The following is a 230,686-nucleotide window of genomic DNA, read 5'->3' as shown; positions in this document are numbered from 1 at the left end:
CAAGGAATGAGAGGCTCTTGGCCAGCATGTTGCCGGCTTCAAGGTCCGGCACAACCACGACGTTGGCCCTGCCGGCTACCGGCGAGTGGATGCCTTTGATGGCGGCGGCACTCACGCTGATCGCATTGTCGAGCGCCAGCGGGCCGTCGATCAAGGCTCCGGTGATCTGGCCCCGATCCGCCATCTTGCAGAGGGCAGCGGCCTCGATCGTCGAAGGGACCTTGGGATTGACGGTCTCCATGGCACTCAGAATGGCGACGCGGACCTCATCGAATGCCAGGGCATGAGCAAGATCGATAGCGTTCTGTGTGATATCGACCTTCTCCTCAAGTGACGGCGCAATGTTGATCGCCGCATCGGTGATGATCAGCGGCGTGGGGTAGCCCGGAATGTCCATGATAAAGCAGTGGCTGAGGCGCCGCGCGGTGCGGATGCCCGTATCCCGTGCCACCACGGCATGCATCAGTTCGTCGGTATGGAGGCTGCCCTTCATCAGCGCCTCCGCGCGTCCTTCGCGGACCAGGGCAACGGCCCTCTCCGCGGCGTCGTGGCTGTGCGCGGCATCGACCAGGGGCAGCGCCGAGATATCCAGTTTGGCCGCAGCGGCGGCGGCCTCGATCTTGGGCCTCGGACCAACGAGGATGGGCACAATGAGTTTCCTTGCCGCCGCCTCGATCGCGGATTGCAGGGCGACGTCGTCACAGGGATGAACGATGGCGGTTGCTATGGCCGGGTATTTGCCCGCCGCCTGCAGGAGGCCTTCGTATTTTTCGTGCGACCGATCTTTGGATTGAGGAATCATGGCGCGTTCTATGCTTTCCATTGTGTGCGATCACGCAGTCGGTCGATGGCTACCAAGCTCTGCAGAGATGATAGGCGGAACGTGTTGCAGGTTGACAACAAGTTGCCACGGACTGGTTTCCTTGGAATTGACCGGGATCAATGTTTACAGCGTTTCCGGGGGACGAATTTCCTGAGGCGGCGTCGATGGCTAAGCCTAAGTTTCAGCCAATCGGGTCGGCCGCCGCGGCTTGCGGCTTGTCGCCGACCTGCCGGTATCCGGCTGCAGGAGGCGCTTGGCATGGCCGCTATGCAGATCCTCCAGCAGGGCCTGCAGGATCGGCGTTCGGCTGTGGCCTTGCCGGGTGACGCATTCGAACAGGGATTGATAGCTCGTCGTATCGGCCATCAACGCCCGCATTTGGCCCTTGCCGACCCAGCTCGCCGCATAGTGGCTGGGCAGATAGGCGATGAAGCGCCCCGAGAGAACGAGCATGGCCAGCCCTTCCATCGAGAACGAAACGGCTTGGGCCGAGAGGTTGAGGGGACGGCGGTCTTCCAGATAGCCCTTGCCGGCGTAGCTTGCGGCAAGGATGTCGACCTGCTGGATATCTGTCGCCGCCCGCTCGAACAGCGGATGGCCGCGCCCGCAATAAAGCGTCTGCTCCTCAAGGAACAGGGCGTGATAGGCGAGACCGGGCAGCGCATGATGGAAGGCGCCGATCCCGATATCGAGGCGTCCATCGAGGACTTTACGTTCAAGCTCCTGGGGGCTGTCCATGTGGATCGTGATGCGCACATCCTGCGCGCGCCTCGAGAAACGGTCTATCACTTCGGCAATCCGCTGTGCCGGATTGCTGACGATATTGTCGACCAGGCCGATCGCCAGATTGCCGATGAGTTTGCCGCGAAGCGAGCCGACCGAGGAGCGAAACGCCTCCAGATCGGCATTGAGGCGCTGGGCCGCGCGATAGACTTCCTGCCCGCTTTCGGTAAGGGCGAAGCCGACCCGGCCGCGCCGGCACAGGCGCAGGCCGAGGCGCTGCTCCAACTCCGCGATCATGGTGCTGAGGCGCGAGGGACCGACATTGAGAACGGCCTGCGCCGGCATGAATCCACCGCATTCGGCCACGGTGGTAAACGCCCGGATCAGCTTGAGGTCGACATCGCGCAGGGCATCGATCATCCTTACTCCGTAAAATGGAGAAGTAAACTTCTGTTGATTATTGTTTATCAGAAGTGAGGCGGGCTGGGAAGATCGGCGCCAAGATCGATGCGGTCATAGCAGGCGGGAGACATGACATGACGGGCCAGAACATGACGGGCCAGAACAGCAACCCACAACCGGTTGACGCGGTATTGGTGCCGCGATTTGGCGCCATCCCCACCTTCATGCGGCTGCCTCATCTCACCGATCCGGCGTCCGTCGACATCGCGCTGATCGGCGTGCCCTGGGACGGCGGCACCACCAACCGCGCCGGTGCCCGGCATGGTCCGCGCGAAATCCGCAACATGTCGAGCTTCATGCGCAAGGTGCATCATGTCAGCCGGATAGCGCCCTATGAACTCGCCCGTGTCGCCGATCTCGGCGACGCCCCGGTCAATCCGATCGACCTGATGGATGCGCTGAAGCGCATCGAGGGCTTTTATGCCAAGCTGCACGCCGCCGGTGCGATACCGCTGTCAGCCGGTGGCGATCATCTCATTACCTTGCCGATCTTTCGTGGCATCGCTAGGCAGCGGCCCGTCGGCATGATTCACTTCGACGCTCACTCCGATACCAATGACCGCTATTTCGGCGACAATCTCTATACCCATGGCACGCCCTTCCGGCGGGCGGTGGAGGAGGGATTGCTTGACCCCAAGCGCACGGTGCAGATCGGCATCCGCGGCTCCATCTACAGCGCCGATGACATGGCCTTTGCCGAACAGAGCGGCATGCGCGTCATCTATATGGAGGAGTTTGCCAAGATCGGCGTGGATGCGGTGATCAAGGAAGCACGCCGCGTCGCCGGCGATGGCCCCACCTATATCAGCTTTGACGTCGACGGCATCGATCCGGCCTTCACGCCCGGGACTGGAACACCGGAGATCGGCGGCTTCACGACGCTGGAAGCGCAGACCGTGCTGCGTGGCCTGCAGGGCCTCGACCTTGTCGGCGGCGACGTGGTCGAAGTATCGCCGCCCTTCGACCCCAGCGGTAACACCGCCTTGGTTGGTGCTACCCTGATGTTTGAAATCCTCTGCCTGCTGGCCGACTCACTGGCGCGGCGCCGCGGCCGGTGATCTTGCCCGGTGATCTTGCCCAGTGATCTTGGCCAGTGCGCTTAGCCCAGGGCAATTGAACTGAGCTGGAAGGTCGCAAAGGCTGCAGCATAGGCCAGGGCCATCATGTAGGAGAACATGACAAGGGGCCAGAGCCAGCTGTTGCTCTCGCGCTTCACGACCGCAAGCGTCGAGAGGCATTGCGGCGCGAAGACATACCAGGCCAGTAGCGAAAGTGCCGTCGGCAGCGACCATTGTGTTGCGAGCATTGACTGCAGAGCGGTCTCGGCTGTGGCGTCACCGTCGCTGACCGCATAGACCGTTGCCAGGGCGCCGACCGCCACTTCACGCGCGGCAAGGCCCGGGATCAGCGCCACGACAATCTGCCAATTGAAGCCGATCGGTGCGAAGAAGCCGGCAAGGGCATGCCCGATGAGTCCGGCCAGGGAATAGTTGATGGCCGGGTCGCTGGCGCCGAGTGGTGGCTGCGGAAAAGTGCAGGCAAACCACATAAGCATCGACAGGCTGAGGATGATGGTGCCCGCGCGCCGCAGGAAGGCACCGGCCCGCTGCCACAGGCCCAGCAACAGATTGCGCGGGCGTGGCCATTTATAGCTTGGGAGTTCCATCAGGAACGGTTCGGCGACCTGCCGCCAGACGATCCGCTTCATGAACGCAGCAACGAGCAGGGCGGAGATGATGCCGGCAGCATAGAGGCCGAACATGACGAGCCCTTGCAGGCCGATCCCGCCCCACAGACTCCGTTCCGGAATGAAAGCCGAGACCAGAAGCGTGTAGACGGGAATGCGCGCCGAACAGGTCATCAGCGGTGCCACCAGGATCGTGGCCAGGCGATCGCGCCGGTTTTCGATGACCCGCGCCGCCATGACACCGGGTATGGCGCAGGCAAAACTGGAAAGCAGCGGCAGAAATGCGCGACCGTGCAAGCCGGCGCCGCCCATCAGCCGATCCATCAGAAAGGCGGCACGCGCCATGTAGCCGAAATCCTCGAGCAGGATGATGAAGAGAAACAGCACCAGGATCTGCGGCAGGAAGACCAGCACGCTGCCGATTCCGGCGATGATCCCATCCGTGATGAAGCTCTGCAGCATGCCGGCCGGCAGCAACTGACGCGCGGCCGCCGCCAACAAGTCGAAGATCTGGCTGATCCCGTCCATGGCGGGTGCCGCCCAGGCAAAGACGGCCTGGAAAATCAGGAACAGCAGGGCGAGCAGGATAAGAACGCCGAGGACCGGGTGCAGCAGGATATGGTCGATACGTGACGTAAAGCGATGGTCGCCGGCACGGAAGGCGCAGAGCCGCAGGATTCGGTCAGCCTCGCGGTGGGCGGCGCGGAGATCCTGCGCGCTGGGCGCCTGCCAATCAGCTTCGCGCCGTTGCATTCGCGGCAATTCATCGTCGATCGCGCGCAGCAGGGCCTCGGTGCCGCCCTTGCGCACCGCAACGGTCGGGATCACCGGCACGCCCAGTTCGGCAGAGAGGCGCTCGATATCGATCTCACAGCCCTGGCGCCTGGCGATGTCGGCCATGTTGAGTGCCAGGATCATGGGATAGTTGAGCTGCTTGAGTTCCAGGAAGAGGCGCAGGAACAGCCGCAAGTTTGTGGCATCGGCGACGCAGATCAAGGCGTCGGGAGCGGCTTCGCCCCGCCGCTGTCCCAGCATGACGTCGCGGGCCACGGCTTCATCGGGACTGCGGCCGCGCAAGGAATAGGTTCCGGGAAGATCCAGGACCCGAACCAACTTGCCGGCCGGGGTTGTCAGTCGCCCTTCCTTTCGCTCGACGGTGACGCCTGCATAGTTGGCGACCTTCTGCCGGCTTCCCGTCAAGGCGTTGAACAAGGCGGTCTTGCCGCAATTCGGGCAACCGACCAGGGCGATGCCGGTGGCGTTGGCCAAAGCGGACATGCGACTACTCCCTGCCCACGACAAGAACGGCGCCGGCGTCGCGGCGGCGCAGCGCTACCAATGTATCGTCGAGGCGAATGGCGATGGGATCGCGGCCGATGGGGCCGTCGTGCCGCACCTCGATGTGGGCGCCTTCGACGAAGCCCATCTCAAGCAGTCGCCGCTCCAGTTCGGCCCAAGCCAGCGCGGTGCCGGACGGCATGGCCAGGCCGACGATCGATCCGCGCCAGCCGCGATAGCAATCGCTCAAGCGCAGGGCGGCATTTGTCTTGTGGTCCGCAATGATGAGTCCGGAATGCATGGAGGCGCCTCAGATCGCGATGCGATGTATCAAGTGTGGCGGCATCCTGCCGCCAGTAATTCTCATTATCAAGTTTACGAAGGTCGCAGGGTTGGTGATGCGCTCCGGCAGTTGGCGCGCAAATAAAGACGATATTGCAGTCGGTTCTTCCCCAACTTGATCTCATTCAAATGGGCGGGCTCGGGTTCATGCGTCCTTTTGTCGCCAAGACGCGGCTCGTCCGGAAGTTGGGCCGCTTGTCGCGTGCGCCATGTTGTCAACTTGACCGCGCCGCAAGCATTTGCCTGCCGACCTCATCGATGACGGCGCCGCAGGTGCAAACCGCGGATTCCAGCCGGGCCCGACGATCCCGTGTCGCATGTCAGCGTGAATCGGCGGGGCCGATCGGTTGGGACATTTGCGGTGCGTCAGAACGTCATCTGGGAGTTCCGGCGTCTTCTCTGATTCTGCGCAACAGGTCGTGCGATTGCGCCTGCCGCGTCGCCCGAAATAAATTGACCTGGAGTACTGACGTCTATGAGCGTCCTGAAATCGACCGTGGGCTGGGCCGCCGACATATCCGAGCGCAGCAGCGAGGTGCCGGTACCTTCAGTTGCCGGCCAGCATCGGCAGACTCTCCTGGAGCTGATTCTTGCCGCCAAGGCGCGTGTCGGCATCATCGGGCTGGGTTATGTGGGATTGCCGCTGGCCTGCCTGTTTGCCGAAAAGGGGTACCCGGTTCTCGGCATTGATAGTGACGAGGTGAAGGCGCGTGCGCTCAACCGCGGTCGCTCCTATATAGAGCATATTCCGGATGAACGGATTGCAGCCCTCGGCCAACAGCATGATTTCAAGGCCAGCACAGATATGGAAGAGCTGCGTCAGGCCGATGTCATTATCATCTGCGTCCCCACGCCCCTGACCCGGCACCGGGAGCCTGACCTGCAGTTCATCGAGGCGACAGGACGCGCGCTGGCCTCGGTATTACGGCCGGGACAGATCGTCATTCTGGAATCCAGCACCTATCCGGGCACCACGCGGGAAGTGCTGAAACCCCTGCTTGAGGCCAGCGGCTTGCGGTCCGGGCGTGACTTCTTCCTTGCCTATTCGCCTGAGCGGGAGGATCCCGGCAACGCGTCCTTCGGCACGTCGCGCATCCCAAAGATCGTCGGCGGCGACTGTGCGGCAGCGCGCGAGGTGGCGACGGTCCTCTATGATCAGATCGTCGCCGGCGCCGTACCGGTCAGCAGCCCGGAAACGGCTGAATTCGTCAAACTGTCGGAAAACATCTTTCGTGCCGTCAACATCGCCCTGGTCAACGAACTCAAGGTCATCTGCATGGCGATGGGAGTCGATGTCTGGGAGGTCATCGACGCGGCGGCAACGAAGCCCTTCGGGTTCATGCCCTTCTATCCCGGGCCTGGATTGGGCGGTCATTGCATCCCGGTAGACCCGTTCTATCTCACCTGGAAGGCACGGGAGTTCGGCATCAACACCAAATTCATCGAGCTCGCCGGCGAGATCAACGCCGCCATGCCGGAATTCGTCGTTGCGCAACTCGTACGGCAGCTGAGCGAACAACAGGGGCGGGCGTTGCGGGGCGCGCGCATTCTCCTGCTCGGTATCGCCTACAAGAAGAATGTCGATGATCTGCGGGAGAGCCCCGCATTGACGATCTTTGAAATGTTGCTGAAGCAAGGGGCCGAGGTCACATTCCACGATCCGCATATTCCCTTGATCAAGCCGACGCGCGAGCATGCCAGCCTGTCCGGCCTGAAATCGACCGAACTGACGCCGGAAACGATCGCCGCTGCCGACGCGGTGCTGATCGTTACGGATCACAACCAGGTCGACTACGACCTCGTTGGCCGACATGCCCGATTGATCGTGGATACACGCAACGCCATGGGGCGGGCCGGCATTTCGGCGGCGCATGTGGTCAAGGCCTGACTGCCAGCACCCGCCATGAATGACAGGCATGATACGCTGGTGATCGGGAAACCTCATGAGAGCGAGGGCTCCGTGTCGGCCGAGGCTCTATTGGCAGCACTGATGCCGGTTGCGGCCTCTTTGCCATTGGCTCCCCTGCAGCATACCGCCACATTCATTCTGGGCTGCATCCTGCGGCGCCACGCCGACATGTTTGCGCGCTTGCGTGAGTTGGGTAACGCGACATTTCTTATCGACGTAACGAATTCTCCGGTCCTGTTTGTTCTAACCCCGGGCGCCGTCACGCCCAGCATCGAAATCCTGCGGCGCGAAGACAATCCGCCGGCCGCGAGCGCCACCATCAGCGGCCCCCTTCCGGCTCTGCTGCTTCTGCTGCAGGGGAGAGTTGACGGCGACGCCCTGTTCTTCAGCCGGGCCCTGAGCATAAAAGGCGATATGGCAGCGGTCCTGTGCCTCCGCAATGCGCTGGACGGTGCGGAGATCGACTTGATTGATGATGTCGCCGCCCGCTTCGGCCCGGCAGCGGGGCTGGCGAGACGGGCGATCCAGTTTCACGGCCGAATGGGAATGAGAGCGGGGCGCGCCTTGTCGCTGTTGCAGGCCGCGCATGCCACACAGGCTTCAGGCCGGTCGCGAGCCAGCCATGGGTGACACGTCTTCACTGGATCGACCGCTTGAACTGGTCTGCCCAGCCGGCACGCCGGCTGCCCTGCGAGCGGCCGTAGAGGCGGGTGCCGATTCGGTCTATTGCGGATTCAATGACGCCACCAACGCCCGCAACTTTCCGGGCCTCAATTTCAGCGCCAAGGAAATGGCGGCGGCGGTCACCTTCGCTCATGAACGCGGCGTCAAGGTACTGGTGGCGATCAATACCTATCCCCAGGCGGGGAAAATGTCGTTGTGGCGGCAGGCCGTCGATCTCGCTGCCGATCTTCATGTCGATGCCGCAATCATGGCGGATATAGGCCTGTTGGACTACGCCGCAACGCGCCATCCGCGCCTGCGTCGGCATCTATCGGTGCAAGCATCGGCCAGCAACGCGGAATCGATCGGCTTTTTAGTGCGCGAATTCGGCGTGCAGCGCGTTGTCTTGCCGCGCGTGCTCACTATTGCCGAAATTGCCGCCCTCAATGCACAAATTGACGTCGAAACCGAGGTCTTCGTCTTCGGCGGCCTCTGCGTCATGGCCGAAGGCCGCTGCTCCCTGTCATCCTATGTCACCGGCCAATCGCCCAACATGAACGGTGTCTGCTCCCCCGCTTGCGCGGTCAAGTATGAGCAGCGCGGGGAGAACATGGTGTCCCGCCTCGGTGACTTCACCATAGATGTCTTTCAGCCGGGGAAGCTGGCTGGATATCCGACCATCTGCAAAGGTCAGTTCCTCGTGCGTGGCGAGCCGCAATACCTGTTTGAAGAGCCAACCAGCCTGAGCGCGCTCGGCATTCTGCCGCAGCTGCAACGGGCGGGTGTCCGTGCCCTCAAGATTGAAGGCCGGCAGCGGGGCAAAGCCTATATCAGCGATGTGGTGCGTGGATTCCGGGATGCCGTCGACGCTCTGTCGCGAGGCCGGGACATGCCGGCAGACACGTTGCTGCACTTGACCGAAGGCGGCCAGACCACAAGCGGCGCCTATCGGAAAGCATGGCGCTAGGTATGAAAATGACAAGCCCCGACCAAATGCCGGCAATGGAAATGCCAGGGAGCAAGGACCGTCCGCTGTTGACGCTGGGCCCCATCCTCTTCAACTGGGCCGCCGAGCGCTGGCGTGACTTCTACTTCCGGATTGCGGATGAAGCACCGGTCGATGTCGTCTATGTCGGCGAAGTCGTCTGCGCCAAGCGCCAGCCGTTCATCGCCCCGATGCTCCCAGACGTCATTGCCCGCTTGCAGCAAAGCGGCAAGACAGTCGTTCTATCCACGTTGGCGCTCAGCATGACCCGGCGTGAAATCGACCAGATGCGCGAAATTGCGAACAACGGAGAGTTTCTGGTCGAGGCAAATGACATTGCTGCACTGTCATTGCTGGCTGGACGAGATCACATCGTTGGCCCGTCAATCAACTCCTACAACGAAGGCACGATCGCCGTTCTGCAGAAAAAGGGCGCCATCCGGATCGCTTTGCCGGCCGAATTGTCCGGGAATGCTATCCGGCAATTGGCCGCGGCAGGCGTGCCGCTCGAAATTCAGGTCTTTGGGCGAGCGCCACTTGCCATATCGGCGCGCTGCTATCATGCGCGCGCCGAAAACCTGCACAAAGACGGTTGCCGCTTCGTCTGCGAGCGTGACCTGGACGGTTTGGCGGTCGAGACGCTCGATGGCGCGTCGTTTCTCGCCGTGAACGGCCTGCAGACCCTCTCGCATGGCTGTCTGAACCTGGCCTCTCATGTGGCAGACCTGCGCTCTGCGGGTGTCCGGCATTTCCGTCTCTCTCCACATGATGTGGACATGGTTGCCGTTGCCGGGCTGTACCGCGATCTGCTCGACGGTCGAGCGGAACCGCAGCAATTGGCCGATACCCTGCCCAAGATCCCGGATGGCGCTGCTTTTATCGATGGCTTCTATCGTGGCATCAATGGTGCCGCCGTGGCGAGGGCATGAAATGAACTGGCTGTCCGACCCCCGTCCTGGAGCAGATTGTGCGATCATTGCCGAGGTGGCGCAGGCGCATGATGGCAGTCTCGGTACGGCACACGCCTTCATCGACGCTGTTGCCGCGACCGGGGCCACGGCTATCAAATTCCAGACGCACATTGCCAAGGCGGAGAGCACACCGTCAGAGCCATGGCGGCGCAAGTTCAGTTACCAGGATGCGACGCGCTACGCGTATTGGCAGCGCATGGAGTTCACACCGGAGCAATGGTCCGGCCTTAAGGATCACGCCGAGGAGAAGGGTCTCGTCTTCCTCAGCTCGCCATTCTCGCTCGAAGCAGTCGATCTGTTGAAGCGGCTGGATATGAAGGCCTGGAAAATCGCGTCGGGCGAGATCTCCAACATACAGATGCTGGATGCGGTCGCGGCCATGGGGCGTCCGGTGATGATTTCGTCGGGTATGAGTGATCTCTCGGAAATCGACGCAGCTGTCGCGCGCATCACCGGGGCCGGATGTCCCTTGGCCGTGATGCAGTGCAGCTCGACCTATCCATGCCCGCCAGAGAAGATCGGCCTCAACGCAATCGGCCTTTTTCGAGATCGCTATCAGACCGCTGTCGGCTTATCCGACCATTCCGGCACGATCTTTCCGGGGCTGGCCGCGGCGGCTCTTGGAATCGAAGTGCTTGAGTTGCATGTCACCTTGAGCCGCGAAATGTTCGGCCCCGATGTCAGTTCGTCGGTCACGACGACTGAATTGAAAACCCTGGTCGAGGGCATGAATTTCATCCAGCGCATGATGGCGCACCCGGTTGACCGTGGCGTTCTGGCACCGGAACTCGACGCGCTGCGCGCAACTTTCACCAAGAGCATTGTCGCCAGCCGGAACCTGCCGGCGGGAGCGGCACTTTCCCAAGAGATGCTGGCGCTCAAGAAGCCGGGCGGCGGACTTCCGGCGGTCGAGCTGCCGGGATTGATCGGCCGCCGCCTGCGACGCGCCGTGGCGTGTGATCATCAAATTCTGCATGAAGACCTGGAGTAGAGCATGACCCGCAAGGTCTGTGTCGTCATCACGGCACGCCCAAGCTATTCGCGCATCAAGACGGCACTGGCGGCGATCCGGGCCGATCCACGCCTTGAGCTCCAGTTGGTGGTTGCGGCGTCTGCCTTGCTCGATCGCTATGGCGCAGCCGACAAGGTCATCGAGGCGGAAGGCTTCAAGATCGACCGGCGCGTCTACATGATTGTCGAGGGCGAAAACCTCGTCACCTCGGCCAAATCGACGGGTTTCGGTCTGTCGGAATTGGCCACGGTGCTGGACGATCTGAAGCCGGACATGGTTGTCTCCATTGCCGATCGGTTTGAAACGATCGCTACGGCGATCGCCGCCGCCTATCTGCATGTGCCGCTGGTCCACGTCCAGGGCGGTGAAATCACGGGTTCCATCGACGAAAAGGTCCGCCACGCCGTTACGAAGCTTGCCGATATCCATCTTGTGGCGTCGCAGCACGCAGCTGAACGGGTCATACGCATGGGCGAGCGCGCCGAACGCGTTCATGTAACTGGCTGCCCATCCATCGACGTGGCCAAGGCAGCCATCGAAGCGCCGATGGTCGCAGACGACATCTTCGCGACCTATGGCGGTGTCGGGCCGCGCCTGGATCTTGCCAAGGGATATATCGTCGTCATGCAGCATCCGGTGACGCAGGAGCATAAATCGGCGCGTTGGCAGGTTGAGCAGACATTGGCCGCGATCCGCGATATCGCCATGCCGACCTTGTGGCTGTGGCCGAATGTCGATGCCGGATCGGATCTGACGGCGCGCGGATTGCGTGCCGGGCGTGAGCGCGGCGAACTTGACCATATCCACTTCTTCAAGAACCTGCCGCCGGAAGAGTTCCTGCGTGTGCTCAAGGGCAGTGCCTGTATCGTCGGAAATTCCAGTGTCGGCATTCGCGAATGTGCCTATCTCGGCGTCCCGGCGATTAATATCGGCTCACGCCAGACCGGCCGGGATCGTGGCGCCAATGTCATCGACGTTGGCTACGATCGTGATGCCATTCGGGACGCTATCCGCGGCACGTTGGCCCATGGTCATGTCCAATCCGACGCGCTCTATGGCGATGGGCATGCGGGCACGCGCATCGCCGACGTGCTGGCGACGACATCTCTCGAGACCAGCAAGCAGCTGGCCTACTGAGCTGATGAGGGATCGCCGAAAATGATGGATCGTGTCCTCATCATTCCTTCCGAGAACCGGAACCGGGAATTCGACGCGAAGCTCTTGCTCGGCTGTGTTGCGGTCGAAGCCGGCTTCCGGGCCATTGTCGGCAGCCGGCATGACATACACGCATCGATCGCGGACTTCCCGCAAGCGATCTACCTGGCGAAGGATCTGCGCTCGAGCAGCGCGCGCATGAGCCGGATTTTGACACGGCTTGGCCATGAAATCGTCGCCTGGGATGAGGAGGCACTGGTCTACCACACGCCGGCACAATATCTCGCGGCGCGCGTTGACCCGGAGGTAATGCAGGCAACGAGCATGCTCTTTGCCTGGGGCGATGATAACGCAGAGATCTGGCGCAGTGCGCCCAGTTACCACGGTGTCCCCATTCGGGTTGTCGGGAACCCGAGACTGGACCTGCTACGGCCGGAGTTGCGGCAGTTGCATGAGCAGCAGCGCCGTTTGCTGAAGGTCGACTTCGGCGACTACATCCTGATCAACAGCAATTTCGGCACGGTCAATCACATTTTGCCCAACGCCACGGAGACGGTTCTGGAGCGATTCAGCGATGCCGAGGCCGCGCAGCGGCATCTCGATCTGCTGGCCTATCGGCGCGAAATGTTCGGCCACTTTCTTACCGCGGCATCTGCGCTGGCGCGCGCGTTTCCCGCGACATCAGTCGTCGTACGCCCACACCCATCGGAAGACCCGGCGCCCTGGGAGCAGGTGGCGCGCGACCAGCCGAACCTGCATGTGCGGCATGACGGCGGCATCGTGCCATGGCTCCTAGGCGCGCAAGCCGTTATCCACAATGGATGCACGACGGCCATCGAAGCGTCGCTGCTCGGGAAATCGGCGATCGCCTATCAGCCAATTCGCGATTCACGTTTTGACATTCAATTGCCGAACAGCGTCAGCCAAACGACCTTGAATCTGGATGATCTGCTGGGCGCCGTTGCTGCACAATCATCAATGGCGGTCCAGTCGGGCGGCCTGCCGGCTCAACTGAATAGTCATCTTGCCGTGGATGCGTCGTTGTCATGTGATCGTATCGTGGGCGATCTGTTGGCTTTCGCCAACCGGGGACGCCAGCGCTCCCTGGGCCTGAGGCGCCATCTGGGTCGGGTGCAGGCTTTTCTGAGGCAACGGCGCAAGGCGGCATTCCTCACCACAAGCAACCACAAGAACAGTGCCGACTACAATGCGCACCGCTTTCCGCCAATTGACGTCGACAGCGTGAAGCAATCTGTTGCGGCTCTGGAGCAGTGCCTGGGCCGCTTCGGCCGCGTGAATGTGTGCGAGTTGCGGCCAAACGTCTTTGAGTTGCGGGCGGCATGATGGGGAGCATTGCCTCATCCAATGCACCCTTGATCATACCTGTCGAAATTGCCGCGCGCGAACTCGACGCAAAACTCCTGTTGGCCTGTCTTTCCGCAGGACGCGGACACCCAACAATCCTTGGGTGCCGTTTTGATCTGGATCTGCGTGCGGACCAATTGCCCCCAGGTGTCCGGCTCGAGAAGGGCGTGACCGATGCCAGCTACAAGATGTTCCGGAACTTGCGCGACCTCGGTTATGCGCTGGCGGCCTGGGATGAGGAAGCCTTGGTCTATTACAGCGACCACGCCTATGCCGAGACACGGTTTTCACGGCGAAGTGCCGCCCTGGTGCAGCTGATGATGGCTTGGGGTGACGATAACAGCCGTCTGTGGACACAGGCGGCGCAATATCCAGGGACACCGATTGTCGTGACCGGCAATGCGCGTGCCGATCTGTTGCGACCGGCGTTCCGCGATTTGCACAACGAAGAAGCCGCTGCCATACGCGGTGAATATGGCGACTTCATTCTGATCAACAGCAATTTCGGGAGCGTCAATTTCTATCACGCGGCGCGCGAGACAAAGTTCGACCGCTATGTGACCGCACATCGAGCGGATGGGCTGCGCACTCACAGGATAGCGCTGTTCCAGGCCTTCCTGGAGCTTGTTCCGATTGTCGCTCGAGCGTTTCCCGACCGGAAAATCGTGGTGCGGCCGCATCCGGCGGAAGATCATCGACCCTGGTCCGAGATTGCCGCTGCCTGGCCCAATGTAGAGGTTGTCCATAGCGGCTCCGTGCTCCCTTGGCTGACGGCAGCGACGGCCGTCATCCATAACGGTTGCACGACGGCCATTGAAGCCTTTCTCCTCGGGGTGCCGGCCATAGCCTATCGGCCAATCGTATCCGAGGCGCATGACATTCACTTACCCAACGCGGTAAGCCACAATGCGTTTGATACGGATGCCTTGATCAGGTTGCTGGCGGCACGCATTGACCGACGCCTGGATGATGGAGCGATTCTGCAACAGGGAGACGGCATCCTTGCGCGATTCATCGCCGCGAGAGATGGTCCCCTTGCCGCCGAGCGCATCCTTGACGCCGTGCGGCACTTGACGCGGCCCCCGATGTCGGGCTTCCGCTCAAAGGTGCGGCGGCTGCACCGAGCACTGAAGATGCGTTGTCGCCGGCACCGGAAACTAGCCTCAAGTCGTACGCAAAGCGGTGGCGAAGCGGCTGTTTTCCGGCAGCGCAACTTCCCCAGTCTTTCTGCCGCTGATCTGGGCCATCGGGCAGATGACTTGCGTTCAGCCTGGCCCGACCTGCCCGAGGTGGCGATCAGCCAGATATATCCGAACATCTATGAGATCGTGGCATCTGGGGGAGGGGCTCATGGCTAGGCATGGCTTTTCGGTTCTTGCCGTCATACCGGCCAGGGGTGGCAGCAAGGGCATCCCACGGAAGAATCTGTGCAAGGTGGCTGGCCTGTCGCTGGTCGAACATGCAGCGATTATTGCCAAGGGGTTGACATGGATCGATAGCTGCGTGTTGTCGACTGATGACCCGGAAATCGCCGCAGAGGGGCGCCGGTGTGGCCTCGACGTGCCGTTCTTGCGCCCTGCCGAATTGGCCTCGGATAAGGCCACAGGTGTCGCTGCCTGGCAGCATGCGTGGTTGGAGAGTGAGGCCGCCTTCGAGCGACGCTTTGATTGCTCGGTCCTGTTGCAGCCGACCACGCCTCTACGCACCGTCGAAGACGTAACGTCGACTATCGATGCGATGCTTCTGGGTGGCCACCGCGCGGCAACCACGATCAGCCGCGTCCCGGGACATTTTACGCCGGAGAAACTGATGTTGCTGAAGGAAGGGCAGGTATCGTTCCTGCACCCCGACGGCGCACGTCACAGCAACCGGCAGAGCATTCCCGCCTACTATACACGAAACGGGTTGTGCTACGCGGCGATGCGAGAGGCGGTTGTCGATCGCATGGAGATCGTCGAGACGGATTGTGCCGGCGTGATCACGGTTGGGCATGTGGCAAATATCGACGAGCCGATTGACCTTGCCTTTGCCGAATTCCTGGCAATGCGCGGCCGCGCGGAATAGAACTGGCACCAGACGGGCCGACCGGATCCTAGCGCTTGCTTCAGGCCGAAATCGCTGATGGGGCGAGAGCCTCAGTCGTGGGCAGGTGATCGACCGGGATCCCATACCTTTCGGCCAGCATTCTCCGAATGCGCCTGACGACAGCTGCCTGTTCGCGCGTCATTGTCATAGCGGCCATCGGCAGGCCGACCGACCTCTCTCCAAGCGGCTTGATGGCGCCCAACCTATTCAATCTCGCGAAGACGATCGGAATGTTCCGCGGGGGGCGGATGAAGCCCGCATTGGTCAGATAGTTGTAGCAGATGTCGAGCAGCGTGACGGGTCGCCCCGATTCCTGACGCAGCGCCAGCCAATTGCAGAAGCGACGTATGAACGGCCGCAGGAATTTTGCCTTTTTCAAACCGGTCTTGGGCGGCAGTTCGTAAACCGAGAGTGGCTTGGCCATGGCGGCGGCGTCGGCAACCATGGAAACGGTGTCATTTGTCACAATCACCCGATCTGCGCCGGCGATCATCGCCTTGTAGGGATTGGATATGTCTGGCGTCCATCGGAAGAGAAAATGCGGAATTTCACGCCACTTCTGCGCCGCCAACTCCTGAAGCCGGTCTCCGGCAGTGCGCGGTGTCCGCGGACTCGTCGTCAGCAGAAGGCTGCCGCCATGCTCCGCATGGTATTGACTGAGCGAGTCGACAAGATCACCCATAACCGCCCGGTCCAGCCGCAAGCGCGTGTTCTTGCCACCAATCAGTACCGTCGTCCACGGCCGTGGCAATTGTGCGAAAGAGTCCTGCCGCTCGATTGTCGTCTGGCTCAGCTCCGGTTCATCGACGCGGGTGAGCGGCAGGGTGAGAAGCATGGTCCGCGCTGATTTCGCGAGGCCATACTGCAAGGTCGAAATGACCAGGTCGAAATGGCGCAGGCTTGTGCGTGGTCGGCCAAGGCGAATATTGAGTGCGCAGCCACCGGACTGGTGTTTGATCCAGCGCGACGTTGACGCTGAACGTTGACCGATGCCGATGATAACGTCCGGCCAAGGTGCAATGAGTGGCGCGCTGCGATCCAGATCCACTCCAGCCAAGCTGGCGCCACGGCGACGGTAGGGTACTCGGAAGCCGTCGATGTAGTGGAGCTGCTTGATGACAATTCGCCAACCCAAGGCCTGGCCCAGCGCCAGAACCTGAGCGTTGTCGCCGCGTTTGTCACCAAGAAGAAGCCATACAACCGGCTCCGGCACAGGCACCGCGGGACCGCCAATCATAGTCAGGACTCTTCCTTAATACGGCTTGCCAATCATCGATTAAGCCTTTGCAGACTAGTCGATTCAGACCTTTGGAAGACCACGACCATATGTCGCAATGCAGTCAGCTACCCTTGGGTCGGAATGCCGTGACAACTGCCGGGTTGGTCTCCAGGCGCGGTCCGCCGATCAGATCAATGCAGTAGGGTATCGCAGGAAATACCGCCATGAGACACTCTCGAATGGCGCTTGGCTTGCCAGGCAGATTGACGATAAGTGAACTTCCACGAATGCCGGCCGTTTGCCGCGACAGGATGGCCGTGGGAACATGTCGCAGACTGACGGCACGCATCAATTCGCTAAAGCCAGGCATCATTTTATCGCAGGCTGCCGCCGTGGCTTCGGGAGTCACATCACGCGGCGCCGGACCGGTGCCGCCCGTGGTGACGATGAGGCAGCAATTCTCGACGTCGGCCAACTTGCAGAGGGTTTGCTGGATCTGCTCCGAATCGTCGGGAATGATCGTCGATTGGGCTGTCCAGGGGCCGGCGATGATTTCTTCCAGCGTCTTCCGGATGGCGGGCCCGCCGAGATCTTCGTAAATGCCGGCGCTGGCACGGTCCGATACCGTGACGATGCCGATCCTGGCTGGAACGGTAGCTTGGCTCGGAAGGCTCATTGCGCAAACTGACCATTGGCCGTCCGGGTGGCAATCTGATTGGCCAGCCGATTGGCGATACGCTCGGAATCGGCGGCATCGAAGTCCATGTGGAAACGCTTCTTGACGCCAAGATTGCTGAGCACGATGTGGATATCCGCGATGACAGCATGCCGGCAAAGCGTTGCGCGGGTGCAGACAAGGGGGCATCCGTCGATGGCAATGATCGGCCGCTTGGATTGCGCCTGCTTCACCAGGCTCTTTACGTCCCCGCCCAGGCCGGCGATGCACGACATCTCCGCGACGCCGCGCCTGTCCAGTGTCAGGGCGATGTGGTTTGCCATCTGTGCGGCACTCGAACAGCCGGAACAGGAATAGATCAGCGGCAATTGCGGGTCCTGCTTGGTCATATCGGCTCCTTTGCAGTCTTCTGTGGCGGTGTATTGGATCGCTGCATGAATCTGGCGCGGCGGACTTCATGAGCCGCCAGCAGCATCGCCGCGCACCGAAATGGCCCATGCAGGAATTGCCCGTAAGGTAGGGCAAAAAAGAAGGTGCAGACTGCGGCAAGATGAAGCGTCAAGCCGACTGTGAGCCAGATGGTGTCACGCAGGAACAGCAGCAGAAATCCAGTCACTGCAACCAACAGGAGGTTGATGACGAAGCTGCGATCCGCGCGGTTCGAAGCGCCGCGTCGCGCTGAAAATAGAATCATTCCAATGCTGCCGATAACGATGCCGGATCCTCCGGCAGCACCGAGCATGACCGGCATGCTTGCGAGTGCATAGGGCGCTTCGTGGCCTAGAAGATGCTGATAGATAGCCGCCAGGAAACTTGCCGACGCGCAGGCCATGAACCCGAAGAGGATTGCGAAATGAAGGTACTTGCGCAAGCTGGCAGCACCACCGGCATGGTGGGTGCAGCTTTCATTGCCGCGCCCGAACTGGCGCCAGGCAAATGCATCGAGCAATGTATGAAATAGAACGCGATGCCATTCTGGCGGCTCAGTTGTCGCCACTATCCCACGCCAGAATGCCAACAGGCTGGCGCTGACAGCGGCAAGGGCCCAGATAACAGGCACGCCACCGATCAGCGCCATGATCGGCCAGGGAAAGACGGCGTAGAATGATTGCCCGGCTGCAGGGTTGGTATCGGCACTCAGTGCATAGAGGATCAAGGGTAGCGATATGATGGCCGTCCATCGGGTCCAGCGCCAGCCACCTGCATGCCAGGCGCGGTCGGCAACCCAGGCAGGTCGGCTAAACCGCCGATAGCTTAGCTGTCGCAGTGCTGCGAGCGTGTCCGGGATATCGATATGGAAGTGATGCGGCGGCGCGTATTGGCAGGCGGCGCGACAGGCACCGCAATCGTGACAAAGGTTGGCAAGGTAGAAGAGATCGCCTTCCCCAAGCTGATTGTGTTGATGGGCGCGATCGAAGACGGGGCAATAGCCACGGCAATAGCCGCAGGCGTTGCACAGAGCCAACGCGCGCGCCCCTTCGTCGAGCAGGTCCTTATCGCTGCATGGCATGACGTGCAGCCCCCAGGCCGGCAATGCGACCGGTAACGGCGCTGAGGCTCGTCGCCAGGCCCGACAGGTATCGTTTTCGGATGAGGTTTCCAGCCATGATCATCCCCGCGACGAATATCCCTGCGGGTCGGCGGTCGTCTCTTGGGCGGGCATGCTGCCAGATGATTTGCATCGAGGTATCGGCGGCAAGGCCATGAGTGGTAAAGGTGATGCCCGGCCGCAGGGGGATGATTGTGTCCTGGGCGCTATTCACCAACGGCGACGCCCTCACGGCCTCGGGCGGGTCTTCGCAGGAAAGCGGAGTCGCAAGTGGACGAGGCACGAATCGCAGCGTGCGCTGAAATTGCCGGTTGTCATTCTTGCGTATCAGATAGGCAATCTGTCCAGGGCATTCGGTGATTGCGCGTCCCCAGGCGGCAAAGCGATGCTTGCCGGCGGTCACTTCGGTTGGGCATATGACGCGACCCAAGCAGTCGAGAACCGGACTGTCGTCGAAGCCATCAACGCGGGTGACGATGCCGCCGTCAGCTGCCCTCATCCGGCCGTCGACAGCGACAAGATGACAATCCAGCGGGTTTCCGGCCGGGGTGGCGCCAAGCGCCAGGAACCGGCGGAGAATGTCATGCCCATTGTGAGGCCGACCCCTTAGGATGAAGTGTCTGGCAGCTTCACCCCAATCCGCCGCGAGCCAGTCCATGTCGCCTTGATAGCCACCACTGCACAATACCACCGTCCGAGCCAGGAGCCGGCGCTCGCCCAAGCCCTGGCGACAGTGAATTCGGTGCGGGCCCATCGGCGCGCAATGAAGTTCAATCGCCCGTGTTTGGTAGAGGATGTCGACGCCCATTCTGTCGGCGGCATGATAGAGGGCGTTCAGTGCGCGCTTTCCGCCGCCCAAGAAGAAGACCGTTTTGCGTGACCAGGGAATTGCTCCATCCAGGCGCCGTTGCAACCGTACCCCCTGTCGGCTGAACCAGTCCGGAAGTGACAGGGAGCCTGTGGCGACGGCTTCGACCAAGGTATCGTCAAGCCTTTCGCCTGCAGCTGCGCGGATATCCTCGGCCATTTCTCGAGGCGTGTAGGCTTCCTCGCTGAAATTCGAGGGTGCAGTATGGGCCACGCGGCAATTGCGGGCGTGGCGGGTGTCGCCGCCGCGAAATGCGGGCGGGGCCTGTTCGATCAACAGGACGCGGGCCCCATGGCCACGCGCGGTGATGGCCGCGCAGAGACCAGCCAAGCCGCCACCGACCACCACGGTATCATATTCGGCAGGGATGGACTGCAGCCGCAAGCCTGTTTCGTCCCTAGTTGGCGGCCCCATTGGCATAGCCTGATATCGCGGTGGTGGCCAAGGGCGAGTCCGCCGGCACGGCCATGGCGAGTGCGTCCGCCAGTCGGTTGACCAACACCTTCAGCCGATAACTGGAGGCGAGCGATTCAGCCGTGAGCAAGCGGATTCCTTCGCTCAACGAGAGATGCCTTGCGCGCGCCACAGCCAGATTCCTGGCATTGTCGAAACCGGCGGCCGGTATTGCCGCAAATGAGGTTGCCAATGCCTGCAATCTATCTGGCGCGAAGACTGCCCGGGACATGACCATGTCCACCATGTCATGGGCTAGCTGTGCATTCAGGGATGCGCAATTCAGGCATTCCTGCAACAGGCCAATGATGCGCGTTTCCTCGCCCGTGGTGCCGGCCCGCTCATGTGCCAGCAGCGTGACCTCCCGCAGATGCATGGTTGTCTGCCGGCAGAAGTCGACCGCACCGTTCAACAAGGCGGCGTTTTCATTGCTGAGAGACTGCCGAGACATCGACATTGTCCTATGCCCTAGCCGCCGCAGCATCCGCAGCAGGACGAGTGCTCGGCCACGAGCGGCTGCATCTGGTCGAAACGTGGAAACAGAACATTGTTTTCAATGTGGATGTGCTGCATGAGGTCGTCGGTCAGTTTGGCGAGGCCGACATAGAGTGCCTGCCAGGAGCGGCATGCTTCGGCTGGCGGCGTAAAGTTGTGGGTGAGCTGTTCGATCTGCTGCAGATGCTGCCCGTGTGTGTCATGTTCCCGGCGCATCTGTGCCACCGGGTGCATGATGGATGGGTGTCCACCCCGCCGGAACAGTGGGAAAAGAACAGCCTCTTCCTTTGCCATATGGGATTCGAGATCGTTCAGCATATCGGCCAGGATATCGGCAAGGCCCGCGGGTGCGGACGGATGCGTTGCATGCACCGATTCCACTTTGCGCGCCAGCCGGTAGAGTTCAGGCAACTCGCGGCGGTGCGTTTCGTGAAAGCGGGTGACGATATGGTCGATCAAGTCACTGGTGCTTTCCGGAAGCATGTCGTGATCGATACCTTCAAGCGACGCCAAGGCATGCGTGACTTCGCCCAGATCGACCCCGCGTTTGGCGGCGGCATCCGCCAGTGCAACCTCACCACCGCAGCAGAAGTCGAGCTTGTAGTTGCGGAATACGGCCGTCGCCCCCGGCACTGTCGCGGCGATCTCGCCGATCGTTCGATGATCCATGGCGTGATCGGTGGCAGGATTGGTCATTGCTGGCCCTTTCTTGGAAGTCCGCCGTTCTTGGCATATTTAAAGATAGATATTAGATGTAACTTTGACGTGACTCCGGCAGTCTCGCAATCGGATTTTGGAATCAGCGACGAAGCGTCTCACTCACGAGGCGACTATGTCGGGGATGTCACTCTGCCGGCGGATCGAATGGCGGCAGTGGCTGGAGGTGCGTGGAATGCGTTTGGAGAATGCCTTGGCCGATGCGGCAGATTGGGCGGAATTTGGCTTTGCTATGCTGCTTTTCCTGGGGTCGCACGTATTTGCCGCAATGCCTCGCCTTCGCAATGCAGCAATTGAGAAGTTAGGCGCTGTTCCATATCGAACGCTCTACAGCCTGCTGTCCATGGCGCTGCTTGTTTGGCTGATACGTGCCGCCGCGCGCGCTCCCTATATTCCCTTATGGGAAATCGCGGAGTGGCAGTTCCTGGTGCCCCATTTGGCGATGCCGGTCGTCTGCCTGTTGATCGCTTTTGGGGCAGCCGTCCCGAACCCGTTCAGCCTTGGCGGTCGTAAGGCAGGATTCGCCCCCCAAAGTCCGGGTATTGCCGGCTTTTCGCGGCATCCCCTGTTATGGGGATTGGCGATCTGGGCCATGGCGCATCTCTTCCCAAACGGAGACTTGGCCCATGTCATTCTGTTTGGCCTGTTTGCGTCCTATGCGATTGCAGGGACCATCATGTTCGATCGCCGCCGACAGAAAGAAATGGGGCTCGTCGCGTGGCAATTGCGCGCCGCGCATACATCCAATTTCCCAGGGGTGGCTTTTTGCACCGGCCGATGGAGACCGCGATTGAGCGCCCTCAATCCAATCCGCCTCGGCATTGCGGCCCTCTTCTACGTCGCGCTGCTGGCACTTCATCAGCAGGTGATCGGTGTCTCGCCCTGGCCATTCGGTTGATCATAATTGATGAATGTCATTCATCCAGATGATGAAAATCATGTGAAAGCATGATGCATGCCAATTATAGAAATGCCCGCATGTAGGTCTACGTAAAGTTGATCTGCGTCAACTACATCGAGCACCATTCCCTTAGCATCCCGCAGGTTCGATGTGAGTGCCTGTTTGTTGCAAAGGGAATGTCATGCGTGTCTTTGGGATCATTGGAAATTGTCGCGGCAAGAACCTGCTCGTGCCGCAATTGGTCAGCGCCCTGGGTGCCTTGGATATCAGTATCTCGACGTTGAAGCGGGTCAGCGACGACGTCGACCTCGACCGCCCGGGCAAGGAAAGCTATGCGCATCGTCAGGCCGGCGCGCGCGAGGTGATGATCGCCAATTCCTTTCGATGGGCACTCATGACCGAGCGCGCCGAGTTGGCCGAGCCGGAGCTGGACGTGCTGTTGCGACGCCTTGCTCCAGTCGATCTGGTCCTGGTCGAAGGCTTCCATCTGGCCCCGATCCCAAAATGCGAAATCGTCCTTGCCGATCAGGATCGCCGGCCGAGCTATCCCGACGACCCGAGCATCGTGGCGCTTATCTCGGACACCTCCCTGCAATCAACCCTGCCTATCTTTCCCCCTAATGCGATCGGTGAAATAGCGGAATTCATCCTTGCTGCGGCCGGCGTGTTCCCGGCCGACAATCTGGCCAGAACCATGCAGCGTCGCGATTCGACGATATCGGCGAGGACTGTCGATTGGCAGCATTTGGATGCTTAAAGGAGAGCAGCGAGAAGGGCATGGGGGGCAGGCGATGGCCGATCCGACAGCACCGGACAGACCCTGGTACGCGACGTTCGAGACGGGAGATGCCGAACTCGATGCGCAGCACAAGCAACTCCTTGCCGACAGCGGCCAACTGAAAGACCTGGTGCTTTCAGGTGGCAGTTGGGTCGATGTGCGCAATCGTGTCGACGCCTTGATCAAGGATTGTGCCGCCCACTTTCGCAGCGAGGAAGAACTGCTGCAGAAGACGGGCTTTCCGCGATGTGCCGAGCACACGGCACAGCATCGCCGGATAGAGAGCATGCTCGAGGAATTCGCGATCATGGTGGCGCGGGTTACAGGCGAAGATCCGCAACATCGGCAACTGGCCGCATCGTTGGAGATGAAAATCATCGACATCATCGTCAGGCACGACCTGGACTACAAGTCGCACCTCATGAACCTAGCTGGGCTTTAGAGATCGAATCAACGGAGCAACGTCATGGCGCGGATGTTCAACAATCTGAAGATTGGCAAGAGGATTTTGATCGCCCTCTGCGTGCCCGTCATTGGCCTGTTGATCATGTCGCTGGTTGCCGCAGCCGACAAATACCGCCTGTGGTCGGAAATGAATGACCTGCAGGTTCTGGCGGAACTGGCGCCCAAAGTGAGCGGATTGGTTCATCAATTGCAGCGGGAGCGCGGCGCCTCAGCCATCTTCATCGGCAGCAAGGGCAGCCGCTACGGTACGGAATTGAAGGGTCAGTATCAGGAAACCGACACCGAACTGGCCGCTCTGCAATCGGCGCTCTCCGGGATCGATTTTACGCGATACGATCCCTCGATCGGCGCGTTGATTGCCAAGTCGCAGCAGCAGCTTGGCGGTCTTGCCGAAACACGAAATTCCGTCCAGGGCCTTGAGCTCACCTTGCCGCAGATGACCGGATTCTATACGCCCGCGATCCGCCAATTGCTGCCGATCGTCGAACAAATGGCCTCGTTGAGCCGGAATGCGGAGGTAACGCGCAGCATCATCGCCTACGCCAGCTTTCTGCAGGGTAAAGAACGTGTCGGCGTTGAGCGGGCGATGGGTGGCGCCGGCTTTGGCGCGGGAAAATTCGATCCCCCGACATATCGGAACTTCGTCGGTCTGATTGCGGAACAGACAGCCTATTTCGACCGATTCCGGGTACTTGCCTCGGACTCGTTGTTGAAGGATTTCGATGCGCTGTCGGACTCGGCCCCCTTCGCCGAAGTGGCGCATCTGCGCGAGATCGCCCTTTCCAGTCCAGAGACCGGGTCGACCCAGGGGATCGAAGCCGGCGATTGGTTTGCAGCCGTCACGCGCAAGATTGATGCCTATGAAACGGTTGAACAGAAGATCGCAGCTGATCTCAATGGATCGGCTGAATTGCTTGGACGCGGCGCCAGAGATACGTTGCTTGTCTTTCTCGCCGCCTCGGCCTTGCTCTTTGCCCTGACCATCATCCTCGGATTGGTGATCGCCCGCGGGATCACGACCCCGATCTCCGGCATGACTCTCGTCATGACGAAACTCGCGCAAGGCGATAAATCCGTACCCATTGAAGGCTCCGAGCGTGGCGATGAGGTTGGCGACATGGCGAAATCCGTCGCTGTCTTCCGGGAAAGCATGATCCGTGCCGACAATCTGGCGCACGAACAGGAGGCAGCGCAGCGTGAGCGCGACAATCGGCAGGCCAAGGTCAATTCCTATATCGGCCATTTCGAACTGACGATCCGCAGCATTCTGGACGGGCTCTCGCATGCCGAGCACGTCATGGGCGTAACGGCGAGCGGCGTCGACAAGGGCGCCTCTGATACAAAAAATGAGTCCGCATCGGTCGCCACGGCGGCAGAGCAATCGACGACAAATATTCAATCCGTGGCAAGTGCGACCGAGGAATTGGCGGCATCGATTCAGGAGATCAGTCGCCAGGTTTCGCAATCTGCCCATGTCACCCAGCAGGCGGCGGCCATCGCCGACGGTACCGGGCAGAAGGTCAATGCGCTCGTCGCTACGGTCGATAAGATCAGCGACGTCGTGCGATTGATCACCGATATTGCCGAACAGACCAACCTGTTGGCCCTCAATGCCACGATCGAGGCGGCGCGCGCTGGCGAAGCCGGCCGTGGTTTTGCGGTCGTCGCCAACGAGGTGAAATCACTGGCCAACCAGACCGCCAAGGCAACCGAGGAGATAGGACGTCAGATTGGCGAGGTGCAGGCCTCGACCACCGATACCGCTGGGGCAATCGGGCAGATCACCGGTGTCGTCAAGCAGATCAACGAGGTGTCGGCGTCAATCTCCGCCGCGGTCGAACAGCAGGGTGCTGCGACGGCCGAGATTGCGCGTAATGTCGAACAGGCATCGGCCGGCAGCGCCATGGTGACGAGCAGCATTCACCGGGTGCTGGCTTCTGCCGAAAGGTCGGCGGAACTGGCAACGGACATTTCCGTCTCGTCGAATGATCTGTCCCAGCAGACGCAGACTCTCAAACAGAATGTGGCCAGCTTCCTCGACAAGGTGAGGGCGGCCGACGGCGGGTCGTCGGGTGACCTCATCGAATGGAGTGACGACCTCATAATCGGTCAACAGGATATCGATACCGAACACCAGCAGATCATGCTGACGATCAACCAGTTGCATCAGGTAATTGGCTCGGGCGAGTCGAGCAGCAAGATTGATGCGGCTTTTGACCGGATGATGCAATACACGCGGACCCATTTTGCGCATGAAGAGGCGCTGATGGAATCCCGGCGCTATCCGGAGCTCTCCGAACACAAGCGCCATCATGAAGGCTTCGTGAAACGGCTGACCCAGCTTCATGACCAATATGCCGGAGGGCATCGAGAGGCGGGGGTGGATCTGCTCAATCTTCTAAGCAGCTGGTGGATGACTCATATCTCGACGGCGGATACGCGCCTGGCCGAACATCTGCGGCATTAAGCCGGATCGCGGCACACCTATCGCAGGTCATCTTCCAGGCAGAAGGAGCGGATCTGCACGATGTCGTCGATTTGCGCACGGCGGCCGCTGACATGAACGCCCATTGTCTTCAACTGCGCCAGGGATCGCGACAGATTCTCGGCCGACATGCCGAGCCAGCTCGCCAGTGTTCTGCGGTCGACCGGCATCTCGATTTCGGCCATGCCGTTCATCCGGCCGTCCGAGAGTGAAAGCAGATACCCGCCCAGCCTTTGTGTGCCCGAGCGCAGCTTCTGGTCCTTCAATTGGCGTGACAGCAGGCGCCAGTGTCTGGCGAGCATCAAGGCGACGGCCTTGGAAAAATTGACTTCATTTTCGAAGAAGTCGCGGATAAGCGCTGCCGGAATGAAAGCGATGCGCGACGGTGCGATGATACGGGCGGACATCATATAGGGCAGATCCAGCAGGATCGCGGCCGCCGTCACGACATCGCCGGCGCCGAACATCTCAATGATAGCTTCGCGTTCGACCGGTGGGCGCGCGGCATTGGCCGATGGGCCGTCGATTGCCGGGGCTGATCCGACCAAAGCGACGCGGCCGCTCAAAATGACATGCAGGAATTGCGCGGTTTCACCCTGTTCAAACAGAATCGCCTCGGCGGGCTGAGATTGGATGAAGGTCTGCGCCTGCAGTCGTGCCTGCGCCTCATGCGTCAAAGTAGCGAACAGGGGCAGTTTCAGCAGTGCGCCAAGCTGGATTTGGTCCATGAACTCTCGATTCTCTCACCCGATGCGGTCGCTCGAAATTGCAGGAACCCGATGGGGGCGCGCAATCGCTTAGATTCTTCCCAGCAATTATCGGGACAATAATTGACTTTAATCAAGCCATGTTTTGATCACTATCAAAATATTGAAATCGTTTAATAAAAACCGAAATCCGGGCGTCTGAATTTGATTCACATCAAAGGAAAGGTTGCTGGCCGGACCGATGTTAGGCCGTCACTTCAAGGAGCGGTCCATTGGCTAGTTTCGCGACTTCCGATCAGCGGCAGAACGACGGGCTTGTACGGGCGGTCGGCCTCAGCACGTTCAGCTTCACCATCTGCTTTGCAGTCTGGACGATCTTTTCCATCATCGGCGTGCGCATCAAACAGGATCTCGGCCTCAACGATACCGAGTTCGGCTTCCTGGTTGGCCTGCCGATCCTGGTGGGATCCCTGATCCGTCTCGTTCTTGGCATCTGGGCCGAACAATTCGGCGGCCGCCGTGTCCTGCTCTTGGTGATGGTCGCCGGTGCCGTTTCGACCTGGCTGCTTTCCTACGCGACGACCTATCCCGCCTTCCTGCTCGCCGCTCTGGGTGTCGGCATTTCCGGTGGTTCCTTCGCCGTCGGCATTGCCTATGTCGCCGATTTTGCGCCGGCGGCACGCAAGGGCACGGTGCTGGGCATCTTCGGCATGGGGAATGTCGGCGCTGCGGTCACCAAGTTCGTGGCGCCGTTTGTCATGGTCGCCTTTGGTTGGACCATGGTGGCGCAAGTCTGGGCCGTTGGTCTCCTCGTGACGGCCGTTCTCTTCTTTGTCCTCTCCGAGGATGAGCCAAGCCTCAAGGCGCGGCGCGCCAGTGGTGCTCGCGGGCAGAGCTTCACCGAGCAATTGAAGCCGCTCGCATCCCTGCAGGTCTGGCGCTTTTCCCTCTATTACTTCTTTGTCTTCGGCGCCTTCGTCGCTTTGGCGCTTTGGCTGCCGCGCTATTATGTCGGTGTCTACGATCTCGACATCAGGGTCGCCGGCATGCTGGGCGCTGCCTACTCGATCCCCGGCTCGATGTTCCGCGTCGTCGGTGGTGTCCTGTCCGATAAGGTTGGCGCCCGCCGGGTCATGTACTGGACCTTCATTGTCAGCGTGATCTGCACCTTCTTTCTCAGCTATCCGGCAACTGAATATGTCGTGCACGGCATCAAGGGCGATATCCAGTTCAGCTTCGAGATCGGTCTGGTCCCGTTCACCATCCTGACCTTTATCCTCGGCTTCTTCATGTCCTTGGGGAAGGCGGCCGTTTACAAGCATATCCCGGTCTATTTCCCGAACAATGTCGGCTCGGTGGGTGGTGTCGTCGGCATGATCGGTGGACTCGGCGGCTTCGTCCTGCCTTTCGCCTTCGGCTTCATGAACGATGTCACCGGCGTCTGGACCAGCTGCTTCATGCTGCTTTTCCTGCTCGTTACGATCGCCCTGGTGTGGATGCACTTTGCCATCCGCCGCATGGAGCGCCGGCAGATTCCATCCCTGCGTGGTCCGCAATACCTGCCCGAACTCGCAGAGAATATGAAGAAGAACTAACCACCGTCTGAATGGAGTCGTACATGCCTGCCGAAACCGAGAGCAAGCCAGCCCTGGACAGCCGTACCTGGTTGTCGCGCTGGACCCCGGAAGACAATACTTTCTGGGAGCAGGAAGGAAAGAGCCGGGCCTGGACCTCGCTTTGGGTCACGACGGCCAATCTTCTCTTTGCATTCTCGATCTGGTTCCTGGTCAGTGCGCTTGTAGTGCGATTGCCGGGCATCGGCTTCCAATTGACGACCGATCAGCTCTTTTGGCTGACGGCCATGCCGGGTCTGGCCGGCGGTACTTTCCGCCTGATCCACAACCTGCTGACGCCTGTTTATGGCGCGCGGCATGTCGTCACTTTCTCCAGCCTTAGCCTGCTCATTCCGGCGATCGGCTGGGTCGTCGTCGTGCAGGACCCGACCACACCTTATTGGGTCTTGATGGTGCTGGCCTTCCTTGCCGGCCTCGGGGGCGGCAACTTTTCCAGCTTCATGCCGGCCACCAGCCTGTTCTTTCCGAAGCGCCTGCAAGGGACGGCGCTGGCGATCCAGGCCGGTATCGGCAATCTCGGTGTCAGTGTCGTCCAGTTCGTAACGCCCTGGATCATCGGCCTGGCATTCTTCGGCACCATGGCGGGTGCGCCGCAGGTCTTTACCAAGGGCGAGGTAACGAAGGATATCTGGCTGCAGAATGCAGCGCTCATTTACATCCCCTTCATCGTCGTCCTTGCAGTGGTTGCCTGGTTCACGCTGCGCTCGGTGCCGGTTCGCGCCAGCATCAAGGAGCAGTTCGACATCAACAAGAACAAGCATACCTGGTTGATGACGAGCCTCTATCTGATGACCTTCGGTTCCTTCGCCGGTTTCTCAGCCACCTTCCCGCTCCTGATCAAGCAGCTCTATGGTGGGTTCGAAGGTGCGCCGGATCCCCTAACCTATGCCTTCTACGGCCCTCTCGTCGGATCGATCATGCGCGCCGTGGCCGGGCCACTTTCCGATAAATTCGGCGGTGCCCGCGTCACCAGCGTCGCCGCTCTCGGTCTTATCGCCAGCACTATCGGTGTCGCCTTCCATGTGAACCCGGAAAGCATCGCGGAATTCCCCTATTTCGTGGGCTTCATGCTGGCGATCTTCTTCTTTGCCGGTATCGGCAACGCGTCGACCTTCAAGCAGATGCCGATGATCTTCCCGCCGCGCCAGGCTGGCGGAGTCATCGGCTTCACCGGCGCTATCGCTGCCTACGGCCCCTTTGCCGTCAGCATCATGATCGGACAATCGATTGCTTTGACCGGTGGTGTTGCTGCCTTCTTCTGGACAGCTTCCGTCTTCTATCTTGTCAATTTTGCAATCAACTGGTGGTATTACGCGCGGCCCAATGCCGAAGCGAAGTGCTGAGAGTAGTGGAGAAATAGCCATGAGCCATTTTCTAGACAGATTGATGTTCTTCAAGCAGCGGCAGGAAGATTTCTCCAACGGCCATGGCCTGGTGACGACTGAGGACCGGCAATGGGAAGATGCCTATCGGCAGCGCTGGGCGCATGACCGTATCGTGCGTTCGACCCATGGCGTCAACTGCACCGGCTCGTGCAGCTGGAAGGTTTATGTCAAGGGCGGGATCGTTACCTGGGAAACCCAGCAGACCGACTACCCGCGGACCCGGCCGGATCTCCCCAACCACGAACCGCGCGGCTGTTCGCGCGGCGCCAGCTATTCCTGGTATCTCTACAGCGCCAACCGGCTGAAATATCCGATGGTGCGCGGGCGCCTCATTCGCTTGTGGCGGGCAGCCAAGGAGAAGCACAAGGACCCGGTGGCGGCCTGGGCATCGATCGTGAATGACCCCGCGGCCTCGCAATCCTATAAGTCGGGTCGCGGTCGCGGCGGCTTCATCCGGGTGACCTGGGACGAGGCAAACGAGATCATCGCCGCGGCCAATGTCCATACTGCCAAGGTGTGGGGACCGGACCGTATCGTGGGCTTCTCGCCGATCCCTGCCATGTCGATGGTGTCCTATGCCGCCGGCACGCGCTATCTGAGCCTTATCGGCGGCGTGGCGCTGAGCTTCTACGATTGGTATTGCGATCTGCCGCCCTCCAGCCCGCAGACCTGGGGTGAGCAGACCGACGTGCCGGAATCGGCCGATTGGTACAATTCGGGCTTCATCATGCTGTGGGGGTCGAACGTTCCCCAGACGCGTACGCCGGACGCCCACTTCTTCACCGAAGTCCGCTACAAGGGCACCAAGGCGGTGGTGGTCACCCCCGATTTCAGCGAAGCCTCGAAATTCGCCGATTTGTGGCTGCACCCCAAGCAGGGTACCGATGCGGCACTCGCCATGGCCATGGGTCATGTCATTCTCAAGGAATGGCACATGGCCGGCAAAAGCGACTATTTCGCCGACTATTGCCGCAAGTATACCGACATGCCCATGCTGGTGCGCCTGGTGCAGCGCGACGGCCGCCTGGTGCCGGACCGCTTCCTGCGCGCGTCGGACTTCGCCGACAAGCTCGGCGAGGCCAACAATCCGGAATGGAAGACGCTGCTCATTGACGAGACCAGCGGCCGGATCGTGGCGCCCAATGGCTCGATCGGTTTCCGTTGGGGTGACAAGGGCAAATGGAACCTGGAGGAAAAGGACGGCGCCAGCGGTGCCGCCATTCATCCGCGCCTCAGCCTCATCGACCAGCGCGATTCGGTCGAAGCGGTGGCTTTCCCCTATTTCGGCGGTGCCGCGCATGAGCACTTCCAGAACACCGACCATGCCAGCGTGCTGATGCGCCATGTGCCGGTAAAGAAGATCAGGACGGCCGAGGGTGACGTGACCGTCGCCACCGTCTATGACTTGTTCCTCGCCAATTACGGCATCGATCGTGGGCTTGGTGGCGGCAATGTCGCCACCAGTTTCGATGACGATCAGCCCTACAGCCCGGCCTGGCAGGAGCGCATCACCGGTGTGCCGCGCGCCCATGTCATCACGACCGCGCGGGAATTCGCCGAGAATGCCCACAAGACCAAGGGTCGTTCGATGGTGATCCTCGGCGCCGGTGTCAACCACTGGTACCATTGCGACATGATCTATCGCAGCATCATCAATCTGTTGGTGATGTGCGGTTGTGTCGGTCAGCCGGGCGGCGGCTGGTCGCATTATGTAGGGCAGGAGAAGCTGCGCCCGCAGACCGGCTGGACGCCGCTGGCCTTCGCCCTCGATTGGCATCGTCCGCCAAGGCAGATGAACTCGACCTCGTTCTTCTATGCGCATACCGATCAGTGGCGCTATGAGAAGCTGAAGGTCGACGCCATTCTGTCGCCCCTGGTCGATCCGGATCTTGCCAAGAGCACGCTTGCCGGCAGCCTCATCGACTATAACGTCCGTGCCGAGCGCATGGGTTGGTTGCCCTCGGCCCCCCAGCTGATGGCGAATCCGTTGCAGGTGACGCGCGACGCCGCGGCGGCCGGCAAAGAGCCGATCCCCTATGCGGTCGAGCAGTTGAAAGCGGGCAGTCTCGGTCTTGCCTGCACCAATCCGGACGATCCGCGCGCCTTCCCGCGCAACATGTTCGTCTGGCGTTCGAACCTGCTGGGCTCCAGCGGCAAGGGCCATGAATATTTCCTGAAGCATCTGCTCGGCACCGACCACGGCGTGCAGGGCAAGGACCTCGGCGAGATGGGGCTGCAAAAGCCGCAGGAAGTGCCTTGGACCGACAACCCCGCGAAGGGCAAGCTCGATCTCCTGGTGACGCTCGATTTCCGCATGTCGACCACCTGCCTCTATTCGGACATCGTGTTGCCGACGGCTACCTGGTACGAGAAGCACGATCTCAACACGTCGGACATGCATCCCTTCATCCATCCACTGTCGGCTGCGGTCGATCCGGCCTGGCAGTCGCGCAGCGACTGGCAGATCTTCAAGGGGATCGCGAAGAAGTTCTCGGAACTGACCCGCGGCCATCTGGGGGTCGAGCGCGATCTGGTGACAACGCCGATCATGCACGACACGCCGGCGGAACTCGCCCAGCCATTCGCGCCCAAGGATTGGGGCAAGGGCGAATGCGAACCGGTGCCGGGCAAGACCATGCCCGCCATGGCGGTCGTCGAACGCGACTATCCCGCCACCTATCAGAAGTTCACGGCCCTCGGGCCGCTGATGAGCAAGGTCGGGAACGGCGGCAAGGGTATCGCCTGGAATACCGAGCATGAGGTGCAGTTCCTGAAGCAGCTCAACGGTGAAGTGACCGAGGAGGGTGTCGCCAAGGGCCTGCCCCGGATCAACAGCGATATCGATGCGACCGAGGTCATTCTGACCCTGGCGCCGGAGACCAACGGCGAGGTCTCGGTCAAGGCCTGGGATGCCTTGAGCAAGATCACGGGTCTCGATCACACGCATCTCGCTCTGCCTCGGCAGGACGACAAGCTGCGCTTCCGCGACCTGCAGGCGCAGCCACGGAAGATCATCTCGTCACCGACCTGGAGCGGGATCGAATCCGAGCACGTCACCTACAATGCCGGCTACACCAACGTGCATGAACTTATCCCCTGGCGGACCTTGACCGGACGCCAGCAACTCTACCAGGACCATGCCTGGATGCTGGCCTTCGGCGAGGGCTTCTGCCTCTACAAGCCGCCGGTGGACACGCAGACCGTCAATCCGATGTTGAACAAGCGCTCCAACGGCAACAAGGAGATCGCCCTCAACTTCATCACGCCGCACCAGAAATGGGGCATCCACTCGACCTATACCGACAATCTGATCATGCTGACCCTGTCGCGCGGCGGTCCGATCGTCTGGATCAGCGAAGTGGATGCCGCCAAGGTCGGCATCGAAGACAATGATTGGATCGAGGCATTCAACGTGAACGGAGCTCTCGTCGCTCGTGCCGTGGTCAGCCAGCGCGTTCCTGAAGGCATGGTGCTGATGTATCACGCCCAGGAGAAGATCGTGAACGTGCCGGGCAGTGAGATTACCGGTATCCGCGGTGGTATCCACAATTCGGTCACACGTACCTGTCCGAAGCCCACGCACATGATCGGCGGCTATGCCCAGCAGAGCTGGGGCTTCAACTACTACGGTACCATTGGCACCAATCGCGATGAATTTGTCATAGTCCGCAAGATGGACAAGGTCGACTGGCTGGACCAGCCGGCCAAGGCCGCGGAATAGGGAGCAGAACCATGAAAATCCGCGCTCAAATCGCCATGGTGCTGAACCTCGATAAGTGCATCGGGTGCCACACCTGCTCCGTTACCTGCAAGAATGTCTGGACCAGCCGCGAAGGCGTCGAATACGCTTGGTTCAACAATGTCGAAACCAAGCCCGGCATCGGTTACCCGAAGCAGTGGGAAAACCAGGACAAATGGCAGGGTGGCTGGCGCCGCAAGGCCAATGGCAAGATCGAGCCGCGTATCGGCGGCAAGTGGCGTCTGCTCGCCAAGATCTTCGCCAACCCGCATCTGCCGGAAATCGACGACTATTACGAACCTTTCACTTTCGATTACGAACATCTGCAGATGGCGCCGGAAATGCAGGCTGCGCCGGTCGCCCGGCCGCGCTCGTTGATCAGCGGCGAACGGATGGAGAAGATCGAATGGGGCCCGAACTGGGAGGAAATCCTCGGTACGGAATTCCGCAAGCGCAGCCTCGATAAGAACTTCGACAATGTGCAGAAGGAAATCTACGGGCAGTTCGAGAACACGTTCATGTTCTACCTGCCGCGCCTGTGCGAGCATTGCCTCAACCCGGCCTGCGTCGCAGCCTGCCCGTCGGGCTCGATCTACAAGCGCGAGGAGGATGGCATCGTTCTGGTCGACCAGGATAAATGCCGCGGCTGGCGTATGTGCGTTTCGGCCTGCCCCTATAAGAAGATTTATTACAACTGGCAGAGCGGCAAGGCGGAGAAATGCACCTTCTGTTATCCGCGCATCGAAGTGGGCGAACCGACGGTCTGTTCGGAAACCTGCGTCGGTCGCATCCGTTATCTCGGTGTCCTGCTCTATGACGCCGACCGGATCGAAAGTGCCGCGAGCGTGCCGGAAGAAACCGATCTCTATCAGTCGCAGCTCGACATCTTCCTCAACCCGAACGATCCGCTGGTGATCGAACAGGCGCGCAAGGACGGTGTGCCGGAAGCCTGGCTCGAAGCGGCCCGCGTGTCGCCGACCTACAAGATGGCGATCGATTGGAAAATCGCCTTCCCGCTGCACCCGGAATACCGCACCTTGCCGATGGTCTGGTACGTGCCGCCATTGTCACCGATCCAGGGTGCCGCAGAAGCGGGCAAGATCGGCTGGGACGGCGACCTGCCGGACCTTTCCAAGCTGCGCATCCCGATGAAGTACCTCGCCAATCTGCTCACCGCGGGTGACGAGCAGCCGGTCGAGAAGGCGTTGCAGCGGATGATGGCGATGCGCGCCTTCATGCGCGGCCGGCATGTCGATGGTGTCGAGAATCAAGTTCTTCTCGACCGGGTCGGCCTCACCAAGGCGGAAGTGGACGACATGTACCGCTATCTCGCGATTGCCAATTACGAAGATCGCTTCGTCATTCCCAGCACCCACCGGGAATATGCCGAGAACACCTTTGACCTCAAGGGCGGCTGCGGCTTCACCTTCGGCAATGGCTGTTCCGATGGCAGCTCCACCACCAGCCTGTTCGGGCAGAAGCCCAAGGCCAAGACGCCACGGGAGACGGTGTGATGCCGAAGAAACCTATGCTCACCTACAAGGCGATCGGTTGGTTGCTGACCTATCCGCAAGCCGATCTCATTGCGGCACTCCCCGAACTTCAGCAGGTCATCGCCGGCGAAGGCTTGCTGAGCGTGTCGACGGAAAACAATCTGCTGCGGTTCACGGCCGCATTGGGGACCGGCGATCTCATCGATCTCCAGGAGGCCTATGTCGGCCTGTTCGACAAGTCACGCCAGGCGTCTTTGCACCTCTTTGAACATGTCCACGGCGAATCGCGGGACCGCGGCATGGCGATGGTCAATCTGCGTGAGATTTATGCGGCGGCCGGGCTGTTCCAGGACGAGGGCGAACTGCCGGACTACCTGCCCATGTATCTCGAATACCTCTCGATCCTGCCGGACAAGGAGGCCAAGGCCGGCTTGGTTGACGTGGCGCCGATCCTGCAAGGTATCCACCGCCAGCTCGCGCGGCGGGAAAGTGCCTATGCGGCGCCACTCGCGGCCCTGCTCGAACTGGCGGCCGTGAAGCCGCTGGCGGTTGAGGCTGAAGAGACGGAGGCGCGTGACGACACGCCGGAAGCCATCGATCGCGCCTGGGAAGAACAGGCGGTGGCTTTCGGCCCCGAAAACGACCCCACGCGCGGCGACGATTGCGGCCGGGCCAGTGCGATGGTGGCGCGCATGAATGCGCAGAGTGCAACACCCAGCCGGACGGAGGCGCGGCATGACTGAATATCTTTATCATCTTGCCTTCGGCATTTTCCCCTATGTCAGCCTGAGCGTCTTCCTGATCGGCAGCCTGGTGCGCTTCGACCGGGAGCAGTATTCCTGGCGCTCCGGCTCCAGCCAGATGTTGCGCGCCAAGCAGCTGCGCTGGGGTTCGAACCTGTTCCATGTCGGCATTCTGTTGCTGATGGCGGGTCATGTGGTCGGCTTGCTGACACCGCATGAAATCTACACGCTCTTCGTCACGGTTGAGCAGAAGCAGCTGCTGGCGATGGTCGCCGGTGGCATTTTCGGCACCTTCTGCTTTATCGGCCTCACCTTGCTCATCCATCGCCGGCTGACCGATCCGCGTATCCGCGCTACGTCTTCGAAAATGGATATCGCCATCGTGCTGCTGATCTGGGCGCAGTTGGTGCTGGGGTTGATCTCGATCTACTACTCGGCCCAGCATGCCGATGGTGGCGTGATGTTGATCCTCGCCGAATACTGCCAGCGCCTGATCACGTTACGCGGTATCGATGCCGAGGCCATCGCCGGCCTGTCCTGGGTCTATCAGGCCCATCTCATTCTCGGCTTCACGCTCTTCCTGCTGTTCCCCTTCAGTCGCCTGGTTCATATCTGGAGCGCGCCGATCTTCTACGTGTTCCGGCCCTACCAGGTCGTCCGGCGGCGTTCGGCCAAGAAGGTGTCATGATGAGTGCACAGGCAGCAGTCGAGAACGTTGCGGGTCAGGATCTGGTCGCTGTCCGCATCGACGGGGTCGAGATCCCCGAGACCGAGATCGCCCGCGAGATGCAGCATCACCCGGCATCTTCGCTGGCGGAGGCGCGGCATCTGGCGATCCAGGCGCTCATTGTCCGGCATCTGCTGGTCAGCGAAGCCGAACGGCAGGGACTTGGCGCCGATGTCGGCGCGGATGACGATTCGGTGGATGACCCGCGCATTGCGATGCTGATCGAACGCGAGGTGGTCACCCCCGAGCCGGATGAAATCACCTGCCGGCGCTATTTCGACAACAACCGGCAGCAATTCGATCGCCCGGACCGGTACGATGCCAGCCACATCCTGCTGGCGTCACCGCCGGACGACACGGAAGCACGCGATGCCGGCAGGTTGATGGCCCGCGATCTCATCGCCAAGCTTCAATCCGAGCCGCATCTTTTCGCCGAGTTGGCCCTGGCGCATTCCGATTGTCCGTCACGGGATCAGGGCGGGCATCTTGGTCTGGTTTCGCGCGGCGAGACGATCCCGGAATTCGAAACCTATCTCTTCAGCCTCAAGCCGGGGGAACTCTGCCTGGCGCCGATCGAGACAAGGTACGGTGTCCATATCATCAAGCTCGACCGCAAGCTTCCGGGCGAGGCCGCTGAATTCGACGCCTTGCGCGATCAGATCGGCGAATATCTGCGTTTGAGGTCGCGCCATACCGCGCTCCGGCAATATCTTCTGTTGCTGGCCGGGCAGGCGCGGATCGAAGGATTCGACATGGAAGCCGCGCATTCGCCCCTGGTACAGTGACATGGCCTTCGTCAATCTCGAAGCCGAGGTGCCGGCCGTGCGTAAGTTTGCCCTGTTTGAATATGGCTTCCGGCCGTTCTTCCTCCTGGCGGCGTTCTACGCCGCGCTGGCGGTTCCGGTCTGGGTCGGCCTATGGCGGGGCGATATAGGCTGGCAGCCGCCGATGGCCGCCAATCTGTGGCATGGCCATGAGATGATCTTCGGCTTTGCCGTTGCGGCGCTGGCCGGCTTCATGCTGACGGCAGTTCCCAACTGGACGGGTGCTGCAGCGATCCGGGGGCCCAAGTTGATGTTGCTGGTGGGCGTTTGGGCTGCCGGGCGGGTGGCGGCCTATCTTCCCTGGCCCGGCGTCTTCGCCGCCGCCGACCTTTCGTTCCTGCCGTTGCTGGCCCTGATCCTCGGGCCCGGCATCATCATTCGCAACGGGCGGCGCAACGGCATCCTGGTGGTGATCCTGCTGCTGCTGGCTGTCGTCAACAGCGCCGTGCATTTCGATGGCTGGGGCTTCATGTCCCTGTCGGGCAGCTGGGCGCTCCAGGTGGCGGTCGCCATCTTTGCCATGCTCATCGGCATCATCGGCGGCCGTATCGTTCCGGCGTTTACCCAGGGCGGTATGAAGATGGCGGGTTATCCCTTCGTCATCACCGGCAACCGCTCTATCGACATCGCCGCCATTCTTTCATTGCTGCTCAACCTGCTGGCCACCGTTTTCCAGGCGCCGGGCGAGATCGCCGGGGCCGTGGCGCTGGTCGCCGCCGCGTGCAATCTGCTGCGTTTCTGGCGCTGGCAGGGCTGGCGCACATGGCCTGTGCCGCTGGTGTGGATTCTTCACCTGGGTTACGGCTGGCTGGTCGTGGGCCTGCTGCTCAATGGCCTGACAGCCTGGTTCGACCTGCTGCCCATGGCGATGGGCCTGCACGCGTTGACGGCCGGTTCCTTCAGCACGATGATTCTTGCCGTCATGAGCCGCGCAGCTTTGGGCCACACCGGGCGACAGCTGGTCGCCAGTCGCAAGACGACCGGCGCCTATGCGCTGCTCTCTGTCGCCGTCCTGCTGCGGGTCCTGGCGCCCTTGACCGGTGACTTCCAAGCCCCGCTCATAGAAAGTGCGGCCCTGCTCTGGTCGGGCGCCTTCCTGATCTTCGGCGTTCAATACCTGCCGATCCTTCTGCTGCCCCGCCCCGACGGAAGGCCCGGCTGAGTCGTCGCTATTCCTTGACGGCCCCGGTCATCGACGAGACGTAGTGCTCGACGAAGAAGGAGTAGAGGATCACGACCGGCAATGAGCCGATTAGGGCGCCGGCCATCAACGAACCCCATTCATAGACGTCCGATCGCACGAGTTCGGTGAGCACGCCAACCGGTACGGTCTTCATCTCCGACGATTGGATGAAGGTAAGGGCATAGATGAACTCGTTCCAGGATAGCGTAAAGGCAAAGATGCCCGCCGAGATGAGCCCGGGCACCGCCAGCGGCAGGACAATGCGCGTCAGGATCTGCCAGCGCGTGGCCCCGTCGATCAAGGCGCATTCCTCCAGTTCATAGGGGATGGAGCGAAAATAGCCCATCAGCAGCCAGGTGCAGAAGGGAATGAGGAATGTCGGATAAGTGAGGATCAGCGCAAACCGCGTATCATAGAGACCAAGGTTGAAAACCATCACCGCCAGAGGAATGAACAGGATCGAAGGCGGCACCAGATAGGCCATGAAGATGGCAAGACCCACCTGTCGCGCTCCCTGGAAGCGCAGCCGCTCGATGGCATAGGCCGCGAATACCGACGCCACCAGCGAAAGCAGGGTGGCGACCACCGAAACGAGGACCGTGTTCCACAGCCAGCCTGGATAAGAGGTTTCGAACAACAGGTATTTGATGTGGTCCAGCGTTGGCTCGGTTACCCAGAAGGGACTGAAATTCTTGTAGTCGGTCAGTTCCCGGTTCGGCTTCACGGCTGTGATTGCCATCCAGTAGAACGGGAACAGCAGCACAAAAATGAAGACTGCAAGCGGCACATAGACGGTAACGATGCGTCGCGGCAGGCGCGTCAGGTAGTTCATGCCGCCATCATCACCGCTCTTGACGTCGCCCATCTGCGCAAAGGCCTTGCCGCCTGCCATCATTCACCTCCACCTTGCTGCCAGCGCCGGCGTTGCAGGCCGAAATAGCTGAAGAGAATAGCGGCCAGCAGGAAGGGAATCATGGCAACGGCGATGGCGGCGCCCTCACCAAGATTGCCGCCGGAAATACCACGCTGGAAGCTCAAGGTGGCCATCAGATGCGTGGCATTCACCGGACCGCCGCGGGTCAGCACATAGATGAGCTGGAAGTCGGTGAAGGTGAAGAGGACTGAAAACGTCATGACGATGGCGATGATGGGGGTGAGCAGCGGGAAAGTCACATATCGGAAACGCTGCCAGGACCCAGCCCCGTCCAAAGTCGCCGCTTCGTAGAGCGAGGGCGGAATTGTCTGCAGGCCGGCCAGCAGCGTAATGGCAACAAAGGGAATGCCGCGCCATACATTGGCTGCGATGACCGAGGCGCGGGCATTGATGGGGTCGCCCAGGAAGTTGATCGGATGATCCATGATACCGAGCTGCATTAGGACCCAGGAGAGGATCGAGAATTGCGCGTCATAGATCCACCAGAAGGCGATGGCGGATAGTACCGTCGGCACGACCCAGGGCAGCAGCACGATGGCGCGGAAGAAGGCCTTGAACGGCAAATGCTCGTTGAGCAGCAAGGCCAACCACAATCCCAGCGCAAATTTCAGCGCGGACGCCACGCTCGTGTAGAGGACCGTATTGAAAACCGATAGCCAGAAGACACTGTCGTCGAGCAGATATGAATAGTTCTCCAACCCGATGAAAATACCGGGCCGTCCGATCCTTTCGTCGGTGAATCCCAGCCAGATTCCGAGACCCAGCGGATAGGTGAGGAACAGCAGCAGCAGAATTGCGGCCGGCAGCATGAACAGCAGGCCGAGACCCAAGCGGCTCTGCTCCAGACGTGCCAGAAGCGATGCTTCAGTGGTAGCCGACGTAGCCATCAGGCATCCGATTTAAAAAGGGCGGCCGGCGGCTTTTGTGCCGCCGGCCGATTGCGACGTGTCAGACGCGGTAGTAGCGGTTGATGCGTTTTTCGGCCTTCTCAATGGCTTCCTGCGGTGTCGCGGCACCGGTCACGGACTCGGCGAACATGTCGACGAGCACATAGTCAGCCATCACAGCAGCCGAAGCGTAGCCAAGCGGCCCGGCATAGCCGTTCGGCCGCAAGGTGGCCGAGGCCTTGGCATAGGGTGCATTGTTGCGATCGGCAGTCCAGACCGGATTGGACTCATAGGACTTCAAGGTCTGGCAGCAATATCCCGCCGAATTGGTGATCCAGTCGTTCATCTGCGCTTCCTCGAACATGAAGCGCAGATACTCGCGCGCGGCATTGGGGTACTTGGTGTATTTGAAGATGACCGCGCTGGTCACCTGATAGAGTTCGATCGATTTGCCGACGGGACCGATGGGAAGCGGGCAGGTACGGATGTCGGCGGCGAGCTCCGCCTGGGCCGGATCGTTCTTCGGCGTGTAATAGGCCGAGATGCCATTGGCAATGACCGACAATTCGCCGGCGAGGAAGGCGCGGTTGTTATTGACGTCGAGCCAACCTTCGGTCCCGGGAATGAAAGTCTTGTAGAGCTGTTGAGCGTATTCGATTGCCTTCATCGTCTCCGGGCTGTTGATCGTGCAATTGCCGTCCTTGTCGACCATCTGCCCGCCATGGCTCCACAGCAGCCAATGAGCATAGTTGTTGCCGTCGCCGACGCCATGGCCGTGCGTGAAGCCGACCGGATGGCCGCTCTTCTGCATGGCCTTGCAGAGCTCGAGGAAGTCGTCGGTCTTGGTCGGGAATTCCGACCAGCCGGCTGCCTTCACCCAGCTTTCGCGATAGACGATGGCATTGCCGATTGTGGCCAAGGGCAGGCCGATGGCCTCGCTGCCGCGCGTGGCATAGTCCTTGGGGCCGGCATACCAGCCGCCATATTTGTTGCCGAGATAGTCGGCCAGTTCCGAAACGTCGAGGAGCTTGTCCGGGTATTGATGCGGATCATCAAACCAGACCAGCATCAGATCCGGCCCGGAACCGACATTGGCGGCGACCGCCGCTTTGGGTCGAATATCTTCCCAGCTTTCCTTGTCGACACGCACGTCGACGCCGGTTGCTTCGGTAAATTTCTTGGTGTTGGCAAGCCAGGTTTCTTCATCGCCCTTTACGAAAGGCGACCAGCGCAAGAGGCGCAGCGAGGCGCCTTCCTCCGGCTTGTAGCTGAGATCCTGGGCGAAAGCGCGGCGACCACCCAGCAAACTCGGCGCCATGCTGGCTGCGCCAAGCCCGGCGGTTGTTTTCAAGAGGTCGCGTCTGGTAAAGCTCATATTCGTTCCTCCGTCTGGTTTCGTTTCTTCCCACTCTTCGTGAGTGGCTTCCCCCAGTTCGCTTAGAATCGCTGGCCGGTCTGGGCATCGAAAAGATGCGTCAGTCCTGGCAGCGGCTGCAGCCCGATCTTTTCGCCGGGCTTGAACATATGGCGCTCGCGGAATACGGCGACGATCTCCTCGCCCCCGGGCAAGCGGGCATTGATTTGCACTTCCGATCCGGTTGGCTCGACCACAACGACTTCGGCCACCAATCCGCCATCGCCCAGGGTCAGGTGTTCCGGCCGGATGCCAAGCGTTACGTCGCGGCCCTGCAGGGCCGCGGCCTTCTCGTCGAGGTTGAGGCGCAGGCCGCCGGCGCCGATCAATGAGCCGCCCTCGATGCGTCCGGGAATGAAGTTCATCGCCGGCGAACCGATAAAGCCAGCGACAAACTGGTTCTGCGGCCGGTCGTAAAGCTCCAACGGCTGGCCGATCTGCTCGACCTTGCCGTCATGCATGACGACGATCTTGTCCGCCATGGTCATGGCTTCGATCTGGTCGTGTGTTACATAAACCGTGGTGGTCTTCAGGCGCTGGTGCAGTTCCTTCACTTCGGCCCGCATGGCGACGCGCAGCTTGGCATCGAGATTGGAGAGCGGCTCGTCGAACAGGAAGACCTGCGGGTCGCGCACGATGGCGCGGCCCATGGCGACGCGCTGGCGCTGGCCGCCGGAAAGCTGGCGGGGAAATCGGTCGAGATAGGGCGCCAGGCCAAGGATGTTGGCCGCTTGCTCGACCCGGGCGGCGATATCCGCTGAAGGCGCCTTCTTGAGCTTCAACGAGAAGCCCATATTGTCGGCCACGGTCATATGCGGATAGAGGGCGTAGTTCTGGAACACCATCGCGATGTCGCGTTCCTTGGGGGGAACGTCATTCACGACACGCCCGGCGATCGAAATCTCGCCCGAAGTAACACTCTCCAGGCCCGCAATCATGCGCAGCAAGGTGGATTTGCCGCAGCCCGAAGGCCCGACCAGAATGACGAATTCGCCATCCGCGATATCGATCGAAACACCGTGCAGAATCTGCGCAACACCGAAGGCCTTGCGCACGTCGCGAATTACGACAGCCGCCATTAATCCTCCCTATTGCGCTTTTGTCAGATAATAGTATGCAAGCGCTTACATTGAGGCTATCGGCTGCTAACCGTGGTCGCAAGGGAAAAAAGACCCGGGTCCAGAATTTAAACCTGCCGGGAGATTCAGCCCCGCTCAGAGGGCGGTGCCGCGTTCAGATCTCCGTTTGCGCGCTGCACAAGGGGAAGTCCATCGCCGTGTGGGTCTGGCCGAGACAGCACTGGTGCATGGCAAACAAACCGAGCCCTGCAAGCACCGCAATCGAGGCCACATTTGTATCCGCCTTGCCGAACAGGCTCTTGAACCAGCCTTTCTTTTCTCCCGGCTCAGCTTGCTCTGCTGCCGGTATCTCGGGCGCAGCGGCCCCGGCGGGTACCTGGGGGGCGGGTACCTGGGGGGCGGGTACCTGGGGGGCGGGCACTTGGGGGGCGAGGGCCGCGGCAAAGCTGTTGAAGAAATCCCCGGCCAGTTTCTGCGCCGTTGAATCGATGAGGCGGCTGCCCAATTGCGCCAGCTTGCCGCCGATCTGGGCATCGGCCGTGTAATGCAGAATCGTGCTGTCCGGACCCTCTGCCTCCAGCCGAACGAGCGCGCCGCCCTTGGCAAAACCCGCAACACCGCCCGATCCTTCCCCGGCGATGCGATAGCTGTTCGGTGCATCGATGTCGGAGAGGGTCACCTTGCCGCCGAAGGAGGCTTTCACCGGGCCGACCTTCAGCGTGACCTTGGCCGTCATTTCCGTGGGCGAGGTCATCTCGAGGCTTTCGCAGCCCGGGATGCAGGCCTGGAGGATCTTCGGATCGTTGAGGGCGGCCCAAACCTTGTCGCGCGGCGCCGGAATGGTCCGGCTGTCGGTCATCTGCATTTTATCGTTCCTATTGTGCGATCGAACTACGTTCGGCCTTCCGGCGCTGGGAAATCATCTCCGCCAGGATGGACAGGGCGATCTCATCCGCCGTGATGGCACCGATATCGAGGCCGGCCGGCCCTTTCACCCTGGCGATGCGCTCCGCGGCAATGCCCTCCGCAAGCAGGGCCTCCGAGATCGCCGCCAGTTTGCGCCGGCTGCCGACAAAGGCGATATGCTCGGCGCTGCTCATGACCGCCGCCTTCAATGCTGCCTCATCATCGCGGCCCTGGGTCGAAACGACGATGGTGCCCGGCGGCTCATTGCTGGGCGGCTCATTGCTGGGCGGCAGGGCAAAACCTTCGACCCGCCGGTCGCTTTCGGCAAACAGGTGCTGATCCTCAGGCGCGGCGCAGACGGTCAGCTGATAGCCGAAGCGCGGCGCCAGTTCGGCGAGTGCCACGGCGACGGGGCTGGCGCCCATCACGACAAGAACAGGGCGGGGCAGCATCGGTTCGACGAACACATCCATGGTTCCCTGGCTGGGGCAGGCATTGCGGGCGAAGCGGATGCCGTTTCGCTCCTCGCCCGGACGCAAACCCTGTTCGGCGAGCAAGTCCCTGGGCTGGATGGAGACCAGCCGCGGATGGCCGTCCGCCAAGGCTTCCCTGGCTGCCTTCAACACGGCGGCCCGGGCACAGCCGCCGCCGATCCAGCCATCGGAAATGGCGCCATCGGCGCGGATCACGGCCTTGGCCCCGGCCTTTGCCGCCGTGACCGAGACCGTGCGCACGACGGTCGCCAGCACGAAGGCCTCGCCTTTGGCCTTGAGGCTGGCGACCAGATCGATGATTTCGGGATGTGCGGGCATCCTTTCCTCCCTCACAAACGCGCGAGATACGGTTCGAGTGCGGCGAGACTGGCAAGCGTATGCGCCGGCGCAAAAAGATCGATGAAGGGCAGCGCTGCCGTCATGCCACGCGCGGTGGGTTCGTAGCCGTCCCAGCCGATCAGCGGGTTGAGCCAGACGATGCGGCGGCAACGGCGGCGCAATTGCGCCATTTCAGCCCCCAGTATCTCCGGCGGGCTGGTGTCGTAGCCGTCGGAGAAGATCATGACGCAGGTGCGGGAATGGAGCACGCGGGCGGCATGCCAGCGATTGAACGTCGCCAGGCTTTCGCCGACCCGCGTTCCGCCCCCCGCACCTTCGGCCATCAGTCCCAGCCGGTCGAGTGCGCGCGCCGTGTCCTTCTCGCGCAAGGCATCCGACACGTGAATGAGCTTGGTGTGAAAGAGAAACGCTTCCGCCTCGCGGAAATGGTCAAGCACGCCGTGAACGAAGCGCACGAAGACGGCGGTATAGAGACTCATCGAACCTGACGCATCGACCAGCAGGACGAGGCGCAAGGGTTTGTGCAACGGCTTGCGATGAACGAGGCGCAGCGGCGTGCCGCCGGTGCCGAGGCTCGCATGGATGGTCCGCCGCAGATCGAGGCTCCGCCCGCGTTTGGCCGCGCGTTCGCGCCGCGTCAGATGCGTGCGCATGCGCCGTGCCAGGCGCTCGGCGAGCCTGTGCGCCTCGGCAAGGGCATCCGGATCGGCGATCTTGCGGAAATCCGTGCGCGCCAATGTCTCGAATGCACTGGCGCCTTCGCGCTTGCCGGCGGGGGCGGCGTCATTCTCCGCCCCATCCGCGACGCGCTCGACATCGCTGGGCAGGCCGCTGCTGCCGCCGGCAGGGGCTTGTGTGGACAAGCTCTTGAGGGTGCGCTGGTTGGCAAGGGCTGCCTGGGCGCTGACGGCGACGCGCGTTTTGACATTGCGCCCCGCCCAATAGGCGTCGAACAGGGCATCGAAGGCGTCCCAATCCGACCTCCGCCCGCAGAGCAACGCCTTCAAGGCCGGCCTGGCGCGACCCGCGCGGTCGATACCGGAAGCGGCCAGCACCGCCAGCGCATCACTGCTTTCCGCGAGTCCGACTTTGAAGCCATTGTCCCGCAAGGTCCGCATGAAGCCCGCGTGACGCTGCCGGATCGCCGGCCCGATATCAGCCGCGGTCAAGGCCGCCATCTCAGGCCACCTTGCCGATCAGCCGGTCAGTCACCTCGCGCGTGACCCGGGCCCGGTCCTCACGGGTCTTCAGCACGCAACTCAACGTCTCATAGACAGCCAGCCGGTCCGCCTCGACCCGGCTGACGCCAAGCCCGGCCAATGCCGCCGCCCAATCCAGCGTCTCGGCGACACCAGGCACTTTGGTCAGTTCCTGGCGCCGGATTTCCTGCATCAATCGTGCGATCTGCAGGGCGAGATGGGTGTCGATCTGCGGCAGGCGCGCCAGCAGAATGCGGGCCTCACGGTCGATCTCGGGAAAATCGAGCGCATGATAAAGACAGCGTCGGCGCAAGGCATCCGACAGCTCGCGCGTGTCGTTCGACGTCAGCACCACGCGGGGAATCGTGACAGCCTTGATCGTGCCGAGCTCCGGGATCGATACCTGGAAATCCGACAGGACCTCCAGCAGGAAGGCCTCGAATTCCTCATCGGCGCGGTCGATCTCGTCGATGAGCAGGACCGGTGCCGTGGGGCGGCGAATGGCCGCCAACAGCGGCCGTTCCATCAGATAGCTTTCCGAGAAGACATGCGCTTCCGTGGAATGCGCATCCTGGCCTTCGCGTGCCTTGATGGCCAGCAGCTGGCGCTGGTAGTTCCATTCATAGAGGGCGTCGCTGCGGTCGAGACCTTCATAACATTGCAGCCGGATAAGCTCGGCGCCGTGCAAGGTCGCCAATGCCTTGGCGATCTCGGTCTTGCCGACGCCCGCCGGCCCCTCCACCAGCAAAGGCCGCTTCAGCATGTCCATGAGGACGAGTGCGGTCGCCAGCTCGCCATCGGCGATGTAGCCGATGGCGGCGAGGCGATCTGCGATATCCTGCTTCTGGTCCATCGAACCGGATCAGGCGCCGAGTTTCCGGCCCGTCTCCCAGATGCGCCAGGCATCGTGCGGCATCTGGATATGCGTGCTGCCTAAAAACTGGAACGCATCGTTGACGGCGTTGGAGAAGGCCGGGACGCCGCCGACATTGGGGCTTTCGCCGACACCCTTGGCGCCGATCGGATGATGCGGCGACGGGGTGACGGTGAAATCGGTCTCCCATTTCGGCGTCTCGACGGCGGTCGGGATGAAGAAGTCCATGAAGGACGCCCCCACCACATTCCCCATCTCGTCATATTTGATCTCCTGGCCCATGGCGATGGCAAAGGCCTCAGTGAGGCCGCCATGCACCTGGCCCTCGATGATCATCGGGTTGATGCGCGTGCCGCAATCATCGAGCGCGTAGAAGCGCCGGGTCTTGGCGACACCGGTATCGACATCGATATCCATGACGCAGAAATAGGCGCCGAACGGATAGGTCATGTTGGGCGGGTCGTAGTAATTGACCGCTTCCAAGCCCGGTTCCAGCCCCGGCGGCGGTGCGTTATAGGCAGCCCAGGCGATTTCCTTCATGGTTTTCGATCGGCTGGGGTTGCCCTTCACGCGGAAGCCGTCGATATCCCATTCGAGATCGTATTCGGAAACCTCGAGCAGATGCGCCGCGATCATCTGCGCCTTGTTCTTGATCTTGCGCGCGGCCATGGCGATGGCCGCACCGGCAACCGGCGTCGACCGCGACCCATAGGTCCCCAGGCCATAGGGCGCCGTGTCGGTATTCCCTTCTTCGATCATGATGTCGTCGGAGGGGATGCCGAGCTCGGTGGCGATGATCTGCGCCCAGGTCGTCTCATGGCCCTGGCCCTGGCTCTTCGATCCCATGCGGGCAATGATGGAGCCGGTCGGGTGAATGCGGATCTCGGCGGAGTCGAACATGGCGACGCCCAGAATGTCGCAATTCTTGGAGGGACCGGCGCCCACGATCTCGGTGAAGAAGCTGACGCCGATCCCCATGATCTCGCGCGTCTCGCCGCGCTTGAAGGCTTCCTGCTTGGCCTTCTGCTCGGCGCGAAGCGCCTTGTAGCCGATCGCATCCATCGCCTTCTGCATGGCGAGGTGGTAATCGCCGCTGTCATATTCCCAACCCAGGGCCGATTGGTATGGGAATTGTTCGCGCCGCACGAAATTCTTCATCCTGAGATCGGCCGGATCCATGCCGAGCTTCTGCGCCAGGATGTCCATGCCGCGCTCGATGCAATAGGCCGCTTCCGTGACGCGGAACGAGCAGCGATAGGCGACGCCGCCCGGCGCCTTGTTGGTATAGACGCCATCGACGGCGACATGGGCGACGGGGAAGTCGTAGGAGCCGGTGACGATGTTGAAGAAGCCTGCCGGCCATTTCGATGGATCGGCGCAGGCGTCGAAGGCGCCATGATCGGCCAACACGTGAACGCGCAGGCCGGTGACCTTGCCGTCCTTGGTGGCAGCGATTTCGGTCGTCATGTGATAGTCGCGGGCGAAGGAGGTGGTGGAGAGGTTTTCCATCCGGTCCTCGACCCATTTCACCGGCTGGCCGGTGACGATGGAAGCCACGATCGAGCAGATATAGCCGGCATAGGCGCCGACCTTGTTGCCGAAGCCGCCGCCGATATCCGGGGCGATCACATGGATCTTGTGTTCCGGAATCTTCGACAGCAGCGACGCAACCGTGCGGATCACGTGCGGCGCCTGGAAGGTGCCGTAGACGGTCAACTCACCCTTGACCTTGTCGAAGCTTGCCAGGCACTGGCAGGTTTCCAGCGGCGATGGATGCGTGCGGTGATAGGAGATGAGCTCCTTGATCGTCACATCGGCCTTGGAAAAGGCGATGTCGGTCGCTTCCTTGTCGCCGATGGTCCATTCAAAGATATGGTTGTGATGCTTGCGGGCGCCATGGGCGCCGGTCATCTTGCCGTCGAGATCGGGGCGTAGCACCGGGGCGTCCGGTGCCATAGATTGGAACGGATCGACGATGACCGGCAATTCCTCATATTCGACGTCGACGAGCTGGATGGCATCGTCGGTGATATAGCGGTCGGTGGCGATGACGAAGGCGATTTCCTGGTTCTGGAAGCAGACCTTGCCATCGGCCAGCACCGCCTGCACGTCGCCGGCGAGCGTCGGCATCCAATGGAGGCCCAGCGGCTTCAGTTCTTCCGCCGTGATGACGGCGATGACGCCGGGCAGCACCTTGGCGCGGCTGGCATCGATCTTCTTGATTTTTGCATGGGCATATTGCGAGCGCACGAAATCGCCATGCAGCATGTTCGGCAATTTGATGTCGTCGACATAATTGCCCTTGCCTTGCGTAAAGCGGATGTCCTCGACGCGCTTTCTCTTGCAACCGATGCCTTCCAGGCGGGCTTCGCGCTGGGCCGGTGTGGGGGTCATGTCGTTCATTCGGCGGCCTCCTTCTGGGTACGGCCGTTGAGCTTGTCGGCGGCGTACTGGATGGCTTTGACGATGTTCTGATAGCCGGTGCAACGACAGAGGTTGCCGGCGATGCCGAAGCGGATCTCGTCCTCGGTGGGATCGGGATTTTCCGCGAGCAGCACCTTGGCGCGCATCAGCATGCCGGGCGTGCAGAAGCCGCATTGCAGCCCGTGCATCTGCCGGAAACCCTCCTGCAGCGCATGCAGCGTGCCGTCGGCATTGGCAAGCCCTTCGACGGTGTTGATCTGGGCGTCATTGGCCTGGACGGCAAAGACGGTGCAGGACTTCACTGAAAGTCCGTCCATCTCGATCGTGCAGGCGCCGCAATGGCTGGTTTCGCAGCCGATATGGGCGCCGGTGAGGCTCATTTCCTCGCGCAGGAAATGGATGAGCAATGTGCGCGGGTCGACGAAGCGCTGCACTCTCTTGCCATTGACGGTGACGCTGACCGGCACTTGTTCGATGGTTTTCTCTGTCATGATATCAGGCTCCGGTCTTGGCGCGGGCGAAGGCTTTGGCAAGCGCCCGGGCAGTCATCACGCCGGCCATCTCGCGGCGATATTCCGCCGTGCCCCGGCCATCGGTGGCCGGGTCGGCGATCGCCTTGGCCGCTTCGGCCGCCCGTTGGAGGGTTGCGGCGTCGCAGGCGGTGCCGATGATCAGCTTGGCAGCCTCTGCCGCGAACAGCGGCGTGGGTGCCACATTGGTAAGGGCAATCGAGGCGCTAGAGACCTTGCCGCCGCTCACGGTCAGGATCACGGCCGTGGCCGCCGTGGCATAGTCGCCGATCTTCCGCTTGAGCTTTTCATAAGCATAGCCGTGGCCGGCAGGCGGGGCCGGTATCTGGACCGCGACCAGGATCTCGTCCTGCTGCAATGCGGTAAAATACGAGCCCTGATAGAAGTCGCGGGCCGGCACCGACCGCTTGCCGCCGGAACCCTGCAAGACATACTGGGCGCCCAGCGCCTGCATCACGGCCGGCATGTCATTGCCGGGATCGCCATTGGCGACATTGCCGCCCAGCGTCCCCTTGGCGCGGATCTGCGGATCGGCGATCTGCTGCGCCGTCTCGCGGATGATCGGCAACTTCGCCGCCAACAGGTCGGATTTGATGAGCTCCGCCTGGGTGGTGGTGGCGCCGATGACGATGTCGCCGGCCGTCTCGCAGATGCCGCGCAAATCCTTGATGCCGCCGAGATCGATGAGATGCTCTGGGCTGGCCATGCGCAATTTCATCATGGGGATCAGGCTATGACCGCCGGCCAGAGGCCGCGCCTCGTCGCCATGGGTCGACAACACGGTCAGCGCCTCAGCAAGGCTGGCTGGCCGGTGATAGATAAAGGGGCCCGGGATCACGTTTGTTTCCTCCGTGGAACTGGCTGCCGGTTGGGTAGCAACTCTTCTTATTGTTCCAACGATAGAAACGGGGGTGCGACAATCTCAACGCGACGTGCACGGATGGGCCGATCCGTGCACGAATGGCAGTCTGTTTGAACGAATTGCGTCAGATGATCTGACTTAAGCGGCGCTGGCGCGTTCGCCCAGGCGTTGCTTCAACCAGGACCGGCGCGAACGGCTGACCGGTGCCTGGTAGGGGACCTTGGCCACCATCGCCACCATGTCCGAATCAGCGCTCTTCTTGACCGAAGCAATCCGATCGAGATTGACGATATGGCTGCGATGCACCCGGGCGAAGACGGCGGGGTCGAGCTGCGCTTCGACCTCGGAGATCGGCAGCGGGCAGAACCAGTTCGTCTCGCCATCGAAAAGCGAGGTGTAATGCGCCTGTGCCTGGACAGCAACGATGCGGGCGATGTCGAGCTGCAGGCGCCGCCCGTCCTTCTCGACCGGCAGGCTGCGCTGCTGCGGTGCGGCATGGGCGGCACTGACTGCTTCCAGGGGGACCGGCGCCAGGACAGGTGCCGGCTCAGCCGCCGGCGCTTCCGTTCGGGTCGGCACCAAGGTGAGCAGGAACAGGCCGGAGACGACGAAGGCCACGACCGAGACCACGATGGCGAGCAGGCCCGGCGACAAGGCCGGCATGTCGACGGGTGCTATCTCGCTGTGGAGATGCAGGGTGAGGCCCGCCATGGCGGTGTAGTGCATCGCCGAAATGGCCAGCGCCATGATGGCGGCAGAGAGGAGGACCGAGCGCTTGGCGCCCGGACCAAAGCCGAACCACAGCGCCTTGCCCGACGCGCCGACACCGATGACGATCGAGGCGATGACCAGCCAGGGATTGTGACTCATATGCGCGCTGGCATGGAGCGCATACATGCCGAGGTAATGCATGGTGACGATGCCGCCGCCCATGAAGATCGATGCGAGGGCCGCGCGCAATCTGCTGGGCGCACCGGTGCCGACGGCAAAAACGGCAAAGCCCACCACCAGCACGCAGACCAGGAAGGAAAGCAAGGTGGGCAGAACCAGGAAATCGATGGCGACCGGCAGGCGCATCGCCAGCATGCCGACGAAATGCATGGTCCAGATGCCCAGCGCCAGGGTCAGCGCCGAACCGGTGATCAGCGCGCGCTGCGATCCGCCCCGCGCCGGCCCGATCTGCCGCGCCAGATGCAGCCCGACATAGCTGCCCTGGAAGGCCACCAGCAGGGACAATGCGACGAGCCATGGCTCGTGAGCAGGAAGCACCGGTCTTTTTCCTCCGCCTGTGCCGGCCCCCATGCGCGGGGATGTGCCTGAAGCGGCATCTTGATCCGGTCCGAATAAATATGACCTAATAACTCTAGCCCAGCCTCCGGGCGCGAACAATTCCGATGATAACGTGTTATAAGGGCACGGTTTTTGGAGCCCTGGCCAAGGAGAGGCGCCCGTGCCTAAAAAGGAAAATCCGCAAATCCGCATCGGTGTCGGCGGCTGGACCTTCGAACCCTGGCGCGGCACCTTCTATCCCGCGGGGCTTGCCCAGAAGCGCGAGCTGGAACATGCGAGCCGGCAGCTGACCTCGATCGAAATCAACGGCACCTATTACGGTTCGCAAAAGCCGGAGAGCTTCGCCAAATGGCATGACGAGACACCAGACGATTTTGTCTTCGCCCTCAAAGGACCGCGCTTTGCCACCAACCGCCGGGTCCTGGCCGAGGCGGGGTCATCGGTCGAGCGCTTCCTCGGCAGCGGCATCACCGAGCTCAAGGAAAAACTGGGGCCGATCAACTGGCAGTTCATGGCCACCAAGAAATTCGACCCGGCCGATTTTGAAGCCTTCCTCAAGCTGCTGCCAGCGCGCCATGACGGCATCGACCTGCGTCATGCGGTCGAGGTGCGCCATGACAGCTTCAAGGTGCCGGCATTCATCGATCTCGCGCGCAGCTACAATGTCGCGGTGATCACCTCAGCCGATGGCGATTATCCGCAGATCGCCGATCTCACGGCACCTTTCGCCTATCTGCGCATCATGGGCACGACCGAAGGGGAAAACCTCGGCTACGCCAAGAAGGCGCTCGACCTCTGGGCGGCGCGGGCGAAGTCGCTGGCCAAGGGCGAGGTGCCGGACGGCTTGGAGACGGCCAGCAAAAAGCCCGGGCGCAAAGGCCCGGGCGACGTGTTCCTCTATGTCATCAGCGGCCACAAGGTCGCCAACCCAGCCGCCGCCATGGCCCTGATCGAGCGCGTCGGCTGACCAAAGCGGAGCCTGCTTTGTGAGGCGTGTTGCCGGCAGCCGCGGAAACGCGCTGGGCGAGAGCGGCGTTTAAGCTGCCAGATTAAGCGGCAGGTCGATCAAGACCCGGAAGGAATGCGGCGACGCTTCGTAATGCAGCGAGCCGTCATGCGCCTCGACGATAGCCTTGGCGATGGGCATTTCGAGGCCCAGGCCATGGGCACCCCGGCTGAGGCCGATCTCACCCTGCAGGAACGGGTCGAGTGCGGCGCCCTCGCTGCCGGCCCGTGTCTCCATGACCGCATGGTCGCGGTTGCCGATGTCGATGCGCGCGCGGCCGGCGCGGTGGCTGACGGAAATCTCGATCGGCTTGCCGCCCAGCACCTTCTTGCGGCCGTGCAGGATGGTGTTGAGCAATGCCTGGCGCAGCCAGGCTTCGTCCGCCCGGATCATGATGTCCTGCGCGGGCAGGGTGGTGGTGACTTCCTGCCGCTCGCCATCGCGCGGATCATGGTTCATCTGCCGCTTGATGCTGGTGACGCTGTCGGCCACCAGCAGCCGCAGGTCAAACTCGGCCGGCGACAGCGCGAGCTTCCCGGCCGAAATCTTCGACATGTCGATGGTCTGGTTGACCAGGGTCAGCAGATGCTTGCCGGCATGCAGCACTTCGTCGGTCCAGGCGGTGAGTTCCGGGTCGTGGGTCTTGCCAGTGCGGGATTTCATCAGTTCCGAAAAGCCGATGACGGCATTGAGCGGTGTGCGCAGCTCATGCGTGACGACGGCCAGAAACGTGTCTTTGACGCGGCTCGCCTGATCGACCCGAATGCGCGCTTCCCGCTCCCGCTCGCGCGAGGCTTCGACATGCTTGATGTTGCGCAGCAGGAGGAAGATGAGCGCCACGCCGGAGAGGATCGCCACGGCCATCACCCCGGCCGCTTTCAGTTCCGCGGCGATCAGTTCATCCTTCTGCCGGTCCGGGTTGGAATGCAGCATCACATCCTGCACCCAGGACCGGATCGGTGAATCGAGGAGCGCCAGCTTGTTGAGCGCGGCCTTGCGCGTTTCCTCATCCGTGCTCGCCATCGCCTGCTTGATCGGCGAGTCCGCGGCCGTCACCGCATCGAGATCGGCGATCAGCCGGTCATAGCTTTCATCGGCCGCAAGCTCGGTCGGGTCCGTCTCCTGCTTCAGCACGCGGATGCGGTTCTGGAAGACGGAATAGCGGGTGGCGAGGAAGGTCGCCGGCACCGATTGCGTGACGCCGGCATAGCCGTTGAAGGCATGCTTGAACTGCAGATATTCGATTTCGAGCTGCGCTGCGGCCCAGGCGACGTTCTTAAGGCTGCGATGTCCGTCGAGCGCGCTGGCGATGAGGATCTGCACGCTGATCCCGAGCGCCAGCAGGAAACTGCAGACAACGATCAGGACCAGCCAATACCTGCGCGCGGTGCTCATCGACGAGCCGCCATTCCAAAACCCGTTAGGCGGCTCCCCGATGCGAACCATCCCCCATCGTGATAGGACCGCTTATTCCCCTTAACAAAGTATTAACCTTAAATTTGAGTCGCGTCAAAAGATGTGTCTAGTCTTTGAATCGACAGAGGAATTTGCGGATAAAAGGAACGAACCCGAGCCTTCCGCTCGGGTGTTATTGGGACAAATTTCCTTCTGATTTCAGCTCTTTAGAAGCCAAGCTCGCTGAGGGACGGATGGTCGTCCGGGCGCCGGCCGAGCGGCCAGTGATATTTCCGCTCGCTCTCCTTGATCGGCGCATCGTTGATGCTGGCGACGCGCCAACGCATCAGCCCATGCGCGTCGAACTCCCAATTCTCGTTGCCGTATGAACGGAACCATTGGCCGCTATCGTCGTGCCATTCATAGGCAAAGCGCACCGCGATCCTGTTTTCATGGAAGGCCCACAATTCCTTGATCAGGCGATAGTCCAACTCGCGCTGCCATTTGCGCGTCAGGAACGCTTCGATGGCCGGGCGTCCCACAATGAACTCCGCGCGGTTGCGCCAGCGGCTGTCGGGCGTGTAGGCAAGCGCCACGCGCGCCGGATCGCGGCTGTTCCAGCCGTCCTCGGCGAGGCGTGCCTTCTGTGCTGCGGTCTCCGCGGTGAAGGGTGGCAAAGGCGGTCGGTCCATGGTTGCTCTCCTGGCTGAAGCGGGCGGCATGATAGGAGCGATTGCCCGGCTTGGCCACGGCCTTGAGCGCCGCCTTGGGGTTGACCAGCGCGGGGTTGATCGCTGCCGCATTCCCGCGTCAAATGCCGACGCCATTCAGCGAGGCCGATAACAGCAAGATCGATTGAGGGGGGATGCGTGACGACAGACCGGGTGATCAGATTCGCGTTGAACGGACAGCTTCATGAGGGTCTGGCCATTTGGCCGGCGATCCCGGCCGAGGAACTTCTATCGGGCAACCCCGTGCAGCGCGGCATCGAATATTTCAGCGACCCGAAGATCGGCCTCAGCGCCGGTGTCTGGGATTGCACGGCCTTCACCGGCAAGATGGGCCCCTATCCGGTCAATGAATTCATGATCGTGCTGGAAGGCAGCGTCACCATGATCGAAGAGGATGGCGCCGCCACCACGATCTCCGCCGGCGAAAGCTTCGTCATCCCCAAGGGCACTCCCTGCCAATGGCGGCAGGACGGCTATATGAAGAAGTATTACGTCATCTTCGACGACACGTCCGGCGCCGACCCCGCCAAGGCCAGCGCACAACAGATCCTCAAGATCGATCCGTCGCTGCCGCGCGAACCCAGTCCGCCGCCGGTAGCCGATCTCCTCATCGGTCCCAGCCCGCAGCAGAGCGGGCGCAACTGGTTCGAGGATGCGAGCCAGCAATGGACCATGGGTGTGTGGGATTCGACACCCTACCGGCGCAAGGCCATTCCCTTCCCGCGCTACGAGCTGATGCATCTGCTGGAAGGCTCGGTAACACTCGCCGACCCCGACGGCTGGCGCGAAACCTACCGCGCCGGCGACACCTTCTTTGTGCCCATGGGCGCCAATGTCGAATGGCACAGCACCGAATATGTCCGGAAATATTACTGCATCATGATTCCGAAAGGGTGATTGAGAGATGTCGATAGCCCCCTCTCCCTGACCCCAATTCTCCATGGGTGGTGAGGCGGGGAGGGAGAGGTGAATGACAAGCCTTTGCGGAACTCAAGTAAATCAGGTGCAATCATGAAAAAGCTGCACGCGCCGCCCTTTCTGTCTTGGAGACGTCGTGAATTGATCGCTCTCTCAGCAATGGCCGCAATAATCAACACCGTAGGCTTTGCGGCCCATGCAGAAGGCGATCCAGCTAGTCTGTTGACTGAGATGGCGCTTAGCATTGCGCCGGGTGAGTCCTACGGGCTGCTGATTAAATGGTCGGAAAGGCCATCGATAACGGTACATCTGTTAGCAGATACTGATCCTGCGACCGTCGCAAGTATACAGTCCGTCGCGAATGGCATCGCCACAGAGTGCGCATGTGTTTCGTCGGTGAGTGTATTGAGTTCAAATGAGAAGCATCGTGCGCAAAGCGGCGAAATCCTCTTGCTGATAGACAAGAATGGATTTTCTCACTTCATCGAACGAGACAACACCGACCTAGAATGGGCATTCGGTAGCAAGAGTAAGATAGAGTCCGATTACCCTAGGTCTGCGCCGAAAAACGCAATGCGCTTTAAGTCTCTCATTTCGGGGAGGGCACTAAGCGGGGCGGTTGCCGCCGCGTTCTATGACGGAAGAACGAGTAGTCTAACTTCTATAGTCGCGGACGGCATATTCCTTGGTCTCAGCCCGTCGCTTGGTGCGGACGGGCAGAAGCTTAGAAAACTCGTCGAGAAGACGAAAACCGAACAAGGAGTGGTCCATCGACCGACTCAGCTAGGCTACGACTATCTCAGGTATCTATACGACGCAAAGGTTGAGCCCGGAATGACTGCTGATCAAGTGAAAGCAATTCGCTGGTAGCCCGCTGCTCCCACGGGGCCGCATAAAAGAATCGGGGTCACAAAGAATTGCGGAGAGAGAAATCGGCGTGAGCGTGAGAGTCCTTCTTGCCTGGAGAAATGATGATGGTGAGTCTGGGGCGGTATTTCATGAAGGATGTGCCGTTGCAGGTGATCCGGCGGAAATCTGACTCTGACCCCAATTCTCCAGGGGGGAGGATTTGAGCGACGTTGTTATTGCCGCTCGGTTTGAACTCCCTCCCTCCTTGAGGGGGCAATTGTATTCTTGCCTGAACAAGGAATCGGCCCATATGAGCAAGCGTAAGGCTGGCGCTGAAATTGAGATCACTGACGAGATGGTCGAGGCGGGGGTTGCTGAAATTCGTAATCGCCTAACGGCGCGCGTGAGTTTGCACGACGCTAAGATTGCCGCTCATCTTTGTTACCTGGCGATGATTTCAACGCTTTGGCCATCAACAAGGCGCGACCCCTATCCAGCAACTCTCCCTGTAGGGATTGATAACGAGAAAGAACATCCACTAGCTCCGTTAATGGAACCTCTCTTTTGTCGAGAAAGGCATGATAGTTATCTGTCTCGGCTTCTAGATAGATGGTTTCACCATCTTCATGGGTGTACCAAAGCCCGTGGGCGTACGTGTTGCGAATTCTGTTTAGCGCCTTGAACTCTTTGATGATGTTGTCGAAGAATATCGCGCGCTCTCTATTTTGAGGTGCCTTCTCTAGCATCGCTGTCATAATGTCTATTCGTGTGTTTTGATTAATGATGCTGCGGAATATCAGTCGCGCTGAGGAAAAGTCGTCAATGCCGGTAAGATCGGCAAATATCACCACCATCTTTTCTTCTATATGGGGCCAATGAGTTATGATGAGCCCAATGGTCTCTGCAAACTGATCATTGGCTATTCCTGTTCGAAACAAACCGTCTTTCGTTGGACTGATTTTTGGACTGTAACGAACTGGTGGCCTTGTGCGAGGCGTGTTCATGACTGACTCCAAATTTGACGATCAAAAGCGCGATGAAATTCTAAAGAGAATTGAAGGGAATTGGTGAAGAGAATTGGTGGGTGAGAGAATTGGGGTCAGACACCAATTCTGATGCACCGCCCGCATTCGCCTCGAGAAAGACACGATGCAGGTGGATGGTCGGGATGTGCAACTCACGCCGGGCATGGTCACGGCGGTCGGGATCAAGATTGGGACACGGAAACTGATCGAGTTCATCCTCTCACCCTTGATGCGGATGAGTGACTAGGCAGGGAGGGAGAGCAGAATCGCGGTCAGAGCGAGGTTCTTTCTTGCCTAGAGAATTGATGATGGCGAGGCCGGAGCGGCATTCCATGAAGGATGTGCCGCTGCATGCGATCCGGCGGAAAACGGACTCTGCCCCCATTCTCGCGTACCATGCTCGGATCAAGTTCCTATTTTGTTCTTGACAAGTGCATGGGAATTTGGTACTAATCAACTTGCGCGCACATCACCTCGGTACGATCACCCCGTTACCCTCGCTCCCGGCGCTCAGCCGGAATTGCTCGGTTGTTTTCGGCGCAAGCCCGCTCGTGGGCGCAGGCCGACATATCGCTCCCTCATATGGAGCAGGCTGGGTTGGCGGCCTTGAAGTCCAACCTCCCGGACCGGATGGATGAGCGGTCCCCCGCGAGTCCCGGGTCACAGGACGCTCCCCTCGGGCCGCAGATGGATATGTCGGCCCCCGCTGGACCCGATGCGGTGACCGGGTTCCCCTTCGGTGCAGCGAGGCACGCCGCACCCGTCACGGCCGATACGGACGGCCGGCACATCTGCCCGAGCAATTCCTGGTGGGCGTCGGACTTGAACGAAGATAGAGCCTGAAAAGAGCGAACGACCTGGAGAGAGAGCCGGAACTGCAATTACCGGCGCCGCAACATCAGCGCTGAAGCGAGAAGGGCAGGGATCCAGGCCGCAGCCGGCCGGACTCCCTTGAGGGCCCTTTCGCCTTCCCTTGCCTATTCGACTTCCGCGAAGGCCGTTTCCAGGACCTGCATCAGGAAATCGGCATGCGCCGCCGTGAAGACCATGGCGGGGCGCATCTTGATCACATTGTCATGCGGGCCGTCGGTGCCAAGGAGCACGCCGAGCTGCCGGCATTTCTCGACGATGCGGGCGGCATAGGCCGTGGCCGGGACCTTGGTCTTGCGGTCCTCGACCAGTTCGATGCCCAGCATCAGGCCGCGCCCGCGCACGTCGCCGATCCGTTCGTGCTTTTCCATCAGCTTGCTCATGCGCACCCACAGGCTGTTGCCGAGATAGAGCGCATTGGCGCGCAGGCCGTCGCGTTCCAGGATCTCCAGCACCTTGAGGCCGACGGCGCAGGAAACCGGATTGCCGCCGAAGGTGTTGAAGTACTCCATGCCGTTATAGAAGCTCTCGGCGATTTCCTTGGTGGTGACGAGTGCTGCCATCGGATGGCCGTTGCCGATCGGCTTGCCCATGGTGACGATGTCGGGGACGGCACCTTCCGCCTCGAACGCCCACATATGCGATCCCACCCGGCCGAAGCCGATCTGCACCTCATCGGCGATGACGACGGCGCCGGCGGCGCGGGCCGCCGCATAGGCCGCCGGCAGATAGCCCGGCGGCAGCACGATCTGGCCGGCGGAACTGGGCAGGGATTCGGCGATGAACGCGGCCGTCTTGTGCCCCGCTTCGGCAATCTGCGCCACTGCCGCAGTGACCGAAGCGGCATAGCGCTGGCCGATCTCTTCCTTGGGCCAGTCCGCGGGTGCGCGGTAGGCATCCGGCAGCATGGCCTCGCCGGTCGTGGCCGGCCGGCCCTTGCCGCCCTTGCGCTTGTATTTATAGGGGCTGACCTCGATGAGCGAGGTGGCATGGCCATGATAGGCCCAGTCGAGCGCCACCACACCTTGCGCCTGCGTATGGTTGCGCGCCATGCGCAGCGCCAGGTCATTGGCCTCGCTGCCGCTGCACACGAAGGCGGCGACGGTGAGGCTCGGCGGCAATGTCGCCGTCAGCTTCTCGGCATAGGCGATGATGTTGTCATGGAGATAGCGCGTGTTGGTGTTGAGGATCGCCGCCTGGCGCGCCAGCACCGCGACGATTTCCGGGTTGGCGTGACCGAGATGCGCCACATTGTTGTAGCAGTCGAGATAGGCGCGCCCGCGATCGTCGATGAGATGGACCCCCTCGCCGCGCACGATCTTCATCGGCGTCTGGTAGGAGATGGAAAGATTGCGGATGAGCTTTTCCTTCCGCACCTTGAGGAGATCGTCGGAGGAACGCCCCGCATGGGTGAAGGTCTCCGGCGGCACGCCGGCAAAGGCCGCGGCATCGGGGAACAGTTCGGCCCAGACGGCGCGGTAGCCGGGCTCCCCGGCGCCGATGACGTCGGCGGCCTTGGCCGGGCGATAGGCGATGAGCTGCAGATGCACATGCGGCTGCCAGCCGCCATTCTCCTTGTTGCTGCCCATCTGGCCGACGATATCCCCGGCCTTCAGCTCCTCGCCGATCTTGCGCAGCCGCGCGGTGTTGGCGCTCAAATGCCCCCACAGGCTGAAGAAAGTGATCTCCGGCGTTGGCTTGTGTTCCAGCAGGATGGCATGGCCGTAATCGAGCGGCAGGTCCGAGACATAGATGTCGACCACCCGGCCCGGCAGGGGTGTGCGCACATGGGAGCCGGCATCGAGGAAGAGATCGAGCCCGAGATGCAGCGAGCGGCGCTGGCCGGTGACGAGGGTCGAGGCGAAGGCCGCGGCGGTATAGACCGGGCGGTCCTCGCCCCAGGGCCCGATGCCGAGATCGATCCCTTCTTTGCCGGCGATCTCGCGCCACAATTTTTCCGCCTCGTCCGGCTGGCCTGCCGCCGACGCGATGGCGATGCGGTGGTTCTTGTCGCCGAACGGCACCAGGCCCTTGCGCTGCGATGCCGCCGCGCGGTCCAGCACCGGGCTCAAGGAGCGCCGATTGTCCTCGATCCATTTGACGATGGCGCGCGCACCGGCTGCGGCCTCGAAGCCGCAGGCCTGGCGCAGGATGCCCGTGGCGATGATCGGGTCCATCGCCCGCAACCGCTTCAGCAGGTTCCAGGCCGGCGCCTCGCTGATGCTCAGATACTCGTTGTCCTTCACCCGCTCGCGGCGCGAGGCGGACATGGTGACGCTGATGACGAGGCGGAGCGCGATGAGGTCGAACAGCAGGTCGATCTCGTCGCCGAGTAGCGGATTGGCCTGGTGAAAGGCGGCGGCGATGATTCCGGCATCGTCGATGGGTGCCTCGCGGTCCATGATGGCATAGGCCGCGGCGACCGCGAGCTCGTTGATCAGCGGCGAATGGATGGCATCGCCGAAATCGATCAGGCCGGCGATGGTCTCGCCGGTCGGCGCGTCGACCAGGACGTTGTAGTCATTGGCATCGCCATGGATCACCTGCGCGCGGCAGCGCTTGAGGCGCGGCGCCACATGGCTATCGAAGCGGTCGAGGAAATATTCCAGGATGTCGCGCTGCCACGCCTCGTCGATGAAGGCGAGGCGGCTGCGCGAGCGGCCGGCCTGAACCACGTCCCAGTCGAAATCGCGCGTGGCGCCCGGATGGCCGAAGCCCTGCAGCGCCTTGGTGAGGCGCCCCAGCACCTCGCCGAAGCTGGCAAAGAGGGCTGCCGATTTGTTGCCCTTGGCGAATGGCTTGCCCGGCAGCCAGTTGACCACGCGCACGAAATAGGACTTGCCGTCATCGCCCGCGCAGCGGCCGAGGATTTCACCCTGCAGCGTGAGCTTGAGATGCGGCAGCGGCAAGGCCGGATCGATTTCCGCCACATGGCCGAGCAGGGCCGCCTGAAAATCCAGCGCCTGCAGATCCTCCGCGACATTGGCGATCTTCACCACCCAGCTCTGGCCATTGGCTTCGCTCAGGCGAAAATTCTGGTCGCGCTCGCTGTCGAGCGGCGTGAAGGTGCCGTTGATGCCATAGAGGTCATCGATGATGGCTTCCACCTTCTCGGTCGAAAAGGCAGGCGGCAGGGCGGTAAGGACGGACATGTTGGGCTTTCGATCTTAAAGGACTGGCGGTCAATAATATCTGGCATAGAGCGCGCATTGCGCGGCGGGATCAAGGGCCGACACACGCGCCATCTCGGCCGTCTTCAGCGCGTGATAGCCTTGCCGCATGGGCGCCGGCAGCCAGCCCGAAACGACGCTGTCGCGTTCGAGTTCCGCGAGCGCCGCCGGCAGCGATTCCGGCAGGCGCTGCACGCCGAGCTTGGCGAGCTCGGCAGCGGTGAGGTCGGCGGGGTCGCCTTCGACCAAGGGTGGCGCCTTCATCCTGGCGCGCAGGCCCTCGAGCCCGGCGCGGATCAGGGCACCCAGCACGATATAGGGGCTGGCGGTGGCGTCGCTGGCGCGGAATTCGAGATGAACTTGCTTAGCGATGTCATTCCCCGGCGTGTCGTCGACCGGGCAGATGCGCACACCCGCCTCGCGGTTGCGATAGCCGAAGCAGTTGAACCCGGCGCTCCAACGATGCGGTGTCAGGCGCAGATAGGAAATGACGCTGGGGGCGGTAAGGGCACAGAGCGCCGGCATATGTTTCAGCACGCCGGCCACAAAGCTGCCGACCACGGCGCTGATGCCGCCCGGTTGCGTCGGATCATGGGTGACCGGCTGGCCGTCCACGGTCTCCAGGCTGAAATGCACATGCACGCCGCTGCCGACCGATGTGGGGTCGATGATCGGCGCAAAACAGGCCTGCTGCCGGAACTGCCGGGCGATGTCGCGGGTCACTTCGCGCAAGGTGACGGCGCGGTCCGCCGCCTGCAGGCCGCGCGCCGGTTTCATGGTCACCTCGAACTGCTTGGGCCCGTATTCGCGCAGGACCATCTCCGGATAGACGCTGGCCTTCGACAGTGCCGCGATGAGGGTGCCGAGGAAGCCCTGCACGCTGCGGAAATCCTGCAGGGTGAAGGCCGCATCGCCGATCGGATTGTCGCCGAGCAGGAAGAATTCATGCTCGAACGACGCCTTCACCGTCAGGCCGAATTCGTGGGCGAGGTCGGCCAGCGCCTTCTTGGCAAAGCCGCGGCCGCAACCGCCCCAGGGCGAGCCGTCGGTTTCGACGATGTCGCACAGGAAGGCATGGAGGTCCGGCGCCCCGTCGACACCGCTCATGTGAAAGCCGGCGGCTTCCAGGTCCGGCTGCAGGCGCAGATCGCCCAAGGGGCCGAACGGGTTGGCGCCGATGACGCCGAAGGGGGTGAGGGCGATATTGGCCGGCACCCAGCCCACGCCCGCATGCATCCGGTCCATGAGATCCGCCGCCGGAAAAGCGCGGCCACGGCTGATTCCGGTCAGGTCATTGGTGAGGAAGATGGCTAGATCGGCTGGCTGGCTCATCGCGGCGATTCTCGCGCTGGTTCCTGGATGCGGGGCGATAGTAAGGGAAGGCGGCGCAGCAGCAAGGTGGAAATGTTCGGCCTTGCCGCCCCCGAGGTCCCCTTGCTATTGCCGAGGTCCCCTTGCTATTGCTGAGCCGATCATGCCCAAAGATGCATCCCTGCTGGCCCCGGACGAGCCGCCGGCCGTCGAAATCGTGAATGGCGACAGCGACGCGCCGTTCCTGTTCCTGTGCGACCATGCCAGCAACCGGATTCCGCGCTGTCTCGACAATCTCGGCCTCCTGCCGGAGACGCTGGCGACGCATATCGGCTGGGATATAGGTGCTGCGGAATTGGCCCGAACGCTCGCCGCAAGCTTCGCGGCGCCGCTGGTCCTCACCGCCTATTCGCGGCTGGTGATCGATTGCAACCGGCCATTGACCAGCGATGGGTCGATTCCGTCGATGAGTGCCGGGATCGAGATCGCCGGCAACCGCTATATCGCGCCGGAGGCGCGGCGCCAGCGGCAGGAGACTTTCTTCCACCCCTATCACCGCGCTATTACCGACCTTCTCGACCGGCGCCGGGCACGGAACATTCCCACGGCACTTTTCGCCATGCACAGCTTCACGCCGGATTATCCCGGCGAGACGCGGCCCTGGCAGGTCGATTTCGCCTATAACCGCGACCGCCGCCTGGCCGGTCTCCTCATCGATGCCTTCGATGCGCCGGGCGTGCTGGTCGGCGATAATCTTCCCTATGCGGTCGATGACGAGAGCGACTATGCGATGCCGGTCTATGGCGAGCAGCGGGGCCTGCCGCATGTGCTGGTCGAGATCCGCCAGGATATGCTCAGCGACGCCGCCGGAATTGCCCTGTGGGGCGATCGGCTGCGCAATCTATTGACCCGACTCCGCCCGGCGATCCTGCGCCTGGCCCAGAACTAGCCCAGAATTAGAAGGATCATCCATGTCCGACCGTCCCGAAATCCTCGGTCCCGCTTATCGCCAGCGCCCCATCGTGCCGGCGCGGACGGCGCTCATCAGCGTCGACATGCAGAATGCCGACTGCGCGGCCACGAAGCGCCATGCCCGCACGCCGGAAAGCGAGAAGTACCGCTATTTCTATGACCGGCTCGATGACCTGGCCATTCCCAACCAGCAGCGTCTCCATGCGGTGGCACGGAAGCTCGGCATCGAGAACATCTATGTCGTCATCGAGAGCCTGACCGTGGATGGGCGCGATCGCGGCATCGACCACAAGGCGTCCTTCATCAACAACCCGCGCGGCAGCTGGGAAGCCAAGGTGATCGACGAGGTGGCACCGGCCGCCGACGACATCATCGTGCGGAAGACAGCATCGGGACCCTGGGGCACCACCAATCTCGACTACATCCTGCGCAATATGGGCTTCGACTATCTCATCGTGTTCGGAATCCTGAGCGATCAATGCGTCGAGAACACGGTCCGGGGCGGCGGCGATCTGGGCTATATGGTGACCCTGGTGCCCGATGCCTGCGCCACCTATACGCCGGAACGGCAGGCCTTTTCCGAAGCGGCCATCAAGGGCTATTGCCGGCAGCGCTCGACCGACGAGCTACTGAAGGAATTCGCGACGCTCTAACTGCTGCGTGAGCTGCGCAGCAATTCCTTCATCGCCGCGACCCGGCTGCGATGCGCCGGATCACGGCGCATGGCGACCGCCGTCGACAGAACATCGATGACGGTCAAGGCGGCGATGCGTGAGATCGTGGGCGTATAGACGTCGGTATTGTCCAGGGTCTCGATCAGGATGGTGACATCGCAATGCGCCATCAGCGGCGCCGTGTTGCCGATGAGGCCGATCACCTTGGCGCCGTTGCCGCGCGCAATGTCAGCGATCTCGAAAAGCGAGCGGGTGCTGCCGGTATTGGAAATGACCACGGCGACATCCTGTGGGCCCAATAGGCTCGCCACCATGATCTGCTGGTGGGCATCCATCTGCGCACCGCAGGGGACACCGAAGAGGGGGAATTTCTGCGCCGCATCCTGCGCCACGATGCCGGAGGCGCCGAAACCGAAGAACTCGATACGGCTGGCGGCCGCCAAGAGGTCGACCGCATGGGCGAGATGCGTCTTGTCGATGCGGTTGCGGGCCCAGTCGAGACTGGTGATGGTGTAGTCGAAGATCTTGTCGAAGATTTCCTCGGCCCCGTCGCTCTCGAGCAGCACGGAATGCGTGGCAGGCGTCCCCAATGCCAGGGCCTGTGCCAGGCGCAGCTTGAAATCCTGGAAGCCGCCGCAGCCAATGGCGGCGCAAAAGCGGATGACGGTGGGCTGGCTGACATCGGCAAGGAGGGCCGTTTCCGCCACCGTGGCGGTGAGAAACCGGCGCGGATCGGCAAGGATCGCATCGGCCACCTTGCGGTCCGACTTGCGCAGGGCCTCGCGCGTCACGCGGATGATTTCGAGCACATTCTGATGCGGCGCATCTGCCATGGACTATCCCCAGCGATAGACGGTGTTGAGGCTGGCGCGGAAGAGGCGCGGCGCCGTCAGGGTTTCAGCCGCCCGGTCGATCGCCGCCGGATCTTCGGTGTTGAAGGCGAACATGCCGAAATGATGGGCGATGAGGGCCTTGGCGCCGACATCGCGGGCGATGGATATCGCCTCGCCCAGCGCCAGATTGCCCGGCACGCCATTGGCCAGCAATTCGGTCGAGCGGCCATTGACCGGCAGCAGCACGATATCGGGCCTGAGCGCCGCCACTTCCGCGACCATGCCGTCGAAGGGAACCGTGTCGCCGGAATGCCACAGGCGCAAGCCGCCGATCTCGATGACATAGCCAAGGAAGCGGTAATGGCCTGCGCCGTCGCGCTCCAAGGTCTCGTGGGCCGAGCGGGTGGCGGTGACGCGCAAGCCGGGCAGCGGCGCGATCGTTTCGCCGGCATCGATCAGATGCAAGCGGTCGCGCCCGATCGCGGCGCGCTTCAGCGCCTCGTCCAGCGCAGCGACGGGCGCCACCAGCTTGACGTCCGGCCGCGTCGCCAGCAGCGGCTGCAAGGTGGCCGGGTCCATATGGTCGGTATGCTGGTGCGTGCTCAGCACCAGATCGACCTTGCCGAGGCCGTCCGGGGTGACGGGGGCGGCCATCATCCGCTCATGCGGGTAGGTCCGGCCGCGATATTTCTCGGCCAGTGAATCGGAAAGATAGGGATCGATCACCAGCCGGTATCCGCCGGCATCGAGCGCGAAACCGGCCTGGCCCAGCCAATAGAGCGCGGGTGCAATCCCCGCCGGCCGGGCCAGCTGCGCCGCCAGCGTGCCGGCGAAGGAATGGGCGGCGAGTTCAGCCGGCATGGGCTTTTGCCGCGGGCTGCAGGGCCGCCAGCAGATGATCGATGGCGACGGAAGTGGCACGCTCGACGCTTTCATCGGTGAAGCCGCCAATATGGCTGGTGGCGATCACATTCGGGTGCCGCGCAATGGTCAGGTCCCTGGGCGGTTCCTGCTCGAAAACATCGGTTGCGTAACACTCGATCCGGCCGCTCTCGAGACCGGCCAGCAGCGCCGCTTCATCGACCAAAGCGGAGCGGGCCGTGTTGACGATGATGACACCGGGCCGCAAGGCCGCGATGGCGGCCGCATCGAGGATCGGCTTGCCGTCCTTTTGCAGCGGGCAGTGGAAGGAGATGATGTCGGCCTCAGCGAGTGCTGCCGGCAGATCGGCCCAGCGGAACCGGTCGCCGGTGAGGCGCAGATCCGGGCGCAGCGGGTCATAGGCCAGCACCTGGGCGCCAAGCGCGTTCAGCATGCGGGCGACTTCGCCGCCGATGGCGCCGCAGCCGATCACGGCGACCTTGCGCCCGCGCAATTCGCGCCCGAGCCGCCGGGGCCATTCACCCTGCTTGATGCCGGCATCGGCCGCCGGAATGTGGCGCAGCGCGCTGAAGATGAGGGCGACCGCCAATTCGGCAACACCGGCAGCATTGGCCCCGCCAGCCGTCGCCACGGCGATGCCGCGCTGGCGCAGGGCATCGAGGGGCAGATTGTCGATGCCGGTGCCGTTGCGGCTGACGATCTTGAGATCGCGCGCCGCCGCAATCACCTTGGCCGAGACCGGCTCGATCCCGGCCAGCCAGCCGACGCAGCCGGGCAGCAGCGAGATAAGCTCGGCTTCACCGGGCAGCGCGTTGGGGGTCGACGTCACCACCTCGAAGCCGGCCTGGCGCAGGCGGTCGATTTGCGGATGCGGGCCGGAGGTGAGCGAGCGCGGCGTGATGAGGATGCGGGCCTGCATGGTGTCAGCCTTTCGCGGCATCGGCGGCGATGCGCGACAGCGCCTCGAAGCCGGGACCGCTGGTCGGTATGTCGATGTGGAAGACCTCGGCGATGACCTGGGTCCAGCCATGGATGAAATAGGTCCAGCCGTTCTCGATCTGCAGATGACGCGCGGCCGCTTGCGCCCGCGCCTGATCGAGGAAGACGAGATCGCCCCGGTAATTGAGGTCCCAGGCGATGGCGTGGTCGGGGAAGCGCGCGGCGTCTGTGAGCGGCGATCCGGGCGCATCCTTGCCGAGGCCGGTTGCGTTGATGACCAGCGCATGCGGCTTGAGGCCTGCAAGGATCGCGTCATTGCCGGCGGCGTCCGCCACCTGCACGTAGTCGACCGGCAGATCGATGGCAAAGGCTGCGTGGATGCGCTTGATCTCGTCGAGCCGCCCCCGGTCCCGGTCGGCGACGATGATGCGGCTCGGCCGGTTGGCGCCGCGCTTCTTCTGCGCCAGATGCCAGGTATGGGCGATGGTCGAGCCACCGGCGCCGATGGAGAAGAGCTCGGCGCCTGTCCTGGCAAAATGATCGGCGGGCAGGAAATTGTCGATGGTGAGGCCCGACGAGATCGGGTCCTTGGCATGGCAGATCAGCTTTGCACCCCGTTTCGAGATGCAGGAAGTCTCATGCATCAAGCTGGCGTAAGCGTCGGTCTCCTCGAAAAGATCCTTCGCAGCGGCATAGAGGTCGATCTTGTGCGTCGTGACCAGGGCGCCCAGCGAGAGTGGATCCTGTTTGATGAAGGATACCGCCGCGCGGTAGGCGGCCGGATCGGCATGGAGCGGGAAGTCGATCCCCTTGATGACCGCGTCCTTGAGCCTAAGATGCTGCGCCCAGGCCGGAAAGACCGGCATGATCGAGCTTTTCGACGTGCTGACGCCGATGAAATAGAGCGTGGGCCGGGTCGCTGGCTGGTAAGTCATGTGGACATCAGCCCGGCAATCGCTGCGGCCGAGCGGCCGCGATAATCCTGGTTTTCGACCAACTGCCAGCCCTTGGGCCCACCCGCCATCACGCGGTGCCGCATGCCGTTCGACTTTTCGATGATGCCGTAATCCTGGCCCGCATCGGCCGGGTAGGAGAAGACCATGACGAAATCGCTCGCCCCGGTATTGACCGAGCGGTGAATCCAGAAGGGCGGGACGTAACAGATGGTCTGCGCCGTCATCTCGACCACGCGCGTCTCGCCCACCGGCGATTCCATCAGCATGAGGCCACGGCCCGACTGCCCGTAGTAGATCTCCGGCCGGTCGGCGACCGCATGGATATGACCGCGCGTCATGTAGAACTCGTCGCCGATGCGACCCGGTGACATGCGGGTGAGGCCGAAGATGAGATCGCCGCTCCTCGCGGAGGGGCGGAAGTCGGCGACGTCATAGACGATGGCATCGCCGCCGGCCTCGATGGCCGCCGCGAAAGCCGCTTGGTCGGCATAGAGGCCGGCCAGATCCGCGAGGCGCTTCCGGTAGGTCCCGGTGGCCCCGGACATGGTCCCGGCGGCAATGTCCACCTGACAGGCGGTTGGTTCGACTAAAGCCATCTCACCCTCCATTTCGGTAGTAATACTACAGAAATAGCTAAAACCGATCAAGCCGGCTCGCCTTGCTCCTTGCTGCATTGCAGAAAACACGCAGAAAATAGGCGATTGACCCGCCAAATCGTGTAGTTATGCTACTGAAAACAGTTTCGACATCAGGGACGCCCCTTGCCCCAGGATCTCTATCTCGCCATCGATATCGGCACCGGCAGCGCGCGGGCCGCCCTGGTCGACTTTTCCGGCCGCATCCGTGCCATCGCCGCCAGGGAATATGACCAGATCGTCCCGCAATATGGCTGGTCCGAGCAGCGGCCGGTGGATTGGTGGGCGGGCGTCGTCGATTCCGTCCGGCAATTGCTGGCCCGCGACAGCGGCCTTGCCGCGCGCATCACCGCCATCTGCGCCTGCGGGCAGATGCATGGCACGGTTCTCCTCGACAAGAACGGGCGCCTGACGCGCGAGACGGCGCCGCTGTGGAACGACAAGCGCACGGCGGGCCTGGTGAAGGCGTTCGAGGCCGCGCATGGCCCCGCCGACTATCTCCGTCAATCCGCCAATCCGCCGACGCCGGCCTGGCCGGGCTTCAAACTGCAATGGCTGCGCGACGCGGACCCTGCCGCCTATGATGCGGCCGGCGCCGTGGTGATGCCCAAGGACTATGTCAATTTCCGCCTCACCGGCGAGATCGCCATGGACCGGACCGAAGCCGCCTGCAGCTTCCTGATGGACCCGGCGGACGGTACCTGGTCGCAGCATATGTGCGATCTGCTCGGCCTCGACATCGGCAAACTCGTCACGATCCGGAAGCCCACCGACATTCTGGGGTCGGTCAGCCGGCAGGCGGCGGCGGAAACCGGCTTGCCCGCCGGCATTCCCGTGCTGGTCGGCGGCGGCGATTTTCCGGTGGCGCTGCTGGGCTCCGGCGTGTCGCGCGCCGGTCTCTGCTCCGACGTCACCGGCACATCGGCCATCATCACGGTGGTCGCGGAGGCACCGCTGCTCGATCCGGAAATCTCCAACATCGGCACGGTCGAAGGTGGCTGGGGCGGTTTCGTGCTGCTGGAATCAGGCGGTGATTCCATGCGTTGGGCCCGCCGCGCCTTCCATGAGAAGGCGCTTTCCTATGAAGAGATCGTGGCCAAGGCGGCGGTCGCCCCGGCCGGCGCCGAGCGGCTGTTCTTCCTGCCCTACCTCACCGGCGAGCGCTTCGGCGCACATCGCAATTCGCGGGCGCAGTTCTTCGGCATCACGGCCGAGCACGGCCTTGCGCATCTGCACCGGGCGGTGATGGAGGGTGTGGCTTTTGCGGTGACGCGGCAACTGCGCATCATGGAGCAGGCGGCCGGGCGCAGGCTCGAGCGCGTCATCGCCTCGGGCGGCGGGGCCAAGACCCCGCTCTGGCTCAAGATCAAGGCCAGCGCCTACAACATCCCGATCCTGGTGCCGGAAGAGGCCGAGTGCGGCGTCATCGGCTGCGCGGCGATCGCCGCCACCGCGACGGGGCGCTTTGCCAAGGCCGAAGAGGCCGCAGCCGCTTTCGTCCAATATGCCGGCGAAATCCTGCCCGACCCGAAATGGGCCGAGACCTATCAGCGCATGCAGCCGGTCTTCAACCGGCTCTACCAGCATGCGCAGGCGCTTTACGACGATCTCGACGGCTTGAAGGACTAGAGAAGGCGCAACGAGAGCCGGATCCGCCCACCGCCGGATCCGCCCACCGCTGGATCCGCCGGTGACGCCGCCTCCCGGCTCACAAATTTTTTATCGAATTTTTAGGGCCCGCCGCAAAATTCCTCTCGCAATTTTGGCGCGGCGATATCAATTTCCGCCATTGTCAGTATCGGGTCGGTACTGGGGGCCAGCCATCTGGCAGGTTTCTATCCTCGGCGAGGTAACACAGTGCAGCAGGATTCACGGGTCGCGCCGGCAGCAGCCGGGCCGGAGACCCCTGCCGTTTCCGCTACCATCATCCAGTTTCGTGACTATCTCCTCCGGTCCGGGCGCCAGCCCAGGCCGGCACCGATCCAGCCGGTGTCGCTCGCGTGCCGGCATTACATGCTGGGCCGGGAAGATTGGGAACGCGGGCTCCAGGTGCTGGTCAGCAGCTATGCGAGCACGACGCGCTGGACCTACGGGGCCGACGGCTCGCTCCATCTCCATGACGTGCCGACGGGCGAGGTGACCCTCAGCGCCGATGAAGTGAAGCACGCCCTCCAGAACGGCATCACGATCCATGGGCCGGATTTCGAGGCGGATATCGACGCGGCGGCGCTCAGCGCCCTTCTGTCGCCGCGGACCGTCCGCCCGCAGGTTCAGTTCAAGGCGTCGCGGTAGCGCCCCAACAGGGTCGAGAGATCGTGGGCGTGCTGGTCGGCGATCGAGCGCCACAGGCATCGGGCCGCGTCCGGATTCCCATCGTGCCAGGCGCGGCTTAGCACCAGGTAATAGGGCTTGGTCGAGATCGGCGGATCGAGGCGCTTGATCCTGCCCGCGATGTTGTTTTCCTCAAGATAGGTGTCGCCGATCGTGGTGTGCATGGCGACGGCATCGATCCGGCCGCCCAGCAGCTTGTTGAAATTGTTCTGCGTGTCCTTGGCCGGTTCCACCGGCAGGCCCAGCTTCTTCAGATCGTCGACGACCGACCAGCCGAGATTGGCGCCGATCGGCCGGGCGAGCCCGCTGATCGCATGCCCGTCCCAGGCCACGTCACTGTCGCTGCGGACATAGAAAGCGTAGCTGAGGCTGGCAATCTGAAAGTCGGGGTCGGCCACATCGCCCTTCATCGGATAGGCAGCGAGCGCCAGCCGTTCCGGCGTGAAGGACAGCATCGCCACGCCGTCGATGGTATTGTCGCCGATCAGCGCCAGCAAGCGACCGCCGGGATAGCGCGAGAACTGCACGGCGACATGGCAGGCCTTGGCTGCCGTCTCCACCATCTCGATGGCGATGCCGGGCCTTGCCGGAATCTCGCGGCCATTGCCGGTGAGATAGAAGGAGGATTCCTTGTCGGAATAGCCGATGCGGAGGGATGCGGGATCGGCCAGCGCGGCCGTCGCTGTGCAAAGACCCAGGACGACGCCACACAACGCGCGCAGGATCGGTCTTGCCTGCTTCGTGTTCCTGGCCATCCGTTTTCACCTCTGGCGGTTTCCTTGTGCGGTCAGCTTGCCCCACACGGCCCCGCCAAACAAGGTTCAGGCCGCGCCCGCGCCACTCTGTCGCCAAATGGTGGGAAACCAATCTTCGCGCAACCGCTCGCCATTCCGCTGATTGATGCCCGGATAAGGCGGCGAGGTGCGGCCGGGCCGCTCTATGTAAACCGCATCGTCGCCGAGAAAGCGGCAGGAAAAGGCGCGACGCCGGTTGCCGCCGGTATTGCCGTTGGCGCCGTGCACGGTGCGGTAGTTGAAGAGGATGGCATCACCCGGTTCCAGTGCCGGCGCGAGGATGCGGAAGTCGCCGTTTTCGACATCGGGCAGGTCCATGAACTGTTCCTGGTCGGCGTAAAAATCCTCGCCGCCGGCCCAGCGCTTGGGGCGCAGGAGTTTGGGCCACAGATGCGATCCCAGCACCAGGCGCAGCGTGTTGTCGCTGGTGACCGGGTCGAGCGGAAGCCAATAGCTGGCCGTCTGCATGCCATCGACACAGTAATAGGGCATATCCTGGTGCCACGGCGTCTTCTTCGCCGTCCCCGGTTCCTTCACCAGCACATGGTCGTGAAAAATCTGCGACGACCGGCTGCCCATCAGGCGGCCGGCGATCTCGGCAGCCGGCGAGGTCGTGACGAAGGCGGCGAATTCGGGAATGCGCTGCCAGTTGCAATAATCGTCGAAGAAGCGGCCGCCACCTTCGCCGGGCCGGACGTTTTCAGCGCCATAGGGGCCGGGCTCGGCCATGTTGCGGGCGACACCGGCACGCAAGGGTTCGACCCAATCGGCAAAGGCGCCGCGCAGCACGATGGCGCCATCGGCGGCGTAGGTCGCGATATCGGCGGCGGTGATCTGCATGGTCTTCCTCATCCGTCCTGGCTGCCGATCTCTTTGCCAGAGATTGCGCGGTCGCTGAACAAGATATTGCCTTCCGCCACAGTCCCATCAGCCGCCCGCATCGCCCTGTTCCGAAAGCTCATCGCGCCCCCGCTTGCTGGCATGTCTCAGCCTGTATATACAGGTACACTCAAGGCCGGATTGGGGTGGACGCCATGCAGGATCGGATCGAACGCGGATCGGAAGCGCTCAGCTACCGGCAATTGGTGGCCATCGCCCGGCGCGCGGCGGAACTGGCTATCGGGCCGGCGGCCATGGCGCAACTGGCCAATGGCCGGGCCATCGTCGAGCGCATCGTCGCGACCGGCGAGCGGGCCTATGGGATCAGCACCGGCCTCGGCGCCTTGAGCGAAATCGTGCTCAGCGGCGCCCAGCAGACCGAACTGTCGCGCAACACGCTGATGAGCCATGCCTGCGGCATCGGCACGCCGCTGTCCGAGGTGGCGACGCGGGCGATCATGGTGTCGCTGGTCAATGATCTGTGCCACGGCAAGTCCGGCATCAGCCCAGCCGTGGTGGCGCAGCTGGTGGCGCTGCTCAATCACGGCATCACGCCGGTGGTGCCGGGGCAGGGCTCTGTCGGCTACATCACGCACGGTGCCCATATCGGCCTGGCACTCATCGGCATGGGCGACGTGGTCTTCAAGGACAGGCAACTGCCGGCGTCGGACGCCTTGCGCGCCGTCGGCCTTGCGCCGGTCGAACTCGGCGCCAAGGACGGGCTGTGCCTCGTCAACGGGACGCGCTGTCTCACCGGCCTTGCCTGCCTCGCCCTCGCCGAGGCCGAGCAGCTGGCCGATTGGGCCGATATCGTCGGCGCCCTCAGTTTTGAAGGGCTGAAGGGCCAGATCGCCGCCTATGACGAAGCGGTGCTGGCCTTGAAGCCGCATCCGGGGCTGCTTCATGTCGGCCGGCGCCTGCGCGCGCTGCTGGCGGAGAGCGAGATCGTGGCGCAGTCGAAGGGTTTCCGCACCCAGGACGCGCTTTCCATCCGCTCGATTCCGCAGATTCACGGCGCCAGCCGCGACCAGATCGACCATGTGCGCCGGCAAGTCGAGATTGAGCTGGGGTCCGCCACCGACAATCCGCTGGTGATCGGCACGCCGGCCGATTACCGCGTCATCTCCAACGCCCATCCCCATGGGCAGAGCCTGGCAATGGCGATGGATCTGCTGGCAATGGCGGTGGCGGAATTGGGCTCGGTCGCCGAGCGCCGCCTCGACCGGCTGATCAACCCGGCGGTCAGCACTTTGCCGGCCTTCCTGGTGCAGGAGGGCGGCGTCAATTCCGGCATGATGATCGCGCAATATGCCGCGGCTTCGCTTGCCGCCGAGAACAAGCTGCTGGCGCATCCTTACGTAACCGACAATTACATCACCTCCGCCCAGCAGGAGGATCATCTGAGCCTCGGCACGCCGGCGGCGCTGAAATGCCTGCAGGTGATCGCCAATGCGCGCCATATCCTGGCGATCGAATATCTGCTGGCGGCGCAGGCGATGGAATTCTATCCCGGCCTCAAGCGCGGCATCGGCACCGAGGCGGCCTATGCCGCTTTGCGCGCCGAGATCCCGCCTTATGCCAAGGACCGCTTCCTCTCCCCCGACATCGCGCTGGTCGCACGGCGCATGAGCGAGGGCGCCTGGGCCGGTTCCATCGCCGCCGCGCTGCCGGCCGGCCTTTAAAAAATCCGCGCAGGGTTCTTCCGCCGCCCCCGTGCAATCCTGGCATTGCTCGCAGCAGGCGACAGGTAGCCAGAGCGGGGACCCAGCGCGGTCCTCCAGCCATTCTGTCACGCGATCAATGAGTTGCGCCTGGTCCAACCATCGGCCGGTGCAGCCAGATCCCTGACGCCGGAAGATCATGACTATCGCACCAGATTCCCAATCCCACCGCTCCAGTGCCACGACAGGGGGGACCCTACGGTCCGAACCCACGCGCGCCGCACCGCTCGGTCGCGCGCGGCCGGCAGCCGCAAAGCGGCGGCGCGCGCGCTGGCCGTGGTTCGCGGCCTTGCTGGCCGTGGCGATCGCTGCCGCCGGCACGCTGTGGCATCTGACGCAAAGCAAGGCATCGACCGGCAGTCAGTACCTGCTGGCCGATGTCGCGGTGGGCACGGTTGAAGATACCGTCTCTGCCGTGGGCGAAATTCAACCGCGCGACTATGTCGATGTCGGCGCCCAGGTGTCCGGGCAGATCATCGCGCTCAACGTCAAAGTGGGTGACGAGGTCGAGAAGGGGGCATTGCTGGCCGAGCTCGACGCCGCGGTGCTGAGATCCCAGGTTGCCGCCAATCAGGCGCAGCTCCTCAATCTGCAGGCCCAGCTTGAGGAACGGCAGGCGCAGCTGCAGCTGGCCAAGGAACAATATGCGCGCGAATCCGGCCTGATGGCGCAGGATGCCACCAGCCAGGATGCGCTCGACACGGCCGCGGCCAATCTGCGCGCCGCCAAGGCACAGATCGCCGCCATCAAGGCGCAGATGCAGCAGACCCGGTCCGAGCTGGAAGGGGATGAGGCCAATCTCGGCTATACCCGCATCTATGCGCCGATGTCCGGCACCGTCGTGAGCCTCGATGCGCGCCTCGGCCAGACATTGAATGCCAATCAATCGGCGCCGATCCTCATGCGCATTGCCGATCTCGGCACCATGACGGTCGAGGCGCAGGTGTCGGAAGCCGATATCTCGCGCCTTGAACTCGGCATGCAGGCGCGCTTCACGACTCTGGGGCAGGCCGACCGCTATTGGCACGGTGTCCTGCGCCAGATCCTGCCCACGCCGGAGGAAGTGAACGGCGTCATCCTCTATGACGCGCTCTTCGATGTCGCCAATCCCGACCAGCGCCTGATGACGCAGATGAGCGCCCAGGTCACCTTCATGGTCGCCAAGGCGGAAAATGTCGTGACCGTGCCGACCACGGCCTTGCGCCCCACCAGCGACACATCGGCGCCGGCCGGTACCTATCAGGTGCTGCTGGCGCAGGCCGATGGCAGCTACGCGCCGCGCAAGGTGACGATCGGCGTCAAGAACCGCAACCTTGCCGAGGTTGCCGAGGGGTTGCAGCCCGGCGACAAGGTCGTGGTGGGCGAGCGCAGCGAGACAACAGCAGCGCCTGGCGGCAATCGCGGCGGTCTCCGGGGCTTTCCATGAACCTTGCCGTTGCGCGTGAGCCGTCACCCGTCAACCCGGGCGACCGCGCGCCGCTCATCGACCTCAGCGACGTCCGCAAGACATTCGTGACCGGCGGCGGCTATGCGGTCGAGGTGCTGCACGGCGTCTCGCTCAGCATCCACCAGGGTGAATTCGTCGCCATCATGGGCGCGTCCGGCTCCGGCAAATCGACCTTGATGAATATCCTGGGCTGCCTCGATACGCCCAGTGCGGGCTCCTATCGGTTCGGGGGGCGCGACACGGCGGACCTCGGCCGCGACGAACTCGCCGAATTGCGGCGCGACGCTTTCGGCTTCGTGTTCCAGAGCTACAACCTCATCGCCACGGCGACGGCATTGGAAAATGTCGAAATCCCCGGCATCTATGCCGGCATGCGGCCGGGCGAGCGGCATGCGCGCGCGGCCATGCTGCTCGGCGGATTGGGGCTCGAGGAACGCCTCGATCACCGCCCCAGCCAGCTGTCCGGCGGCCAGCAGCAGCGCGTCTCGATCGCGCGCGCCCTCATGAATGGCGGCCGCATCATCCTTGCCGACGAACCGACGGGTGCCCTCGACAGCCGCAGCGGTGCCGATGTGATGGCCCTGCTGCGGCAATTGGCCGATGCCGGCCATACCGTCATCCTGGTGACGCATGATCACAATGTCGCCGCCCATGCCGACCGGCTGATCGAGATCGCCGACGGGCTCATCTCGGCCGATAGCGGTTCGCGCCACCTGAAGGCGCTGCCGCCGGCCGAGGAATTCGCGCTGCCGGATGGCGGGCGCATCGGCTTCATCGGCGATGCCTATGAGGCGGTGAAGATGGCCTTGCGCGCTTTGCGCCGCAATCTCTTCCGCACCATTCTGACCCTGCTCGGCATCGTCATCGGCGTCGGCTCGGTCGTCGCCATGCTGGCGGTGGGCGAGGGGGCGACCAAGGATGTGATGGCGCGCATCAACGCCATGGGCAGCAATCAGCTGGTCATCCGGCCGGGCATGCCGAACCAGCGCGGCCCCTCGGCCGCCGGCATCACGTCGCTGGTGGCGGAGGATGCGGTCGCGATCGAGGGCTTGGGCCATGTCCGCGCCGCGGTGCCTGAGAAAAGCAGCAGCCTGACCCTGCGCTTCGGTAACAGCGATTACATGACGCAGGTGACCGGCACCACCCAAGGCCTGCCGCTCATCCGCGATTGGGCGGTGGCCGAAGGCGCCTTCTTCAGCGATGCCGACAGCAAGGGCCTTGCCGCGGTGGCGGTGCTGGGCCAGACCGTGGTCAAGAACCTGTTCCCGGTCGGCATCGACCCGGTCGGCAAGGTGGTGCTCATCAGCAATGTGCCCTTCGAGGTGATCGGCGTGATGGCGCCAAAGGGCGCGGCCTCGTTCGGCCAGGACATGGACGACAATGTCTTCGTGCCGTTGAGCACCGCGGCCTTGCGGCTTTTCGGGGAGTCGGACCTGCGCTCGATCACCGTTTCGGTCGCTGACGAAAGCCTGATGACGGATGTGCAGCAGAAGATCGCGAACCTGCTCATCGAGCGGCACCGGATCGAGGATTTCCAGATTCGCAACATGGCGGCGATCATCGAGGCCGCCTCGCAGACCGCCGGCACCATGACCATCCTGCTGGGCTCGATCGCGGCCATTTCGCTGGTGGTGGGCGGGATCGGCGTCATGAACATCATGCTGGTCAGCGTCACCGAACGCACGCGCGAGATCGGCATCCGCATGGCGACAGGTGCACGGACCCGCAACATCCTGCAGCAATTCCTGGTCGAAGCCATCATCGTCTCGGCTCTGGGCGGCCTCATCGGGGTGGGGCTCGGCATCGTTTCCGCCCTCGTCATCGGTGCCCTCGGCATGAGCATCCAGTTTTCCATCCCCACCATCCTGCTGGCTTTTACCTGTGCCGCTGCGGTCGGTCTTGTCTTCGGCCTCGCGCCGGCGATCAAGGCGGCGCGCATGAATCCGGTCACGGCGCTGGCCAGCGAATGAGATTTCCCATGCGCGACGCACCGATTCTGTTGTTTCTCCTCGCCTTTCTTTCCGGCTGCGACCTGCTGGCCGAACCGACAAGGCCCGATATCAAGGCACCGGCCGCCTGGGTGGCACCGCTGCCGGCCGCGGCGGAGATCTGGCCGGCCGCCGATTGGTGGCGCGGCTTCGGCAGCAATGAACTCGATGCGCTCATCCTTGCCGCGAAGGACCGCAATCTGGATATCGGCATGGCGGCGGCCCGCGTCGAGCAGGCCGAAGCGCAGATGCGCTCCACCAGCTCGAGCCTGTGGCCGCAGCTCAATCTCGGTTTCGATGCCTCAAGGACCGGCCCGCTCGATGCCGAGGCTGCGGCCAAGGAGAGTTCAGGCAGTTCCGGCGGCAACAGCGGCAGCGGTTCGACCTCGCTCGACCGCAACGCCTTCGGCCTGTCGCTTTCCGCATCCTACGAGGTCGATTTCTGGGGCCGCAACCGTTCCGCCCGCCATGCGGCGCTTGAGGCCTTGCGGGCGGGCGTCTTCGACCAGCAGACGGTGGCACTGACCGCAACCGCCTCGGTTGCCACAACCTATCTGCAGATTCTGTCGCTGCGTGACCGGATCGCCATCGCCGACAACAATCTGGCCAATGCGCGCGATGTCCTCAACGTCGTGGCGGCGAAGGCGAAGCTGGGTGCCGTGTCGCCGGCGGATCTGGCGCAGCAGACCGGCGTGGTGGCCGCACAGGAAGCGGCCCTGGCGCCGCTCGAGCAGCAGGAGCGCGAGAACATCTTTGCCCTTGCCATTCTGCTGGGGCGCAACCCGGAAGATCTCGGCATCAAGGCGCATTCGCTGGATACGCTGGCCGTACCGCCCCTGGCGACGGGACTGCCATCGGAACTGCTGACGCGCCGCCCGGACATTGCCAAGGCGGAAGCCGATCTTGCCGGTGCCGATGCAGATGTGGTGGCGGCGCGGGCGGCGATGCTGCCGACGGTGAACTTGTCGGGCGCGCTCAGTTTGGAGACGGCGGTTCTTTCGACCCTGTTCGGTCCGGCGGGGGCTGCCTACAGCGTCGCCGGCAGCGTCATGCAGACGATTTTCGATGGCGGCAAGCTCGCGGCGGATGCCGATGTCGCAGAGGCACAGCGCAAGGAACTGGTGCTAAGCTATCGCAGCGTCATCATCACGGCCTTCGCGGAGGTTGAGAATGCGCTGGTCGCCATCCGTGCACTCGACCGGCAGTACGCGCTGCAGCAGGTCCAGGTCGAGCAGGCCGACAAGGCATTCCGCATCGTCAGCGCGCGCTACAAGGGCGGCAGTGACGACCTCGTCACCCTGCTCGATGCACAGCGCACCCTGTTCGATGCCCAGGACAGCCTGGGCCAGTTGCGGCTGCAGCAGTTGCAGGCCATCGTGACGCTCTACAAGGCGCTGGGCGGCGGTTGGCAGCAGCCGCGGCCGGCCGCCTGAGTGCCGATCCGGTGACATATATAAGGTGGGTCGGGGGTATAAAGCTTTATTGCGACTAATTCTTATTATCGATAGATTGCGGCGTCATTTCCTCCGGCCGAGGCGCCACCCCCCCCGCAATGATCGATTTCGACGCCCTTTTTCGCAATCATGGCAAGGACTTGCGGCACTTCCTGCGCCGTCGCCTGGCTTGCTCGGATGCGGCGGCCGACCTCGCTCAGGAAGCCTTCCTCCGCATGCTGCGCAGCGCCGACGCGCCGAATGCGCTGGATGCGCGGGCCTATCTCTTCCGGACGGCCGCCAATCTCGCCATCGATTACCAGCGCAACCGCCGACACCATCTGACGGGCGAGGGGGCCGATGCGGCATTGGCCGACCTCGCCGATCCGCAGCCATCGCCTGAAAAGCTCGCCCTCTCGCGTGAGGAATGGCAGGTCCTGCTGCGGGCAATCGCCGATCTTCCGCCCCGCGGGCGGCAGGTGTTCCTGCTCCACAAGGAGGCTGGCCTCAGTCACACGGCTATATCCCAACGCCTTGGAATATCGCGGAATACTGTCGTCGTGCATATGATGCGGGCCTTGGCGCATTGCCGCCGCGCCATCGCCGCCCACCGCGCCCTGGAAGCCGCCGGAAAAGAATCTTCACAGTCGCAGTAATGGTCCCGGGCTCCAGCTTCGTCCTAGCTATGGATGCAAATGAGAATAATTCTCGTTTGTGGGGAATGCCGGTCACGAATGCCGGCCTCAGATGGGGCGATCGATCATGGAACTGGGTTACGGGGCGCCGGGGGCGGCACCGCAAAAGGCGCGCCGGCGGGGCAGCCGCTTCAATCTCAACCTTGCTTTGCTGGTGGGCAGCGCCGTCGCCGGCGTGGGTGCCGCCAAGGCTGAAGAAGCGACGCCCGGCACGCAATGGCAGCGCCGTCTCGCTGAGATTTCGGCCGGCGATCCGTTGCGGATCGATACCTTCATGACCCAGACCGCACAGGCCGACGGCAGCGCCGCCTTCGACATTCCGGCGCAGCCTCTGGCCACGGCGCTGGCGGCCTTTTCGGACGCGACCGGCATTGCCGTGATCGCCGATGCCAATCTCATCGCCAATCTCAAATCGGCGCCGCTCAAGGGCAGCTTGGCGCCGGATCAAGCGCTCATCACGCTGCTCGGCGGCACCGGGCTCAGCTATCGGCAGACGGCCGACAATGCCGTGACGCTGGAACGAGCGGCGGCGGATTCGACCGGCGGCGATCTCGCGCCGCTGACGGTCGAGGACCAGGCCGAGGCGGCACCGCCCTTGAGCGAGGGCTACCAGCCACTGCGCGTCGGCTCGAACAAATACACGCAGCCATTGGTCGACACGCCGCAGACCATCGTCGTGGTGCCGCAGAAGGTCCTGAAGGATCGCGGGCAAAGCTCGTTGCGCGATGCCATCAAGAACGTGCCCGGCGTCACCGTGGCGTCGGGCGAAGGCGGCACGCGCGGCAACACCTTCCGTATCCGCGGTTTTGAAAGCAACCGCAGCGACAATTCGGTCGACGGCCTGCGTGACAATTCCAGCAGCTCGTTCCGCGACGTCTACAATATCGAGCAGATCGAGGTGACCAAGGGTCCGTCCTCGGCAACGGCAGGGCGCGGCTCGGTCAGCGGCGGCATCAACATGGTCACCAAGACGCCGGGGCTGGAGAACTTCTATGGCGGTTCCGCGCAGGTCGGCACCGACGACACGCGCCGTGTCACGGTCGACGTCAACCAGGTGGCGCCGGAGGAATATGCCGAGGGCGTCGCCATGCGCGTCAACGGCGTCTGGCATCACAACGAGGTGGCCGAACGCGACGTCACTGAAAGCAATCGCTGGGGTATCGCACCCTCGATCGCCGCGGGCCTCGGCACGCCGCTGGAACTCACCCTCTCCTACGAGCATTTCGAATCGAGCAGCATTCCCGATTACGGCCTGCCGACCAAGGCCAGCAACAATATCGATGACGATATCGACCGCAGCAACTTCTATCACATCGCCGATGTGGCGACCGAAGACAGCAATTTCGACATCATCACCGGGCGCGTGAAATGGGAGGCGGATGACTGGCTGACCTTCAACAATATCCTGCGCGTGCAGTGGGACGATTTCTACGGCATCGCCGGACATGTGCGCACCGACGTGGCCGGTGCCGCGTTCCCGCTGGTCAACGTCAACCACAACAAGCGCACCTACGATAATTTCACCGTCAACAACCAGGCAACGGCGACGGCGGAGTTCAACACCACCGAGCATATCGAGCACGATCTGGTGGTGGGCATCGATTACAGCCTGGAACAGCGCACGACCCACACCTTCACCGGCGTGGCGTCCGCCAACACCGACGCCTTCGATCCGGACCCGGATCGCGATCTGGTCGGCGACTATTCGCCGGCAAGCACCATCGACTATGACAGCAGCACCGTCGCTTTCTATGCCTTCGAGAACATGGATATCGCCAAGACCGTCGAGGTGAGCGGCGGTGTCCGGTATGAACTGTTCGACGCCTTCCAGAAGACGCATACGGTCTCCAGCGGCGCCACGACCCGCTTCGAGAGCAGCGATAATATGCTGAGCTGGAAGGTCGGTATCAATTATAAGCCGGTCGAATATGGCAGCATCTACGCGGCCTATGGCACGGCCTTCAGTCCGCTCGCGGCCGATGTGTCGGTCGGATCGGACGGCAGCGGCGCCGATCCGGAAGAATCGGTCTCCTACGAGATCGGCACCAAATGGAATCTGTTCGATGAGAAGCTGATGCTGAGTGCGGCGCTCTTCCGCACGGATCGCGACGGCGTGCGGCAGAATCTGGGGACCGCGGCGGATCCCGATTACGTGCTCCTTGGCAAGCAGCGGGTCGAAGGCTTCGAGGTCGGGCTTGCCGGCAACATCACCGATGAGTGGGCAGTGTTCGCAGGCTATACCTACATGCAGGACAAGATCCTCGAGCCCGGCCCCAGCGCATCGACCGACGGCGCCACTTTCCGCAACGTGCCCAGGCATTCGATGTCGTTCTGGACGACCTATGCCTTGCCTTGGGATGTCGATGTCGGTGCCGGCGTCACCTATATGAGTTCACGCCGCTACCGCTTCGGCGCCCAATCGGAAAGCAGGATCGACGATTACGTCCTGGTCGATGCGATGGCGACCTATCACCTCACCGACAACATCGACATCCAGCTCAACGTCAACAACATCTTCAACGAGTTCTACATCGAGCAGGTCGGCAACGGGTTCCAGACGCCGGGACCGGGCCGCACCGCACTATTGACCACCAGCTTCCAGTTCTAGCGACGCGGAGCTTCAGAAGGAGCGACGCCCCGGCCGCTGCAGCGGCCGGGGCAAAGCCATTTAAGGATTGCCCAGATGTTACTGCAGATACCGGAAGTCTTGAGTGCCGATGCCGTCGCCTATTTCCGCAAACGGCTGGAGAGCGCCGATTGGGTGGATGGCCGCGTCACTGCCGGCTATGAATCCGCCAAGGTGAAACGGAACACTCAATTGCCGGAGGAGAGCGAGGTTGCCCTTGAACTGGGCGACCTCATCCTGACGGCTTTGGAGGGCAACAAGCTCTTCATCTCCGCTGCCTTGCCTTCGCGAGTCTTCCCGCCGCTTTTCAACCGCTATGGCCCGGGCAACGGTTTTGGCGCTCATGTCGACAACGCCATCCGCCAGGGTCTCGACGCGGAGACGCGCATCCGCACCGATCTTTCCTGCACCTTGTTCCTGAGCGGACCGGAAGAATATGACGGCGGCGAACTTGCCATCGACGACACCTATGGCACGCATCACGTCAAACTCGCCGCCGGCGACATGGTGCTCTATCCCTCGACCAGCCTCCACGCGGTGACACCGGTGACGCGCGGCCAGCGCATCGCCTCCTTCTTCTGGCTGCAAAGCATGATCCGCGACGACGGTCAGCGCACGCTCCTCTTCGATCTCGACCGCGCGATTCAGGGCTTGAGCGCCGATCTTCCGGATCATGCCTCGGTCGTGCCGCTGACCGGCATCTATCACAATCTCATCCGCCGCTGGGCGGATCTCTAGGAAAGGGCCCGCCGTCATGAAACGCATGACCTTCCGCCAGCTGTTGCAGGAAATCCATCTTTGGCTGGGCTTGATTCTGTTCCTGCCGCTCATCCTCCTCGGCCTCACGGGTTCGGTGCTGGTCTATCACGACGATTTCCCCGCCTGGTTCGGCAGCGAGGGTCCGCGCTATGACCTCGCGGCCGGCGCGCCGGCGCCGATCGCCGCCATGATCGCCGCGGCGAGCGGTGCCGTCGGCACGGATGCGAAGCCTGCCGCGGTATCGTTGCCAGCGGCCCCGGGTGAGCCGGCGACAATCCGCTTTGCCCGCGCCAATCCGGGCGGCCAAGGTCAGGGTCAGGGTCAGGGACAGGGACAGGGACAGGGACAGGGACAGGGACAGGGACAGGGACAGATTCAGGGACCGGCCGCCATGATGGGTGGCGCCCAGGTCAAGATCGATCCCGTGTCGCTGGCCGTGCTCGATGTGCAGAAGGGGCCGAGGCCCGGGGGTGCGGGTGGAGTCATCGGCATCATGCATCAGCTTCACGGGTCGCTGATGATCCCGGGCATCGGGCGCGACATTGTCGGCTGGCTGGGAGTGGTGATGCTGTTCCTGGGGGTGAGCGGGCTTATCGTCTGGTGGCCGCGGCCCGGCCAGTGGCGCCAGCAGCTCACCATCAAACGCGGCGCCACCACGCAGCGCTTCAACCGCGATCTCCACAACACATTCGGCTTCTGGGGGCTTTCGGTCTTTGTCATCGTCAGCTTCACCGGGCTCTACATCGTCTATCCGCAGCCGATCAATGCCGTGGTGGGACTGGTGGCGCCGGTCCGGGACCTGCGCCCCAATGCGGTCAGCGTGATGCCGCAGCAAGGTATCGCGCCGATCGACGTCACCGCCGCCATTGCCTTGGCGCAGTCCGCGGTGGCGCCGGATCTCGCCTTGCAGGGTGTCTTCCTGCCGCAACGTCCGGACCAGCCCTATCGCCTCAGCTACGCCCGGGCCGATCAGGAATCGGCGCTCTTCAACACCGCCGTTTTCGTCGACCCCTGGGCCGCGCGCGTGATCGAAATGCGCGATCCCAGGTCGCTCTCGGCCGGCGACACCTTCGCCTTCTATCAGCGGCCGCTGCATTACGGTTTCGGCTGGGGACCGGTCTGGCAGTTTCTGGTCTTCCTCTCCGGCCTGCTGCCGCTGCTCTTTTCGGTCACCGGCCTCACGATGTGGTGGCTCAAGCGCCGCCGCCGTCGGCAAGCGGCGCTGGCCCGGCAAATGGCAGGGCAGGTCCTCTAAATGCTATTGCAATTCATTCGCATTCCTATCATAAAACGCGACAGGGGCCTGCGACGGATATCGTGCGCGCCAGCTAACGGATTGAGATGAGGCCATAAAATGCGCCGCCAGAGAGAAGAGACAATGGCTGGAGGAAAGCGCAGCCTGCTGTGCTTCGTTCTCCTGTTCGGGATCTCCGCCACGGCCGCTATGCCGCTTCCGGCCCTGGCGCAGGAGGTGACATCGCCGGTTCCGTCGACGACCGAGCCTGCACCGGCGGCGACGGCGGAAGCGGTCGCGCCCGACATCGCGCTGGGCCCTGACGGATTGCCCCTGCCGGCGGATGCACCGGCGATCCTGCCGCATGATCTCTCTCCTTGGGGCATGTTCCAGCAGGCCGATTGGGTGGTGAAGTCGGTGATGATCGGCCTCGCTTTGGCCTCGGTGATTACCTGGACCGTGTGGCTGGTCACCAGCCTTGAGATGATGAGCGCCCGGCGCCAGGCGCGGCTGACGCGCCAGACCCTCGCGGCATCGCCGGCCTTGGGCGATGCCGTGAGTCACGCGCCGGCGAAGGATGGCCCGGTGCGCGACCTCATCACGGCAGCGGCGCATGAAGTCGATCTCTCCAGCGGCCTGCCCGCCGAGGGCATCAAGGAACGCGTTGCCTCGCGCCTGGAGCGTATCGAGGCGGCGGCGGCCCGTCATGCCACGCGCGGCACCGGGATTCTCGCCACCATCGGCTCGACGGCACCCTTCGTCGGGCTCTTCGGGACCGTGTGGGGCATCATGAACGCCTTCATCGGCATCTCGAAGGCGCAGACCACCAACCTTGCCGTCGTGGCACCGGGCATTGCCGAGGCCTTGCTGGCGACCGCCATCGGCCTGGTCGCCGCCATTCCCGCCGTGGTGATCTACAACAGATTTGCGCGCTCCATTTCGGGCTATCGGGCCTTGCTTGCCGATATCTCGGCCGAGCTGCTGCGCCTCGTCAGCCGCGACCTCGACCGTCGTCCGCTGGCCCAGGCCGGCCACTATCGCGACGCGGCCGAATAGGGCGGGAGCGGACGATGGCCGTCAAGCTCAACCATGGCGATGAGGAACTTGCCGAGAATCACGACATCAACGTGACACCGTTCATCGACGTGATCCTGGTCCTGCTCATCATCTTCATGGTGGCAGCGCCTTTGTCGACGGTCGATGTCCAGGTCGATTTGCCGGCGGCATCCGCCACACCGGCACCGCGCCCCGACAAGCCGCTCTTCCTGACCATCGACCAGCAATTGGGGCTGAGCCTCGGTAACGATAAGGTTCCGCGTGAAACATTTGCACCGGCACTCGAGGCACTGACCAAGGGTGACAAGGAGACGCGCATTTTCCTGCGCGCCGACGAGGAAGTGGCCTATGGCGAAATCATGACCGTCATGAACATGTTGCGTGACGCGGGCTATCTGAAGATCGCGCTGGTCGGTCTCGAACAGAGCCCATAGCCGTCATGCAGGCGATTTTTCAAACCTCGTTCGATCGTCCGGGACAGGGCAACGGCCGGTGGGCAATGGCCGGCATGCTGATGATCGGCCTCCATGTCGGCGGCGGTGCGGCAGGGTATTTCTATTGGGACAGAGCGCCCGCGGAACTGATCCTGCCGCCGGCAACGGTGATCGCTTTCGAATTGGCCCCGGCGCCGGTTGCACCACCGCCACCGCAGAACATGCCCCAACCGGCGCCCGAGCCCGAGCCGCAGGTCGAACTGCCGCCTTTGGCAGAACTGGCGGATATCCCGCCAGCGCCGCCTGAGGTCAACGTGGCGGTTGCCGTTCCGGAAAAGCCAAAGCCGGCCAAGAAAAAGAAGAAGAAAAAGGACGCGGAAAAGAAGAAGCCGAAGCCGGTCGAGGCGCCGGTCTTCAAGACCGCCACCGAGGCGCCGTCAACCGCCAAGGCCGAGTCACCGCCCCAGCCGGTCGTTGCGGTGGCCCCTGTTGCCGCCGGCCCCGCGCCGGACGAAGTGGCGCGGATCAGCAACGCCACCAATCAGTGGGAACTTGCTTTCCGCAAGCATATCGAAAAATACCGGCGCTACCCGAAGGTGGCGAAGCGCAAGCACCAGGAAGGCACGCCGGTCGTCAATTTCGTTTTCGACCGCACCGGCAATGTGATCGAGGCGCGCATCACGCGCAGCTCCGGTTTTGCAGCACTGGATGAGGAGGCGATCGCCACCTTCCAGCGCGCGTCGCCCTTGCCACCCTTGCCGCCGGAGGTGGCGGGCGAGCGGCTGCAGCGCAGCATCGCCATCAATTTCAATCTCAAATAGCCGGCAGTGGAATATCGCGGTAGCGCGCCTGGTCCGGCGGGCCGGGCGCGATGCGGGGCGTGCTGCCCGGCGCATTGCGCCAGATCGTGGAAAAGATGGTGAAGCCGATCGGATCGGTAGGCGAGGTGCCGTCGCGACAGATCGGCCGGGCGGCGAGGGCGGCAGCTCCGTCGTTGCGGGCGAGTGCTGCTTCCATGGCCGCCAGCCGATCAGCCGAGGAGCGGGAGGCAAGTTCCGGCGCGCGCTTGGGGTGATTGGTGTGGCAATACCAATCGGCGCCACTGGAGATGCGGCGCAGACCGACGGCGTCGCATTCGACGCCCCGCCAGCCTTCCGGTCCGGCGATCAGATAGTGCAGTCCCGAAGCATGCTCGGCCCTTTGCAGGAAGGCCTCGCCGGCTGTCAGGTGCGGCTGGTCGAGGAAGCCGCGGATCGCCATCAGACATGGCAGGCCGCCGGCCGAGGGCGGCAATTGCAGCAGCGTGTTGCAGCAGATCGAGATGCCGTGCGAGTTGATACCCGTCATGCCGATGGTGCCGGCCAGAGTCGCAACAATGGCGCTGCCGCCATCATCAAGACCATAACGCAGCACCACCTGCAGCCCGTCCATCCAGCCGGAGATGTCGAGATTCTGCCCCGACCAGACGGCCCCCAACGCGTCGCGATAGGCAAAGCTGGTGCAGGCTTCGGCCTTCTTCTCGGCGAAGAACCACCATTGCTCGTCGGTGAGGTTTAAGACGAGCACGTCCTGAAAAGACTGCCCGGCACCCTCGGCAATGCCTTCGATCTCGATCCACAGATGCGGGGTCCATTTGCGCGCTGCTTCCTGGAAATGCGTGCCGCCCAGCAGCCTCGCAATGATTTCGGCATAAGGCAGTCCCGTCTGCTTCTCCGAGGCGAGACGCCAACCGTCGATATGCCGTGCGATCAGGGTCCGTGCGGCCTCGCCATGCGCGCGGCCACGCGACCGCGCATCGCCCTGAAGATCGATGATCGGGCAGTCGTCCTTCATCGCGGGCGCATCTGCAGCTTACGGGCGCGGCGCTGCATCTCGGCGGTCAAGGCGAGGATGGCGGCCGAAATGAAGATCAGCACCACGGCGGCGGCGGCGATGGCCGGGCTGATCGATTCACGGACACCGCTGAAGATCTGCCGTGGCAAGGTGCGTTGCTCGGCCGTGGTGAGGAAGCTCGCAATCACCACTTCGTCGAAGGAAATAAGAAAGGCGATGAGGGCGCCGGTGCAGATGCCGGGAGCCACCAGCGGCACGAGGATGCGGCGGAAGGCGAGGAGGGGGCTGGCTCCCAAGGAGGCCCCGGCGCGCATCAGGCTGCGATCGAAGCTCTTGAGGTTCGCCATCACCGTGGTGACCACGACAGGTGCGGCAAGCCCAGCATGGGCGAGGACAAGGGCGAAGCGCGAGCCGACCAGCCCCAAGGTCGCATAGAAGCTGAAACAAGCCACACCCATGATGATGATGGGCAGGATCAGCGGCACAGAAATCAACGCCAGGATGATGCGCTGGCCCGGAAAGCGCCCCCAGGTGAGGCCGATTGCCGCCAGCGTGCCGAGGACCGTGGCGATGACCGTCGCGGCAAAACCGACGATCAGCGAATTGAGGAAAGCGCCGGTCCAGCGCGGATCGGTGAAGACGACTTCGTACCAGCGCCAGGACCAGCCCGGCACCGGCAGGGTCAGCATCGTGCCGCTGGTAAGAGAGATCGGCACCATGATGGCGATGGGCGCCAGGATGAAGAGCAGCACCAAGGCGGTGTGAACGCCGGCAAGCTGGGCGCGGAAGCGTGGCCAGAAATGCATCAGCCGCCCCGTTTGCTGAGCTTCTGGAAGGCTGCCCAGCCCAGCATGGCGACCAGCAGCACCAGCAGCAATTGCAGCGCGAGAGCGGCGGCGAGGCCCCAGTTCAGGGTCTTGTTTGTATAGAGCGCCACATAGGAACTCAGCATCTGGTCCTGCGGTCCGCCGATCAGCGCCGGGGTGATGTAGTAACCCAAGGCGAAAACGAAGACGATGCCGGCGCCGGTAACGATGCCCGGTGCGATCAGCGGCAATTGCACGCGCCAATAGGCCTGCCACCAATTGGCGCCGAGCGAGGTCGCGGCGCGCACCAATTCCTTGGGCAGCTTCACCACCACGGCGAGGATCGACAGGATCATCAACGGCAGGAGCACCTGCACCATGGCGATATAGAGACTGCCGCGCGTGTAGACGAGATGCAGCGGGGCGTCGATCAGCTGCAGGAACTGGAGGGTCGAATTCACCGGCCCCTCGCCCTGCAGGATGATGATCCAGGAAACGGTCCGCACCAGCAGCGAGGTCCATAGCGGGAAAAGGACCAGCGCCAGCAGGATGCCGGCATAAGGCGGGCGGGCGCTCGCCAGCACATGCGCCACCGGCAAGGCGAGCAGGGCGCAGATCAAGGTCACATTGATGCTGATGACGATGGTGCGCCAGATCGCCGCCAGGAAAATGGCGCGGTCCGGCGTCACCAGGACGATGTCGCCTTGCATGTCGCGCTCGAGATCGAGCGATTGCAGCAGGTAGAAATCGGTGAAGCTCGACCGGCCTGCCTTGAACAGTCGCCAGAGTTCCGGCTTGGCAAGGCCCGGCAGCTTTTCCAGCAGAAGGGTCTTGGCATTTTCCGGCGTGACCGCGGTGACGGCGAGGCCGCTTTTCAGGATGAGGTTGCGGCTGCCCGTCAGCTGCTGGTTGAGGCTCTGCGCCAACTGGCCGAGCGTTTCCGAGGCGACCGCAGCGCGGATGTCCTCGGCGAAAGCGGCGAAGGCTGCCTCATCCGGCACGCCGTCGGCCGGCCGCCAATCGACGAGACTGGCCGCCGTCCGCGGCAGATTCTCGGCGATGGTCGAGTTGTCGATGGCGCGCGAGAGGAAATGCCCGACGGGCACGATCACCGTGACGATGATGAAGAAGAGGAGCGGCAGCACCAGCAGGAGTAGCCGCGCATTGGCGCTGAAGAAGAGGCGAGAAAGAGCCGGGCGCCAGAATCCTGGCGCCCGGGGCAGTTCTGTCAGGGATTGGTTGACGTTCAACGTTTACTGCGCGAGCCAGGCCTGGAAGCGCTGTTCCAGCGCCTCTTTGTTCTCGGCCCAGAACTCCGTGTCATAGACCGCGCCGTGGGCAAGATTCTTCTCCGACGTCGGTAGCCGGTCGAGCTGTTCCGGTGTCAGATATTCAGACACCTTCTTATGGCCGACGCCATAGGCATAGAGCTTGGGGAAGCCGGCCTGGTTTTCCGGCTTGGCGAAGAAGTCGAGGAACTTCTCGGCTTCGGCCTGGTGCGGGGCGCCCTTGACCACCGCCCACATGTCGGTGCCGTAGAAGAAGCCGGCATCCCAGGCAATAACATAGTTGGACTTGTTCTTCTCGTTCTCCGAGGTGACGCGGGCATTGTAGAGATCCGTCATCACCACTTCGCCGGCCGAGAGATTCTGCATGGCCTTCGTGGAGCTGGTCCACCAGACGACATGCGGCTTGATCTTGTCGAGCATGGCGAAGGCCCGGTCGACGCCGTCCGGCTTGCGCAACTCGGTATAGACATCGGCCGGCGCCACGCCCGCCGCCATCATGGCGTTTTCCAGCGTGTATTGCGCCTGGCCCAAAAGGCCGCGCTTGCCCGGGAATTTCTCGACATCCCAGAACTCGGCCCAGCTATGCGGCCCGTCCTTGATCTTGTTGCCGTCATAGACCATGACGGTCGCCCAGGTGTCAGAGGCGATGCCGCAGGGATGGATGGTGCCCGGCAGGTAATCGTCCTTCTGCGCATAGATCGCGTCCGGCAGTTTGGCGAACAGGCCCTCGGCGCAGCCGATCTCCAGCCCCGGCGCCTCGGTGCTGACCAGGTCGTAGACGATGGAATTGCTTTCGATCTGGGCACGGAGCTTGGCGAGCTCCCCTTCCCATTCATCGAGCACCACCTTGATGCCGCTTTCCTTGGTGAAAGGCTGGAACACGCCCTGGTCATAGGATTCGTTCCACGATCCGCCCCAGCCCACCGCGGTGAAACTGTCTTCGGCGACGGCACTGTGCATCGTGCCGGCCACGCCCGCGGCCATGGTGAGAGCCGCCCAAATTACTTTCGACGTCATGCCTCAAGCCTCCTCTGTTGCCTGTTTGGTATTTTGCTTATTGATTTGATCAAATGTTATGGCGATGATCTGCCCGCTGTCAATGCCTCGGGGAGAAGATTGTTGGAAGCTCGACACTTTACAGGCAGAGCGGCGCCAATTAACGTGCAAAAAGTTTGATCAAATAGGTGACTCATGCAAGCCAAGCCCATCGGCGCCAATCTGGAACTCGATGCCGCCATCGCCGATTCCCGCCAGCGGTTCATCGCGGCCAATCCCGCCAGTTCCGCCCGGCACGAAGGGGCGAAGAAGGCGCTGCCCGGCGGCAATACGCGTGCCGTCCTCTATTACGAACCGTTCCCGCTGACGCTGACCGGCGGCGAGGGCAATCGCCTCATGGATCTCGATGGCCACACCTATGTCGATTTCGTTAGCGAATACACGGCCGGCCTCTACGGCCATCGCAACGAGCTCATCGCCGCCGCGATCCGCAAGGTGGCGGATAGCGGCTGGGTGCTGGGCGGCCCCAACCCCTTTGAAGCGCGGCTCGGCGAGGCCATCGTCGCGCGCTTTCCGGCGATCGAGCGTGTCCGCTTCTGCAATTCCGGGACCGAAGCCAATTTGATGGCGCTGTCGACGGCGCGCGCCGTCACCGGACGGCCCAAGATCCTCGCCTTCGACGGCGGCTATCATGGCGGCATCCTGACCTTTGCCCATGGCGGCTCGCCCTTGAACGCGCCCTATCCCTTCCTCTTCAGCCAGTACAACGACATCGCCGGCACGCGCGATCTCATTCGCCAGCATGCCAAGGATCTGGCCGCCGTGATCCTGGAACCGATGATGGGCGGCGGCGGCTGCATCGAAGCCAAGCCCGATTTCCTCACCATGCTGCGGGCCGAGACGGCGCAGGCCGGTATTCTCCTCATCCTCGACGAGGTGATGACCTCGCGCCTCTCCTATCACGCCTATCATGGCAAGGTCGGGCTGAAGCCGGACATGGTTACCTTGGGTAAATATATCGGCGGCGGCTGCAGCTTCGGCGCCTTCGGCGGCCGGGCCGATATCCTTGACCGTTTCGATCCGGCCTCGCCCAACGCCTTCGGCCATGGCGGCACCTTCAACAACAATATCTTCAGCATGGCAGCGGGTTTCACCGGCTTTACCCAGGTCTTGACCGAATCGGCCCTGCAGCAGATGAACGGCCTGGGCGACGATTTGCGGACCAGGATGAACGAGCAGTTGAAGCAGCATCGCGTGGCGGGAACCGTGACCGGAATCGGCTCGCTGATGAATCTGCATTTCGTGGCGGGCGAGATCGCCTCCCCGCACGATGTGGAGGCCGCCGACCCGCGTTTCCTGCATCTGTGGCAGATGGAAATGCTGCTGCGTGGCCAATATGTGACGCCGCGCGGTATGATCGCGCTGTCTCTGCCCTTCACCCGCGCCGACATCGAGTCTTTCACAGGTATCTTTGATGACTTCCTCACCGACTACCGCTCGATTCTGCCGGTGCGACAGTAACGGCGCCTGATCATGGCCCGCGCGGCAAAGCCGGCGTTGAAGTCCAAGGTGGGGCCCAAGGGATTGGGCAAGACGGCGCGCGCCGAGGTGCCGCATGGCTCGACGCATGAGGATATCTATGCGCGCCTCAAGCACGCCATCATGTCGGCGCACTATGTCCCCGGCGAACGGCTGGTGGTCTCGAAACTGGAAAAGGTCTTCGGTACCAGCGCCATGCCGATTCGCGAGGCGTTACGGCGCCTGGTGACCGAGCAGGCTCTGCAGAACAATCCCAATCGCGGGGTCGAAGTGCCGCAGATGACGCCCGGTCGCCTGATGGAGCTGCGCCGCGTGCGCTGCGAGATCGAGGGCAAGGCCGCCGAATGGGCGGCGCTCACTATTAGCAAGGCGGAATTGAAGCGTCTCGAGGAGGTTCAGGCGGTCATGAACCGGGCTGCGGCATCGGGTGCCGCCGAAGGCTATCTCGACCTAAACCTCGATTTCCACTTCACCATCTACAAGGCCGCGCGCTCGCCGCTGCTGTTGCCGATCATCGAAAGTCTGTGGATGCAAGTCGGCCCTTGCCTCAATACGATGCGCGGCGAGGCGACGCTCGGACTCGGCATGGATCACCATGAGGCAATGATCGCCGCCCTGCGCAAGGGCGACGGAAGTGCCGCGCGCGAGGCGCTGCAGGAAGACATTTCGGAAGCCGCGGACATCATCCTGCGGCTGCTGCCACAGTAAGAAGAACCAGAAAGGATCAGGGGAACATGGCCAATCCGGAGAAACCCAAGCAAAGCAAAGGCCGCAAGGTCATCATCACCTGCGCCGTCACCGGCTCGGTGCACACGCCGACCATGACGCCCTATCTGCCGATCACCCCGGACGAAATCGCCAAGGAATCGATCGCGGCCGCCGAGGCCGGCGCCTCCGTCATCCATCTCCATGCGCGCGACCCCAAGGACGGGCGGCCGACGCCCAATCCGGACGTCTTCATGCAGTTCTTGCCGCGCATAAAGCAATCCTGTGACGCGGTCATCAACATCACCACCGGCGGTTCGCTCGGCATGTCGATGGATGACCGGCTGGCGGCACCCTTGCGCGCCAAGCCCGAGCTTTGCTCGCTCAACATGGGGTCGATGAATTTCGGCATCTTCCATGCCGGCGACAAGATCACCGACTGGAAATATGATTGGGAGCAGCCCTACGTCGAAAAGACCCGCGATAACGTTGTCAGCAACACCTTTGCCCAGATCGAACGGGTCATCCGTGATCTCGGACAGGGCTGCGGCACGCGCTTCGAGTGCGAATGCTACGACATCGGCCATCTCTACACCCTGGCGCATTTCCTCGACCGCAAGCTCCTCGAACCGCCGCTCTTCGTGCAGACGATCTTCGGCGTCCTCGGCGGCATCGGCCCGCATCCGGAAGACCTGGCGCATATGCGCCGCACGGCCGACCGGCTCTTCGGCACGGATTATCAATGGTCGATCCTTGCCGCCGGCCGCCATCAGATGGGCCTTGCCACCATGGGCGCCACGATGGGTGCCAATGTGCGCGTGGGGCTCGAGGACAGCATCTATCTGGGCCCGGGCCAGCTTGCCAAAAGCAATGCCGAGCAGGTGACCAAGATCCGGGCGATCCTCGAGAACCTGTCGCTGGAAATCGCCACGCCGGCCGAGGCGCGGGCCATGCTGAAGCTCAAGGGCGGCGACCAGGTCGCATTCTAGGACCAATTGCGGCCCAATAGGCGGAACAGGCATCAGGCGTGAAATTGCGTCACGCCTGATGTCGAAATTCAGGCGATTGCCGCCGGGTCCGTCGCTTTGCTACCTTCCCGGCGGATTTGATCAACCGCGCCGGTTACCATGCCCCCGATCCGCGTCAAAATGCCGGAGATGGCCCTCACTGCCGAATTGGTGGCGCGGTGCGAGAGATGCGTGCCCGACCCCGGGCCTAGAGCGGACTTCACCTATTACTCCGAAGCCGAGTTCACTGAGATGGCGCGGACCATGGTGGATGAACGCGAGGGCAACGCGTTCTGGATCTTCGCCTATGGTTCGCTCATCTGGAACCCGGGTTTCAATGCGGCCGAACATCGCCGCGGGACGGCGCATGGCTGGCACCGCCGCTTCTCGATGAAGATGGAGCGCTGGCGCGGCACACCGGAAGAGCCCGGGCTGATGCTGGCGCTCGAGCGCGGCGGGTCCTGCGACGGCATTCTCTTTCGCCTGCCGGAGGAGGCCAAGGTCGCCGAGCTCGCGCGCGTGCTGCAGCGCGAGACGGACGGGCCGGCGGATCATGTCTATCTGCGCTGGCTCAATGTCCGCGCCGGCGGCAAGGTCGTCCCGGCGCTCACCTTCTGGGCGCATCCCAAGGGCTTTCATCTGCCCGAACCGCCCTCGCCGGAACTGACCGCCCGGATGCTGGCCCGCGCCTGCGGCCATATCGGCTCCGGTGCCGCCTATCTCTACAACACGGTGGTCAAGCTCGCCGAACACGGCATCTATGACAAGAATCTGTGGCGGCTGCAGGAATTGGTGGCGCGGGAGATCGAGCGCGCGTGCTAGAGCGAGACTGAAATCGGCCGACCCTCCTCCCGACCCCCCCCCTGAAGGTGGGAGGAGATGAGAGGGAGCTCGCTTCAAACCCCTCCCACCTTCAGGGGGGAGGTCGGGAAGGGGGGCGCCAAGTGACGGCTCTACATTGTCTCCCCTCGCCACTTTCGCTAAGACTCATGCCGCACCAGCCGGAGCCGCCGCATGACTGCCCCCAACCCGCAGCCCTTTCCCTTCGTTGCCGTCAGCGGCGCGCCATATGAGCGTGGGGTGCAGTATGGCCGTGCCGTGCCGGAGCGCGTGAAGCGCAGCATTGGGCTTTACGGCGGCACGCTCGACGAACTGGGTTTCACGGCGCCGGAAAAGGCGCGCCTCATCGGTCAGTTCGCCAAGGAAATTGAGACGTTCGGCGCGCATTACCTTGAAGAGATGCGCGGCATCGCCGATGGCGCGGATGTCAGCCTCGACGATATCGTGCTCATCAATGCGCGGACCGAGATCGTGGCACAGGCGCGGCGCGAGAAGAACCGGCCGGAGGCCGAGGACGATGCGGTGGATGGCTGCACCGGCGCCGTCATCCTGCCCGAACGCAGCAGCAATGGCCGCCTGATCCATGGCCAGAACTGGGACTGGCGCGCCGAATGCGCCGACACCGCGATCGTGCTGCGCGTCACGCGTGACGATGGACCGGATTTCATGACGTTTGTGGAAGCGGGCGGCCTGGCGCGCTGCGGCATGAACGCAGCCGGCATCGCCATCACCGCGAACTACCTGGAATCGGAGCGCGACTACCGGCAGTCCGGCATTCCCTTGGTGCTCATCCGCCGCAAGGTGCTGGAACAGCGTCACTTCGCCATGGCGGTCCGCGCCGTGGCGGCAACGCCGAAGGCCTGCTCCAACAACATGATGCTGAGCACGGCGGAAGGCTTTGCCATCGATTTTGAATGCGCACCGGACGAAGTCTTCCCGATCTATCCGCAGGATGGCCTCATCGTGCATGCCAATCATTGGGTGAACCCGGTGGCACTGGCCAAGCTCAAGGATGTGGGGCTTCTCGGCGACAGCTTCTATCGCGACTGGCGCGTGCAGAAACTTCTGGGTTCCGGCAGGATTTCGCCGGACGACCTCAAGGCCGCCTTCTTCGACGATTTTGCGGCACCCTTCGCCGTCTGCCGGCCGGTGCTGCCCAATTCCGCCGGCGATCTCTCGGCGACGGTCGCCATGATCATCATGGACCCCGCGGCCGGCACGATGGATGTGGCACCGCTGCCGGCGCATTGCCGCGACTTCACGCGCTACAGCCTCAAAGATGCGCCCGTTACGTTGGCGCGAGCGGCGGAATAGGGCCATGGGAAAATCAGCACCCACAGGACCGCGCCTGCGTGTCGTCATCGAGCCTGATGTCGCCATCGGGCCCGGCAAGGCCGACCTCCTCGAAGCGATCCGCGATACCGGGTCGATTTCCGCTGCCGGCCGCAAGCTCGGCATGAGCTATCGCCGCGCCTGGCTCCTGGTCGACGAGCTTAACCAGCATCTCGGCGCCCCCGTGGTCGAAGCGCAGACCGGCGGCGCCAAGGGCGGGGGCGCGGCCCTGACACCCACCGGCGAAGAAGTGCTGAGCCGCTATCGCAATATGGAATCCGCCTGCCGCCTGGCGATTGCCGCCGACGTCACGGCCCTGCGCGCGCTCATTCGACGCAACCAGCGGCAAAAGTAATCCTAAGCATAGGCCGGAATACTCTTTATGGTCGTCTGGGTTCCTAGGCAAGATCGTCATCCTAGGCCTAAATCCGATCCGTATCCGCTGCCCACCGAACTGACGCCAAGCCCAAATCCAGCTGATTTCAATCAGGATTTCGGCATCGTTCGATGTCATTATTCCAATAGGCGATCAGCAACTGGAAGGGGTGGACACGATGCCCTCCTGGACGACGCGCGCGCTCAATGTCCGGCAGGTCGGCGATGGACCGAAGGCGGTGGTTCTGGCGCATGGCTTCGGCGCCAATCAAGGTGTTTGGTTTCCCTATCTTGAGCCGCTGTCGCGTGGCTACCGTGTGATTACATATGACCTGCCCTGTGCCGCGACGGCTGACCGCGAATTCTTCGACATGACGCGCCATCGGAAGATTGACGGCTATATCGACGACCTGATGGCCATTCTGGACGATCTGGAAATAGCCAACTGCGCATTTGTCGGTCATTCGGTGAGCGGCATGGTGGGGCTGCTTGCCAGTCTGCGCCGGCGCGATCGCTTCTCCAAGATCGTGGCGATCGGTGCGTCGGCTTGCTACCTCAACCGCGACGCCTATCAAGGGGGCTTCAGCCAGGAGGATCTCAAACAGGTCTTTCTGGCCATCGGTTCAAACTATCGCAACTGGGCGCAGGCATATGCGCCCTATGTCGTTGATCGGCCGATGCACGATTCTGCGACGACTCGATTCCTGGACGGTCTGCTGGCGATGCGCGGCGACGTCGCGCTGGCAACCGCACAAATGATCCTGCTCGCCGACTATCGCGCATTGATGAACCAGGTCGAAACCCCCTCGGCAATCCTGCAAACGCGATCCGATCCGGCGGTGCCGATGGCTGCCGCAACGTTTCTGCACGATCATATCAGGGGCAGCACGCTGGAGATGATCGATGCCAGCGGGCATATGCCGCACATGACCTCGGTCGACCTCGTCTTGCCGGCATTGCAGCGTCACCTCGACCTGGATTCATCCGGCGGCATGCCGGCCGCGACCGTTGGATAAGCGGGCGCGATCCCCGATGTCTCCCACCAGCGGGTCCGCTCTCAATGGACAGCAGGAGGCAGGACCGGCCGTGCTCGATCTGCTGATCCTTCTGTCCACCATGGCCCTCGGTCAGCTGTCGTTCAGTGTCGATATCCATCCGGACGGACTGCCCGGCATGTGGCTACCGGCGGGATTCCTGGTCGGCGTGATGTCGCGTTGGGGAATAAGGCCGGCTCTCTCCGGGTATTTCGGGCTCGTCATCGCCTCTCTCATGGCTATCTCCGATTGGTACCTGTCGCTGTCCTTCGCGTTCGGCAGCCTGCTGGCCCTCGTCGCGACCTGCCTGATCATCCGGCAATTCGGTCATGGCCTGCAGGGCATCAATTGGCACAGCGGAATCGTGCTGCTGGGCGCCAGCGGCGCAGGTGCCGCCGTCCAGGCTTCGGTACCCCTGGCGATCACCTGGCTGTCCGGTCGGCTTGTGCCGGGAGAGGCATGGGCCACGGTCAATCTTCTTTTCGCCAGCCATTTCTTTGGCGTTGTTGCGTTCGCGCCCGTCATGCTGACGGCAAATCGCCGGCATCTCATTGCAGTGGCAGCGCATCCCCTGCAGGTCATTCTCTGGCTTTGCGGCCTCTCGGCCTACGCCCTTGCCCTGTTCCAGCAAAGTGACCCCGACAGCGCCCATCTATTGATTTCGGCACAGTTGGTCCTTGCCGGGTGGCCCGCCTTGACCATGGGCCGGTTTGGCGCAGCCAGCGCCATCTGCATCGTTTCCACGCTCTCGCTCGCCGCGGCAGCACATGGCTTCGGCCCCTTCGTCGAAAATGTCGGCACGCTTGACGCGCCGGACGACACGCTGGTCTTCATCGGCTGCGTCATTTCCATCGGCTGGCTGATCTGCGGCATAGCCGAGCGGCAGCAACGCACCAATCGTGACATGCTGATGCGCGAAGACGCGCTCACACAGATTGCCGAAGCCGTCTTGGTGAGCGATCCGCGCGGCAAAATCGTCTATGGCAATGCCGGATTCGAACGGATCACCGGCTATGCCCTGTCGGAGGTCATCGACCGCACCTGCTCGTTTCTGAAGGGTGTCGGCTCTGATCCGGCAGTAATCGATGAGATCAGGTTCTCTCTGCGCAATGCCAAGCCATTTGTGGGCGAGATACTGAACTACCGCAAGGACGGCAAGCCGTTCTGGAACGAACTGAGCATAACGCTGGCGTTCGATGAGGCCGGCCATGTGAAGCGCTTTGTGGGGGTTCTGCGCGATATTTCGGCGCGGGTGGCGACGGCAAGGGAATTAGCCGATGCCCTGACGGCAGCCAGGCAAGCGCTCGAACAAAGCCGCCATGCCGAGGCCCGCTACGCATCCATTCTGGATTCCGCCATGGTGGGGATCATTTCGATCGACCGCGCCGGGCGCATCGTAACCTACAACCGCGAGGCCGAGGTCATCTTCGGCTACAGCCCGGTGGAGATGATTGGCCAGTCGCTCGACCGTCTGCTGCCGCCATCCTTTGCGCGCCAGCATCATGCATATGTCGATCGTTTTGCGACGGGTAGTTCGCGGCAGCAACGCATGTCGGATTGGCGCTCGGTCAAGGCCTTGCGCAAGGATGGCAGCGAATTTCAGATGATGGCCGTGCTGTCGAAGGTGGAGATCGCCGGGCAGCTCATCATGACGGCCATTTTTCGCGACATGACCGAAATCGTCGACAGGGAGCGTGACCTTCAGCGTCTTGCCGCCGAAAATGCCATGGAGGCGGAGAAGGCAAAGGCAGCTGATGTCGCCAAGAGTCATTTCCTGGCCAATATGAGTCACGAACTGCGGACGCCACTCAACGCCATCATCGGCTTTTCCGAACTTATGGCCCGCGAACAGCTTGGCCCGATCGAAAATGACGCCTATGTCGAGTTTGCCAAGGATATTCACAACAGCGGCCAGATACTTCTGCGCGTCATCAATGAGGTGCTGGAATTCACGCGCATCGAGGCCAACAAATACGATATGCGCATCCGCGAGGTTGACCCGGTGGATGCGATCCGCAAGGCGCTGGCCGACATGCAGGGAAAACTGGCGTCAGGGCAGCTTTCGCTCAAGCTGTCGATCGACAATCCTGTCTGCAGGGTTCTTGTGGATGAAGGGGCCCTTCGCCAGATCCTCGACCACATTCTGGCCAACGCGATCAAGTTCACCGGCAAAGGCGGTCAAATCTCCTTGTCCGTCGAGGCACACAATGCCATTGGCATGGTCGCAATCGTTGTGCGTGATACGGGGCGTGGCATTCCGGCGGATCGCCTCGATACGATCGGGCAGCCGTTTGAACAGGTGGCCAGCGCCTATTCCAGGGATGTCGGCGGCACAGGTCTCGGCCTCGCGATTTGCATATCCTTGGCCAGGACCATGAGCGGTGATATCCGCATCGACAGCGAATTCGGCAAGGGAACGGCGGTGCATCTGACCCTTCCAGATGCTGCCGCCAGCAGGCCCGGGCGGCCAGCGCTGCCGAAATCCGTGGCCAAATCAGGAAACTGACTGGCGCTTATGGGGTGCTCAGGGCTTCGGGCCCATGCTAAATTTCCAGCCATGATTGACCGACCTTTGATTCATCCCCTGGCAGAGACGGCGCTCGATTCCGTGCGCTGGGCGGCTGCCTTGCGTCCGGCCGGCGGGCTCGTGTTTTTCGACAGTGCGCTCGGCCATGAAACGCTGGGCCGATACTCTTTCGTCATGGCCGATCCGTTCCACCGCCTAGTCGCCGATGGCGCCCGCGTGACCCTGGATGGTACCGCCGTGACCGGCGATCCCTTCGCAGCCCTTGCCGATCTCATGGCGCGCTACCCGATCGAGGCCGTGCCGGAATTGCCGCCTTTCCAAGGTGGTGTCGCCGGCTCCTTCGGTTATGGCCTGCGTCATCATCTTGAGCGCGTGCCGGCGCATCGCCGCGACGATCAGGACATGCCCGATCTGCTGCTGGGCGCCTATGACCTCGTCGTCGCCATCGACCATCGGACGGGCCAAGGTTGGCTGATATCGAGCGGCTATCCCGAAACGGGGGCGGCTCGCCTTGAACGGGCAAAGCGGCGCATCAAATGGGCGCTGGAACGCTTCGCGCGGGCGCGTTCGGCGCCATCGGGTTCCGCCCCATTGGGATCCACTTGGGCCATCGCCGCGCGGCCGGAACTCAGCGGTGCCGATTACAAAGCCATGGTCCGCCGCACGATCGACTATATTGAGGCTGGCGACATCTATCAGGCCAGCATCACCCAGCGCTTCCGCGCGCGCCTGCATGCCGGCATCGACCGCCTTGACCTCTACCAGGCGCTGCGGCGGCGGAATCCCGCCACTTTCGCGGCCTTTGTCGAGTTCGGCGACATCGCCATTCTTTCTTCCTCGCCGGAGCGCTTCCTGTCCCTGCGCGAGGGCCATGTCGAGACACGGCCGATCAAGGGCACGCGCCCGCGGGGCAGGAATGCCGCCGAGGACGCTGCCCTTGCCGCCGAATTGCTGGCCTCCGAAAAGGACCGCGCGGAAAACCTGATGATCGTCGATCTGCTGCGCAACGATATCAGCCGGGTCTGCCGCATGGGCTCGGTCAAGGTGCCGGTTCTGTGGGGGCTCGAATCCTATGCGACCGTGCATCACCTCGTTTCCGTGGTGACGGGCGAGATGTTGCCGCAGAAGAACGCGGTCGATCTGCTACGTGCGACATTCCCCGGCGGTTCCGTGACCGGTGCGCCGAAAATCCGCGCCATGGAAATCATCGCCGAGCTGGAACCCACTGCGCGTGGCCCCTATTGCGGCGCCATCGGCTATCTCGGCTTCGACGGCTGCCTCGATTCCAACATCGTCATCCGGACCTATTGCGTGAAGGGCGACGATCTTTCCTTCCAGGTCGGCGGCGGCATCGTCGCCGACAGCGATCCCGCCCTGGAACTTGAGGAAAGCTTCACGAAAGCCAAGGCGCTCATTGAGACATTGGCTTCCGGGGGCGCCGCGCCGAATGAATTGGGAGGATCGGCTGCATGATCTGGATTAACGGCGCCCTGCTGCCGGCCGACAAGGCGCGGATCGATCCGCGCGATCGCGGCTTCACCCTGGGCGACGGGTTGTTCGAGACCCTGGCTGCCCTGGATGGGCAACCGCTGGACCTTGCCGCCCATCTCGAGCGTATGGCGCGGGCGTCGACCGTGCTCGATCTGCCGCTGCCGGTCGAAGCGACCGAGGTGGCGACGGCGATCGCCCAAGTGCTTGAGGCGAATGGCTTTTCAAAAGGGCGCGCCAGCTTGCGCCTGACCCTGTCGCGCGGTGTTGGCTCCCGCGGCCTGCTGCTGCCGCTCGATCCAAAGCCGGTGCTGGTGATCACGGCCGGTGCGTTTCCCCAGATCCCCCCGCATCTCGATGCCGCGACGGTGCCGATCCGGCGCAATGAGGGCTCGCCTTTGAGTCGGATCAAGTCACTGAATTATCTGGATAATGTCCTCGCCCAGCAACAGGCTCAGGGAGCCGGTGCACAGGAAGCCCTGATGCTCAACAACCAGGGACGCATCGCGGGTTTCGCGCGCGGCAATCTCTTCGCCCTCATCGGTGAAACCTGGGTGACGCCGCCGCTGGCCGACGGCGTCCTGGATGGTATTACCCGGGCGAAAATCCTGAAAAAAGCCGGAAAAGCCGGCTTCAAGGTCTCCGAAAACAGCCTGGACCGGGCCGATATCGAGCTTTTCCGGGGCCTCTTTATCAGCAACTCGCTGCTCGGCTGCGTTCCCATGGCCCGCCTGGATGGCCGCGAGATGCGGCTCGATCCCCTTCTTATCGACCAGATCAGCGGATTGTTGATCGATTGAACTTTGAAGAACCCTCTGTCTGATCGATCCCGTCGATTAGTAAAATCGCTATAACCCGGTTGAACCAGCCGCCCGCTTCCTTCATATTTTGCACATGAGAATGATTTGCAATTAGGAGGAAGTCATGCTGCGAGATCTGATGAAGACGGGTTCCTTTGCCGTGCTCCATTTCAGCATCGGCTTCGGCGTCGCCTATCTCATTTCCGGCTCGCTGCCCATCGCCTTGGGCGTGGCACTGGTCGAGCCGGCCGTGAATACGGTCGCGTTCTTTTTCCATGAGCGCGCCTGGAAGAGGGCGGAACGGGCGACCGGCCGCACAAGTGAGACGCCGCGGGTCGAGGATCACCATTCCTTTCGCAATCTCCGCACGCTGGCGCTCGCCGGCTGAGTTCGACTAGCATGCCGCCCTTGTCTTCCGAGGGGCGGCATCGATGACGGATGTGATTGCAGCGTTGCGCACGGCACTGGGTGCCGGCGCGGTGCTGACGGATAGTGGGATCGGGCCGCGCCATCGTTCCGACATGAGCATGACGGGCCGCGACCTGCCGTTGGCCGTGCTGCGCCCGCGCAACACGGCCGAGGTCGCCGCGGCCCTCAGGATCTGCAACGAATTCGCACAAAGCGTGGTACCGCAAGGCGGGCTAACGGGCCTTGCCGGCGGTGCCAACGCCAAGCCCCATGAAATCGCCCTGTCGCTCGATCTTCTCAGCGGCATTGAGGAACTGGACCGGGAGGCAGCGACCCTGACGGTGCTGGCCGGCACCCCGCTGGAGCGCGCGCAGAACGCGGCGGCGGAAGCCGGTTTTCTGCTGCCGCTCGATCTGGGAAGCCGTGGCAGCGCGCAGGTGGGCGGCAATCTTTCCACCAATGCCGGGGGCAACCGGGTCATCCGCTATGGCATGGCGCGGGCGCAAGTGCTGGGCCTGGAAGCCGTATTGGCCGACGGCACGATCCTCTCCAACCTCAACAAAATGCTGAAGAACAATGCCGGCTTCGATCTGAAGCAGCTCTTCATCGGCAGCGAGGGCACGCTCGGCATCATCACGCGCGTCGTATTCCGTTTGCGGCCCGCCCCGCGCTCCACCAACACGGCCTTCTGCGCCCTCGGTGGTTTCGATGCCGTTCTACGGCTGCTGCGCCGTGCCGAGACCGATCTCGGTGGTCCATCCGCTTTTGAAGTCATGTGGCCGGACTTCTATCGCTTCGTCAGCGGCCACAAGATGACGAATGCGCAGCCGCTCTCGGCTGACCATCCCTTCTATGTGCTGATCGAACATCAGGGTTCCGATGCCCAGAGCGATCCGGTCCGCTTCCAAGCCTTCCTGGAAGCGGCACTCGAGGGCGGGGCGCTCAGCGATGCCGTGATCGCGCAGAATGAAAAGGAAGCGCAGAGCTTCTGGCGCGTGCGCGAAGGCTATGCGCTGGATACCCTGCCCGACATCGTCAATTTCGATGTAAGCCTTGCCGTGGGGCGCATCGGCGCCTTCGCCGAAGATTGCCGCAGCCGCCTCGCGGCGCGCTGGCCCGATGGAAAATTCTTCTTCTATGGCCATATCGGCGACAGCAATCTCCATATCACCACCAGCGTCGCCTATGCTGCAGGCGAAGGCATGCATGACGTCGACAAGATCGTCTATGGCTGCGTGCGCGACTTCCACGGCTCGGTTTCGGCCGAGCACGGCATCGGCACCTTGAAGCGGGACTATCTCAGCTATTCGCGGACCCCGGAGGAAATCGCCGTCATGCGGCGGCTGAAGACGGCACTGGACCCCAAGGGGATCCTTAATCCGGGCAAGGTTATTTGAGAAATTGACGCTTATCCGCGAGGGATGTCGGCATCCTCAATTCCGCCAATGGCCACGCTGAATTTCGGCAGCAGCCGGCCCTGGTAGCCGGTGGGCTCGGCGCCGATGCGGGTGGCGCCCATGGTGGCGTAGAAGGCGGCGGCCTGCGGGTCGGAATCGATGAGGAGTTCGCGCACACCGAGACGGCGCGCGAGGTCGAGGGCCTTTTCGTAGAGCGCGCGGCCGATGCCTTTGCGCAGATGCGCGGGGTCCACGAAGAGGAGGGTGAGGTCAGCGGTTGCCGCGTCCAGTGGGTCCACTTCGACGACACCGCAGGGTTTGTCATCGCCCTCGACGGCGACCCAGACGCGCCCGCTGCCGACAGCCGCGACATTGACGCGGATCTGGTCGCGCACGCTCGCCATGAAAGCCGCGTCATAGCCCCAATGCGCTTTCGAGCAGAAGCAGAGCGCGTCAAGCACATCGCATTCGACAAGCCGAGCGGGGCGGAGGGTGAAGGCGGGGTTCATGCTGTTTGGGAGAGGAGGCTCAAATCATCTCCAGCGGCACCGCTTTCTTTGGAGGCGGGAAAGCGGCGTCGATATCAGTGAGGTCCTGGAGTGTCAGGACAATGTCGCCGGCGGCGGCATTTTCCTTGAGGCGGGCGATGTTGCTGCTCTTCGGCACGGCGAAGCTCAAGGGATTTCGCGTCACCCAGGCCAGCATGATCTGGGCCACGGTGGCACCGTGGCGCTTGGCGACGGGTTCGAGTTTCTGAAAGGCAGTGACGTCGCCTTGAGCCAGCGGGCAATAGGCCATCAGGGCGATGCGGTGTTGTGCCAGCAAGGGCCCAAGGTCATGTTCCGGGCCGCGCACACCCACATTGTAGAGAATCTGGTTGGTGATCGTCGCGTCGGCGCCGGGCAGCGCCAGCCACTCCTTCATGTCGCCGGTGTCGAGATTGCTCACCCCGAAGCTGCGGATCTTGCCCTGGGTCTGCAGCTGGCGGAGCGCGTTCAGCGTGTCGGCCAGCGGATAGCTGCCCCGCCAGTGCAGCAGGTAAAGGTCCATATGGTCGGTGCCGAGCCGCTTCAGGCTTTGTTCGCAGGCCTTGATCGTGCCGGCAAAGCTCGCATTGCTGGGCAGGACCTTGCTGACCAGATAGACCTCCTGCCGGCGGCCCTTGATGGCCTCGCCGACGACAGTTTCAGCACCGCCATTGCCGTACATCTCGGCCGTGTCGATGAGGGTGAGGCCGAGATCGATGCCGGCGCGGAGTGCCGCGATTTCCGCCTGCCGCTCCGCCGGCCGTTCGCCCATGCGCCAGGTGCCCTGGCCGATGACTGGAATTTCTCTACCGTCTTTAAGGACTATCCGCCGCATGGTCCGTTTCCCCGTAACTCTCGTATGCTCCAGGCGATTTCACCGGTTGCCCTGAAAAAGGCAGTGAAAATCCCCTTCACTCTAGCGCGGCCGATCCCACGCCGCTATCATTGCGGCATGGCAAACATCATCCTCGTCTTTCTCGTCATCTTCATGGTCCTTACCCTCGTTACGCTGCTGGTCGGCGTCTTTTCGATGGGCAAGGGCGGCGACTTCAACAAGCAGAACAGCAACAAGCTGATGCGCTTCCGTGTCCTGTTCCAGGCCGGGGCGGTCGTCTGTTTCGTGCTCTATCTGCTGGTCCGCTGAGGCGGCATGGTTCAGCTTACGCGCATCTATACCAAGGGGGGCGACAAGGGCTCGACGTCGCTGGGCTCGGGCAAGCGCGTGAAGAAGCATGACCTTCGCGTCACGGCCTATGGCACGGTCGACGAGGCCAATGCCGCGATCGGTGTCGCACGTCTCCACTGCCGAGACGCGGGTGGGGGCGACATCGACGCCATGCTAAACCGCATCCAGAACGACCTTTTCGACCTCGGGGCCGATCTCTGCCAGCCGGAAGACCCGAAAGACTATCCGCCGCTGCGCGTGGTTGAGGCGCAGGTGGAACGACTGGAACATGAAATCGACCGGCTGAATGCAGAACTGGAACCGCTCAAGAGCTTCGTCTTGTCGGGCGGCACGCCGGCCGCGGCCTATCTGCACCTGGCCCGCACCATCACCCGCCGCGCCGAGCGCGACATCACCGCGCTGATGGACCATGAGGCCGTCAACCCGGCGGGCCTGCGCTACATCAATCGGCTCTCGGACCTGCTCTTCGTCATGGCGCGCTATGTCAATGACAAGGGCCGCGCCGACGTGCTGTGGGTGCCGGGGAAGAATAGATAGGCCGTTTGAGGGGCGGGCGTGACTCGAGCCGTGCCCAAAATCTCCGCATGGATTGCCCAATGAAGCTGCACCGCAACGCTTCAAGATGCCTCATGCCACGGTTAATGCAGCTCATCTATGTGTCCCGGAAGTTATTGATTTTGCGCGATTAAGCGCAAGTCTGCCGTTTCCGGGCGAGTTCCCTGGCTACGTTGACACAAAGATGCCATGCCCCTATTTTGCGCATGCGAAATTTCTGCCTCATGGCCGCTCCACGCGGCGTTTGAGGGCAGGGGGTGTCGCGCCGGGCGCGGGTCTCGATTGTAGAGCCGTCGCGCCGCGGGCATCGACCGTTACAACCACAGTCTAACCACTGTCTCATCCGGGTCCTTGAAGATGAAAGTCCTCGTCGCTGTTAAGCGGGTGATCGACGCCAACGTGAAGGTCCGCGTCAAAGCGGACGGCACGGGTGTCGAAACCCAGAACGTCAAGATGTCCATGAATCCCTTCTGCGAAATCGCGACCGAGGAGGCCGTGCGCCTCAAGGAAGCCGGCAAGGCGACGGAAATCGTTGCTGTCTCGCTCGGCAACGCGCAATGCGCCGAAACCATCCGTACGGCGCTGGCCATGGGTGCCGATCGCGGCGTGCATGTGCAAACCGATGTCGAATTGCAGCCGCTGGCCGTGGCGAAGCTCCTCAAGGCCGTGGTCGAGAAGGAACAGCCGGGTCTCGTGATCCTCGGCAAGCAGGCGATCGACGACGATGCCAACCAGACCGGCCAGATGCTCTCGGCGCTGCTGGGCTGGCCGCAGGCAACCTTTGCTTCCAAGCTGGTCTTGAACGACAACAGCACCGCCACCGTGACGCGCGAAGTCGATGGCGGCCTCGAGACCGTCGAAGTCAAGACGCCCTTCGTCATGACCACCGATCTGCGCCTCAACGAACCGCGCTATGCATCGCTCCCCAACATCATGAAGGCGAAGAAGAAGCCCATTGATGTGCTGACCCCGGAGCAGCTCGGCGTCGACCCGGCCCCGCGCCTGAAGACCCTCAAAGTCACCGAGCCGCCGAAGCGTTCGGCCGGCATCAAGGTGCAGTCGGTCGCCGAACTGGTCGACAAGCTGAAGAACGAAGCGAAAGTCATCTGAGGATCAATCCATGAGCATTCTCGTCCTTGCCGAGCATGACAACGCGTCGCTGAAATCGGCGACCTTGCATGCCGTTACCGCTGCCCAGAAGATCGGCGGCGACATTCACATCCTGGTGGCCGGCGCCGGTGCGCAGGGTGCCGCAGACGCCGCCGCCAAAGTGGCCGGCGTTTCCAAGGTGCTGCTGGCCGACGACGCCATCTATGGCCATGCTTTGGCCGAAAACGTTGCCAAGCTGATCGTGGCCCTGGCGCCTGCCTACGGCCACATCCTCTCGGCCGCGACCGTCAACGGCAAGAACATCCTGCCGCGCGCCGCGGCCCTTCTCGACGTGCAGCAGATCTCGGAAATCTCGGCCGTCGACAGCCCGGATACCTTCACGCGCCCGACCTATGCCGGCAACGCGCTGACGACGGTGCAGTCCTCGGACAAGATCAAGGTCATCACGGTCCGTGCCACGGCGTTCGACGCCGCCGCTGAAACCGGCGGTTCGGCCGCGGTGGAGAAGGTCGCCTCCAGCGGCGATGCGGGCTTGTCCAAATTCCTCGGCCAGGAAGTGCAGAAGACGGAACGCCCCGAGCTCACCTCGGCGCGCATCGTCGTCTCGGGTGGCCGCGGCATGCAGTCGGGCGACAATTTCAAGATGCTCGAGGAAGTGGCCGACAAGCTGGGTGCCGCCGTCGGCGCCAGCCGCGCTGCTGTCGATGCGGGTTTCGTCCCCAACGATTACCAGGTCGGTCAGACCGGCAAGATCGTGGCGCCGGACCTCTATGTCGCCGTCGGCATTTCGGGTGCCATCCAGCATCTCGCCGGCATGAAGGACAGCAAAGTCATCGTCGCCATCAACAAGGACGAAGATGCGCCGATCTTCCAGGTCGCCGATTACGGCCTGGTCGCCGATCTGTTCCAGGCGGTGCCGGAACTGGCGAAAGAGCTCGGCAAGTAAGCCTTTGAACTGAAAACCGGATAAGCGGCCCGCTGATAAAACAGCGGGCCGCATCTTTCCGGGACAACGAAACGAAGAGGTCTCAACGTGACGATCGAAACAGTCGGCATCATCGGTGCAGGGCAAATGGGCAACGGCATCGCCCATGTCAGTTCGCTGGCCAAGCTCGACGTCATCCTGGTCGACAACAACCCGGCGCAGCTCACCAAGGCGCTGGAAACGATCCGCGCCAACATGAACCGCCAGGTCAAGCGCGGTCTCATCACCCAAGCCGACGAAGACGCGGCGATCGCGCGCATCAAGACGTCGAACAGCCTGCCGGACCTCAACCCGGCCGACATCGTCATCGAAGCCGCGACCGAAAAGGAAGAGGTCAAGAAGGAGATCATGCGCGCCGTGTGTCCGCATTTGAAGGCGCACACGCTGGTGGCTTCCAACACCTCCTCAATCTCGATCACGCGCCTGGCCGCTGCGACCGACCGGCCGCAGAAGTTCATCGGCATGCATTTCATGAACCCGGTGCCGCTGATGAAGCTGGTCGAGCTCATCCGGGGCCTCGCTACCGATGACGACACCTTTACCCAGGTGCGCGACCTCGCTGAAAAGCTCGGCAAGACGACGGCGACCTCGGAAGATTTCCCGGCCTTCATCGTCAACCGCATCCTGCTGCCGATGATCAACGAGGCCGTCTATACGCTTTATGAAGGTGTCGGCAATGTCGACGCCATCGACACGGCGATGCGCCTTGGCGCCAACCATCCGATGGGCCCGCTGGAACTCGCCGATTTCATCGGCCTCGACGTGTGCCTCGCTGTCATGCAGGTGCTCTATGAAGGCCTCGCCGACAGCAAGTACCGCCCCTGCCCGCTGCTGGTGAAATATGTCGAAGCCGGTTGGTACGGCAAGAAGGCCGGCCGAGGCTTCTACGATTACAGCGGCGAAACGCCGGTCCCGACGCGCTGAGCGCTTCGAGCGGACCGAGCTGAAAAAGAAGGCGCCCGATGCGGGCGCCTTTTTCTATGCCTCACCCCGCCGGCTTGGCGTCGAGGTATTTCTTGAGTTCGGCCTTCACCTTGTCCGAGGCCCAATCGGTGGCGCCGACATAGACCGAGACGACATTGCCGTCGCGATCGAGCAGATAGGTGGTGGGAAGCGCGCTGCCTTTGAGTTCCTGGAAGAGGTCGCTGGTGCGGTCGGTGTAGAGCTTCAGATTCTTGACGCCGGTCCGGCGGAAGAAGGGGGCGGCCTTTTTCACCCCATCGCGATCGAGGCTGATGGCCACGACCTTGAGCCCGGCGTCCGCGAGATCGCCCTGGAGGGTGTCGAGGGTCGGCATTTCGGCGACACAGGGGCCGCACCAGCTGGCCCAGAAATTGAGCACCACCACCTGGCCTTTGAACTGGGCCAGGGTCATTTTGGCGCCCAGGGCGTCCTGGAAATCCTCATTGGGCGTTGGCAGGGGCGGATTGAACGGGCTAAAGTCGCCCAGTTTCGGGGATGTGCCGTCGGCCAGGGCCGGTGAAAGTTGTGCCGCCCAGAGCGATAGTGCCAACAGGGAGCCCAAAAAGGCGGTCTTTTTCAATATCATGAGTGCCAAGAACCAATCTTCAGTCGCGCCGGATTCCGCCAACAGCATGTGGGGCGGCAGGTTTGCCGCCGGCCCGGCAGCGATCATGCAGCAGATTAATGCCTCCATCGGCGTCGACAAGCGCCTTTATGCCGAGGACATCCAGGGCTCGCTGGCGCATGCCGCCATGCTGGTGAAGCAGGGTATCATCACCGAGACCGACGGCGCCGCCATCGCCAAGGGCCTTCATCAGGTGAAGGCCGAGATCGAGGCCGGCAATTTCGAGTTCAAGACGGCGCTGGAGGACATTCACATGAATGTCGAGCAGCGCCTCAAGGAACTGATCGGCGAACCCGCCGGGCGGCTCCACACCGCGCGCTCGCGCAATGACCAGGTGGCGACCGATTTCAAGCTGTGGGTGCGGCGCGCCTGCGACGAGGTGACGCTGGAGACGCGCGCCCTTGTGGCGGCCCTCATCGACCGCGCCGAGGCGGAAGCGGCCACGGTGATGCCGGGTTATACGCATCTGCAACCGGCGCAGCCGGTGACCTTCGGCCATCATCTCCTCGCCTATGTCGAGATGCTGGGGCGCGATCTCGGCCGCCTGAGCGATGCACGCCGGCGCCTCAATGAGAGCCCGCTCGGCGCCGCGGCCCTTGCCGGCACCACCTTTCCGATCGACCGGCAGATGACGGCCAAGGCCCTCGGCTTCGACCGGCCGGCCGCCAATTCGCTGGACGCGGTCTCGGACCGCGATTTCGCGCTGGAATATCTGTCGGCACTCTCGATCCTCTCGGTGCATCTCTCGCGTCTCGCGGAAGAGATCGTGATCTGGATGAGCGAGGGCTTCCGTTTCATCTCCCTTTCAGACGCCTTCACCACCGGCTCCTCGATCATGCCGCAGAAGAAGAATCCGGATGCGGCGGAACTGGTGCGCGCCAAGGCCGGTGAAGTCATCGGCATGATGGTGCAGTTGCTCATCATCCTCAAAGGCCTGCCGCTCACTTATGGCAAGGACATGCAGGACGACAAGGCGCCGACCTTTGCCGCCACGGATACGGTGCTGCTGTCGCTGGCGGCGATGACCGGCATGGTGCGGGATCTCACACCCAACCGCGCGCGCATGCGCGAGGCGTGCGAACGCGGCTTCCTGACCGCCACGGATCTGGCCGATTGGCTGGTGAAGGAACTGGGCCTGCCGTTCCGCGATGCGCATCACGTCACCGGCACGCTGGTGAAGCGCGCGGAAGGCCAGGGCAAGGGATTGAGCGATCTCAGCCTTGCCGAGATGCAGGAGGTCGAGCCGCGCATCACCGATTCCGTCTATCCGGTGCTGAAGGTCGAAAATTCGGCGGCCGGCCGCAGATCCGAGGGTGGTACCGCCCCGGACAATGTGCGTGCCGCTGCCAAAGCCGCCAGGGAGCGTTTGCTATGAAGATGTCGAAACTGTCCGTGCTGACATTGGCCGCCGCGCTGGCGCTGCTTGCCGGCGTGAGTGCTTGCGGCCGCAACGGCGTGCCGGAACTGCCCAAGGAAGTCCATAAGGACCAGTATCCGACGCAATATCCGCAGACGCCCAAGCCGCAGACCGGCATCTTCAGCGGGTGAATTCCGGATACCATCCAGCGTCATCCCCGGGCGAAGACCCGGGGATCCACTGGTGCAGTTTGGAGAGTGGATGCCCGGATCCCCGCCGACGCATGTCGGCATACGCCGACAGGGCCCGGGCATGACGTTGTTAAGATGATGGAAAGATCATGAGCCATTTTCACTATCAGAACGGCGAGTTCTACGCCGAAGGTGTGCCGCTGAGCCGTATCGCGGCCGAGGTGGGGACGCCTTTCTATTGCTATTCGACGGCCAAGCTCACCGATAATTTTCGCAATTTCGATGCGGCGCTGGGCGGGCTCAACGCCAAGCTCTATTACTCGCTCAAGGCCAATTCCAACCAGGCGGTGATCAAGACCCTGGCCTCGCTCGGCGCCGGCGCCGACGTCGTTTCCGTGGGCGAGATGTACCGGGCGATCAAGGCCGGGATCAAAGCCGGCGATATTGTCTTTGCCGGCGTCGGCAAGACGCGCGCCGAGATGGCCGAGGCGTTGAAAGTCGGCATCTATCAGTTCAACGTGGAATCGCCAGGCGAACTTCGCGCCCTCAACGAGGTGGCGCTGAGCCTTGGCACGCGCGCGCCGGTCGCCTTGCGCATCAATCCGGATGTCGACGCGAAGACGCATGCCAAGATCGCCACGGGCAAGGCGGAAAACAAGTTCGGCATCGATATCGACCATGCGCCGGCGATCTATGCCGAGGCGGCCGCGCTGCCCGGTATCGAGGTCAAGGGGCTTGCCTGCCATATCGGCTCGCAGCTCATCGACATAGCACCCTTCAAGCACGCCTTTCAGAAGATGGCGGATCTGGTGAAGGCGTTGCGTCTCAAAGGGCACGCGGTCGAACGGGTTGATCTGGGCGGCGGTGTCGGCATCACCTATCGCGACGAGCAGACCATCGGTTTCTCCGACTATACGAATGCGGTGGCGGAGAATTTCGGCAATCTCGGCCTCAAACTGGAGGCCGAGCCCGGCCGCGCCATCGTCGGCAATGCCGGCATTCTGGTCGCGCGCGTCATCAATGTGAAGGAAGGGGTGAGCCGCAGCTTCGTCATCGTCGATGCGGCCATGAACGATCTCATCCGCCCGACTCTCTATGACGCCTATCACCAGATCCAGCCGGTGCGGCAGCCGGCCGACGACGCCCCGGTGGCGCGGGTCGACGTGGTGGGGCCGATCTGCGAGACGGGCGACCAGTTCGCCGAGCAGCGGCCGCTGCCGCCGCTGCAGCCCGACGATCTCGTCGTCTTCCGCGAGGCCGGGGCTTACGGCGCTGTCATGTCGTCGACCTACAACACCCGCCCTCTGGTGCCGGAGGTGCTGGTGAAAGGCGATAAGTTTGAAGTGGTTAGGCCGCGTCAAACTTATGACGCAATCATCGGTCAAGACAGAATTCCGAGCTGGCTGTAGACTGTCAGCCCACCCCCAGGAGGATTGACGGCGGAGGATTGATGGCGTCAGGCCCGGTTCTCAGGAGTGACAAGACCCCGCCGGCGCCCGCCGCATCGGCGACCGGCCTGCCATTCCGTGTCCGGGTGATGGCCCTGGCCTCATGGGTCGTGCTGCTCATCGAACAGATTTGGGCTGCACTGACGCCGCCGCTGGTGGTCTGCGCCGTGGCACTCGCCATTGCCTGGGCCGGCCTGCCGCGCCTCATTGGCGTCTGGGCCCATGTCGCACTGCTGATCCTTGCCGCCGCTGCCCTGGTCTATGCCATTTGGCGCGGCGCCCGCGGCTTCCGCCTGCCGGCTTGGCGCGAGGCGCTGCGCCGCCTGGAACGCGACAGCGGCCTGGCGCACCGGCCGCTCACCCATATCGACGACGCGCAGGTCAGCAACCTGATCGATCCGGCTGCGACCAGCCTGTGGCAGCGTCACCGGGCGCGGTTGATGGCCTCGATCGGGCAGCTCGACCTCCGCTTCCCCGACAGCGGCCTCACCGCGCGCGATCCTTATGCCCTGCGCCAGCTTGCCCTGCTGCTGGCGGTGACGGCCTTCTTCAGCGCCAACGAGGCGTGGATGCGGCGCCTCGACCAGGCCCTGGTGCCGAATTTCGCCGGCATCGAAGACAGCGACCAGATCACGGTCGAGGCCTGGATCACGCCGCCCGACTATACCGGCTTGCCGCCGATCAGCCTCAGCCTCGCGGAAGCGGGGGACGGGTCCGTCTTGAAAGTACCGATGGGCTCGCGCCTGCTGATGCAGGCGCAAGGCTTGCCGACCAGCGGCATGGGCGGACCGGCCAGCCTTGTCGCCAATGACGAGAAACTGCCTTTTGAAGCGCTCGACGCCAGCACGCAGCGTGCCGAGGTGACCCTGACCAAGGGCAACGCCATCGGTGTCCGGTCGGGCCTCTCCACCATCATCGAATGGCCGGTCGAGATGGTGCCGGACATGGCGCCCAGCGCCCAGTTCGGGGGCAATCCGGGTGTCACCGATCGCGGTGTCCTGCGCTTGGGCTACAGCGCCAGCGACGATTACGGTGTTAATGACCTGCGCCTGGTGATGAGCCGCGGCACGGAAGATTTCGAGTTCAAACTGCCGCTCGCCCAGGCCGGCATCGGCGAAGATGGGCAGCATACGGCCCAGGGCGGCAGCTTCCAGGACTTCACCGCGCATCGCTGGGCCGGCCTCGATGTCGAGCTGCGCCTGGTGGCCCGCGACGCCATGGGCCAGATCGGCGCCTCGGCACCCCTGGCACTGACCCTGCCGGAGCGGAAGTTCTATCATCCGGTGGCGCGCGCCATCATCGAATTACGCAAGCGCGTCGCCAGCGATTGGGAGTTTCATACCTCGGTCGCGCGCGAATTGATGGTGCTGAAGGCCCAGCCGGAAACCTATGAGGACCGCATCGTCGCCTTCATGGGCATGGATTTCGCCGCCCGGCGCCTGATGGCCGCCGAATTCGCCCCCTCGGACCTGCCGCCGATCCTGCAGCTGATGTGGGATACCGCGGTCGATCTCGAAGACGGCGGTACATCGCTGGCCTTGAGCGAATTCCGCCGTCTGCAGCAGGAGTTGCAGGCGGCACTCGATCGCGGCGCTTCGGATGAGGAGATCGAGCGTCTGATGAACCAGCTGCAGGAAGCGATGAACCGCTACATGCAGGATCTGCAGCAGCAATTGCAGCGGGCGCTGGAAAGCGGACAGCCCTTGCGCCAGCTCTCGCCCAACGGGCTGAAACTGTCGCAGAAGGATCTCAACCAGATGCTCAACGACGCGCGCAACATGGCGCGCTCGGGCGCGAAGGATTCCGCCAAGCAGATGCTCGAGCAGTTGCAGAAGATGATGGAGAACCTGCAGGCGGGCGTCCCCTCGACCATGAGTGCAGAAGGCCGCGCACAGCAGGAATTGAGCAGCGAGCTGGCCCGCCTGATGCAGCGCCAGCAGAAGCTGCTGGAGGAGAGCTACAATGCCCAGCGCGGCCAGCAACCGGGCGAACAAGGCATGGGCGAAGGCGAAATGGGCCAGGGGCAGGAAGGCCAGGGACAGCAGCCGGGCGAAGGACTGCCGGGCGATGGCGGCAACGGCCAGGCGGCCGGTTCCGGCGCCATGGGGCAGGAGCAGCTTCGGCGCGACCTCGGCAATCTGATGCAGCGCTTCGGCAATCTGCTGGGCGATCTGCCGCAGGGCCTTGGCGAGGCCGAGCAATATATGCGCGGCGCCGTCGACAAGCTCAACAATCAGGATTTCGGCAACGCCGCCGAGGATCAGAACAACGCGCTCAATCAGCTGCAGCAGGGCATGCAGGCGGCGCAGGAGATGATGCAGCGCCAGGCCGGCCAGATGCCCGGCCGCGGCGCGCGCTCGAAAATGGACCCGCTGGGTAGGCCGGCCAATGATGACGGACCGGGCGGCAATGCCATCGACAGTTCCAAAATCGATCTGGGCGAAGGCAAGGACCCGCAGCAAAAAGCGCGCGATATCTTCGAAGAGCTCCGCAAACGCCGCAACGACCCCAGCCGCCCCAAGCAGGAGCGCGACTATCTCGACCGGCTGCTGAAGCAGTTCTAGCTGGCGACAGCTCACTTACATTGTGATCGTCAAATGTTGTGGCCGCACCTGGCCTGCGTGAGGTGAGGAGCGTCCTTGCCATCAATTCGACGAGAAAATCCGCCTGCCCCTGATCGGGCGGCTGGTCCGCTATGGCGGGTTGCTGACGTTGATACCTGCCTGAAGCGGCAGCGCGATCAGTTGACGGGGCGCAGGCCGGACAGGGCGGCGTCGACCGCGTTGCAGATCTGCTGCAGGCTGAAGGGCTTGGTGATGATGTCGGCAACCGGGCTCTGCTGGCCGCGGGCACCATCGGCGCGTTCGCGGGCTTCGGCAAAGCCGGTCATCATCAGGACGGTCATGCGCGGGTTGATGCGCGCGGCGGTTTCGGCGAGAGCGAGGCCGTCGAGGCCCGGCATGACGATATCTGTCAGCATCAAATCGTAGGTTTGCGCCTTCAGGGCTTTGACAGCCGCATCGCCGTCACCGACGGCGGTGACTTCGTGGCCGCGATGGGTGAGCGCTCGGGTAACGAAGGCGCGGACGGATTCGTCGTCTTCAGCCAACAGGATTGCGGACACAGTGTTTTCAGCCCTTCTGGTTCTCATGGAAACAGCGCGCGCAGTCATGACCGACATCTAATCTCACCAATTCTCTTCTGCCGTTGCCGCCCGCCGAAGGCCGGGAGGAGATCGGAACTTGCCGCGGCACACCAGCGCCGCCGCGCCACAACGATCTTTTCCACCTTCGGTTCCCTGGATCACCTGCGTCGACGCCTGGGCGTCGAACCGATGGTCCGGGGTATTACGCAACGACTTCGAGGTGAGCGTAGGCCAAAACCGTTAATTTTTGGTGAGACTGCTCACCTAGCGAGGCCTATTTGCGACTCTGAAAATGGCGGATTTATGGCATTTTTTCAGCGGGATACCGGAATTTCGGCATGTCGCGAAAGTGTGATGCGACAAAATAGTGAGCCGCCCCGTCAGGGCGAGGAGGCGTAAATCTATTCGACTCGGAATTCGATTCGCAGCGTCTTGGTGCCTTTGGGGAGCGTGTCCATGAAGGTGCGGAAGGTGATCGTTTCGCCCGGTTCGATCGTCTCCTGTTCGAGACTGAACACATGGGCGGGCTCCAGGCGCTTGCGGTCCGCATCCAGGGCGATGACGGCGAGATCCGGCAGGGCGACCGGGAATTCCGACTTGTTGAAAACGTCGGCCTGGACCGAATAGACCGATTTGCCGTCCTCGTTGCGGCGATTGAAGACGAGATTGGCCGTCTCAAGGTCTTCGGCCGGGCTGCTCGTGGAAATGCCCATCAGGCTGTAGACCATGTCGAGCGCCGGGACAGCGCGCGAAATCTCGGCCCGGAAGAGGAAGGCCGCCGCCAAGCCCAACACCATGCCGGCAATGAGCAGGTAGGACGGGCGGACCGTGAAGCGGCGCTTGGGCATCATCGGGCGCAGCTTGGGCGGCACGGTGATGGGCCCCGTCGGGCGCTGCGGCGAGCGTGGCCGCGGCGGTGCCGCCGGAATGTCGATTGTGGGCTCGGCCGGCGGGGCAGCGGGTTCCGGCGCTGCTTCCGGGGCCGGTTCCTGGGCTGGTACTTCGTCAGCCGCCGCCGCTAGGTCGGCCGGCGTCCCATCCGGGTTTTCCAGCTTGGGCGGTAATTGCTTCCATTTATGGGCGCATTTGGCGCAACGGACATTGCGTCCGGAATCGCCGAGCAAGGCGGCATCCAACGAGAACCGGGTGGCACAGGCTGGGCAGGAAACAATCACTGATTCGTCCGCTCGATCGACATCCCCCGACGTTTATAGGTCGCGGGCGGGCAGGGGACAAGCCCGAGGGGTGATCGGGGGGCGGGAATGATCCCGGCAAGAGACTGAAAAATCATCTTTCTTCCGCCGAGTCGCCCTCTGGCATCAGCTTTACGAAGGCAAAGCCGCTATGCCATGTTAACTTTCGGTCTTGCGCTGCGACCGCTTCTATAGACTGGCGGGGCGCTGGTCAGCTGGGATGTGAGCACGTGGTTTTATTCGATCAGGTCTCGGTGCAATACGGCGCCGGACCGCAGATTCTCAAGGATATCAGCTTCACCCTGGCGCCGGGCTCGTTCCATTTTCTGGTCGGGCGCTCGGGGGCCGGCAAATCCTCATTGCTGAAGCTGATGTATCTTGGCCTGCGGCCGACCTCGGGCCTGGTCAATCTGTTCGGGCGCGATGTGGCGACCCTGCAGCCCGTCGATTTCCCCTCGATTCGGCGTCGGGTCGGTGTCGTGTTCCAGGACTTCCGGCTGATCGAGCATCTGTCGGCGCTCGACAATGTGGCGCTGCCCCTGCGCGTTGCCGGTGTGCGCGAAGCCGACATCCGCCGTCATTGCAGCGAATTGCTGAGCTGGGTGGGATTGGCCGATCAATTGAACGCCCTGCCGGCCACCCTCTCGGGCGGCCAGCAGCAGCGCGTCGCCATCGCCCGGGCCGTCATCGCCCGGCCCAACCTGCTGTTGGCCGACGAGCCCACCGGCAATGTCGACGACGTCATCGGCCTGCGCCTCATGTATCTCTTCGAGGAGCTCAACAAGCTCGGCACCACGGTCGTCGTGGCCACGCATAATGACGCCCTGGTCAGCCGCTTCACGCACCGGCAATTGCGCCTCGAGCAAGGCAGCGTGCGGGTGTTCGATCCTGCCGCCATGGCGCAGGGCGCTTTCGGCCACAATGCCGCAAGCCAGGGGAACGCGTGATGCTGGGCTTGCGCACCGATCTGCCGCTCGACCGCGACGCGGCCGCCAAATTCCTGCCCTGGATCCTGGGTTTCATGGTCTATCTCGCGGCCCTTGCCGTCGGCAGCGCCATGGTGGTCGACCGGCTGTCGGCGCATTGGGAGAGTGGGCTGACCGGCAATCTCACCGTCGAGGTGCCGTTCACCGACGATGTCAGCGTCACCGAACGCTCCGAAGTGCTGGACAAGGTGATCGATCTCCTCAGCGCCACGCCGGGTGTTGCCGGGACGACGCTGCTCGACGACCGCGAAATCGCGCGCCTGCTGGAGCCCTGGCTGGGGCCGGAGGCAAGCGAGCTCGACATTCCGCTCCCCGCCATGATTGCGGTTACCCTGCGCGACGATGCAGCACTCGACCAGACGCAGTTGCAGCGGGATTTGTCGGCCATCCAGCCGGGCGCCCGGGTCGACACCCATGCCGATTGGATTGCCGATGCACTGGCCTTCCTGCGCGGCCTCAAACTGCTGGCGCTGTTGCTCACGGGCCTGGTGCTGGCGGCGACCGCGCTCACCATCATTTTCGTGACCCGGACCGGGCTTTCGATCCATCGCAGCGTGATCGAGATCGTCCATCTCATCGGCGCGCCCGACGCCTATATCGCCCAGCAATTCCAGGCGCAGTCGCTGCGCCAGGGCCTTCTCGGCGGTGCCATCGGCACGCTGCTGGCGGCGGGAACGCTGCTCGGCGCCGACCATCTGCTGCAGGTCGCCGGCCCCATTGCAGGAAATGCTGAAACGGCCGCCGATCTCGCCCTCGATCTTCGCCTCCTGCCTTGGCAATGGGGCGTCCTCGGGCTGCTCCCCGTTGCTACCGCCCTCATCGCCATGGTGACCGCCCGCTGGACCGTTCTGCGGTCGCTGGCGCGGTTCATTTGAACCTGCTAGATAGGTCGCGCCATGGGGGTCAACCGCATCAATTTCCGCGATCCGCACGCACAGCGCGAAGGGCTGGGCCGCAAGCTCGTCCACCTGCTGCTGCTGGCTGCGTTTCTGTGGCTGATCGGCTTCTTAGGGTTTGTCGGCTTCATCCCGCGCGCGGTGAAGGATGGCGAGGCCAGGACCGATGCCATCGTCGTCCTCACCGGCGGCGGTGACCGGCTGGCCGAAGGCTTCCGCCTGCTCGATGCCGGCCTTTCCCCCCGCATGCTGATCACCGGCGTGGCGCAGGGCGTCACCCTGCAACAGGTGGTTGATGGCATGACCAGCGACAAGAGCGTGGTGCCATCGCCGGCCAACCTCGCCTGCTGCGTCACCCTGGACTACGAGGCCGGGAATACCGTCGGCAACGCCGTCGAGACGGCGGCCTGGGTGCGTGACAACAAGGTCACCTCGGTCCGGCTGGTGACCGCCAATTACCACATGAAGCGCAGCCAGCTCGAATTCCACCGGGCCTTGCCGGGCATCACCATCATCCCGCATCCGGTCTTCCCCAAGGAAGTTCAGGACAGCTGGTGGTTCGTCAGCCCGCGCATCCTGATGTTGCTGGGCAGCGAGTATCACAAGTTCATCGGCGCCTGGGGCCGCGCCCTGCTGCAGGACGGCATGCTGTGGCTCGACGGCATGCATCAGCAGCCGGATTGGTGGCCGGATTGGCATCTGCCCGCTTGGGATTGGCCCGACATCGATTTGCCCGAGCTCAAATGGCCGGATTGGCTGCCCCGGCCCTGGTCCAGCGCGCCATGACCGCCCTCCGCGCCATCGTCTTCAACATTCTCTATCTGCTGTGGACGGCGGCGATGCACATCATCTGCCTGCCGCTGCTGCTGGCGCCGTCGCGCGCCATCCATGCCGCCGCGAAGTTCTGGATCGGCGGCGCGCTGTGGCTCTTGAAGGTCTGCGTGGGCCTCGATGCGCGCGAGATCGGCCGCGAGAACCTGCCGCATGAACCGGTCCTCTTTGCCGTGAAGCATCAATCGGCCTGGGAGACCTTGTTTCTTTCCTGGCGGCTCAACCATCCGGCCTTCGTGCTGAAGAAGGAGCTGCTGCTCATCCCGGTCTTCGGTTGGTTCCTGGCGCGGACCGGCATGATCGCCATCGACCGCAGCGGCAAGGCCAGCGCCCTCAAGAAGATGGTGGCCGACGCCAAGGCGATCTTCGCCGAAGGCCGCCCGGTCGTGATCTTCCCTGAAGGTACCCGCGTGACACCGGGCCACAGCAAACCCTACCAGCCCGGCATCGCCGCTCTCTATGCACAGCTCGGCGTGCCGGTGGTGCCCGTGGCGCTCAATTCCGGCCTCTTCTGGGGCAGGAAAGCGGTGCTCAAGAAGCCCGGCACCATCACCATCAAATATCTCCCCCCCATCGCCCCCGGCCTCGACCGCAAGGCCTTCATGCGTGAGTTGGAAAGCCGCATTGAGAGCGCATCAAATCGGTTGGCGGCAGGCGAGTAGAGGATTGCGTCGCATTGCCGCGCAGTACTTCGCCTCGCGTCGCGCTGCCGCTAGCAGCGAAGAGAGATTGGCATCGCCCGGCGTGCGACGGAGTGCCTGCTCCAAAAAGGGGACGGCCTCGGTAAATCGTTGCTTGGCATAGAGCATGCGGCCTGGGCCCGCATAGCCGACCGCCTTATCCGGCGACAGGTCTCGCAGCTTGGCGTATGCCGCGAGCGCTGCGTCGACTTCGCCCCAGTTCTCCAGGAATTGCGCCAGTTCACCGAGAGCCGCATCATTTTTCGGAGCTGCTTTCACGACGGCGGCCAGCGCATCTCGTTGCGTCTTCACACGATCAAAGAGCGCGTCATGGTCGCAGGCGGTACCGGTCAAAGCGCCGTCGCTATCGATCGAACCACAAAAGATAAACGAATCACCGGCTGTGATGACGGGATTGCTGTCGCAACTCCCACCTGAATCGGGAACTTGATTCGGATATCCGCCTACCCCCACATAGATGATGTCGGAAGCATCGCGTGTCGCGTTTTTCCATATCTTGCCGAATTGGACACGAATGGCAGCGTCGAAGCTACAGTACTGGACAAGACTATCTGCCATGCCTTCGCAGCGGGGATCTGCATCTTCGCCCGTGCAGTCGAGTGTCATCAATTGTCGACACTGTTTCCCGCGCTCACTGGGCGCGACGCGCGAAAGGACAGTTATCTCGGCAATGAGGTCATTGTACTTTAGTGCCGCGCGCGCACGGTCGGCGGCAGGTATCTCAGGTGTGGACTGTGCCGATGGCCCAATTGTACATGCGTGCGCTCCGTGTGCGGTCAGCAAGGGGACTGCGACCACTAACGAAAGCGCAAGGCCAATCACGCCTCTGTCCATCAGGAAGGTGTTGCGCGACCGGCAGAGAACCGATTTGTACCACTGCATAGTACTTATTATCTCGTCTACAACCTTAGAGAGTGTATCGGATGGCTTGATGATCCGCAAGACGCTGGCGGAGATAGGTCTATTCGCTGGCCCGCATCACCAGCCGTGACCAGGTCACGCCGGCACCTTGCTGCTGCCCGGACCTGTTTTCCAGGCGCACGACTTCCTGAAGGCCGTATTCGGCGGCGAGGCGCGATGTTTCTTCCGCCGAGACGTCGAACATGCGCCGTCCGGGCGGAACGGGACCGTGGCGGAGCGAGAAGGCCAGGGCACCGCCCGGCGCCACCAATCCCGCCACATGCGGCATGGCGATCCGGCGTTCCTCGGCATCGAGATGCATCCAGACGGCGGTCAGCATGACGATGGCAAAGCGCTGCTTGCGCGCAAGGACGCGTTCGAGATGCGGCAGGGAATCGTCCAGCCAGGTTATACGAGGGTCGGGGTGCAGGCGCTGGCCATGGGCACGCATTTCAGCAGTCGGCTCGACGGCCAGAACCTCGTGGCCCCGTGCTGCGAACCCAGCGGCGTCGCGACCTGTGCCGGCGCCGATGTCGAGCACCGAACCCGTTTCCGGCAGGTGTGCCAGGATCGGCCCATGGGTCCCTTCGAAACCATAGCTTTCATAGCGGACAGCAAGCTCGTCCGCTTCAGCGGCATAACCCGCAGTGCCGGGAATGGCCGGCATTGTCAGCGCTGGTCCAGCTTGAACTCGATGCGGCGGTTCTTGGTGTAGGCTTCGTCACTGTCGGCCGCATCGAGCGGGCGGAATTCGGCATAGCCGGCGATGACCATGCGGTCGGCGGGGAGGCCGCGGCTGATGAGATATTTGGCGACGGCGCCGGCGCGGGCGGTGGAGAGTTCCCAGTTCGAGGGGAATTGTGCCGTGGCGATCGGGCGGCGGTCGGTATGGCCGTCGATGCGCAGGACCCAGTCGAGATCCTTGGGGATATCCATCGAAAGGAGGATCAGCGTGGTGGCAAGGTCGTCGAGCTGCGACTTGCCAGCATCGCCCAGCACGGCCGAGCCGCTGTCGAACAGGACTTCGGACTGGAAGACGAAGCGGTCGCCGACGATACGGATATCCTGCCGGTCGCCCAGTACTTCCCGGAGGCGCCCGAAGAATTCGGAGCGATAGCGCGCCAGCTCCTCGACCTTCGACGCGAGGGCCGCATTGAGGCGGTTGCCGAGGTCGACGATCTGGACTTCCTGGTCCTTGGCTTTCTTTTCCGAGGCGTCGAGGGCCTGGGTGATGCGCGACAACTCCTCGCGCAGCGCCAGCATCTGCTTGTTGAGAAGCTCGACCTGGAATTTCGCCTCGTCGGTGATCTTCTGCTTCTCGGCGTCGGAGCCGAGGATTTTCTGCTGCATCTCGTCCTTGAGGCTTTCAAGGGCCGCGATGTCGGAGAGGAGGGCGGTGATGCGTTCCCGGTCGGCATCGATGGTCTGGTAGGCCTCGGTGAGCTTCTTGGCCTGGTCGGCGTTGAGGGTCGCCTGGCGATTGGCGGCGTCACGCTCGCCGATCACGACATTGAGCTGGTTCTTCAATTCGTCGCGCTCGGCGGTGGAACTCGCCAGTTCGCCGGACATCTGCGAGAGCTGGTTCTTGAGGTCCTCGGCCGTCTTCTTCTCCATCGCCAGCATGTTGGCGATCTCGGATATCTGCGCGTTGAGCTTGGCCAGGGCATCGTCGCGGCCCGACAAAGCGAGGCTGAGGAACATCTGCGCCACGACGAAGACCATCAGCACGAAGACGATGACCATGAGCAGCGTCGACAGCACGTCGACATAGCCCGGCCAGGCCTCCATCGGTCGCTGGCGGCGGCGTCCGGCGGCGGCCATGTCTTAGCGCTCGCTGCTGGCGGCGGCGGCGATGGTGCGGGCCAGCAGCTTGATCTCGGCGCGGATATCCTGGACCGATTGATTGCGCCCTTGCGCCAGCTCGTCGGCAAGGCGTGTCAGATGGGCGTCGAGGTTGCGGAGGTGGTTGCGGCTGTTGGCATCGATGCCGAAGCCGCCGGAAGCGGCGAGCTCGGCCAGGCGCGCCGTCACCTGCTGCTGGTTGCGGAGCTGATCGTTGAGCTGGGCCAGCTGGTCCGAGAGCTGCTTGAAACCCTGGGCCGCCCCGCCGCGGCCTTCCTCGCCGCGCTGCAGGACGCGCTGCAATTCGTTGATGCTCTCGGCATTCTGCTCAAGCAGGGCCTGGATATAGGCCGGGATCGGCTGGTCGCCGGCATCGGCAAAGGCGCCGCTACCGCCCGAGGTGAGGCGCGTCTGGCCGGACAGCCAGTCCTCAAGCTCGTTGAAGAAACGGTTCTGCGCCTGGCTCGCCTGCAATTCCAGGAAGCCGATGATGAGCGAACCGGCAAGGCCGAAGAGCGAGGAGGAGAAGGCGATACCCATGCCGCCCAGGGGCTTGGCGAGGCTCTGCTTCAGCGTGTCGAACATCACCGCCGGGTCCTGGCCGCCGGCAACCTGCAGATTGACGATGGCATCGGAGACGCCCTTTACGGTGCCGAGCAGGCCCCAGAAGGTGCCGAGCAATCCTAAGAAGATCAGCAGGCTGGTGACGTAGCGGCTGATCTCGCGGCTGTCATCGAGGCGCGCCTGGATGCCGTCGAGCAGGGAGCGGAGCGAACTGGCGTTGAGGTTGAGGCGCCCGGTCTTGTCCTTCAGCATCGCCGCCATGGGGGCGAGCAGGCGCGGCTGCGCGTAGCTCTGGGCGAAGCCGCCGGTACGGTAATCCTCGATCCAGGCGATGTCGCTGTAGAGGCGCACCACCTGCCAGATGGTGAAGAGGATGCCGAGCAGCAGGACGATCAGGATGCCGGTATTGAGCGCCGGATTATGGGAATAGGCGACCGAGATCGGCTCCCACAGGATGACGGTAACGGCAATCGCCGCGAGGAGGCCGATCAGCATCCACAGCAATTGCCAGATTGGACGGCTCATCTAGGCATCCTTCCTGGTGGAACAAGCACGGTGAAGCCGGTGCTTAGGGGCCTCGCGGCCCCCACGCCACCTCAACCGGCGGCAGGTACGATGTCGACGCGGTCGGCCGGGTTGCCTTCGGATTTGGTGCCGAGCGCACGCACATCGATGCGGTTCGAGCGCACGCCCTTGCCGATCAGGTACTTGCGCACTTCGAGGCCGCGGGCCAGCGCCTTGCGGCGGGCCTGGCTCTCGGCATCCGGCGTGCCGCTGCTATAGGCCAGGACCTGCACCTTGATGTTCTGGTCGCCGATCATCTTCTCGGCCAGGGCATCGAGGTCAGCGGTTGCGCCCTGGGGCAGATCATCGCTGCCCGGTTCAAAGACGATGCGCGTGCCGCCGGCCGGCAGGACGGCGCTGCCGCTGGTATCGGGCGCGGTCTCGGCCGGCGCCTCGGCGCTGGCGACCTGTTCGGCCGGCTGTTCAGCGGCGGGCGCCTCGGCGGCCGGAGTTTCGGTTGTCGCAGCCGGTGTCTCGCTGCCGGCTGGCGCAGCGGCGGGAGCTGCCGCGGTCGCGGCGGCTGGCGCGCTTGCGGCCGGTGAGGGCACGCTGGCCGGAACCGCTTCGGGCTCGGCGGGCGGGGTCGGTGCCGGAACGGGTTCGGCGGCCGCGACCGGGGTTTCGGCGGGTGCCGGGGTCGCCGGGGCGGCCGGCGCCGATTCCAAGACCGCTTCGGCGGCGGCGACCTGGGCGGCGGCAGCTTCCTCGGTCGCGGTCGGCGTCGAGGCCGGCATTTCGGCCGGAACAGCGGCGGCTTTCTTCTTCTTGCGCTTCTTCTTGGTCGGCGTCACGTCAGCGCTCTGCTGGGCGCCCGGAGCATTGAGATAGCTTTGCGGATATCCGTTCGAGGTCGGCGTGCTGGCCGGTAGGCCGGCGCGGTTGGCGGCAAAGCCCGGGGCGAAGGCCGGATTGGCGTAAGGCGCCACGAAGGGGGCCACTGTCGGCGCCGGGGCATAGCCATAGACCGGTTGGCCGTAAACGGCTGCCGGTGACCCGTAAGCGGGGGGTGCGTATGCGGGCTGGCTGTAAGGGGTAAAAACGGATTTGGGCGCTGCGCTCAGGCGGGCATTCGGGGCGTAGCCATAGGGCTGGAAACCGCTTGGAACACCGGGTGCCGCCGGTGCGGCATAGGGGGTCAGGGCCCCATAATTGACGCTGACCGGGGCGCTGCTCGCCTGCGGGAAATAGTAGGCCTGCTGCGCCTGGGCCGCTGGGGCCAGATAGAGGCAGCCGGCGGCGGCCATGCCGGCCAGAAGGAGCCGTTGGATACCCGAGGGAACGATGTTGCCGCGGGTCGACGCGTTTGCCTGCTTGCTCATTTCCGCCTTGCTCATTTCCGCCTGCCACTCTCAAGAAAGGGGTGCAATTTGGCCAGGACTATAGCCGATCCGATTTTGTCCCTACAACCGGCACTTTGCCGTGTGGGGCTAAGTATTTAGCGGATAAATGGACCGCCACCGCGCAAGGTGGCCGAGTCGGCCGGCAACCAATGCGATGCGACTCAGTGGCCGATCAGGTTCTGGATCGGGGCGTGGAGGGTGTTGTTGGTGGCCAGGATCTCGCCCGTCGCCAGCACCACCGGCTTGCCCTTGAAGTCGCTGACATAGCCGCCGGCTTCCTTCACCAGCAGCAATCCGGCCGCGATATCCCAGGGCGAGAGGAATTCCTCCCAGAAGCCCTCATAGCGGCCGCAGGCGACATAAGCGAGGTCGAGGGCGGCGGCGCCGAAGCGGCGGATGCCGGCGGTCTCGCGCATGGCCTTGTCCATCTGCTTCTGGAAGCGCTCGATATGACCGTGGCCGCGGAAAGGGATACCGGTCGCCAGCAGGCTCTCATTGAGGTTCTTGCGGCCCGACACCCGAATGCGGCGATCGTTGAGGAACGCGCCGGCGCCCTTTTCGGCGTAAAAGAGTTCGTCCTTGATGGGGTCGAAGACGACGCCTGCGGTGATCTCGCCCTTCACTTCGAGCGCGATCGAGATGCAGAAATGCGGGATGCCGTGGAGAAAGTTCGTGGTGCCGTCGAGTGGGTCGACGATCCAGCGCGAGTCCGTATCCGACCCGGCCTCTTCGCCGCTTTCTTCCATCAGGAAGCCGAAATTCGGCCGGCCCTTCTTCAGCTCTTCCTTGATCAGCTTTTCCGCCTTGTGATCGGCCGTGCTGACGAAATCCGCCGGGCCCTTCTGCGATACCTGCAGTTGCTCGACCTCGCCGAAATCGCGGCGCAAGGACCTTGCGGCCTTGTCGGCCGCCTTGCACATCACATTGATCAGGGCAGAACGCATCGCCATTTGGGCATCAATCCTTCGCGCGTTCCATGTATTCGGAATCCGCGGTGCGGACGACGATCTTGGTGCCGGAGCCGACATGCGGCGGGACCATGACGCGGACGCCGTTTTCAAGCACGGCCGGCTTGTAGGACGAGGAGGCCGTCTGGCCCTTCACCACGGCATCGGCCTCAACGATGAGGCAGACGACGGTTTCGGGGAGTGTCACCGAAATGGGCGAGCCTTCATAGCTTTCGACGGTCACCACCATGCCTTCGGTGAGATAGACCGCCGGCTCGCCGATCATGTCGGCATTGAGCGTCAGCTGCTCGAAGGTGTTGCTGTCCATGAAGGTGTAGTCTTCGCCGGCGGAGAAGAGGAACTGGTATTCGTGCTCGTCGAGGCGGACGCGCTCGACGATGTCGGCCGAGCGGAAGCGCTCGTTGAGCTTGGTGCCGTCGCGGATATCCTTCAGTTCGACCTGCAGGAACGCGCCGCCCTTGCCCGGCTTCACATGCTGCGTCTTGACCGCGCGCCAGAGGCGACCCTGGTGTTCGATGATGTTGCCCGGGCGAATGGCATTGCCGTTGATCTTCATGGCGTCAACCTGATCAATCTCTAAAGGTGTTGGCTGGAAAAGCGCGCGGTTTCTAGCAGGTGGGTGCCGGATAGTAAACCGCAGCGGCATCCGCAGGCGGGTGTCGGCAGCTATTGAGAGCATAATGTGGTGACTCTGTCCCTATTGAGCGCGGCCCGATTCGCACGGGCCAATCGGGAGCCCGCACAAATCCGCTCGAGACTGCCGCTAGTAGGCCGGGTGCTCACTCAATAGCTATATCTAGCTGGAAAAGAACAAATTTCCCGCAATCGTTCTCTTTTCGATCTAAAACCTTTACAAGCGGAACAAAGCCTGTACATTAGCCCTCATTCGGCGCCGAATTGTCACTGCTCCGGTGCTGTGATCTAAGGTGGGAGAGACGCTTATGTCGCAGAACGTCGTTAAGATTACGGACAGGGACACCAAGGACAACATGGATAAGAACAAGGCATTGGACGCGGCGCTGTCGCAGATCGAACGGGCCTTCGGCAAAGGTTCGATCATGCGGCTCGGCAGCAGCGAACAAGCGGTGGAAACCGAAGTCGTTTCAACAGGTTCGCTCGGCCTCGACATCGCGCTTGGCATCGGCGGCCTGCCGCGCGGGCGCATCGTCGAAATCTATGGGCCGGAAAGCTCGGGCAAGACCACGCTGGCCCTCCAGGTCTGCGCCGAGGCGCAGAAGGCCGGCGGGACCTGCGCCTATATCGACGCGGAACATGCGCTCGACCCCTCTTATGCGACCAAGCTCGGCGTCAATGTCGGCGATCTGCTGATCTCGCAGCCGGATGCTGGTGAACAGGCGCTCGAAATCGCCGACACGCTGGTCCGCTCCGGCGCCATCGACATTCTGGTGGTTGATTCGGTGGCAGCCCTGGTGCCGCGGGCCGAACTCGAAGGCGAAATGGGCGACAGCCATGTCGGCCTCCATGCCCGCCTGATGAGCCAGGCCCTGCGCAAGCTCACCGGTTCGATCAGCCGCTCGAAGACCATGGTCATCTTCATCAACCAGATCCGCATGAAGATCGGCGTCATGTTCGGTAATCCGGAAACGACGACCGGCGGCAATGCGTTGAAATTCTACGCCTCGGTCCGCCTCGATATCCGCCGCATCGGCGCCATCAAGGACAAGGAAACCGTGGTCGGCAACCAGACCAAGGTAAAGGTGGTCAAGAACAAGCTGGCCCCACCCTTCCGCGTCGTCGAATTCGACATCATGTATGGCGAAGGCATCTCCAAAATGGGCGAACTCATCGATCTCGGCGTCGCTGCCGGGGTGGTCGAGAAGTCCGGCGCCTGGTTCTCCTATGGCGGCCAGCGCATCGGCCAGGGACGCGAGAATGCCAAGACATTCCTCCGCGACAATGCCGCCATGGCCAAGGAAATCGAACAAAAGATCCGCGCCAATGCGGGCTTGGTTGCCGGCGCCATGATGGATGCCGGCGGCGACAAGGCTGCCGAGGACGAATAACGCTATCGCAGCCTGATCGCATCACGGCCGCCACCTTCTCTCTCCGGCAGGCGCGCCGGTCCCGGGTTCTACCCTGGGCCGGTGCGCTTCGTCGTTTGAGGGCTAGCGCGGGTAGAGATGCATGCCCGCCAACGGCATGATAATTTGCCCTTCATGCCAGATACCAAGCGCTCCCCGACATCCGCTCGCGCCAATATTCCCGCCGTGCTTCTCGCCGGCGGCAGGGCCTCGCGCATGGGCGGTGGGGACAAGTGCCTGCGGCTGCTGGCGGGGCGCCCCCTATTGGCCCATATCATCGAGCATCTGCGCCCGCAGGTGCAGGAGATGGTCCTCAACGCCAATGGCGATCCCGGCCGATTCGGCAAATTCGGCCTCCCCGTCGTTGTGGACGATATCCCCGGACAGCCGGGGCCGCTTGCCGGCATTCTCGCCGGGCTTGACTGGGCGGCGACCCACCGCCCAGGCACAGAATTCGTCCTCAGCGTATCGACCGATTGCCCGTTCCTGCCACCGGATCTGGTCGCACGCCTCGCCACCGCGCTCAGGGACGGTGCCGAAATCGCGATTGCGGCCAGCAACGGCCGGCAGCATCCGGTGATCGGCCTGTGGCGGGTGACCTTGCGCAAGGATCTGCGCCGCGCCATCGCCCTTGAGGGTCTGCGCCGGGTCGAGGCCTTCTGTGATCGCCATCGCAATGCTGTTGCAAACTTTCCCGGCGCCGTGAACCTGCCGGGCGGTGTCGTCGACCCATTTTTCAACGCCAATACGCCCGAAGATCTCGCCTTGGCCGAAAGCCTCATCAAGGCGCCGGTCCGCGGGTGATCCCAGACTTTCATATCCAGCCAGGAAATCCGCCGTGATCCGCTCCGTTCGCAAGCTTCCGTCCCGTCGACTTATCCTTGCCCTCTCCGGCGCCTGCATGGCCTGCATGCCCGCGCTTCCGGCGAGTGCGACCGATCTTGCCGCGGTTGAAAAGAAGGCCGTCTGCGGCGACCGGCCGACCTGCGAGATTGTGGCGGTGACCGAGGCCGGCAAGGGCGCCAAGGGCGAAAGGCTGCGCATTGCCGATCTGGTCCTCGGGCTCGCGGACCTTCCGAACTATTTCCCGGAGGAAGGTTGCCGCTCGACCGATGCGGCGTTGGAGAGCATGGACAAGGTCGATGGCGGCCGCGAGATCTGGCTGCTGGCCGACGGTGCTGCGCCGGTCAAATTGCTGCCGCTCTGCAACGACGGCTACGGCTCGGCGATGATGGGCTATGACGAGATCACGGTGGGTGACAACAGCCTCACCCACACACAATCCGGCGGATCTGCCTGGCGCTGGGATGTGTCAAAGACCTTCCAACTGTCGCCCTTGGCGCTGATCGCCGAAAGCGATTGTTCCTACAACAACATGGCGCCCAACACGGCGGAACTGACCTATATCGATCGTCGGACCCTGGAGGTTCGCGCCTATGCACCGGCCCCACGCGCCGATTGGACCGATGCCGAAATCGGCTGCCCGACCGTAACGCCGGATTATAGAAAACCGCTTGAACCGCAGCCGGCGCCGGACGTGGTCGCTGCCTATGCCGTGCCCGTTCCCTTCGATGTCGACCCGTCACCCTTGCCGGATGGCACCACGCTCGGCAGCTGCGGGCTCGCGCTCACCACCGACGGCGGCAGGGGCTTCGTCATTTTCGGCAAGCCGGCCGAGGGTGCCGAGGCGGCGGAGATGCGCGTCATCGCTGAGACATCGAAATCGCTCATCATCCAGCTCCGCGATCCGCTCGCGGCGGATGCCATCAAGGCAGCGGCCGGCGCTTCCTGGATCAAACAGCCGCATGTCGAAATCTGGACGGCGGCCGAAGGCGAACCCCTGGAGGGTGATGCGGCGCAAGGACCGGAACGTAAATACTTCCAGATCGGCATCGGCCTCGACGGCACAGTCAATGTCGGCGCAGGGAAGCCTTCGGCGCTGCCGAAGGTCGCAACTTGGCCGGGCAGGGACGAAAAGGGGCGCGACGTCACTGTTCTGCGCATCACCTGGGCAGAAGAATCGGCGATGCTCTACGGCCTCGGCATCGTCTATTCCCAGGCCAAGGACGGCAAGCAGCTCCGGCTGGTCGCCAATGCGCCGATCAAGAAGAACAAGCCGCTGTTCCTGCCCAGCCTCTGGCACAACAGCCAGGACGAATCCGGGGCCCCGGGCGGCGCCTGCGAATTTTCCGGCGATACGCATCAGCTTGATCTATGACGCCCGATTGACGTCGGCGGATGCACTCATGTTAACTGGCTGCCGTCACCATCGTGGGAAGCAGCATGGGCGCTCAGGGTCAAATTCAGCAGCGTTCACGCGCGAGTGGCGTTCCAATCGGCCCGCGCACGATCCTCGTCATACTCATCATCACGCTTGCGGCCGGTTCCAGCATCTGGCTGCTACGTGAGGCCGCATTGGTGCCCGCGTCGATCCCGCAGGAGGAGATCGATGCGGCGGCCCGGAACGTCACTGACTTCATTCAGCCGGGCATCAATGCGGCAATCGATCTGGGACGCCTCGTCGAGAAGGCCAAGGCCGCCGGCAGCGATCGCGAGATCATCCGCGGCCTCGCCGTTCCCACAATGCAGATGAGCGCCGAGAATCTTGGCGTTTCGGTTGTGTTCGAGCCAGATGGTTTTGACGGCAAGGACGCGGAATACGCCGGTATGGGAGCGGAGAATGACGAACATGGCCGCTTCGTCCCCTATTACTACGTTGTTGGCAATGGTGAGGTGCAGACCGACCATTTGACCATGACAATCGAAGCTGGGATCGAGGCCTGGTATCTGGTTCCGCTGCGCAGCAAGAAGCCGCGCTTGCTGCAGCCATATATCTATCCCTTAAACGGAAAGGACACATTGCTGTCGACGATCAGCGTTCCCTTGATCGCCGATGGCAAGGCCTTTGGCGTCGCGACGCTGGATGTCATGCTGGGAAAGTTGCAGTCAAACCTTCAGGCGTTGAAACCCGACAGCAGGGGAATTGTAGCGCTCCTCAGCGATGCCGGCACCTGGATCGCGCATCCAGACCCATCGCATCTCGGCAAGGAGATCGTCGAAACGGGCGTGGCGACTTCCGACGCCTTTGACGATCGCGAAGCCGGCATTGCCTATTCCGAGTACGTCAACGGCCATCCAAGAGTGTCGCTGACACATGTCGTCGAGGGAACGGGTGAGCGCTATGTGATGGTCCCGGTGACCTTCGCTGGCGTGGAAGAAGGTTGGACTTTGGTCGTCCGTCTGCCGCCGGCCGGCATGACGCGGGAAATGAAGGACGCGTTGATGGTGTCGCTGGGCATCGGGTTCGTGGCGGCGCTCTGCCTTGCGCTCCTCATGGTGACATATCGCAGCCGTCCTGCGGCAACGCGTCTGGGTACGCCCTCGGTGGCGTTGTCGGCAACCGCCCGCCGTAAGCAACCCACGATAGAGCGCCGCTGACGCCCTTGCTAAACCCGGGCATTCGATAAAAATTGACCCTGGCCGCCGCGCCAATTCGTCATATTAACGTTCATTTAAGCATCTCGTCCCATCGTAGGCACTGACTTTGTCTGGGGAGAGATCATGTCGGCTGCTACGAATACAAAATCAGGACGAATGGGCCTCCGCGCGCGCGTGATGCTTTCGGGCATTGCCGTGTTGCTGGTCGGTATCATCGGTGCCGGCGGTGTTGCCGGATGGATGGCCTATGACCAGGCCAAAAGCGACGCTTCGGCCAATCTGAAGGCCATCGCGACGGGTACAGGTCGCCAGGTAACGGGCTTTATCCAATCGGCCGTAGACGTCGCTGAAACAGTCGGCCGCACGATCGAAGGCGCCAAGGTCGGCAAGTTGCCGCGCACCTACATCAAGGATCTCGCCGTCGCGATCATCGCCGCACATCCTGAATTCGTCGGCACGACGGTAGCGTTCGAACCCAATGGTTATGACGATGATGCGCCCTTTGCCGGAAAAGCCCCGCAAACGGACGCGACGGGTGCCTTTGTGCCCTATTTCGTCAAATCCGATACCGGAGCACCGCCGGAGCAGGACGAAACGGGCCGGTTCGTTCCCTACTATTACAACAACGCCGAGAAGGGTGTTGCGATCGTCCCCCTCGTCATGACGCTCGAGGCCGGCATTCAGGGTTGGTATCTCGATCCTCTGCAAGCCGGTCATACGATGCTGACGGCGCCTTACATCTATCCCGTCGACGGCGTTGACGTCCTCATGTCCACGGTGAGCGTACCGCTGATGGAAGGTGGCAAGGGCTTCGGCATCGCCACCATCGATTTGCCGCTCACCAAGGTGGCCGAAACGCTGAACGGCATCAAGCCGATGGGTGATGGTCAGGTTATGTTGCTCAGCCACGACGGCGTCTGGGCGGCCAACTCGGATGCCAAGCGCATCGGCCAGCCGATCGGCAAGGAGAAGGACGCCGATTTCGCCGCCGAAGCCGATTTGAAGCCGATGTACGACTCCTTCCTTGCCAGCAAATCGGCCGAGCCGGTGATGCAGATGGATGCCAGTGGGCAGCATTTCGTCGTCTTCGCGCCGATCAGCTTCCGCGGCCCGGCCGAGGTCTGGACCTTGGTCGTTCAGGTGCCGGTGGCGACCGTGTTGAAGGAGGCTAATGAACTCATCTACACGATCCTCGGCATCGTCATCGCGGCCTTGATCCTCGGTGCCATCATGTTTGCCTGGGTCGGCAGCCGCATCGCCAAGCCGATCGTGGCCTTGGCGCATGTCACCAGCGACGTGGCGCATGGCAATTTCACTGTCGAAGTGAAGGGTGCCGAGCGCGGTGATGAAATCGGCGAGCTGGCGCGATCGGTCGAAGTGCTGAAGCAGGGCCAGCAGGACAAGCTGCGCCTGGAAGAAGAACAGAAGCTGGCGACCGAGCGCGCCGAGGTGGAGAAGCGGGCCGCCATGAAGGCACTGGCTGACGGCTTCGAACGTTCGGTGAAGGGTGTCGTCGATAGCGTCACGGCCTCCGCGCAGCAGTTGCAGACCCATGCGCAATCCATGTCGCAGGTGGCCGAAGGTGCCACGCAGCGCATCGGCGAAGCGTCTGGTGCCACCGACAATGCCTCCGGCAGCGTCGATGCCGTGGCGGCGGCGGCCGAGCAACTCTCGGCCTCGATCAGCGAGATCAGCCGCCAGGTCGCCAGTTCCTCCGACGTTGCGCGCGCGGCAGTGGGCGAGATCGGCAAGGCCAATGAGACGATGAAGAACCTCGTCGTCGTCTCCGAGCGGATCGGCGAGGTGGTGAAGCTCATCACCGCGATCGCCGAGCAGACCAACCTGTTGGCGCTCAACGCCACCATCGAAGCGGCCCGCGCCGGTGAAGCCGGCAAGGGCTTTGCCGTCGTCGCCAATGAGGTAAAGGCGCTGGCCAGCCAGACGACCAAGGCCACCGAAGGCATTTCCGTCGAAATCCAGGCAATCCAGGGATCGACCGACAATGTCGCCAAGGCGATGCAGGCAGTGACCAGCACGATTGAACGAATCGATGAGATTTCAAGTTCGATCGCGGCGGCGGTCGAAGAACAATCGGCGGCAACGCGCGAGATTTCGACCAATGCACAGCAGGCCTCCGGCGGCACCCAATCGGTGCGGCAGAACATCGACGGTGTCGAAACCGCCGTACGTTCCGCCCGCGATACCGCTGCCGGCGTCCTCAATGCCGCCGAAATGATGGCGGAACAGGCCAAGTCGCTCAACCGCGAGGTCGAGAGCTTCATCGCCGAAGTGCGCGCCAGCTAAAAATCCACTCGACCGGACGACCTCACCTATCCTAGCCTCCTGCACAAATGTGAAAGTGCAGGAGGCGGGGATGGGCGCGGAAAAGATTGCCGTAATCGGCAACGGCATCATCGGGCATGGCGTGGCACAGGTATTTGCCGCGGCCGGACATCCGGTGACGATGATCGGCCGCAATGAGGCGAGCCTTGCGGCGGCATTGGCCAAGATACGCGCAAGCCTTGCCGAATTCGTCGAGCAGGACCTGCTGAGCAGCACCGAGGCGGCTGGCGCCGTTGCCCGCATTCAACCTTCAATCGAGCTTTCCACCGCGCGCGATGCCGATCTGGTCATCGAGGCGGTGACTGAAGATCTGCCGTTGAAGCTCAAAATTTTCGGCGAACTCGACAAGCTCTGCCGGCCGGATGCGATCCTTGCCTCGTCGAGTGGGCAGCCCGCCAGTGCTCTCCTTGCCAATGTCCAGCACCGTGGCCGTGTCATTGCCACCCATTTCTGGTACCCGCCGCAGCTCATCCCCCTGGTCGAGATCTGCGGTGGGCCGCATTGCACGCCGGATGTGCTGGCGCGGACCGTGGCCCTCATCCGCGGCACCGGCAAGGAGCCGGTGGTGATCGAGAAGGAGGTGAAGGGGTTCATCGGCAATCGCCTGCAATTTGCGCTGCTGCGCGAGGCCTGGGCGCTCTGGGCCGACGGCATTGCTTCGGCGGAGGCCATAGATGCGGTGGTGAAGGCATCCTTCGGGCGACGCATCGGCATCACGGGTCCCATTGAATCCGCCGATATCGGCGGGCTTGCCACCATGGTGAGCTTTGGCAACTCGCTCATTCCCGATCTTTCGACGGCAGCGCAGGCGCCGGAGAAAGTGGCGACCCAACTGACCAAGGATGGCATGCCGGGGATCTATGATTGGTCCAAGCGCGATGTCGGCGAATTGCGCGCCAGGCGGATGACCGAACTATTCCGCTGGCTGAAGGCCGATCGTGCGGCCCGGGTGAAATCATGAGTGCTGCGATGAAGACCGATCCTTATTGGTGGGAAGCAGCGCCCAGGCCGGAGATCGCGGCGCCGGACCTCCCTGCCAAGGTAGACGTCGCCATTGTTGGCTCCGGCTATACCGGTCTTATCGCCGCGCTGAAGCTGGTTGAAGCCGGCCGTTCGGTCGCCGTCTTCGACAGCGGCGCCATTGGTTCCGGCGCCTCCAGCCGCAATTCGGGGTTTGTGGGCCGCACGCTGAAATACTCCTTTGGCGATCTGGTGAAGGCCAAGGGGCTCTCCCATGCGATCGCCACCTATCAGGAAATGCAGCAGGCCTTCCAGGCGGTTGCCGACACGGTTGCCGAATATGCGATCGACTGCGCCTTCCGAATCCATGGCCGGTTGGTGCTCGCTGAAACGTCGCAGCAATATGAAGATCTGCAGCGCGAGTACGAATTGCGGCATCAGCATCTGGGCTCGCCCTTCGAGACGCTGGACAAAGCCGCGCTGCCGCGCGAGATCGGCAGCCCGCGTTATCTGGGTGGCGTCGTGCTGCCGGATCTCGCCTCGATCCATCCCGGCCTCTATCACCAGGGTCTCGTGAAAGCGGCGACGGCACGGGGTGTGGCTCTGCACCCCTTCACGCGGGTGGCCAACATCTCACGCGAGAGCGGCGGCTTCCGAGTGCTTACCGAGCGCGGGCCCTTGCAGGCCGGTCATGTGATTCTTGCCACCAATGGCTATACCGACGGCCTGCTGCCTTGGCTGCAGCGGCGGCTTATTCCCTTCGATGCCTGGCAGATGGCGACGGAAGCCCTGCCGGCCGGCCTCATTGATCAGCTGCTGCCAAACGACCGCACCTATATCGACAGTTATATGAACATCGATGCGATCCGACGCTCACCCGACGGCAGTCGCATTCTCTATTGCGGCAAGACAGGGGAGCGCAGCGATCAGGTGACCATGGGGCGGCGCCTCATCGGTGAATTGCGAGCGGTCTTTCCCGACCTCCAGGATATCGGGGTGTCGCATAGCTGGACCGGGCGTTGTGCGGCGACCTTTGACCTGTTGCCCCATCTGGGCACGCATGAAGGCGTTCACTATGCGGTCGGTTATTGCTTTGCCGGTCTTCCCATGGGCTCACATTTCGGCCGCCTGCTGGCGCAGCGCATCCTGCAGCCGGGCTCAGTCAAATCGGTCTTTGCCGACCAGCCGTTCAAGACCGTGCCGCTCTATCAGGGCAATAACTGGTTCGTGCCCTGGATGATGCGCTATTACGACTTTAAGGAAGGCAAACGGCACGCGGCGTGACAATCAAGCGATGATTCCGCTGCTGCCCGGCCGGGTGGTCGGATCGCGCAGCCATTCGGTGCGTTGACGCAGATGCCGGCTGAGCTCGTGCGGATCGCGCAGGGTTTCGATCTCGCCATAGGCGATGACGTCGCCGATCGAAACCCGGAACGCGCTGCCGATTTTGTTGGCAACTTCGTGCAGCAGCAGGGCGAGCCGCGCCGTCATGCTGATATGGCTGGCGATCTGGAACAGGCGACTGTTCTGGCCGTGGAAGAACATCGGCACCACATCGGCCCGGGCGGCGTGAATGAGGCGCGCCGTGAAGGGTTTCCAATCGAGATCGATCGCCTGGCGGGCAAAGGGTGTGGGCGTGGTCGCGACGCCACCCGCCGGGAAGACGATCAGGCAGCCGCCGGCCGCCAGGTGCTGGCGCGCGATGGCACGGGTCTTCAGCGTCGTCGCCTGCGCTTCCGGGCCGGGGTCGAAATCGATCGGCAGAATGTAGCGCTGGATGGCGGCATCGGGCGGATAGAGCCGTGCATTGGTCAGTACTTTGAAATCATCGCGCACCCGGTTGGCGAGATGGCCGATGAGCAAGCCGTCCACCAAGCCGAAGGGATGATTGGCAACGATGACCAGAGCACCTGTGGTCGGAAGTGCCGCGAGCTTCGCCGCGTCGTAATCGAGTTGCAACTGCAGAAGGCGCATGGCGGCTTCCCAGAAGTCCGTCGAGTTGCTCATTTCCGCCTGATAAAGGTCGTAGAGGCGCTTCAGGCGCAGCTGACCGCTCAGGATTTCGACGGCCCGGATCGATAGGCGCGCGAGGCGCGTGTCGTAGGCGCTGGCATAGGTGAGAGACAGGCTGTTCATGCCGCTCTCCCTAGACGGACAAGGTTGCCGCGCCATCGCAATCAGATGAATTTGCCATGACAGCATTCTGGCGACGCGCGCGGCTAGGATCCTAACTATTTGCAATCGTGCAAGAATTCATGAGCATCGTCGCTTGCCTTGCGTTCTGCGGCCTGTTCGCTATTGATGATTGAAACAGCCAAGAAACCTTTTGGGGCGGAAACGAGACGATGGGTGAGGCGACGCGCAAGCAGCCCGACTCGGCACTTAATGCAGAACCGGGACCGGAATTCGGCCCGTGGCTGGCGCAGGCATCGGTGTTGATCGTTGACGACGAGCCCGGCATGAGGAATTTCCTGGTGCGCACTTTGGGGCCGCGCTGCAAGTACATCGAGGAAGCGGCGGACACGGAAGAAGCCAGCAGCAAACTGGATGCCCGGCATTTCGACGTCGTTATCCTCGACAACATCATGCCGGGCAAGAATGGCGTCGACTGGCTGGCGGAGCAGCGTGCCATAGGTTTCTTCGCCAATGCCATCCTAATGACGGCCTATGCCGACCTCGATACTGCCATCCAGGCCTTGCGTGCGGGCGCTGTCGATTTCGTGCTGAAGCCATTCCGTTCCAACCAGATCCTCAATGCCGTTTCGCGCTGCCTGGATCGCAGCCGCCTGCAGCGCGAAAATTATGTCCTGCGCTACGAATTGGGCGCCACGTCGGACCACGTCCTGCTACGCGACAAGCTTATTGGCCATTCGTCTGCGATCGGTCGCGTCCGTGAGAAGATCGCCCGCGTAGCTCCGCTGCCCACTACTGTCCTTCTCACGGGACAATCGGGAACAGGCAAGGAAGTAGCGGCGCGCTCGCTGCATGCGCTGTCCGACCGGGCAGAGAAGCCCTTCGTGCCGATCAATTGCGCAGCCATTCCGCCCGACATGATCGAGAGCGAATTGTTCGGCCATCTCAAGGGAGCCTTTACCGGCGCCAGCGCGGCCCGGGAAGGGCTCTTTCTGCATGCCCAGGGCGGAACCCTCTTCATGGACGAGATCGGCGAGCTGCCGCTCAACCTGCAAAGTAAGCTGTTGCGGGTTATTGAAGACCGCCGCGTTCGCCCGCTGGGATCGGAACGGGAATTGCCGGTCGATCTTCGCCTCATCTTTGCCACCAATATCGATCTGGAGGCTGAGGTGGGGAGAGGCCGTTTCCGCGCCGATCTCTATTATCGCCTCAACGTCATGCAGATCCATCTGCCGCCGCTCAAGGAGCGCGGCGAGGATGTTCAGGAATTGGCGACCTTGTTCATGGCGAAGCTGTCGCAGCAACTCGGCATGCCGCCAGTCCCGATTGATGCCTCGGCCCGCGCCGCTTTCGCACGCTACGATTGGCCGGGCAATGTGCGTGAGCTGCGCAATCTCATTGAGCGCTCACTGATCCTCGGTGAAATTCCGGATGAATTCCGCGCTCACCGTGCCGATCCGGTGCCGGCGGCAGAGAGCCTGCAGGAGATCGAGCGCCGCCATATCATGGGGGTGCTTCAGGAAGTCGGCGGCAATCGCAATGAGGCAGCTCGGCGCCTCGGTGTCTCGCGCAAGACCATCGACCGCAAATGCGCGATGTGGAATGTCTGAAGGCGTTGCCAGAACGGTTCCCGGCCGTCGGGTTCGTTCGGTCCGCTACCGAATCCTTGCCATCGCCCTGCTGCCAACGCTGGTCATTCTGCCCTTGCTGCTTGGCATCACCATGGTGCGCTGGAACGCGAAATTTGATGCGCTGCTGATCTCCAAGGTCAACGGCGATCTTACCATCGCGCATCAATATCTTGCGCGTATCCTGGAGAATACCGGTGAACAGGTCCGGGCCCTCGGCAATTCGGCGCATTTCCGCGACGTGGCCCATGACGGCGATGCGGCATTGCCGGCCTTTCTCGAGCAAAGCCGTCGCGATCTGCGCCTGGATTTCCTGCTCCTCATTGATCGCCACGGCCAGGTCGCTGCAGCGGCGGCACCGGACCTGCCGACCGGTGTCCGGACGGATTGGCCGGTCATAGAAAAGGCACGTGGCGGCGCCGCGGCGACGACAATCGACATTTTCGACCAGGCTGAATTGGCGGCCCTCTCGCCCGATCTGGCCCGGCGGGCGCAGATTGAATTGGTGCCGACGGCCAATGCGGTGCCGACCGACCGTGCCACTGAGACGCAGGGCATGGTCGTACATGCCGCCAGTCCCGTGGCGATCGACGGCCAACCCGGCGCGGCATTGGTGGGTGGCATCCTTCTCAACCAGAATCTCGTTTTCATCGACACAATCAACGATCTCGTCTACCGCCAGGCGAGCCTGCCCGAAGGCAGCCAGGGGACGGCGACCTTGTTCCTCGACGATGTGCGCATCAGCACCAATGTAAGGCTGTTCGAGGGTCGTCGCGCGCTCGGCACACGTGTCTCGCGGGTGGTGCGCGAAGCGGTGCTGGGGGAGGGGCGGACATGGCTCGACAGTGCCTTCGTCGTCAACGACTGGTACATTTCGGCCTATGAGCCGATTGTCGACAGCTTCGGCAGACGTGTCGGCATGCTTTACGTGGGTTTCCTCGAGACGCCGTTCACACGGGCCAAATACGTCACTCTGGCCACGATCATCGCGGCCTTCCTGGTGGTGACGACGTTGACCGTGCCGATCTTCCTGCGCTGGGCGCGCGGCATCTTCAAGCCGCTGGAGCGGATGACGGATACGATCGGCAAGGTCGAGGGCGGCAATCTTGGCGCCCGCACCGGTATCAGCCAGGTCAAGGACGAGATTGGCCGCGTGGCCGTCCATCTCGACGATCTGCTCGACCAATTGCAGGCGCGCGATCGGGAACTGCGCGATTGGAATGAGGAGCTCAATCGCCGCGTCGACGAGCGGACTCGGGAACTGCAACTTGCCAACCGACAGCTGGAAGCGACCACCAAGCAGCTCATCATGTCGGAGAAGCTGGCGGCAATCGGCGAGATCACGGCGGGCGTTGCCCACGAGATCAACAACCCGATCGCCGTGATGCAGGGCAATCTCGAAGTGGCGCGCAATCTCATCGGGCCACCGGCGGAAGTGGCCAAGACCGAGTTCCGCTTGCTCGACGAGCAGATCCACCGTATCAGCCAGATCGTCACCAAGCTGCTGCAATTTGCCAAGCCCGAGGAATATGCCGGCTATGTCGAACGGCATCTGCCGTCGGAAGTCATCTCGGATTGCCTGCCCTTGGTACAGCACCTTCTTAACAAGGCGGCGATCAAGGTGGTACGGGAGCACCGGACGGAGCGAAAGGTGCTGATGAACCGCACCGAGTTGCAGCAGGTGCTGGTCAATCTGATCGTCAATGCGATCCACGCCATGCCGGAAGGCGGCACGCTCAGTTTACGCGATTTCGACGATGACCGCGATGGGCAGAAAGGCTTGACGATCGAGGTGCGCGACACCGGTACCGGCATGGCGCCGGATACCGTCGCCAAAGTGTTCGATCCCTTCTTCACCACCAAGCGCCAAGGCGGGACCGGCCTCGGCCTTTCCATCAGCCAGACGCTGGTGACCCGCCAAGGTGGCAAGATCAGCGTCGATTCGACTCTGGGCCGAGGGACCGTCTTCACCATCTGGCTGCCGGAAGCAGCCTAAGGCATCGTTCGGGACAATCTGTCTAAGCGGGTCGGACAGATTGTCCATTTGATCCGCCTATCACGTCATAAGTGATTGAAATCACGTGGCCAGAGTGAGTGGCACGTGGCTTGCGGTTGGTCCCCCAAAACAACAAGGGGGAGAACGCGCCGGATCGGTCGATCGCGGCAGCAGCAGCACATCAATAACAACAACAGAGCCGGCCAGGACACCTGCCGGTATGGGAGAGACAGCATGTCTACAGCAAGCGAGACCTTTGCTGGCGGCTTCGGGGGAGCAGGGCTTCTCGACCGCGAGCGCATCATTGCCAAGCCAGGGTTCAATCGGTGGCTGGTGCCGCCCGCGGCGCTGGCCATTCACCTCTGTATCGGCATGGCCTATGGCTTCAGCGTTTTCTGGCTGCCGCTATCACGCGCCATCGGCGTGACTCAGCCGGTGGCCTGCGCGGATCTCACCTTGATGTCGGCGCTTTTCACCACGACCTGCGATTGGCGGGTGGCTGACCTGGGATGGATGTACACGCTCTTCTTCGTTCTGCTGGGCTCTTCGGCCGCCATCTGGGGCGGCTGGCTGGAACGGGTCGGGCCACGCAAGGCGGGTCTGGTTTCCGCATTGTGCTGGTGCGGCGGCATTACGATCGCGGCTGTGGGCGTTATCTCGCACCAACTCTGGCTGATGTGGATCGGTGCCGGCGTCATCGGTGGCATCGGATTGGGTATCGGCTATATCTCGCCGGTGTCGACCCTCATCAAATGGTTCCCGGATCGTCGCGGCATGGCGACAGGCATGGCGATCATGGGCTTCGGCGGCGGTGCAATGATCGGTGCACCTATGGCCGACAAATTGATGGCGCATTTCAAGACGGCGGAATCGGTCGGCGTCTGGCAGACCTTTCTGGTCATGGCGGCGGTCTATATCGTCTTCATGCTGGGCGGTGCCTTCGGCTACCGCATACCGCCCGCCGGTTGGCGTCCGGAGGGTTGGGTCCCGCCGGTCACCAAGAAAACGATGATCACCCCGCACCACGTGCATCTCAAGCACGCACATAAGACCAAGCAGTTCTGGCTGATCTGGGCGGTTCTGTGCCTCAATGTCTCGGCCGGAATCGGCGTCATCGGCATGGCTTCGCCGATGCTGCAGGAGATTTTCGGCGGACGCCTTCTCGGCATGCCGGAACTCACCTTCACGCAACTGGATGATGGGCAGAAGACCGCCATCGCGGCGATCGCCGCCGGCTTTGCCGGATTGCTGTCGCTGTTCAATATTGGCGGGCGTTTCTTCTGGGCATCACTCTCGGACCGCATCGGCCGCAAGAACACCTACTTTACCTTTTTCGTCCTCGGCATCGCCCTTTATGCGCTGGCGCCCACGGCGGCACATATGGGCAGTCAGGTTCTGTTCGTTGCCATCTTCTGCATCATCCTCTCGATGTATGGCGGCGGCTTTGCCACGATTCCAGCCTATCTTGCGGACATCTTCGGCACGCAATTCGTCGGCGCGATTCACGGTCGCCTGCTGACGGCGTGGGCCACGGCAGGCATTATCGGTCCCGTCGTCGTGAACTATATCCGCGAATTCCAGATCAGTGCCGGTGTGCCGCGCGAACAGGTCTATGACTTCACCATGTATATCCTGGTTGGCATGCTGGTCCTCGGCCTCATCGCCAATGCCTTCGTCAAACCGCTGCCGGAGAAATGGTTCATGTCGGAAGCGGAAGTGGCGGCCTTGCAGGCCAAAAATGCGGCGCAGCAGGCGGTCGCTGCCGGCTCCTTCGGGATCGGCAAGGGCGGTCTCGACGGCAAGGCGATGCTGGCTTGGGCGGCCGTCGGCATCCCGATCCTGTGGGGCGTATGGGTGACCTTGCAGAAGACGGCGGCGCTGTTCAACTGATCCCCTCTGAAGGCCGTTCTTGTTGCCGTCAGGCGGTAAGGGCGGCCTTCAATTTTTCAAAGGGCGTCAGCGCACCGCGTACTTCGATCGCCAGTGCAGCTATGCGATGGGCAAATCTGGCGGCGGTCACTGGTTCCTGCCTCCAGAGACGCGCCGCGAGGTAGGCCCCGTTAAAAGCGTCGCCAGCGCCCGATGTATCAACTGCCTGGGCTTCCGCGACGGCTGCGACCACCTCGAAATTGCCGTTGGCATAGACGATTGCCGGCATTGGGCCGTTCTTGACGACGCATTCCCCTACGCCAAGATCGGCCAGGCGCCGGGCTGTCGCTTGCGGATCGGCATCGCCGAACAATTGCCGCTCATCGTCGAAGGTCGGCAGAACGATATCGGCGATCCCGGCCGCCGCTTTCATCGCCTCTTTCGCTTCATCGGCGGATGGCCACAGCCGCGGGCGGTAATTGGGGTCGAAGGCGACAAGGCTTCCGGCCAGGCGCGCCTTGGTCAGTGCGGTCATCAAGGCGTTCCGCGCCGGCTTCGGCAGGATGGCCAGGGAAATGCCCGAGAAGTAGATGAGGTCGCGACCCGCGAGGCTCTGCGCCAAAGCCGCGCTGTCATCGGCAAGCTGCCGCGCTACGGAGTCGCTGCGCCAATAGGTGAAGCTGCGCTCGGCGCCTTTCAGCGTGATGGCGTATAGGCCCGGCCTGCCGCCGGCGACGTGTGGGCTTGCTGCGATGCCGACCCCGTGCGCCCTGAAAAATGCCAACTGTTGGCGCGAAAATTCGTCATCGCCGAAAGCGGAGACATAGTCCAGCGTATCGGCGTCGCTGAGCAGGCCGCGCATGGTCCACAGCGTGTTGAAACTGTCGCCGGCAAAGCCCATGCGCCAGCCGCCTTGCCCGTCCGGAGCGAATTCGACCATACATTCGCCGATTGCGGCTACGCTTGGCATGACGTCCTCTCAGACTGTTCGATCAAGTGCGTGAGGGCTGCGGGAAAGCCTTAGCACGGTGCCCAAATGCCGTCCCGTCAGCCCTAGATATAGGCATATTTATCTATAAAGCGGTATTACGCAACCCAATTATGCCGTTATTTGCATAAATGATGAATTACGAACGCAGCCGGAACCTATGGGGACCATCGCCCCTTAGAACCCTAGTGGATGGGAATCTGCGTTAATACAAGCACTTGATGGTATAGTCTTAAGAGATTAGTGTCGTTCTTGGCTTGTGCCGGTTTGTACCATTCCGAGTCGCATTCGAGTCGCGCCCGAGTCGCTCTTTGATGTAGCTTGCATTTTTGCCCGTGCGGGCCAGGGTTTCGAGAATGAATCAGGATCGCGTCGAGTCGCTTGCCCAATTCCACCCCTTCACCCGCCTCAACAAGCTGCTGGAAGGCATCCAGCCGGGTGGTGGCAATACGCCTTTGCTGTTATCGCTGGGCGAACCCCAGTTCCAGCCGCCGGCCTTCGCTCTGGAGGCGATCGCCAACGCAAAAGAGCTGTGGAGCAAATACCCACCGACGTTGGGCACGATGGAATTCCGCACCGCGGCCAAGGCCTGGCTGATGCGCCGCTATGGGGTCGAGAGCGCCTTCATCGATGCCGACCGCATGATCGCGCCGGTTTCCGGCACGCGCGAGGCTCTCTTCCATATTGCCTTGTCGGCCGTCGCCCTGGGCGCGCCGAAGGGCAAAGGGAAGGTCCTGATGGCCAATCCCTTCTATCACACTTATGCGGGTGCCGCCGTGGTGGCCGGTGGTGAGCCGGCTTTTCTGCCGGCTGGCCCCGAAACCGCCTTCCTGCCCGATCCGGATGCCGTGCCGCCCGCGCTGCTGCGAGAGGCCGCCATGGTCTATCTCTGCTCGCCCGCCAACCCGCAAGGGTCGGTCGCCTCGGCCGATTTCTGGCAGCGTTGGCTGGCGCTCGCCCGGCAGCATGACTTCCTCATCGCGGCCGACGAATGCTATGCCGAAATCTACACCGACCTGCCGCCGCCCGGTGCCATCGCCGCCGCGCAGGCGAGCGGGTCTAGTGACAATCTGCTGGTCTTCCATTCACTCTCCAAGCGCTCGAGTGCGCCGGGCATGCGCTCCGGTTTCGTTGCGGGCGATGCAAGATATATTTCGAGGCAAGCGCAACTGATCAACTATGGCGGTGTTGCGGTGCCGCTGCCGGTGCTGGCGGCCTCGACCCTGTTGTGGTCCGACGAAGCCCATGTGGAGGAAAATCGCGCCCGCTATCAGGCGAGTTTCGATCTGGCGCAACGAGCTCTCGGCCCGATCTTCGGCAATGTGAAGCCGGGTGGCGGGTTCTTCCTGTGGCTCGATGTCGGCGACGGCGAGCAGGCGGCAGTCGAATTGTGGCGCCAGGCGGCGATCAAGGTGCTGCCGGGTGGTTACATGGCCCGCGTCGATGCCGACGGCCGCAATCCGGGGGCGCCCTATATCCGCGTGGCGCTGGTCTATGAGCCAACGCAACTCGCGGGCGCTCTCGAGCGGATGGCGGCGGTGCTGGGTTCAGTGATGGATAGTGGCGACAGAATGCGCATTTCAGGCAGGGGACGGTAAGTATGGCGAGCAACGCGGGCGGGACGCGCGGTGGCAGCATGGCTATGTCTTCCAGCTTCGGCTTTGGTGGGCCCGGCGGAATCTCCAATTTCATTCAACGTCGCCTGCTGGAAGGCCTCGGCATCGTGCTGGTGCTGGCGGGCCTTGCCTATCTGCTGGCGCTCCTGACCGCCAATGGCTCCGACCCCAGCCTGAACCGCGCCGCCGACCAGGCGGTCGCCAATGTCATGGGCGCTCCGGGCGCCATCTTCGCGGATTTCCTTCTGCAGGGCCTGGGGCTTGCTGCCCTCGTGCCGCCGGCGGCGCTCCTTGCCTGGGGTGTCGCCCTGCTGCGCGATCATTTCATCGGCCGGATGTGGTTGAAGCTGCTGCTGCTTCCGCTCACCAGCGTGCTGCTTGCCGCTGCCTTTGCGGCACTGCCGGGCACTGGCGAATGGCCCTGGTTGACCGGGCTCGGCGGGCTCGCCGGTCACATGATCCTGGTCGGATCCGACGGCTCAGGCGGCCTTGCCGGCCTTGTCGGGCAACTCGCCGGCGGCAGTGATGCTGCCTTGCTCAGTCGCCTACTGGCGATGGGATTCCTCGCTCTCGGTCTGGTGGCACTCTATTTCAGCCTTGGTATCGGCCTTGGCGGCTATGTTCGCTTCGGACGTGGTGTCGCGCGGATGGGGCGTAACATGGGCGAGGTGATCGATCGCGGCCGTTCCGGCATTGGCACCGGTGGCTTCAAGCTGCGCTTGCCGCGCTTTGGACGCCGCGACGATGACGAGGATCCGCGCGAGCATGCGCGCCGCGAACCGCGCTTTGGTGGAGATGCGTCGGAGCGTCCCCGCGTCGCCATCGAGATTCCTAGCCGAGCCGCCGAGAGCGAAGATCGCGGCCGGGGCGAGCGCGCGGAGCGGCTAGTGGTGGCGCCGACCGCCAAGACCAAGGAAAAGGCCAAGCCCGCGAAATCGAAGGATTCGCGCCAGGCAAAGCTGGTGCTGGAAGAAAGCGAATTCGAACTGCCGCCGATCGACATCCTCTCGCGACCGACCGCCAATCTCGCGGTCCAGCGCATCAATGAGGAGAGCCTGGAGAAGAATGCGCGCCTGCTTGAGACGGTGCTCGACGATTTCGGCGTCAAGGGTGAGATCGTCAAGGTGCGTCCCGGCCCGGTGGTAACACTCTATGAACTCGAACCTGCCCCCGGCACCAAGACCAGCCGCGTGGTGAGCCTCGCTGACGATGTCGCCCGGTCGATGAGTGCCGTCTCGGTCCGCATCGCCGTGGTGCCCGGCCGCAGCGTCATCGGCATCGAACTGCCGAATCGCGAGCGCGAGGTGGTGGCCTTCCGCGAACTCATTGAGGACGAAAGCTACCAGGGCTCGCAGAGCCGGCTGGCGCTGGTACTTGGCAAGGATATCGGCGGTGCGCCGATCGTGGTCGACCTGGCACGCATGCCGCATCTGCTGATCGCCGGCACGACTGGTTCGGGCAAATCGGTCGCGATCAACACGATGATCCTGTCGCTGCTCTATCGACTGACGCCGGAGCAGTGCAAATTCATCATGATCGACCCGAAGATGCTGGAGCTTTCCGTCTATGACGGCATTCCGCACCTTCTGTCGCCGGTCGTCACGGAACCCAAGAAGGCAATCGTCGCCCTGAAATGGGTCGTGCGCGAAATGGAAAACCGCTACCGCGCGATGTCGCGACTGGGTGTTCGCAATATCGACGGTTTCAACCAGCGCCTGGAACAGGCGCGGGCCGCCGGTGAAACGCTGACGCGGAGGGTGCAGACCGGCTTCGATCCGGAAAGCGGCCAGCCGATCTATGAGGAAGAGCCGTTCGACCTTACCGCCTTGCCTTTCATCGTCGTCGTGGTCGACGAGATGGCCGACCTCATGCTGGTTGCGGGCAAGGAGATCGAGGCTGCGATCCAGCGCTTGGCGCAGATGGCGCGCGCCGCCGGCATCCATATCATCATGGCAACGCAGCGCCCGTCGGTCGACGTCATTACCGGGACGATCAAGGCGAACTTCCCGACGCGCATCAGCTTCCACGTCACCACCAAGATCGACAGCCGAACAATTCTTGGTGAGATGGGGGCCGAACAGCTGTTGGGACAGGGCGACATGCTCTATATGGCCAATGGTGGTCGCATCACCCGCGTTCACGGGCCGTTCGTCTCGGATCGCGAGGTGGAATCGATCGTGCGCTTCCTGAAGGAACAGGGTGAGCCGGCCTATGTCGAGGAAGTAACCCAGGAAGATGAAGAGCTTGGCGGCATTGACGGGCTTGATGGTGAACCGGGTGGCGGTTCGGGCGACGAACTTTACGACCGTGCAGTCGCCATCGTCACGCGTGAGAAAAAGGCGTCGGTCAGCTTTGTCCAGCGCCATCTCCAGATCGGCTATAACAGGGCAGCCCGGATCGTCGAACGGATGGAAAAGGAAGGCGTCGTCAGCACCGCAAACCATGTCGGCAAGCGCGAAGTACTCGCGCGCGGCATGGATGATTAGATCGCCGGGCCGGCCGCCCAGAATTGAACGAGAGGTTTCCGCATCGTGACTGATTTCAGAGTTTCCCGCCGCGATCTGCTCGGCATGGCCGGTAGCTTTGCCGTGCTGGCCGCTTCCGGCGGCCTGGCGCGGCCCGCTTTGGCGCGCGCGGTGCCGGCCAATCTGACGCCGCAGGACGAGGCGGATCTGAAGCGCATTCAGGACTACCTCAACGGCATCACGACGATGCGCGCCAAGTTCCAGCAATATTCCGAGAGAGGCGGCATCGCCTTCGGCAATATTTACCTGAAACGGCCAGGGTTCATCCGCATTGAATATGAGCCGCCGTCACCGATGCTGATCGTCTCCGACAGCGTTTCCTTGCACTATTACGACCCCGAGCTCGACCAGATCAACCGCGTCCCGGTCTCATCCTCGCCGCTCTGGTTCCTGCTGCGCGACGATGTCGAGCTTGGCGGCGACGTGACGGTAACGGCTTTCAAGCGGTCGCCGGCCGCGTTTGAGCTGACCATCCGTCAGACTGACGATGCCGAAGAGGGCAAGGTCGTCCTTGAGCTCGGCGACCGGCCGCTCGAATTGCGGCAATGGACTGTGATCGACCAGAAGAACGAACAGGTCCGCGTCGGCCTGTTCGAAGCGCAATTCGGCATGGATCTGGACCAGCAGCTGTTTCGCGTGCCGAAGAAGAAATGATCAGTCAGCTGCGCTTGTAGTCGCAGAAGGCCATCAGCATGTTGACTGTCTTGCCGTCGCTGGAAAGCGGCATGACGACGGACCCGACCTCGCATAGCCGTGGATTGGGTGAGGCCCAGGGTTCCTGATCGTAGACCACCATGGCTTGCTGTGCCGCAATCGAATATGTCTCCAGACCGAATTGCGGCGTGACCGCAAAGACATGCTCGCTGACGCTCTTGCCGGTCGGGTCGTAACCGCGGGCCTCCACTTCATCCGTGCCGACCAAGCGATAGGTCAGGCGCAGCGGATTGTGTTCGACATCGATCAAGATGACGCCGGGCAGCAGGTCGCGGATCTCGCTGGGATCGATATCGGCCCGCGAGGGCATGGCACGACCGGCGCGCTTGCTGTCCCAATACTCGTAGGCTCGCCGAATGCGAACCGTACAGATCTTCAGGAAATCCGTCCCGATGATCCGCTGATAATTGCTCCCTTGCGCCAAGGTATCCTCGACTCTGAGTTGGCTGCATATTCCAGACCGCCAAGCTAAGCCATCGTCAGGAATGAGTCGACGCAACAAACTGGTGGCTTAAGGCCTTGATCTCTTCCCACTTCTTCTCCTGGACCATTTTCCTGGGTGCCGGCATCGAGGAGCCGACGGCGGCAACATGGGCCAGAGCCAGGTAATCCTTTGCATTATCTGGCGAAACACCGCCGGTGGGGCAGAAATGATTGTCTGGGAAGACATCGCCCCACGCTTTGAGCGTCGCGGGCCCGCCAAGCGTCGAGGCGGGGAAGAACTTGAAGGCATCGAGTCCGAGCGCCCTGCCGCGCATCACCTCGCCGGGCGTTGCCGCGCCGGGGAGATAGGGGAGGCCCAGATCAAGAGCCAGTTTGACGATCTCCTCCGAAAAGCCCGGGCTCACCGCGAAATCGGCCCCGGCCGCATGGGCGCGTTTGAGATCGTCGCTGGAAAGGACGGTGCCGACGCCAACCGACAGCCCTTCGACCGCACCACGCAGCTGCTTGATGGCCTCCAATCCGGCTGCCGTGCGCAGCGTGATCTCCATGCTGGAAAGGCCGCCTGCGCGCAAGGCCCGGGCAAGTGGCAGCGCGTCTTCCAGATTGTCGATGACGATGACGGGAATGGCGCGAGCCTGGCGGATGATCTTGGCGATGGGTGTCATTGGTCACCTTGGTTGAGAGTTGCAGCGGCGCCGAGCAGTGCCAGCGTATTGTCGAGAATGACGAAGATCGGCATGTTGGCAAGCAGGGAGGAGAGACGGCCCTTGTTGGCGAAGCGCTCCTCGAAGCGACTGTCCAGCAGGATGGGCAACAGGCGCGGGACGATTCCGCCGCCGATATAGACGCCGCCCGTCGAACCGAGGATGAGTGCGAGGTCGCCGGCTGCCGAACCCAAGATGGCGCAGAATCGCCGCAGAGCATCGCGTGCAATACGTTCGCCATGCTCGAGGCCGCGGGCGGTGATCTCCGCCGGGCTCGGCCGCTCGGCCGGTTTGCCCGCCTGCACAGTCAGGAACTCGTAGATATTGACGAGACCCTCACCGGACAGCAACCTTTCGCAGGAGACGCGGCCGAAGCGCGCCTGCAGATAGCGCAGCAGGTCGATCTCCAATTCGTCCTGCGGGGCAAAGCCCACATGCCCGCCTTCGCCGGCCAGGGCCACCCAGCCGCCATGCCGATCGCTGACGAGGCCGGAGACGCCGAAGCCGGTGCCCGGGCCGAGGACGGCGCGTGCGCCCCCTTCGTCCACTGTGCCGCGCCGGACATTGTGCAGCCCTTCGGGCTTCACATGCGGAACGCCCAGGGCCAGGGCCTCGAAATCATTGATGGTCTCAAGTCTCCGCCAGCCGAAAAGCTGCGCTGTTTCATAGCGGGAGAAGCGCCAGGTGGAGTTCGTGAATTCGATATAGTCCTCGCGCGCCGGGCAGGCGACCGCGAAGCAGGCCTCGGTCGGCTTGGCGCCAGCCCAGTCGAGATAGGTGGTGATGGCCGTGGCGATGTCGGGATAGTCCCGTGCAGAGAGCGTCTTCATGCGCTCAACGCCGGCTACACCCCGCTGGCGCAGCGCAAAGCGCGCATTGGTCCCGCCGATATCGGCGACGAGGGCGAGGTCCGGAGACGTCATACGATGCCTTCCCAGCCGAAACTGGCGGCTCCGCGCTCGGCACCGCCGACCTGGGCCCGGAAGCCGGCGAAAAGCTCGCGCCCACATCCGGCTTCGTGTCCGCTAATGTCCGGCAGATCGCATGAGCGCGTTGCCAAATCCGGCACCTTCAGCGTCAACTCGCTGGTTTCCGTGTCGAGGCGGATAATGTCGCCGTCGCGAATGCGCGCGATCGGCCCATCAGCCACAGCCTCAGGGCTCAAATGAATGGCGGCCGGCACCTTGCCGGAGGCACCCGACATGCGGCCGTCGGTGACGAGCGCCACCTTATAGCCGAGATCGAGCAGCACACCCAAGGCGGGGGTCAGTTGATGCAGCTCCGGCATGCCATTGGCGCGCGGCCCCTGGCCTTTGACCACCACCACCACGTCGCGATGCAGCTTGCCTTCCTTGAAGGCCTTTTGCACGTCATGTTGGCTGTTGAAGACCATGGCGGGCGCCTCGATCACACGGTGCGCCGGCTTCACCGCAGATACTTTGATGATGGATTGGCCGAGATTGCCGGCCAATACACGGATGCCGCCTTCGGGCGCAAAAGGATCGCTCGCCGGGCGCAGCACTTCCCGATCAAGCGATTGCGCGGGTGCATCGCGCCAGCGCAGCTGATCGCCCTCTAGATAGGGCTCCTGTGCGTAGGCGTCGAGGCCGTCGCCAACCAGCGTCTTCACGTCGCGATGCAGCAGACCTGCATTCAGCAATTCGCGCACCAGAAAGCCGAAGCCGCCCGCCGCCTGGAAATGGTTCACATCCGCCTGGCCGTTGGGATAGATACGGCACAGCAGCGGTGTCACACCGGAGATGTCGGCAAAATCCTGCCACTCGATCTTGATGCCGGCGGCAGCGGCCACGGCGATCAGATGTATGGTGTGATTGGTCGACCCGCCGGTCGCCAGCAGGCCGACAATCGCATTGACCAACGCCTTTTCGTCGACGATCTCGCCGATGGGGCGATAGTCGTTGCCAAGCGCAGTGGCGCCGGCGACGCGCTTGGCGGCAGCCGCTGTGAGGGCGGCGCGCAAGGGTGTCCCTGGATTGACGAAGGCCGCGCCCGGCATATGCAGGCCCATCACTTCCATCAGCATCTGGTTGCTGTTGGCGGTACCGTAGAAGGTGCAGGTGCCGGCGGCGTGATAGGAGGCGGCCTCCGCCTCCAGCAATTCCTTGCGCCCGACTTTTCCTTCCGCATAGAGCTGGCGGATGCGCGACTTCTCGGCATTGGGCAGGCCTGACGGCATGGGGCCGGCCGGCACGAAGACGGTCGGCAGATGGCCGAAGCTCAGCGCGCCAATGAGGAGACCCGGTACGATCTTGTCGCAGACGCCCAGCATCAGAGCGCCGTCGAACATGTCGTGAGAGAGCGACACGGCGGTTGCCATGGCGATGACGTCGCGGCTGAACAGCGACAGTTCCATGCCGGTCTGACCTTGGGTAACGCCATCGCACATGGCCGGGACGCCGCCCGCGAACTGCACTGTCGCATGGCCGCTGACGGCAGCCTTGATCAGTTCCGGATAGTCCTTGAGAGGCTGATGGGCCGACAGCATGTCGTTATAGGCCGAAACGATACCGAGATTGGGCAGCGTGGTACCGGCCAGCGCCGCCTTTTCCTCATTGCCACAGGCGGCAAAACCATGGGCGAGGTTCCCGCAGGAGAGATGGCCGCGTTTAACACCCTTCGATTTCGCTTGCGCGATGCGGGCGAGATATTTGGCCCGGCTGGTTTCGCTGCGGGTGCGGATGCGCGCTGTGACGGCTTCGATGGTGGGATGCATGTCCGGCCTCATGGGCAAAGGAAAATGTCGATCGGGGTCCGCTTCTGCCGCAACAGGGCCGCGATCGGGTAGGTATCTGCATTGATATTGTCGATCGCCCGCTGCAGCACAATCCGTTTTTCGGCACCCGTCACCGCCAGCAGCACATGGCTGCAATCGATGAGGGCACTCAAGGTCAGGCCGATGCGCGGATGCCCTTTGGCGGGTCCGGCCAAGACCATGACGGCGTCCTTGGTTTCAGGATCCAATGCGGGCGCGGTCTCAGGCCGACCGGGAAAGAGCGAGGCGAAATGCCCGTCTTCGCCCATGCCCAGAAAGACGCTGGAGAAAGGGCGGGGCAGGGTAGCCAGAACACGCGTCACCTCACCGGCCGCCTCAGCCGGCGCTGCCACCGGCCGATAGAGGCCGACGAGCGATGCCGTCTTGGCCCGCCCCTGCAGCAAGTGGCGTTGGATCAGCCCTTCATTGCTGTCGGGATGGTCGGCCGGCACCCAGCGTTCGTCGCAAGGGATCACGGTGACCTTGTCCCAGGGGAATGTCGACGCCGCCAGCCGCTCGAAGACGGCGATTGGCGTCGTCCCGCCGGGAACGACAAGGCACGCTTGGCCGGTCGCGGCAATGGCGGCGCCGAGATCGGCCAGGATGCCCGCTGCCACCGCGTCGGCCAAGGCGGCGCGGTCGTTGAACTCGGTCGACCGCAGGGACACTAAATATCGTCCTCGTGCCAGGTGCGGCCGTCACGCTCGATGAGCGAGATCGCCGCCGTGGGTCCCCAGGAGCCGGCCGCATAGGGCTTTGCCGCGAGCGCCGTATCAGCCCAGCCTTGCAGGATGCCGTCGGTCCACCGCCAAGCGGCCTCCAATTCATCAAGGCGCATGAAGAGGGCCGGGCGGCCCCGGATGACATCGAGCAGCAGGCGCTCATAGGCATCCGGTGAGCGGCCGCCGAAAGTCTCCGCGAAAGAAAGGTCGAGGGCTGTCTGGTGCAGCTTCAACTCGCCTGGCCCCCGACCCTTATTGAGCATGACGAGGCGGATGCCTTCATCGGGCTGCAGGCGCATCACCAGCTTGTTGGGATGGATCGTGCCAGCGGAAGCGGGGTAGGGCGAGTGCGGCGGCGTCTTGAACTGGACGACGATTTCCGAGGAGCGCGCCGGCAGGCGCTTGCCGGTGCGCACGTAAAAGGGCACGCCGGCCCAACGCCAATTGTCGATGCCGATCTTGATGGCGACGAAGGTCTCGGTGTTGCTGACCGGATCGGCATCGGTTTCCTCGAGATAGCCGGGTACCGCCTTGCCGTCGATATTGCCAGCGCGATACTGCCCGCGCACGGTCGCCTGGGCCACGTCGGCGGCATGGATCGGCTGCAGGGCGCGCAGGACCTTCAGCTTCTCGTCGCGGATCATGTCGGCGTCAAGGGTACTGGGCGGTTCCATCGCGGTGAGGCAGACCAGCTGCAGCAGATGGTTCTGGATCATGTCGCGGAGTGCGCCGGATTCGTTGTAGTACTTCCAGCGGCCACCGACGCCGACCGTCTCGGCCACAGAGATCTGTACATGGTCGATATGGGTGCGGTTCCACAGCGGCTCGAACAGCGCATTGGCGAAGCGCAGCACCATCAGATTCTGCACCGTCTCCTTGCCGAGATAGTGATCGATCCGGTAGGTCTGCGGCTCGGCGAAGGCCTTCGCGACGGCGGCATTGATTTCGTGGGCCGAGGCCAGATCGTGGCCCAGCGGCTTTTCCAGCACCAGGCGGGATTCCTGGGTCACCAAGTTGAGCGCCTTCAAATTAGCGGCGATGGGACCAAAGATGTCGGGCGCTGTTGCGAGGTAGAAGGCGCGGATGACCTCCTCGCGACCCTTCAGCAGTTGCGCGAGGCTGTCATAGCTCTTGGCGTCCGTGGCATCGAGGCCGAGATAAGTGAGGCGCTGGGCGAAGCGCGCCCAGGAGATTTCGTCGAACTGGATGTCGCTGCCATTGGTCGAATAAGTCTGGCAGTCGTCATGCATCATCTGGATAAAGGCGTCATTGGCCATGGCGCCACGGGAAACGGCGATGATGCGGCCGTCATCGGGCAAGCGCCGCTCACGGTCGAGATGGTAGAGGGCGGGGATTAGTTTGCGACGGGCAAGATCGCCACGGCCGCCGAAAACGATCATGTCGAATGGCTGAGAAATCAGGGTGTTACGCTGCATCTGGAGTCCCTATTGGGGGCGGGTCGACGAAAATGATTGCGCTGGCATCGGGCCTAGTTTGCCCCGACACGTCGCCCTGTGCCAGCCTTCATCGAAGGCAACGGTCTGATTTGTCGGGGTTTCTCGCCACGAATTAATTCAGCGGAGCGGGATTCGGCCGGATTAATTCAGGCGGACCTCAGTTTGCGGATCAAACAGGCTGCTGCGGCTGAGGTCGATGGCGAAGCGCATCGTGCCGCCGGCGCCGGCAACATCCTGCGGCCGGATCCGCGCCACCGTCGTGGCGCCACCCATGCTGAAATAAGCCAGCGTGTCGGCGCCGGTCGGTTCGACCAGGTCGATCTCAGCCTCCACCTCGGCCAGTTGGGCCACTGGTTCGACGGTGCCGGCGATGGAAATGGCTTCAGGGCGAACGCCGAGCACGATGTCCCGCCCGAGCCAGCCGCCGAGTTGCGGCGCCGGATCGGCAAGCGGGAGGAAACGCGGGCCCTGCGCGCCATGGGCCGTTACCAAGGCTGAAATGCCGAGCTTGCCTTCCTGCTGCGCGATCTGCCCGCGCAGAAAATTCATGGCCGGGGCACCAATGAAGCCCGCCACATACATGTTGGCCGGCCGGTCATAGATTTCGGCAGGCGTTGCCAATTGCTGCACCAATCCATCCTTCATGATGGCGATTCGGCTGGCCAGCGTCATCGCCTCAATCTGGTCATGGGTCACATAGACGATGGTGGTGCCGAGGCGCTGATGCAGCTTCTTGATCTCAGTGCGCATCTCGACGCGCAACTTTGCATCGAGATTCGACAGCGGCTCGTCGAACAGGAACACCTTCGGTTCGCGCACGAGAGCGCGGCCGATGGCGACACGCTGGCGCTGGCCGCCCGATAGCTCGGCCGGCTTCCGGGCGAGGAGATGCTCGATCTGCAGGAGCTTGGCCACTTTAGCGACGGCCGCTTCGCGTACCGAACGCTCGACCTTTCGCATCTCCAGGCCGAATTCCATGTTCTTGGCGACGCTCATGTTCGGATAGAGCGCATATGATTGGAACACCATGGCGATGTCGCGGTCTTTAGGATGCACGTCATTGATGACGCGGTCGCCGACGCGGACCTCGCCGGAACTGACGTCAGTCAACCCGGCAATGATGTTGAGCAGAGTCGACTTGCCGCAACCCGATGGGCCCAGCAACACCAGGAATTCACCGTCGGCCAGTTCAATATCAATTCCTTTCAGGATATCGACCGGCCCGTAATTCTTTCTGACGTTGCGAATGCTGAGCTGTGCCATGGCCGTCTTCCCTGTCGATTGTCGGACTCAATGCCCTTTGGGACTGAATTGTCGGTTCGGTTGCCGCGATCCGACAATGTTTGTGACTTCGTGTCAAACGCTGCATTTCGGAGAAACAACTTTCGGATAGATCGGTTGATCGTTCACTGCAAGCCCGCAATTAAATCAAAGAATGGAGTTATTCGCATGACCAACTTCTCCGCAGTTCGCGGCAATTTCCAGGATACAGCCGCGCAAGCCGCCCAGAGCGCGGGCGACGTCGTTCGCGACAAGGCTACGCAGGCAGGCGACGTATTGAAACAGGGTGCCGATCGGGTTGAGGCCGAAGCCGATGCCGCTATGAAGAAGGTACGCGAGCGCGTATCGGCGAGCCCGATGACGGCCCTTGCTGCGACCCTCGCCATTGGTGCGATTGCCGGATATCTGGTCGGGCGCCGCTGACCCGGTGATTGCACGCCACGGCGGGAACCGAGGCTGCCGCAGCGCGCTCGCAAATATCTCCGAGGGATGCGAACTGATGGGAACTCGATTCTGCCTCGACTGTTTATTTCTCATATCGCAACGGAAAAGAGGAGCGACAACATGAATCAAGATCAGATCGCCGGTAACTGGAAGCAGCTCAAAGGCAAGATGAAGGAACAGTGGGGCAAGCTCACTGACGACGATATCACCAAACTCGAAGGGCACCATGACCAGCTTGTGGGCAAGATCCAGGAACGCTACGGCGTCGCGCGCGAGGAGGCCCAGAAGCAGATCGACACCTTCCGCACCGCCAACAAGGATCTTTGGCCGAACTGACCGGCCCGGGTTATTCGTCCCCGAGTTATTCGTCCCCGGGCTATTCGTCCAGGGTCATCAAGCAAGACGGCCCGCGCTCCTCTGGCGCGGGCCGTTTTGTTTTTTGGGCAAAGTCCGTTCGGGGGCACGTTGACCCGAACAAGAGGGGGAAAGATAGCGTTCACCGCGCAGGAGACAGCGAGGATACACTTGTCAGAAAATCACGCACGATCGGCATGCGGCACCGCTCGATGAAACAGACCGCATACTCATCAACCGTACGATTGCTGTCCATCAGTGGCAGGAAGCAGAGCCGCGAGTCGTGGCCGATCTCGCGATCTGCGATGATCCCAATGCCGAGGCCCGCCGCAACGACTTCGCAGACCGCTTCTCGCGAAGAAACCTCAATCATGCTCCCTGGCGTCACATGATGATCGGCCAGAGTTGACTCGAAAGTTTCACGGGTGACGGACCCTTTTTCGCGGAGGACGATTGTGCGGCCGGCGAGTTCCCCGGTGGATATCTCGTTCCGCGCGCTCCATTCGTGGTCGGCTGGGACGAATATTCCGATCCGCATCGACAATATCGGCCGGACATGCAATTGCGGATCAGGCGGTCGTCGCGCCGTGATGCCGACGTCAGCGCGATGGTTCACCAATTGCTCGATCACATGACCCGAATTGCCGATCGACAACGTGAAAGTCAGGTCCGGTCGACTGGATTTCAGACTGGCGAGAATCTGAACGGAATGGAATGCTGCGTCGGCGGCTACGCGAAGATGGCCGCCTCCTTGGCGGCGACTGCGCAGGATGGCGCGTGCCTCCGCCTCAGCCGCGAACAGGCGCTTGGTCACATCGAACAGCACATGGCCATCGGGCGTCAGGTTGACACCGAGCGGCTTGCGCTCGAACAGGCTCAATCCGGAGCCTGCCTCCAACTGCCGAACCTGGGCGGAGAGCGATGACTGGCTGACCGCCATCTCGCGCGCCGCCCGCGAGAACCCGCCCGCCAGCGCGACGAAGTGGAAAGCCCGAAGCTGAATCATCGACATGTTTCAGGTTCCTCATTTCCAGGCTCCGGTCATGCCGGGTTCCGGCCGGCTCCCGGGCGGAGCCTGCTCTTCGCGCCATGACCGAAATCCGGCCCGAAATGTAGTTGCTCTGTGTCTCCGTTCGGTTGCGGCAGCGTGACGATTCCAAGCGTGCTCACCCGCCGGCGGCAGAGGCTAGGTAGCGGCTATCGCTGCCTGCGATACCGGGCATCGCAAGTTTCAATGGCCAACGTCACGCAGGCGTCGATGACCTGTCATCGTCGCTTCCTAAGGTCCGGCTTGTCCGCATCGCGGGTCGAAGCGTTCGCTCGCCGGCGGTCGAGTTTCAGGCAAGAGAGGAAGCCATGGTACAGAAGGCAATCTTTATCGGGATCGACGGGGTGCAATTGGAGCAGCTGATGCTCCTGGGCCTGCAGGGCGAAGGGGAGGAAATCCTTGGCCTTGATATCGTGGAAGGATATGCGGGCGGCGTCCAGGGAACGGCGTCGGAGCAGAGCACCTCGAGCGGTCCCGGCTGGTCGACCCTGCTGTCCGGCGTGTGGGACGATCAGCACGGCGTTTCGAGCAACAACAATCAGCCGATCGCCAGCGACGTGACCAGCATTTTTGAATACATCAACAATGCGTCCCCCAATGCCACGATGGCCTCGATTGTCCATTGGTCGCCGATCAACACGGGCCATTTCGCCCGGGAAATGGGCCTGCTGGACGATCCCGCAATCGTCGACTATGTGTCGAGCGGCCTTTCGGACGCGGCCGTCACCGCCGCCGCCGTGAACCTCATCAACACCGCGGCGCCGGACTTCACCTTCATCCAGCTCGACGACGTGGACGGCGCCGGCCATTCCGCCGGCTTCGGCGAGGCCTACGACAATGCGCTGAGCACCGCTTCCAATCAGGTGGGCGAGATCCTGGCCGCCGTCGCCGCGCGCGAGGCGGCGTATCCGGGCGAGGACTGGCTGGTGATCGTGTCGACCGATCACGGCCGCGACCCGGCAACCGGCAGCTCGCATGGCGGGCAGACCAATTCGGAGCGCCGCATCTTCATCGCCTCGAACGAGGAACTGGCGTCATTCTCGGACGCCGTCCCGCAAACCTCTATCGTCGCGACGATCCTTGATCATCTCGACATCCCGTTCACGGTGTCGCCGGATGGGCTGGCGAGCGGCTCGCTCCTGGAAGGCGCCGCCGATCCGGTTCCCCCAGCACTCGAAGCGATTCTGTCGCCGGTCGACGACGCCGCGGGCGTTGCTATCGGCTCCAACCTGTCGCTGCGGTTCAGCGAGGATATCCAGAAGGGTGCCGGTAACATCGTCGTCAGACTGGTGTCGGACGACAGCGTGGTGACCACGGTCGACGTGACCTCGGCCCATGTCACCATTTCCGGCGATGTCGTGACCATCGACCTGCCGGAAGACCTCGCATCGGAGACGAACTACTATGTCGTGATCGAGCCGGGCGCCTTCACCGACGGCGTCAATGCCTTTGCCGGCATTTCGGACAAGACGACTTGGAACTTCACCACCGATGCTGACTCCACGGCGCCGGAAATTGTCGCCCTGCAGCCGGCCGATGGCAGCGTCGATGTGACGCCCGACAGCAATCTGGTGATCGAGTTCAGCGAGACGGTGCTGGCTGGCACCGGCAACATCCTCATCAAGCGGGTTGACGATGGCAGCATTGCCGAAACCATCGATGTGACGTCGAACCAGGTCACCATCGACGGCAAAATCGTGACCATCGATCCGGCAGCCGATCTGGAGCCGGGGGTCGAGTACTATGTTGCGATCGAGCCCGGCGCCTTGCGCGATACAGCGCAGCGGGCCACGCTCTTCTCCGAGGATTTCGATGGCCTCACCCTGCAGCCCTTTGTCGGCGAGAGCGGTGGCGACGGCACCGACTTCACCCCGACCCCTCCGCAGGGCTGGACCCACGAGAACACGACGCCCGCCGGCGGCCCCGTGGAGTATTACGGCTGGACCTTCTTCGACAAAGATGCCTGGATCGCCTCGGCCGGCAATCAGGGCCGGGCGAACTTCACCAACGCCAGCGGTACGGTGATGGTGGCCGATCCCGACGAATATGACGATGGTGCGACCAATATCGATCCCAACTTGTTCAACGCCCATATGAAGACGCCGGCGATCGATCTGACCGGCATCGTAGCCGGCACGGCTACCGTCAACTTCGACTCCAGCTGGCGACGCGAGGATAACCAGAAGGCGGTCTTGACCGTATCCTTCGACGGCGGCGCGCCGATCGAACTGCTGCGCTGGACTTCGGATCCCTCCGATCCGGATTTCAAGGCCGACACGACCAACGAGAACCTCACCATCGCCCTCAACAACCCCGAGGGAGCCACCAGCGCGGTGATCAGCTTCGGCGTGATCGACGGTGGTAACGATTGGTGGTGGGCCATCGACAATATTGCCGTCCAGGGGACGAGCAACAACGGCGCGGGCACCGGCAATCCCTTTGCTGGGATCGACGACTCGACGGCCTGGAACTTCACGGTCGAGGACAACGGGACGGGCGACCTGGTTCTCGTCGGCACGCCGGAGGATGACGTGCTGGAAGGTGCCGCCGGCAACGACCTGATCCAGGGCCTGGGCGCCAACGATATCCTCAATGGCGGCGAGGGAGCTGACGTCATCGAAGGTGGCGACGGTGACGACATTCTCGACGGCGGCGAAGATAACGATACGTTGAAGGGTGATGTCGGCGACGACGTGCTGACGGGCGATGCCGGAATCGACGGCCTTTCCGGCGGCGAGGGCGACGACGTTCTCGACGGTGGCAACGGGGCGGACACCCTGGATGGCGGGGTCGGCGCGGACGAGCTTGCTGGCGGCGAGGGTCGCGACCTGTTCCTCTATCACCAGGGCGGCTTCGGTGCGGACACGATCACCGACTTCCAGGCCGGCGATACGATCAGCTTCGATCGGTCGCTGTTCGGTGATGCCGACGACGTGCTGAGCCATGCAGAGCAGGTCGGTGCCGACGTCGTCATCACTCTGGACGGAGCGAACAGCATCACCCTGGTCGGCGTAAACCTGGACGATGTCGGCGAGGAGTCTTTCGCCTTCGTCGGCGAGGCGCCCGACCAGCATCTGGTCGGCGGGTCGGGGGCGGATACGCTCACCGGCGGCGCCGGCGACGACCTGCTGGAAGGCGGACACGGCAACGATGTTCTGACCGGCAAGGCGGGGAACGATATGCTCGACGGCGGTTACGGCAATGACAGCCTTGCCGGCGGCTCGGGTGACGACAATGTCAAAGGCGGGTACGGCGACGACACGCTCGATGGCGGCAGCGGCGACGATGATCTCGATGGTGGCTATGGCAATGACAGCCTGGTCGCTGGTGCTGGCGACGACACGCTCATCGGCGGCTATGGCAACGATGCCCTGGCCGGAGATGAGGGCGACGATGCGCTCAATGGCGGCTACGGGAGCGACGTGCTGACTGGTGGCCACGGCAGCGACCAACTGACTGGTGGTCGCGGCATCGATACCTTCGTGTTCGCCGCCGGCTTCGGCAAGGACACGATCAGCGACTTCGGCGATTACGGCGCCGATGTGATCGCGTTCGCCGACGGGCTGTTCGGCGGTTTCGCCGACGTGATGGCTCACGCTGCTCAGGTCGGTGACGATGTCTCCATCACCCTCGATGGCGACAACTCGCTCACCCTGATAGGCACCAAGCTGGCGGCCTTGCACCAGGACAATTTCAGCTTCGTCTGATTGGGTCTGGTCCCGCCAGAGAGGGATGGTCGAAGAGACGGGGGCGCCCGAAAGGGCGCTCCCGTTTCGCCAAGGAGCAGCAGGCCGCCGTTAAGGACTGGCTTTACTGGCGTTTATTGCCGGTTTGTTCTGATCGCGAGCGAGCCCAGCAGGCTGCTGAAATGGCTATATTTTGCGGTGGGAATGGTGGGTGCGACAGGGATTGAACCTGTGACCCCTACCGTGTGAAGGTAGTGCTCTCCCGCTGAGCTACGCACCCGCCTGGACTGGATGCGGCCGGTCGAGAGCAGGCCGCTGGCGTCTGGGCGGGTTGTTTAGCCTCCGCCTCTTCCCGTGTCAAATTAATCCGGGTTAATCCGGGCGCCCGGTCAAGCTGCCGTGATCGGGTTTCCGGAGGCCTTGACAGATTGCTGCCAGCAACCGAGTTGATGATGGCTCCCAGATCCGATCCCTGAGGTGATTCAATGCGTTACTTTGCCAAGCCGCTTTTTGCCGGTCTCGCGGTCCTGGGCCTTGCTGCCATCGGTGTTGGCCTGGGCCAGGGGGCCGCGGCTTCAAGGCCCGTAACGCTGACCTATGCCGGCTATATGGCGGGTCTGCCGGTCTTTTCGCTGAGCACCACGGTCAACCTGCCCGCGGGGACCGTGCCGGGCAATGGCGGCTACACCATCACGGCTGACGGGCAGACCGCCGGCAATTTCCGCATGCTCTATCCCTATGCTGCCAGCATCAACGCCTCGGGAGCGCTGAAGAACCAGGCGGCGGCCCCCACGCAGTTCCGTTCGGTCTCGCAGATCATGGGCAAGCAGGAAGCGGTGACGCTGACCTATGGTGCCGGCGGCAAGGTTGGCATCAACGCCCAGCCGCTGACGCGCCAGGCGCAGGAAGCGGCGGCCCAGGGCTTTGCCAATGGCACGATGGATCCGGCCAGCGCCGTGGTGGCCCTAGTCGCGAAATTCGCCAAGACCCATCAATGCCAGGGTACCTACAAGCTGTTCGACGGCGTGCGGCGCTACGACCTCAAGCTCGCGCAAGGTGGTTTCGTCGATCTCAACCCGATGCAGCAATCCTATTACGACGGTTCGGCCACCGAATGCAGCGCCGAACCGCAATTGCTGCAGGGTTTTTCCAGCGTGGCGGCGCAATCGCAATTCTATCCGCAATCGGCGCGACTGTGGCTGGCCCCGGCCGTCGCTGGCCTACCGGCCATTCCCGTGCGCATCGAAGCACAGAATGCGCTGGGACAGATGGTGCTGGATTTGGTCGACGTTCAGTTCTGATCGAGCACATCCAGCAGGGCAGGGAGATCGGCAAAGCGGGCGATCTCGTGAAAATCGCCCTGCGAGGCCCGATCGGCCGGCCGGCCATAGCCTGAAGGAATGATGACCGCGGGCACACCGCCCGCCTTGGCGGTGGCAAGGTCGGTATGGCTGTCGCCGATCATCACCGATATTTCGGCAGCACGTGCCGCATCGCCACCGGCCTTGGCGATGGCTGCCAGCAGCGGTTCCCTGGCGGGCTTGCGTTCCTTCATGGAATCGCCGCCGATCACCGCCTGAAACAAAGGCGACAAGCCGAAATGGTCGAGCACCAGCATGGTCGCTGCCGAAGGCTTGTTGGTGCAGAGCGCCAGATGCCGGCCGTCGCGGCGGAAGGTCTCCAGAATCTCGCGTACTTTGGGGTAAAGGGCTGTGCGGTTGGTCGAGGCCGCCTCGTAATGCAGTTTGAAGCGCGGCATCAGTTCGGCCGCCTCAATTGCCACCCCGGATGCCTTCAGGGCACGTGCCAGCAGCACCGGGGCGCCGTCGCCGATCATGGTTTTGACGTCCGCCAGCGGCAAAGGCGCCTTGCCCAACTCTCCCAGCAGCACATTGACCGCGTCGGCGATATCCGGGGCCGAGTCGATCAGCGTCCCATCCAGGTCGAACACCAGAAATTGCCGCCACGCCATAATTCCGCCCTTTTCGCCAGTATTTTGGGCCGCTCGTCAGTTTGAAGACGGGGGATTGGATTGCGGGCGGTGGATATGGCATTTTCCCCCGCATCGCAAGTGGGGGTCGGTGCCGGTGGCACCGGTAGTTCTTAGGATCGACACGCAAAAATGTCCGCAAGCTCGCAACAGACCGCCGCCATCATCCTTGCCGCCGGCAAGGGAACGCGCATGAAATCGGCTCTGCCCAAGGTGATGCATCGCATTGCCGGCTGCACCATGGTCGGGCACGTGCTCGCCAATCTGGCACCACTCCGTAGCGGACCCAATGTGGTGGTCGTGGCGCCGGGCATGGACCAGGTAGCGGCCGAAGTTTCGCCGACGCCCACGGCCATCCAGCACGATCAGCTCGGTACCGGTCATGCCGTCGGCTGTGCGCGGGAAGCGCTGGCTGGGTTTATTGGCACGGTCCTTGTGCTTTATGGCGACAGCCCGTTCATCTCGACTGCCACGTTGCAAGCGCTGGTGACGCGCCGCGCCGGCGCTGACAATCCGGCCGTGGTCGTTCTCGGCATGCGGCCGGCCGATCCGGCGAAGTATGGCCGTCTTATCCTCGACAAATCCGGCGGACTCGACCGCATCGTCGAATGGAAGGAGGCGAGCGAGGCCGAGCGTGCGGTCACCTTGTGCAATTCCGGTGTCATGGCGATTGACGGCAAGGTGCTGTGGTCGCTGATCGAGCGCATCGACAACAAGAATGCCAAGGGCGAATATTACCTCACCGACATCGTCGAATTGGCGCGCGGTGACGGCCGCGCCTGTGCTGTCGTCGAGGCGCCGGAAGCAGAATTGATGGGGGTGAACAGCCGCGCCGAACTGGCCGTGGCCGAAGCTCTTTTCCAGGACCTGCGCCGCGCCCAGGCGATGGAGGAGGGTGCCACCCTCACAGATCCCAAGACCGTCTTCTTCGCCGCCGATACCAAACTCGGCCGCGATGTCGTGATCGGTCCCAATGTCGTCTTCGGTCCCGGTGTCGAGATTGCCGATGACGTGGAGATCCGCGCTTTCTGCCATATCGAAGGCGCGAAAGTCGCCGGCGGCGCCATCATCGGTCCTTTTGCGCGGCTGCGTCCGGGCGCCGAGATTGGCGCCGATGCCCATGTCGGCAATTTCGTTGAAGTGAAGAACTCAGTCCTCGGCCAAGGTGCCAAGGCCAATCATCTGAGCTATCTGGGTGATGCCGATATCGGCGCCAGATCCAATATCGGCGCCGGCACCATCACCTGTAATTACGACGGCTATCTGAAGGCCCGCACCGTCATCGGCGACGGCGCATTCATCGGCTCGAATTCGGCCCTGGTGGCGCCGGTCAAGGTGGGCGAGGGAGCGATTGTCGGCGCCGGTAGCGTGATTACACGCGATGTCGAGGCAGATGCCATCGCCGTCTCGCGGGCCGAACAGGTATCACGCACCGGTCGCGCCCGCGACTTTCGCGCCCAGCGCCAGAAAATGAAACAGGAAAAGGCCGGCCGCAAGTAAGGCGGCATCGGCAAAGCTAACGGGAGTTCAAGATCCATGTGCGGTATCGTCGGTATCATCGGCAAGGCCGAAGTAGCATCCTTGCTGTTCGACGGGCTGAAGCGTCTCGAATACCGCGGCTATGATTCCGCCGGCATCGCGACCCTGGTCGATGGCCGCATCGAACGCCGCCGTGCCGAAGGGAAACTCGGCAATCTCGGTGCGGTGCTGGAGAAGCAGCCGTTGACCGGCACCATCGGCATCGGCCACACGCGCTGGGCGACCCATGGGCGTCCCTCGGAAAAGAACGCGCATCCGCATGCGACCGACAAGGTCGCCATCGTCCATAACGGCATCATCGAGAATTTCCAGGAACTCCGGGACGAGTTGATCCAACTCGGCAAGAAGTTCAGCACCGATACCGATACCGAAGTGGTGGCGCATCTTCTTACGCACTATCTCAAGCATGGCCACAGCCCGGAACAGGCGATGGAGCGGGCCATGGGCCGCCTGCATGGCGCCTTCTCGCTCGCCATCCTTTTTGCCGACCGACCCGACATCATCGTCGGCGCACGCCGCGGTTCGCCGCTGGCCGTGGGCTATGGCGATGGTGAGATGTTCTTAGGGTCGGATGCGATGGCGCTGGCGCCCTTCACCAACCGCATCTGCTATCTTGAGGAAGATGATTGGGCAGTCCTCTCGATGGATGGCGCGGTCATCTATAATGACGGTCGCCGGGTCAATCGCGAAGTGACCCAGACGGCGCTTTCGGGTGCCCTCATCGGCAAGGGCAACTACCGCCATTTCATGATGAAGGAAATTGCCGAGCAGCCGACGGTGATCGGCGACACACTGCAGGCCTTCATGAATCCGCTGGAACGGCGCATCCAGCTGCCGAATCTGCCGATTGATCTTGCTAAGATCAGCCGCCTTACCATCGTTGCCTGCGGCACGGCGCATCTTGCCGGTTTTGTTGCCAAATACTGGCTGGAAAGTGTCGCCCGCCTGCCGGTCGATCTCGATGTTGCTTCCGAGTTCCGCTACCGCCAGGCGCCGATGGATCCGAACGGGGCGATGCTGGTCATTTCACAATCCGGCGAAACGGCGGATACGCTGGCGGCCCTGCGCTACGCGAAGTCGCTCGGCCAGAAGGTTATTGCGGTCCTGAACGTGCCGGAAAGCACGATGGGTCGCGAAAGCGATCTTGTTTTGCATACGTTGGCCGGGCCCGAAATTGGCGTTGCCTCGACCAAGGCTTTCTCGACCCAGTTGGTCGTGCTGGCGTGCTTTGCGCTCGCGACGGCACGGGCGCGTGGCGCCATTGATGCGGCCCGCGAGGCGGAATTGTCGGCGGCCCTTACCGAGGTGCCGGCGCGCGTTGCCGAGATATTGAATCACGATGCGCATCTCAAGGAGATCGCTTTGAAGGTGGCTGAAGCGCGCGACGTTCTCTTCCTCGGTCGCGGCACGTCCTATCCTATCGCCCTCGAAGGCGCGCTGAAGCTCAAGGAAATTTCCTACATCCATGCAGAAGGCTATGCCGCCGGCGAGATGAAGCATGGTCCCATCGCGCTCATTGACGAAAATGTGCCGGTGATCGTGGTGGCGCCGACCGATGAGCTTTTCGACAAGACGTTCTCGAACCTACAGGAAGTCATGGCGCGCGGTGGTCGTGTCGTTTTCCTTTCCGATGCGGAAGGCGTGCGCAAGCTCGGCGGTCAAGCGATGGCGGTGGTCGAATTGCCCAAGGTCGATCCCTTCGTTTCGCCGATCCTCTATACCATTCCGGTGCAATTGCTGGCCTACCACGCGGCCATTGCTAAGGGCACGGATGTCGATCAGCCGCGCAATCTGGCCAAGAGCGTCACGGTCGAATAGCCGGCGGCTTGACCGGACTAGCCTGAACGCGCAGCATGCTGTCGGGTTTGGGTCGTCCTGGGGACATTCATCGGCATGGATAAAAAGGCGCAACTGCACACTTGGTATTTCGTCGTCGCCATCCTCGGCGTCTTCGCCCTGCAGTATTTTCTGGCACAATATCTTGCCGTAGAGATCCTCCCATACAGCGAGTTCCAGAAGATTCTGCACGAGGGCAAGGTGGCCGAGGTGACGGTCACTGAAAATTACATTCACGGAACGCTGCGCCCGGATGCTACTGGCAAGGTCCAGCCTTTCGTGACGACCCGCGTCGATCCGGAAATCGCGGCGGAGCTTGCGGCCCAGGGCGTCAAGGTGACTGGCGCCAGCGAGGATTCCTTCCTCAGGACGATCATCTCCTGGGTGGCGCCGGCGCTCATCTTCTTCGGCATCTGGGCCCTGGTATTCCGCAAATTCGCTGACAAGGCCGGGTTTGGCGGCGGCTTCATGACGATCGGCAAGAGCCGCGCCAAGGTCTTCGTCGAAACCGACACCAAGGTGACTTTTGCCGATGTGGCAGGTGTCGATGAGGCGAAGGCCGAGTTGGAGGAGATCGTTAACTTCCTCAAGAATCCCGACAAATATGGCCGCCTGGGCGGCCGGATGCCAAAGGGGATTCTCCTCGTCGGACCGCCCGGCACCGGCAAGACATTGTTGGCCCGCGCCGTTGCCGGCGAGGCCGGCGTGCCCTTCTTCTCGATCAGCGGTTCCGAATTCGTCGAGATGTTCGTCGGCGTGGGTGCTGCGCGGGTGCGGGATCTGTTCGAGCAGGCGCGCGCCAATGCTCCGGCCATCATCTTCATCGACGAGCTTGATGCCCTGGGCCGCGCACGCGGCGCATTTCCCTTCGGCGGTGGGCATGACGAGAAGGAACAGACGCTTAACCAGCTTCTAGCCGAACTCGACGGCTTCGATCCCAGCCAAGGCTTAGTGTTGCTGGGTGCCACCAATCGGCCGGAAATCCTCGATCCGGCCCTTTTGCGCGCAGGCCGGTTCGACCGGCAGGTGCTGGTCGACCGGCCGGACCGGGTCGGGCGCGTGCAGATCCTCAATGTGCATCTGAAGAAAGCCAAGCTCGACCCAAGCGTCTCAGCCGACGAGATCGCGGGGCTCAGCACCGGCTTCACCGGTGCGGATCTCGCGAACCTGGTCAACGAAGCAACGTTGCTCGCGACGCGGCGCGGCGGCGACAGCGTGACCATGGCGGATTTTACGGCGGCGATCGAGCGCATCATCGCGGGGTTGGAAAAGCGTAACCGCCTGCTCAACCCGCAGGAACGCAAGATCGTCGCGCATCATGAGGTCGGCCACGCCTTGCTCGCTTTGTCCCTGCCCGGCAATGAGGTCGTGCACAAGGTATCTATCATCCCGCGCGGTATCGGCTCGCTCGGTTACACGATCCAGCGGCCGACCGAAGATCGCTACCTGATGACGCGGGAGGAACTGGAAAATCGCATGGCTGTTCTGCTGGGCGGGCGGGCGGCGGAAAAGCTTGTCTTTGGTGTGTTGTCGACGGGTGCGGCGGATGATCTGGTAAAGGCCACGGATATCGCCCGCAGCATGGTCATGCGCTTCGGCATGCATGAAGCGATCGGCCAGGTAGCGCTCGACGAGGCACCGCAGACTTATCTGGGCCAGGGGCAGACCCCCTTTGGGTCGCCGCGGCAGTTCAGCGAGGAAACCGCGCGTGAAATCGACGTTGCAGTCCGCGGCATCGTCGACACCGCCTATCGTCGCGCCCAGCAAATTCTGGAAGCCAAGCGCCCTCTGTTGGAGCGTGTCTCACAAATGTTGCTGGAAAAGGAGACGCTCGGTGGCGAGGAACTGCGACGTCTGGTCGATGCGGCTTGAGTTTGGCGTCTAGCGGGTATTGTCCGAGAGGACCCGCTCCGGCGGGAAGATCATGATCACGCGCGTTCCGGCGCCGGGGGCGCTGGTAATCTCCAGCCGGCCATTGTGCATGTCCATCAAGCGGCGGCTGATGGCAAGGCCGAGGCCGATGCCGCCATAGCGACGCGACAGGCTCGATTCCCCTTGCGCAAAGGGCTTCCCCAGTCTCGGCAGCAGCTTGGCGTCGATGCCCTTGCCTGTGTCCGACACCGCAATCAGCAGGCCTGCATCGGGATCGTTGGTCGCGGTGATGGTGACCCGGCCATGGCGCGGCGTGAATTTCAAGGCGTTGGAGAGCAGATTACCGAGGATCTGCTTGAAAGCTCGTTCTTCGCCGAGCAGGGCCGGCAGCTTGCCGGTCTCGTCGACGGCCAGAGCGATGCCGTCGCGCTGGGCTTGCGCCGTGAAATGCCGGCTGCATTCGGCGATTGCCGCGCGGATGTCGAAGGGGAATTCCTGCAGATAGCGCTCGCCGCTTTCGATGCGCGACATTTCCAGAAGGTCGCTGATGATCTCCAGCAGGTGGCGCCCGCTGCTGCGGATCGCGTCGATGCTCTCGGCATAGACTGCCGGAACGGGACCGAGCAGCTGCTGTGCCAGAACATCGGCGAAGCCGATGACGGCATTGAGCGGTGTGCGCAGCTCATGGCTCATATTGGCAAGGAACTCGGTCTTGGCCCGGTCGGCCATCTCAGCGCGGATGCGGGATTGATTGAGTGCCTGCTCACGCGCCTTGACGTCGGTAATATCGAGGATGATGCCTTCGAGGCGCACCAGCTTGGCGTCGCTATCCAGCATGGCTTCGCCCTGCTGCCGTACCACTTTGATGGTGCCATTGGGCAGGACGATGCGGTGTTCGATCTGGAACGGCGCCGGTTTCTCGATCGTGTGCTCCATATCCTTGATAACGCGCTGCCGATCATCCGGATGAACACAGGCCAGCATGCGGTCGACGGTAAAGGCGCCGCTGCCGGGTTCCAGGCCGAAAATCCGGTAGACTTCGTCCGAGCAGCTGACGTCGCCCGTCGCCATCACCCGGGACCAGTTGCCGACATGGGCGATGCGCTGGGCATTGGCGAGGCTGTGATGGGCGCGGCGCAAATCCGCCTCGGCGTTCTTGCGCTGGCTGATATCCTGAATGACACCGAAAGCACCGACGACGCGGCCTCTTTCGTCCTTGAGCTGTTCGGCCAGGGAACGCAGCCAGATTTCGCTGCCGTCCGGCCGGCGCAGGCGATAGTCGAGATCGTAGCTTGAGCGCCGCCCCTCACGCAGCTCGGTGATCGCGCGCATCAGGCGCAATCGGTCGTCGGGATGCGGAAAGTGATGCTCGAAGGTGCCGTCGAGCATGGCGGCCTCCGCCGTCTCGCTATCGATGCCGGTGATGCTGGCCGCTTCCTTCGACCAGATGGCGCTTTTGATGCCGAGGCCCTCGGCCTTGGCATCCTTCAGCCACGACCAATAGCCAAGGCGCGCCAGATGGTGGGCCGCCTCCAACTGGTGCTCCTTGTCGCGAAGGGCCAGCTCGCCGCGCCTGATATCGGTAATGTCGTGAATAAGGCCGGTGGCATGGAGCGCCAATCCGGCGCCATCGCGTTCGCGCAGGGCGACTGAGCGCAATACGCGCTCGCCGAGCTCGGGATGAAGATAGGCATATTCAATGGTGTAGTTGTCCGAAAGCCCGGCCCGGAATCGCAGCAAGGCCTCGAGGACGCGGGCGCGGTCGGCAGCATGGACATAGTTGGTGCAGAAATCTTCGACCGACATGGCGCGCATCGTCGCTTCGCTGATGCCGGAGACGGTCTGGGCCTCGGCCGAATAGTGAAAGCGATCGCGCGGCACCGCGGCCAGATTGCGGCTGAAGCCGGCCTCGTCCCAGAACCAATAGCCGATGCCGGCCAATCTGTGGGCAGCGGTGAGGATGATCTGTACCTGCTGCACCGCCAGCGCGGCGCGGCGCACCTCGGTCATGTCCTGAACGATACCGGTCAGTTCGACGATGTCGCCGGCGCCGTTGCGCAGTTTTTCGGAGAGCACGCGGATGTGCCGATAGTCGCCGTTGCCACGACGTATGCGGTAATCCTGGCTCAGCTGGTCATCGTCTGACAGCAGGAATGTGCGATAGCTGGCCATCACGATGTCCCGGTCATCCGGATGGATGAGCGCCGCATAGGTCCTATCGTCGCCTTGATTGAGCGTCTCGATGGGAACGTCGAAGATGTCGGCCGCCTCGGCGGCGTAATGATATTGGCCGGCACGGTCGTTGGCGATGCGCGGACCGATTTCCGCGTCGGGCAGCCAGTTCCAATGCGCCAGGCGCGCGATCCGGTGGGCACGGTGCAAGGCCAGCGCCGATCGTTCCGAATGCGCCTCGGAACGGCGCAGATCCGTGATGTCGATCCCGGCAGCGACGATCGCCTGCAACCTGCCGCTGGCATCGCGTATGTCCGAGCAGGTCCAGCGCAGCAGACGTTTTTCACCGGATCTGGTCAGCCAGTGGTTCTCGTTGACGCGGGGAAATGGCGTGGGACTGCTGGCGTCGACGGCGTCGGCAACGGCGCGTCGCTCTTCCAGCGGCACGAGTTTGCGCCACAGGGCTGGTTCGGCCAGTTCCTGCATCGAATAGCCGGAAAGTTCGGCGCAAGCCCTGTTGTAGCGCAACATGCGACCGCGATTGTCGGTCACCACCAGCAGCGCCTGGGCGCGGTCGATGACGGCGTCGGCCAGCACTGGATGCGTGACCCGGTTCGGCACCGACCCCGTCGCCCGTCCAGTCAAGATGGCAGCAATGGCACCGGCTCCCGCAACCGCGCCGACCGCGAGGCCGGCAGGAAGAGAAAGGGCGCCGCTGGCGCCAAGCCAGGCAATGCTGGCGATGGCGCTGGTGGAAAGGAGCGCGAGGCTGGTGGAAACGGCACGGCGCGCTGGTGGCGCCACGGCAAAGGCCGGCTCCGTCAAATCGTCTTCCGTGGCAAGGCCGCGCCCCCTCGCATCAAAACCCATTCTGGACCCAAGCGCGGGCCGGCAGCCCCCGGCCCGCGCCCCCGATCAAGCCCGTGATCTCCACGGGCCAGCAAACCCGTTACGAATCATTACCTAATCACTAACATGAAAAGTACCATCTTAACTTTCTGTTAACCAAGACAAACCTGCAGCAGGCGCACACTATTTAAGAAGAAATTGTTGATTCAGTGGATATGACGGCGCTGTCATTGACAGCTTTGACACAAGACCCATGCTTCACCGGCAGGCGGTTGGCCCGTCAGTTTTCCAGAAATATTATTGATTACAGCTTGTTAGGTCTATTAAACGCTCAGACAGGGGCTAACGCCGTTGAGCGGCAAATGGGCATCATTGCCGGGCGCGAGCCGGATGGATGACGACGCGAGATAGGGTGCCTGGTCCGCTCCGAAGGCGACGAACTGGATGGCGCCGTTGGGCCGGACGAACATGACGAAGCAATTGGCGGCGCCATCCCGATAGTTCGGATAGGCGTAGCAGACCTCGCCCTGATCGACCCACCATTTGCCGGGATAGGTACAGCCCTTCTCAAAATAGGCCGTGCGCCCATCAGCCAGGTGATATTCGATCCAATCCTCGCCGTCGAAATAGCGGCCGTAGATTGTAAGTTCGCTGAGCTTCTTCTTGATTTCGGCGGGATCCGTCACTGCCACCGCATCGGGTGCCAAATCACCTGGAACCTCCGGCGCTGGCTCCGCCAGATCGCCTGGCGTGTCGGCGAAGGCCGGGACCAGCGGCAAGGCGAGACCGCCCAGGCCCATCTGAGCCAGCACGGCCAAATGCAGAACTTTCCTTGCCAAGGGTGCGAGGCGGATCGTCACGTCGTTTCTCCAGTAGGCCCAGTCTATATGTGAACTGGAATTGCGGCCCGATTTTGGCACAGAGTCGGCCCGAATTGATATCGCGCCGCATACTATACGTTGACATGGCCATTACTCCGAATTATATCCGAAAATATCCTCTGTAGAGCGGAAGGCAGGCCGTGCTGGACGAAATCGACCGCAATATCGTCGCCATGATGCAATTGGACGCCACTCTCGCTTATGCCGATTTGGGTGAGCGCGTCGGCTTGTCCGCTTCGACCATCAACGATCGGCTGAAGCGACTGCGGGCAAAGGGCGTCATTCGCCGGGTCAGCGCCGAAATCGACCCCCATGCCCTGGGTCTCGACCTGATGGTGTTTGTGTTGGTGGAATTGAGCGGCCGGGCGGAAGAACAGGCCTTCGTCGCCGCGATGCGCGCGGCTCCTGCCGTGCTGGAATGCCATCACATTGCCGGCGAATTCTCCTATCTGCTCAAGGTTCGCGTCGCCTCGACGGCAGCCTATGAGGAATTCCTCGACATGCATCTCAAATCGCTGGCCGGCATCCGCCGGACACAGAGCCTCATTACCCTGTCGAGCGCCAAGGACAGCCGTGTCCTCCCGAGTGCTGCTCCGGTGGAGGCGGGCTGACATCATGGAAATGCTCTCCTGGCATATCCCGCTGATCGTGAAGGGCATCATCATCGGCTTTGCCGTGGCGGCGCCGGTCGGTCCGATCGGCATGTTGTGCATTCGCCTGACCCTCGAAAAAGGCCGTGCGGCGGGCTTTTGTGGCGGGTTGGGGGCGGCGGTCGCGGACACGATCTTCGCTGCCGTCGGCGCCTTCGCCCTCATTGGCGCCTTCGGCCTGACCTCCGGTGCCGGTTCCATTGAGGCGTATCGGAACTGGCTCGAACTCGGCGGCGGTCTGTTCCTGGTGGCGTTCGGCGTGCATCTCGGGCTGAAGCGCCCGGTCATTGCCGGCAGCGATGAAGAGGTGCCGCAGACCCTGCTGGCCGATTTCCTGCGCACCTTGGTGCTGACGCTTGCCAATCCATCGACCATCCTCTCCTTCATCGGTATCTTTGCCGGTGCTTCCGTCCTGTCGCGGCTCAACCTGACCGACACGCCGGAACTGATCCTGGGCGTGTTCCTGGGCTCGGCCGGCTGGTGGCTGACCCTTTCCATCGTGGTCGGCTTCATCCGGCATATGATCTCGGAAGCCGTCTTCGTCTGGCTCAACCGGATTGCCGGCGGCCTGCTGGTGGCCTTCGGTTTTGTCACCCTCATTCACCTGACCGTCGGCTATTTTTCGGGCGGTCAATGAGGCTGCCGGACCCTCTTCCGGGGTGGTTGCCCCGGCTGGGGGCGGATGCTAGTTTCCGCCCCGATTTCGCCCGTTTTCCGCACAGATTGGACTGATCCCACGCCATGTCATTGGACAGCAAGACCGTCGCCCATATCGCCACCTTGGCCCGTATCCGTGTGCCCGAGGCTGATCTGCCCGGCCTCGCCAGCGAGCTTTCCGGCATCATGACCTGGATCGAGCAATTGAACGAAGTGGACACCAAGGGCGTCGAGCCGATGTCGGGCGTGCTGGCGCGCGACCTGCCGCGCCGCGCCGACGTGGTCAATGACGGTGGTGATCCGAACAAGGTCCTGGCCAATGCGCCTGAGCCGGCCCATGGCTTCTTCACCGTCCCCAAAGTGGTCGAGTGAGGAGCGAAGCCATGACTGATTTGACGCACCTCACCATTGCCGACGCGCTCGACGGCCTCGCCGCCAAGAAGTTCTCGGCCCGCGAGCTCACGGACGCGCATCTCAAAAAGATGGCGGCTTTGAAGAAGCTCAACGCCTACATCACAGAGACGCCGGAAAAGGCCCTCGCCCAGGCCGACGCTTCGGACAAGCGCCGCGCATCGGGTGGCAAGGTCGGCAGCCTCGACGGCATCCCGCTCGGCATCAAGGATCTCTTCTGTACCGAAGGCGTGCAGACGACGGCGGGGTCGCACATCCTCGAAGGCTTCAAGCCGACCTATGAATCGACGGTGACGAAGAACCTGTTCGATGCCGGCGCCGTCATGATGGGCAAGCTCAACCTCGACGAATTCGCGATGGGCTCCAGCAACAAGACGTCCTATTACGGCAACGTCATCAATCCGTGGAAGCGCCAGAGTGACAACACCGACCTCGTCCCCGGCGGTTCATCGGGTGGCTCCTCGGCTGCTGTTGCTGCGCGTATCGCCATGGCGGCGACGGGCACCGATACGGGCGGCTCGATCCGCCAGCCGGCGGCGTTGACCGGTACTGTCGGCATCAAGCCGACCTATGGCCGCTGCTCCCGCTGGGGAATCGTCGCCTTCGCGTCATCATTAGATCAGGCTGGCCCCATCGCGCGTTCGGTCGAAGACTGCGCCATCATGCTGGGCGCCATGGCCGGACATGACCCCAAGGATTCAACCTCGGTCGAAATGCCGGTGCCGGACTTCCGCAAGGGCCTCACCGGCAACATCAAGGGCCTGCGCGTCGGCATCCCCAAGGAATACCGTGTCGACGGCATGTCGCAGGAGATCAGCGATCTCTGGGCCAAGGGTGCCGCATGGCTGAAGGAACAGGGTGCCGAGATCAAGGAGATCTCGCTGCCGCATACCAAATACGCGCTGCCGACCTATTACATCATCGCGCCGGCGGAAGCCTCGTCGAACCTGGCCCGCTATGACGGCGTGCGCTTCGGCCTGCGCGTGCCGGGTAACAGTCTCGATGAGATGTACGAACTGACCCGCGCCGCCGGTTTCGGCAAGGAAGTGAAGCGCCGCATCCTTATCGGCACTTATGTGCTTTCGGCCGGCTATTACGACGCCTATTACCTGCAGGCACAGAAGATCCGCGCGCTCATTCTCAAGGACTTCACTGACGCCTTCAAGGATGTCGATGTGATCCTCACCCCTTCGACGCCGTCGGCCGCCTTCGGCTTCAACGAGAACGAAGGCGACCCGGTGCAGATGTATCTGCAGGACGTCTTCACAGTGACCGTGAACCTTGCGGGCCTCCCCGGCATTTCCGTGCCCGCGGGCCTTGATGCCAACGGCCTGCCGCTGGGTCTGCAGATGATCGGGCGCGCGTTCGACGAAGAAACGCTGCTGCGTTCCGCGCAGGTCCTGGAGCGCGCCGCCAATTTCACCGCTCTGCCGGCGGGAGTGTAAGAAAATGACAGATGAAACGAATTTGATCGAAGGCCGTACCGGCAAGTGGGAAGTGATCCTGGGGCTCGAGGTTCATGCCCAGGTGATCTCGCATTCGAAACTCTTCTCGGGTGCTGCAACCAATTTCGGTGCCGAGCCCAACACCCAGGTGAGCCTGGTTGATGCTGGCTTCCCGGGAATGCTTCCCGTCATCAACGAAGTCTGCATCGAGCAGGCGGTGAAGACGGGCCTTGGCCTCAACGCACAGATCAATCTGAAATCGGTCTTTGACCGGAAGAACTATTTCTACGCCGATCTGCCGAACGGCTATCAGATCAGCCAGTTCACCCAGCCCATCGTCGGCAAGGGCACGATCGTGCTCGATCTCGCTGAAGGCGTGCATCGTGAAGTCGGCATCACGCGCCTGCATCTCGAACAGGATGCAGGCAAGAGCCTCCATGATCAGCACCCCTCGAAGACCTATGTCGATCTCAACCGTGCCGGCGTGGCACTGATGGAGATCGTCTCGGAGCCCGACATGCGTTCGTCGGAAGAGGCGGCTGCTTATTTGAAGAAGCTGCGCTCGATCCTGCGGTACCTCGGCACCTGTGACGGCAATATGGACGAAGGCTCCATGCGCTGCGACGTCAACGTCTCGGTCAGGAAGCCCGGCGATCCCTTGGGCACCCGCTGCGAGATCAAGAATGTGAACTCGATCCGCTACGTCGCCCAGGCCATTGAATATGAAGCGCGCCGCCAGATCGAGGTGATCGAGGAGGGCGGCACTATCCGCCAGGAAACGCGCCTGTGGGATCCCGGCAAGGGCATCACGCGCTCGATGCGCTCGAAAGAGCACGCGCATGACTACCGCTATTTCCCGGATCCAGATCTGCTGCCGCTCAACCTCGATCCGAAATGGGTCGAAGGGCTGAAGGCGGGCCTGCCGGAACTGCCCGACGCCAAGCGCAGGCGCTTCACCGAAAAGCTCGGCCTCTCCGACTACGATGCCGGCGTGCTGGTGGCGGAAAAGGAATCGGCAGATTTCTATGAAGCGGCCGCCAAGGGGCGCGATGCCAAGCTCGTCGCCAACTGGCTGACCTCGGAACTCTTCGGCAAGCTCAATGCCGCCGGCAAGTCGATCACCGAAAGCCCGGTTTCCGCCGAAAGCCTCGGCGAGCTGGTTGGCCTTATCTCCGACAACACCATCTCCGGCCGCATCGCCAAGGATGTCTTTACCGAGATGTTCGAAACGGGCAAGCCGGCTGGCCAGATCGTCGAGGAAAAAGGCCTCAAGCAGGTGCTCGATACCGGCGCCATCGATGCCGAGATCGACAAGATTATGGCGGCCAATGCCGACAAGGTAGCGGAATACCGGGGTGGCAAGGACAAGCTTTTCGGGTTTTTTGTCGGTCAGGTCATGCGCGCCATGGGCGGCAAGGCCAATCCGGCGATGCTTAATGATCGGCTGAAGGCAAAACTTGCTGGCTAGGACCGGGCAATTGTTGCCTACTTCTAGGTAAATCCTGCCCATTTCTGGGTCAAACCCGTTGTGCGATACTTTCACGCGAAACTGCGCGTGACACGGGTAACGGCTGATGGGCGTGGCTGGCGGTATCTTCAACATTATCCAGCGTGGGCAATTCAGCGCTGCTGCCACGGCCAACCTGCATGCCCAATCGAAAACCCAGTCGGACAAAGGCGCCGCCGCCAATGTCCGGGCGGACAAAGGCCAGGCAAAATCTGGCAGCGATCCGGCTACCTGGACACTGAAGCGGAACGAGAGCGCCGTTGCCGGCTTTTGGCGCCTGGCGCCGGATGCGGCGGCCAAGAGCGCGCCGTCGGTCGACATCGTCAAGCGCCTTGAAAAGATGGCCGACAGCGACAATAGCGACATTGCTGCCGAAAAAATGCGCCAGGCAAAGGCAAAGCTGGATGGCCTGCGCCGTCAGCTGCAGATGTTGGCGGCGACAGGTGATACGCGGCAATTGCGCCGCATCGCTGCCGAAGCAGCGAGCCTCGCACGCGAAATCGGCGCTGCGGCGCGCAGCTTGGCGCAGGGCATCGCTGCGGGAAATGTCTCCGGCGATACCGCGAACGCGCAGGCGACCGCGACTGCCGCCAATGCCGCCGCACAATCGGCCGGCAGTAGCGCGCCACCGGCCGGTGGCGAAGCGATTCCAGGCGGCGCATCCACGACTGCCGAGGAGGCTGCGCGAGGGGCGGGGCTGGAGCAATCCTACAAAGCCCTCCACGAGCTCAACAGCGATGCCCGCAATGCCGTCGTTCAGGCCAAGGGCATCATCGCTCTTGCGGCTCAGATTGCACGGTCACGGCGGCGCGGCAGCGACGATGAGGAAGACCGCTATTTCCGTCGCTTGCAGGAAGAGGCTGACGGCGCCCTGGCCGAGATCGATGCGGGACAGCGCGAGGCTTTGGGCGCATTGTTGATGCCCGAAGATGGCGCTGCCTCTGCCGGCGATGTCTTGTCCAGTACATCGTTGGAGATCACGGTCGAAACTGTGGTCATCGCCGAAACCCGGGTCGAAGTTTACGCCTGACGCGCCGGTTGGCGCACCCGGCACCGGTGGACGCGTGCCATTTCCTCTTCGCCCGGATTTGAAGCAAATTGCGGCTATTGGCGCATTTGCACTTTCTTCACCATGCTGGCCTAATCTTGCCCCATGGCAGATTGGCAAAATCCCTGGCAAGCAATCCGGAGCGCGTTCTTCGAGCCGGTGCGCTATTTCACCGACCCGACCGAGCGTGTCTATCTGCTCTATCTCGCGAGCGGGCTGATTTGCGCCATCGCCGTTTTCATGATCGCGCGACGGCGCGATCCGGCAAATACGCCCCGCAGCTTCCTCGCTTATCTCTTCCCGCGCCGCATCTATCTGCACCCCTCCGCCCGGGCCGATTACTGGTTCTTTCTAATCGACCGCGTGCTGTCTTTTCTCGTCCTGCCCTTTTTTGTCATTCTGATTCCGGCAGTCGCCCGTCCCGCCTACAGCCTGTTGGTCATTCTCTTTGGCACTCCGACTGGGCCGCTTCTGGCCCCTGGTCTCGGCACCAACCTGCTCATCACCCTGGTCGCCGCCCTGGCGGTCGATCTGGCACTTTGGTGGATCCACTATCTGCATCACCGCATTCCGGTGCTGTGGGAATTTCACAAGGTTCATCATTCGGCCGAGGTGATGACGCCGATAACGGCCTATCGGATGCACCCGGTCGAGGTCATCCTGAACCTCAATCTGACCGCCCTGGTCAGCGGTCTCGTGTTTGCCGCCTTCCAATACCTCACGGCCAATTCGGGCATGGTCTATTCGGTCATCGGCGTTGATGTGGTGACCCTGCTGTTCCTGCTGTTCGGCTTCAATCTACGCCATTCGCATGTGCCAATGGCCTATCCACGCAGCATCAGCTATTTCCTTGTCAGCCCCTGGATGCATCAGGTGCATCACAGCTGTGAAAAGCGCCATATCGACAAGAATATGGGTTTCATATTTTCGATCTGGGACTGGATGTTCGGCACATTATATATCCCCGCCCGGGGCGAGACTTTTGTCATCGGCCTTGATTCCGGGGAGGCGCCGAAGTTTCATTCCGTCGCTGCCATGTATCTGCGCCCCTTTCGCAATGTGCTGGCGCGTCTTGGCCGCGAAGAGAAAGCGACGTCGTCCAAATCATCATGAAACTCGGTATCTGGTCCAAATCCCTCCTTCTTTGCGGTGTGCTGCTGGCCGGTTTTGCCAAAGCCGATCCCCTGCCTGAAGTTGATCTTGAGCGGCTGACCAGCCCTGAGGTGCGCAGCCTGCTCGGCCAGGGCTGGACAACCATCATCATTCCGACCGGCGGCACCGAGCAAAACGGCCCGCAATTGGTGCTCGGCAAGCACAGTATCATCGTCCAATACACAGCGCGCGAGATCGCACGCCGGTTGGGGAACACTTTGGTAGCGCCCGTCATGGCCTATGTGCCCGAAGGCAATATCGATCCGCCTGAGGGGCATATGCGTTCACCCGGCACGATCAGCCTGCCGGAACCTGTTTTTGCCCAGGTCCTCGATGCATCGGCACGAAGCTTCATTGCGACCGGCTTTAAGACAGTGCTCTTCATCGGCGATTCCGGCGGCAATCAATCGGCGCAGGAAGCCGTCGCCGAAGAACTAGACGCGGCCTTCGCGCAGCAAGGCATCCATGTCTTTACGGTCGGCGACTATTACGGCGCCAATGGCCAGGCGGCATGGCTGGAGGCCGATGGCGAGAGCGGAGCCGATATCGGAACCCATGCCGGCATTCGGGAGACGTCGGAATTGCTGGCGATCGATCCCACGGCCGTGCGTACGGAGATGCTGGCACCGGGCACGGATTGGTCGGGGCAAGGGGCCAGCGGTCGCCCGGATCATGCCAGCGCGGCGCGGGGCCAAAAGCTGCTTGAGCTCAAGATTTCAGCCGCCTTGCGCCAGATCCATCGGCTGACGGGGGTGCCGGAATAGGCCCTGCGACCATCGTAAGGTTGTGTTAACTAATTTCTGGCGTAGAATAGCGAAGTCACGGGAATCCTTGGCAATCCTAGCCGGGGAAGGGGATGCAACATGCCGCGTCGATCGCTGCCGAATTATCTGGCCCTTACCGCATGGCTGGGCCTGGGGATGCTGGCCGGATGTGGCGGCCGCATGGCCAATCCGACCCCGGAGGTCTCGATCTATGACCGCTACATGACCTGCGAGCAGATTCGCCAGGAAGTCGCGCGCAATTACGAGGCGCAGCATGAACTGGCACGAGAGCAGGCCTGGGCGGAAGAGAAGAATGACATGATCATGGGGCTGTCGCTGGCCTTTCCGCCAGGCTGGTTCGCCGTCGACCAGACGGTCGAAGGCGACTATCCCGAAGCGCCGCAGGAAATAGAGACATTGGCGCTGGGTGCCCGGGACCGCCACATTATCGGTCTTGCCAAGGAAGACGCGTGCTGGCCCGATCCGAAAGTCTGGAGCCCGGCATCATGAGCAAGAAACTGCAAACTATCGTTGCCGCCATGACGGTGTCGCTGGCCTTCCTCAGCGCCTGCGGCGGCGAAGTCCCGAAACTGGTCCAGGTCGTCCGCCCGACAGACAGCGACATGAGTTGCATGGACCTGTTGCGCGAGACCGGCGAGAACGATCTGGAGATCGCGCGGCTTGTCGACCGCGACGATCAGGTTCATCGCCGTAATATTCACTATACCGTTGTCGATGGTGTCATGTTCCCGCCGGCCATGCTGACGCTCGATTTCAGGGATCAGCCGGCCAAGGAAATGAACGTGCTGCGCGCCCGCAATCAGCGACTGATCAAGCTGGCCGACATGAAGGGCTGCTAAGACAGCAGGAATTGCCGCAGTTTTCCGACAATCTGGTCGGGGATCTCCTCAGGGATGAAATGCCCCGAGGGCACCCGCTCGGTTGTCACTTTCCTGGCCCAGCGCTGCCATTGCTTCTGCGGGTCGCGCTGTTCATCGACGAATGTCCCTGAATAGAAGGCGAGAGTCGGGCATTCGATCATGCGGCCTTGTTTGAGGTCAGCATGATCGTGGGTGTCGTCGATCGTGGCGCCGGCGCGATAATCGGCGCAGGTCGCCGCAATCACCTCAGGCCGGCGGAAGCAGCGCTTGTATTCCGCCATGATCTCGTCCGGAAAGGCCGCCATGTCGCCGGCCCAATGCCGGATGATCCATTCAAGCCAGTAATCCGGATCGGCGCCAATCAGGCGTTCCGGCAGGCCGTTGGGTTGCGCCAGAAAGCCCCAGTGAAAGGCGCCGAGGGCGAATTTCTTGTCAGCCTGTTCCCAATAGGTGCCGGTCGGTACGATATCGAGCGGCACCAGGCGGTGGACGCGGTCCGGATAATCGAGGGCCAGGCGGTAGGCGACCCGGGCGCCCCGGTCATGGCCGACGACCGAGAATTTTTCGTAACCCAGCATCTTCATGATCTCGACCACTTCGGCCGCCATCTGACGCTTGGAGTAGTTGCTGGAATCCGGCAACGGGGCGGGTGCCGCACTGTCCCCATAGCCCTTGAGGTCAAGGCAGACGACCGCCATGGAACGGGCAAGAAGCGGGGCCAGATGCCGCCAGATGACATGGGTCTGCGGATAGCCGTGCAGCAGGACGACGGGGCTGCCTTCGCCCCCCTTGATGACCTTGAAACTAAGGTCATTGAGCTGAACCTGCCAGCGGCTGAAGCCGTCGAACATGCCGTCACTCCCCACTTTTCCGTGCCCGAAATCGACCGCAAGCGGGCTTTTTCGGCCTACTTTCATCTGCCGCAGAACGGATTAGACTGTGCGCCGCGATTCCCGGTCAACCCCTCCCAGGACGCCAGTCTCAGATTGATTTTCCCTGGGAATATCAAGGTCTTCCATTCCAATCATGACGATGCTCCTTGCTGCCCCCGGCACTGAACCAAGTTCGCTCCGCCAACGCCTGCGCGCGCACTACCGGGCGGATGAAACCGGCATTGTGGAAATGCTGCTGGGCCAGGCAGATTTGCCGGCCGAAATCCAGGACCGGATTGCCGCTCGCGCCCGCAAGCTGGTCGAGGAAGTGCGCCGCAACCGGGTGGGCCAGGGCGGGATCGACGCTTTCATGCATGCCTACGAGCTTTCCTCCCGAGAGGGCGTCGTCCTGATGTGCCTGGCCGAGGCCCTGTTGCGTATTCCGGACAATGAAACGGCCAACCAGCTCATCCGCGACAAGCTGAAGGACGCCGATTTCGCGGCGCATCTGGGTGAATCGGATTCGATGTTCGTCAACGCCTCGACCTGGGCGTTGATGCTGACCGGTCGAATCATGCAGCTTGACCAGTCGAGCAGCGATCTCCGCGGTGTCCTCAAGCGGCTGGTGGCGCGGAGCGGCGAGCCGGTTATCCGCCAGGCGGTTACCCAGGCGATGAAGATCCTTGGCAAGCAGTTCGTGATGGGACGCAATATCGAGGAGGCCGTCGACCGCGCGGAATCTGCCGAGAAGCGCGGTTATCGCTATTCCTACGACATGCTGGGCGAGGCCGCCCGTACCATGAAGGATGCCGAGCGCTACTTTGCATCATACGTCAACGCCATCGCCACGATCGGCAAGGCGTCGAAGGGCAAGGGCGTCATTGCCGGCCCCGGCATCTCCATCAAACTCTCGGCGCTGCATCCCCGCTATGAGTTCGCCCAAAGCGACCGGGTGATGAAGGAACTGGTGCCGCAGGTGGTGGCCCTTGCCCAGGCGGCGAAGAAGGCCGGCATCGGCTGCACCATCGATGCAGAGGAAGCCGACCGGCTGGATCTCTCGCTCGACATCATCGAAGCGGTGGCCGGCGACGCATCGCTCAGAGATTGGGATGGACTGGGGCTCGCCATCCAGGCCTACCAGAAGCGCTGCCTGCCGCTCATCGACTGGCTGGCCGATTGTGCCCGGCGCAACCGGCGGCGGTTGATGGTGCGACTGGTCAAGGGCGCCTATTGGGACAGCGAGGTGAAATGGAGCCAGGAGCGGGGTCTGCCCGACTACCCAGTCTTCACGCGCAAGGTTTCGACCGACGTATCCTATCTCGCCTGCGCGCGGCGCCTGCTCTCTGACGGTCAGGCCTTCTATCCGATGTTTGCGACACACAATGCGCACACGCTGGCGGCCGTGATCGAAATGGCCGGCGGCGAGGCGGCGGCGCGCGAGAAGCTGGAATTCCAGCGCCTCCACGGCATGGGCGAGCCGCTTTACGATCAGGTGACGCCGGCCGATACGATGGGCATTCCCTGCCGCGTCTATGCACCGGTCGGCAGCCACGAGGATCTGCTGGCCTATCTCGTCCGCCGCTTGCTGGAGAACGGTGCCAACACCTCCTTCGTCAATCGTATCGTCGACGAGAAGGCGCCCTTGGACGCCATCGTTGCCGACCCGATCGCCCAGGTGCGCAAGCTGAAATCGAAGCCGCATCCCGGCATTCCGCAGCCACGCAACCTGTTCGGTGCCGAGCGCCAGAATTCGGCCGGCATTGATCTCACCGATCCGGACGTCATGCAGGCGCTGGCGGCTGAGGTCACGCGTGCCGCGGCCGGCCCGGCGACATCGGGTCCGATCATCGGCGGCGTCGAGAAGACGGGCAAGGCCGAGGATGTGCGCAACCCGGCCGATACGAGCCAGGTCGTCGGCCGTGTCGTCCAGGCGACGCAGGCGGAAGTCGACGATGCCATCTCCCGCGCCAATCGCGCCTTTGCCGATTGGGCGGCGACACCGGCGGCCATCCGCGCCGCCTGCCTCGACAAGGCGGCCGATCTCATGGAAGCGCGGCGCGGCGAATTGCTGGCGCTGTGCATCCGCGAGGCAGGCAAGACCATCGGCGACGCCATTGCCGAACTGCGCGAAGCTGTGGATTTCTGCCGCTATTACGCCGCCCGGGCGCGAGCCGATTTCGCGGCACCCCTGCCGCTCCCGGGGCCCACCGGCGAGCGCAACCAACTCCTGATGCAAGGGCGTGGTGTCTTCGTCTGTATCTCGCCCTGGAATTTCCCGCTCGCCATCTTCATGGGTCAGGTGAGTGCTGCTCTTGTCGCTGGCAACTGCGTCATCGCCAAGCCGGCGGAGCAGACACCGCTCGTCGCTGCCCTGGCAGTGAAATTGCTGCACCAGGCCGGTGTGCCGGGCGACGTGCTGCATCTCCTGCTCGGTGACGGCCCCAATGTCGGGGCACCGTTGACGCGCGATCCGCGCATCGCGGGGGTCGCCTTCACCGGGTCCACGGAAACGGCGCGTCTCATCAATCGCACGCTTGCTGCCAAAGACGGTCCCATCGTGCCGCTCATCGCCGAAACCGGCGGGCAGAACGCGATGATCGTCGATTCATCGGCCCTGCCCGAGCAGGTCGTGCGCGACGTGCTCATCTCCTCGTTCCAGAGCGCCGGCCAGCGCTGCTCGGCCTTGCGTGTGCTCTTTGTGCAGCAGGATATAGGCACGAAGCTCGAGGAAATGCTGTCGGGCGCCATGGCGGAACTCCGCGTCGGCGATCCGTCCTTGCTGCAGAACGATATCGGTCCGGTGATCGATGCCGAGGCAAAGTCGGTCCTCGATGCGCATGCCGCGCGTATGGACCGGGAAGGTAAGCTGATTTATCGCACCAAGCTCAATGGCGAAGCCGGCAAGGGGCATTTCTTCGCGCCCGTCGCCTATCGCATCGATGGCCTCAACCGCCTGCAGCGCGAAGTGTTCGGCCCGGTCCTGCACGTGATCCATTACGCGGCGGACAAGCTCGACGACGTGCTGGCCTCTATCAACGCCACAGGCTATGGCCTCACCCTTGGCATCCACAGCCGCATCGATGGCAAGGTGAAGTACATCGCCGAGCGCCTGCGTGTGGGCAATACCTATGTGAACCGCAACATGATCGGTGCGGTCGTCGGCGTGCAACCCTTCGGCGGCGAAGGCCTCTCCGGCACCGGGCCGAAGGCCGGCGGCCCGCACTATCTGCATCGCTTTGCGACGGAACGGACGCTCACCATCGACACGACGGCGGCGGGCGGCAATGCCAGCCTGCTGAGTTTGGAAGAAGAAGGGTGATCGGCTGGATAGAGTGGATTGCCGGGTCGAGCCCCGCAATGACGAGAAAATAAGACGTCATGCCCGGGCTTGACCCGGGCATCCACTGTTGGCGACCTAGAACACGACCTGCGTCGCGGCGGCCAGTTCATCCATCGGGATGTGGCAGGCGATGCGGTGGCCGCTGGCGGCGACCTGCTCGGGCGGCGGGGTCTCATCGCAGATGCTGCCGACTTTTCGCGGGCAGCGTGTGGCAAAAGGACAGCCCTTCGGGCGGTTCTGCGGGCTGGGGATATTGCCTTCCAGAATGATGCGGCGCTGCTTGACGTCCGGATCGGCGATCGGCACCGCCGACATCAGCGCTTCGGTATAGGGGTGATAAGGGGGCGCGAAGACATCGGCCACCGAGCCGAACTCCATCACCTTGCCGAGATACATCACGGCCACATGGTCGGCGAGATAGCGCACGACGGACAGGTCGTGGCTGATGAAAAGCAAGGTCGAGCCGCGCTTCTTCTGGATGTCGACCAGCAGGTTGATGATCGCGGCCTGCACTGAGACGTCGAGGGCGGAAACGGGTTCGTCGGCGAGGATCAATTCCGGCTCGCCGGCGAGCGCCCGGGCGATGGCGACACGCTGCTTCTGCCCGCCCGACAACTGGCGTGATTTCCTGTTGGCGAATTCCAGCGGCAGGTTGACCGTGTTCAGGAGATCGTTGACCTGGGCGCGTGCCGCCTTGCCGCTGATCCGCTTCAGCTTCGAGATCGCCCTCTCCATCACATAGCCGATCGTGTGGCTGGGATTGAGCGTGCTTTCCGGATTCTGGAACACCATCTGGATCGAACGCTTGGTATCACCGTCGCGGTTCTCGATGGCCGTGTCGCCGATATCCTTGCCGGCCAGCAGGACCTTGCCGCCGGTCGCGAGTTCAATCCCGGTCAGAACCTTGGCAAGGGTCGACTTGCCGCAGCCGGATTCACCGACGATGGCCAGGGTTTCGGCGCGCTCGGCATGCAAGTCGATATCGTCGACGGCGTGCACGTCATAGCCGGTGGCGCCGAACATGCCGATGGCCTGGTGATAGGTCTTTTTGAGCCCATCGAGAGTCAATACGGCATCTGCCCGGGCCGACGATGCCGCCGGCGGCAGGTTCGCCGCGCCGAGTCGTTCATGTTTGGGCAGCTCGGCCACGCGCACACATTTGACGCGGTGATGGCCGCTGTCGCCGTAAATGACGGTCGGGATGGCGCTCGCCGTGCAGCGTTCGGTGACGGCATCCGGGCAGCGCGGCGCGAAGATACAGCCCTTGGGCCGATTGAGAATCGGCGGCACTTGGCCGGGAATGGCGGAAAGCGGCCGGCTGCGCTTGTCGGCGTTGAGTGTCGGAATGCAGTTGAGAAGACCGCGGGTATAGGGATGGCGCGGGTCGCGGAACACCTCGCCGATCGGGCCTTCCTCGACCAGTTCACCAGCATACATGACGCCGATACGGTCGCAGATGCGCACCACGGTACCGAGATTGTGGCTGATGAAGACGATGGCGCTGTTATGCTTGCGCCGCAGCTGCGCCACCAGGTCGAGCACGGCGGCTTCGACCGTGACGTCGAGGCCGGTGGTCGGCTCGTCCATCACGAGGAGCGAAGGTTCCGACATCAGTGCCATGGCAATGACCACGCGCTGCTGCTGCCCGCCGGAAAGCTGGTGCGGGTAGCGCGTCATGATGTGCTCGGGGTCGGGTAGATTGACCTCCTTGAGCATCTGGATGGCGCGCTTGCGGGCCTCTTCCTCGTTGACGTTGGTATGAATGAGCGGCACTTCCATCAGCTGCTTGCCGACCGGAATGACCGGGTTGAGGCTGCTCATCGGGTCCTGATAGACCATCGCCATGCGACCGCCGCGGATGTCGCGCAGCTCCGCCTCTGACATCTTGGTCATGTCGCGGCCTTCGAACATGATTTCGCCGCCGGTGACGCGACCGGCGCCACCCAGATATTTCATGATGGCGAAGGCGACCGTCGACTTGCCGCAGCCGGATTCGCCGACCAGCCCCAGAGCCTCGCCTTCATAGAGAGTCAGGCTGATATTGGGCACGACCTTCAGTTCGCCGGCACGGACGAAATAGGAGATCGAGACGTTACGCAGTTCCAGGATCGGCTTCCGGGCCTCACCGGCTTGCGGGCGGTCCAATGTGGCGGCGGTGGCGCTGCTCATCTGGCGATCCCTTATCTGTTAATCGCGGATGCTGATCTCGCGCATGCCATCGGCCAGCAGGCTGAAGCCGACCACCAGCGAGGTGATGGCAGCCGCCGGAAAGAGCGACATATGCGGGTAGACCGACATCATGGCGTAGGTGTCCTTGACCATGCCGCCCCAATCGGGATCGGGCGGCGGCAAGCCAAGCCCTAAGAAACCAAGCACGCCGATGGCGATGGTCGTGTAGCCCATGCGCAGGCACGCATCGACGATGAGCGGGCCCCGCGCGTTGGGCAGGATTTCCACCAGCATGATGTAGAAGGCTGATTCACCGCGCATCTTGGCGGCGGCCACATATTCGCGCTCACGCAGTTCCAGGGTCATGCCGCGCACGATGCGGGTGATCTGCGGCGAGGAGATGAAGATGACCGCGATGATGATGTTGAGTGCCGAGGGGCCCAGCTTCATGATGACGATGATATAGAGCACGATCGCCGGGAAGGAGAGAACCACGTCGGAGACGCGATTGACCAGCTGGTCGACCCAGCCGCGATAGTAACCCGCCATCAGCCCCAGCATGCAGCCCACCATATAGGCGCACAGCACGGCGACCGGCGCCACCTGCAGCACGGTGCGCGATCCCCAGATGATGCGTGAGACGATATCGCGGCCCTGATTGTCGGTGCCCAGCCAATTGACCATGCTGGGGGTGGGATCGATCAGCGCATCCATGTTGCTGGTATTCGGGTCGAAGGGCGAGAGCAGCGGCGCGAAAATCGCGACGATGACCCAGAACAGCACCAGGAAGGCGCCGATCATCCCGACCGGCGATTCTTTCAGCAGCCGGATCCGGTTCCAGGTTAGGGCGAGAACGCCATCATTTGCCATCGTTGCCCTGCCTTAGCTGAAGCGGATGCGCGGGTTGAGCATCATGTAGCCGAGATCGCCGGCAATCTGGGTCGAAACCGAGATGAGCACGGCGAAGAGGGCGCCGGCTTCGACTACGGCGACATCCTGTGCCAGCGCAGCCTCGAGCAGCATGCGGCCGAAACCGGGATAGGCGAAGACCGCCTCGACCACCACCACGCCGGTGACGAGGTAGTTGATCTGCAGCAAAATGACGGTGAAGGGCGCGATCATGGCATTGCGCAAGGCATGCTTCATAATGACGGCGCGGAAACTCAATCCCTTCAGGATGGCGGTGCGGATATAGGGCCTGGTCATCACCTCGACCATCGAGGCGCGAACCATGCGCACGACATAGCCAAGATCGTAGAGCACCATCACCGCGACGGGCAGCACCAGCTGCTGCCAGATCGACCAGCCGGTGCCGGAATCGAGCGGCGAGGTGCCGGGCAGCCAACCCAGCCAGATGACAAAGATGCTGGCGAGAAAGACACCGGAGGCGAATTCGGGCACCGAGGTTGTGACGATGCTGCCGACCGAGATACTTCGGTCGAGAACCGAACCTTCGCGCATGCCGGCGCTGATACCTAAGATGATCGACAGCGGCACGATGATGGCAAAGGCAATGCCCGCCAGTAGCAAGGTGTTGCCGAGGCGGTCCCAGATGATGGCATTGACCTCGGTCTTGTAGAGTGTGGAATAGCCGAGATCGCCGGTGAGGGTGTTGCCGAGCCATTCGCCGTAACGCACGACGACCGGGCGGTTAAGGCCCATCTGTTCGGTCAGGATATCGACTTGGTTTTGCGTTGCAAACGGCCCCAGGACCTTCCTGGCGACCTGCCCGGGCGTGAATTCGAACGCCGCGAAAACCAGCGCCGAAACCACAAGCATCGTGAAGGCAAGCAAAGCTATTCGCTTGGACAGAAATGCCAGCATTGTCCCCTCAGCCATCCCCGAGCCCTGTTCCGGTCATTGCCGGACCCCGATTCATGCCGGGTGTAAGTGGCTCAATTAGCTAACTAAAGCACAAAAGCGCGCCCTTGCCAGCCATCAATATCGAATAGCAGCATAACTCATGCGCGAATAGGGAATGCCTGGAAAACGGCCGAATTTTTCAATTTGCGCCAATGTGGCGTTCGTAAAGGTACTGCGCCACTGCCAAATCCTCATGCCCGCCGCCGCCGGATTTGAACCAGGTGATTTCCAGATTGTCCTGACGGCCCGGTCGCTCGCCGCGATTGAGTTGGAACATGTCGATGAGATCACCTTCCTGGGCGAGGCCGGCCGCGAGCGGTGTGCAGACATCGCCGGCGACGCCCACCGTCGTCAGCCTGGCGTCGACATAATGGCGAGGTGCCCGGCGGAAGGCGGCATCGTCCGCCTCCCGCATCTCCGGAAGATAGCCGCCGACGAGATCGAGATGGCAGCCCGGCTTCAGCCAACCGCCCTCGACGATCGGCATGGTAGCCCGTGTCGCCGTTGAGACGATGTCGGCAGCGGCTACGGCTGCGGCAAGATCGGTCGCGATCTCGACCGGCAGGCCGCGCGCGCGGAGTGGTGCCGGGTCGAGCGTTTCCGGGCGCCGGTTCCACCACAGGACCCGGCTGATCGGTCGAACGGCGCAATGAGCCGCGATAAGGTGCGGCGCCAGCGCGCCACCGCCGCAGACCAACAGCACGGCGGCATCTCGGCGGCTCAGCAGATCCGAGGCCATGGCCGAATTGGCCGCCGTCTTCACCAGGGTGAGCGCGGCGCCGTCCAGCGTGGCGATGGCGCCGCCGTTGCGGCCTTCGAACAGCGCATAGAGCCCCTGGACGGCCGGCAGGTCGCGGCGTGGATTTTCCGGAAACACGCTCACCAGCTTGATGCCGAAATAGCGATCGAAACTCCAGGCCGGCAGCAGCAGCCAATCATTCTGTCCCTGGGTCTTCGCCGGCTGACTCAGCAACATGCGATCGATGATGTCGACGCCTTGCCGGTTCATGGTTTTCAGGGCGTTGACCAAGCCCGGATAGTCGGCGAGGCCGTGAATGCGGTTAGCATCAAGATGCAACATGAAGGTTCCTAGAGGCTGAGAGCGAGGCGCCGGCCTTCGAAGATGGCGGCCGCGGCCTGGCGCGGTGCCAGGCAGTCGCCAATCGCATGGTGCGCGACGCCCTTGGCCTGCAAATCCTCCAGCAGCCCGGTGTCGGCCGTGTTGGTCGTCGCCAGGACCAATGAGTCGAAGGGCAACTTCTCTTCATCGTCCGTCGACAGGTCGCGGATGGTGGCGGCGTGTCCATGCCACTCGAGAATGACGGAATCGGTCATGAAGGTGACGCCCAGTTTCTTGAGGCGTGCACGCATCGGAAAATCGGCGGCGGTCCGCGCCAGGTCACGGCCGACATAGGCGTCGGCCGTGAGAAGGGTAACGGCATGTTCCTTCTCGGCGAGGTGCCATGCCGTACCGGGGCCGCGCCAGTTGCCGGCATCGTCCAGCAACAGGACGCGTTTGCCCAGGCGCGCCTCGCGCCGCATGACATCTTCGACCGACCAGACATTGGCACCATCGATGCCGGGCAGGCGGTCGCGCTCTGGAATTCCCCTTTGCCAGCCACTCATGCTGGGCTGTGATCCGGTGGCGAGCACGATTTCATCGGCCTCGATCAAGGCGATATCTGATCGGTCGAGATAGGTGTTGAGGCGAACTTCGACCTGCAGCTTCGTCAACTGCCCTTCATACCAGTTGATGAGATCAGTGATCTGCGCGCGCCGCGGCTGCAGGCCGGCAAGGCGGAACTGGCCGCCGAGCTGCCCGGTGGCTTCCGCCAGAATGACGCGGTGGCCGCGTTCGGCCGCAACGCGCGCTGCTTCCATTCCGGCCGGACCGCCGCCGATCACCAGCACCACCTTCCGTTTTTCCGCCGGGGTAAAGGTGTCGCCACCCCATGCGAATTCGCGCCCCGCCGAAGGATTGATGAGGCAGGAGATCCAGTAATCGCGCGAGCGGCGCCCCCAGCACATCTGGTTGCAGGAAATGCAACCGCGCACATCTTCCGGCCGCCCGGCCTTGGCCTTGTTGGCAAGATGCGGATCGGCAATCTGGCCGCGCACGATGCTGACGGTGTCGGCCTGGCCGGAGGCTATGACATAATCGGCATTTTCCGGCGTGCGGATATGGCTTTCCGCCTGCACGCGCACGGTCTTGAGGGCCGCCTTCATCGCCTCGGCGAAGGGTACCCCCATCTTGTCCTCATAGACGAAGGGCGGGATGATCTTGGTGAAGTCGAAATAGCTGCCCGTTCCCAGCGTGATGTAGTCATAGAAGCTGCGCGCTTCGTGCCATTGCGCGATTTCGATCTGTTGCTCGATGGTGAGGGCTGCCGGACTGCCCGGGTCGAGGCTGATCGCCATGCCGACGATGAAATCCTCGCCCACGCGGCGGCGCATGGCAGAGAGCAGGTCGCCGGAGAATTTCATCCGCTTCTCGAACGTGCCGCCGAAGGCATCGTCGCGGCGATTGGCGAGCGGCGACCAGAATTGCTCCAGGATGGCATTATAGGCCGCCATCAGTTCGACCCCGTCATAACCGGAGGCCTTGGCGCGAACGGCGGCGGCGGCGAAGGCTTCGATCGTTGTTTCGATGTCGCGGATCGTCATGCGATGGCTGCCATCGGTATCGTGCATCGACGGCGCACCCGACGGCGAATGGCTGGCTTCGAAGGAATTGTCCCAATCGCCATGGGCGCCGACATGATACATCTGCTGGATCATGACAGTGCCATGCTCATGGCAGGCATCGGTGATCCTGCGAAAATGCGGGATCACCCCATCATCGCCCCAGCGGAAATTGCCGCGCGTCAAGACTGCCTGCGCGTTCACCGGCACGGGTTCCACCACGATCATGGCGGCACCGCCGCGCGCACGTTCGCGGTAGTAGCCGAGATGCCGGTCGCCCGGCCAACCATCCTCGCTCATATTGGCGGTGTGGGCGCCAAAGACGATGCGGTTCTTAAGCGTCTTGTGACGCAGGGTCAGAGGCTGGAAAAGATGCGGGAAGGCTGGCGACATGGGCTTGGCTCATCACTGGGGCATCGATCGCCAGAGTGGTTGGCCGAGATGCGCGGTGTCAAGCGCGCAAGCGGAATGGTTTAATCAGCTGCCTTCATGCCGAGCAGCCATTGGATGCCGGCCAGATGCTGCTGGTCATGACTGCACAGGAAGTGGATGAGGCCACGCACCGTGACCGGGCCGTAGCCTTCGAAGGTGCCGCGCCGCTTCAGCCTGTCGCCATCAATACGATCAAGGAGCTGCATGGTTTTCTCGCGGGCCGTTTCGAAGGCGTCGAGTGCGCTGGCGATTTCAGTCCGGTCATATTGCCGGCTTTCCACCAGCGCATAGCCGTCGATGGATTCGAGCAGCGGATCGTCTTCGGTCAGCAGGCGCTGGAAGCGCTGGGTATAGCCATCGGCCTCGATGTCGCGCATGTGGCAGATCTGCTGGCGGATGGTGAGCATCTCGCTGGGGATTCCGTCCCACGAGGCCGGCCGCCAGTCGAGCACGTCCGCAGGGATTCCCGACAGCAGGTCGCGCAACGCCGAAGGGAAGCTGCGCAGGGAGTTAAGGTCGTGCGGCAAAAGATCCATGGGCTGCTACGTGATAAAGGGCGATTGCGCCGGCATCTCGCCGCCGGCTTCCTTGACCGCCTTGGCATAGGCGCGCGGATTCTTGTAGGGCCCCGTCTTGACCATGTCCTTGATCGTGGCCGGGCGCACTTCGGCGGTGCGCGGCATCACCTTGAGATACCCGCCTTCGCGTCCAATGAGCAGGATGGGCTGCTTGTTGCGGGTGGCGACGCGGCGATGGTTGGCGGAGTGCCGCTTCATCGCATCGCGCTCTTCCTCGTCGCGGGCAAAGACATATTCATAGGCTGCGATGAATTCGCGCACGAAGTCGCGCTCCACCACCTGCATGTTGGAAATCAGCCAGCAGCGGTCGGCGAAGATCCAATAGGTACCGAGTCCGAGCAGTTCACCCTGCCGATTGAAATAGGGATAGAAAGGAAAGGCGCGGCAGGCGAGGGTGCGGTTGTCGCGCTCGCAGAAGCGGGCGCCCTTGCATTCGACGGCGACGCAATCCTTGTGCAGCTCGTTGACGATCTTGCGGGCCGTCGCGTCCTGCGGCTTGTAGCGGTGCCACAGGTCGCTGCGGCTCTTCAGCAGCTCGAATTCGGGCCTGTCGACGACCGGAATGGCATGGCTCGTGTCGCAGCAGACGGGCTGGCCATTGTTCAACGGCGCGCAGAACCGGCCGCAATCGAAGCGGGATACATTGGCCTGAAAGCGATCATAGACCGCCTTGAAATCCGCCGGTCGCATGTCCTGGGTCATACCGTCCTTGCCTTGAGCCTTGCGTGTGAGGGCGAGTCGATCACCGACCGCCGCTTGATTTATGCTTTGCCGCCGACTCGAAATCCAGTTAAGAATGAGCCAGTTAGCAAGGTTTTGGCGGCAGCCCTGGGACTGCCCGCGAGCGAGGGAAACGTACCCATCATGACGCGTTTCTGGGTGATCGGCGGTAATTATGCCGACACGAATTTCGACCGCATCCAAGGCGGCGGCAAGGAAGAGCGGATCGGCCCTTTTTCCACCTATGAGGCGGCCAAGGCCGCCTGGCAGAAACGGGCCTGGGAAACGGTTGACCAGGCCAATGCCCGGTACCGGATCGAGGAAGAGGGCGGCGAGATCTGCTTCTGGGTCGTCGGTGGCCCCTATTGCGATACCACTTTCTCTGAACCCGCCCCTGGCGGTGGCGAGCAATGGTTCGGCCCCTTCGAGAGTTACGACGAGGCAAAAACCGCTTGGTCGCGCCATGCCTGGTCGACGGTGGATGACGCCATGTGCCGCTACCGCATTGAAAAGCTCCACAAAGGCGAACATCCGAAATCCGGCCATCCAAAAGCGGCCAAAGCTCACCGATAGATCATGGCAAACCCCGGCGATCTTTGGGTCGAGGCGATCGGCATCGTCGCTGCCTGCCTCACCACGTTGAGCTTCCTGCCCCAGGCCCTGCGCATCTGGCGCAATGGTTCGGCACGCGACGTCTCGCTCACCATGTATCTGATGATGTTCGCCGGCCAGGTGATGTGGCTGACCTATGGCGCCGTGATCGGCTCCGCTTCGCTGATCTTCTCCAATGTCAGCGCGCTGATGCTGGTGGGATCGGTGCTGCTGCTGAAATTGCGCGACGGCGCCGCCAGCGTCAAATAGGCGGCTCGCGCCGCCAGGGTCAAGCAGGCGCCAGCGCTGCCAGGCGCTGCACCACGGCCGGTTTCGGCTGGCCGATCTCGCCGCTGAAATAACCCAGCACGGTCAGGTCAAATTCTTCCGCAAAAGCCAGTAATTCGCCCGGCGCCAGTAGGAAGGCCGGGTTGCTCGGCCTGCCAAACCGCTCATTGCCGATGGCGAAGGTTTCATAGATCAACAAACCGCCCGGCAGCAGCGATTGCACGAGTTGCGGCAGCAGCGGGCGATGCAGATAATTGGTGACGACGATCCCCGCGAACAGCCGCCCGGCAATCGGCCAAGGCGTCCCGTCCTCGAGGTCGGCTTCGAGAATCTCCGCAGTGGGGTGGCCAGCGTGCAGCGCCGCCGTGTCGCGGTCGACCGCCAGCACCGGATGCCCCGCCCGAAGCAGGAGGTTGGTATGCCGTCCGCTGCCGGCCGCCAGATCGAGGGCGGGTCCACCGGGGCTGATCCGCGGCGCCCATTGCAGAACCCAGGGCGACGGTGGGGATATTGACGGGGAAGGGCTCAAATCACACACTTTTGTCAAAGAGGGGGCGTCCAATGGGCGCCGGTGCTGGCATTTTGGCATTCGGCCCCTATATTCTTAACCTCTATTGGCGATCCTGTAAGGGTCGTGATTGGCGCACCGGTTGCATGGTGGATGAAACAGCCGTGGCGCACAGAAGGCAAACTGGCATGATCGTTTTTCAACTCAATTGTGGTAGCGGCCACAATTTCGATACCTGGTTCAAGGACGGCGCCACGGCCGACCGGCAGCTTGCCCGCGGCCTGGTAGAATGCCCCGATTGCGGTGACCGCAAGGTGACCAAGGCCCTGATGGCGCCCCGGATCGGGAGCAAGGGCGAAAAGAGCCCGGCGCAGAACATGGCGGTGCTCGCCAAGACCATGCGCGACCAATTGGTTGAAGTCCGCCGTCAGGTGGAAGCCAATTGCGATTATGTCGGCGACAAATTCGCCGAAGAGGCGCGCAAGATCCATTACGGCGAGTCAGATGCCCGTGGCATTTTCGGCGAAGCGAGCGACGAGCAGCATCGCGAATTGTCGGAAGAGGGTATCGAGGTGGCGCGCATCCCCTGGCTGCCCAGGGACGACGCCTGAAGGGTCAGCTGATCCAGTCGACGATATGGTCTTCCGGCTCGCCGGCCTTGGTTTCCGAAATCGCTTTTTTCCGGACTGATATTCCCGCCTGATGCACCGTGCGCGGATCGCCTGAGATCAGCGGATGCCACCAGGGCAGATCCTGCCCGCGATGTACCAGCTTATAGGCGCAGGTTTCCGGCAGCCAATCGATGCGGCCGATATTGCGTGGCGATAGCTGCACGCAATCGGGCACGATGCTCTTGCGATTCTTGTAGTCCTTGCACTGGCAGCTTCTGAGGTCGAGCTGCTTGCAGGCGATATTGGTGAAAAGAACCTGGTTGGTGTCGGCATCCCGCAGCTTGGTGAGGCAGCATTTGCCGCAGCCGTCGCACAGGCTCTCCCATTCCGACGACGTCATCTTGGAGAAAGGCGTCGTCTTCCAGAAAGGCTGCTTGTCCGCAGCCCTGCTCACGAAGCCTTGTTTCCGCGGATGAAAGCCCCGATCGCCGGGCTGATCCGCTCGCGCCAGGAGCGGCCGCTGAAAAGACCGTAATGGCCGACCTTGTCCTCGGTGACCTGCAGGCGCAACTTGTCGGGAATGCGGGCGCAAAGTTCCTGCGCGGCGTGGCATTGGCCGGTACCGGTGATGTCGTCGCGCCCGCCTTCGACCGTCATCAGGCCGACATTGCGGATGGCGGTCGGGTCGACCAGATGACCACGATGCTTCAGCGTCCCCTTCATCAGGGCATGTTCCTGGAACACGATGCTGACGGTATCGAGGTAGAATTGCGCGTCGAGATCCATGACGGCGAGATATTCCTCATAGAAGCGCCGATGCGCTCGGGCGAACTGGTCATCGCCCTTGGCATGGGCCCAGAGGAAATCGATATGCGCCTTCAAATGGCGGTCGGGATTGAGCGACATGAAGCCGCTCAATTGCAGCAGGCCGGGATAGACGCGGCGCCCGTTGCCGGGATGGATCGGCGGCACATTGTGAACCGCCGCTGCCTCAAAGGCCGAGATCGGATGCGACTGCGCAAGGCGCGTCACTTCGGTGGTGCCGACCCTGGTATCGACCGGGCCGCCCATGATGATGAGGTTGCGCGGCGTCAGCGGATCCTTGGCCTCCGCCATCAGCGATGTGGCGACGATGGCGGCGGGTGCAGGCTGGCAGATCGCCAGCATGCTGACACCCGGGCCGATATGCCGAATGCAGCGATGCAGCACGTCGACATAGTCGGCGAAACCGAAGCGACCGTCGCTCAAGGGAACTTCGCGCGCATCCTGCCAGTCGGTCACATAGACGTCGTGACTGATGAGCAGGCTCTCGATCGTGTCGCGCACGAGCGTTGCGAAATGGCCCGACAAGGGAGCCACCAGCAGAATCTTCGGGTCCTTGCGCGGCTTCTCAAGGAGTCGTTCGAACTGGATCAGGCGGCAGAACGGCTCGCCATGGATCAGCTTCTCGCGGACGGGCACCGTCTCGCCATCAATGGTAACGCTGGCGATGCCGAATTCCGGACGACCGTGCCGCCGCGCCGCACGCCCCATGATCTCGAAAGCGGCCGCGCCGGCACGGTGCAGCGTGGTCTCCGAGAGCGGATTATGTGGATGCGCCAGCAAATTGCGCCAAGTGTCGGCGGCAATGCGGAACGGAGTCAGCGCGAGGTACTGAGCCTCGATGGCATGATAAAGCATATTAATTCTTTACGCTGCGGTGCGACATAAGGCAACCCTAACCCCGAACCGTGAGTTAACTGTTAAGAAGTACACCCGCTTCCACCGGCCATGTTAACCATAATGGCGTCTCAGCGGTGAAAGTTTCTGCCTTGGCGGTCGATTTCCGGTTCTGCAGCGAGATGGAGATAGGCGCCGCCCCGTCTCGCCATTCCGCCAGCAACAGGCTGCGGTCGCCGAGATAGGAACCGGCCAGCGCCCGCGCCTTTATGACATTGTCGGTGCCGGCCGGCGCCGTCTGGGTCGCGTCGATCTTCTCCGGGCGCACGGCCAGGATCGCAGCCTGTCCCGGCGCCGCGCCATTCGTCGCGGGCACCCGGACATGCTGCCCCGGTGCGATTTCGATGGCGGCGACGCCATTGGCGATGCTCGCGATGCGGCCCTCGAGGAAGTTCATATTGCCGATGAAACCGGCGACCTCGCGGCAATTGGGCCGTTCATAGAGCGCCGCGGCCGTGTCGATCTGCAGCACCTTGCCGCGCGCCATGACGGCGATGCGGTCGGACAATGACAGAGCTTCCTCCTGGTCATGCGTCACGAAAATAAAAGTGATACCGAGCGATTTCTGCAATTGCCGCAACTCGATCTGCATCTCCTCGCGCAATTTCTTGTCGAGGGCACCCAGCGGCTCGTCGAGCAGCAGCACCTTGGGCTCGCAGACGATGGCACGGGCGAGGGCCACGCGCTGGCGCTGGCCGCCGGAGATCTGGTTCGTGCGGCGATTGCCGAGGCCGCCGAGACGCACCATTTCCAGCGCCTGCGCCACCTTCTTGGCAATACTGACCTTGTCGAAGCCCCGATTGACGAGGCCGTAGGCGATGTTCTCGGCGATATCGAGATGCGGGAAGATGGCGTAGCTCTGGAACACCATATTGGTCGGACGCTGGTTGGGCGGCCGGACGCCCATGGGTTCGCCGTCGATCAGAATCTCGCCTTCGGTCTGGCGCTCGAAGCCGCCGATCATGCGCAGCAAGGTCGTCTTCCCGCAGCCCGATGGGCCGAGCAGCGAAAAAAACTCGCCCGGTGCGATGTCGAAGGTGGCCGCATCGACGGCGGCGAAATTGCCGAACCGCTTGCTGACAGATCGCAGCGAGATCATGGGTTGGGTCATGCGAACATATCCAAAATCGACCTCAGATAACGGATGAATCGCTGCCGGAAACGCCGCGGCGGCGCAGCCATTCGGCAAACACCACAAGCACGATCGAAACCATCAGGATGAGTGAGCCCAGCGCCAGCACGTCGGGAATCTTGGATGGAAAGCGCAGGCTGCTGAAGATGAAAATGGGCAAGGTCGCGTCGGAGCCGGCGAGGAAGAAGGCCAGCAGGTATTCGTCAAACGACGTGATGAAACAGAGCAGCAGGCTGGAAACGATACCCGGCATCACCAGCGGCAAGGTGACGCGCCGAAAGCTGCGCCAGGCCGAGTCGCCGAGATCGCGTGACGCTTCCTCCAGGCTGCGGTCGAAACCTTCCATGCGCGCCATCAGCACCAGCATCGCCAGCGGCACAGTGATGAGGACATGCGAGGCGCCGACCGTCCACAGCGAGAGGTCCACATCGAGCCCGCGGCGCAGGATTACCAATGTCGAAACGCCGATCACCATATAGGGAATGACCAGCGGCAGCATGATGAGGGCATAGATCGAGCGCCGGAACGGGATGCGGTAGCGCGTCATGGCGCGCGCGGCGAGGAGGCCGAGGAAGGTGCTGAGGGCTGCGACGCCCACACCCACTTTGACGCTGGACCAGAGCGCTGCCTGCAGCGCCGAATTGGCCATCAAATTCTCGTACCATTTCAGGGTGAAGCCCTTGAGAGGCAGGGTCACATAGATGTTGTCGTTGAATGAGAAGAGGGGCAGCAGCAGCACCGGCACATAGAGGAAGGCCAGGTAAAGGATCGCGAACAGCGACAGCAGGTTGAGATGCTTGCGGAGCGTTTCCATGGCCTATAGGTCCGCCGCCTTGAGGCGCTTGCGCCCGATCACGCCCAGGAAAGCGCAGACGGCCAGGGTAATCGCCAGCATCATGATGCAGGAAAGGGCGGCACCCAACGGCGCGTTGTTAGCCTTGCCGAACTGGGTCACGATCGAATTGCCGATCATGATGCCGGACGTGCCGCCGACCAGGGTCGGTGTGATGTAATCGCCGACCGTCGGGATGAAGACCAGCAAGGTCGCGGATATGGTGCCGGGCAGCGACAGCGGAAAAGTGATGCGCCAGAAGCGCTTCCACTTGGAATCGCCCAGATCCGTCGCGGCCTCCAGATAGGAGCGGTCGATTTTTTCAAGGCTCACATAGATCGGCAGCACGGCATAGGCCGCCCAGGCATGAGCCAGGGTGATGGTGACTGCGGTGGGATTGTAGAGCAGGAATTCCAGGGGCTTGTCGATGACGCCCACGAATTTCAGCCCGGAGTTGATGACCCCGTTGAAGCCCAGGATGACCTTCCAGGCAAAAATGCGCAGCAGATAGCTGGTCCAGAAGGGAACGGTCAGCAGGATGATCCAGATGAGTTTCGATTTCTCGACGCGGAAGGCCATGAAATAGGCCATCGGATAGGCCAGCACCACCACGGCGATCGTCGCGGTGAAGGACATCCATAACGATTTGACGATAAGGATTCGATAAAGCGCGCCCTCCGGTGTGAAGAGGACGCGGTAATTGTCGAGATTCCACTCCGCATTGATATCGAAGCCGGTCTGCGACCAGAAGCTGACGATGACGATGCCGGCCAACGGCACCACCATCATGCCGATGACGATGAGCAGCGTCGGCAGGATCAACCACAAACCGTCCAGCCATTCCGGCCGGATCGACTTATGTTCCGATGTAAGTGACGTGGTTTGCGCGGTCATGATTTCAAGCCGGTAAGGCGAGCGGAGCGGCAGGCCTTGCCGATCCGCTCGCCTCGACGCTATCGAAGCATCAGGCGCCGGCCTTCACTTCTTCAAAGACCTTCTGGACTCTTTCAACTTCCATCGTCGGCTGCTGGAAGATGCCCTTGGCGAAGAACTCGGAGGGGTCCTTCGGCAGGCCACGCTCGGCCAGGATCTTGTCATCGACCAGGTCGAAGGTCTTGGCGTTGGAATGGCCGTAACCTTGCACTTCGATCAGCCATTTGCCGGCCTCCGGCGCGGTCATGGCGTCGATCAGGTCATAGGCCTTGTCGACATGCGGCGCGTCCTTGGTCAGCACCAGGCCGCAGCAATAGCTCATGATGCCTTCCTTCGGGTTGGCGAACTTGATGTTGACGCCCTGGCCGGACAGCGTGACGACCGAGCTGTTCCAGCCCGTCGAGGCCACGAGTTCGCCGGAGGCAAGGGCCTGTTCGACCGCCGAGTTGCTGTCCCAGTAGAAGCGCACCATCGGCTTCTGTTTGACCAGCAATTCCTTGGCCTTGGCCAGCTCATCGTCGGTCAGGTTGAAGGGGTCCTTGGCCCCCACCACGATTCCGGCAATGGCAACGGCTTCGGTGGCGTCGGCCGACATCGAGAGCTGGCCCGCATACCGTTCGTCCCACAGCATTGTCCAGGATTCTTCCTTCACATCGAAGAGATCGGGACGATAGAGGATCGAGGTGTTGCCCCAATCGACGGGGATGAAGAACTGCTCGCCCTTGTCACCTTGCGCATAGGGCAGCTTGGTGAGACCGGGGAACAGGTTGGCGAAATTGCTGAGACGGCTGGTGTCGATCGGCTGCAGCACATCGGCATCGCGCCAGCGCTTCAGGTCGAGGTTGCAGGGATGCACCACATCTACCTTGAAGCCGCTCCTGACTTTGGTCAGCGCTTCCTCGACATCGCCGAAAACCGGGCCTTCCGGCTCGGCATTGTGCTTGGCCGTGTAGCCGGGGTGGAAACCGGGATCGTTATAGCCTTCCCAGGTAAAGTAGATGGCTTCGCCATCCGCGGCCTTGGCGCGGCCAATCGGCAGCATGGTCATGGTGAGGCCGGCGGCCGTCAGCATCTGCAAGATATCACGCCGCGACATGCGACCGGATTTCATCGCACTCAGAAATTCGTTGGCTTCCATCATGTAACTCCCTCCTGTCCCGATTCGTTATTGTTCCGCACTGGTCTATCGCCAGCGTCTTATTATTCCTGTGTACAGCTAATCTTGCCACCGCCTCGGCTGCCCCGCAACTATGCATCTGAATTTCGTCTCGAATGGCGATAAACTTGCCCATAGGCAGGATGTTGGGGATCAAATCTGGTTGAGAGGTGCGGCAATAAACTTTCCGCATGGTCAGGCTTCCCCTAAATTCCCTTAAGAGAGGCGTCGATCGATCTGGCGGTGATATGCATCACTTGGAGCTTCCATTACCGGCCGCCATATAGCCGCAGTCATACGCTGGTAGAAATGAGGCACCGCCCATGAAGACGCATTCGAACGCAAGGCAAGCTCTGGGGCTGGCACTGGCCGGGTTCGTGCTGTTCGGCACCGCCAATGCGTATGCCGAGGACAATTCGGTCGCCATTGTCGAAGATACCAGCGGCGCCATTGCCGGCATTGAACCGCTCGATTTGCTCCGTGCCGGTCGCGAAATCGAGTTGGCGGCGGATGCCGGGCTGATCCTCTCCTATCTCAATTCATGCCAGCGCGAGAATATCCGCGGCGGCAAGATCACCATCGGCCATGGCCAGTCGGAGGTCAAAGGCGGCAACGTCACGCGCAAGCGCGTGCCATGCGACCCGGCGGCGCTGGACCTGACGCCGGAACAGGCCAATCAAAGTGCCACCCTCGTGTTCAGAAAACCTCCTCTGGAGGAGGGTGCCAAATTCCTCATGGACTCGCGCCAACCGCTGGTCATCGCCCCGCATCTCAAGACGGTGAAGCTGGAAGATTTGCGCCATCCGGGCAAGGTATCGTCCATCACGGTTGTGAACGGCGTTGCCGACCTCACAGCTGAGTCCGGCCTGCTGGACCAGGGCGGCCTCTATCAACTGAGCGGCGGCGGCAAGTCGGTCGTCTTCCTCGTCGGCAAGGAAGCGACGGATGCGCCGCTCCCGATCCTGCAGCGTGCAATCCGCCTCTAGCCGTTAGTGGCAGGCACGTCCATCGGGAGCCTTGCCCGCGGCAAGCCCCTCAAGGATCGGGCAATCCGGCCGCTCGTCGCCATGGCAGTTGTGCGCCAGATGCTTCAGGGCCGCCGCCATCTCCTGCATTTCCGCGATCTTCGCTTCAAGTGTCGCGACATGGGTGAGGGCCAGTTTCTTCACCTGGGCGCTGGAGCGTTGCCGGTTGCGCCACAACGCCAGCAATTCGCGGATCGTCTCCAGCGGAAAGCCCAACGAGCGGGCGCGGTGGATGAAGCGCAGGTTGTGCACGTCTTGGGTGGCATAGAGCCGGTAATTGCCGTTGCTGCGCTCAGCGCGCGGCAGCAGGCCGATGCTCTCATAATGCCGGATCATCTTGGCCGAGACGCCGCTCGCTTTCGCGGCGGCCCCGATGCTGAGCGTTTCACTCATGACGGTCTCCAGCGATTGAGGGTAAGGGCATTGGTGATGACGGCGACGGAGGACAGGGCCATGGCCCCGCCGGCGATGATCGGGCTGAGATAGCCGAAAGCAGCCAAGGGGATGCCCAACAGGTTGAAGACGAAGGCCCAGGCCAGGTTTTCCTTGATCTTGCGGGTGGTAGCGCGCGCCAGGCCGATGGCCTGCGGCACCAGCGCCGGATCGCCCCGCATCAGGGCAATGCCGGCCGTCTCGATCGCGACATCCGTCCCCGTTGCCATGGCAAGACCCAGATCGGCCGCGGCCAGGGCCGGCGCATCATTCACCCCGTCGCCCACCATGGCGACCTTGGCGCCCTCCGCCTGCAGCGCGTCGACGATGTGGGTCTTGTCATCCGGCAGCAATTCGGCACGGACATCGTCAAGTCCCAGTTCGGCGGCGATCCGGGCAGCGGCACCCTTGTTGTCGCCGGTCAGCATCAGCGATTTGACGCCCAGGGCATGCAAGGCGGCGATAGCCGGTGCAGCACTTGGCTTCAATTGATCGGCAAAGGCAAAGAGGGCGATCAATTGCGGCTGCGGTGCCGTCTCCGCGAGATAGGAGACGCTGGCGCCATCGGCCGCAAAATTCGCCGCGGCATCGTAGAGCGACCTCACATCGACGCCGTTCTCCTGCAGCATCTTCGCCGTGCCGAGGATGTATTGGCGCTGGTCGATGCGGGCGGTGACGCCGCGGCCGGCCACCACACGCGCCTCCTCGGCCAGCGGCAACGCCAATCCTTCCGCGGCACGGCGCAAGGCATCGGCGAGGGCATGGGTGCTGCCGGTCTGAAGTGCGGTTGCAAGGATCAAAGCTTGCCGATCGTCACCGCCGGTCGTCTTGATGCCCTGCAGGCGCGGCTTCCCTTCCGTCAGCGTGCCTGTCTTGTCAAAAGCGACCACGGTGATGTCGCCGGCGGTTTCCAGGGCGGCGGCGTCACGGATCAGGATGCCGCGTTTGGCGCCGGCGCCGACACCCACCATGATGGCGGCGGGGGTGGCGAGCCCCAAGGCGCAGGGGCAGGCGATCACCAGCACGGCAACCGCGTTGATGAGCGCCGTTTCGATGCCGGCGCCGGCCAGCAGCCAGCCGCCCAATGTGATGGCGGCGATCACAAGCACGACGGGCACGAAGATGGCCGACACCTGGTCGGCAAGGCGCTGGATCGGGGCCTTGGCGCCTTGCGCCGCCGTCACCATGCGGATGATGCGGGCAAGCGTCGTCTCGGCGCCTACCGCGGCGACTTCCACCTCGAGTGCGCCCATGCCGTTGACCGACCCACCGATAACCCGGTCGCCCTTGCCCACGACGCGCGGCCGGCTTTCGCCGGTGATGAGGGATTCGTCGATCTCGCTATCGCCAACGAGCACCTTGCCGTCGGCCGGCACGCGTTCACCGGCGCGAATGAGGGCGATATCGCCGCTCATCAGTTGCTGCAGCGGAATTTCACTCTCGATCCCGTCGCGGCGCACCCGGGCCTGGGCCGGCCATAGCGCATTGAGGGCGCTGAGGGCCGAAAGCGTGCGCTTCTTGGCACGCTTCTCCAGCCATTTGCCCAGGCGCACCAGCACGATGATGACCGCGGCGGATTCGAAATAGAGATGATGCGGATTGTCGATCATGAACAGGCTGAGGCCGAAAGCGGCGCTGGTCCCGATCGCCACCAGCAGATCCATATTGCCGCTGAAGCCGCGCAGCGCCCGCCAGGCACCGAGATAGAAGGGAAGGCCCAAGCCGACCTGTACGGGCGTTGCGAGAGCCAGCTGGATCCAGGGGTTGATCATCCACATGCCGCCCACGGTCAGTTCCAGCACCATGGGCACCAGCAGGGGCAAGGTGAGTGCTGCGCCAAGCAGCAGGAACCACACCTCGTTATCGACTTTCTCCGTCGCGGCGTCGGCTCGCACGCCATAGCCGGCCTTTTCGACCGCCGATTGGATGGCGGCGCGGGTGACGGCGCTGCTGCCGGTCACGACGGCTTCTTCACTGGCCAGATTGACTGCGGCGCTGTCGACGCCCGGCAGCCGGCGCAGCACCTTTTCAATGCGCGTGGCGCAGGCGGCACAGGTCATGCCGCTGATTCCCAATCGATATTCCGTGGCGCTGGCAGACATTTTCCACTCCTGAACTTCATGGCGCCAACATCATATGGTCCTTCCAATCATGGGAAGGTCAAGGCTAAACAGGATGTGACGGGCGGGCGGCCCTTTGCTAGGGTGCCGCCGGCACAATCGAAGGCGCTTAAGTCATGGCAATACAGAGAAAATCCGGCCCCAGCGCCGTTGCCGGGAAACTCCGCCGGCGCATCGCCGCGCGGTCGGCGAAGGTCGGCATCATCGGCCTGGGCTATGTCGGCCTGCCGCTGGCCTGCCTGTTCGCCGAAAAGGGCTTCGCCGTCACCGGTTTCGATGTCGATGCCGATAAGACCGACAAGCTCAATGCCGGCCGCTCCTATATCCGCCACATCCCGGGCAAGCGCATCGCGCCGCTGGTGAAGGCCGGGTCCCTCAAGGCCAGCGCCGATTTCCGCGGCCTCAAGGCGATGGATTGCATCATCATCTGCGTGCCGACTCCGCTGTCCAAGCAGCGCGAACCGGATCTCTCCTTCGTCGCCGATACCGCGGCCGAAATCGGCCGGCATCTGAAGGCGGGCCAACTGGTCGTGCTGGAATCTAGCACCTATCCCGGCACCACGGATGAGGTGGTGCGGCCGGCCTTGGAGACGACGAAGCTCAAGAGCGGGCGCGACTTCTTCCTCGCCTATTCGCCGGAACGCGAGGATCCCGGCAACGAGACCTATGGCACGGCGGCCATCCCGAAGGTGGTCGGGGGTGACGGCGCGGCGGCTCTTGAACTGGCCCTGGCACTTTATGGCGCCGTGGTGGTGAAAACGGTTCCCGCTTCCAGCCCGGCGACGGCGGAAGCGGTGAAACTCACCGAAAACATCTTCCGCTCCGTCAACATTGCGCTCGTCAACGAACTCAAGGTCATCTTCGATGCCATGGGCATCGACGTCTGGGAAGTGATCGACGCCGCCAAGACCAAGCCCTTCGGCTTCATGCCCTTCTATCCCGGGCCGGGTCTCGGCGGGCATTGTATCCCCATCGACCCCTTTTATCTCACCTGGAAGGCGCGGGAATTCGGCATCACCACGCGCTTCATCGAATTGGCGGGTGAAATCAATACCTTGATGCCGCGCTATGTGGTCGACCGGCTGGTGGCGGCCTTGAGCGCGCGCGCCGGAAAGGCCATCAAAGGCGCCCGCATCCTCGTCATCGGCTTGGCATACAAGAAGAATGTCGACGACATGCGCGAAAGTCCGGCCCTCACCCTCATCGAGATGCTGGAAGCGCAGGGCGCCAAGGTCGACTATCACGACCCGATCATCACCGTGATCAAGCCGTCGCGCGAACATCCGCATCTGGCCGGCCGGCGCTCCAAGGCGCTGACCGACGCAACGCTTAAACAGTCGGACGCGGTGCTGATCGTGACCGATCATGACGCCGTGGATTTCAAGCGTATCGGCAAGCTGGCCAAGCTGGTCGTCGACACCCGCAACACCATGGCGCGCGCCGGCTGGCGCGGCCGCAATATCGTCAAGGCCTGATCTCCCATGACCATCCTTGTAACCGGTGTAGCCGGTTTTATCGGTTACCATGTCGCCGAAGCCCTGCTGACACGGGGCGAGCGCGTGCTGGGGCTCGACAATATGAACCCCTATTACGACACCAGGCTGAAGCAGGCCCGCCTGCATCGGCTGGAGCGGCACCCGCATTTTTCCTATGTCTTTGCCGATATAGGCCGTGCCCCGGCACTCAATGCCGCCATCCATAAGCACAGCGACACGATCACCGGCATCATCCATCTGGCGGCGCAGGCCGGCGTGCGGCATTCGATCGACCATCCGGCCGACTATGTCGGCCCCAATCTATCCGGCCATCTCAACATCCTGGAATTGGGGCGGCACCTGCCGCAGCTCCAGCATCTGGTCTATGCGAGCTCCAGTTCCGTTTATGGAAATACCGACCGGGTGCCCTTTGCCATCGACGATCCCGTCGACCGACCGGCCTCGCTCTATGCCGCCACCAAGCGCGCCGACGAGCTGATGAGCATCGCTTATGCCCAGCTCTATCGCCTGCCGCTCACCGGCTTGCGCTTTTTCACCGTGATCGGGCCGTGGGGCCGGCCGGACATGGCCTATTACCGCTTCACCCAGGCCATCCTCGCCGGCGAGAAGATCGAGGTTTTCGGCGATGGCAGTGTCGAGCGCGACTTCACCTATATCGACGACATCGTCGCCGGCATCCTTTCCGCGCTCGGTCGCCCGCCATCGAAGACCGAGGCAATGCCGCACAGGCTCTACAATCTCGGCAGCGACCGGCCCGTCAGCCTCAATCATCTCATTGACCTGATCGAACAGGCCTGCGGCCGCAAGGCCACGCGCAATGTTCACGCCCCTGCCGCCGGTGACGTCAAGGCCACCTGGGCCGATCTCACTTTGAGCCGCGCCGATCTTGGCTATGAGCCGAGCACGTCGCTGTCCGACGCGATCGAGAAATTTGTCGCCTGGTATCGGGAATACGCGAAGATCTAAGCCGATATCTTGGGCAAGGGCAGGCTGACGACCCAGCAATAGCCATCGGGGTCCAGGATATAGGCTTCGCGCATGCCGTGCGGCTTGTCGGCGGGTTCGGCGAGGACGACATAATCCTGCGCTTTGGCCCGGCCCACGGCGGCGTCGGGGTCGAGGTGATAGAGGCGAAGTTCCGCCCCGGCACCGCGCGGCTGGTCGGCCGGAATGAGGCCCAGCAAGGGATTGCTGTGATAGGTGCCGTCGGCATGCAGCATCCATTCGGCCAGCACCTGGCCATTTACGCAGTGTCGCAGGACGGCAAAGTCCTTATCCGCCGTGGCGATTTCCGCCAGCAGGATGTTGCGGGAAAAGGCCACCGTGCGGGCCACGTCGCGGACCAGCAGATTGATGCCGAAGCCTTTGAGAGAACGGCCATAATCCTCGCCGCTGGGGAAATCGCGTTCGCTGCCGCTCATGATGCAATGGCCCGTCCTGGTTGCGTCTTGATGCCATTCAGCCATTCCCGGCGGCAGCGGGCAAGCCGGACCTTGTCGCGGTACAATCGCCGGCCGTTTGGGTGCTAGACTGCGCCCCATGCCGATTCGTCTTTTGCCAGCCAATCTCGTCAACCAGATCGCCGCCGGCGAGGTCATCGAACGACCTGCCTCGGTGGTGAAGGAATTGGTGGAGAACGCCGTCGATGCAGGGGCCAGCCGCGTCGCCGTTGAACTGCGCGAGGGCGGCAAAAGCTTCATCAGCGTCACCGACGACGGCCATGGCATGGACCGTGCGGGGCTGGAACTGGCCATCGAGCGCCATGCGACCTCCAAGCTGCCGGATAACGATCTGGTCCATATCGGCTTCTTCGGTTTCCGCGGTGAGGCGCTGCCGTCGATTGGTGCGGTCGGGCGCCTTGCCATTGCCAGCCGCGCGCGCGGTGCCGACCAGGCCTGGGCAATTCGGGTTGAGGGCGGCGACAAGCAGGGGCCAGAACCGACCGCCCTGAGTGCCGGTACCCGCGTCGAATTGCGCGACCTCTTTTATGCTGTTCCGGCGCGCCTCAAATTCCTGAAGACCGCGCGGTCCGAGCAGAATGCGGTGGTCGAAATCCTCGAACGCATTGCCATGGCACATCCCGAAATCGCCTTCAGCCTGACCGACGATGGCCGCAATGTCCTGCGCCTCGATGCGGCGCAGGCGGAGTTGATGGACGCGCCGGATGCCGCGCGGTTGAAGCGCCTCGGCGATGTCATGGGGCGCGATTTTGCCGACAATGCCGTGGCGCTGTCGGTTGAACGTGAAGGCATTCATCTGACCGGCTTCACCGGCCTGCCGACGCTCAACCGGGCCACCGCCTCGTCGCAATATCTTTTCGTCAACGGCCGGCCCGTGCGCGATCGGCTGCTGCAGGGCGCTATCCGGGGCGCGTATCAGGATTTCCTGGCGCGTGACCGGCATCCGCTGGTGGCCCTGTTCCTTGACTGCCCGCCGGAACTGGTCGATGTGAACGTGCATCCGGCCAAGGCCGAAGTGCGCTTTCAAGACCCGGCGCTGGTGCGCGGGCTCATCGTCGGTGCCATCCGTCGAGCGCTGGATGCCGCGGGCCACCGGGCCTCGACCACGGTAGCCGGCGCTGCACTGGCGTCATTCGGGGCGATGCCGGGTGTGGCGACCGCCATGCCCAATGCCTATCAGGCGATGCACAATAATGAGTCGGGCCGCTTCAATGCCGGCGTCGTGCAGCAGGCGATGGCGGCCTTTGCCCCCCTGTCTCCCATTGGCTCACTGTCACCGGAGATGGCACGGCCGAGCGGCATGGCGCCGGCACCGCAGCAGGACAATGCGCGCGAGGATTATCCGCTGGGTGTGGCCCGCGCGCAGATCTTCGGCACCTATATTGTGGCGCAGACCAAGGACGGCATGGTCATCGTCGACCAGCACGCCGCCCATGAACGGCTGGTGCTGGAGCGTATGAAAGTCGCCCTGGCCGGTAGCGGTGTGAAACGCCAGGCTCTGCTGATCCCGGAGATCGTGGAGCTGCCGGTAAGACTGGTCGGCGCCCTGCTTGCGCGCGGTAGCGAACTCGAAGAACTGGGGCTTGCCATCGAAGCCTTCGGTCATGATGCGGTCGCTGTCCGCGAGGTGCCCGCCATGCTGGGGCAAAGCGACGTCAAGGGCCTGGTGCGTGACCTGGCGGAAGAAATCGCGGAGCTGGGTGCTGCCTTCAGCCTCAAGGAAAAGCTCGAGGATATCTGCGGCACCATGGCCTGCCACGGCTCGGTTCGCGCCGGTCGTCAGTTGCTGCCAGCGGAAATGGATGCGCTGTTGCGGCAGATGGAGGCGACGCCCCATTCGGGCCAATGCAATCACGGCCGCCCCACCTATGTCGAGCTGAAGCTCTCCGATATCGAGCGCCTGTTCGGCCGCCGATGAACGGGGAATCCGGCCGACCCAAGCTGCCCGCGACGATCTGGATGCTGGGCCTCACCAGCCTGCTGATGGACGGCTCCAGCGAGATCGTGCATGCGGTTCTACCCTTGCTGCTGGTGAACGGTCTGGGCAGCAGCATTTTCCTGGTCGGCATTATTGATGGCCTTGCGGAAGCGACGGCCTCGGTCACCAAGATCTTCTCCGGGGCGCTCAGCGATCATTGGCAGAGCCGCAAATGGATCGCGGCCTTCGGCTATGGCTTGAGTGCCTGCTCGAAGGCGCTCTTTCCCATTGCCGCCACACCCTTGGCGGTCTTTTTCGGCCGCTTTGCCGACCGCTTGGGAAAAGGTATTCGCGGGGCGCCGCGCGATGCGCTGGTGGCCGATTGGGTGGCGCCCGAACATCGTGGCTATGCCTATGGCGTGCGCCAGGCGATGGACAATGCCGGCGCCGTCATCGGCCCGCTGCTCGCCATCCTCTTGCTGCAGCTTTATGCCGGCGATGTGACGCCGGTGCTGTGGTGGGCCGTTGTTCCGGCCATCCTCTCCGTTTCAGTGATGATGGTGGGCGTCCGGGAACCGGCGCCATCCGGACCGCGCATGCCGCGACCGTTTCCATTGCATGTCAGCGAATTGCGCCAACTCGGCCGGCCCTTCTGGCTGGCGATGGGTTTCCTCTTCGTGCTGCTGTTGCCGCGCTTTTCCGAGGCGTTCCAGATTCTGCGCGCGCAGGATGTCGGGGTCAGTCCCGCCTGGGCGCCGATGGCACTCGTGGTGATGAACCTTGTTTCTGTTCCGCTGACGCCGCTGGCGGGCATTTGGTCGGACCGGGTGGGACGCGACCGGGTCATTGCCGTGGGATTCCTGCTGCTGATCCTGTCGCATGCCGCGATGGCGCTGGCGCAAGGGCCGTTGCTGGTCTGGATCGGCGCCGGTCTCTGGGGTGTGCATCTTGCCTGCACGCAAGGGATCTTTTCGGCCTTGGTGTCGGATCACGCCCCGGCGCATCTGCGTGGGACCGCTTTCGGCGTGTTCAACCTGGCTGCCGGCATCGCCATCTTCGTCGGCTCGGCCGCGATGGGCCTTGCCTGGGATCAGTTGGGCGCGGGCACGGCTTTCGCCCTGGCTGCCGGCGTCAATGTCGCCGGCCTCATCCTGTTCTTGTTGCCGCGAAGACCTCAGTCGGCGTGACGCAGAAACAGGATGCGCGCCTTGCCGTAGCGGCGCTCGTCGATCAGCTGGAAGCCGGCCGGCAGGGTGAAGGCGTCGCGGTCGCCCATTTCCGCGACGATGAGCGCATTGCCGGCGATCCAGCCGCGTTCTTTCAGCGCCGTCAGTGCCGGCACAATCAGATCCTGGGCGTAGGGCGGGTCGAGGAAAACCAGATCGGCCGGAGTGAAGCGCTTGTACCGGTGCGCTTCCGGCGGATTGAGCGCGTCGCCCAGCACGATGGTCGTGCGTTCGGTTTCATGGCAGGCGGCGACATTGCGCTTGATGCAATCCGCTGCGGCGCGGTCCTTCTCGAAGGCGATGAGTGAGGTGGCGCCGCGCGAGAGTGCTTCCAATCCCAGCGCCCCGGACCCGGCGAAGACATCCAGCACCTTCGCCTCGGACACCGCATCATGGCTGTGGACGAGGATGTTGAAGATCGCCTGGCGGGCGCGGTCGGAGGTGGGACGGACGTCTTTTCCTTCCGGCACCGCCAGCCTGGTGCCGCGATGACTACCGGAATCGACGCGCATTGCCAGACCCCGGCCGGCCCGAGCCGGATTTGCCACCACCCGGTTTCCCGCGTGGTCGATCGCCCTTTACGCCATCGTCGCGCCGTTTGTCCCCATGCGGTTTGCTCCCATGCGGTTTGCTGGCGTGCGGTTTGCCCCGCTGCGGTTTGCCGCCCCAGGACTTGTCACCGCTCGGTTTGTCGTCGCGGGGCCGATCGCTGCGCGGTTTGCCGCCGGATTTCCATTCCTGGGGCGGGCGCTCCTCGCGTTTCGTGAAATCGTCACCCTCGGCCCGCGCATGGATCGGCTTGCGGCGGGTGCCGGGTTGCGGCTTTTCCGGCTTGTTCTTGGCCCAGCCGGGTTTCAGTCCGGTCTTGGGCGCCCGATTGGGGGCCTCGTCGCGCTGGGGCCGATCGCGGCGGTCGGGTCGATCGCTGCGAACCGCCTGCTCGTTCCGGGCGCCGCGATCATTGCGGCGCGGTCGTTCGGTGATTTCCGGACGCTCATCGCGCTGCGCTCGCTCGGCGCGACGCGGCTTCTCATCCGACCGGGGACGATCGTTCCACTGCGGCTTCCCCACGCGCTCGGGGCGTACTGGGCGCTCATTGCGCTCCTCGCGCGTCGCCCTGACGGGACGTTCGCCGCGCTCTTGCCGTTCCGGCTTCTGAGTCCAGCCCGGCTTGTCGCCGCGGGCCAGCCTCGCATTGCGCCCGGGGCGTTGATTGCGTGCGGGCGCACCTTCGTCTTGCGTTCTGACCCGTTCGGGCCGGGCTGACCGTTCCGGCCGCTCGCCACGCGCAACTGCATGTTTCTCGCGCGTGCGCTTGTCGGGGCCGCGGTCGAAGGCCGGGCGCGCGGTATAGGTTTCTTCGGCCTCGGCTTTTTCCGGCGGGCGCCAATCATTGCCGAAGCGCAATTGCGTCTGCAATTGCTTGCCTTTGACCTCCTGCACCTGACCCGGTTCCATATCGCCCAGCTGGAAGGGGCCATAGCCGACGCGGATCAGGCGGCTCACCGGCCAGCCGAAATGCTGGCAGATGCGGCGGATTTCGCGGTTCTTGCCCTCGGTCAGCGCCATGGTCAGCCAGGCATTGGCACCCTGCTGGCGCTCGAAGGCGGCGATGATCGGGCCGTAGCGCACACCTTCGATCTCGATCCCGTCCTTGAGGCCGTCGAGCAGCTTGGGGTCGAAACGGCCATTGACGCGGACGCGGTAGCGGCGGATCCAGGCGGTCGAGGGCAGTTCGAGCTTGCGCGCCAACTCACCGTCATTGGTGAGGAGCAGCAGGCCTTCCGAATTGAGATCGAGCCGGCCGATCGAGATCACGCGCGGCATATCGGCCGGCAGATTCTCGAATACGGTGGCACGGCCTTCGGGGTCGTAGGCCGTCGTCATCAGACCCTTGGGCTTGTAATAGAGCCAGACGCGCGTCAGCTGCTTTTCCGGCAGCGGCTTGCCGTCAACGAGGACGATGTCCTTTGTGCCGACATTCATCGCGGCGCTGGTGAGGATCTTGCCGTTGATGCTGACCCGCCCATTGGCGATCCAGACTTCGGCATCACGGCGCGAGCAGAGCCCGGCCCGCGCCATCACCTTGGCGATGCGTTCGCCGGGCTGTTCTTTCTTGGGTCGCCTGTCCAGCTGGCTCATGCTGCTTTGGCCGCGTCGACGAAGGCGGAGAGGATCTTGCCGTCACCGCTGGTAACGTTGAGCTCAGGATGCCACTGCACGCCCAGGCAGAATTTATAGCGCGGGTCCTCGATCCCCTCGATGACGCCGTCCGGGGCCACCGCGTTGACGACGACGCCGGCACCGACCGACTTGACCGCCTGATGATGCGCGCTGTTCACCGGCAGCTCCGCGCCGCCGACGATGCGCTGCAGCAGCGAGCCTTGCGTCAGCTTCACCTTGTGTCCGGGTTCCGTGCGCGGGTTGGGCTGCTCATGGAGGAGAGAATCCGACACCTCGTCCTCGATATGCTGAATGAGGGTCCCGCCGAGAATGACGTTGATGAGCTGCTCGCCGCCGCAGATCCCCAGCACCGGCTTGTTGCGCTTCAGCATCGCCTTGACGATGCCGAGCTCGAAGAAGGTGCGGCCTTCCTTGGTGCGGACGGTGGCGTGCTTGGTATTCTCGCCGAACAGGACCGGGTCGACGTCGAAGCCGCCGCCGGTCACGACGAGGCCGGAGATGGTGTCGGCATATGCATCGATCATGTCGGCTTCGTGCGGCAGGCAGAAGGGCAGGCCGCCGGCGGCCGAAACGGCCTGGGTATACGTGGCGCGCAGGGAATAGTGCGGCGCCTTCGCCAGGCCGCGCGGGGCATCGACATCCAAGGTGAGGCCGATGAGGGGTGTGGTCATGATTGGCTCCAGATTATGGCTGCGGCGCCTCTCGGCGCGGCGGATCGGGGCAAGCTATTTCACATTGCCACCGGTGAAACAAGGGTAACCCTGGCATGGCGCCCCCGCTTGACCGGCAGGGGGCGTGCGGGGAACATAGGGAAATGAGCGAATTGCACCCCCATCCCCCTGTCAACTTCATGGATCTCGCCTTCCGCCAGGCGGAGGCCGCCTTTGAGCGGAACGAAGTGCCGATCGGCGCCGTCCTGGTCGATCCGGCGACCGGCGAGGTGCTGGCGGCCGATCACAACCGGGTCGAGGAACTCCACGACCCGACGGCGCACGCTGAAATACTGGTGATCCGGGCCGTCGCCACCAGCCGGCAGGAAAAGCGCCTGCCTTTCGCCGATCTCTATGTGACCCTGGAACCCTGCCCGATGTGCGCCACGGCGATCTCCTTTGCCCGGCTGCGGCGGGTGATCTACGGGGCACCCGATCCCAAGGGCGGTGGGGTCGAAAGCGGGCCGAAGCTCTATGCGCTCCCCACCTGCCACCACCGTCCCCAGGTCATCGGCGGCAGCGGCGAGGAACGCAGCGCGGAATTGCTGCGACGATTTTTCAAGGCGCGGCGCTAGATCGGCAGCGAATCCTTGATCCGGTAATAAAGGATCGACGGCGCCAGGAACCATGGATTGCCCTCATAGAGAGGCCGGGTCTGGAAGGGGACGTTATCGAGCGGGCTCTTGCCCTCGGCCTTGCCCAGCACCTGCTGGCCGATCCGCATGCCGAAATAGGTGGCGAGCGACACGCCGGAGCCGCAATAGCCCATGGCGTACCAGAGGCCATCCTGCTTGCCGATATGCGGCAGCGTGTCGAAGGTATAGGCGACATAGCCCATCCAGCTATGCGTGACCTTGGTCGACTTCACTTCCGGGAAGACCAGCGACATCCAGTCATGGAGGCGCGGGGCGCTGACCCGGGGGTCGTTCTCCTTATAGGCGACGCGGCCGCCGAACAGGATGCGCTTCTTGTCCGGCGACAGGCGGTAATAGAAGACCAGCTTGCGGGTGTCGGAAATCATGCGGTTGGTCGGCAACAGGCGGCTGGTGAGTTCCAGCGGCAGTTCCTCGGTTGCGATGATATAGCTGCCGATCGGGATGACGCGGCGGCGATGCCAGGGGGTGAGGGGGCCGGTATAGCCGTTGGTGGCGACGATCACGTCGCGCGCGGCGACCTTGCCCAGCGGTGTCGAGACGCTGAAGCCAGCCCCGTCCTTTTCGACCGCCCGCACCGGGCAATAGGCGACGACCTGGACGCCGGCAGCCTCGGCAAGGCGCAGCAGTTCGAGGTGATACTTGCCCGGATGGAGTGCTGCATGCTTCGTGTGGACGGCACCGCCATGGTAGAAGGGGCTGTCGATCTCCTTGGCCTGCTCGGCCTTCGGTACCATGAAATAGGGGCTGGAGAGGTCCTTGGGCTGGGCGGCGAGGCTCTTGGCCAGCGCGTCATATTGTTTCGGATTGTGTGCGGCGTGGAAACGCCCACTCACCTCCCAATCGCAGGCCAGGTTCTCGGACCCAACCAGATGGCCGATATATTCCAGCGCATCGAGGCCTTCGCGACGGATGCCGCGGGCGATCTCCTCGTTGAGGCGGCCGGAAAGCTCGCCGACGGTCGGCTTTATGCTGGTCGAAACCTGGCCGCCATTGCGGCTGGAACAGCCGAAACCGGCCGCTTCCGCATCCAGAACCAGGGTGGAGCGGCCGCCCTTGGCCGTTTCGCGGGCCGCCATCAGGCCGGTATAGCCGGACCCGATGACCAGCACGTCGACCTTGGCCGGCAGGCTGCTCACGCGCCGGTCCGGGCGCGGCGCGTCCTCCCACCAGAAGGACTCGTTCTTGTATCCGGCGGCGAAAATGGATTCGGCCATGTCGATGCAGCTCCCCCAAGCCATGAAATCTTGCGCCAAATTGATAGACCGGATCATCGGGCGTTGCCATAGCGCGGAATTTGTCTAGCCCAGCGGAATCTGCAATGGTGACGTGAAGGAATGGCAAGTGCATGGCTGACAGAAAATCCGATCGGCGCCCCAGACGCCTTGCGATCCAGGATCTCGACCAGATCGCTCTTGATTATCTTGCGCGCTTTGCCACGAGCCGGAAGCGCGTCGAGGAGATGCTGACGCGGCGCATCCGCAAATCGACGCATTTTCATGGCGATGACCCGGCGCCGCTGCTGGCGGCGATTCCGGCCGTGATTGCCAAGCTGGAACGGAACCGCTTTCTGGATGACGAGACCTTTGCTGGCATGAAGGCGGCGAGCCTGACCCGCCGCGGCACCTCGCAGCGGCAGATTGGCGCCAAGCTGGCGCAACTGGGTATTGCCGCCGAGGATCGCGGCAAGGCGATGGCGGGTCTCGCCGAGGAATTCGGCAATGCCGAGGAAGCGGCCGCGATTGCCTATGCCAAACGTCGGCGCCTTGGGCCCTACCGGGCCCGTCATATCGCCGGAGAGCAGCGTCTGGAACAGGCCAAGCGCGATCTTGCCGCCATGGCGCGGGCCGGTTTCGGTTTCGATCTCGCCAGGCGCGTGCTCGGTGCCGCGGCCGATATCGACATCGAGGACGACGCGGGGTAAGACCGCAGAGCCATATATTTGGGGGACGAGGGACATGAAGATCACCACCATCCGCGCCTACCGGGTCGAGCTGCCGCTGCATGAAGGCACCTATAAATGGTCTGGAGGCAATTCCGTAACGGTGTTCGATTCAACCGTGATCGCCGTGGATACCGATCAAGGCATCACCGGCTACGGCGAAGTCTGCCCGCTGGGGCCCGCTTATCTGCCGGCCTATGCCGAGGGCGTACGGACGGGCCTCAAGGAGATCGGCCCCAAGCTTATCGGCCTCGATCCGCGTGACCTTGGTGTCCTCAACCGGCGCATGGACCAGGCTCTGCGCGGTCATCCCTACGTGAAATCGGGCATCGACGTCGCCTGCTGGGACATTCTCGGCAAGGCGGCGGGCCTTCCGGTGGTCGCCTTGCTGGGTGGCGCTTTCGGTCCGGATTTCCTGCTCTATCGCGCCATCAGCCAGGAATCGCCCGCAGCGATGGCCGAGCGCGTGGGGCAGTACCGCGCCGAGGGATATACCAAGTTCCAGCTGAAGGTCGGCGGCGATCCAGACACCGATATCGAGCGCATCGAAGCCTGCGCCGCCGAGTTGGAGCCGGGCGACGTGCTCATTGCCGATGCCAATACCGGCTGGCTCATGCACGAGGCGGCGCGCGTCGTCGATGCGGTGCGCGATATCGACGTCTACATCGAGCAGCCCTGCATGTCCTATGAGGAATGCCTCTCCATCCGCCGCCGCACCGCACGGCCCTTCGTGCTGGACGAGGTGATCGATTCCTTGAGCGCCGTACTTAAAGGCCATGCCGATCTCGCCATGGACGTGATCAACCTCAAGATCAGCAAGGTGGGGGGGCTTACCAAGGCCAAGCAGATCCGCGACCTTTGCGTGGCGTTGGGTATCGCGATGACGATCGAGGATACCTGGGGCGGCGACATCGCCACGGCGGCGATCGCGCATCTGGCGCATTCGACGCCGTCGGAGCTGTTGTTCTCCGCGACCGATTTCAATTCTTACGTCACACGCTCGATCGCGGAAGGTGGCCCGCGGCGCGAGAAGGGGCGCATGGCGGCAAGTGCCGCACCAGGTCTCGGCGTCGTTCCGCGTGCTGAAATTCTGGGCGATGCAAAGGTCCACATCAAAGGGTAAGCGATCATGCCATTGAGGGCTTGCGGTCGCCTGTCGCTGATGTAAGGTCGCCAACGCGGGAATAGCCCCGCGCATTTGGATTTGAGGAGTATTGTCCTCAATATGCGTCCCTTCTGGTCCGTGCGGAAAGCACTGCTGATCGCTCTGCCATTGCTGGTCGGGTTGTCTGCCATTGCGATCATGGTTGGCGGCATCGCGGTGGCACAGCGCGGGACCGATGCCGCGGCGCGCGTTCTCATGCAAAGCGCCAATGCCCATATCACTTCACGAACCACCGGCTTCCTTGCCGAGGCCGAGCGTGCGGCCGACCTCACATCGCGGATGATCGGCGACGGCACGCTCGCCTCGCAGGATCAGCCGACCTTGATGCGCTACATGTGGCAACAATTGATGGCGCGACCGACCCTGTCAGGAATGTATGTGGGTTACGAGGATGGCAGCTTCAACTATGTGATGCGCATCGGCACGGTTGCCGGCGATCAGTTCATGTTCAAGTCGATTGACGTGCAGCGCCGTACACGCGATGTGACCGTGACGTGGCGCGACGCCTATTATGAAGATCTCATCCCGGAAGCGGGCATGGTCGATGGCTTCGACCCAAGGTTGCGCCCCTGGTACACCGCGGCGACGCGCGGGCTCAATGGCGGCTGGACCGAACCCTATATCTTCTGGACGACCAAGCGCCCGGGTATCAGCGTTGCGCGCAATGCGACCTGTCCGGGTGGTGTCGCCTGCGTCGTCGGCGTCGACATCACCCTGGCGGATCTGTCGCAATTCTTCGGCAAACTGGAAAGCGAGATCGGCGGCCGTGCCTTCCTGCTCACCGATGGTGGCCGGGTCATTGCCGCATCGGAAATGACGGGCGGCGAGGTGGGGCGCAATCTGATGCGCAACCGCGCCCATGCCTTGCCGGAGATCGCCGATATCGGCGCCTCACTGCTGCAGGCCGTCTGGCGCGCCGCCATGTCGCCCGCCGGCACCTACCCGATCGGCTTTCGCGCACTCGAATTTGACAAGAAAGCCTATCTCGCCGAACTGGCGCAGATTGATTTCCATGGCCTGTCCTGGTTGGTCGGTGTTGCCGTGCCGCGCGCCGGCCCGCTTGCCTGGTTCGCAGCCGTCACGGATTCCGTGGTCTGGGTCGTTCTGGGCATTGCGCTGGTGACGGTATTGTCCGCCATGGCGCTGTCGCAGCCGATCGTGGCTGGCCTCAAGCGACTGGAACGGAACGCATTGCGGGTGCGCGGCGGGGACTTCCAGAATCTGGCGGTACCGGTCGGCGGCTTCAAGGAAATCCGCCAGACCGAGGAGGCGCTGCTCGACATGGCGCATAACCTGCAATCCCAGATGCAGGCGACGCAATTGGCGCTGGACGAGGCGATCCGCGCCGGGCAGACCAAATCGGAATTCCTCGCCCATATGAGCCACGAATTGCGGACGCCGCTTAACGGGATCATCGGTTTTTCGGAACTGCTGGAGATGAATGCCGCCGGCAAGCTCAACGAGCGGGAGCGCAGCTATGTGGCCGACATCATCGGCCTGGGGCGTCATCTGCAACACCTCATCGAGCAGGTGCTGGAGTTTGCGCGGCTCGAAGGCGAGGGGCTGGGGCCGGTGTCGGAGCCCCTGCGCCTTGCCGAGGTCGCCGACAGCATCGGTCGCCTGCTGGCCCGTCAATGCGCCGACAAGCAGATCGCGTGGGTGAGCAGCATTCCTGCCGATCTCGAATTGCGCATCGACGAAACGCCGCTGCGCCAGATCCTGACCAATCTGCTGACCAACGCGGTGAAGTACACCAGGCCGCAAGGCCGAATTTCCCTCGAGGCCGGCAGGCGCGAGGATGGCGCTACGTTCATCACCATCAAGGACACCGGCATCGGCATGAACGCCGAGGATCTGCGCAATGCCTTCGTGCCGTTCTCCCGCTCGCTGCGCAATCCCTATGTGGCTGCCAACAGTGGTGTCGGCCTTGGTTTGCCGATCACCAAGATGCTGTGCGACCGCCTGCATATCGCCATCACACTCGATAGCAAGCCCGATATAGGCACGACCGTTCGCATCATGATTCCGCCGGCGGTCATCGCGGCAACGGCTGTGCATATGTCGGTCGAGACGCAGGTCGTTATTCCGGAAGCGGCGAGCGCCGAGGCGTAACGTCGCAGGCGGCGATCGCCGCGCAACAAACCTACATTGCCTAAGAAGTGTCGGCGGCCGCGGAAATTTAAGAGCGCGTTAACCGGCGCCTGCGCAGCATAAAAGTCAAATTATATACACCTTAAGCCGCTCGCAGACGTCTAGGGCCTGCGCATGGTGAGAGGAACTGCGATCTCATGTCACCTCGCCCGGCATTGGGGGATTCGCCGAATGAGTTCGTCCATCGTCATGGCGGGGGCTACCGAGTGGCCTGCATAACGACGGGACAGGCATCAGTCCCAAGGTAAGCCTGTAGAGGATCAGTTGAATGAAACTCTCCCTGCGCTCAATGATCATGCTGGCGATCGGCGTTCCGATTGCGATCTCCATCGTGGCGGTGGCGGTCGTGGCATTTCCATTGTGGCAGGACTACCGGCACGCCAACGCGCTGATCCAGGTCGATGGTCGCCTCGGCACGGCCATTGCCGCCTTGGCGCGCGAGCGCGGCATCACGGCGGCCATCCTGTCGAATGTGGCGCATGGGAAGACAACCGATGCGGGGGAAATAGCCGGCCTGCGGGAGGAGATCGACCCGACCCTCGAAGAAGCGCTCGATGTGCTGCATCGCGACACGGCCGCGATCGGCTTGCAGGTGCGATTGAGCAAGGCGCAGTCGGCCTATGATAAAGTTGGGAAATTGCGCCGCCAGGTAGATGACCTCCTGTCCCGGACCGGCCAGGCATCCGCGCCCACCTTGTCCGTCGATGCCTGGATGGCGGCGATGACCGAACTGATCGAAGCGTGGCAGAATGTCCGACTCGCCCTGATGCGCAATGCCAGTTCAAGCGACACGACCTTCCAGGACCTGCAGATGCTCAGCTATTTCGCCTGGAGCGCTGCCGAGCATGCCGGTCGCGAGCGCGCCATGATCGGCATGCTGATCGCCTCTGGTGCCGCGATCGATGCCGCGACCAATGAGCGGCTGCAGTTCAACCGCGGCGAGACGCAGTTCGCCTGGCAGATGGCTTCTGTCCTCGCCGATGCGGTCGCCTTCGATGCCGGCCTGCCGGAGGCGGCGCGGGCCGCCAGCAACAGCTATTTCATTCAGTTCGAAGAGTTGCGGAATGCCGTGATCGAGGCCGGCCGCTTTGGAAGGCCATATCCGGTCGATCCCGCGGCCTGGTTTGCAGCGGCGACCCAGAGCATCGAAGGCTTCCGTTCCATGGAGGTTCGAGCCGGTCTGGCAACGGCGCGCCTGCGCGACGAGGCATTCTGGCAGACCTTGAACACCATCATCCTCGTGTCTCTTCTTTGTGTTGCCATCATGCTGTCGGCGGCAGGCGCAATCTATCTGGTGAAGCGCCGAATTTTCGATCCCGTCCGGTTGATGACGCACGCAACGCGGCGCTTTGCGCGTGGCGACTATACGGCCTCCATGCCGATGGCAATCGGCCATAACGAAATAGAAGACATGACGGCGGCGGTGGGCGAAATGCGCGACAACGCCATCGCCCGCGCCCGGCTCGAGGCAGAGCTTCGATCCGCCAAGGAACGGGCCGAAGCGGCGAACCGGGCGAAGTCGCAGTTCCTGGCCAATATCGGCCACGAGCTGAGAACGCCGCTCAATGCCGTCATCGGCTTCAGCGAACTTATCCTGCGTGAAGCAGTACCGCCGGTCGATGGCGGCAAGCACCGGGAGTATGCCCGCGATATCAACGAAAGCGGTCATCACCTTCTGGAGATCATCAACGATATTCTGGACATGTCGCGCATCGACATCGGTGCGATGGACCTGGAGCGGCGTGACGCGGATCTTGCCGAATTGGTCGTGCATTGCGCCCGCTGCTATGCCGACAAGGCAAGGCAGAAGCAGTTGCGTCTGGCTTTGGAGATCGATCCACTGCCGGTTCTCCAGCTGGACCAGAACCGGATCGTCCAGATGGTCAAGAACCTGCTATCCAACGCGATAAAATTCACGCCGGCGGGTGGCAATATAACCCTGCGCTGCGGTGTCGAAAAAGGCTCCACCTATATAGAGGTCATAGACACGGGCATCGGCATGGCCGACCGGGACGTCGTGAAGGCGCTGGAAGCCTTCAGCCAGCTTGATGCCGGGCTGGAGCGACGGCATGAGGGTACGGGGCTCGGCCTGCCGATTGCCCGCGCCATTGCCGAACTGCATGGCGGAAGCCTTCGGGTGCGTAGCGAGCCCGGGCAGGGAACCATGGTCAGGATCGCTCTGCCAATCGGCAGCGGCGCTCAGTCAATGCCCCTGGGACGCAGAAATTGCTGCGCGCTCACCTGATGCATGGGTGACGGAAGAAGGCTGCGCTATCGCGACGCCTGCGGCGGCCGCGTCCTCTGTGGACGCTTGACGAGGAGCGTTGTAAACATGCCGACCGCTTGAACGTAGAGGAGACGCAGCATGGAGCGCTTCACCGGCGGTTGCCTGTGTGGCAATGTCCGCATCGTGGCGTCGGGGCAGCCCTACCGGGTCGGCCTTTGTCATTGCCTTGACTGCCGCAAGCATCACGGAGCCCTATTCCATGCCTCCGCGATTTTCCCCCAGGAAGCAGTGACGATCGAGGGCGAGACACGAGATTATGCCGGCAGGCATTTCTGCCCCCGCTGCGGCTCGCCCGTTTTCTCATGCAGCGCAGACGAAATCGAAGTGAACTTGGGGTCCCTGGATGCCCCGGACCAATTGAAGCCGACCTATGAACTCTGGACCATCCGCCGCGAGTCCTGGCTGCCACCGTTTCCGGTCGCGAGACGGTACGACCGCGATCGAGAGTCCACGAGCCGCCGCGAAGGGTAGGCTGCGAACAACGAATCGCTGGCATTGATCCGAATTAGGTCATAGTTCCTGGAAATATCCGCCTTTACTGTACCGTCTGGACGGTATAGTTTGCCGCGCTGCAAAAGGAACAAATGTAGGGCGGGCGCTTCCGGTCGGGCCATGAGCACACGTGAACAGATCATCGACGCGGCGCTGAGCGTCGTGCGCACCCAGGGCGTGTCGGCGCTGACCCTGGATGAAGCCGCGCGGGTGGCCGGCATCAGCAAGGGCGGCGTGCTCTATCATTTCAAAAGCAAGGAAGCGCTGATCCAGGGCATGGTCGCCCGCCTCAGCAGCCAATGCGAAAATCTGCAGCAGGCGCATTACGACCAGCTCCCCCCAGGACCAAATCGTTGGGCGCGGGCCCTGGTCGCCACGTCGTTCGATCCGGCGGCCCCGACGATGGACCCGGCCGGCTGCGCGCTGCTCGCTGCGATCGCCACCAATCCGAGCCTGCTGGAGCCGCTGGAAGGCACGATAGACACGGCCTTTCGCCGCCTGACCGAAGATTCGCGGGATCCCAGCATGGCGCTGCTGGTGGCGCTCGCCATGGACGGCCTGTGGCTGCACCGGCTGGTGGGATCGCCGGTCATGGACGAGACGCGCCGCCTTGCCATCCGCGAGAAGGCATTGGAACTGCTCGGTGAAACGACATCGGCGGAAACGCCGGCAAAGATTCCCCAATCCGCCAGATGACAAGAAGCCGACAAGAAACCGCGACAAGACGAAAAGAAGCCAGGAGACTGATATGACCGCCCCGTCCCGGACCAAGATGATTTTGCGCAGCATCTTCAGCTGGAAGATGCTGTTCATGCTGATCGGCAGCGCGATCGTGTTCGGCGGCGTGTTCTTCAAGATCTTCTCCGGATTCGCCGCGATGCAGGCCGCGATGGCAAACATGCCGGTGCCGGTCGTCAACGTGACGGCCCAACCGGCCATGACACAGGATTGGGGTGTCGAGGTTTCGGCCATCGGCGTGCTTGAAGCGCGCCGCGGTGTCGACGTCACGTCCTCGGTCGCGGGCCAAGTGCAGCAGATCAAGTTCGAATCCGGCGAGCGTGTTTCGCAGGGCCAGGTGCTGGTGCAGCTCGATGCCGATGTCGAGCGCGCCAATCTCTCCAGCGCCCAGGCGTCGCTGCGACTGGCTAAAGCCAACCTCGCGCGCGGTGAATCGTTGCGCACAAGCGACAACATCTCGAAGGCGACGCTGGAACAACGCCAGTCGGAATATGAAGTGGCCGCCGCGGAAGTGGCGGCACTCGCCGCCCAGATCGACAAGAAGGTGATCGGCGCACCCTTCGACGGCGTGCTCGGCATCCGCAAGATCAATGTCGGCCAGTATCTCGATGCCGGCAATCCGATCGTCAATATCCAGGATCTTAGCAAGATGCTGGTCAATTTCAGCGTCTCGCAGAAGGAATTGTCGGACCTCAAGGTCGGGCAGGCGATCCGCATGTCGACCGACGCCTACCCGGTGCGCACCTTCGACGGGACGATTTCGGCCATCGAACCGCTCATCAATGACGAGACCGGCATGGTCGAGGTACAGGGCACGTTCGACAATCCGGACGGCTTGTTGCGTCCCGGCATGTTCGCCAAGCTCGCCATCCTGCTGCCGGTTCGCATGCAGGTGGTGGTCGTGCCGCAGACGGCCATCAGCTACAGCCTCTACGGCGACTTCGTCTATATCGCCAAGGAAGGCAAGGCGGAAACCGGTGAGGCCATCACCACTGTCGATCGTCGCATCGTGAAATCGGGCGAACGCCGCAACGGCCTGGTCATCGTTGAAGAAGGGCTGAAAGCCGACGAGATGGTCGTGACCTCCGGCCAGTTGAAACTCGATTCCGGTACCCGGGTCGCGATCGTCAAGGACGATACGCTGGCGCTGCCGGACCAAGTGCCGGTGGAGTGAGACAGAGCCCATGTTCGATATCTTCATCAAACGGCCCGTCCTCGCGACGGTCATCAGTCTCCTCATCCTGCTTCTCGGCCTGCAGTCGATCTTTTCACTGCAGATCCGGCAGTATCCGGAACTGTTCAACACGACCATCACCGTCACGACGACCTTCCCGGGGGCCGATGCCGATCTGATGCAGGGCTTCATCACCGACCCGATCCAGAAGGCGGTGGCGACGGCGGACGGCATCGACTACCTCACCTCGCGCTCCTATGCGGGGACCAGCGTCGTCACCGTGAAAGTGCGCCTCAACGACGATCCCGACGCTGCGATGACCGCGGTGACGGCCAAAGTCAATCAAACGCGCTCCTTCCTGCCGCGCGGCATCAACGATCCGGTCATCGTCAAATCGACCGGCGACCAGTTCGCCTCGATGTATCTGGCTTTCTCCAGCGATACGATGAGCCCGGGCCAGATCACCGATTATGTCAGCCGCGTGATCCAGCCGAAGCTGTCGACCGTGCGCGGCGTGGCCGATCCGGAACTGTTCGGCGGCCAGAAATTCGCGATGCGCATCTGGCTGGACCCCGTCCGCATGGCACAGCACAGCATTTCGGCCGGCGAAGTGCAGGCCTCGATCGAGGCCAACAATTATCTCGCCGCCGCCGGCAGCGCCAAAGGCTATTTTGACGTCGTCGGCACCACGGCGCGCACCGATTTGCGGAGCGAGCAGGAATTCCGCGACATGGTGATCCTCAACCGCGGTGCCCAGCTGGTCCGCCTCAGTGATATTGCCAATGTCGAACTTGGCCCGGAAAGCTCGGATTCCTCCGTCTATGTGAATGGCGACAAGGCCGTGTTCATCGGCATCAAGACGGCGCCGGATGCCAATCCGCTGACGGTCATCGACGATGTTCGCGCTCTCATCCCCTCGCTCGAGGCCAATCTGCCGGCCGGCATGAAGATGCAGATCGCCTATGACGCCACGATCTTCATCCGCGCCTCGATCGAGGAAGTGATGAAGACGATCGGCGAAGCGGCCCTCATCGTCATGGTCGTCATCTTCCTTTTCATGGGGTCGATGCGCTCGGTGCTGATCCCGCTGGTGACGATGCCCTTGTCCCTGATCGGCGTGTGCCTCTTCTTGCTGATCCTCGGCTTTTCGATCAATCTGCTGACCTTGCTGGCCATGGTGCTCGCCATCGGCCTGGTGGTCGACGACGCCATCGTCGTCGTGGAAAACGTGCACCGGCATATCGAAGAGGGTTTGTCGCCTTTCCAGGCGGCCCTGGTGGGTACGCGCGAAATCTCCGGCCCGGTCATTTCGATGACCATCACGCTGGCGGCGGTCTATGCACCGATCGCCTTCATGACCGGTTTGACCGGCGCGCTGTTCAAGGAATTCGCTCTCACCCTGGCCGGCGCCGTGATCGTCTCCGGCATCATCGCGCTCACCTTGTCGCCGATGATGTGCTCGAAGCTCCTGAAGCATGACCCGGACAAGCGCGGTCTTGCGCATCGCATCGACGTGACCTTCGATGCTATCCGCAATTTCTACCTTCGCCTGCTCGGGGCCTCGCTGCGCGACCGGGCGGCGACGATCGTCTTTGCCATCATTGTCAGCGGCGCCTTGTTCATGCTGTTCCAGGTGATCCAGCGGGAACTTGCCCCGACAGAAGATCAGGGTGCGGGCTTCATGGCCTATGCGGGCCCGACCGACGCCAATCTCGACTACATGGACCGCTATGGCGATGCCATGAAGAAGAGCGTCCAGCAGATTCCCGAAATCGACGGCTTCTTCACCATCAACGGTACAGACGGCACCAATCAGGGATTCGGCGTTGCCGTGCTGAAGACCTGGACGGAGCGGACACGCGGCCAAGCCGCCGTGCTGCAGGATCTGACCGGCCTGCTCGGCGCCATTTCGGGCATCAATGCGGCGGTCTTTCCGGTCCCCTCGCTGCCGGGCGCCGACGGTGTGCCGATCCAGTTTGTGATCAACACCACCGCCGACTACCGCACGCTCAACGACGTCGTGCAGCGCTTCATGGATAAACTGAAGCAGAGCGGCATGATGGTGTTCTATTCGGACACCGATCTCAAATTCGAGAAGCCGCAGACGATCGTCGAGATCGACCGCGACAAGGCGGCTGCCTACGGTGTCACGATGGCAGGGATCGCGCAGACACTGGCGACGATGACCGGCGGCAATTACGTCAACCAGATGAACCTCTACAACAAGAGCTATCAGGTCATCCCACAGGTGGCCCGTGTCGACCGCCTCGACCCGGCCAAGCTCGGTGATTTCTATCTGCAGACGGCCAGCCGCAAGACCATTCCGCTGGGCAGTCTCGTGACCCTGCGGCAGGAAGTGCAGCCGATCGCCCTCAACCAGTTCAACCAGCAGAATGCCGTGACGATCCAGGCCGTCATGATGGCAACACTCGGCGACGCGCTGGCCAAGATGGATGAGATCGCCAAGGAGGTTCTGCCCGCCGGTTTCACCGTCGATTATGCCGGCCAGTCGCGTCAGTACATCCAGGAGGGTTCAGCCTTCTATGTGACGCTGGCCTTCGCCATCGCCATCATCTATCTGGTGCTGGCGGCGCAGTTCGAAAGCCTGCGCGACCCGCTGGTCATCATGATCAGCGTGCCGCTCTCGGTTTGCGGCGCACTCATCCCGCTGGCCTTGGGCTTCTCGACCATGAACATCTACAGCCAGGTCGGCCTCGTGACCCTGGTGGGTCTCATCACCAAGCACGGCATCCTCATCTGCGAAGTGGCGAAGGAGCAGCAGGAGAAGTTCGGCAAGAGCAAGCTGGACGCGGTCGAGATCGCGGCCGGCCTCCGGCTGCGGCCCGTGCTGATGACGACGGCCGCGATGGTTGCCGGCCTCATCCCGCTCATGTTCGCGAGTGGGGCCGGTGCGGCCAGCCGTCAGTCCATCGCCATCGTGATCATTGCCGGCATGAGCGTCGGCACCCTGTTCACCTTGTTCGTCCTGCCGGTCTTCTACACCTTCCTCGCCTCGAACCACGCCAAGGCGAAGCCGGGTGAGATCACGGAAGCACAACCTTCCCACGATGGTCCGGTTTATCCGGCGACCATCGAAGGCTGAGGGCGGCAATTTAACGGTCAAGCGGCCAGGGCAGGCCTTGCCCTGGCCGTTTTTTGTTCTATATCCTGACGATCCGATTGCGGCTCACCGACAGGCTGATCCTTGCGCAAGCTGTTCGTAACATTGCTGACGTTCTCGCTGCTGGGCGGCTTGTTCCTGACCGGCGCCCTGCCCATGGTATCGTCCACGGCATCGGCCATGGCTGCGACGGGGATGGATCACGCGATGACCATGAGCCAGCCAGCCGATTGCGACCATCACGCGCCGAAGCAGAAGAGCGATCATAGCGGCTCGCTGTGCTGCACCGCGGGGCACTGCCCCTTGCTGGGCCAGTTCATGCCGCCGGCCACTGACGGCGATGCAGTCCTTCTTCTTCGAACAACGCCGCGACCGGTCGCCTTCATCCGCGAGTTCGGCATCGCTGCAAGCCCTGGCCTGCGACCACCCAGGCTAACCATCTGACGCGACCTCAACAGCGCGCCGGCATTTGACGGGCCGGTGCGTTACCGCAGTCTCGCTTTTGGGAATGTTCCATGTATCAGACACTTTCGCGCCGCGGCTTCATGGCCGGCGGCACCGCTCTTGCAACTCTGGCCGCCCTGCCGCGCATCGCGATCGCATCGGCGCCAGCCAAACTCGCCATCACCCGCCGCTCGCTTGAGGTCAATGGCAAGGCCGCTTCGGTCTTCGGCATCCAGCAAGCCGATGGCACGCATGGCCTGACACTCGATCCTGGCCAGCGCTTCCTGGTCGAACTCACCAACAAGGCCGGCGAGGATGCTGTCATCCACTGGCATGGCATGACGCCGCCTTATCTGCAGGACGGTGTGGCCGATAAGGAACGGCCGCTGCTGGCGGTCGACGCGACGGCAGCCTACGATTTCGCCCCGCGCCCCGGCACCCATTGGATGCATTCGCATCACGGCCTGCAAGAACAAAGGTTGATGGCGGCTCCTCTCATCGTGCACAGCGCCGATGACCGAAAGGCGGATGTGCAAGAGGTGGTCGTTCTCCTGCACGATTTCACTTTCCGTGACCCGGCCGAGATTCTGGCCGGGCTTGGGGCGCCCGGCGGCATGTCCCATGCCGGCCACGACATGAGCGGCCACGACATGAGCGGCATGGATATGTCTGGTATGGATATGGGCGGCATGGATATGGGCGGCATGGATATGGGCGGGGGCAAGGCCATGGCCATGGACCTCAACGATGTCGATTACGACGCCTATCTCGCCAACGACAGGACGCTTGCCGACCCGCTCGTGGTGCGTACCGAGCGGATGGGTCGCGTGCGTCTGCGCCTCATCAACGGGGCCACGTCGACCGCCTTCCATATCGATCTCGGCAGCCTCACCGGCAGCGTCGTCGCGGTCGACGGCAATCCGATCCAGCCAGTCGGCGGCCGGCGCTTCCCCATGACGATGGGGCAACGGCTCGACATCCTGGTGGAACTGCCCAAGGAAGGTGGCGCCTTTCCGATCCTTGCGGAGCGCGAAGGCGGGGTTGAGCGGACTGGCATCATCCTGGCAACGCCGGACGCGCCCGTGGCCAGGATCGCGGCGCAGGGCGATAAGGCCGCCGGCCCGGTCACAGTGGATTTCGAACGCCAGCTGTCT

At 62.8% G+C, this 230,686-nt stretch carries 201 protein-coding genes, 1 tRNA gene and 1 pseudogene (2 of these 203 only partly in view); 115 read left to right on the top strand and 88 right to left on the bottom strand.

The features are described 5' to 3' along the window. Together ACE3OA_RS15445 and ACE3OA_RS15440 are read right to left on the bottom strand one after the other, a co-directional pair. Positions 1–805, bottom strand: a pseudogene (locus ACE3OA_RS15445) (phosphate acetyltransferase); its annotated part reaches 155 nt to the left of the window's first position; the annotation flags it as partial. Between the two features lie 192 nt (positions 806–997). Continuing rightward, complete coding sequence (locus ACE3OA_RS15440; protein WP_374312261.1) at positions 998–1,966, bottom strand: LysR family transcriptional regulator; 969 nt, start codon at positions 1,964–1,966, stop codon at positions 998–1,000. Positions 1,967–2,082: 116 nt separating this feature from the next. Between ACE3OA_RS15440 and speB the strand changes: the two genes are divergently transcribed. After that, a complete protein-coding gene (speB, locus tag ACE3OA_RS15435) occupies positions 2,083–3,066 on the top strand; it encodes an agmatinase (protein WP_374312259.1) in 984 nt (327 codons plus the stop codon). A gap of 41 nt (positions 3,067–3,107) precedes the next feature. Here speB and ACE3OA_RS15430 read toward each other — a convergent pair whose 3' ends face one another. Together ACE3OA_RS15430 and ACE3OA_RS15425 are read right to left on the bottom strand one after the other, a co-directional pair. Then, positions 3,108–4,973, bottom strand: coding sequence for a ferrous iron transporter B (locus ACE3OA_RS15430; protein WP_374312257.1), 1,866 nt, complete (start codon positions 4,971–4,973; stop codon positions 3,108–3,110). 4 nt (positions 4,974–4,977) lie between these two features. Next, the gene (locus tag ACE3OA_RS15425; protein ID WP_374312255.1) at positions 4,978–5,274 is read right to left on the bottom strand and encodes a ferrous iron transport protein A; all 297 of its coding nucleotides are present in this window, start codon (positions 5,272–5,274) and stop codon (positions 4,978–4,980) included. Positions 5,275–5,790: 516 nt separating this feature from the next. On the opposite strand from ACE3OA_RS15425, the gene ACE3OA_RS15420 reads away from it, so the two are divergent. The 9 genes from ACE3OA_RS15420 (at position 5,791) to ACE3OA_RS15380 (ending at position 15,439) form a co-directional block, all read left to right on the top strand. Beyond that, a complete protein-coding gene (locus ACE3OA_RS15420; RefSeq protein ID WP_374312253.1) occupies positions 5,791–7,203 on the top strand; it encodes a nucleotide sugar dehydrogenase in 1,413 nt (470 codons plus the stop codon). A 72-nt stretch (positions 7,204–7,275) separates the two neighbouring features. Continuing rightward, positions 7,276–7,854: an SCP2 domain-containing protein gene (locus ACE3OA_RS15415; RefSeq protein WP_374312251.1), complete on the top strand. Its 579-nt coding sequence runs from the start codon at positions 7,276–7,278 to the stop codon at positions 7,852–7,854. Continuing rightward, the gene (locus ACE3OA_RS15410; RefSeq protein WP_374312249.1) at positions 7,847–8,854 is read left to right on the top strand and encodes a peptidase U32 family protein; all 1,008 of its coding nucleotides are present in this window, start codon (positions 7,847–7,849) and stop codon (positions 8,852–8,854) included. The genes ACE3OA_RS15415 and ACE3OA_RS15410 overlap by 8 nt, the downstream gene beginning before the upstream one ends. Continuing rightward, on the top strand, positions 8,845–9,801 hold the full coding sequence (locus tag ACE3OA_RS15405; RefSeq protein WP_374312247.1) for a U32 family peptidase: 957 nt from the start codon (positions 8,845–8,847) through the stop codon (positions 9,799–9,801). Before ACE3OA_RS15410 ends, ACE3OA_RS15405 begins: the two co-directional genes overlap by 10 nt. Position 9,802: 1 nt before the next feature. Next, on the top strand, positions 9,803–10,834 hold the full coding sequence (locus ACE3OA_RS15400; RefSeq protein WP_374312245.1) for an N-acetylneuraminate synthase family protein: 1,032 nt from the start codon (positions 9,803–9,805) through the stop codon (positions 10,832–10,834). A 3-nt stretch (positions 10,835–10,837) separates the two neighbouring features. Further along, the gene (gene neuC, locus ACE3OA_RS15395; protein ID WP_374312243.1) at positions 10,838–11,992 is read left to right on the top strand and encodes a UDP-N-acetylglucosamine 2-epimerase; all 1,155 of its coding nucleotides are present in this window, start codon (positions 10,838–10,840) and stop codon (positions 11,990–11,992) included. 21 nt (positions 11,993–12,013) lie between these two features. After that, positions 12,014–13,354 carry a surface carbohydrate biosynthesis protein gene (locus tag ACE3OA_RS15390; protein WP_374312241.1) on the top strand — a complete coding sequence of 447 codons (1,341 nt, stop codon included), beginning with the start codon at positions 12,014–12,016 and terminating at the stop codon, positions 13,352–13,354. Beyond that, positions 13,351–14,733: a surface carbohydrate biosynthesis protein gene (locus ACE3OA_RS15385; RefSeq protein ID WP_374312239.1), complete on the top strand. Its 1,383-nt coding sequence runs from the start codon at positions 13,351–13,353 to the stop codon at positions 14,731–14,733. The genes ACE3OA_RS15390 and ACE3OA_RS15385 overlap by 4 nt, the downstream gene beginning before the upstream one ends. After that, positions 14,726–15,439, top strand: coding sequence for a cytidylyltransferase domain-containing protein (locus tag ACE3OA_RS15380; protein ID WP_374312237.1), 714 nt, complete (start codon positions 14,726–14,728; stop codon positions 15,437–15,439). The genes ACE3OA_RS15385 and ACE3OA_RS15380 overlap by 8 nt, the downstream gene beginning before the upstream one ends. Before the next feature lie 40 nt (positions 15,440–15,479). Here the strand turns inward: ACE3OA_RS15380 and ACE3OA_RS15375 are convergent, their stop codons facing one another. The 7 genes from ACE3OA_RS15375 to ytfE form a co-directional block, all read right to left on the bottom strand. Next, entirely contained in the window at positions 15,480–16,697 is a 1,218-nt protein-coding gene (locus tag ACE3OA_RS15375) for a mitochondrial fission ELM1 family protein (protein WP_374312235.1), read from the bottom strand. 103 nt (positions 16,698–16,800) lie between these two features. After that, positions 16,801–17,355: a molybdopterin adenylyltransferase gene (gene mog, locus ACE3OA_RS15370; protein WP_374312233.1), complete on the bottom strand. Its 555-nt coding sequence runs from the start codon at positions 17,353–17,355 to the stop codon at positions 16,801–16,803. After that, entirely contained in the window at positions 17,352–17,744 is a 393-nt protein-coding gene (locus ACE3OA_RS15365) for a putative zinc-binding protein (RefSeq protein WP_374312231.1), read from the bottom strand. Before ACE3OA_RS15365 ends, mog begins: the two co-directional genes overlap by 4 nt. Then, complete coding sequence (gene tcuB / locus ACE3OA_RS15360; RefSeq protein WP_374312229.1) at positions 17,741–18,865, bottom strand: tricarballylate utilization 4Fe-4S protein TcuB; 1,125 nt, start codon at positions 18,863–18,865, stop codon at positions 17,741–17,743. Before tcuB ends, ACE3OA_RS15365 begins: the two co-directional genes overlap by 4 nt. Continuing rightward, the gene (locus ACE3OA_RS15355; protein WP_374312227.1) at positions 18,849–20,156 is read right to left on the bottom strand and encodes an FAD-dependent oxidoreductase; all 1,308 of its coding nucleotides are present in this window, start codon (positions 20,154–20,156) and stop codon (positions 18,849–18,851) included. Before ACE3OA_RS15355 ends, tcuB begins: the two co-directional genes overlap by 17 nt. A gap of 13 nt (positions 20,157–20,169) precedes the next feature. Further along, complete coding sequence (locus tag ACE3OA_RS15350; RefSeq protein WP_374312225.1) at positions 20,170–20,676, bottom strand: hypothetical protein; 507 nt, start codon at positions 20,674–20,676, stop codon at positions 20,170–20,172. 17 nt (positions 20,677–20,693) lie between these two features. Then, positions 20,694–21,416 (bottom strand): iron-sulfur cluster repair protein YtfE, encoded by a 723-nt coding sequence (gene ytfE, locus ACE3OA_RS15345; RefSeq protein ID WP_374312223.1) that lies wholly within the window; start codon positions 21,414–21,416, stop codon positions 20,694–20,696. Positions 21,417–21,612: 196 nt separating this feature from the next. Here ytfE and ACE3OA_RS15340 point away from each other — a divergent pair, with 196 nt between their 5' ends. The 4 genes from ACE3OA_RS15340 (at position 21,613) to ACE3OA_RS15325 (ending at position 26,048) form a co-directional block, all read left to right on the top strand. Further along, positions 21,613–22,335, top strand: coding sequence for an NnrU family protein (locus ACE3OA_RS15340; protein WP_374312221.1), 723 nt, complete (start codon positions 21,613–21,615; stop codon positions 22,333–22,335). Positions 22,336–22,519: 184 nt separating this feature from the next. Then, positions 22,520–23,095, top strand: coding sequence for a molybdopterin-guanine dinucleotide biosynthesis protein B (gene mobB / locus ACE3OA_RS15335; protein WP_374312219.1), 576 nt, complete (start codon positions 22,520–22,522; stop codon positions 23,093–23,095). Between the two features lie 34 nt (positions 23,096–23,129). After that, complete coding sequence (locus tag ACE3OA_RS15330; protein ID WP_374312218.1) at positions 23,130–23,558, top strand: bacteriohemerythrin; 429 nt, start codon at positions 23,130–23,132, stop codon at positions 23,556–23,558. Positions 23,559–23,582: 24 nt separating this feature from the next. Continuing rightward, the gene (locus tag ACE3OA_RS15325) at positions 23,583–26,048 is read left to right on the top strand and encodes a bacteriohemerythrin (protein ID WP_374312215.1); all 2,466 of its coding nucleotides are present in this window, start codon (positions 23,583–23,585) and stop codon (positions 26,046–26,048) included. Between the two features lie 17 nt (positions 26,049–26,065). Here ACE3OA_RS15325 and ACE3OA_RS15320 read toward each other — a convergent pair whose 3' ends face one another. After that, on the bottom strand, positions 26,066–26,794 hold the full coding sequence (locus tag ACE3OA_RS15320) for a helix-turn-helix domain-containing protein (protein ID WP_374312213.1): 729 nt from the start codon (positions 26,792–26,794) through the stop codon (positions 26,066–26,068). 251 nt (positions 26,795–27,045) lie between these two features. On the opposite strand from ACE3OA_RS15320, the gene ACE3OA_RS15315 reads away from it, so the two are divergent. From ACE3OA_RS15315 to ACE3OA_RS15280, 8 genes are read left to right on the top strand one after another with little or no spacing between them, the layout of a single operon-like run. Then, a complete protein-coding gene (locus ACE3OA_RS15315; RefSeq protein WP_374312210.1) occupies positions 27,046–28,368 on the top strand; it encodes a nitrate/nitrite transporter in 1,323 nt (440 codons plus the stop codon). Positions 28,369–28,391: 23 nt separating this feature from the next. Further along, positions 28,392–29,750: an MFS transporter gene (locus tag ACE3OA_RS15310; RefSeq protein WP_374312208.1), complete on the top strand. Its 1,359-nt coding sequence runs from the start codon at positions 28,392–28,394 to the stop codon at positions 29,748–29,750. A gap of 19 nt (positions 29,751–29,769) precedes the next feature. Then, positions 29,770–33,513 (top strand): nitrate reductase subunit alpha, encoded by a 3,744-nt coding sequence (locus ACE3OA_RS15305; protein WP_374312206.1) that lies wholly within the window; start codon positions 29,770–29,772, stop codon positions 33,511–33,513. 11 nt (positions 33,514–33,524) lie between these two features. Next, a complete protein-coding gene (narH, locus tag ACE3OA_RS15300; RefSeq protein WP_374312204.1) occupies positions 33,525–35,045 on the top strand; it encodes a nitrate reductase subunit beta in 1,521 nt (506 codons plus the stop codon). Next, positions 35,045–35,767 (top strand): nitrate reductase molybdenum cofactor assembly chaperone, encoded by a 723-nt coding sequence (narJ, locus tag ACE3OA_RS15295; protein WP_374312202.1) that lies wholly within the window; start codon positions 35,045–35,047, stop codon positions 35,765–35,767. Before narH ends, narJ begins: the two co-directional genes overlap by 1 nt. Next, on the top strand, positions 35,760–36,455 hold the full coding sequence (narI, locus tag ACE3OA_RS15290) for a respiratory nitrate reductase subunit gamma (protein WP_374312200.1): 696 nt from the start codon (positions 35,760–35,762) through the stop codon (positions 36,453–36,455). The genes narJ and narI overlap by 8 nt, the downstream gene beginning before the upstream one ends. Further along, positions 36,452–37,279, top strand: coding sequence for a peptidylprolyl isomerase (locus ACE3OA_RS15285; RefSeq protein WP_374312198.1), 828 nt, complete (start codon positions 36,452–36,454; stop codon positions 37,277–37,279). The genes narI and ACE3OA_RS15285 overlap by 4 nt, the downstream gene beginning before the upstream one ends. Position 37,280: 1 nt before the next feature. After that, complete coding sequence (locus ACE3OA_RS15280; RefSeq protein ID WP_374312196.1) at positions 37,281–38,480, top strand: NnrS family protein; 1,200 nt, start codon at positions 37,281–37,283, stop codon at positions 38,478–38,480. A 7-nt stretch (positions 38,481–38,487) separates the two neighbouring features. Here the strand turns inward: ACE3OA_RS15280 and ACE3OA_RS15275 are convergent, their stop codons facing one another. The 12 genes from ACE3OA_RS15275 to ACE3OA_RS15220 form a co-directional block, all read right to left on the bottom strand. Next, positions 38,488–39,396, bottom strand: a complete 909-nt coding sequence (locus ACE3OA_RS15275; RefSeq protein ID WP_374312194.1) for a carbohydrate ABC transporter permease — start codon at positions 39,394–39,396, stop codon at positions 38,488–38,490. Then, positions 39,393–40,322: a carbohydrate ABC transporter permease gene (locus ACE3OA_RS15270; protein ID WP_374312192.1), complete on the bottom strand. Its 930-nt coding sequence runs from the start codon at positions 40,320–40,322 to the stop codon at positions 39,393–39,395. The genes ACE3OA_RS15275 and ACE3OA_RS15270 overlap by 4 nt, the downstream gene beginning before the upstream one ends. Before the next feature lie 61 nt (positions 40,323–40,383). Continuing rightward, positions 40,384–41,697 (bottom strand): ABC transporter substrate-binding protein, encoded by a 1,314-nt coding sequence (locus ACE3OA_RS15265; RefSeq protein WP_374312190.1) that lies wholly within the window; start codon positions 41,695–41,697, stop codon positions 40,384–40,386. A 62-nt stretch (positions 41,698–41,759) separates the two neighbouring features. Next, positions 41,760–42,815, bottom strand: a complete 1,056-nt coding sequence (locus tag ACE3OA_RS15260; RefSeq protein WP_374312188.1) for an ABC transporter ATP-binding protein — start codon at positions 42,813–42,815, stop codon at positions 41,760–41,762. 154 nt (positions 42,816–42,969) lie between these two features. Then, positions 42,970–43,680 carry a carbon monoxide dehydrogenase subunit G gene (locus ACE3OA_RS15255; RefSeq protein WP_374312186.1) on the bottom strand — a complete coding sequence of 237 codons (711 nt, stop codon included), beginning with the start codon at positions 43,678–43,680 and terminating at the stop codon, positions 42,970–42,972. 10 nt (positions 43,681–43,690) lie between these two features. Next, positions 43,691–44,533, bottom strand: coding sequence for an XdhC family protein (locus ACE3OA_RS15250; protein WP_374312184.1), 843 nt, complete (start codon positions 44,531–44,533; stop codon positions 43,691–43,693). An 11-nt stretch (positions 44,534–44,544) separates the two neighbouring features. Next, complete coding sequence (locus ACE3OA_RS15245; RefSeq protein WP_374312182.1) at positions 44,545–45,732, bottom strand: VWA domain-containing protein; 1,188 nt, start codon at positions 45,730–45,732, stop codon at positions 44,545–44,547. A gap of 1 nt (position 45,733) precedes the next feature. Further along, positions 45,734–46,606: an AAA family ATPase gene (locus tag ACE3OA_RS15240; protein WP_374312180.1), complete on the bottom strand. Its 873-nt coding sequence runs from the start codon at positions 46,604–46,606 to the stop codon at positions 45,734–45,736. Between the two features lie 9 nt (positions 46,607–46,615). Then, positions 46,616–49,030 (bottom strand): aerobic carbon-monoxide dehydrogenase large subunit, encoded by a 2,415-nt coding sequence (locus ACE3OA_RS15235; RefSeq protein ID WP_374312178.1) that lies wholly within the window; start codon positions 49,028–49,030, stop codon positions 46,616–46,618. Then, positions 49,027–49,542, bottom strand: a complete 516-nt coding sequence (locus tag ACE3OA_RS15230) for a (2Fe-2S)-binding protein (protein WP_374312176.1) — start codon at positions 49,540–49,542, stop codon at positions 49,027–49,029. The genes ACE3OA_RS15235 and ACE3OA_RS15230 overlap by 4 nt, the downstream gene beginning before the upstream one ends. 4 nt (positions 49,543–49,546) lie before the next feature. Further along, entirely contained in the window at positions 49,547–50,419 is an 873-nt protein-coding gene (locus ACE3OA_RS15225) for a xanthine dehydrogenase family protein subunit M (RefSeq protein WP_374312174.1), read from the bottom strand. Between the two features lie 162 nt (positions 50,420–50,581). Continuing rightward, the gene (locus ACE3OA_RS15220) at positions 50,582–51,712 is read right to left on the bottom strand and encodes an MHYT domain-containing protein (protein ID WP_374312172.1); all 1,131 of its coding nucleotides are present in this window, start codon (positions 51,710–51,712) and stop codon (positions 50,582–50,584) included. 181 nt (positions 51,713–51,893) lie between these two features. Between ACE3OA_RS15220 and ACE3OA_RS15215 the strand changes: the two genes are divergently transcribed. Then, positions 51,894–52,700: a DUF72 domain-containing protein gene (locus tag ACE3OA_RS15215; RefSeq protein ID WP_374312170.1), complete on the top strand. Its 807-nt coding sequence runs from the start codon at positions 51,894–51,896 to the stop codon at positions 52,698–52,700. Between the two features lie 69 nt (positions 52,701–52,769). Here ACE3OA_RS15215 and ACE3OA_RS15210 read toward each other — a convergent pair whose 3' ends face one another. After that, complete coding sequence (locus tag ACE3OA_RS15210; RefSeq protein WP_374312168.1) at positions 52,770–54,134, bottom strand: sensor histidine kinase; 1,365 nt, start codon at positions 54,132–54,134, stop codon at positions 52,770–52,772. A 227-nt stretch (positions 54,135–54,361) separates the two neighbouring features. Beyond that, complete coding sequence (locus ACE3OA_RS15205; protein WP_374312166.1) at positions 54,362–54,826, bottom strand: DUF1348 family protein; 465 nt, start codon at positions 54,824–54,826, stop codon at positions 54,362–54,364. Positions 54,827–55,003: 177 nt separating this feature from the next. Here ACE3OA_RS15205 and ACE3OA_RS15200 point away from each other — a divergent pair, with 177 nt between their 5' ends. Then, positions 55,004–55,762 (top strand): cupin domain-containing protein, encoded by a 759-nt coding sequence (locus tag ACE3OA_RS15200; RefSeq protein WP_374312164.1) that lies wholly within the window; start codon positions 55,004–55,006, stop codon positions 55,760–55,762. Positions 55,763–55,831: 69 nt separating this feature from the next. Beyond that, entirely contained in the window at positions 55,832–56,653 is an 822-nt protein-coding gene (locus tag ACE3OA_RS15195) for a hypothetical protein (protein WP_374312163.1), read from the top strand. 398 nt (positions 56,654–57,051) lie between these two features. On the opposite strand, the gene ACE3OA_RS15190 is transcribed toward ACE3OA_RS15195, so the two are convergent. The 3 genes from ACE3OA_RS15190 to ACE3OA_RS15180 all read right to left on the bottom strand — a co-directional run bounded on the left by ACE3OA_RS15190 (position 57,052) and on the right by ACE3OA_RS15180 (position 63,029). After that, positions 57,052–57,636, bottom strand: coding sequence for a hypothetical protein (locus ACE3OA_RS15190; protein ID WP_374312161.1), 585 nt, complete (start codon positions 57,634–57,636; stop codon positions 57,052–57,054). Positions 57,637–58,634: 998 nt separating this feature from the next. Beyond that, positions 58,635–61,679, bottom strand: a complete 3,045-nt coding sequence (locus ACE3OA_RS15185; protein ID WP_374312159.1) for an aminotransferase class III-fold pyridoxal phosphate-dependent enzyme — start codon at positions 61,677–61,679, stop codon at positions 58,635–58,637. A 30-nt stretch (positions 61,680–61,709) separates the two neighbouring features. Beyond that, positions 61,710–63,029, bottom strand: a complete 1,320-nt coding sequence (locus tag ACE3OA_RS15180) for a glutamine synthetase family protein (protein WP_374312157.1) — start codon at positions 63,027–63,029, stop codon at positions 61,710–61,712. Between the two features lie 142 nt (positions 63,030–63,171). Between ACE3OA_RS15180 and ACE3OA_RS15175 the strand changes: the two genes are divergently transcribed. Together ACE3OA_RS15175 and ACE3OA_RS15170 are read left to right on the top strand one after the other, a co-directional pair. Beyond that, complete coding sequence (locus tag ACE3OA_RS15175; protein WP_374312155.1) at positions 63,172–63,957, top strand: N-formylglutamate amidohydrolase; 786 nt, start codon at positions 63,172–63,174, stop codon at positions 63,955–63,957. A 22-nt stretch (positions 63,958–63,979) separates the two neighbouring features. Continuing rightward, the gene (locus tag ACE3OA_RS15170; RefSeq protein ID WP_374312153.1) at positions 63,980–64,633 is read left to right on the top strand and encodes a cysteine hydrolase family protein; all 654 of its coding nucleotides are present in this window, start codon (positions 63,980–63,982) and stop codon (positions 64,631–64,633) included. Here ACE3OA_RS15170 and ACE3OA_RS15165 read toward each other — a convergent pair. The 5 genes from ACE3OA_RS15165 to ACE3OA_RS15145 are packed head-to-tail and all read right to left on the bottom strand — an operon-like array spanning position 64,630 to position 68,860. Then, on the bottom strand, positions 64,630–65,487 hold the full coding sequence (locus ACE3OA_RS15165) for an SIS domain-containing protein (RefSeq protein ID WP_374312151.1): 858 nt from the start codon (positions 65,485–65,487) through the stop codon (positions 64,630–64,632). The genes ACE3OA_RS15170 and ACE3OA_RS15165 overlap by 4 nt on opposite strands. A gap of 3 nt (positions 65,488–65,490) precedes the next feature. Continuing rightward, complete coding sequence (locus tag ACE3OA_RS15160; protein WP_374312149.1) at positions 65,491–66,348, bottom strand: MBL fold metallo-hydrolase; 858 nt, start codon at positions 66,346–66,348, stop codon at positions 65,491–65,493. Then, on the bottom strand, positions 66,338–67,288 hold the full coding sequence (locus ACE3OA_RS15155; protein WP_374312147.1) for an NAD(P)-dependent oxidoreductase: 951 nt from the start codon (positions 67,286–67,288) through the stop codon (positions 66,338–66,340). The genes ACE3OA_RS15160 and ACE3OA_RS15155 overlap by 11 nt, the downstream gene beginning before the upstream one ends. A 4-nt stretch (positions 67,289–67,292) precedes the next feature. Then, on the bottom strand, positions 67,293–68,243 hold the full coding sequence (locus tag ACE3OA_RS15150; protein ID WP_374312145.1) for a hypothetical protein: 951 nt from the start codon (positions 68,241–68,243) through the stop codon (positions 67,293–67,295). Continuing rightward, entirely contained in the window at positions 68,240–68,860 is a 621-nt protein-coding gene (locus ACE3OA_RS15145) for a glucose-6-phosphate isomerase (RefSeq protein WP_374312143.1), read from the bottom strand. Before ACE3OA_RS15145 ends, ACE3OA_RS15150 begins: the two co-directional genes overlap by 4 nt. 165 nt (positions 68,861–69,025) lie before the next feature. Here ACE3OA_RS15145 and ACE3OA_RS15140 point away from each other — a divergent pair, with 165 nt between their 5' ends. Together ACE3OA_RS15140 and ACE3OA_RS15135 are read left to right on the top strand one after the other, a co-directional pair. After that, complete coding sequence (locus ACE3OA_RS15140; RefSeq protein WP_374312141.1) at positions 69,026–70,528, top strand: FGGY-family carbohydrate kinase; 1,503 nt, start codon at positions 69,026–69,028, stop codon at positions 70,526–70,528. Positions 70,529–70,756: 228 nt separating this feature from the next. After that, the gene (locus ACE3OA_RS15135) at positions 70,757–71,191 is read left to right on the top strand and encodes a hypothetical protein (protein WP_374312139.1); all 435 of its coding nucleotides are present in this window, start codon (positions 70,757–70,759) and stop codon (positions 71,189–71,191) included. Here the strand turns inward: ACE3OA_RS15135 and ACE3OA_RS15130 are convergent. Both ACE3OA_RS15130 and ACE3OA_RS15125 read right to left on the bottom strand, forming a co-directional pair. Then, a complete protein-coding gene (locus ACE3OA_RS15130; RefSeq protein ID WP_374312137.1) occupies positions 71,170–71,985 on the bottom strand; it encodes a substrate-binding periplasmic protein in 816 nt (271 codons plus the stop codon). The two genes, ACE3OA_RS15135 and ACE3OA_RS15130, sit on opposite strands and share 22 nt — an antisense overlap. 66 nt (positions 71,986–72,051) lie before the next feature. Beyond that, positions 72,052–72,864 carry a phytanoyl-CoA dioxygenase family protein gene (locus ACE3OA_RS15125; RefSeq protein WP_374312135.1) on the bottom strand — a complete coding sequence of 271 codons (813 nt, stop codon included), beginning with the start codon at positions 72,862–72,864 and terminating at the stop codon, positions 72,052–72,054. A 194-nt stretch (positions 72,865–73,058) separates the two neighbouring features. On the opposite strand from ACE3OA_RS15125, the gene hutH reads away from it, so the two are divergent. The 11 genes from hutH to ACE3OA_RS15070 all read left to right on the top strand — a co-directional run bounded on the left by hutH (position 73,059) and on the right by ACE3OA_RS15070 (position 87,117). Next, on the top strand, positions 73,059–74,585 hold the full coding sequence (gene hutH, locus ACE3OA_RS15120; protein WP_374312133.1) for a histidine ammonia-lyase: 1,527 nt from the start codon (positions 73,059–73,061) through the stop codon (positions 74,583–74,585). Between the two features lie 178 nt (positions 74,586–74,763). After that, complete coding sequence (locus tag ACE3OA_RS15115; RefSeq protein ID WP_374312131.1) at positions 74,764–76,050, top strand: efflux RND transporter periplasmic adaptor subunit; 1,287 nt, start codon at positions 74,764–74,766, stop codon at positions 76,048–76,050. Beyond that, positions 76,047–78,041: a MacB family efflux pump subunit gene (locus ACE3OA_RS15110; RefSeq protein ID WP_374312129.1), complete on the top strand. Its 1,995-nt coding sequence runs from the start codon at positions 76,047–76,049 to the stop codon at positions 78,039–78,041. The genes ACE3OA_RS15115 and ACE3OA_RS15110 overlap by 4 nt, the downstream gene beginning before the upstream one ends. Before the next feature lie 8 nt (positions 78,042–78,049). Next, positions 78,050–79,492 carry an efflux transporter outer membrane subunit gene (locus ACE3OA_RS15105; RefSeq protein WP_374312127.1) on the top strand — a complete coding sequence of 481 codons (1,443 nt, stop codon included), beginning with the start codon at positions 78,050–78,052 and terminating at the stop codon, positions 79,490–79,492. A gap of 119 nt (positions 79,493–79,611) precedes the next feature. Beyond that, a complete protein-coding gene (locus ACE3OA_RS15100; protein WP_374312125.1) occupies positions 79,612–80,148 on the top strand; it encodes an RNA polymerase sigma factor in 537 nt (178 codons plus the stop codon). Positions 80,149–80,239: 91 nt separating this feature from the next. Next, positions 80,240–82,795 (top strand): TonB-dependent siderophore receptor, encoded by a 2,556-nt coding sequence (locus ACE3OA_RS15095; protein ID WP_374312123.1) that lies wholly within the window; start codon positions 80,240–80,242, stop codon positions 82,793–82,795. Between the two features lie 75 nt (positions 82,796–82,870). Continuing rightward, positions 82,871–83,551, top strand: a complete 681-nt coding sequence (locus ACE3OA_RS15090) for a Fe2+-dependent dioxygenase (protein ID WP_374312121.1) — start codon at positions 82,871–82,873, stop codon at positions 83,549–83,551. A gap of 16 nt (positions 83,552–83,567) precedes the next feature. After that, positions 83,568–84,827: a PepSY-associated TM helix domain-containing protein gene (locus ACE3OA_RS15085; protein ID WP_374312119.1), complete on the top strand. Its 1,260-nt coding sequence runs from the start codon at positions 83,568–83,570 to the stop codon at positions 84,825–84,827. Positions 84,828–84,950: 123 nt separating this feature from the next. Then, a complete protein-coding gene (gene exbB, locus ACE3OA_RS15080; RefSeq protein WP_374312117.1) occupies positions 84,951–85,862 on the top strand; it encodes a tonB-system energizer ExbB in 912 nt (303 codons plus the stop codon). A 14-nt stretch (positions 85,863–85,876) separates the two neighbouring features. Further along, positions 85,877–86,296 (top strand): TonB system transport protein ExbD, encoded by a 420-nt coding sequence (exbD, locus tag ACE3OA_RS15075; RefSeq protein WP_374312115.1) that lies wholly within the window; start codon positions 85,877–85,879, stop codon positions 86,294–86,296. Between the two features lie 5 nt (positions 86,297–86,301). Then, the gene (locus ACE3OA_RS15070) at positions 86,302–87,117 is read left to right on the top strand and encodes an energy transducer TonB (RefSeq protein ID WP_374312113.1); all 816 of its coding nucleotides are present in this window, start codon (positions 86,302–86,304) and stop codon (positions 87,115–87,117) included. Here ACE3OA_RS15070 and ACE3OA_RS15065 read toward each other — a convergent pair. From ACE3OA_RS15065 to ACE3OA_RS15050, 4 genes are read right to left on the bottom strand one after another with little or no spacing between them, the layout of a single operon-like run. Beyond that, a complete protein-coding gene (locus ACE3OA_RS15065) occupies positions 87,110–88,129 on the bottom strand; it encodes a C45 family autoproteolytic acyltransferase/hydolase (protein WP_374312111.1) in 1,020 nt (339 codons plus the stop codon). The two genes, ACE3OA_RS15070 and ACE3OA_RS15065, sit on opposite strands and share 8 nt — an antisense overlap. Further along, positions 88,126–88,935 (bottom strand): ABC transporter permease, encoded by an 810-nt coding sequence (locus ACE3OA_RS15060; RefSeq protein WP_374312109.1) that lies wholly within the window; start codon positions 88,933–88,935, stop codon positions 88,126–88,128. The genes ACE3OA_RS15065 and ACE3OA_RS15060 overlap by 4 nt, the downstream gene beginning before the upstream one ends. Continuing rightward, a complete protein-coding gene (locus tag ACE3OA_RS15055) occupies positions 88,935–90,185 on the bottom strand; it encodes an ABC transporter permease (protein WP_374312107.1) in 1,251 nt (416 codons plus the stop codon). The genes ACE3OA_RS15060 and ACE3OA_RS15055 overlap by 1 nt, the downstream gene beginning before the upstream one ends. Positions 90,186–90,188: 3 nt before the next feature. Beyond that, a complete protein-coding gene (locus ACE3OA_RS15050; protein ID WP_374312105.1) occupies positions 90,189–91,241 on the bottom strand; it encodes an ABC transporter substrate-binding protein in 1,053 nt (350 codons plus the stop codon). 174 nt (positions 91,242–91,415) lie between these two features. On the opposite strand from ACE3OA_RS15050, the gene ACE3OA_RS15045 reads away from it, so the two are divergent. The 12 genes from ACE3OA_RS15045 (at position 91,416) to ACE3OA_RS14990 (ending at position 104,672) form a co-directional block, all read left to right on the top strand. Further along, a complete protein-coding gene (locus ACE3OA_RS15045; protein WP_374312103.1) occupies positions 91,416–92,741 on the top strand; it encodes an aspartate aminotransferase family protein in 1,326 nt (441 codons plus the stop codon). A 12-nt stretch (positions 92,742–92,753) separates the two neighbouring features. Continuing rightward, positions 92,754–93,467: a GntR family transcriptional regulator gene (locus ACE3OA_RS15040; protein ID WP_374312101.1), complete on the top strand. Its 714-nt coding sequence runs from the start codon at positions 92,754–92,756 to the stop codon at positions 93,465–93,467. Positions 93,468–93,493: 26 nt separating this feature from the next. Beyond that, on the top strand, positions 93,494–94,453 hold the full coding sequence (locus ACE3OA_RS15035; RefSeq protein WP_374312099.1) for a 3-keto-5-aminohexanoate cleavage protein: 960 nt from the start codon (positions 93,494–93,496) through the stop codon (positions 94,451–94,453). Positions 94,454–94,612: 159 nt separating this feature from the next. Next, positions 94,613–95,293, top strand: coding sequence for a gamma-glutamylcyclotransferase (locus ACE3OA_RS15030; protein ID WP_374312097.1), 681 nt, complete (start codon positions 94,613–94,615; stop codon positions 95,291–95,293). 192 nt (positions 95,294–95,485) lie between these two features. After that, positions 95,486–96,625 (top strand): C45 family autoproteolytic acyltransferase/hydolase, encoded by a 1,140-nt coding sequence (locus tag ACE3OA_RS15025; RefSeq protein WP_374312095.1) that lies wholly within the window; start codon positions 95,486–95,488, stop codon positions 96,623–96,625. A gap of 4 nt (positions 96,626–96,629) precedes the next feature. After that, the gene (locus tag ACE3OA_RS15020; RefSeq protein WP_374312093.1) at positions 96,630–96,998 is read left to right on the top strand and encodes a winged helix-turn-helix domain-containing protein; all 369 of its coding nucleotides are present in this window, start codon (positions 96,630–96,632) and stop codon (positions 96,996–96,998) included. A 199-nt stretch (positions 96,999–97,197) separates the two neighbouring features. Beyond that, a complete protein-coding gene (locus tag ACE3OA_RS15015) occupies positions 97,198–98,034 on the top strand; it encodes an alpha/beta fold hydrolase (protein ID WP_374312091.1) in 837 nt (278 codons plus the stop codon). A 16-nt stretch (positions 98,035–98,050) separates the two neighbouring features. Next, on the top strand, positions 98,051–100,558 hold the full coding sequence (locus ACE3OA_RS15010; RefSeq protein WP_374312089.1) for a PAS domain S-box protein: 2,508 nt from the start codon (positions 98,051–98,053) through the stop codon (positions 100,556–100,558). Between the two features lie 66 nt (positions 100,559–100,624). Next, positions 100,625–102,052: an aminodeoxychorismate synthase component I gene (pabB, locus tag ACE3OA_RS15005; protein ID WP_374312087.1), complete on the top strand. Its 1,428-nt coding sequence runs from the start codon at positions 100,625–100,627 to the stop codon at positions 102,050–102,052. Further along, positions 102,049–102,867: an aminotransferase class IV gene (locus tag ACE3OA_RS15000; protein ID WP_374312085.1), complete on the top strand. Its 819-nt coding sequence runs from the start codon at positions 102,049–102,051 to the stop codon at positions 102,865–102,867. Before pabB ends, ACE3OA_RS15000 begins: the two co-directional genes overlap by 4 nt. Positions 102,868–102,991: 124 nt before the next feature. After that, on the top strand, positions 102,992–103,255 hold the full coding sequence (locus ACE3OA_RS14995) for a DUF2061 domain-containing protein (RefSeq protein ID WP_374312083.1): 264 nt from the start codon (positions 102,992–102,994) through the stop codon (positions 103,253–103,255). 43 nt (positions 103,256–103,298) lie between these two features. Next, entirely contained in the window at positions 103,299–104,672 is a 1,374-nt protein-coding gene (locus ACE3OA_RS14990) for an FAD-binding oxidoreductase (RefSeq protein WP_374312081.1), read from the top strand. An 11-nt stretch (positions 104,673–104,683) separates the two neighbouring features. Here the strand turns inward: ACE3OA_RS14990 and ACE3OA_RS14985 are convergent, their stop codons facing one another. Together ACE3OA_RS14985 and ACE3OA_RS14980 are read right to left on the bottom strand one after the other, a co-directional pair. After that, on the bottom strand, positions 104,684–105,133 hold the full coding sequence (locus ACE3OA_RS14985) for a GNAT family N-acetyltransferase (protein ID WP_374312079.1): 450 nt from the start codon (positions 105,131–105,133) through the stop codon (positions 104,684–104,686). A gap of 67 nt (positions 105,134–105,200) precedes the next feature. Continuing rightward, complete coding sequence (locus ACE3OA_RS14980; protein WP_374312077.1) at positions 105,201–106,034, bottom strand: aldo/keto reductase; 834 nt, start codon at positions 106,032–106,034, stop codon at positions 105,201–105,203. 117 nt (positions 106,035–106,151) lie between these two features. Here ACE3OA_RS14980 and ACE3OA_RS14975 point away from each other — a divergent pair, with 117 nt between their 5' ends. The 5 genes from ACE3OA_RS14975 to ACE3OA_RS14955 all read left to right on the top strand — a co-directional run bounded on the left by ACE3OA_RS14975 (position 106,152) and on the right by ACE3OA_RS14955 (position 109,959). Beyond that, positions 106,152–106,343, top strand: coding sequence for a twin transmembrane helix small protein (locus tag ACE3OA_RS14975; protein WP_374312075.1), 192 nt, complete (start codon positions 106,152–106,154; stop codon positions 106,341–106,343). Positions 106,344–106,349: 6 nt separating this feature from the next. Further along, on the top strand, positions 106,350–106,922 hold the full coding sequence (locus ACE3OA_RS14970) for a cob(I)yrinic acid a,c-diamide adenosyltransferase (RefSeq protein WP_374312073.1): 573 nt from the start codon (positions 106,350–106,352) through the stop codon (positions 106,920–106,922). 375 nt (positions 106,923–107,297) lie between these two features. Beyond that, on the top strand, positions 107,298–108,050 hold the full coding sequence (locus tag ACE3OA_RS14965) for an electron transfer flavoprotein subunit beta/FixA family protein (protein ID WP_374312071.1): 753 nt from the start codon (positions 107,298–107,300) through the stop codon (positions 108,048–108,050). 10 nt (positions 108,051–108,060) lie between these two features. Next, entirely contained in the window at positions 108,061–108,996 is a 936-nt protein-coding gene (locus ACE3OA_RS14960) for an FAD-binding protein (protein ID WP_374312069.1), read from the top strand. An 87-nt stretch (positions 108,997–109,083) separates the two neighbouring features. Further along, complete coding sequence (locus tag ACE3OA_RS14955; protein ID WP_374312068.1) at positions 109,084–109,959, top strand: 3-hydroxybutyryl-CoA dehydrogenase; 876 nt, start codon at positions 109,084–109,086, stop codon at positions 109,957–109,959. Between the two features lie 61 nt (positions 109,960–110,020). Here the strand turns inward: ACE3OA_RS14955 and ACE3OA_RS14950 are convergent, their stop codons facing one another. Continuing rightward, positions 110,021–110,584 carry a TlpA family protein disulfide reductase gene (locus ACE3OA_RS14950; protein WP_374312317.1) on the bottom strand — a complete coding sequence of 188 codons (564 nt, stop codon included), beginning with the start codon at positions 110,582–110,584 and terminating at the stop codon, positions 110,021–110,023. Here ACE3OA_RS14950 and argH point away from each other — a divergent pair. From argH to ACE3OA_RS14930, 4 genes are all read left to right on the top strand, one after another. Continuing rightward, positions 110,583–111,998 (top strand): argininosuccinate lyase, encoded by a 1,416-nt coding sequence (gene argH / locus ACE3OA_RS14945; RefSeq protein WP_374312066.1) that lies wholly within the window; start codon positions 110,583–110,585, stop codon positions 111,996–111,998. The genes ACE3OA_RS14950 and argH overlap by 2 nt on opposite strands. Then, positions 111,995–112,171 carry a hypothetical protein gene (locus ACE3OA_RS14940; RefSeq protein ID WP_374312064.1) on the top strand — a complete coding sequence of 59 codons (177 nt, stop codon included), beginning with the start codon at positions 111,995–111,997 and terminating at the stop codon, positions 112,169–112,171. The genes argH and ACE3OA_RS14940 overlap by 4 nt, the downstream gene beginning before the upstream one ends. A gap of 149 nt (positions 112,172–112,320) precedes the next feature. After that, on the top strand, positions 112,321–113,580 hold the full coding sequence (gene lysA / locus ACE3OA_RS14935; RefSeq protein WP_374312062.1) for a diaminopimelate decarboxylase: 1,260 nt from the start codon (positions 112,321–112,323) through the stop codon (positions 113,578–113,580). A gap of 41 nt (positions 113,581–113,621) precedes the next feature. Further along, complete coding sequence (locus tag ACE3OA_RS14930; protein ID WP_374312060.1) at positions 113,622–116,183, top strand: TIGR02302 family protein; 2,562 nt, start codon at positions 113,622–113,624, stop codon at positions 116,181–116,183. 176 nt (positions 116,184–116,359) lie between these two features. Here ACE3OA_RS14930 and ACE3OA_RS14925 read toward each other — a convergent pair whose 3' ends face one another. Further along, the gene (locus ACE3OA_RS14925) at positions 116,360–116,728 is read right to left on the bottom strand and encodes a response regulator (RefSeq protein ID WP_374312058.1); all 369 of its coding nucleotides are present in this window, start codon (positions 116,726–116,728) and stop codon (positions 116,360–116,362) included. Positions 116,729–117,165: 437 nt separating this feature from the next. Beyond that, positions 117,166–117,939, bottom strand: a complete 774-nt coding sequence (locus ACE3OA_RS14920; RefSeq protein WP_374312056.1) for a DUF3426 domain-containing protein — start codon at positions 117,937–117,939, stop codon at positions 117,166–117,168. A 248-nt stretch (positions 117,940–118,187) separates the two neighbouring features. Between ACE3OA_RS14920 and ftsE the strand changes: the two genes are divergently transcribed. Genes ftsE through ACE3OA_RS14900 form a run of 4 tightly spaced genes read left to right on the top strand, consistent with a single transcriptional unit; the run spans position 118,188 to position 121,332 of the window. Next, positions 118,188–118,904, top strand: a complete 717-nt coding sequence (ftsE, locus tag ACE3OA_RS14915) for a cell division ATP-binding protein FtsE (RefSeq protein WP_374312054.1) — start codon at positions 118,188–118,190, stop codon at positions 118,902–118,904. Then, a complete protein-coding gene (locus ACE3OA_RS14910; RefSeq protein ID WP_374312052.1) occupies positions 118,904–119,818 on the top strand; it encodes a cell division protein FtsX in 915 nt (304 codons plus the stop codon). The genes ftsE and ACE3OA_RS14910 overlap by 1 nt, the downstream gene beginning before the upstream one ends. A gap of 21 nt (positions 119,819–119,839) precedes the next feature. Beyond that, positions 119,840–120,625 (top strand): YdcF family protein, encoded by a 786-nt coding sequence (locus ACE3OA_RS14905; RefSeq protein ID WP_374312050.1) that lies wholly within the window; start codon positions 119,840–119,842, stop codon positions 120,623–120,625. Then, positions 120,583–121,332, top strand: a complete 750-nt coding sequence (locus ACE3OA_RS14900; RefSeq protein WP_374312048.1) for a lysophospholipid acyltransferase family protein — start codon at positions 120,583–120,585, stop codon at positions 121,330–121,332. The genes ACE3OA_RS14905 and ACE3OA_RS14900 overlap by 43 nt, the downstream gene beginning before the upstream one ends. On the opposite strand, the gene ACE3OA_RS14895 is transcribed toward ACE3OA_RS14900, so the two are convergent. From ACE3OA_RS14895 to efp, 7 genes are all read right to left on the bottom strand, one after another. Continuing rightward, positions 121,306–121,980: a tetratricopeptide repeat protein gene (locus ACE3OA_RS14895; RefSeq protein ID WP_374312046.1), complete on the bottom strand. Its 675-nt coding sequence runs from the start codon at positions 121,978–121,980 to the stop codon at positions 121,306–121,308. The two genes, ACE3OA_RS14900 and ACE3OA_RS14895, sit on opposite strands and share 27 nt — an antisense overlap. 352 nt (positions 121,981–122,332) lie before the next feature. After that, the gene (locus ACE3OA_RS14890; protein ID WP_374312044.1) at positions 122,333–122,938 is read right to left on the bottom strand and encodes a class I SAM-dependent methyltransferase; all 606 of its coding nucleotides are present in this window, start codon (positions 122,936–122,938) and stop codon (positions 122,333–122,335) included. Between the two features lie 2 nt (positions 122,939–122,940). Then, positions 122,941–124,092: a peptidoglycan -binding protein gene (locus tag ACE3OA_RS14885; protein ID WP_374312043.1), complete on the bottom strand. Its 1,152-nt coding sequence runs from the start codon at positions 124,090–124,092 to the stop codon at positions 122,941–122,943. Positions 124,093–124,095: 3 nt separating this feature from the next. Beyond that, on the bottom strand, positions 124,096–125,202 hold the full coding sequence (locus ACE3OA_RS14880) for a flagellar motor protein MotA (RefSeq protein ID WP_374312041.1): 1,107 nt from the start codon (positions 125,200–125,202) through the stop codon (positions 124,096–124,098). A 71-nt stretch (positions 125,203–125,273) separates the two neighbouring features. Then, positions 125,274–126,560, bottom strand: a complete 1,287-nt coding sequence (locus ACE3OA_RS14875; RefSeq protein WP_374312039.1) for an OmpA family protein — start codon at positions 126,558–126,560, stop codon at positions 125,274–125,276. 182 nt (positions 126,561–126,742) lie between these two features. Beyond that, complete coding sequence (locus ACE3OA_RS14870; RefSeq protein WP_374312037.1) at positions 126,743–127,531, bottom strand: inositol monophosphatase family protein; 789 nt, start codon at positions 127,529–127,531, stop codon at positions 126,743–126,745. A 7-nt stretch (positions 127,532–127,538) separates the two neighbouring features. After that, positions 127,539–128,105: an elongation factor P gene (efp, locus tag ACE3OA_RS14865; protein ID WP_374312035.1), complete on the bottom strand. Its 567-nt coding sequence runs from the start codon at positions 128,103–128,105 to the stop codon at positions 127,539–127,541. 385 nt (positions 128,106–128,490) lie between these two features. Between efp and recA the strand changes: the two genes are divergently transcribed. The 7 genes from recA (at position 128,491) to ACE3OA_RS14830 (ending at position 137,616) form a co-directional block, all read left to right on the top strand. Beyond that, the gene (gene recA, locus ACE3OA_RS14860; protein WP_374312033.1) at positions 128,491–129,573 is read left to right on the top strand and encodes a recombinase RecA; all 1,083 of its coding nucleotides are present in this window, start codon (positions 128,491–128,493) and stop codon (positions 129,571–129,573) included. A 153-nt stretch (positions 129,574–129,726) separates the two neighbouring features. Further along, positions 129,727–130,395 (top strand): molybdenum cofactor guanylyltransferase MobA, encoded by a 669-nt coding sequence (gene mobA / locus ACE3OA_RS14855; protein ID WP_374312031.1) that lies wholly within the window; start codon positions 129,727–129,729, stop codon positions 130,393–130,395. 34 nt (positions 130,396–130,429) lie between these two features. Then, positions 130,430–131,809: a hypothetical protein gene (locus tag ACE3OA_RS14850; protein ID WP_374312029.1), complete on the top strand. Its 1,380-nt coding sequence runs from the start codon at positions 130,430–130,432 to the stop codon at positions 131,807–131,809. Positions 131,810–131,874: 65 nt separating this feature from the next. Further along, complete coding sequence (locus ACE3OA_RS14845) at positions 131,875–133,029, top strand: hypothetical protein (RefSeq protein ID WP_374312027.1); 1,155 nt, start codon at positions 131,875–131,877, stop codon at positions 133,027–133,029. Positions 133,030–133,152: 123 nt separating this feature from the next. Then, positions 133,153–135,333 carry a methyl-accepting chemotaxis protein gene (locus ACE3OA_RS14840; RefSeq protein WP_374312025.1) on the top strand — a complete coding sequence of 727 codons (2,181 nt, stop codon included), beginning with the start codon at positions 133,153–133,155 and terminating at the stop codon, positions 135,331–135,333. Between the two features lie 70 nt (positions 135,334–135,403). Then, positions 135,404–136,333, top strand: coding sequence for a 3-hydroxyacyl-CoA dehydrogenase family protein (locus tag ACE3OA_RS14835; RefSeq protein WP_374312023.1), 930 nt, complete (start codon positions 135,404–135,406; stop codon positions 136,331–136,333). Next, positions 136,330–137,616 carry an NAD(P)/FAD-dependent oxidoreductase gene (locus tag ACE3OA_RS14830; protein ID WP_374312021.1) on the top strand — a complete coding sequence of 429 codons (1,287 nt, stop codon included), beginning with the start codon at positions 136,330–136,332 and terminating at the stop codon, positions 137,614–137,616. The genes ACE3OA_RS14835 and ACE3OA_RS14830 overlap by 4 nt, the downstream gene beginning before the upstream one ends. A gap of 3 nt (positions 137,617–137,619) precedes the next feature. Here ACE3OA_RS14830 and ACE3OA_RS14825 read toward each other — a convergent pair whose 3' ends face one another. Next, positions 137,620–138,468, bottom strand: a complete 849-nt coding sequence (locus ACE3OA_RS14825; RefSeq protein WP_374312019.1) for a lysophospholipid acyltransferase family protein — start codon at positions 138,466–138,468, stop codon at positions 137,620–137,622. A gap of 209 nt (positions 138,469–138,677) precedes the next feature. On the opposite strand from ACE3OA_RS14825, the gene ACE3OA_RS14820 reads away from it, so the two are divergent. The 3 genes from ACE3OA_RS14820 (at position 138,678) to ACE3OA_RS14810 (ending at position 143,979) form a co-directional block, all read left to right on the top strand. Further along, positions 138,678–140,075, top strand: a complete 1,398-nt coding sequence (locus ACE3OA_RS14820) for a sigma-54-dependent transcriptional regulator (protein ID WP_374312017.1) — start codon at positions 138,678–138,680, stop codon at positions 140,073–140,075. Next, complete coding sequence (locus tag ACE3OA_RS14815; RefSeq protein ID WP_374312015.1) at positions 140,068–142,089, top strand: cache domain-containing protein; 2,022 nt, start codon at positions 140,068–140,070, stop codon at positions 142,087–142,089. The genes ACE3OA_RS14820 and ACE3OA_RS14815 overlap by 8 nt, the downstream gene beginning before the upstream one ends. A gap of 234 nt (positions 142,090–142,323) precedes the next feature. After that, on the top strand, positions 142,324–143,979 hold the full coding sequence (locus ACE3OA_RS14810) for an OFA family MFS transporter (RefSeq protein WP_374312013.1): 1,656 nt from the start codon (positions 142,324–142,326) through the stop codon (positions 143,977–143,979). A gap of 28 nt (positions 143,980–144,007) precedes the next feature. Here ACE3OA_RS14810 and ACE3OA_RS14805 read toward each other — a convergent pair whose 3' ends face one another. Continuing rightward, positions 144,008–144,928, bottom strand: a complete 921-nt coding sequence (locus tag ACE3OA_RS14805; RefSeq protein WP_374312011.1) for a sugar kinase — start codon at positions 144,926–144,928, stop codon at positions 144,008–144,010. Positions 144,929–145,302: 374 nt separating this feature from the next. Here ACE3OA_RS14805 and ACE3OA_RS14800 point away from each other — a divergent pair, with 374 nt between their 5' ends. From ACE3OA_RS14800 to ACE3OA_RS14790, 3 genes are read left to right on the top strand one after another with little or no spacing between them, the layout of a single operon-like run. Then, on the top strand, positions 145,303–146,544 hold the full coding sequence (locus tag ACE3OA_RS14800; RefSeq protein ID WP_374312009.1) for an aminotransferase class I/II-fold pyridoxal phosphate-dependent enzyme: 1,242 nt from the start codon (positions 145,303–145,305) through the stop codon (positions 146,542–146,544). A gap of 2 nt (positions 146,545–146,546) precedes the next feature. Next, a complete protein-coding gene (locus ACE3OA_RS14795; protein ID WP_374312007.1) occupies positions 146,547–149,048 on the top strand; it encodes a DNA translocase FtsK 4TM domain-containing protein in 2,502 nt (833 codons plus the stop codon). A gap of 45 nt (positions 149,049–149,093) precedes the next feature. Further along, on the top strand, positions 149,094–149,741 hold the full coding sequence (locus ACE3OA_RS14790) for an outer membrane lipoprotein carrier protein LolA (protein ID WP_374312005.1): 648 nt from the start codon (positions 149,094–149,096) through the stop codon (positions 149,739–149,741). A 4-nt stretch (positions 149,742–149,745) separates the two neighbouring features. Here the strand turns inward: ACE3OA_RS14790 and ACE3OA_RS14785 are convergent, their stop codons facing one another. From ACE3OA_RS14785 to ACE3OA_RS14755, 7 genes are all read right to left on the bottom strand, one after another. After that, the gene (locus tag ACE3OA_RS14785; RefSeq protein WP_374312003.1) at positions 149,746–150,225 is read right to left on the bottom strand and encodes a PAS domain-containing protein; all 480 of its coding nucleotides are present in this window, start codon (positions 150,223–150,225) and stop codon (positions 149,746–149,748) included. A gap of 55 nt (positions 150,226–150,280) precedes the next feature. Then, positions 150,281–150,910 carry a bifunctional 4-hydroxy-2-oxoglutarate aldolase/2-dehydro-3-deoxy-phosphogluconate aldolase gene (gene eda, locus ACE3OA_RS14780; RefSeq protein WP_374312001.1) on the bottom strand — a complete coding sequence of 210 codons (630 nt, stop codon included), beginning with the start codon at positions 150,908–150,910 and terminating at the stop codon, positions 150,281–150,283. Then, complete coding sequence (gene glk / locus ACE3OA_RS14775; protein ID WP_374311999.1) at positions 150,907–151,872, bottom strand: glucokinase; 966 nt, start codon at positions 151,870–151,872, stop codon at positions 150,907–150,909. The genes eda and glk overlap by 4 nt, the downstream gene beginning before the upstream one ends. Then, on the bottom strand, positions 151,869–153,683 hold the full coding sequence (edd, locus tag ACE3OA_RS14770) for a phosphogluconate dehydratase (RefSeq protein ID WP_374311997.1): 1,815 nt from the start codon (positions 153,681–153,683) through the stop codon (positions 151,869–151,871). The genes glk and edd overlap by 4 nt, the downstream gene beginning before the upstream one ends. Before the next feature lie 8 nt (positions 153,684–153,691). After that, positions 153,692–154,390: a 6-phosphogluconolactonase gene (pgl, locus tag ACE3OA_RS14765; RefSeq protein WP_374311995.1), complete on the bottom strand. Its 699-nt coding sequence runs from the start codon at positions 154,388–154,390 to the stop codon at positions 153,692–153,694. Continuing rightward, a complete protein-coding gene (gene zwf / locus ACE3OA_RS14760; RefSeq protein WP_374311993.1) occupies positions 154,390–155,880 on the bottom strand; it encodes a glucose-6-phosphate dehydrogenase in 1,491 nt (496 codons plus the stop codon). The genes pgl and zwf overlap by 1 nt, the downstream gene beginning before the upstream one ends. A gap of 162 nt (positions 155,881–156,042) precedes the next feature. Then, positions 156,043–157,164 (bottom strand): ABC transporter ATP-binding protein, encoded by a 1,122-nt coding sequence (locus tag ACE3OA_RS14755; RefSeq protein ID WP_374311991.1) that lies wholly within the window; start codon positions 157,162–157,164, stop codon positions 156,043–156,045. A gap of 186 nt (positions 157,165–157,350) precedes the next feature. On the opposite strand from ACE3OA_RS14755, the gene ACE3OA_RS14750 reads away from it, so the two are divergent. Together ACE3OA_RS14750 and ACE3OA_RS14745 are read left to right on the top strand one after the other, a co-directional pair. Next, positions 157,351–157,605, top strand: a complete 255-nt coding sequence (locus ACE3OA_RS14750; RefSeq protein ID WP_374311989.1) for a hypothetical protein — start codon at positions 157,351–157,353, stop codon at positions 157,603–157,605. A 141-nt stretch (positions 157,606–157,746) separates the two neighbouring features. Further along, the gene (locus tag ACE3OA_RS14745; protein WP_374311987.1) at positions 157,747–157,962 is read left to right on the top strand and encodes a CsbD family protein; all 216 of its coding nucleotides are present in this window, start codon (positions 157,747–157,749) and stop codon (positions 157,960–157,962) included. A 160-nt stretch (positions 157,963–158,122) separates the two neighbouring features. Here the strand turns inward: ACE3OA_RS14745 and ACE3OA_RS14740 are convergent, their stop codons facing one another. Then, positions 158,123–158,992 (bottom strand): LysR family transcriptional regulator, encoded by an 870-nt coding sequence (locus ACE3OA_RS14740; RefSeq protein WP_374311985.1) that lies wholly within the window; start codon positions 158,990–158,992, stop codon positions 158,123–158,125. Between the two features lie 344 nt (positions 158,993–159,336). Here ACE3OA_RS14740 and ACE3OA_RS14735 point away from each other — a divergent pair, with 344 nt between their 5' ends. Next, entirely contained in the window at positions 159,337–162,735 is a 3,399-nt protein-coding gene (locus ACE3OA_RS14735) for an Ig-like domain-containing protein (RefSeq protein WP_374311983.1), read from the top strand. 184 nt (positions 162,736–162,919) lie between these two features. Here ACE3OA_RS14735 and ACE3OA_RS14730 read toward each other — a convergent pair. Next, positions 162,920–162,994: transfer RNA gene (locus ACE3OA_RS14730), tRNA-Val, on the bottom strand. Positions 162,995–163,199: 205 nt separating this feature from the next. Here ACE3OA_RS14730 and ACE3OA_RS14725 point away from each other — a divergent pair. Further along, positions 163,200–164,015: a DUF3108 domain-containing protein gene (locus ACE3OA_RS14725; protein ID WP_374311981.1), complete on the top strand. Its 816-nt coding sequence runs from the start codon at positions 163,200–163,202 to the stop codon at positions 164,013–164,015. Here ACE3OA_RS14725 and gph read toward each other — a convergent pair. Then, positions 164,006–164,686: a phosphoglycolate phosphatase gene (gene gph, locus ACE3OA_RS14720; RefSeq protein WP_374311979.1), complete on the bottom strand. Its 681-nt coding sequence runs from the start codon at positions 164,684–164,686 to the stop codon at positions 164,006–164,008. The genes ACE3OA_RS14725 and gph overlap by 10 nt on opposite strands. A 150-nt stretch (positions 164,687–164,836) precedes the next feature. On the opposite strand from gph, the gene glmU reads away from it, so the two are divergent. The 3 genes from glmU (at position 164,837) to ftsH (ending at position 169,951) form a co-directional block, all read left to right on the top strand. Further along, a complete protein-coding gene (gene glmU / locus ACE3OA_RS14715; RefSeq protein WP_374311977.1) occupies positions 164,837–166,204 on the top strand; it encodes a bifunctional UDP-N-acetylglucosamine diphosphorylase/glucosamine-1-phosphate N-acetyltransferase GlmU in 1,368 nt (455 codons plus the stop codon). Between the two features lie 36 nt (positions 166,205–166,240). Next, positions 166,241–168,061, top strand: a complete 1,821-nt coding sequence (glmS, locus tag ACE3OA_RS14710; RefSeq protein ID WP_374311975.1) for a glutamine--fructose-6-phosphate transaminase (isomerizing) — start codon at positions 166,241–166,243, stop codon at positions 168,059–168,061. A 75-nt stretch (positions 168,062–168,136) separates the two neighbouring features. After that, positions 168,137–169,951, top strand: a complete 1,815-nt coding sequence (ftsH, locus tag ACE3OA_RS14705) for an ATP-dependent zinc metalloprotease FtsH (protein ID WP_374311973.1) — start codon at positions 168,137–168,139, stop codon at positions 169,949–169,951. 9 nt (positions 169,952–169,960) lie between these two features. On the opposite strand, the gene ACE3OA_RS14700 is transcribed toward ftsH, so the two are convergent. Both ACE3OA_RS14700 and ACE3OA_RS14695 read right to left on the bottom strand, forming a co-directional pair. Further along, positions 169,961–172,993, bottom strand: coding sequence for a PAS domain-containing protein (locus ACE3OA_RS14700; protein WP_374311971.1), 3,033 nt, complete (start codon positions 172,991–172,993; stop codon positions 169,961–169,963). A gap of 302 nt (positions 172,994–173,295) precedes the next feature. Then, complete coding sequence (locus ACE3OA_RS14695) at positions 173,296–173,832, bottom strand: hypothetical protein (RefSeq protein ID WP_374311969.1); 537 nt, start codon at positions 173,830–173,832, stop codon at positions 173,296–173,298. Between the two features lie 161 nt (positions 173,833–173,993). Between ACE3OA_RS14695 and ACE3OA_RS14690 the strand changes: the two genes are divergently transcribed. From ACE3OA_RS14690 to ACE3OA_RS14645, 10 genes are all read left to right on the top strand, one after another. Beyond that, the gene (locus tag ACE3OA_RS14690; RefSeq protein ID WP_374311967.1) at positions 173,994–174,464 is read left to right on the top strand and encodes an Lrp/AsnC family transcriptional regulator; all 471 of its coding nucleotides are present in this window, start codon (positions 173,994–173,996) and stop codon (positions 174,462–174,464) included. A gap of 4 nt (positions 174,465–174,468) precedes the next feature. Continuing rightward, positions 174,469–175,140: a LysE family translocator gene (locus ACE3OA_RS14685; RefSeq protein WP_374311965.1), complete on the top strand. Its 672-nt coding sequence runs from the start codon at positions 174,469–174,471 to the stop codon at positions 175,138–175,140. Between the two features lie 104 nt (positions 175,141–175,244). Continuing rightward, on the top strand, positions 175,245–175,532 hold the full coding sequence (gene gatC / locus ACE3OA_RS14680; protein ID WP_374311963.1) for an Asp-tRNA(Asn)/Glu-tRNA(Gln) amidotransferase subunit GatC: 288 nt from the start codon (positions 175,245–175,247) through the stop codon (positions 175,530–175,532). An 11-nt stretch (positions 175,533–175,543) separates the two neighbouring features. Then, positions 175,544–177,016 (top strand): Asp-tRNA(Asn)/Glu-tRNA(Gln) amidotransferase subunit GatA, encoded by a 1,473-nt coding sequence (gene gatA / locus ACE3OA_RS14675; protein WP_374311961.1) that lies wholly within the window; start codon positions 175,544–175,546, stop codon positions 177,014–177,016. Positions 177,017–177,020: 4 nt separating this feature from the next. Next, complete coding sequence (gatB, locus tag ACE3OA_RS14670; RefSeq protein ID WP_374311959.1) at positions 177,021–178,484, top strand: Asp-tRNA(Asn)/Glu-tRNA(Gln) amidotransferase subunit GatB; 1,464 nt, start codon at positions 177,021–177,023, stop codon at positions 178,482–178,484. A 106-nt stretch (positions 178,485–178,590) separates the two neighbouring features. Continuing rightward, the gene (locus ACE3OA_RS14665) at positions 178,591–179,553 is read left to right on the top strand and encodes a hypothetical protein (RefSeq protein ID WP_374311957.1); all 963 of its coding nucleotides are present in this window, start codon (positions 178,591–178,593) and stop codon (positions 179,551–179,553) included. A gap of 123 nt (positions 179,554–179,676) precedes the next feature. Further along, a complete protein-coding gene (locus ACE3OA_RS14660; RefSeq protein WP_374311955.1) occupies positions 179,677–180,684 on the top strand; it encodes a sterol desaturase family protein in 1,008 nt (335 codons plus the stop codon). After that, a complete protein-coding gene (locus tag ACE3OA_RS14655) occupies positions 180,681–181,487 on the top strand; it encodes a creatininase family protein (protein WP_374311953.1) in 807 nt (268 codons plus the stop codon). The genes ACE3OA_RS14660 and ACE3OA_RS14655 overlap by 4 nt, the downstream gene beginning before the upstream one ends. 99 nt (positions 181,488–181,586) lie before the next feature. Continuing rightward, positions 181,587–181,997 (top strand): hypothetical protein, encoded by a 411-nt coding sequence (locus ACE3OA_RS14650; protein ID WP_374311951.1) that lies wholly within the window; start codon positions 181,587–181,589, stop codon positions 181,995–181,997. Next, positions 181,994–182,347 (top strand): hypothetical protein, encoded by a 354-nt coding sequence (locus ACE3OA_RS14645; RefSeq protein WP_374311949.1) that lies wholly within the window; start codon positions 181,994–181,996, stop codon positions 182,345–182,347. Before ACE3OA_RS14650 ends, ACE3OA_RS14645 begins: the two co-directional genes overlap by 4 nt. Here the strand turns inward: ACE3OA_RS14645 and ACE3OA_RS14640 are convergent. Further along, positions 182,344–183,219, bottom strand: a complete 876-nt coding sequence (locus ACE3OA_RS14640) for an alpha/beta fold hydrolase (RefSeq protein ID WP_374311947.1) — start codon at positions 183,217–183,219, stop codon at positions 182,344–182,346. The genes ACE3OA_RS14645 and ACE3OA_RS14640 overlap by 4 nt on opposite strands. A gap of 175 nt (positions 183,220–183,394) precedes the next feature. Here ACE3OA_RS14640 and putA point away from each other — a divergent pair, with 175 nt between their 5' ends. Then, a complete protein-coding gene (gene putA, locus ACE3OA_RS14635; protein WP_374311945.1) occupies positions 183,395–186,559 on the top strand; it encodes a bifunctional proline dehydrogenase/L-glutamate gamma-semialdehyde dehydrogenase PutA in 3,165 nt (1,054 codons plus the stop codon). A gap of 96 nt (positions 186,560–186,655) precedes the next feature. Here putA and ACE3OA_RS14630 read toward each other — a convergent pair whose 3' ends face one another. The 7 genes from ACE3OA_RS14630 to ACE3OA_RS14600 form a co-directional block, all read right to left on the bottom strand. Next, positions 186,656–188,749 (bottom strand): dipeptide ABC transporter ATP-binding protein, encoded by a 2,094-nt coding sequence (locus tag ACE3OA_RS14630; RefSeq protein WP_374311943.1) that lies wholly within the window; start codon positions 188,747–188,749, stop codon positions 186,656–186,658. Positions 188,750–188,767: 18 nt separating this feature from the next. Continuing rightward, positions 188,768–189,619 (bottom strand): ABC transporter permease, encoded by an 852-nt coding sequence (locus ACE3OA_RS14625; RefSeq protein ID WP_374311941.1) that lies wholly within the window; start codon positions 189,617–189,619, stop codon positions 188,768–188,770. Positions 189,620–189,631: 12 nt separating this feature from the next. Next, entirely contained in the window at positions 189,632–190,588 is a 957-nt protein-coding gene (locus ACE3OA_RS14620; RefSeq protein ID WP_374311939.1) for an ABC transporter permease, read from the bottom strand. Between the two features lie 163 nt (positions 190,589–190,751). Continuing rightward, the gene (locus ACE3OA_RS14615; protein WP_374311937.1) at positions 190,752–191,693 is read right to left on the bottom strand and encodes an ornithine cyclodeaminase family protein; all 942 of its coding nucleotides are present in this window, start codon (positions 191,691–191,693) and stop codon (positions 190,752–190,754) included. A gap of 8 nt (positions 191,694–191,701) precedes the next feature. Beyond that, positions 191,702–193,687: an FAD-dependent oxidoreductase gene (locus tag ACE3OA_RS14610; RefSeq protein WP_374311935.1), complete on the bottom strand. Its 1,986-nt coding sequence runs from the start codon at positions 193,685–193,687 to the stop codon at positions 191,702–191,704. A gap of 80 nt (positions 193,688–193,767) precedes the next feature. After that, the gene (locus tag ACE3OA_RS14605; protein ID WP_374311933.1) at positions 193,768–194,262 is read right to left on the bottom strand and encodes a DinB family protein; all 495 of its coding nucleotides are present in this window, start codon (positions 194,260–194,262) and stop codon (positions 193,768–193,770) included. 6 nt (positions 194,263–194,268) lie between these two features. Then, the gene (locus ACE3OA_RS14600; protein WP_374311931.1) at positions 194,269–195,006 is read right to left on the bottom strand and encodes a hypothetical protein; all 738 of its coding nucleotides are present in this window, start codon (positions 195,004–195,006) and stop codon (positions 194,269–194,271) included. A gap of 162 nt (positions 195,007–195,168) precedes the next feature. Here ACE3OA_RS14600 and ACE3OA_RS14595 point away from each other — a divergent pair, with 162 nt between their 5' ends. Together ACE3OA_RS14595 and ACE3OA_RS14590 are read left to right on the top strand one after the other, a co-directional pair. Then, complete coding sequence (locus ACE3OA_RS14595; RefSeq protein ID WP_374311929.1) at positions 195,169–195,597, top strand: DUF4170 domain-containing protein; 429 nt, start codon at positions 195,169–195,171, stop codon at positions 195,595–195,597. 3 nt (positions 195,598–195,600) lie between these two features. Further along, positions 195,601–195,885 carry a SemiSWEET family sugar transporter gene (locus tag ACE3OA_RS14590; protein ID WP_374311927.1) on the top strand — a complete coding sequence of 95 codons (285 nt, stop codon included), beginning with the start codon at positions 195,601–195,603 and terminating at the stop codon, positions 195,883–195,885. A 19-nt stretch (positions 195,886–195,904) separates the two neighbouring features. Here ACE3OA_RS14590 and ACE3OA_RS14585 read toward each other — a convergent pair whose 3' ends face one another. Next, positions 195,905–196,291: an SAM-dependent methyltransferase gene (locus ACE3OA_RS14585; RefSeq protein WP_374311925.1), complete on the bottom strand. Its 387-nt coding sequence runs from the start codon at positions 196,289–196,291 to the stop codon at positions 195,905–195,907. A 308-nt stretch (positions 196,292–196,599) separates the two neighbouring features. Here ACE3OA_RS14585 and ACE3OA_RS14580 point away from each other — a divergent pair, with 308 nt between their 5' ends. Continuing rightward, the gene (locus tag ACE3OA_RS14580) at positions 196,600–197,022 is read left to right on the top strand and encodes a DUF1178 family protein (protein WP_374311923.1); all 423 of its coding nucleotides are present in this window, start codon (positions 196,600–196,602) and stop codon (positions 197,020–197,022) included. Positions 197,023–197,026: 4 nt separating this feature from the next. Here the strand turns inward: ACE3OA_RS14580 and ACE3OA_RS14575 are convergent, their stop codons facing one another. From ACE3OA_RS14575 to ACE3OA_RS14550, 6 genes are all read right to left on the bottom strand, one after another. Beyond that, positions 197,027–197,476: a YcgN family cysteine cluster protein gene (locus ACE3OA_RS14575; RefSeq protein WP_374311921.1), complete on the bottom strand. Its 450-nt coding sequence runs from the start codon at positions 197,474–197,476 to the stop codon at positions 197,027–197,029. After that, the gene (locus ACE3OA_RS14570; RefSeq protein ID WP_374311919.1) at positions 197,473–198,702 is read right to left on the bottom strand and encodes a polyhydroxyalkanoate depolymerase; all 1,230 of its coding nucleotides are present in this window, start codon (positions 198,700–198,702) and stop codon (positions 197,473–197,475) included. Before ACE3OA_RS14570 ends, ACE3OA_RS14575 begins: the two co-directional genes overlap by 4 nt. Before the next feature lie 55 nt (positions 198,703–198,757). Beyond that, positions 198,758–199,852, bottom strand: coding sequence for an ABC transporter ATP-binding protein (locus tag ACE3OA_RS14565; protein ID WP_374311917.1), 1,095 nt, complete (start codon positions 199,850–199,852; stop codon positions 198,758–198,760). A gap of 22 nt (positions 199,853–199,874) precedes the next feature. Next, positions 199,875–200,687, bottom strand: a complete 813-nt coding sequence (locus tag ACE3OA_RS14560; protein ID WP_374311915.1) for an ABC transporter permease — start codon at positions 200,685–200,687, stop codon at positions 199,875–199,877. 3 nt (positions 200,688–200,690) lie between these two features. Continuing rightward, on the bottom strand, positions 200,691–201,599 hold the full coding sequence (locus ACE3OA_RS14555; RefSeq protein WP_374311914.1) for an ABC transporter permease: 909 nt from the start codon (positions 201,597–201,599) through the stop codon (positions 200,691–200,693). 70 nt (positions 201,600–201,669) lie between these two features. Continuing rightward, positions 201,670–202,779 (bottom strand): PotD/PotF family extracellular solute-binding protein, encoded by a 1,110-nt coding sequence (locus ACE3OA_RS14550; protein ID WP_374311912.1) that lies wholly within the window; start codon positions 202,777–202,779, stop codon positions 201,670–201,672. A 338-nt stretch (positions 202,780–203,117) separates the two neighbouring features. Between ACE3OA_RS14550 and ACE3OA_RS14545 the strand changes: the two genes are divergently transcribed. After that, a complete protein-coding gene (locus tag ACE3OA_RS14545) occupies positions 203,118–203,780 on the top strand; it encodes a hypothetical protein (protein ID WP_374311910.1) in 663 nt (220 codons plus the stop codon). 3 nt (positions 203,781–203,783) lie between these two features. Here ACE3OA_RS14545 and cueR read toward each other — a convergent pair whose 3' ends face one another. Both cueR and ACE3OA_RS14535 read right to left on the bottom strand, forming a co-directional pair. Beyond that, on the bottom strand, positions 203,784–204,212 hold the full coding sequence (gene cueR / locus ACE3OA_RS14540; protein WP_374311908.1) for a Cu(I)-responsive transcriptional regulator: 429 nt from the start codon (positions 204,210–204,212) through the stop codon (positions 203,784–203,786). Next, positions 204,209–206,353 carry a heavy metal translocating P-type ATPase gene (locus ACE3OA_RS14535; RefSeq protein WP_374311906.1) on the bottom strand — a complete coding sequence of 715 codons (2,145 nt, stop codon included), beginning with the start codon at positions 206,351–206,353 and terminating at the stop codon, positions 204,209–204,211. Before ACE3OA_RS14535 ends, cueR begins: the two co-directional genes overlap by 4 nt. 134 nt (positions 206,354–206,487) lie before the next feature. Here ACE3OA_RS14535 and ACE3OA_RS14530 point away from each other — a divergent pair, with 134 nt between their 5' ends. Then, positions 206,488–207,846, top strand: coding sequence for a nucleotide sugar dehydrogenase (locus ACE3OA_RS14530; protein ID WP_374311904.1), 1,359 nt, complete (start codon positions 206,488–206,490; stop codon positions 207,844–207,846). A gap of 6 nt (positions 207,847–207,852) precedes the next feature. Beyond that, complete coding sequence (locus ACE3OA_RS14525; protein ID WP_374311902.1) at positions 207,853–208,833, top strand: NAD-dependent epimerase/dehydratase family protein; 981 nt, start codon at positions 207,853–207,855, stop codon at positions 208,831–208,833. On the opposite strand, the gene ACE3OA_RS14520 is transcribed toward ACE3OA_RS14525, so the two are convergent. Continuing rightward, positions 208,830–209,288, bottom strand: a complete 459-nt coding sequence (locus ACE3OA_RS14520) for a VOC family protein (RefSeq protein WP_374311900.1) — start codon at positions 209,286–209,288, stop codon at positions 208,830–208,832. The two genes, ACE3OA_RS14525 and ACE3OA_RS14520, sit on opposite strands and share 4 nt — an antisense overlap. Before the next feature lie 118 nt (positions 209,289–209,406). Between ACE3OA_RS14520 and mutL the strand changes: the two genes are divergently transcribed. Both mutL and ACE3OA_RS14510 read left to right on the top strand, forming a co-directional pair. Then, positions 209,407–211,245: a DNA mismatch repair endonuclease MutL gene (gene mutL / locus ACE3OA_RS14515; protein WP_374311898.1), complete on the top strand. Its 1,839-nt coding sequence runs from the start codon at positions 209,407–209,409 to the stop codon at positions 211,243–211,245. Then, positions 211,242–212,432: an MFS transporter gene (locus ACE3OA_RS14510; RefSeq protein WP_374311896.1), complete on the top strand. Its 1,191-nt coding sequence runs from the start codon at positions 211,242–211,244 to the stop codon at positions 212,430–212,432. Before mutL ends, ACE3OA_RS14510 begins: the two co-directional genes overlap by 4 nt. Here ACE3OA_RS14510 and rsmD read toward each other — a convergent pair. From rsmD to ACE3OA_RS14495, 3 genes are read right to left on the bottom strand one after another with little or no spacing between them, the layout of a single operon-like run. Then, complete coding sequence (gene rsmD, locus ACE3OA_RS14505) at positions 212,420–212,983, bottom strand: 16S rRNA (guanine(966)-N(2))-methyltransferase RsmD (RefSeq protein ID WP_374311894.1); 564 nt, start codon at positions 212,981–212,983, stop codon at positions 212,420–212,422. The genes ACE3OA_RS14510 and rsmD overlap by 13 nt on opposite strands. Beyond that, positions 212,964–214,613 carry a pseudouridine synthase gene (locus ACE3OA_RS14500; RefSeq protein ID WP_374311892.1) on the bottom strand — a complete coding sequence of 550 codons (1,650 nt, stop codon included), beginning with the start codon at positions 214,611–214,613 and terminating at the stop codon, positions 212,964–212,966. Before ACE3OA_RS14500 ends, rsmD begins: the two co-directional genes overlap by 20 nt. Then, positions 214,610–215,326 carry a gamma-glutamyl-gamma-aminobutyrate hydrolase family protein gene (locus ACE3OA_RS14495; protein ID WP_374311890.1) on the bottom strand — a complete coding sequence of 239 codons (717 nt, stop codon included), beginning with the start codon at positions 215,324–215,326 and terminating at the stop codon, positions 214,610–214,612. Before ACE3OA_RS14495 ends, ACE3OA_RS14500 begins: the two co-directional genes overlap by 4 nt. Before the next feature lie 143 nt (positions 215,327–215,469). Here ACE3OA_RS14495 and ACE3OA_RS14490 point away from each other — a divergent pair, with 143 nt between their 5' ends. Continuing rightward, positions 215,470–215,940: a nucleoside deaminase gene (locus tag ACE3OA_RS14490; RefSeq protein ID WP_374311888.1), complete on the top strand. Its 471-nt coding sequence runs from the start codon at positions 215,470–215,472 to the stop codon at positions 215,938–215,940. Here ACE3OA_RS14490 and ACE3OA_RS14485 read toward each other — a convergent pair. Next, positions 215,937–217,235, bottom strand: a complete 1,299-nt coding sequence (locus ACE3OA_RS14485) for an NAD(P)/FAD-dependent oxidoreductase (protein ID WP_374311886.1) — start codon at positions 217,233–217,235, stop codon at positions 215,937–215,939. The genes ACE3OA_RS14490 and ACE3OA_RS14485 overlap by 4 nt on opposite strands. Positions 217,236–217,366: 131 nt before the next feature. On the opposite strand from ACE3OA_RS14485, the gene ACE3OA_RS14480 reads away from it, so the two are divergent. From ACE3OA_RS14480 to ACE3OA_RS14435, 10 genes are all read left to right on the top strand, one after another. After that, on the top strand, positions 217,367–217,942 hold the full coding sequence (locus ACE3OA_RS14480) for a regulatory protein RecX (protein ID WP_374311884.1): 576 nt from the start codon (positions 217,367–217,369) through the stop codon (positions 217,940–217,942). Positions 217,943–217,976: 34 nt separating this feature from the next. Continuing rightward, positions 217,977–219,083, top strand: a complete 1,107-nt coding sequence (locus tag ACE3OA_RS14475) for a cis-3-hydroxy-L-proline dehydratase (protein ID WP_374311882.1) — start codon at positions 217,977–217,979, stop codon at positions 219,081–219,083. Between the two features lie 102 nt (positions 219,084–219,185). Continuing rightward, positions 219,186–221,237, top strand: coding sequence for an ATP-binding protein (locus ACE3OA_RS14470; RefSeq protein ID WP_374311880.1), 2,052 nt, complete (start codon positions 219,186–219,188; stop codon positions 221,235–221,237). Between the two features lie 307 nt (positions 221,238–221,544). Further along, the gene (locus ACE3OA_RS14465) at positions 221,545–223,521 is read left to right on the top strand and encodes an ATP-binding protein (protein ID WP_374311878.1); all 1,977 of its coding nucleotides are present in this window, start codon (positions 221,545–221,547) and stop codon (positions 223,519–223,521) included. 120 nt (positions 223,522–223,641) lie between these two features. Then, positions 223,642–224,034 carry a GFA family protein gene (locus tag ACE3OA_RS14460; RefSeq protein WP_374311876.1) on the top strand — a complete coding sequence of 131 codons (393 nt, stop codon included), beginning with the start codon at positions 223,642–223,644 and terminating at the stop codon, positions 224,032–224,034. 141 nt (positions 224,035–224,175) lie between these two features. Then, positions 224,176–224,751 (top strand): TetR/AcrR family transcriptional regulator, encoded by a 576-nt coding sequence (locus ACE3OA_RS14455; RefSeq protein ID WP_374311874.1) that lies wholly within the window; start codon positions 224,176–224,178, stop codon positions 224,749–224,751. A 52-nt stretch (positions 224,752–224,803) separates the two neighbouring features. Then, positions 224,804–225,967 (top strand): efflux RND transporter periplasmic adaptor subunit, encoded by a 1,164-nt coding sequence (locus ACE3OA_RS14450; RefSeq protein ID WP_374311872.1) that lies wholly within the window; start codon positions 224,804–224,806, stop codon positions 225,965–225,967. Between the two features lie 10 nt (positions 225,968–225,977). Continuing rightward, complete coding sequence (locus ACE3OA_RS14445) at positions 225,978–229,070, top strand: efflux RND transporter permease subunit (protein ID WP_374311870.1); 3,093 nt, start codon at positions 225,978–225,980, stop codon at positions 229,068–229,070. A 102-nt stretch (positions 229,071–229,172) separates the two neighbouring features. Continuing rightward, positions 229,173–229,532, top strand: a complete 360-nt coding sequence (locus ACE3OA_RS14440; RefSeq protein ID WP_374311868.1) for a hypothetical protein — start codon at positions 229,173–229,175, stop codon at positions 229,530–229,532. A 71-nt stretch (positions 229,533–229,603) separates the two neighbouring features. Next, a protein-coding gene (locus ACE3OA_RS14435) for a multicopper oxidase family protein (protein WP_374311866.1) crosses the window boundary here: on the top strand, positions 229,604–230,686 show its 5' portion. It continues 387 nt past the right edge of the window; 1,083 of the gene's 1,470 nt are visible here — the first part of the coding sequence; the start codon lies at positions 229,604–229,606; its stop codon lies off the right edge, out of view.

The organism is Dongia sp., from assembly GCF_041906375.1.
GTDB lineage: Bacteria > Pseudomonadota > Alphaproteobacteria > Dongiales > Dongiaceae > Dongia.
This window is presented reverse-complemented; position numbering and strand designations above follow the sequence as displayed.

Coding starts and splice junctions, on each gene's coding strand:
- ACE3OA_RS15440 (WP_374312261.1), bottom strand. CDS start 1,966: ATGATCGATGCCCTGCGCGATGTCGACCTCAAGCTGATCCGGGCGTTT.
- speB (WP_374312259.1), top strand. CDS start 2,083: ATGACGGGCCAGAACATGACGGGCCAGAACAGCAACCCACAACCGGTT.
- ACE3OA_RS15430 (WP_374312257.1), bottom strand. CDS start 4,973: ATGTCCGCTTTGGCCAACGCCACCGGCATCGCCCTGGTCGGTTGCCCG.
- ACE3OA_RS15425 (WP_374312255.1), bottom strand. CDS start 5,274: ATGCATTCCGGACTCATCATTGCGGACCACAAGACAAATGCCGCCCTG.
- ACE3OA_RS15420 (WP_374312253.1), top strand. CDS start 5,791: ATGAGCGTCCTGAAATCGACCGTGGGCTGGGCCGCCGACATATCCGAG.
- ACE3OA_RS15410 (WP_374312249.1), top strand. CDS start 7,847: ATGGGTGACACGTCTTCACTGGATCGACCGCTTGAACTGGTCTGCCCA.
- ACE3OA_RS15405 (WP_374312247.1), top strand. CDS start 8,845: ATGGCGCTAGGTATGAAAATGACAAGCCCCGACCAAATGCCGGCAATG.
- ACE3OA_RS15400 (WP_374312245.1), top strand. CDS start 9,803: ATGAACTGGCTGTCCGACCCCCGTCCTGGAGCAGATTGTGCGATCATT.
- neuC (WP_374312243.1), top strand. CDS start 10,838: ATGACCCGCAAGGTCTGTGTCGTCATCACGGCACGCCCAAGCTATTCG.
- ACE3OA_RS15390 (WP_374312241.1), top strand. CDS start 12,014: ATGATGGATCGTGTCCTCATCATTCCTTCCGAGAACCGGAACCGGGAA.
- ACE3OA_RS15385 (WP_374312239.1), top strand. CDS start 13,351: ATGATGGGGAGCATTGCCTCATCCAATGCACCCTTGATCATACCTGTC.
- ACE3OA_RS15380 (WP_374312237.1), top strand. CDS start 14,726: ATGGCTAGGCATGGCTTTTCGGTTCTTGCCGTCATACCGGCCAGGGGT.
- ACE3OA_RS15375 (WP_374312235.1), bottom strand. CDS start 16,697: ATGATTGGCGGTCCCGCGGTGCCTGTGCCGGAGCCGGTTGTATGGCTT.
- mog (WP_374312233.1), bottom strand. CDS start 17,355: ATGAGCCTTCCGAGCCAAGCTACCGTTCCAGCCAGGATCGGCATCGTC.
- ACE3OA_RS15365 (WP_374312231.1), bottom strand. CDS start 17,744: ATGACCAAGCAGGACCCGCAATTGCCGCTGATCTATTCCTGTTCCGGC.
- tcuB (WP_374312229.1), bottom strand. CDS start 18,865: ATGCCATGCAGCGATAAGGACCTGCTCGACGAAGGGGCGCGCGCGTTG.
- ACE3OA_RS15350 (WP_374312225.1), bottom strand. CDS start 20,676: ATGTCTCGGCAGTCTCTCAGCAATGAAAACGCCGCCTTGTTGAACGGT.
- ytfE (WP_374312223.1), bottom strand. CDS start 21,416: ATGACCAATCCTGCCACCGATCACGCCATGGATCATCGAACGATCGGC.
- ACE3OA_RS15340 (WP_374312221.1), top strand. CDS start 21,613: ATGCGTTTGGAGAATGCCTTGGCCGATGCGGCAGATTGGGCGGAATTT.
- mobB (WP_374312219.1), top strand. CDS start 22,520: ATGCGTGTCTTTGGGATCATTGGAAATTGTCGCGGCAAGAACCTGCTC.
- ACE3OA_RS15330 (WP_374312218.1), top strand. CDS start 23,130: ATGGCCGATCCGACAGCACCGGACAGACCCTGGTACGCGACGTTCGAG.
- ACE3OA_RS15325 (WP_374312215.1), top strand. CDS start 23,583: ATGGCGCGGATGTTCAACAATCTGAAGATTGGCAAGAGGATTTTGATC.
- ACE3OA_RS15320 (WP_374312213.1), bottom strand. CDS start 26,794: ATGGACCAAATCCAGCTTGGCGCACTGCTGAAACTGCCCCTGTTCGCT.
- ACE3OA_RS15310 (WP_374312208.1), top strand. CDS start 28,392: ATGCCTGCCGAAACCGAGAGCAAGCCAGCCCTGGACAGCCGTACCTGG.
- ACE3OA_RS15305 (WP_374312206.1), top strand. CDS start 29,770: ATGAGCCATTTTCTAGACAGATTGATGTTCTTCAAGCAGCGGCAGGAA.
- narH (WP_374312204.1), top strand. CDS start 33,525: ATGAAAATCCGCGCTCAAATCGCCATGGTGCTGAACCTCGATAAGTGC.
- narJ (WP_374312202.1), top strand. CDS start 35,045: ATGCCGAAGAAACCTATGCTCACCTACAAGGCGATCGGTTGGTTGCTG.
- narI (WP_374312200.1), top strand. CDS start 35,760: ATGACTGAATATCTTTATCATCTTGCCTTCGGCATTTTCCCCTATGTC.
- ACE3OA_RS15285 (WP_374312198.1), top strand. CDS start 36,452: ATGATGAGTGCACAGGCAGCAGTCGAGAACGTTGCGGGTCAGGATCTG.
- ACE3OA_RS15280 (WP_374312196.1), top strand. CDS start 37,281: ATGGCCTTCGTCAATCTCGAAGCCGAGGTGCCGGCCGTGCGTAAGTTT.
- ACE3OA_RS15275 (WP_374312194.1), bottom strand. CDS start 39,396: ATGATGGCAGGCGGCAAGGCCTTTGCGCAGATGGGCGACGTCAAGAGC.
- ACE3OA_RS15270 (WP_374312192.1), bottom strand. CDS start 40,322: ATGGCTACGTCGGCTACCACTGAAGCATCGCTTCTGGCACGTCTGGAG.
- ACE3OA_RS15265 (WP_374312190.1), bottom strand. CDS start 41,697: ATGAGCTTTACCAGACGCGACCTCTTGAAAACAACCGCCGGGCTTGGC.
- ACE3OA_RS15260 (WP_374312188.1), bottom strand. CDS start 42,815: ATGGCGGCTGTCGTAATTCGCGACGTGCGCAAGGCCTTCGGTGTTGCG.
- ACE3OA_RS15255 (WP_374312186.1), bottom strand. CDS start 43,680: ATGCAGATGACCGACAGCCGGACCATTCCGGCGCCGCGCGACAAGGTT.
- ACE3OA_RS15250 (WP_374312184.1), bottom strand. CDS start 44,533: ATGCCCGCACATCCCGAAATCATCGATCTGGTCGCCAGCCTCAAGGCC.
- ACE3OA_RS15245 (WP_374312182.1), bottom strand. CDS start 45,732: ATGGCGGCCTTGACCGCGGCTGATATCGGGCCGGCGATCCGGCAGCGT.
- ACE3OA_RS15240 (WP_374312180.1), bottom strand. CDS start 46,606: ATGGACCAGAAGCAGGATATCGCAGATCGCCTCGCCGCCATCGGCTAC.
- ACE3OA_RS15235 (WP_374312178.1), bottom strand. CDS start 49,030: ATGAACGACATGACCCCCACACCGGCCCAGCGCGAAGCCCGCCTGGAA.
- ACE3OA_RS15230 (WP_374312176.1), bottom strand. CDS start 49,542: ATGACAGAGAAAACCATCGAACAAGTGCCGGTCAGCGTCACCGTCAAT.
- ACE3OA_RS15210 (WP_374312168.1), bottom strand. CDS start 54,134: ATGAGCACCGCGCGCAGGTATTGGCTGGTCCTGATCGTTGTCTGCAGT.
- ACE3OA_RS15205 (WP_374312166.1), bottom strand. CDS start 54,826: ATGGACCGACCGCCTTTGCCACCCTTCACCGCGGAGACCGCAGCACAG.
- ACE3OA_RS15190 (WP_374312161.1), bottom strand. CDS start 57,636: ATGAACACGCCTCGCACAAGGCCACCAGTTCGTTACAGTCCAAAAATC.
- ACE3OA_RS15185 (WP_374312159.1), bottom strand. CDS start 61,679: ATGTCCGTCCTTACCGCCCTGCCGCCTGCCTTTTCGACCGAGAAGGTG.
- ACE3OA_RS15180 (WP_374312157.1), bottom strand. CDS start 63,029: ATGAGCCAGCCAGCCGATCTAGCCATCTTCCTCACCAATGACCTGACC.
- ACE3OA_RS15175 (WP_374312155.1), top strand. CDS start 63,172: ATGCCCAAAGATGCATCCCTGCTGGCCCCGGACGAGCCGCCGGCCGTC.
- ACE3OA_RS15170 (WP_374312153.1), top strand. CDS start 63,980: ATGTCCGACCGTCCCGAAATCCTCGGTCCCGCTTATCGCCAGCGCCCC.
- ACE3OA_RS15165 (WP_374312151.1), bottom strand. CDS start 65,487: ATGGCAGATGCGCCGCATCAGAATGTGCTCGAAATCATCCGCGTGACG.
- ACE3OA_RS15160 (WP_374312149.1), bottom strand. CDS start 66,348: ATGCCGGCTGAACTCGCCGCCCATTCCTTCGCCGGCACGCTGGCGGCG.
- ACE3OA_RS15155 (WP_374312147.1), bottom strand. CDS start 67,288: ATGCAGGCCCGCATCCTCATCACGCCGCGCTCGCTCACCTCCGGCCCG.
- ACE3OA_RS15150 (WP_374312145.1), bottom strand. CDS start 68,243: ATGACTTACCAGCCAGCGACCCGGCCCACGCTCTATTTCATCGGCGTC.
- ACE3OA_RS15145 (WP_374312143.1), bottom strand. CDS start 68,860: ATGGCTTTAGTCGAACCAACCGCCTGTCAGGTGGACATTGCCGCCGGG.
- ACE3OA_RS15130 (WP_374312137.1), bottom strand. CDS start 71,985: ATGGCCAGGAACACGAAGCAGGCAAGACCGATCCTGCGCGCGTTGTGT.
- ACE3OA_RS15125 (WP_374312135.1), bottom strand. CDS start 72,864: ATGCAGATCACCGCCGCCGATATCGCGACCTACGCCGCCGATGGCGCC.
- hutH (WP_374312133.1), top strand. CDS start 73,059: ATGCAGGATCGGATCGAACGCGGATCGGAAGCGCTCAGCTACCGGCAA.
- ACE3OA_RS15115 (WP_374312131.1), top strand. CDS start 74,764: ATGACTATCGCACCAGATTCCCAATCCCACCGCTCCAGTGCCACGACA.
- ACE3OA_RS15110 (WP_374312129.1), top strand. CDS start 76,047: ATGAACCTTGCCGTTGCGCGTGAGCCGTCACCCGTCAACCCGGGCGAC.
- ACE3OA_RS15105 (WP_374312127.1), top strand. CDS start 78,050: ATGCGCGACGCACCGATTCTGTTGTTTCTCCTCGCCTTTCTTTCCGGC.
- ACE3OA_RS15100 (WP_374312125.1), top strand. CDS start 79,612: ATGATCGATTTCGACGCCCTTTTTCGCAATCATGGCAAGGACTTGCGG.
- ACE3OA_RS15095 (WP_374312123.1), top strand. CDS start 80,240: ATGGGGCGATCGATCATGGAACTGGGTTACGGGGCGCCGGGGGCGGCA.
- ACE3OA_RS15090 (WP_374312121.1), top strand. CDS start 82,871: ATGTTACTGCAGATACCGGAAGTCTTGAGTGCCGATGCCGTCGCCTAT.
- ACE3OA_RS15085 (WP_374312119.1), top strand. CDS start 83,568: ATGAAACGCATGACCTTCCGCCAGCTGTTGCAGGAAATCCATCTTTGG.
- exbB (WP_374312117.1), top strand. CDS start 84,951: ATGGCTGGAGGAAAGCGCAGCCTGCTGTGCTTCGTTCTCCTGTTCGGG.
- exbD (WP_374312115.1), top strand. CDS start 85,877: ATGGCCGTCAAGCTCAACCATGGCGATGAGGAACTTGCCGAGAATCAC.
- ACE3OA_RS15070 (WP_374312113.1), top strand. CDS start 86,302: ATGCAGGCGATTTTTCAAACCTCGTTCGATCGTCCGGGACAGGGCAAC.
- ACE3OA_RS15065 (WP_374312111.1), bottom strand. CDS start 88,129: ATGAAGGACGACTGCCCGATCATCGATCTTCAGGGCGATGCGCGGTCG.
- ACE3OA_RS15060 (WP_374312109.1), bottom strand. CDS start 88,935: ATGCATTTCTGGCCACGCTTCCGCGCCCAGCTTGCCGGCGTTCACACC.
- ACE3OA_RS15050 (WP_374312105.1), bottom strand. CDS start 91,241: ATGACGTCGAAAGTAATTTGGGCGGCTCTCACCATGGCCGCGGGCGTG.
- ACE3OA_RS15045 (WP_374312103.1), top strand. CDS start 91,416: ATGCAAGCCAAGCCCATCGGCGCCAATCTGGAACTCGATGCCGCCATC.
- ACE3OA_RS15040 (WP_374312101.1), top strand. CDS start 92,754: ATGGCCCGCGCGGCAAAGCCGGCGTTGAAGTCCAAGGTGGGGCCCAAG.
- ACE3OA_RS15035 (WP_374312099.1), top strand. CDS start 93,494: ATGGCCAATCCGGAGAAACCCAAGCAAAGCAAAGGCCGCAAGGTCATC.
- ACE3OA_RS15030 (WP_374312097.1), top strand. CDS start 94,613: ATGCCGGAGATGGCCCTCACTGCCGAATTGGTGGCGCGGTGCGAGAGA.
- ACE3OA_RS15025 (WP_374312095.1), top strand. CDS start 95,486: ATGACTGCCCCCAACCCGCAGCCCTTTCCCTTCGTTGCCGTCAGCGGC.
- ACE3OA_RS15020 (WP_374312093.1), top strand. CDS start 96,630: ATGGGAAAATCAGCACCCACAGGACCGCGCCTGCGTGTCGTCATCGAG.
- ACE3OA_RS15015 (WP_374312091.1), top strand. CDS start 97,198: ATGCCCTCCTGGACGACGCGCGCGCTCAATGTCCGGCAGGTCGGCGAT.
- ACE3OA_RS15010 (WP_374312089.1), top strand. CDS start 98,051: ATGTCTCCCACCAGCGGGTCCGCTCTCAATGGACAGCAGGAGGCAGGA.
- ACE3OA_RS15000 (WP_374312085.1), top strand. CDS start 102,049: ATGATCTGGATTAACGGCGCCCTGCTGCCGGCCGACAAGGCGCGGATC.
- ACE3OA_RS14995 (WP_374312083.1), top strand. CDS start 102,992: ATGCTGCGAGATCTGATGAAGACGGGTTCCTTTGCCGTGCTCCATTTC.
- ACE3OA_RS14990 (WP_374312081.1), top strand. CDS start 103,299: ATGACGGATGTGATTGCAGCGTTGCGCACGGCACTGGGTGCCGGCGCG.
- ACE3OA_RS14980 (WP_374312077.1), bottom strand. CDS start 106,034: ATGCGGCGGATAGTCCTTAAAGACGGTAGAGAAATTCCAGTCATCGGC.
- ACE3OA_RS14975 (WP_374312075.1), top strand. CDS start 106,152: ATGGCAAACATCATCCTCGTCTTTCTCGTCATCTTCATGGTCCTTACC.
- ACE3OA_RS14970 (WP_374312073.1), top strand. CDS start 106,350: ATGGTTCAGCTTACGCGCATCTATACCAAGGGGGGCGACAAGGGCTCG.
- ACE3OA_RS14965 (WP_374312071.1), top strand. CDS start 107,298: ATGAAAGTCCTCGTCGCTGTTAAGCGGGTGATCGACGCCAACGTGAAG.
- ACE3OA_RS14960 (WP_374312069.1), top strand. CDS start 108,061: ATGAGCATTCTCGTCCTTGCCGAGCATGACAACGCGTCGCTGAAATCG.
- argH (WP_374312066.1), top strand. CDS start 110,583: ATGAGTGCCAAGAACCAATCTTCAGTCGCGCCGGATTCCGCCAACAGC.
- ACE3OA_RS14950 (WP_374312317.1), bottom strand. CDS start 110,584: ATGATATTGAAAAAGACCGCCTTTTTGGGCTCCCTGTTGGCACTATCG.
- ACE3OA_RS14940 (WP_374312064.1), top strand. CDS start 111,995: ATGAAGATGTCGAAACTGTCCGTGCTGACATTGGCCGCCGCGCTGGCG.
- lysA (WP_374312062.1), top strand. CDS start 112,321: ATGAGCCATTTTCACTATCAGAACGGCGAGTTCTACGCCGAAGGTGTG.
- ACE3OA_RS14930 (WP_374312060.1), top strand. CDS start 113,622: ATGGCGTCAGGCCCGGTTCTCAGGAGTGACAAGACCCCGCCGGCGCCC.
- ACE3OA_RS14910 (WP_374312052.1), top strand. CDS start 118,904: ATGCTGGGCTTGCGCACCGATCTGCCGCTCGACCGCGACGCGGCCGCC.
- ACE3OA_RS14905 (WP_374312050.1), top strand. CDS start 119,840: ATGGGGGTCAACCGCATCAATTTCCGCGATCCGCACGCACAGCGCGAA.
- ACE3OA_RS14900 (WP_374312048.1), top strand. CDS start 120,583: ATGGCCGGATTGGCTGCCCCGGCCCTGGTCCAGCGCGCCATGACCGCC.
- ACE3OA_RS14890 (WP_374312044.1), bottom strand. CDS start 122,938: ATGCCGGCCATTCCCGGCACTGCGGGTTATGCCGCTGAAGCGGACGAG.
- ACE3OA_RS14885 (WP_374312043.1), bottom strand. CDS start 124,092: ATGGCCGCCGCCGGACGCCGCCGCCAGCGACCGATGGAGGCCTGGCCG.
- ACE3OA_RS14880 (WP_374312041.1), bottom strand. CDS start 125,202: ATGAGCCGTCCAATCTGGCAATTGCTGTGGATGCTGATCGGCCTCCTC.
- ACE3OA_RS14875 (WP_374312039.1), bottom strand. CDS start 126,560: ATGAGCAAGCAGGCAAACGCGTCGACCCGCGGCAACATCGTTCCCTCG.
- ACE3OA_RS14870 (WP_374312037.1), bottom strand. CDS start 127,531: ATGGCGATGCGTTCTGCCCTGATCAATGTGATGTGCAAGGCGGCCGAC.
- efp (WP_374312035.1), bottom strand. CDS start 128,105: ATGAAGATCAACGGCAATGCCATTCGCCCGGGCAACATCATCGAACAC.
- recA (WP_374312033.1), top strand. CDS start 128,491: ATGTCGCAGAACGTCGTTAAGATTACGGACAGGGACACCAAGGACAAC.
- mobA (WP_374312031.1), top strand. CDS start 129,727: ATGCCAGATACCAAGCGCTCCCCGACATCCGCTCGCGCCAATATTCCC.
- ACE3OA_RS14845 (WP_374312027.1), top strand. CDS start 131,875: ATGGGCGCTCAGGGTCAAATTCAGCAGCGTTCACGCGCGAGTGGCGTT.
- ACE3OA_RS14840 (WP_374312025.1), top strand. CDS start 133,153: ATGTCGGCTGCTACGAATACAAAATCAGGACGAATGGGCCTCCGCGCG.
- ACE3OA_RS14835 (WP_374312023.1), top strand. CDS start 135,404: ATGGGCGCGGAAAAGATTGCCGTAATCGGCAACGGCATCATCGGGCAT.
- ACE3OA_RS14830 (WP_374312021.1), top strand. CDS start 136,330: ATGAGTGCTGCGATGAAGACCGATCCTTATTGGTGGGAAGCAGCGCCC.
- ACE3OA_RS14825 (WP_374312019.1), bottom strand. CDS start 138,468: ATGAACAGCCTGTCTCTCACCTATGCCAGCGCCTACGACACGCGCCTC.
- ACE3OA_RS14820 (WP_374312017.1), top strand. CDS start 138,678: ATGGGTGAGGCGACGCGCAAGCAGCCCGACTCGGCACTTAATGCAGAA.
- ACE3OA_RS14815 (WP_374312015.1), top strand. CDS start 140,068: ATGTCTGAAGGCGTTGCCAGAACGGTTCCCGGCCGTCGGGTTCGTTCG.
- ACE3OA_RS14810 (WP_374312013.1), top strand. CDS start 142,324: ATGTCTACAGCAAGCGAGACCTTTGCTGGCGGCTTCGGGGGAGCAGGG.
- ACE3OA_RS14805 (WP_374312011.1), bottom strand. CDS start 144,928: ATGCCAAGCGTAGCCGCAATCGGCGAATGTATGGTCGAATTCGCTCCG.
- ACE3OA_RS14800 (WP_374312009.1), top strand. CDS start 145,303: ATGAATCAGGATCGCGTCGAGTCGCTTGCCCAATTCCACCCCTTCACC.
- ACE3OA_RS14795 (WP_374312007.1), top strand. CDS start 146,547: ATGGCGAGCAACGCGGGCGGGACGCGCGGTGGCAGCATGGCTATGTCT.
- eda (WP_374312001.1), bottom strand. CDS start 150,910: ATGACACCCATCGCCAAGATCATCCGCCAGGCTCGCGCCATTCCCGTC.
- glk (WP_374311999.1), bottom strand. CDS start 151,872: ATGACGTCTCCGGACCTCGCCCTCGTCGCCGATATCGGCGGGACCAAT.
- edd (WP_374311997.1), bottom strand. CDS start 153,683: ATGCATCCCACCATCGAAGCCGTCACAGCGCGCATCCGCACCCGCAGC.
- zwf (WP_374311993.1), bottom strand. CDS start 155,880: ATGCAGCGTAACACCCTGATTTCTCAGCCATTCGACATGATCGTTTTC.
- ACE3OA_RS14755 (WP_374311991.1), bottom strand. CDS start 157,164: ATGGCACAGCTCAGCATTCGCAACGTCAGAAAGAATTACGGGCCGGTC.
- ACE3OA_RS14750 (WP_374311989.1), top strand. CDS start 157,351: ATGACCAACTTCTCCGCAGTTCGCGGCAATTTCCAGGATACAGCCGCG.
- ACE3OA_RS14745 (WP_374311987.1), top strand. CDS start 157,747: ATGAATCAAGATCAGATCGCCGGTAACTGGAAGCAGCTCAAAGGCAAG.
- ACE3OA_RS14740 (WP_374311985.1), bottom strand. CDS start 158,992: ATGTCGATGATTCAGCTTCGGGCTTTCCACTTCGTCGCGCTGGCGGGC.
- ACE3OA_RS14735 (WP_374311983.1), top strand. CDS start 159,337: ATGGTACAGAAGGCAATCTTTATCGGGATCGACGGGGTGCAATTGGAG.
- ACE3OA_RS14725 (WP_374311981.1), top strand. CDS start 163,200: ATGCGTTACTTTGCCAAGCCGCTTTTTGCCGGTCTCGCGGTCCTGGGC.
- gph (WP_374311979.1), bottom strand. CDS start 164,686: ATGGCGTGGCGGCAATTTCTGGTGTTCGACCTGGATGGGACGCTGATC.
- glmU (WP_374311977.1), top strand. CDS start 164,837: ATGTCCGCAAGCTCGCAACAGACCGCCGCCATCATCCTTGCCGCCGGC.
- glmS (WP_374311975.1), top strand. CDS start 166,241: ATGTGCGGTATCGTCGGTATCATCGGCAAGGCCGAAGTAGCATCCTTG.
- ftsH (WP_374311973.1), top strand. CDS start 168,137: ATGGATAAAAAGGCGCAACTGCACACTTGGTATTTCGTCGTCGCCATC.
- ACE3OA_RS14700 (WP_374311971.1), bottom strand. CDS start 172,993: ATGGGTTTTGATGCGAGGGGGCGCGGCCTTGCCACGGAAGACGATTTG.
- ACE3OA_RS14685 (WP_374311965.1), top strand. CDS start 174,469: ATGGAAATGCTCTCCTGGCATATCCCGCTGATCGTGAAGGGCATCATC.
- gatC (WP_374311963.1), top strand. CDS start 175,245: ATGTCATTGGACAGCAAGACCGTCGCCCATATCGCCACCTTGGCCCGT.
- gatA (WP_374311961.1), top strand. CDS start 175,544: ATGACTGATTTGACGCACCTCACCATTGCCGACGCGCTCGACGGCCTC.
- gatB (WP_374311959.1), top strand. CDS start 177,021: ATGACAGATGAAACGAATTTGATCGAAGGCCGTACCGGCAAGTGGGAA.
- ACE3OA_RS14665 (WP_374311957.1), top strand. CDS start 178,591: ATGGGCGTGGCTGGCGGTATCTTCAACATTATCCAGCGTGGGCAATTC.
- ACE3OA_RS14660 (WP_374311955.1), top strand. CDS start 179,677: ATGGCAGATTGGCAAAATCCCTGGCAAGCAATCCGGAGCGCGTTCTTC.
- ACE3OA_RS14655 (WP_374311953.1), top strand. CDS start 180,681: ATGAAACTCGGTATCTGGTCCAAATCCCTCCTTCTTTGCGGTGTGCTG.
- ACE3OA_RS14650 (WP_374311951.1), top strand. CDS start 181,587: ATGCCGCGTCGATCGCTGCCGAATTATCTGGCCCTTACCGCATGGCTG.
- ACE3OA_RS14645 (WP_374311949.1), top strand. CDS start 181,994: ATGAGCAAGAAACTGCAAACTATCGTTGCCGCCATGACGGTGTCGCTG.
- ACE3OA_RS14640 (WP_374311947.1), bottom strand. CDS start 183,219: ATGTTCGACGGCTTCAGCCGCTGGCAGGTTCAGCTCAATGACCTTAGT.
- putA (WP_374311945.1), top strand. CDS start 183,395: ATGACGATGCTCCTTGCTGCCCCCGGCACTGAACCAAGTTCGCTCCGC.
- ACE3OA_RS14630 (WP_374311943.1), bottom strand. CDS start 188,749: ATGAGCAGCGCCACCGCCGCCACATTGGACCGCCCGCAAGCCGGTGAG.
- ACE3OA_RS14625 (WP_374311941.1), bottom strand. CDS start 189,619: ATGGCAAATGATGGCGTTCTCGCCCTAACCTGGAACCGGATCCGGCTG.
- ACE3OA_RS14620 (WP_374311939.1), bottom strand. CDS start 190,588: ATGGCTGAGGGGACAATGCTGGCATTTCTGTCCAAGCGAATAGCTTTG.
- ACE3OA_RS14615 (WP_374311937.1), bottom strand. CDS start 191,693: ATGTTGCATCTTGATGCTAACCGCATTCACGGCCTCGCCGACTATCCG.
- ACE3OA_RS14610 (WP_374311935.1), bottom strand. CDS start 193,687: ATGTCGCCAGCCTTCCCGCATCTTTTCCAGCCTCTGACCCTGCGTCAC.
- ACE3OA_RS14605 (WP_374311933.1), bottom strand. CDS start 194,262: ATGGATCTTTTGCCGCACGACCTTAACTCCCTGCGCAGCTTCCCTTCG.
- ACE3OA_RS14600 (WP_374311931.1), bottom strand. CDS start 195,006: ATGACCCAGGACATGCGACCGGCGGATTTCAAGGCGGTCTATGATCGC.
- ACE3OA_RS14595 (WP_374311929.1), top strand. CDS start 195,169: ATGACGCGTTTCTGGGTGATCGGCGGTAATTATGCCGACACGAATTTC.
- ACE3OA_RS14590 (WP_374311927.1), top strand. CDS start 195,601: ATGGCAAACCCCGGCGATCTTTGGGTCGAGGCGATCGGCATCGTCGCT.
- ACE3OA_RS14580 (WP_374311923.1), top strand. CDS start 196,600: ATGATCGTTTTTCAACTCAATTGTGGTAGCGGCCACAATTTCGATACC.
- ACE3OA_RS14570 (WP_374311919.1), bottom strand. CDS start 198,702: ATGCTTTATCATGCCATCGAGGCTCAGTACCTCGCGCTGACTCCGTTC.
- ACE3OA_RS14565 (WP_374311917.1), bottom strand. CDS start 199,852: ATGACCCAACCCATGATCTCGCTGCGATCTGTCAGCAAGCGGTTCGGC.
- ACE3OA_RS14560 (WP_374311915.1), bottom strand. CDS start 200,687: ATGGAAACGCTCCGCAAGCATCTCAACCTGCTGTCGCTGTTCGCGATC.
- ACE3OA_RS14555 (WP_374311914.1), bottom strand. CDS start 201,599: ATGACCGCGCAAACCACGTCACTTACATCGGAACATAAGTCGATCCGG.
- ACE3OA_RS14550 (WP_374311912.1), bottom strand. CDS start 202,779: ATGATGGAAGCCAACGAATTTCTGAGTGCGATGAAATCCGGTCGCATG.
- ACE3OA_RS14545 (WP_374311910.1), top strand. CDS start 203,118: ATGAAGACGCATTCGAACGCAAGGCAAGCTCTGGGGCTGGCACTGGCC.
- cueR (WP_374311908.1), bottom strand. CDS start 204,212: ATGAGTGAAACGCTCAGCATCGGGGCCGCCGCGAAAGCGAGCGGCGTC.
- ACE3OA_RS14535 (WP_374311906.1), bottom strand. CDS start 206,353: ATGTCTGCCAGCGCCACGGAATATCGATTGGGAATCAGCGGCATGACC.
- ACE3OA_RS14530 (WP_374311904.1), top strand. CDS start 206,488: ATGGCAATACAGAGAAAATCCGGCCCCAGCGCCGTTGCCGGGAAACTC.
- ACE3OA_RS14525 (WP_374311902.1), top strand. CDS start 207,853: ATGACCATCCTTGTAACCGGTGTAGCCGGTTTTATCGGTTACCATGTC.
- ACE3OA_RS14520 (WP_374311900.1), bottom strand. CDS start 209,288: ATGAGCGGCAGCGAACGCGATTTCCCCAGCGGCGAGGATTATGGCCGT.
- mutL (WP_374311898.1), top strand. CDS start 209,407: ATGCCGATTCGTCTTTTGCCAGCCAATCTCGTCAACCAGATCGCCGCC.
- ACE3OA_RS14510 (WP_374311896.1), top strand. CDS start 211,242: ATGAACGGGGAATCCGGCCGACCCAAGCTGCCCGCGACGATCTGGATG.
- rsmD (WP_374311894.1), bottom strand. CDS start 212,983: ATGCGCGTCGATTCCGGTAGTCATCGCGGCACCAGGCTGGCGGTGCCG.
- ACE3OA_RS14500 (WP_374311892.1), bottom strand. CDS start 214,613: ATGAGCCAGCTGGACAGGCGACCCAAGAAAGAACAGCCCGGCGAACGC.
- ACE3OA_RS14495 (WP_374311890.1), bottom strand. CDS start 215,326: ATGACCACACCCCTCATCGGCCTCACCTTGGATGTCGATGCCCCGCGC.
- ACE3OA_RS14490 (WP_374311888.1), top strand. CDS start 215,470: ATGAGCGAATTGCACCCCCATCCCCCTGTCAACTTCATGGATCTCGCC.
- ACE3OA_RS14485 (WP_374311886.1), bottom strand. CDS start 217,235: ATGGCCGAATCCATTTTCGCCGCCGGATACAAGAACGAGTCCTTCTGG.
- ACE3OA_RS14480 (WP_374311884.1), top strand. CDS start 217,367: ATGGCTGACAGAAAATCCGATCGGCGCCCCAGACGCCTTGCGATCCAG.
- ACE3OA_RS14475 (WP_374311882.1), top strand. CDS start 217,977: ATGAAGATCACCACCATCCGCGCCTACCGGGTCGAGCTGCCGCTGCAT.
- ACE3OA_RS14470 (WP_374311880.1), top strand. CDS start 219,186: ATGCGTCCCTTCTGGTCCGTGCGGAAAGCACTGCTGATCGCTCTGCCA.
- ACE3OA_RS14465 (WP_374311878.1), top strand. CDS start 221,545: ATGAAACTCTCCCTGCGCTCAATGATCATGCTGGCGATCGGCGTTCCG.
- ACE3OA_RS14460 (WP_374311876.1), top strand. CDS start 223,642: ATGGAGCGCTTCACCGGCGGTTGCCTGTGTGGCAATGTCCGCATCGTG.
- ACE3OA_RS14455 (WP_374311874.1), top strand. CDS start 224,176: ATGAGCACACGTGAACAGATCATCGACGCGGCGCTGAGCGTCGTGCGC.
- ACE3OA_RS14450 (WP_374311872.1), top strand. CDS start 224,804: ATGACCGCCCCGTCCCGGACCAAGATGATTTTGCGCAGCATCTTCAGC.
- ACE3OA_RS14445 (WP_374311870.1), top strand. CDS start 225,978: ATGTTCGATATCTTCATCAAACGGCCCGTCCTCGCGACGGTCATCAGT.